The 222037-nt window shown below is 65.1% G+C and carries 215 protein-coding genes, 3 tRNA genes and 1 riboswitch (1 of these 219 only partly in view); of the genes, 104 read left to right on the forward strand and 114 right to left on the reverse strand.

What is annotated here, in order from left to right; genetic code table 11:
- The 8 genes from XH96_RS00770 to dnaK form a co-directional block, all read right to left on the reverse strand.
- Positions 1-1095 carry the 5' portion of a type I secretion system permease/ATPase gene (locus tag XH96_RS00770; protein ID WP_246789903.1) on the reverse strand. 591 nt of this gene lie to the left of the window's left edge, so only the first 1095 of its 1686 coding nucleotides appear in the window; its start codon is at positions 1093-1095; the stop codon falls past the left edge of the window.
- Between the two features lie 175 nt (positions 1096-1270).
- Positions 1271-2572 carry a calcium-binding protein gene (locus XH96_RS00775; RefSeq protein WP_194390639.1) on the reverse strand — a complete coding sequence of 434 codons (1302 nt, stop codon included), beginning with the start codon at positions 2570-2572 and terminating at the stop codon, positions 1271-1273.
- Positions 2573-2957: 385 nt separating this feature from the next.
- On the reverse strand, positions 2958-3263 hold the full coding sequence (locus XH96_RS00780) for a DUF1330 domain-containing protein (RefSeq protein ID WP_124162040.1): 306 nt from the start codon (positions 3261-3263) through the stop codon (positions 2958-2960).
- Positions 3264-3281: 18 nt separating this feature from the next.
- A complete protein-coding gene (gene pyrF / locus XH96_RS00785; protein WP_194390640.1) occupies positions 3282-3992 on the reverse strand; it encodes an orotidine-5'-phosphate decarboxylase in 711 nt (236 codons plus the stop codon).
- 6 nt (positions 3993-3998) lie between these two features.
- Positions 3999-4577 (reverse strand): NADPH-dependent FMN reductase, encoded by a 579-nt coding sequence (locus tag XH96_RS00790; RefSeq protein WP_194390641.1) that lies wholly within the window; start codon positions 4575-4577, stop codon positions 3999-4001.
- Positions 4578-4742: 165 nt separating this feature from the next.
- A complete protein-coding gene (locus tag XH96_RS00795) occupies positions 4743-5342 on the reverse strand; it encodes a class I SAM-dependent methyltransferase (RefSeq protein WP_028178941.1) in 600 nt (199 codons plus the stop codon).
- Between the two features lie 88 nt (positions 5343-5430).
- The gene (dnaJ, locus tag XH96_RS00800) at positions 5431-6567 is read right to left on the reverse strand and encodes a molecular chaperone DnaJ (protein ID WP_194390642.1); all 1137 of its coding nucleotides are present in this window, start codon (positions 6565-6567) and stop codon (positions 5431-5433) included.
- Positions 6568-6812: 245 nt separating this feature from the next.
- The gene (gene dnaK / locus XH96_RS00805) at positions 6813-8714 is read right to left on the reverse strand and encodes a molecular chaperone DnaK (protein ID WP_194390643.1); all 1902 of its coding nucleotides are present in this window, start codon (positions 8712-8714) and stop codon (positions 6813-6815) included.
- Positions 8715-9109: 395 nt separating this feature from the next.
- Between dnaK and XH96_RS00810 the strand changes: the two genes are divergently transcribed.
- Positions 9110-10051, forward strand: a complete 942-nt coding sequence (locus XH96_RS00810; RefSeq protein ID WP_194390644.1) for a hypothetical protein — start codon at positions 9110-9112, stop codon at positions 10049-10051.
- Positions 10052-10175: 124 nt separating this feature from the next.
- On the opposite strand, the gene grpE is transcribed toward XH96_RS00810, so the two are convergent.
- Entirely contained in the window at positions 10176-10796 is a 621-nt protein-coding gene (grpE, locus tag XH96_RS00815; protein ID WP_194390645.1) for a nucleotide exchange factor GrpE, read from the reverse strand.
- 96 nt (positions 10797-10892) lie between these two features.
- Positions 10893-11981 (reverse strand): heat-inducible transcriptional repressor HrcA, encoded by a 1089-nt coding sequence (gene hrcA / locus XH96_RS00820; protein ID WP_028178945.1) that lies wholly within the window; start codon positions 11979-11981, stop codon positions 10893-10895.
- Between the two features lie 168 nt (positions 11982-12149).
- On the opposite strand from hrcA, the gene rph reads away from it, so the two are divergent.
- From rph to XH96_RS39730, 4 genes are all read left to right on the forward strand, one after another.
- Positions 12150-12863 (forward strand): ribonuclease PH, encoded by a 714-nt coding sequence (gene rph / locus XH96_RS00825; protein ID WP_028178946.1) that lies wholly within the window; start codon positions 12150-12152, stop codon positions 12861-12863.
- A 10-nt stretch (positions 12864-12873) separates the two neighbouring features.
- Positions 12874-13509 carry an RdgB/HAM1 family non-canonical purine NTP pyrophosphatase gene (gene rdgB / locus XH96_RS00830; RefSeq protein ID WP_194390646.1) on the forward strand — a complete coding sequence of 212 codons (636 nt, stop codon included), beginning with the start codon at positions 12874-12876 and terminating at the stop codon, positions 13507-13509.
- Positions 13496-14701: a radical SAM family heme chaperone HemW gene (gene hemW, locus XH96_RS00835; protein WP_371739927.1), complete on the forward strand. Its 1206-nt coding sequence runs from the start codon at positions 13496-13498 to the stop codon at positions 14699-14701. The genes rdgB and hemW overlap by 14 nt, the downstream gene beginning before the upstream one ends.
- A 214-nt stretch (positions 14702-14915) precedes the next feature.
- A complete protein-coding gene (locus tag XH96_RS39730; RefSeq protein ID WP_371740200.1) occupies positions 14916-15134 on the forward strand; it encodes a DUF3800 domain-containing protein in 219 nt (72 codons plus the stop codon).
- A gap of 167 nt (positions 15135-15301) precedes the next feature.
- Here the strand turns inward: XH96_RS39730 and XH96_RS00845 are convergent, their stop codons facing one another.
- Positions 15302-16534 (reverse strand): penicillin-binding protein activator, encoded by a 1233-nt coding sequence (locus tag XH96_RS00845; protein WP_194390648.1) that lies wholly within the window; start codon positions 16532-16534, stop codon positions 15302-15304.
- A gap of 351 nt (positions 16535-16885) precedes the next feature.
- Here XH96_RS00845 and rsmI point away from each other — a divergent pair, with 351 nt between their 5' ends.
- The 7 genes from rsmI to XH96_RS00880 all read left to right on the forward strand — a co-directional run bounded on the left by rsmI (position 16886) and on the right by XH96_RS00880 (position 24069).
- Positions 16886-17836, forward strand: coding sequence for a 16S rRNA (cytidine(1402)-2'-O)-methyltransferase (gene rsmI, locus XH96_RS00850; protein ID WP_194390649.1), 951 nt, complete (start codon positions 16886-16888; stop codon positions 17834-17836).
- Entirely contained in the window at positions 17823-18224 is a 402-nt protein-coding gene (locus XH96_RS00855) for a YraN family protein (RefSeq protein WP_194390650.1), read from the forward strand. Before rsmI ends, XH96_RS00855 begins: the two co-directional genes overlap by 14 nt.
- 10 nt (positions 18225-18234) lie before the next feature.
- On the forward strand, positions 18235-19179 hold the full coding sequence (gshB, locus tag XH96_RS00860; protein ID WP_194390651.1) for a glutathione synthase: 945 nt from the start codon (positions 18235-18237) through the stop codon (positions 19177-19179).
- 466 nt (positions 19180-19645) lie between these two features.
- Positions 19646-20464, forward strand: coding sequence for a Flp pilus assembly protein CpaB (cpaB, locus tag XH96_RS00865; protein ID WP_194390652.1), 819 nt, complete (start codon positions 19646-19648; stop codon positions 20462-20464).
- A 10-nt stretch (positions 20465-20474) separates the two neighbouring features.
- Positions 20475-21992 (forward strand): type II and III secretion system protein family protein, encoded by a 1518-nt coding sequence (locus XH96_RS00870; RefSeq protein WP_194390653.1) that lies wholly within the window; start codon positions 20475-20477, stop codon positions 21990-21992.
- Between the two features lie 56 nt (positions 21993-22048).
- Positions 22049-22783 carry a CpaD family pilus assembly protein gene (locus tag XH96_RS00875; RefSeq protein WP_194390654.1) on the forward strand — a complete coding sequence of 245 codons (735 nt, stop codon included), beginning with the start codon at positions 22049-22051 and terminating at the stop codon, positions 22781-22783.
- Positions 22780-24069, forward strand: a complete 1290-nt coding sequence (locus XH96_RS00880) for an AAA family ATPase (RefSeq protein ID WP_194390655.1) — start codon at positions 22780-22782, stop codon at positions 24067-24069. The genes XH96_RS00875 and XH96_RS00880 overlap by 4 nt, the downstream gene beginning before the upstream one ends.
- An 80-nt stretch (positions 24070-24149) precedes the next feature.
- Here XH96_RS00880 and XH96_RS00885 read toward each other — a convergent pair whose 3' ends face one another.
- On the reverse strand, positions 24150-24920 hold the full coding sequence (locus tag XH96_RS00885; protein WP_194390656.1) for a tetratricopeptide repeat protein: 771 nt from the start codon (positions 24918-24920) through the stop codon (positions 24150-24152).
- Positions 24921-25072: 152 nt separating this feature from the next.
- The gene (locus XH96_RS00890; RefSeq protein WP_018644993.1) at positions 25073-25318 is read right to left on the reverse strand and encodes a PilZ domain-containing protein; all 246 of its coding nucleotides are present in this window, start codon (positions 25316-25318) and stop codon (positions 25073-25075) included.
- Positions 25319-25545: 227 nt separating this feature from the next.
- Between XH96_RS00890 and XH96_RS00895 the strand changes: the two genes are divergently transcribed.
- From XH96_RS00895 to XH96_RS00910, 4 genes are all read left to right on the forward strand, one after another.
- Positions 25546-27084 (forward strand): YifB family Mg chelatase-like AAA ATPase, encoded by a 1539-nt coding sequence (locus XH96_RS00895; RefSeq protein WP_194390657.1) that lies wholly within the window; start codon positions 25546-25548, stop codon positions 27082-27084.
- 110 nt (positions 27085-27194) lie between these two features.
- Positions 27195-27662, forward strand: a complete 468-nt coding sequence (locus XH96_RS00900; protein WP_194390658.1) for a hypothetical protein — start codon at positions 27195-27197, stop codon at positions 27660-27662.
- A gap of 126 nt (positions 27663-27788) precedes the next feature.
- The gene (locus XH96_RS00905; protein WP_194390659.1) at positions 27789-30050 is read left to right on the forward strand and encodes an ATP-binding protein; all 2262 of its coding nucleotides are present in this window, start codon (positions 27789-27791) and stop codon (positions 30048-30050) included.
- A 248-nt stretch (positions 30051-30298) separates the two neighbouring features.
- Positions 30299-31324 (forward strand): AI-2E family transporter, encoded by a 1026-nt coding sequence (locus XH96_RS00910; RefSeq protein WP_371739928.1) that lies wholly within the window; start codon positions 30299-30301, stop codon positions 31322-31324.
- 64 nt (positions 31325-31388) lie between these two features.
- Here the strand turns inward: XH96_RS00910 and XH96_RS00915 are convergent, their stop codons facing one another.
- From XH96_RS00915 to hisB, 8 genes are all read right to left on the reverse strand, one after another.
- Positions 31389-31628, reverse strand: a complete 240-nt coding sequence (locus XH96_RS00915) for a hypothetical protein (RefSeq protein WP_194390661.1) — start codon at positions 31626-31628, stop codon at positions 31389-31391.
- A 105-nt stretch (positions 31629-31733) separates the two neighbouring features.
- The gene (coaA, locus tag XH96_RS00920; protein ID WP_131870591.1) at positions 31734-32690 is read right to left on the reverse strand and encodes a type I pantothenate kinase; all 957 of its coding nucleotides are present in this window, start codon (positions 32688-32690) and stop codon (positions 31734-31736) included.
- 84 nt (positions 32691-32774) lie between these two features.
- Entirely contained in the window at positions 32775-33101 is a 327-nt protein-coding gene (locus XH96_RS00925; protein ID WP_028180742.1) for a phosphoribosyl-ATP diphosphatase, read from the reverse strand.
- A 77-nt stretch (positions 33102-33178) separates the two neighbouring features.
- Complete coding sequence (gene hisF, locus XH96_RS00930; protein ID WP_061023640.1) at positions 33179-33952, reverse strand: imidazole glycerol phosphate synthase subunit HisF; 774 nt, start codon at positions 33950-33952, stop codon at positions 33179-33181.
- 10 nt (positions 33953-33962) lie between these two features.
- Positions 33963-34697 (reverse strand): 1-(5-phosphoribosyl)-5-[(5-phosphoribosylamino)methylideneamino]imidazole-4-carboxamide isomerase, encoded by a 735-nt coding sequence (gene hisA, locus XH96_RS00935; RefSeq protein ID WP_061880031.1) that lies wholly within the window; start codon positions 34695-34697, stop codon positions 33963-33965.
- Positions 34694-35344 carry an imidazole glycerol phosphate synthase subunit HisH gene (gene hisH, locus XH96_RS00940; protein WP_194390662.1) on the reverse strand — a complete coding sequence of 217 codons (651 nt, stop codon included), beginning with the start codon at positions 35342-35344 and terminating at the stop codon, positions 34694-34696. The genes hisA and hisH overlap by 4 nt, the downstream gene beginning before the upstream one ends.
- A complete protein-coding gene (locus tag XH96_RS00945; protein WP_194390663.1) occupies positions 35341-35871 on the reverse strand; it encodes a DUF2628 domain-containing protein in 531 nt (176 codons plus the stop codon). The genes hisH and XH96_RS00945 overlap by 4 nt, the downstream gene beginning before the upstream one ends.
- Positions 35872-35935: 64 nt before the next feature.
- Complete coding sequence (gene hisB / locus XH96_RS00950; RefSeq protein WP_194390664.1) at positions 35936-36529, reverse strand: imidazoleglycerol-phosphate dehydratase HisB; 594 nt, start codon at positions 36527-36529, stop codon at positions 35936-35938.
- Positions 36530-36727: 198 nt separating this feature from the next.
- Between hisB and hslV the strand changes: the two genes are divergently transcribed.
- The 5 genes from hslV to XH96_RS00975 all read left to right on the forward strand — a co-directional run bounded on the left by hslV (position 36728) and on the right by XH96_RS00975 (position 41245).
- Positions 36728-37288 (forward strand): ATP-dependent protease subunit HslV, encoded by a 561-nt coding sequence (gene hslV / locus XH96_RS00955; protein WP_194390665.1) that lies wholly within the window; start codon positions 36728-36730, stop codon positions 37286-37288.
- 174 nt (positions 37289-37462) lie between these two features.
- Positions 37463-37945: a GNAT family N-acetyltransferase gene (locus tag XH96_RS00960; RefSeq protein ID WP_194390666.1), complete on the forward strand. Its 483-nt coding sequence runs from the start codon at positions 37463-37465 to the stop codon at positions 37943-37945.
- On the forward strand, positions 37942-38574 hold the full coding sequence (locus XH96_RS00965) for a DUF2585 domain-containing protein (RefSeq protein ID WP_194390667.1): 633 nt from the start codon (positions 37942-37944) through the stop codon (positions 38572-38574). Before XH96_RS00960 ends, XH96_RS00965 begins: the two co-directional genes overlap by 4 nt.
- A gap of 49 nt (positions 38575-38623) precedes the next feature.
- Positions 38624-39928 carry an ATP-dependent protease ATPase subunit HslU gene (gene hslU / locus XH96_RS00970; RefSeq protein WP_194390668.1) on the forward strand — a complete coding sequence of 435 codons (1305 nt, stop codon included), beginning with the start codon at positions 38624-38626 and terminating at the stop codon, positions 39926-39928.
- 192 nt (positions 39929-40120) lie between these two features.
- On the forward strand, positions 40121-41245 hold the full coding sequence (locus XH96_RS00975; protein WP_194390669.1) for a hypothetical protein: 1125 nt from the start codon (positions 40121-40123) through the stop codon (positions 41243-41245).
- A 123-nt stretch (positions 41246-41368) separates the two neighbouring features.
- Here XH96_RS00975 and XH96_RS00980 read toward each other — a convergent pair whose 3' ends face one another.
- Genes XH96_RS00980 through XH96_RS00990 form a run of 3 tightly spaced genes read right to left on the reverse strand, consistent with a single transcriptional unit; the run spans position 41369 to position 44200 of the window.
- Positions 41369-41956: a Smr/MutS family protein gene (locus XH96_RS00980; RefSeq protein ID WP_194390670.1), complete on the reverse strand. Its 588-nt coding sequence runs from the start codon at positions 41954-41956 to the stop codon at positions 41369-41371.
- A complete protein-coding gene (locus XH96_RS00985; RefSeq protein WP_194390671.1) occupies positions 41953-43515 on the reverse strand; it encodes a murein transglycosylase A in 1563 nt (520 codons plus the stop codon). The genes XH96_RS00980 and XH96_RS00985 overlap by 4 nt, the downstream gene beginning before the upstream one ends.
- Complete coding sequence (locus tag XH96_RS00990; protein WP_194390672.1) at positions 43493-44200, reverse strand: Tim44/TimA family putative adaptor protein; 708 nt, start codon at positions 44198-44200, stop codon at positions 43493-43495. Before XH96_RS00990 ends, XH96_RS00985 begins: the two co-directional genes overlap by 23 nt.
- 397 nt (positions 44201-44597) lie before the next feature.
- Between XH96_RS00990 and secB the strand changes: the two genes are divergently transcribed.
- Entirely contained in the window at positions 44598-45083 is a 486-nt protein-coding gene (gene secB / locus XH96_RS00995; RefSeq protein ID WP_028181895.1) for a protein-export chaperone SecB, read from the forward strand.
- Here secB and dnaQ read toward each other — a convergent pair.
- From dnaQ to XH96_RS01015, 4 genes are read right to left on the reverse strand one after another with little or no spacing between them, the layout of a single operon-like run.
- Complete coding sequence (gene dnaQ, locus XH96_RS01000) at positions 45074-45796, reverse strand: DNA polymerase III subunit epsilon (RefSeq protein WP_194390673.1); 723 nt, start codon at positions 45794-45796, stop codon at positions 45074-45076. The genes secB and dnaQ overlap by 10 nt on opposite strands.
- Positions 45797-45823: 27 nt before the next feature.
- Positions 45824-46423 (reverse strand): dephospho-CoA kinase, encoded by a 600-nt coding sequence (gene coaE / locus XH96_RS01005; protein ID WP_194393985.1) that lies wholly within the window; start codon positions 46421-46423, stop codon positions 45824-45826.
- Between the two features lie 23 nt (positions 46424-46446).
- Positions 46447-47055 carry a Maf family nucleotide pyrophosphatase gene (locus tag XH96_RS01010; RefSeq protein WP_194390674.1) on the reverse strand — a complete coding sequence of 203 codons (609 nt, stop codon included), beginning with the start codon at positions 47053-47055 and terminating at the stop codon, positions 46447-46449.
- A gap of 8 nt (positions 47056-47063) precedes the next feature.
- Positions 47064-47909 carry a pyruvate, water dikinase regulatory protein gene (locus tag XH96_RS01015; RefSeq protein WP_194390675.1) on the reverse strand — a complete coding sequence of 282 codons (846 nt, stop codon included), beginning with the start codon at positions 47907-47909 and terminating at the stop codon, positions 47064-47066.
- 522 nt (positions 47910-48431) lie between these two features.
- On the opposite strand from XH96_RS01015, the gene hemJ reads away from it, so the two are divergent.
- The 7 genes from hemJ to XH96_RS01050 all read left to right on the forward strand — a co-directional run bounded on the left by hemJ (position 48432) and on the right by XH96_RS01050 (position 57121).
- Positions 48432-48854, forward strand: a complete 423-nt coding sequence (gene hemJ / locus XH96_RS01020; RefSeq protein WP_028181379.1) for a protoporphyrinogen oxidase HemJ — start codon at positions 48432-48434, stop codon at positions 48852-48854.
- Positions 48855-49104: 250 nt separating this feature from the next.
- Positions 49105-50370 carry a transcription termination factor Rho gene (rho, locus tag XH96_RS01025; RefSeq protein ID WP_061023673.1) on the forward strand — a complete coding sequence of 422 codons (1266 nt, stop codon included), beginning with the start codon at positions 49105-49107 and terminating at the stop codon, positions 50368-50370.
- Positions 50371-50681: 311 nt separating this feature from the next.
- Positions 50682-52040, forward strand: a complete 1359-nt coding sequence (gene mnmE, locus XH96_RS01030) for a tRNA uridine-5-carboxymethylaminomethyl(34) synthesis GTPase MnmE (protein WP_194390676.1) — start codon at positions 50682-50684, stop codon at positions 52038-52040.
- Positions 52041-52540: 500 nt separating this feature from the next.
- Entirely contained in the window at positions 52541-54421 is a 1881-nt protein-coding gene (gene mnmG, locus XH96_RS01035) for a tRNA uridine-5-carboxymethylaminomethyl(34) synthesis enzyme MnmG (protein ID WP_194390677.1), read from the forward strand.
- 138 nt (positions 54422-54559) lie between these two features.
- On the forward strand, positions 54560-55201 hold the full coding sequence (rsmG, locus tag XH96_RS01040; RefSeq protein ID WP_194393986.1) for a 16S rRNA (guanine(527)-N(7))-methyltransferase RsmG: 642 nt from the start codon (positions 54560-54562) through the stop codon (positions 55199-55201).
- A 28-nt stretch (positions 55202-55229) separates the two neighbouring features.
- Entirely contained in the window at positions 55230-56096 is an 867-nt protein-coding gene (locus tag XH96_RS01045) for a ParA family protein (protein ID WP_061880052.1), read from the forward strand.
- Positions 56097-56233: 137 nt separating this feature from the next.
- Positions 56234-57121 carry a ParB/RepB/Spo0J family partition protein gene (locus XH96_RS01050; RefSeq protein ID WP_194390678.1) on the forward strand — a complete coding sequence of 296 codons (888 nt, stop codon included), beginning with the start codon at positions 56234-56236 and terminating at the stop codon, positions 57119-57121.
- Positions 57122-57291: 170 nt separating this feature from the next.
- Here the strand turns inward: XH96_RS01050 and holA are convergent, their stop codons facing one another.
- The 3 genes from holA to leuS form a co-directional block, all read right to left on the reverse strand.
- Positions 57292-58320 (reverse strand): DNA polymerase III subunit delta, encoded by a 1029-nt coding sequence (gene holA, locus XH96_RS01055; protein WP_194390679.1) that lies wholly within the window; start codon positions 58318-58320, stop codon positions 57292-57294.
- A 129-nt stretch (positions 58321-58449) separates the two neighbouring features.
- Positions 58450-59001: an LPS assembly lipoprotein LptE gene (gene lptE / locus XH96_RS01060; protein WP_194390680.1), complete on the reverse strand. Its 552-nt coding sequence runs from the start codon at positions 58999-59001 to the stop codon at positions 58450-58452.
- The gene (gene leuS, locus XH96_RS01065; protein ID WP_194390681.1) at positions 58988-61624 is read right to left on the reverse strand and encodes a leucine--tRNA ligase; all 2637 of its coding nucleotides are present in this window, start codon (positions 61622-61624) and stop codon (positions 58988-58990) included. Before leuS ends, lptE begins: the two co-directional genes overlap by 14 nt.
- A gap of 190 nt (positions 61625-61814) precedes the next feature.
- Here leuS and XH96_RS01070 point away from each other — a divergent pair, with 190 nt between their 5' ends.
- Positions 61815-62861, forward strand: a complete 1047-nt coding sequence (locus tag XH96_RS01070) for a GGDEF domain-containing protein (protein WP_194393987.1) — start codon at positions 61815-61817, stop codon at positions 62859-62861.
- Here XH96_RS01070 and XH96_RS01075 read toward each other — a convergent pair.
- Complete coding sequence (locus XH96_RS01075) at positions 62858-64561, reverse strand: diguanylate cyclase domain-containing protein (RefSeq protein ID WP_194390682.1); 1704 nt, start codon at positions 64559-64561, stop codon at positions 62858-62860. The genes XH96_RS01070 and XH96_RS01075 overlap by 4 nt on opposite strands.
- Before the next feature lie 109 nt (positions 64562-64670).
- Between XH96_RS01075 and XH96_RS01080 the strand changes: the two genes are divergently transcribed.
- Positions 64671-65360: a YggS family pyridoxal phosphate-dependent enzyme gene (locus tag XH96_RS01080; RefSeq protein WP_194390683.1), complete on the forward strand. Its 690-nt coding sequence runs from the start codon at positions 64671-64673 to the stop codon at positions 65358-65360.
- A 109-nt stretch (positions 65361-65469) separates the two neighbouring features.
- Here XH96_RS01080 and XH96_RS01085 read toward each other — a convergent pair whose 3' ends face one another.
- Positions 65470-66063 carry a L,D-transpeptidase gene (locus tag XH96_RS01085; RefSeq protein WP_246789904.1) on the reverse strand — a complete coding sequence of 198 codons (594 nt, stop codon included), beginning with the start codon at positions 66061-66063 and terminating at the stop codon, positions 65470-65472.
- 176 nt (positions 66064-66239) lie between these two features.
- Between XH96_RS01085 and XH96_RS01090 the strand changes: the two genes are divergently transcribed.
- Positions 66240-66926, forward strand: a complete 687-nt coding sequence (locus tag XH96_RS01090; RefSeq protein ID WP_024338712.1) for a response regulator transcription factor — start codon at positions 66240-66242, stop codon at positions 66924-66926.
- A gap of 60 nt (positions 66927-66986) precedes the next feature.
- Entirely contained in the window at positions 66987-67430 is a 444-nt protein-coding gene (locus tag XH96_RS01095; protein ID WP_028181423.1) for a Crp/Fnr family transcriptional regulator, read from the forward strand.
- 143 nt (positions 67431-67573) lie between these two features.
- On the opposite strand, the gene xth is transcribed toward XH96_RS01095, so the two are convergent.
- The 8 genes from xth to XH96_RS01135 form a co-directional block, all read right to left on the reverse strand.
- Positions 67574-68389 (reverse strand): exodeoxyribonuclease III, encoded by an 816-nt coding sequence (gene xth / locus XH96_RS01100; protein WP_194390684.1) that lies wholly within the window; start codon positions 68387-68389, stop codon positions 67574-67576.
- A 131-nt stretch (positions 68390-68520) separates the two neighbouring features.
- Positions 68521-69276: an outer membrane lipoprotein carrier protein LolA gene (locus tag XH96_RS01105; RefSeq protein WP_194393989.1), complete on the reverse strand. Its 756-nt coding sequence runs from the start codon at positions 69274-69276 to the stop codon at positions 68521-68523.
- Positions 69277-69428: 152 nt separating this feature from the next.
- Positions 69429-71906, reverse strand: a complete 2478-nt coding sequence (locus XH96_RS01110; RefSeq protein WP_194390685.1) for a DNA translocase FtsK — start codon at positions 71904-71906, stop codon at positions 69429-69431.
- A gap of 9 nt (positions 71907-71915) precedes the next feature.
- Positions 71916-73130 carry an aminotransferase class I/II-fold pyridoxal phosphate-dependent enzyme gene (locus XH96_RS01115; RefSeq protein WP_194390686.1) on the reverse strand — a complete coding sequence of 405 codons (1215 nt, stop codon included), beginning with the start codon at positions 73128-73130 and terminating at the stop codon, positions 71916-71918.
- 309 nt (positions 73131-73439) lie between these two features.
- A complete protein-coding gene (locus tag XH96_RS01120; protein WP_194390687.1) occupies positions 73440-74888 on the reverse strand; it encodes an ammonium transporter in 1449 nt (482 codons plus the stop codon).
- A gap of 37 nt (positions 74889-74925) precedes the next feature.
- Positions 74926-75264 (reverse strand): P-II family nitrogen regulator, encoded by a 339-nt coding sequence (locus XH96_RS01125; RefSeq protein WP_008142813.1) that lies wholly within the window; start codon positions 75262-75264, stop codon positions 74926-74928.
- Between the two features lie 310 nt (positions 75265-75574).
- Complete coding sequence (locus tag XH96_RS01130; RefSeq protein WP_194390688.1) at positions 75575-76876, reverse strand: ammonium transporter; 1302 nt, start codon at positions 76874-76876, stop codon at positions 75575-75577.
- 130 nt (positions 76877-77006) lie between these two features.
- Positions 77007-77345, reverse strand: a complete 339-nt coding sequence (locus XH96_RS01135) for a P-II family nitrogen regulator (protein WP_194390689.1) — start codon at positions 77343-77345, stop codon at positions 77007-77009.
- Between the two features lie 236 nt (positions 77346-77581).
- Here XH96_RS01135 and XH96_RS01140 point away from each other — a divergent pair, with 236 nt between their 5' ends.
- Entirely contained in the window at positions 77582-78469 is an 888-nt protein-coding gene (locus XH96_RS01140) for a DUF4339 domain-containing protein (RefSeq protein WP_194390690.1), read from the forward strand.
- Between the two features lie 39 nt (positions 78470-78508).
- Here XH96_RS01140 and tesB read toward each other — a convergent pair whose 3' ends face one another.
- Positions 78509-79372: an acyl-CoA thioesterase II gene (tesB, locus tag XH96_RS01145; RefSeq protein ID WP_194390691.1), complete on the reverse strand. Its 864-nt coding sequence runs from the start codon at positions 79370-79372 to the stop codon at positions 78509-78511.
- A gap of 206 nt (positions 79373-79578) precedes the next feature.
- Here tesB and XH96_RS01150 point away from each other — a divergent pair, with 206 nt between their 5' ends.
- Positions 79579-80799 carry a ubiquinone biosynthesis hydroxylase gene (locus tag XH96_RS01150; RefSeq protein ID WP_194390692.1) on the forward strand — a complete coding sequence of 407 codons (1221 nt, stop codon included), beginning with the start codon at positions 79579-79581 and terminating at the stop codon, positions 80797-80799.
- 197 nt (positions 80800-80996) lie between these two features.
- On the opposite strand, the gene XH96_RS01155 is transcribed toward XH96_RS01150, so the two are convergent.
- Complete coding sequence (locus XH96_RS01155; RefSeq protein ID WP_028177001.1) at positions 80997-81194, reverse strand: Trm112 family protein; 198 nt, start codon at positions 81192-81194, stop codon at positions 80997-80999.
- Positions 81195-81253: 59 nt separating this feature from the next.
- Positions 81254-81784 carry a TetR/AcrR family transcriptional regulator gene (locus XH96_RS01160; RefSeq protein WP_194390693.1) on the reverse strand — a complete coding sequence of 177 codons (531 nt, stop codon included), beginning with the start codon at positions 81782-81784 and terminating at the stop codon, positions 81254-81256.
- 96 nt (positions 81785-81880) lie between these two features.
- Between XH96_RS01160 and XH96_RS01165 the strand changes: the two genes are divergently transcribed.
- The 3 genes from XH96_RS01165 to XH96_RS01175 all read left to right on the forward strand — a co-directional run bounded on the left by XH96_RS01165 (position 81881) and on the right by XH96_RS01175 (position 83295).
- Entirely contained in the window at positions 81881-82231 is a 351-nt protein-coding gene (locus XH96_RS01165) for a hypothetical protein (protein WP_028177003.1), read from the forward strand.
- A gap of 162 nt (positions 82232-82393) precedes the next feature.
- Positions 82394-82672 carry a PepSY domain-containing protein gene (locus XH96_RS01170; RefSeq protein WP_028177004.1) on the forward strand — a complete coding sequence of 93 codons (279 nt, stop codon included), beginning with the start codon at positions 82394-82396 and terminating at the stop codon, positions 82670-82672.
- A gap of 35 nt (positions 82673-82707) precedes the next feature.
- Positions 82708-83295 carry a cytochrome b/b6 domain-containing protein gene (locus XH96_RS01175; RefSeq protein WP_194390694.1) on the forward strand — a complete coding sequence of 196 codons (588 nt, stop codon included), beginning with the start codon at positions 82708-82710 and terminating at the stop codon, positions 83293-83295.
- Positions 83296-83418: 123 nt separating this feature from the next.
- Here XH96_RS01175 and XH96_RS01180 read toward each other — a convergent pair whose 3' ends face one another.
- Complete coding sequence (locus tag XH96_RS01180; RefSeq protein WP_194390695.1) at positions 83419-84096, reverse strand: LON peptidase substrate-binding domain-containing protein; 678 nt, start codon at positions 84094-84096, stop codon at positions 83419-83421.
- Between the two features lie 85 nt (positions 84097-84181).
- Positions 84182-85105, reverse strand: coding sequence for a thioredoxin (trxA, locus tag XH96_RS01185; RefSeq protein WP_194390696.1), 924 nt, complete (start codon positions 85103-85105; stop codon positions 84182-84184).
- Positions 85106-85376: 271 nt separating this feature from the next.
- Here trxA and XH96_RS01190 point away from each other — a divergent pair.
- From XH96_RS01190 to XH96_RS01215, 6 genes are all read left to right on the forward strand, one after another.
- Positions 85377-85451, forward strand: a tRNA-Gly gene (locus XH96_RS01190).
- Positions 85452-85722: 271 nt separating this feature from the next.
- A complete protein-coding gene (locus XH96_RS01195; RefSeq protein WP_194390697.1) occupies positions 85723-85977 on the forward strand; it encodes a hypothetical protein in 255 nt (84 codons plus the stop codon).
- Positions 85974-86168, forward strand: coding sequence for a hypothetical protein (locus XH96_RS01200; RefSeq protein WP_246789905.1), 195 nt, complete (start codon positions 85974-85976; stop codon positions 86166-86168). Before XH96_RS01195 ends, XH96_RS01200 begins: the two co-directional genes overlap by 4 nt.
- The gene (locus XH96_RS01205) at positions 86165-87151 is read left to right on the forward strand and encodes an NAD(P)-dependent oxidoreductase (protein ID WP_194390698.1); all 987 of its coding nucleotides are present in this window, start codon (positions 86165-86167) and stop codon (positions 87149-87151) included. The genes XH96_RS01200 and XH96_RS01205 overlap by 4 nt, the downstream gene beginning before the upstream one ends.
- Before the next feature lie 384 nt (positions 87152-87535).
- Positions 87536-88816: a sorbosone dehydrogenase family protein gene (locus XH96_RS01210; RefSeq protein WP_194390699.1), complete on the forward strand. Its 1281-nt coding sequence runs from the start codon at positions 87536-87538 to the stop codon at positions 88814-88816.
- 207 nt (positions 88817-89023) lie between these two features.
- Positions 89024-89617 (forward strand): c-type cytochrome, encoded by a 594-nt coding sequence (locus XH96_RS01215; protein ID WP_194390700.1) that lies wholly within the window; start codon positions 89024-89026, stop codon positions 89615-89617.
- Between the two features lie 64 nt (positions 89618-89681).
- On the opposite strand, the gene XH96_RS01220 is transcribed toward XH96_RS01215, so the two are convergent.
- The 5 genes from XH96_RS01220 to XH96_RS01240 form a co-directional block, all read right to left on the reverse strand.
- The gene (locus XH96_RS01220) at positions 89682-90623 is read right to left on the reverse strand and encodes a transposase (RefSeq protein ID WP_194389766.1); all 942 of its coding nucleotides are present in this window, start codon (positions 90621-90623) and stop codon (positions 89682-89684) included.
- Positions 90624-90918: 295 nt separating this feature from the next.
- A complete protein-coding gene (panE, locus tag XH96_RS01225; protein ID WP_194390701.1) occupies positions 90919-91842 on the reverse strand; it encodes a 2-dehydropantoate 2-reductase in 924 nt (307 codons plus the stop codon).
- Positions 91843-91962: 120 nt separating this feature from the next.
- The gene (locus XH96_RS01230; RefSeq protein WP_194390702.1) at positions 91963-92577 is read right to left on the reverse strand and encodes a 2-hydroxychromene-2-carboxylate isomerase; all 615 of its coding nucleotides are present in this window, start codon (positions 92575-92577) and stop codon (positions 91963-91965) included.
- Between the two features lie 90 nt (positions 92578-92667).
- Positions 92668-94017, reverse strand: a complete 1350-nt coding sequence (locus XH96_RS01235) for an MATE family efflux transporter (protein ID WP_194390703.1) — start codon at positions 94015-94017, stop codon at positions 92668-92670.
- Between the two features lie 88 nt (positions 94018-94105).
- A complete protein-coding gene (locus XH96_RS01240) occupies positions 94106-94687 on the reverse strand; it encodes a DUF2239 family protein (RefSeq protein ID WP_246789906.1) in 582 nt (193 codons plus the stop codon).
- A 164-nt stretch (positions 94688-94851) separates the two neighbouring features.
- Here XH96_RS01240 and XH96_RS01245 point away from each other — a divergent pair, with 164 nt between their 5' ends.
- Complete coding sequence (locus tag XH96_RS01245; protein ID WP_194390705.1) at positions 94852-95517, forward strand: glutathione S-transferase family protein; 666 nt, start codon at positions 94852-94854, stop codon at positions 95515-95517.
- Positions 95518-95628: 111 nt separating this feature from the next.
- Here XH96_RS01245 and XH96_RS01250 read toward each other — a convergent pair whose 3' ends face one another.
- Both XH96_RS01250 and ggt read right to left on the reverse strand, forming a co-directional pair.
- Positions 95629-96924: an MFS transporter gene (locus tag XH96_RS01250; RefSeq protein WP_194390706.1), complete on the reverse strand. Its 1296-nt coding sequence runs from the start codon at positions 96922-96924 to the stop codon at positions 95629-95631.
- Positions 96925-97022: 98 nt separating this feature from the next.
- A complete protein-coding gene (gene ggt / locus XH96_RS01255) occupies positions 97023-98774 on the reverse strand; it encodes a gamma-glutamyltransferase (RefSeq protein WP_194390707.1) in 1752 nt (583 codons plus the stop codon).
- 101 nt (positions 98775-98875) lie between these two features.
- On the opposite strand from ggt, the gene XH96_RS01260 reads away from it, so the two are divergent.
- Positions 98876-100261 carry an MFS transporter gene (locus tag XH96_RS01260; protein WP_194390708.1) on the forward strand — a complete coding sequence of 462 codons (1386 nt, stop codon included), beginning with the start codon at positions 98876-98878 and terminating at the stop codon, positions 100259-100261.
- A gap of 75 nt (positions 100262-100336) precedes the next feature.
- On the opposite strand, the gene purH is transcribed toward XH96_RS01260, so the two are convergent.
- The 3 genes from purH to XH96_RS01275 form a co-directional block, all read right to left on the reverse strand.
- Positions 100337-101929, reverse strand: a complete 1593-nt coding sequence (gene purH / locus XH96_RS01265; protein WP_194390709.1) for a bifunctional phosphoribosylaminoimidazolecarboxamide formyltransferase/IMP cyclohydrolase — start codon at positions 101927-101929, stop codon at positions 100337-100339.
- A gap of 25 nt (positions 101930-101954) precedes the next feature.
- Positions 101955-102036, reverse strand: a riboswitch (ZMP/ZTP riboswitch).
- A gap of 57 nt (positions 102037-102093) precedes the next feature.
- Entirely contained in the window at positions 102094-103812 is a 1719-nt protein-coding gene (locus XH96_RS01270; RefSeq protein WP_194390710.1) for a heparinase II/III family protein, read from the reverse strand.
- A 157-nt stretch (positions 103813-103969) separates the two neighbouring features.
- Positions 103970-105316 carry an RsmB/NOP family class I SAM-dependent RNA methyltransferase gene (locus tag XH96_RS01275; protein ID WP_194390711.1) on the reverse strand — a complete coding sequence of 449 codons (1347 nt, stop codon included), beginning with the start codon at positions 105314-105316 and terminating at the stop codon, positions 103970-103972.
- Between the two features lie 188 nt (positions 105317-105504).
- On the opposite strand from XH96_RS01275, the gene XH96_RS01280 reads away from it, so the two are divergent.
- Positions 105505-105705 carry a DUF1674 domain-containing protein gene (locus XH96_RS01280; protein ID WP_194390712.1) on the forward strand — a complete coding sequence of 67 codons (201 nt, stop codon included), beginning with the start codon at positions 105505-105507 and terminating at the stop codon, positions 105703-105705.
- A gap of 70 nt (positions 105706-105775) precedes the next feature.
- Positions 105776-106366, forward strand: coding sequence for a thermonuclease family protein (locus XH96_RS01285; RefSeq protein ID WP_194390713.1), 591 nt, complete (start codon positions 105776-105778; stop codon positions 106364-106366).
- A gap of 51 nt (positions 106367-106417) precedes the next feature.
- Here XH96_RS01285 and XH96_RS01290 read toward each other — a convergent pair whose 3' ends face one another.
- Positions 106418-106933, reverse strand: coding sequence for a L,D-transpeptidase (locus XH96_RS01290; RefSeq protein WP_194390714.1), 516 nt, complete (start codon positions 106931-106933; stop codon positions 106418-106420).
- A gap of 435 nt (positions 106934-107368) precedes the next feature.
- Entirely contained in the window at positions 107369-109315 is a 1947-nt protein-coding gene (acs, locus tag XH96_RS01295; RefSeq protein ID WP_194390715.1) for an acetate--CoA ligase, read from the reverse strand.
- A gap of 400 nt (positions 109316-109715) precedes the next feature.
- On the opposite strand from acs, the gene XH96_RS01300 reads away from it, so the two are divergent.
- Positions 109716-110882 (forward strand): DNA topoisomerase IB, encoded by a 1167-nt coding sequence (locus XH96_RS01300; protein ID WP_194390716.1) that lies wholly within the window; start codon positions 109716-109718, stop codon positions 110880-110882.
- Between the two features lie 116 nt (positions 110883-110998).
- Here the strand turns inward: XH96_RS01300 and XH96_RS01305 are convergent, their stop codons facing one another.
- The 3 genes from XH96_RS01305 to tsaD form a co-directional block, all read right to left on the reverse strand.
- A complete protein-coding gene (locus XH96_RS01305; protein WP_028177029.1) occupies positions 110999-111412 on the reverse strand; it encodes an EVE domain-containing protein in 414 nt (137 codons plus the stop codon).
- 118 nt (positions 111413-111530) lie between these two features.
- On the reverse strand, positions 111531-112511 hold the full coding sequence (locus XH96_RS01310) for an NAD(P)H-dependent glycerol-3-phosphate dehydrogenase (RefSeq protein ID WP_194390717.1): 981 nt from the start codon (positions 112509-112511) through the stop codon (positions 111531-111533).
- Positions 112512-112513: 2 nt separating this feature from the next.
- Positions 112514-113587 (reverse strand): tRNA (adenosine(37)-N6)-threonylcarbamoyltransferase complex transferase subunit TsaD, encoded by a 1074-nt coding sequence (gene tsaD / locus XH96_RS01315; protein ID WP_194390718.1) that lies wholly within the window; start codon positions 113585-113587, stop codon positions 112514-112516.
- Between the two features lie 151 nt (positions 113588-113738).
- Here tsaD and XH96_RS01320 point away from each other — a divergent pair, with 151 nt between their 5' ends.
- From XH96_RS01320 to XH96_RS01340, 5 genes are all read left to right on the forward strand, one after another.
- Positions 113739-114485, forward strand: a complete 747-nt coding sequence (locus XH96_RS01320) for a uroporphyrinogen-III synthase (RefSeq protein WP_194390719.1) — start codon at positions 113739-113741, stop codon at positions 114483-114485.
- A 64-nt stretch (positions 114486-114549) separates the two neighbouring features.
- Positions 114550-115833, forward strand: a complete 1284-nt coding sequence (locus XH96_RS01325) for a COG4223 family protein (RefSeq protein WP_194390720.1) — start codon at positions 114550-114552, stop codon at positions 115831-115833.
- A 36-nt stretch (positions 115834-115869) separates the two neighbouring features.
- Complete coding sequence (locus tag XH96_RS01330; protein WP_194390721.1) at positions 115870-117630, forward strand: heme biosynthesis HemY N-terminal domain-containing protein; 1761 nt, start codon at positions 115870-115872, stop codon at positions 117628-117630.
- A gap of 99 nt (positions 117631-117729) precedes the next feature.
- Positions 117730-117805, forward strand: a tRNA-Thr gene (locus XH96_RS01335).
- 152 nt (positions 117806-117957) lie between these two features.
- Positions 117958-118350 carry a hypothetical protein gene (locus tag XH96_RS01340; RefSeq protein WP_194390722.1) on the forward strand — a complete coding sequence of 131 codons (393 nt, stop codon included), beginning with the start codon at positions 117958-117960 and terminating at the stop codon, positions 118348-118350.
- A gap of 140 nt (positions 118351-118490) precedes the next feature.
- On the opposite strand, the gene XH96_RS01345 is transcribed toward XH96_RS01340, so the two are convergent.
- Positions 118491-119546, reverse strand: a complete 1056-nt coding sequence (locus XH96_RS01345) for a polysaccharide deacetylase family protein (protein WP_194390723.1) — start codon at positions 119544-119546, stop codon at positions 118491-118493.
- Between the two features lie 253 nt (positions 119547-119799).
- Here XH96_RS01345 and XH96_RS01350 point away from each other — a divergent pair, with 253 nt between their 5' ends.
- Together XH96_RS01350 and XH96_RS01355 are read left to right on the forward strand one after the other, a co-directional pair.
- Positions 119800-120108: a hypothetical protein gene (locus XH96_RS01350; protein ID WP_194390724.1), complete on the forward strand. Its 309-nt coding sequence runs from the start codon at positions 119800-119802 to the stop codon at positions 120106-120108.
- Positions 120109-120280: 172 nt separating this feature from the next.
- Positions 120281-120493, forward strand: coding sequence for a cysteine rich repeat-containing protein (locus tag XH96_RS01355; RefSeq protein WP_194390725.1), 213 nt, complete (start codon positions 120281-120283; stop codon positions 120491-120493).
- Between the two features lie 46 nt (positions 120494-120539).
- On the opposite strand, the gene XH96_RS01360 is transcribed toward XH96_RS01355, so the two are convergent.
- The gene (locus XH96_RS01360; RefSeq protein ID WP_194390726.1) at positions 120540-122228 is read right to left on the reverse strand and encodes an MFS transporter; all 1689 of its coding nucleotides are present in this window, start codon (positions 122226-122228) and stop codon (positions 120540-120542) included.
- 135 nt (positions 122229-122363) lie between these two features.
- Between XH96_RS01360 and XH96_RS01365 the strand changes: the two genes are divergently transcribed.
- The 7 genes from XH96_RS01365 to XH96_RS01395 all read left to right on the forward strand — a co-directional run bounded on the left by XH96_RS01365 (position 122364) and on the right by XH96_RS01395 (position 130283).
- Positions 122364-123737: a hydrolase gene (locus XH96_RS01365; protein WP_194390727.1), complete on the forward strand. Its 1374-nt coding sequence runs from the start codon at positions 122364-122366 to the stop codon at positions 123735-123737.
- 34 nt (positions 123738-123771) lie between these two features.
- Entirely contained in the window at positions 123772-125142 is a 1371-nt protein-coding gene (locus XH96_RS01370) for a cytochrome P450 (protein ID WP_194390728.1), read from the forward strand.
- A gap of 50 nt (positions 125143-125192) precedes the next feature.
- On the forward strand, positions 125193-126602 hold the full coding sequence (locus XH96_RS01375) for an adenylate/guanylate cyclase domain-containing protein (protein ID WP_194390729.1): 1410 nt from the start codon (positions 125193-125195) through the stop codon (positions 126600-126602).
- A gap of 358 nt (positions 126603-126960) precedes the next feature.
- Positions 126961-127446 carry a TerB family tellurite resistance protein gene (locus XH96_RS01380; RefSeq protein ID WP_194390730.1) on the forward strand — a complete coding sequence of 162 codons (486 nt, stop codon included), beginning with the start codon at positions 126961-126963 and terminating at the stop codon, positions 127444-127446.
- 222 nt (positions 127447-127668) lie between these two features.
- Positions 127669-128448: an SDR family oxidoreductase gene (locus XH96_RS01385; protein WP_194390731.1), complete on the forward strand. Its 780-nt coding sequence runs from the start codon at positions 127669-127671 to the stop codon at positions 128446-128448.
- A gap of 118 nt (positions 128449-128566) precedes the next feature.
- Positions 128567-129361 (forward strand): glutamine amidotransferase, encoded by a 795-nt coding sequence (locus tag XH96_RS01390; protein WP_194390732.1) that lies wholly within the window; start codon positions 128567-128569, stop codon positions 129359-129361.
- A 109-nt stretch (positions 129362-129470) separates the two neighbouring features.
- Positions 129471-130283 carry an enoyl-CoA hydratase gene (locus XH96_RS01395; RefSeq protein WP_194390733.1) on the forward strand — a complete coding sequence of 271 codons (813 nt, stop codon included), beginning with the start codon at positions 129471-129473 and terminating at the stop codon, positions 130281-130283.
- 102 nt (positions 130284-130385) lie between these two features.
- On the opposite strand, the gene XH96_RS01400 is transcribed toward XH96_RS01395, so the two are convergent.
- Positions 130386-130461, reverse strand: a tRNA-Ala gene (locus XH96_RS01400).
- Positions 130462-130665: 204 nt separating this feature from the next.
- Here XH96_RS01400 and XH96_RS01405 point away from each other — a divergent pair.
- Genes XH96_RS01405 through folD form a run of 3 tightly spaced genes read left to right on the forward strand, consistent with a single transcriptional unit; the run spans position 130666 to position 132212 of the window.
- Positions 130666-130956, forward strand: coding sequence for a YggT family protein (locus XH96_RS01405; protein ID WP_028177047.1), 291 nt, complete (start codon positions 130666-130668; stop codon positions 130954-130956).
- Positions 130957-130972: 16 nt separating this feature from the next.
- Complete coding sequence (locus XH96_RS01410) at positions 130973-131317, forward strand: DUF167 domain-containing protein (RefSeq protein ID WP_194390734.1); 345 nt, start codon at positions 130973-130975, stop codon at positions 131315-131317.
- 10 nt (positions 131318-131327) lie between these two features.
- Positions 131328-132212, forward strand: a complete 885-nt coding sequence (folD, locus tag XH96_RS01415) for a bifunctional methylenetetrahydrofolate dehydrogenase/methenyltetrahydrofolate cyclohydrolase FolD (RefSeq protein WP_194390735.1) — start codon at positions 131328-131330, stop codon at positions 132210-132212.
- 88 nt (positions 132213-132300) lie between these two features.
- Here folD and ppa read toward each other — a convergent pair whose 3' ends face one another.
- Positions 132301-132837 carry an inorganic diphosphatase gene (gene ppa, locus XH96_RS01420; protein WP_028177050.1) on the reverse strand — a complete coding sequence of 179 codons (537 nt, stop codon included), beginning with the start codon at positions 132835-132837 and terminating at the stop codon, positions 132301-132303.
- A gap of 179 nt (positions 132838-133016) precedes the next feature.
- Positions 133017-133526, reverse strand: coding sequence for a GNAT family N-acetyltransferase (locus tag XH96_RS01425; RefSeq protein ID WP_008136728.1), 510 nt, complete (start codon positions 133524-133526; stop codon positions 133017-133019).
- A 267-nt stretch (positions 133527-133793) separates the two neighbouring features.
- On the opposite strand from XH96_RS01425, the gene XH96_RS01430 reads away from it, so the two are divergent.
- Genes XH96_RS01430 through XH96_RS01445 form a run of 4 tightly spaced genes read left to right on the forward strand, consistent with a single transcriptional unit; the run spans position 133794 to position 136953 of the window.
- Positions 133794-134693: a S9 family peptidase gene (locus XH96_RS01430; RefSeq protein ID WP_194390736.1), complete on the forward strand. Its 900-nt coding sequence runs from the start codon at positions 133794-133796 to the stop codon at positions 134691-134693.
- Positions 134690-135157, forward strand: coding sequence for a DUF2269 domain-containing protein (locus tag XH96_RS01435; RefSeq protein ID WP_194390737.1), 468 nt, complete (start codon positions 134690-134692; stop codon positions 135155-135157). Before XH96_RS01430 ends, XH96_RS01435 begins: the two co-directional genes overlap by 4 nt.
- 8 nt (positions 135158-135165) lie before the next feature.
- Complete coding sequence (locus XH96_RS01440) at positions 135166-136485, forward strand: SDR family oxidoreductase (protein WP_194390738.1); 1320 nt, start codon at positions 135166-135168, stop codon at positions 136483-136485.
- A 60-nt stretch (positions 136486-136545) separates the two neighbouring features.
- The gene (locus XH96_RS01445; protein WP_194390739.1) at positions 136546-136953 is read left to right on the forward strand and encodes a thiol-disulfide oxidoreductase DCC family protein; all 408 of its coding nucleotides are present in this window, start codon (positions 136546-136548) and stop codon (positions 136951-136953) included.
- Between the two features lie 22 nt (positions 136954-136975).
- Here the strand turns inward: XH96_RS01445 and XH96_RS01450 are convergent, their stop codons facing one another.
- The 6 genes from XH96_RS01450 to XH96_RS01475 all read right to left on the reverse strand — a co-directional run bounded on the left by XH96_RS01450 (position 136976) and on the right by XH96_RS01475 (position 143943).
- A complete protein-coding gene (locus tag XH96_RS01450) occupies positions 136976-138223 on the reverse strand; it encodes an NAD(P)/FAD-dependent oxidoreductase (RefSeq protein WP_194390740.1) in 1248 nt (415 codons plus the stop codon).
- 203 nt (positions 138224-138426) lie between these two features.
- Positions 138427-140253 carry a translational GTPase TypA gene (typA, locus tag XH96_RS01455; protein ID WP_194390741.1) on the reverse strand — a complete coding sequence of 609 codons (1827 nt, stop codon included), beginning with the start codon at positions 140251-140253 and terminating at the stop codon, positions 138427-138429.
- A gap of 256 nt (positions 140254-140509) precedes the next feature.
- Positions 140510-140782 (reverse strand): hypothetical protein, encoded by a 273-nt coding sequence (locus XH96_RS01460; protein WP_194390742.1) that lies wholly within the window; start codon positions 140780-140782, stop codon positions 140510-140512.
- Positions 140779-142209 (reverse strand): radical SAM protein, encoded by a 1431-nt coding sequence (locus XH96_RS01465; protein ID WP_194390743.1) that lies wholly within the window; start codon positions 142207-142209, stop codon positions 140779-140781. The genes XH96_RS01460 and XH96_RS01465 overlap by 4 nt, the downstream gene beginning before the upstream one ends.
- Positions 142190-142906, reverse strand: a complete 717-nt coding sequence (locus XH96_RS01470) for a prolipoprotein diacylglyceryl transferase family protein (protein ID WP_194393990.1) — start codon at positions 142904-142906, stop codon at positions 142190-142192. Before XH96_RS01470 ends, XH96_RS01465 begins: the two co-directional genes overlap by 20 nt.
- A 272-nt stretch (positions 142907-143178) precedes the next feature.
- The gene (locus XH96_RS01475) at positions 143179-143943 is read right to left on the reverse strand and encodes a Crp/Fnr family transcriptional regulator (RefSeq protein ID WP_061880119.1); all 765 of its coding nucleotides are present in this window, start codon (positions 143941-143943) and stop codon (positions 143179-143181) included.
- A gap of 179 nt (positions 143944-144122) precedes the next feature.
- Between XH96_RS01475 and XH96_RS01480 the strand changes: the two genes are divergently transcribed.
- Positions 144123-144506: a response regulator gene (locus tag XH96_RS01480; RefSeq protein WP_246789907.1), complete on the forward strand. Its 384-nt coding sequence runs from the start codon at positions 144123-144125 to the stop codon at positions 144504-144506.
- A gap of 3 nt (positions 144507-144509) precedes the next feature.
- Here XH96_RS01480 and XH96_RS01485 read toward each other — a convergent pair whose 3' ends face one another.
- Positions 144510-146051, reverse strand: a complete 1542-nt coding sequence (locus XH96_RS01485) for an alkaline phosphatase (protein ID WP_194390745.1) — start codon at positions 146049-146051, stop codon at positions 144510-144512.
- A 211-nt stretch (positions 146052-146262) separates the two neighbouring features.
- Positions 146263-147708, reverse strand: coding sequence for a TAXI family TRAP transporter solute-binding subunit (locus tag XH96_RS01490; protein ID WP_194390746.1), 1446 nt, complete (start codon positions 147706-147708; stop codon positions 146263-146265).
- A 155-nt stretch (positions 147709-147863) separates the two neighbouring features.
- On the opposite strand from XH96_RS01490, the gene XH96_RS01495 reads away from it, so the two are divergent.
- Together XH96_RS01495 and XH96_RS01500 are read left to right on the forward strand one after the other, a co-directional pair.
- A complete protein-coding gene (locus XH96_RS01495) occupies positions 147864-148154 on the forward strand; it encodes a 4a-hydroxytetrahydrobiopterin dehydratase (protein WP_194390747.1) in 291 nt (96 codons plus the stop codon).
- 100 nt (positions 148155-148254) lie between these two features.
- Complete coding sequence (locus XH96_RS01500) at positions 148255-148638, forward strand: YkvA family protein (RefSeq protein ID WP_194390748.1); 384 nt, start codon at positions 148255-148257, stop codon at positions 148636-148638.
- A 180-nt stretch (positions 148639-148818) separates the two neighbouring features.
- Here XH96_RS01500 and XH96_RS01505 read toward each other — a convergent pair whose 3' ends face one another.
- Positions 148819-149793, reverse strand: coding sequence for an NADPH:quinone oxidoreductase family protein (locus XH96_RS01505; protein WP_194390749.1), 975 nt, complete (start codon positions 149791-149793; stop codon positions 148819-148821).
- A 220-nt stretch (positions 149794-150013) separates the two neighbouring features.
- Here XH96_RS01505 and XH96_RS01510 point away from each other — a divergent pair, with 220 nt between their 5' ends.
- The 7 genes from XH96_RS01510 (at position 150014) to XH96_RS01540 (ending at position 158016) form a co-directional block, all read left to right on the forward strand.
- Complete coding sequence (locus XH96_RS01510; protein ID WP_194390750.1) at positions 150014-150853, forward strand: SDR family oxidoreductase; 840 nt, start codon at positions 150014-150016, stop codon at positions 150851-150853.
- Positions 150854-150970: 117 nt separating this feature from the next.
- Positions 150971-151648 (forward strand): invasion associated locus B family protein, encoded by a 678-nt coding sequence (locus XH96_RS01515; RefSeq protein ID WP_194390751.1) that lies wholly within the window; start codon positions 150971-150973, stop codon positions 151646-151648.
- A gap of 193 nt (positions 151649-151841) precedes the next feature.
- Complete coding sequence (rlmN, locus tag XH96_RS01520; protein ID WP_194390752.1) at positions 151842-153044, forward strand: 23S rRNA (adenine(2503)-C(2))-methyltransferase RlmN; 1203 nt, start codon at positions 151842-151844, stop codon at positions 153042-153044.
- A 132-nt stretch (positions 153045-153176) separates the two neighbouring features.
- Positions 153177-153671 (forward strand): hypothetical protein, encoded by a 495-nt coding sequence (locus XH96_RS01525; RefSeq protein WP_194393991.1) that lies wholly within the window; start codon positions 153177-153179, stop codon positions 153669-153671.
- A gap of 77 nt (positions 153672-153748) precedes the next feature.
- On the forward strand, positions 153749-154525 hold the full coding sequence (locus tag XH96_RS01530; protein WP_194390753.1) for a phosphatase PAP2 family protein: 777 nt from the start codon (positions 153749-153751) through the stop codon (positions 154523-154525).
- Positions 154526-154617: 92 nt separating this feature from the next.
- Complete coding sequence (gene argG / locus XH96_RS01535) at positions 154618-155955, forward strand: argininosuccinate synthase (RefSeq protein WP_194390754.1); 1338 nt, start codon at positions 154618-154620, stop codon at positions 155953-155955.
- A 303-nt stretch (positions 155956-156258) separates the two neighbouring features.
- Positions 156259-158016, forward strand: a complete 1758-nt coding sequence (locus XH96_RS01540) for an alkaline phosphatase (protein WP_194390755.1) — start codon at positions 156259-156261, stop codon at positions 158014-158016.
- 98 nt (positions 158017-158114) lie between these two features.
- On the opposite strand, the gene XH96_RS01545 is transcribed toward XH96_RS01540, so the two are convergent.
- The gene (locus tag XH96_RS01545; RefSeq protein WP_194390756.1) at positions 158115-158735 is read right to left on the reverse strand and encodes a TetR/AcrR family transcriptional regulator; all 621 of its coding nucleotides are present in this window, start codon (positions 158733-158735) and stop codon (positions 158115-158117) included.
- 228 nt (positions 158736-158963) lie between these two features.
- Between XH96_RS01545 and XH96_RS01550 the strand changes: the two genes are divergently transcribed.
- On the forward strand, positions 158964-159920 hold the full coding sequence (locus XH96_RS01550) for a homocysteine S-methyltransferase family protein (RefSeq protein WP_194390757.1): 957 nt from the start codon (positions 158964-158966) through the stop codon (positions 159918-159920).
- 59 nt (positions 159921-159979) lie between these two features.
- Here XH96_RS01550 and XH96_RS01555 read toward each other — a convergent pair whose 3' ends face one another.
- The 7 genes from XH96_RS01555 to XH96_RS01580 all read right to left on the reverse strand — a co-directional run bounded on the left by XH96_RS01555 (position 159980) and on the right by XH96_RS01580 (position 169640).
- Positions 159980-162127 (reverse strand): OmpA family protein, encoded by a 2148-nt coding sequence (locus tag XH96_RS01555; protein ID WP_194390758.1) that lies wholly within the window; start codon positions 162125-162127, stop codon positions 159980-159982.
- 186 nt (positions 162128-162313) lie between these two features.
- A complete protein-coding gene (locus XH96_RS39005; protein ID WP_246789908.1) occupies positions 162314-162553 on the reverse strand; it encodes a hypothetical protein in 240 nt (79 codons plus the stop codon).
- Complete coding sequence (locus XH96_RS01560; protein ID WP_194390759.1) at positions 162553-163038, reverse strand: pyridoxamine 5'-phosphate oxidase family protein; 486 nt, start codon at positions 163036-163038, stop codon at positions 162553-162555. The genes XH96_RS39005 and XH96_RS01560 overlap by 1 nt, the downstream gene beginning before the upstream one ends.
- Positions 163039-163102: 64 nt before the next feature.
- The gene (locus XH96_RS01565) at positions 163103-163489 is read right to left on the reverse strand and encodes a VOC family protein (RefSeq protein ID WP_194390760.1); all 387 of its coding nucleotides are present in this window, start codon (positions 163487-163489) and stop codon (positions 163103-163105) included.
- A 178-nt stretch (positions 163490-163667) separates the two neighbouring features.
- Positions 163668-165614 carry an ABC transporter ATP-binding protein/permease gene (locus XH96_RS01570; RefSeq protein ID WP_194390761.1) on the reverse strand — a complete coding sequence of 649 codons (1947 nt, stop codon included), beginning with the start codon at positions 165612-165614 and terminating at the stop codon, positions 163668-163670.
- Between the two features lie 54 nt (positions 165615-165668).
- On the reverse strand, positions 165669-167822 hold the full coding sequence (locus tag XH96_RS01575; protein ID WP_194390762.1) for a hybrid sensor histidine kinase/response regulator: 2154 nt from the start codon (positions 167820-167822) through the stop codon (positions 165669-165671).
- Positions 167823-168026: 204 nt separating this feature from the next.
- A complete protein-coding gene (locus XH96_RS01580) occupies positions 168027-169640 on the reverse strand; it encodes a GMC family oxidoreductase (RefSeq protein WP_194390763.1) in 1614 nt (537 codons plus the stop codon).
- Positions 169641-170062: 422 nt separating this feature from the next.
- On the opposite strand from XH96_RS01580, the gene XH96_RS01585 reads away from it, so the two are divergent.
- On the forward strand, positions 170063-171226 hold the full coding sequence (locus XH96_RS01585) for a GAF domain-containing protein (RefSeq protein ID WP_194393992.1): 1164 nt from the start codon (positions 170063-170065) through the stop codon (positions 171224-171226).
- Positions 171227-171363: 137 nt separating this feature from the next.
- On the opposite strand, the gene XH96_RS01590 is transcribed toward XH96_RS01585, so the two are convergent.
- The 4 genes from XH96_RS01590 to sdhC all read right to left on the reverse strand — a co-directional run bounded on the left by XH96_RS01590 (position 171364) and on the right by sdhC (position 174924).
- Entirely contained in the window at positions 171364-172146 is a 783-nt protein-coding gene (locus XH96_RS01590; protein WP_194390764.1) for a succinate dehydrogenase iron-sulfur subunit, read from the reverse strand.
- 127 nt (positions 172147-172273) lie between these two features.
- Positions 172274-174109 carry a succinate dehydrogenase flavoprotein subunit gene (gene sdhA, locus XH96_RS01595; RefSeq protein WP_194390765.1) on the reverse strand — a complete coding sequence of 612 codons (1836 nt, stop codon included), beginning with the start codon at positions 174107-174109 and terminating at the stop codon, positions 172274-172276.
- A 3-nt stretch (positions 174110-174112) separates the two neighbouring features.
- Positions 174113-174487: a succinate dehydrogenase, hydrophobic membrane anchor protein gene (gene sdhD / locus XH96_RS01600; protein ID WP_194393993.1), complete on the reverse strand. Its 375-nt coding sequence runs from the start codon at positions 174485-174487 to the stop codon at positions 174113-174115.
- A 38-nt stretch (positions 174488-174525) separates the two neighbouring features.
- Positions 174526-174924 carry a succinate dehydrogenase, cytochrome b556 subunit gene (gene sdhC / locus XH96_RS01605; RefSeq protein ID WP_194390766.1) on the reverse strand — a complete coding sequence of 133 codons (399 nt, stop codon included), beginning with the start codon at positions 174922-174924 and terminating at the stop codon, positions 174526-174528.
- A gap of 524 nt (positions 174925-175448) precedes the next feature.
- Between sdhC and XH96_RS01610 the strand changes: the two genes are divergently transcribed.
- A complete protein-coding gene (locus XH96_RS01610) occupies positions 175449-176309 on the forward strand; it encodes a sulfite exporter TauE/SafE family protein (RefSeq protein WP_194390767.1) in 861 nt (286 codons plus the stop codon).
- Between the two features lie 120 nt (positions 176310-176429).
- On the opposite strand, the gene XH96_RS01615 is transcribed toward XH96_RS01610, so the two are convergent.
- The gene (locus tag XH96_RS01615) at positions 176430-177959 is read right to left on the reverse strand and encodes a malonyl-CoA synthase (RefSeq protein ID WP_194390768.1); all 1530 of its coding nucleotides are present in this window, start codon (positions 177957-177959) and stop codon (positions 176430-176432) included.
- A gap of 86 nt (positions 177960-178045) precedes the next feature.
- Here XH96_RS01615 and XH96_RS01620 point away from each other — a divergent pair, with 86 nt between their 5' ends.
- The 4 genes from XH96_RS01620 (at position 178046) to XH96_RS01635 (ending at position 181308) form a co-directional block, all read left to right on the forward strand.
- A complete protein-coding gene (locus tag XH96_RS01620; protein WP_194390769.1) occupies positions 178046-178807 on the forward strand; it encodes an SDR family oxidoreductase in 762 nt (253 codons plus the stop codon).
- A gap of 342 nt (positions 178808-179149) precedes the next feature.
- Complete coding sequence (locus tag XH96_RS01625) at positions 179150-179704, forward strand: fasciclin domain-containing protein (RefSeq protein ID WP_194390770.1); 555 nt, start codon at positions 179150-179152, stop codon at positions 179702-179704.
- 181 nt (positions 179705-179885) lie between these two features.
- The gene (locus tag XH96_RS01630) at positions 179886-180515 is read left to right on the forward strand and encodes a cytochrome b/b6 domain-containing protein (RefSeq protein WP_194390771.1); all 630 of its coding nucleotides are present in this window, start codon (positions 179886-179888) and stop codon (positions 180513-180515) included.
- A 10-nt stretch (positions 180516-180525) separates the two neighbouring features.
- A complete protein-coding gene (locus tag XH96_RS01635) occupies positions 180526-181308 on the forward strand; it encodes a molybdopterin-binding protein (RefSeq protein WP_194390772.1) in 783 nt (260 codons plus the stop codon).
- A 124-nt stretch (positions 181309-181432) separates the two neighbouring features.
- Here the strand turns inward: XH96_RS01635 and XH96_RS01640 are convergent, their stop codons facing one another.
- Entirely contained in the window at positions 181433-182641 is a 1209-nt protein-coding gene (locus tag XH96_RS01640) for a YbfB/YjiJ family MFS transporter (protein WP_194390773.1), read from the reverse strand.
- 227 nt (positions 182642-182868) lie between these two features.
- On the opposite strand from XH96_RS01640, the gene leuB reads away from it, so the two are divergent.
- Positions 182869-183981, forward strand: a complete 1113-nt coding sequence (gene leuB / locus XH96_RS01645) for a 3-isopropylmalate dehydrogenase (protein WP_194390774.1) — start codon at positions 182869-182871, stop codon at positions 183979-183981.
- 132 nt (positions 183982-184113) lie between these two features.
- Positions 184114-184764 (forward strand): DapH/DapD/GlmU-related protein, encoded by a 651-nt coding sequence (locus XH96_RS01650; protein ID WP_194390775.1) that lies wholly within the window; start codon positions 184114-184116, stop codon positions 184762-184764.
- A 74-nt stretch (positions 184765-184838) separates the two neighbouring features.
- Here XH96_RS01650 and XH96_RS01655 read toward each other — a convergent pair whose 3' ends face one another.
- Together XH96_RS01655 and XH96_RS01660 are read right to left on the reverse strand one after the other, a co-directional pair.
- The gene (locus tag XH96_RS01655; RefSeq protein WP_194393994.1) at positions 184839-185225 is read right to left on the reverse strand and encodes a hypothetical protein; all 387 of its coding nucleotides are present in this window, start codon (positions 185223-185225) and stop codon (positions 184839-184841) included.
- A gap of 156 nt (positions 185226-185381) precedes the next feature.
- Positions 185382-186176, reverse strand: coding sequence for a hypothetical protein (locus XH96_RS01660; RefSeq protein ID WP_194390776.1), 795 nt, complete (start codon positions 186174-186176; stop codon positions 185382-185384).
- A gap of 116 nt (positions 186177-186292) precedes the next feature.
- Here XH96_RS01660 and XH96_RS01665 point away from each other — a divergent pair, with 116 nt between their 5' ends.
- Positions 186293-187327 (forward strand): aspartate-semialdehyde dehydrogenase, encoded by a 1035-nt coding sequence (locus tag XH96_RS01665; protein ID WP_194390777.1) that lies wholly within the window; start codon positions 186293-186295, stop codon positions 187325-187327.
- 147 nt (positions 187328-187474) lie between these two features.
- On the opposite strand, the gene XH96_RS01670 is transcribed toward XH96_RS01665, so the two are convergent.
- Positions 187475-188119, reverse strand: a complete 645-nt coding sequence (locus XH96_RS01670) for a carbonic anhydrase (RefSeq protein ID WP_194390778.1) — start codon at positions 188117-188119, stop codon at positions 187475-187477.
- A 103-nt stretch (positions 188120-188222) separates the two neighbouring features.
- On the opposite strand from XH96_RS01670, the gene XH96_RS01675 reads away from it, so the two are divergent.
- From XH96_RS01675 to XH96_RS01690, 4 genes are all read left to right on the forward strand, one after another.
- Complete coding sequence (locus XH96_RS01675; RefSeq protein ID WP_194390779.1) at positions 188223-189104, forward strand: CoA ester lyase; 882 nt, start codon at positions 188223-188225, stop codon at positions 189102-189104.
- A 3-nt stretch (positions 189105-189107) separates the two neighbouring features.
- A complete protein-coding gene (locus tag XH96_RS01680; RefSeq protein WP_194390780.1) occupies positions 189108-189767 on the forward strand; it encodes an HAD hydrolase-like protein in 660 nt (219 codons plus the stop codon).
- Between the two features lie 160 nt (positions 189768-189927).
- Complete coding sequence (locus XH96_RS01685) at positions 189928-191601, forward strand: caspase family protein (protein ID WP_194390781.1); 1674 nt, start codon at positions 189928-189930, stop codon at positions 191599-191601.
- 116 nt (positions 191602-191717) lie between these two features.
- A complete protein-coding gene (locus tag XH96_RS01690) occupies positions 191718-193199 on the forward strand; it encodes a tetratricopeptide repeat protein (protein WP_194390782.1) in 1482 nt (493 codons plus the stop codon).
- Between the two features lie 61 nt (positions 193200-193260).
- Here XH96_RS01690 and XH96_RS01695 read toward each other — a convergent pair whose 3' ends face one another.
- From XH96_RS01695 to XH96_RS01715, 5 genes are all read right to left on the reverse strand, one after another.
- A complete protein-coding gene (locus XH96_RS01695) occupies positions 193261-194082 on the reverse strand; it encodes an LssY C-terminal domain-containing protein (protein WP_194390783.1) in 822 nt (273 codons plus the stop codon).
- A gap of 152 nt (positions 194083-194234) precedes the next feature.
- Positions 194235-194654: a DUF6455 family protein gene (locus XH96_RS01700; protein ID WP_028181048.1), complete on the reverse strand. Its 420-nt coding sequence runs from the start codon at positions 194652-194654 to the stop codon at positions 194235-194237.
- A 292-nt stretch (positions 194655-194946) separates the two neighbouring features.
- Entirely contained in the window at positions 194947-195732 is a 786-nt protein-coding gene (locus XH96_RS01705; protein WP_194390784.1) for a hypothetical protein, read from the reverse strand.
- Between the two features lie 141 nt (positions 195733-195873).
- Positions 195874-196479 (reverse strand): 3-isopropylmalate dehydratase small subunit, encoded by a 606-nt coding sequence (gene leuD, locus XH96_RS01710; protein ID WP_061880161.1) that lies wholly within the window; start codon positions 196477-196479, stop codon positions 195874-195876.
- A gap of 266 nt (positions 196480-196745) precedes the next feature.
- Positions 196746-197144, reverse strand: coding sequence for a metallopeptidase family protein (locus tag XH96_RS01715; protein WP_061880162.1), 399 nt, complete (start codon positions 197142-197144; stop codon positions 196746-196748).
- Positions 197145-197395: 251 nt separating this feature from the next.
- On the opposite strand from XH96_RS01715, the gene XH96_RS01720 reads away from it, so the two are divergent.
- Both XH96_RS01720 and XH96_RS01725 read left to right on the forward strand, forming a co-directional pair.
- The gene (locus XH96_RS01720; RefSeq protein ID WP_194390785.1) at positions 197396-197677 is read left to right on the forward strand and encodes a hypothetical protein; all 282 of its coding nucleotides are present in this window, start codon (positions 197396-197398) and stop codon (positions 197675-197677) included.
- 52 nt (positions 197678-197729) lie between these two features.
- On the forward strand, positions 197730-197993 hold the full coding sequence (locus tag XH96_RS01725; protein ID WP_194390786.1) for a hypothetical protein: 264 nt from the start codon (positions 197730-197732) through the stop codon (positions 197991-197993).
- Positions 197994-198002: 9 nt separating this feature from the next.
- On the opposite strand, the gene XH96_RS01730 is transcribed toward XH96_RS01725, so the two are convergent.
- Complete coding sequence (locus XH96_RS01730; RefSeq protein ID WP_194390787.1) at positions 198003-198299, reverse strand: DUF1330 domain-containing protein; 297 nt, start codon at positions 198297-198299, stop codon at positions 198003-198005.
- Between the two features lie 177 nt (positions 198300-198476).
- On the opposite strand from XH96_RS01730, the gene XH96_RS01735 reads away from it, so the two are divergent.
- Positions 198477-199046, forward strand: a complete 570-nt coding sequence (locus tag XH96_RS01735) for a hypothetical protein (protein ID WP_194390788.1) — start codon at positions 198477-198479, stop codon at positions 199044-199046.
- Positions 199047-199175: 129 nt separating this feature from the next.
- Here the strand turns inward: XH96_RS01735 and XH96_RS01740 are convergent, their stop codons facing one another.
- The 7 genes from XH96_RS01740 to ffh all read right to left on the reverse strand — a co-directional run bounded on the left by XH96_RS01740 (position 199176) and on the right by ffh (position 205170).
- A complete protein-coding gene (locus XH96_RS01740; RefSeq protein ID WP_194390789.1) occupies positions 199176-199385 on the reverse strand; it encodes a hypothetical protein in 210 nt (69 codons plus the stop codon).
- Positions 199386-199479: 94 nt separating this feature from the next.
- Positions 199480-200886 (reverse strand): 3-isopropylmalate dehydratase large subunit, encoded by a 1407-nt coding sequence (gene leuC, locus XH96_RS01745; protein WP_194390790.1) that lies wholly within the window; start codon positions 200884-200886, stop codon positions 199480-199482.
- Between the two features lie 467 nt (positions 200887-201353).
- Positions 201354-201734: a 50S ribosomal protein L19 gene (gene rplS, locus XH96_RS01750; protein ID WP_011083318.1), complete on the reverse strand. Its 381-nt coding sequence runs from the start codon at positions 201732-201734 to the stop codon at positions 201354-201356.
- Positions 201735-201843: 109 nt separating this feature from the next.
- A complete protein-coding gene (gene trmD / locus XH96_RS01755) occupies positions 201844-202599 on the reverse strand; it encodes a tRNA (guanosine(37)-N1)-methyltransferase TrmD (protein ID WP_194390791.1) in 756 nt (251 codons plus the stop codon).
- Between the two features lie 34 nt (positions 202600-202633).
- A complete protein-coding gene (rimM, locus tag XH96_RS01760; RefSeq protein ID WP_194390792.1) occupies positions 202634-203194 on the reverse strand; it encodes a ribosome maturation factor RimM in 561 nt (186 codons plus the stop codon).
- Positions 203195-203203: 9 nt separating this feature from the next.
- Positions 203204-203536, reverse strand: coding sequence for a 30S ribosomal protein S16 (gene rpsP / locus XH96_RS01765; RefSeq protein ID WP_194390793.1), 333 nt, complete (start codon positions 203534-203536; stop codon positions 203204-203206).
- Between the two features lie 86 nt (positions 203537-203622).
- Positions 203623-205170, reverse strand: a complete 1548-nt coding sequence (ffh, locus tag XH96_RS01770) for a signal recognition particle protein (protein WP_194390794.1) — start codon at positions 205168-205170, stop codon at positions 203623-203625.
- Positions 205171-205707: 537 nt separating this feature from the next.
- Here ffh and XH96_RS01775 point away from each other — a divergent pair.
- Entirely contained in the window at positions 205708-206688 is a 981-nt protein-coding gene (locus XH96_RS01775; RefSeq protein WP_194390795.1) for an MBL fold metallo-hydrolase, read from the forward strand.
- A gap of 157 nt (positions 206689-206845) precedes the next feature.
- Here XH96_RS01775 and XH96_RS01780 read toward each other — a convergent pair whose 3' ends face one another.
- Together XH96_RS01780 and XH96_RS01785 are read right to left on the reverse strand one after the other, a co-directional pair.
- A complete protein-coding gene (locus tag XH96_RS01780) occupies positions 206846-207550 on the reverse strand; it encodes an SIMPL domain-containing protein (protein WP_194390796.1) in 705 nt (234 codons plus the stop codon).
- A gap of 5 nt (positions 207551-207555) precedes the next feature.
- On the reverse strand, positions 207556-208284 hold the full coding sequence (locus tag XH96_RS01785) for a GyrI-like domain-containing protein (protein WP_194390797.1): 729 nt from the start codon (positions 208282-208284) through the stop codon (positions 207556-207558).
- 247 nt (positions 208285-208531) lie between these two features.
- On the opposite strand from XH96_RS01785, the gene dapF reads away from it, so the two are divergent.
- Both dapF and mtaB read left to right on the forward strand, forming a co-directional pair.
- Positions 208532-209407, forward strand: a complete 876-nt coding sequence (gene dapF, locus XH96_RS01790; RefSeq protein WP_194390798.1) for a diaminopimelate epimerase — start codon at positions 208532-208534, stop codon at positions 209405-209407.
- Entirely contained in the window at positions 209407-210660 is a 1254-nt protein-coding gene (mtaB, locus tag XH96_RS01795; RefSeq protein ID WP_194393995.1) for a tRNA (N(6)-L-threonylcarbamoyladenosine(37)-C(2))-methylthiotransferase MtaB, read from the forward strand. The genes dapF and mtaB overlap by 1 nt, the downstream gene beginning before the upstream one ends.
- Positions 210661-210764: 104 nt before the next feature.
- Here the strand turns inward: mtaB and XH96_RS01800 are convergent, their stop codons facing one another.
- Positions 210765-211874, reverse strand: coding sequence for a DUF2336 domain-containing protein (locus XH96_RS01800; protein WP_194390799.1), 1110 nt, complete (start codon positions 211872-211874; stop codon positions 210765-210767).
- A gap of 316 nt (positions 211875-212190) precedes the next feature.
- On the reverse strand, positions 212191-212892 hold the full coding sequence (locus XH96_RS01805) for an RluA family pseudouridine synthase (protein ID WP_194393996.1): 702 nt from the start codon (positions 212890-212892) through the stop codon (positions 212191-212193).
- A 44-nt stretch (positions 212893-212936) separates the two neighbouring features.
- On the opposite strand from XH96_RS01805, the gene ftsY reads away from it, so the two are divergent.
- Together ftsY and XH96_RS01815 are read left to right on the forward strand one after the other, a co-directional pair.
- Complete coding sequence (ftsY, locus tag XH96_RS01810) at positions 212937-213884, forward strand: signal recognition particle-docking protein FtsY (protein ID WP_194390800.1); 948 nt, start codon at positions 212937-212939, stop codon at positions 213882-213884.
- A 3-nt stretch (positions 213885-213887) separates the two neighbouring features.
- Positions 213888-214490: a septation protein A gene (locus XH96_RS01815; protein WP_028177749.1), complete on the forward strand. Its 603-nt coding sequence runs from the start codon at positions 213888-213890 to the stop codon at positions 214488-214490.
- 155 nt (positions 214491-214645) lie between these two features.
- On the opposite strand, the gene XH96_RS01820 is transcribed toward XH96_RS01815, so the two are convergent.
- From XH96_RS01820 to ccmA, 5 genes are all read right to left on the reverse strand, one after another.
- Positions 214646-215239 carry a DsbE family thiol:disulfide interchange protein gene (locus XH96_RS01820; protein WP_194390801.1) on the reverse strand — a complete coding sequence of 198 codons (594 nt, stop codon included), beginning with the start codon at positions 215237-215239 and terminating at the stop codon, positions 214646-214648.
- Entirely contained in the window at positions 215236-215421 is a 186-nt protein-coding gene (ccmD, locus tag XH96_RS01825; protein ID WP_194390802.1) for a heme exporter protein CcmD, read from the reverse strand. The genes XH96_RS01820 and ccmD overlap by 4 nt, the downstream gene beginning before the upstream one ends.
- A complete protein-coding gene (locus tag XH96_RS01830; protein WP_194390803.1) occupies positions 215418-216203 on the reverse strand; it encodes a heme ABC transporter permease in 786 nt (261 codons plus the stop codon). Before XH96_RS01830 ends, ccmD begins: the two co-directional genes overlap by 4 nt.
- Positions 216204-216294: 91 nt before the next feature.
- A complete protein-coding gene (ccmB, locus tag XH96_RS01835) occupies positions 216295-216963 on the reverse strand; it encodes a heme exporter protein CcmB (RefSeq protein WP_061880182.1) in 669 nt (222 codons plus the stop codon).
- Between the two features lie 250 nt (positions 216964-217213).
- Positions 217214-217816: a heme ABC exporter ATP-binding protein CcmA gene (gene ccmA, locus XH96_RS01840; RefSeq protein ID WP_194390804.1), complete on the reverse strand. Its 603-nt coding sequence runs from the start codon at positions 217814-217816 to the stop codon at positions 217214-217216.
- A 241-nt stretch (positions 217817-218057) separates the two neighbouring features.
- Between ccmA and acnA the strand changes: the two genes are divergently transcribed.
- Both acnA and XH96_RS01850 read left to right on the forward strand, forming a co-directional pair.
- A complete protein-coding gene (gene acnA / locus XH96_RS01845; protein ID WP_194390805.1) occupies positions 218058-220778 on the forward strand; it encodes an aconitate hydratase AcnA in 2721 nt (906 codons plus the stop codon).
- A 233-nt stretch (positions 220779-221011) separates the two neighbouring features.
- Positions 221012-221788, forward strand: a complete 777-nt coding sequence (locus XH96_RS01850) for a thioredoxin family protein (protein ID WP_194390806.1) — start codon at positions 221012-221014, stop codon at positions 221786-221788.
- The last annotated feature ends 249 nt before the right edge of the window (positions 221789-222037 follow it).

A 222037-nucleotide genomic window follows, 5' to 3' on the forward strand; every position in this document is an offset into this window, starting at 1 on the left:
CAGTCGGATCGTGCCGCTACTCGGCGGCTCGAGAGCCGCCATCAGCCGCAGCAGGGTCGATTTTCCAGCCCCCGTTGGACCTATGACAACCACAATTTGTGAGGGTCGGCACTCAAAGCTTATACCTGCGAGAATGGGGCGTTTGGCTCCAGCGGGCCGGTAAGCCACGCGATCGATGACCAGCCAGCCGGACGGCATCGGAAGCAAGGTCTTTCTGTTCCGCGCTAACACCGGCGCGGCGGCGGCCTGGACCTGCGTCCAAGCCTCCTGCGCGGATGCGAGCGCGCGCCATGCCGAGATCAGGCTTTCCATGGGCTGGAGAGTGCGTGCGACCAGGAGTGAACTGGCAATCAGGCTGCCCGACAGCACCTCATTTTGAAGCACCAGCCAAGCGCCCGCTCCGATCGCGGCAATCTGCAGGATCGTTCTGACCATGCGCGCGGCAGCGCCAATCGCATAGACACGTTCACTGGCGCGTACAACGGGCGACAGTGCGTGATCGTTGAGCCGCATGAATTCGCGAACTGCGCCGAGAGTCCACCCCATCGCGCGCACGAGACTGGCATTTCGGACGATCCCATCCAGGGCGGCCTGCGTCCGCAAGGCGGCTCCCGAGGCGTCGGCCATTTCGGTGCGCGCGATCCGCCAGCTGATGATGCCCATCACCAGCAGAATTGCCGTCCCGACCAGAGCGATGACGCCGTACCAGGCGTGGAGGAAGAATAGAATGAGAATGAAAGCAGGGAGGAAAGGCGCATCGATGAGCGTTGTAGCGGTGCCGCTTGACAGAAAGTTCCTTAGCTCGCGGACCTTGACAAGATCGTGCGTCTTCCCGTCGCCGCGACTTGCCGAGTCCACGATGGTGCCTTCGAGAACAATTGGTGCGACGCACCGCTCGAAGCCAACTGCGAACCGACTGAGGAGTCGGTTACGCAAGATATCGAAAGCGGCGCTAAAGACGAGAGCCACTGCAGCGATCATCGTAAGACCGACGAGCGTTTCAACGCTACCGCTGCTGATCACTCGATCGAACACCTCGATCGAATAGAACGGAACGACCAGAAGCAGCAGGTTCACCGAGATGCTGAAGGCCACGACCCACACGATTGCGGACCGCCCCGGAATCAATCCGAGCAGCGATCTCTTACCAGTCGCGGGGCTCTCAGGCGGACGCAAATACATGACCGGCAGGCAACGTTACCGACTGACTAATACAGATTGCAGAAGTGCAACGGCGGGGCGGACCGGTAGCCGCCCCGCCGAACGCGCCTCACACGACTTCGATGACCGTGGCTCCCGCAGCCACATTGATGTCGTCGATCGTCGTGAACGGCGTAGCGCCTCCCGTGACGCCGTCGAGTTGAATCGTTCCGAAGCCGAAGTCGAGCACAGTATTGGTGCCATCGTCGTCGACGACGATCGAGTTCGGATCGAATCCCGGCGCAGCATCGACTTGTATCAGATCACCATCGGTGAGACTGAAATCCGTTATCTCGTCATTGCCGAAGTTGGTGGCGGTGTTGTCACCGAAATTATAGGTATCGGCGCCCGCACCACCTGTCAGCACGTCGTCTCCCGTACCTCCGTTGAGGACGTCGTTGCCGTTACCGCCATTCAGCTCGTCATCGCCTGCGGCGCCGGCGAGCGTATCGTTGCCATTTCCGCCCGCGAGCGTGTCGGCTCCGTCTCCGCCGTTTAGCGTATCGTTGTTGTCGCCGCCGGCAAGCGTATCGTCGCCCGCGTCGCCGTTCAGCGTATCATTGCCCGTGCCGCCGCTGAGCTCGTCCGCGCCGTCACCACCATTCACAGTGTCATCCCCGGCACCGCCCGACATGGTGTCGTCTCCGGCGTCGCCGAACATCGTGTCGTTACCGGCACCGCCATCCATAAGGTCGGCTCCGGCGTTTCCATGCATGGTGTCGTTGCCAGCATCGCCGTTCAGCGTGTCATTGCCAGCGCCGCCATTCAAGACGTCGTCATCTGCGCCGCCGTTCAGCGTGTCGTTTCCGAGGCCGCCGTTCAGCGTGTCATTGCCCTGGTTGCCGTTGAGGACATCGTCGCCGATACCTCCGTTCAACGTGTCGTTTCCGAGACCGCCGTTCAGGGTGTCATTGCCGGCATCGCCACTCAGCGTGTCATTGCCCGCGTCTCCCGAAAGGGTGTCGGCTCCAGCGCCGCCGTGAATGGCATCATCGCCATCTCCGCCGCTTATGGAATCGTCGCCTGCGTCGCCAAAGAGCTGATCGTTGCCCAGGCCACCATCAATCGTGTCATTGCCTGCGTTGCCGTGGATCGTGTCGAGGCCAGCATTGCCCGAAAGATCGTCGTCTCCGGCACCGCCGCTGATGGTATCGTCACCGTCGCCACCGGTGATCGTATCCACACCAGCGTTGCCATTCAGAGTATCGTTGCCAGCGCCGCCATCGATGTTGTCGTCACCCGCGCCTCCGCTCACAAGGTCGTTGCCGTCCAACCCGGTGATCGTATCGTTGCCCGCCAGCCCGTTGATCTCGTCGTCAGCTGCTGTTCCAGGAATGATGTCGTCGCCTGCCGTTCCGTTGATGAGTGCCATGACTTCCGCTCCTTGATTCAAGGTTTTCGTGATGCGGGTAGTCTGATCTCCGATGAGGGACGTGGTGCCTTGCTTGGGCTGACCTCCCATCGTCCCTGTTGTACAGTTCGAGCAAAGCAACCTTGAATGAAAATTGGGCAGCGTCGCAATCCCCATTTGGGGACAAAAGAATCGTTGCGAAGATGCTGAGTGATTGGCGCCACGGGGGCAGGTGGAACGGCGAATCTCCCCTTCAGGCAAGGTCCTGGAACCGCTCGGCGGCACCCGGCGGGGATTTGCCCCGCCGCCGATCTCGCCACAATTTGGCGAGCCGGCGGCTCAGGCGAGGACGCTCGCTGATCAGGTGCCTACACTCACGAGTAGCAGACGACCGCGGCGTTCCCTCTTACGACGGCTGCGGGCCGTCATAGCCTTCGATGATGATGAGGTCGGCGACCGAGTGCGGCTGGCGCACCTTGATGTTGGCCTGGTACTCCGGCGAGTTGTAGCAGGCGAGCGCGGTCTCGTAGTCCGGGAATTCGATCACGACGTTGCGGGTGCGGCTGGCGCCTTCGACGGTGGTGAACTTGCCGGCGCGGACGACGAAGCGGCCGCCCCATTTCTTGAAGATCGGACCGTTGGCCACGGCGTAGGGCTTGTAGCCCTCGTCACTGCTCACATCGACACGCCCGATCCAGTAGCCCTTTGCCATTGTTCTCTCCCTTGTTGATTAGCTGAGCGCTTGCACGATCTCGGCCTGGATTGCGTCGGCCGCCGCCTTGGGATCGGAGGCCTCGAGGATCGGCCGTCCGACGACGAGATAGTCGGCGCCCGCCGCGATCGCACGACCCGGCGTCATGACGCGCTTCTGGTCGCCGGTCGGTGCGCCCGCCGGACGGATGCCGGGCGTGACGAGGCTCATCTGATGGCCGACGATCTTGCGCAAGGCACCGACCTCTTCCGGCGAGCAGACGAGTCCATCGATGCCAAGCACCTGTGCCTGCTGTGCGCGCGCTTCGACCAGATCGGAGACGCCGAGCCGATATCCGGCCGCGTGCAGGTCGTCGTCATTGTACGAGGTCAGCACCGTGACCGCGAGAATCTTCAAACCCGATCCGCCACGCCCTTCGACCGCCGCCTTCATGGTCTGCGGATAGGCGTGGACGGTGAGGAAGGTCGCCCCCAGCCTGCCAACACTCTCGACACCGCGCATCACGGTGTTGCCGATGTCGTGCATCTTGAGATCGGCAAACACCTTCTTGCCCTCGCCGGCGAGCTTGCCGATCAGCGGCAGGCCGCCGGCATAGGCGAGCTGGTAGCCGATCTTGTAGAACGTGACGCTGTCGCCGAGCCTTGCGACCATCGCCTCCGCAGCCTCCGGGCTCGACACATCGAGCGGAACGATCAGGCGGTCCTTGGGGGCGATCTCGGCTGGCGTCATGTCACTTCACATCATGCGTTGGGAAACGTCGATCAACTGCGCTACCAGCTCCTTCAACGCGGCGATATCGCCCTCATTCTTCAGCCTGTCCATATCGTCATAGGCCTGGTCGGCAAAGGCGAGCGTGAGCTGGCTGGCAATCACATTGGCGTGGCACGAGGAGAGGATCAGCCGCAAGGCCTGGAGCGCGCGGGCCGCGCCAAGGCGGCTCTGCGAGGCGCCGGCGAGCGCGAAGACGCGGTTGCGGAACACCTCGCCGCGCGCCTCGTGCAGCTCGTGCACGCGGCTGACCCAGTCGATCGCGTTCTTGAGCAGCGGCGGCACCGAGGCGTTGTATTCGGGCGAGACAATGAGGATGCCGTGATGGGCGCCGATCATGCGCTTGAGATTGATGGCGTGCTTGGGCACTCCGGATTTGGCCTGGAGATCGCCGTCGTAGATCGGCAGCGGAAAATCGGCCAGCGAGATGCGGGTGACGTCGACGCCGGCCTGGGCGAATTCATACGCGGCGAGCGCTGCCAGCTTCGCGTTGTGCGAGCCGGTGCGCAGCGAGCCGGGAATAATCAGGATTCTGGGCGCGGACATCCGGGCGGCGAACTCCGTTCACCTCTCCCGCTTGCGGGGGAGGTCGACGCGCGAAGCGCGGCGGGAGGGGGCTTTCTCGACTGGGGAAACCCCGCCGTGGGGACACCCCCACCCCAACCCTCTCCCGCAAGCGGGAGCGGAGCGCACCGCGTCTGTGGCGACAGCTTAATCCTTGCGATACACCCAGACGCGGGCCGGCGGAAGGTTCATCCAGATCCGTTCCGAAGCCTCTGTGGACACGCCGTGCAGCGATTTCGGGATCGGCGGCACCACCGCATAGGTGAACTGGATGAAGGGCGCGCCGGGCGCGAGCGCGGTGAAGGCGTCGCGAATGAGCCGCAGCCGCGTCAGCATCGGTTTTGTGACGAGCGGCAGGCCCGAGACGACCGCGCTAGCCGGCGCGCTCAAGACATTCCACAGCGTGTCGCGGAGGCGATAGGCATCGCCCTGCACCACCTTAGCTTGTGGGTAGCGGTCGCGCAGCAGCGCGCAGAAGCCGGGATTGTATTCGACCAGGACGAGACGCTTCTGGTCGACACCGCGCTCGATCAGCGCGGAGGTGATGGCGCCGGTGCCGGGTCCGAGCTCGACCACGGGTGCGTCCGAATCGACATCGACGTAATGAGCCATGGTCCGCGCCAGCAGCTTGCCTGACGGCATGACCGCGCCCATGTGCAGTGGCTTTTCGATCCACGACCTGAGAAAGCGCACCTCGTCATCGAGTCGAGGCTTCTTCAACGCACGCGCGGACGATGGCAATGGCATGTTGGGACCGGACGGGACCGCAGGACCGCGGCGTGTCAGAAAATGGTCATAAAGACGTATAGGCCGAAGGCGGTACGGTCAAGACGAGTCAACTCGCCCGATTACCGAAGAAGTCCTTGACCTTGGCGAAGAAACCCTCGGATTCCGGCTGGGTGTTGCCGGAGGAGAGCTTGTCGAACTCGGCCAGCAATTCCTGCTGCTTCTTGGTGAGATTCTGCGGGGTCTCGACCACGACCTGGACATACATGTCGCCCATCTGTCGCGAGCGCAGCACCGGCATACCCTTTGATGCAATGCGGAATCGGCGGCCCGACTGGGTTCCGGCGGGCACCTTCACCTTGGTCTTCGCCTTCTCGATCGTCGGCACCTCGAATTCGCCGCCGAGCGCGGCGGTCACCATCGAGATCGGCACGCGGCAATGCAGATCGGCGCCGTCGCGTTGGAAGAACTGGTGCTGGGCCAGCGACAGGAAGATGTAGAGGTCGCCGGGCGGTCCGCCGCGGACCCCGGCCTCGCCCTCGCCGGCGAGCCTGATCCGTGTGCCGTCCTCGACGCCCTGCGGAATGTTGACCGACAGCGTGCGCTCGCGGGTGACCCGGCCCTGGCCCGCGCAGGCCGGGCAGGCGTCCTCGATCATCTGGCCGCGGCCCTGGCAGCCAGGACAGGTCCGCTCCAGCGTGAAGAAGCCCTGCGACTGCCGCACGCGGCCGGCGCCGCCGCAGGTCGAGCAGGTCTTCGGCTTGGTGCCGGCCTTGGCACCGATGCCCGAACAGGCCTCACAGGTGACCGAGACCGGGATCTCGATCTGTGCGGTCTTGCCGCCGAAAGCTTCCTCGAGGGTGATTTCCATGTTGTAGCGCAGGTCGGCGCCGCGCTCGCGGCCGCCGCGGCCGCGCTGTCCGGCCATGCCAAACAGGTCTTCAAAAATGTCCGAGAAGGAGGAGGCGAAGCCCGCGCCGAAGCCGGCGCCGCCGCCAAAGCCGCCGCCCTGCTCGAAGGCGGCGTGGCCGTAACGGTCATACGCGGCGCGCTTGTCCTTGTCCTTCAGGACCTCGTACGCCTCGTTGATTTCCTTGAACTTGACTTCGCTGGTCTCATCCCCGGGATTGCGGTCGGGATGGAATTTCATCGCCAGCTTGCGGAACGACGATTTCAGCTTGGATTCGTCGGCATCACGTTCGACTTCGAGGGTCTCGTAATAGCAGCGCTTGGTGGACGTGGACATGCTGAGCTCGGTCTATCCAATCGCGATTCAAGTTGGGGCGAAACAACGTTGCCACGCAGCGATATAAGCGCCCTTCGACCTTGCGGCAGAGGGCAGCATGGCAGCGCTGAGAATAACGGCTGGGAATTGATCGATTGTAGCGGGAGCGTGCCCCGGCGGCCTCGACGCGACAGCCTCCCCCGCGAAGGGGGAGGCTGAAGAAGCGTGTGGGGTCCAAGCCGCCCGCATCATCACCCTCTCGGGGTTCAGGCGGACTTCTTGTTGTTCTTGTCGTCGTCGACTTCGGTGAACTCCGCATCGACGACGTCGTCCTTGGCCGCATCCTTCTTGGCGTCGGCCTCGGCCTGCTGCTTGTACATGGCCTCGCCGAGCTTCATCGAAGCCTGCGCCAGCGTCTGGGTCTTGGCCTTGATCGCCTCGGCATCGTCGCCCTTCAGCGCTTCCTTGAGGTCGCTGACGGCATCCTCGATGGCGCGGCGCTCGCTCTCGGCGACCTTCGAGCCGTGCTCGGCCAGCGCCTTCTCGGTCGAATGCACCAGGCCGTCGGCCTCGTTCTTGGCGGTCACGGCCTCGCGGCGCTTCTTGTCCGCCTCGGCATTGGCCTCGGCGTCCTTGACCATCTTCTCGATGTCGGCTTCCGACAGACCACCCGAGGCCTGGATGCGGATCTGCTGCTCCTTGCCCGTGGCCTTGTCCTTGGCCGAGACGTTGACGATGCCGTTGGCGTCGATGTCGAAGGTCACCTCGATCTGCGGCATGCCGCGCGGAGCCGGCGGGATGCCCATCAGGTCGAACTGGCCGAGCATCTTGTTGTCGGCCGCCATTTCACGCTCGCCCTGGAAGACGCGGATGGTGACGGCATTCTGACTGTCTTCAGCCGTCGAGAACACCTGGCTCTTCTTGGTCGGGATCGTGGTGTTGCGGTCGATGATGCGGGTGAACACGCCGCCCAGCGTCTCGATGCCCAGCGACAGCGGGGTCACGTCGAGCAGCAGCACGTCCTTGACGTCGCCCTGGAGCACGCCGGCCTGGATCGCGGCACCGATCGCCACGACTTCGTCCGGGTTGACGCCCTTGTGCGGCTCCTTGCCGAACAGCTGCTTCACGACTTCCTGGACCTTCGGCATGCGCGACATGCCGCCGACCAGCACGACTTCGCCGATCTCACCGGCGGTGACGCCGGCATCCTTCAGCGCCTTGCGGCAGGGCTCGACCGTCTTCTGGATGAGGTCGTCGACCAACGCCTCGAACTTGGCGCGGGTGAGCTTCATCGTGAGATGCTTCGGGCCGGTCTGGTCCGCCGTGATGAACGGCAGGTTGATCTCGGTCTGCGTCGTCGAGGACAGCTCGATCTTGGCCTTCTCAGCGGCTTCCTTCAGGCGCTGCAACGCAAGCTTGTCGTTGCGCAGGTTGATGCCCTGCTCCTTCTGGAACTCGTCGGCCAGATAGCCCACGAGGCGCATGTCGAAGTCTTCGCCGCCGAGGAAGGTGTCGCCGTTGGTCGACTTCACCTCGAACACGCCGTCGCCGATCTCGAGAATGGAGATATCGAAGGTGCCGCCGCCGAGGTCGTACACGGCAATGGTGCCGGCCTTGGTCTTGTCGAGACCATAGGCGAGCGCGGCCGCGGTCGGCTCGTTGATGATGCGCAGCACTTCGAGGCCCGCGATCTTGCCGGCGTCCTTGGTCGCCTGGCGCTGGGCGTCATTGAAGTAGGCGGGAACGGTGATGACGGCCTGATCGACCTTCTGGCCGAGATGGGCTTCCGCGGTCTCCTTCATCTTCTGCAAGATGAACGCCGAGACCTGCGAGGGCGAGTAGGTCTGGCCGTCGGCCTCGACCCAGGCGTCGCCGTTGGAGGCTTTCACGATCTTGTACGGGACGAGCTTCTTGTCCTTCTCGACCATCGGATCGTCGTAGCGGCGGCCGATGAGGCGCTTCACTGCGAAGAAGGTGCGCTCGGGATTGGTGACGGCCTGGCGCTTGGCCGGCTGGCCGACGAGGCGCTCACCGTCGTCCGTCACGGCGACGATCGAAGGCGTCGTGCGCATGCCTTCGGAATTCTCGATGACTTTCGCGTTCTTGCCATCCATCACGGCGACGCACGAATTCGTGGTGCCGAGGTCGATCCCAATGACCTTTCCCATGGTCCTGATACCCTTCTTTTTGCGGCAGGTTGGCTGGGCCCAGAAGGCACCCGAACCGAAACCCCCTAAGATCAAACATCCGCGATATTGCGATGATTGAGGCTCATATAGGAGGGGGGGAGGGGCCCGCAAGGACCGAAGCTACGTTTCTGCCGCGAAAACATTGGGTTTTGAAAGATGATGTCCCGGCCCCGCCGCCCTTGCGGGTGAGGAATTATTGACAGGTTCGGGCCTTGGCAAGCCCCCGCTACCCGCAACAGGCCCTGCCCTGTTGCGGCAGGGCCAAACCCGCTAAAAGGCGAACCGGCCGGACAGCCGGCGCAGCTGCTTCGCGCGACAAAGCGGCCCGGCGGCCGACCATCGAACGGCCTCAATGTGAACCAATCAGAGTGCCCATGAAGCTGATCCGCCCCCTCGCCGCGCTCGCCCTCCTCGCCGTAACGGTGTTTCCGGCCCTCGCCGCCGATCCTGTTTTCCCACCTGGCTTGCGCCTCGGCATGGTGCCGTTGATCGGCCTCAGCACCGCCAAGACCTTTCCGGGCTTCGAGAGCGAGGATGGCAGCGTCAAGGTGCTGGTGACCGAGCTGCCGCCGGCGGCCTATGGCGAGGTCGTGAGCGCCTTCAACTCCAATCCCGCCGGGACCAATGGCGTCACGCAGGACAAGATCGAGACCCCCGCGGGCCTCGCCTATTTCACCACCGAAAGCGGCAAGGCCGGCGATACCCCGGTGAAGCGCTATTCGATGATCGTGCCCGGCGCCGGCTTCTCCGGCTATGTCGCGGTGCAGATCCCGGAGAATGCGACCAAGATCTACACGGATGAAGCGGTGCGGCAGATGTTTGCGAGCACAGTCACCCGCAGGCAGGTCTCGGCTGAAGAGCAGATCGCGCTGATGCCGTTCAAGATCACCGATCTCGCCAACTTCAAGGACATCCGAACGCTCGCGCCGGGCAGCAGCATCATCCTCGCCGACGGCGATGAGAGCACGGGTTACGAGTCGAAGCCGTTCATGATTCTCGGCGTGATCGGCGCCACCCCGCAGCAGGCCGACGACCGCGCCCGCTTCGCCCAGGAGGCGGCGCTCCAGATTCCCGGCGTGCGCGAGTCGCGCATCACCATGTCCGAGCCGATTCGCATCAACGGCCAGCAGGGCTTCGAGACCCGGATCGACGGGGTCAGCGGCAAGGACAAGATCCCTGTGACCGTGGTGCAGTGGATCCGCTTCTCGACTGGCGGCGCATCATTGCGCATCATCGCCAGCGCCCCGCGCGACCAGTGGCTGCCCGCCTTCACCCGCTTCCGCGCCGTCCGCGACGGCATCCAGCCGAAGGGATAGCTGCATCCGCAAGCGAGATGCGCTCCCCCCTCGCTTGCGGGGGGCTGGGAGAGCGCTGTCGCACCAGCGAAGACTCTCCCAGAGGAGAGCCTCAACCAGCCGCTTCGCGCACCATGAGGATCGATCAGTTCGGCGCGCCGTTCGATTCATTGTTGTTGTTGGCGGCGGGGGCCGCCTTCGCACCGCCCTTGGCGACACCGACCAGCGCCGGGCGCAGCACGCGCTCGCCGATGGTATAGCCGGCCTGCACGACCTGCACCACGGTGCCTGACGGCACCGACGCATCGGGCACCTCGAACATCGCCTGCTGGAAGTTCGGGTCGAACTTCTGGCCCTGCGGATCGAACTTCTTCACGCCGTGTTTTTCCAGCGCATTGAGCAGCGAGCGCTCGGTGAGCTCGACGCCCTCGATCAGCGAGGTCAGGCCGGGATCCGCCGCGGCACGCGCCTCGGCCGGAACGGCATCGAGCGCGCGCTGGAGATTGTCGGCGATGTCGAGCACATCGCGGGCAAAACCGGTGATGCCGTAGAGCCTCGCGTCGGCGACCTCCTTGGTGGTGCGCTTGCGCAGATTCTCCATCTCGGCCAGCGTCCGCAGCATGCGGTCGCGCGCTTCGGCGGCTTCCTTCTGCAACGCTTCGACCGAGCCCGGCTCGGGATCGTCGGGCATGACGTAGGGCTTTGACACCACGGGCTCGGGCGTCGGCGCGGTCGTGTCTTCGGGTTGCCGGTCTCGATCGGTCATCGGCTCTAATCTCGAACTCGTTTCCAGGGATTGTTGGCCCGGATATCGTGCCTAAGCTCACGAAAATCAAGCGCCCGTGATCGGAGGAGGCGCCGGTCAGCCCCCCAAGAGGCGGCTGACGATGCGGGCGGCATAGTCCACGGTCGTGATCACGCGGGCATAATTCAGCCGTGTCGGCCCGATCACGCCGAGAACGCCGACGATGTGGCCGGCGGCATCCCGATAGGGCGAGATGATGGTGGAGGACCCCGACAGCGAGAACAGCTTGTTCTCACTGCCGATGAAGATGCGCACGCCCTCCGCGGTCTCGGCGCGGCCGAGCAGGTCGATCACGCCGCGCTTGGTCTCGAGGTCGTCGAACAACAGGCGAACGCGCTCCAGATCCTCCAGCGCATGCAGATCTTCGAGCAGATTGGCATGGCCGCGGACGATCAGCTGGCGATCCTCGTTCTCGCCGCCGGACCAGCTGGCGATGCCGGCCGAGATCACCTTCTGCGTCAGCTGATCGAGTTCGGCACGGGCCTCTCCAAGGGCCGTCTCGAGCTCGAGCCGCGCCTCGGCCAGGGTGCGGCCGCGGATCCGCGCATTGAGGAAATTGCCGGCCTCGGTGAGCGCCGAGGAGGGAACCCCGGGCGGCAGCGCCAGCACGCGGTTTTCCACCTGGCCGTCCTCGCCGACGAGGATGACCAGCGCTTTCTCCGGTTCCAGGCGGACGAATTCGATGTGCTTGAGCCGCGCATTGGATTTTGGCGTCAACACGACGGCGGCGGCCCGGGTGAGGCCGGAGAGCCGCATCAAGGCCTGGTCCAGCGCCGCCTCGACCGACTGCGCCTCGCCGACCGAGGAGAGCTGGCTCTGGATCGACTGCCGCTCGGCCTCGTTGAGGTCGCCGACCTGCATCAGGGCATCGACGAAGAAGCGCAGGCCGAGTTCCGTCGGCAACCGGCCGGCGGAGGTGTGCGGGGCATAGATCAGGCCGAGCTGTTCCAGATCCGCCATGACGTTACGGACCGAGGCCGGCGACAACGGCATGGCGATCAGGCGGGAAATGTTGCGCGAGCCGACCGGCTCGCCGGTCGCGAGGTAGCTTTCGACAATTTGACGAAAGATGTCGCGGGAACGCTCGTTGAGCTGGGCAAGGCCTGCGCGCGGCGCGATCAGATGGATCGGATCGTGATGGGCCACAGACGGTAACTCCTCTCAGATATTGGTAATTTGTCTATCCCGGGCGCTTCTGACAAGCGTGGCGTTTGCGGCCGCGAAATCAGGGGGTGAAAAAGCCTTGCCGCCCATCCCCGCCGCACCTACAAGCACCGCGAGCAGCCTTTTCCCGTGAGTTTTGGAGGATTTCCCATGCGGCCAAGCCGCCGTGCGCCCGACGAATTGCGCCCCGTGACGCTGGAGCGCGGCGTGGTGAAATATGCGGAAGGGTCGTGCCTGGTGAAATTCGGCGACACCCATGTGCTGGTCACCGCCACGCTGGAGGACCGCCTGCCGCCGTGGCTGAAGGGCCAGGGCCGCGGCTGGGTCACCGCCGAATACGGCATGCTGCCGCGCGCGACCTCGGAACGGACCCGCCGCGAGGCCTCCGCCGGCAAGCAGAGCGGCCGCACCGTCGAGATCCAGCGCCTGATCGGCCGCTCGCTCCGCACCATCATCAATCTCGAAGCGCTCGGCGAGCGCCAGATCACGGTCGATTGCGACGTGCTTCAGGCCGATGGCGGCACGCGCACGGCCTCGATCACGGGCGCCTGGGTCGCCCTCGCCGATTGCGTCAACTGGATGAAGGCGCGCAACATGGTCAAGGCCAACGTCCTGCGCGACAACGTCGCCGCGATCTCCTGCGGCATCTACAACGGCACGCCGGTGCTCGACCTCGACTACGCCGAGGATTCCGAGGCCGAGACCGACGCCAATTTCGTCATGACCGGCGATGGCCGCATCATCGAGGTGCAGGGCACCGCGGAACGCGAGCCGTTCACCGAGGCCGAGCTGCTGGCGCTGATGGCGCTGGCCCGCAAGGGCGTCGCGCGCCTGGTGGACTTGCAGAAACTGGCTGTGGCGTAGTCAATAGGTCATGCACCGCCGAATCACGGACAAGCTGGTCATCGCGACCCACAATCCCGGCAAGCTCGCCGAGATGCGGGAGCTGCTTGCGCCGTACGGCATCGAGGCGGTGTCGGCGGGAGAGCTCGGCCTGTCCGAGCCGGACGAGACCGGCAGCGATTTCCGCAGCAACGCCGCGATCAAGGCGATCGCGGCGGCGCAAGCAGCCAGGCTTCCCGCCTTCGCCGATGATTCCGGCATCGTCGTCGACGCGCTCGACGGCGCGCCCGGCATCTACAGCGCGCGCTGGGCCGGCCCCTCCAAGGATTTCAATGCGGCGATGGCGCAGATCGAGCGCCTGTTGCAGGAGCGCGGCGCCACCACGCCGGACAAGCGCAGAGCCCATTTCGTCTCGGCACTCTGCGTCGCCTGGCCCGACGATCATCTCGAACAGGTCGAGGCGCGCGTCGACGGCACGCTGGTCTGGCCGCCGCGCGGAACTGCCGGCTTCGGCTACGATCCGATGTTCCTGCCCGACGGCCACAACCGCACCTTCGGCGAGATGGAGAGCATCGAGAAGCACGGCCTGCCGCCGCTTGGCCTCGGCCTGTCGCATCGCGCCCGCGCTTTCGTGAAACTGGCGGAGATCTGCCTTGAGCCGCGCTAGAGCGTTTTCGAGCGAAGTGGATACCGGTTCGCGCAAGGAAAACGCGTCAAAACAAGCCTTCGGCGTCTACGTGCACTGGCCGTTTTGCCTGTCGAAATGTCCCTATTGCGACTTCAACAGCCACGTTCGCCACGCCGCGATCGACGAGGCGCGCTTCGCTTCCGCCTTTGCGCGCGAGATCGCAACCACCGCAGAGCGTGCGCCGGGTCGCGAGGTCACCTCGATCTTCCTCGGTGGCGGCACGCCATCCCTGATGCAGCCCGCAACCGTCGGCGCCGTGCTCGATGCGATCGGCAAGCACTGGACCGTCGCAGGCGACGTCGAGGTCACGCTGGAAGCGAACCCGACCAGCGTCGAAGCCACGCGCTTCGCCGGCTATCGCAGCGCCGGCGTCAACCGCGTCTCGCTCGGCGTGCAGGCGCTCGACGATGCCTCGCTGAAAGCGCTCGGCCGCATGCACAGCGCGCGCGAGGCACTCGATGCCGTCGCCATCGCACGCCGCTCGTTCGACCGCTATTCGTTCGACCTGATCTACGCCCGTCCCGACCAGACGCCGGCGATGTGGGCCGACGAGTTGCGTCTCGCCATCGATGAAGCGGCCGAGCATCTGTCGCTCTATCAATTGACGATCGAGGAAGGCACGCCGTTCTTCGGCCTGCACCAGGCCGGCAAATTGAAGACGCCGGATGAAGCGGTCGCGCGCGCGCTCTACGACGTCACGCAGGAGACCTGCGACAGGCTGGGTCTGCCCGCCTACGAGATTTCCAATCACGCGCGGCGCGGCGCCGAATGCCGGCACAATCTGGTATACTGGCGCGGCGAGGAATATGCCGGCATCGGCCCCGGCGCGCATGGCCGCCTCGACATCGACGGTATCAGGCACGCCACCGCCACCGAGAAGCGTCCCGAGGCCTGGCTGCTGCGCGTCGAGACCAACGGCCACGGCGTCGTCACCGACGAGCGCCTCAACAGCGAAGAGCGCGCCGACGAATTCCTGCTGATGGGATTGCGTCTCGCCGAGGGCATCGACCCCGAGCGCTACACCGCCCTCTCCGGCCGCCCGCTCGACCCCCGCCGCATCGCGCTGCTGCGCGAGGAAGGCGCGATCACGGTGGATCCGACGGGCCGGCTGCGCGTGACCAGCAGCGGATTTCCGGTGCTGGATGCGGTGGTCGCGGATCTGGCGGCGTAGCGCTACAGACGCGAGCCGCTATCTCGCGATGCAGTAGATGGCTAACACGAGTGAGGGGGGCTTCAGCAGCAATCCCTTGCGCGAGCTATTACGATAATGCAACCTTAGCTTATGTATTTGATTTATGTAGATGAGAGTGGCGATCCTGGCCTCACCAATGCGCGTCTTCAATCCTATTCCCAATGATCAACACCACGGATCTGGGTATAGGCAGATGCCCCTCACCAGAATTATTGAGGACCCGAGCGTTCGAGATTCGGAGCATTCCTATTTCATACAAGCAGCAGACGCCGTAGCTTGGGCCTGTTATCAGAGATACGCGCCGTCAAAATATGTCCGGCAAAAGGGAGCCCGAAACTACTTCGCTCGCTTGGAGCCCGTGCTGTTGAAGGTAGCCACGCGGCGGAATCAGCTGGCTATCGTAGAACTATAAATTAAAAGGGAGCTAACCTTGCGGTTGCTCCCCGGAGAAATCCTAACCTTCCTCAGTGGAAGGGTCAGATTTCGATAGCAATATAGCCGTTTTTAACATAAGAATCAAGAAGTTAAAGCATTTCGACTAACCGACTCATTTCATTGGTGAAATGAGGTTTTTCGCAGCTACGCCCCAAAACTCTTCGGCGAGCCTGCGACCGCAACACCGCCGCCCTGCGTCACCTTCATCACCGCGAGCCCGCGCTCGTTGGTGCCGTCCGCGCGGAAGCGGAACAGGCCGTCGATGCCGGCGAAACCCGAAGGATTGGTCAGCACGTCCGGCGAGAAGCGCGTGGGACCTTGCGTGCGCGCCAGCGCGGCGACGAGCGCGACCGCGTCGTAGGCCAATGTCGCCGTGCGCACCGGCTCGGCGCCATATTTGGTGCGATAGCGGCCGGAGAAGGCGCGGAAACCGGCCGGGTCTGGCGCGGCGTAGAGACCGCCCTGGAGCGCGGCGCTGGCATAGACGCGCGGATTGTCCCACAGGCCGGTGCCGAGCAGCTGGATGTTGCGCAGGTTCGCGCCCGCCGCCGTCATCGCATCCGCCACCGACACCACGGCATCGCCGTCATCGGCAATGAACAGCGCATCCGCGCTGCCGAGCTGCTGCGCCACGGTGCGTGCCGGCGTGGCGCGATCGGCACCGTATTTCTCGAAGGCGACGATCCGCCCGCCGCGCCGCGGCACCGCCGCTTTCACCGCCGCTTCGACGACATTGCCATAGGCATTGTCGGGCACCAGCACGGCGAAGGAGCGCTTTCCGATGCTGGCGGAATATTCGACGATGCGGTTGACGTCGGACTCCGGCAGGAACGAGAGCAGATAGACGCCGCGTCCGGCGATGCTGGAATCGGTCGAGAACGCGATGACGGAAATGCCGCGCGTGCGCGCGACCTGCGCCACCGCCGGCACCGACTGCGCGAACAGCGGCCCGAGGATGATCTCGGCGCCTTCGTCGACCGCCTGCTGCGCGCCGGCTTGCGCGCCTTGCGGGCTGCCATTGTCGTCCTTGATCAGGAGCTGGATGTTCGGGTTCTGGAACTCGGCCAGTGCCATCTCGGCGGCGTTGCGCATGGATTGCGCCGCGAGGCCGGCATTGCCGGCGGCCGAGAGCGGCAGAATCACGGCGACCTTCACACCGCCGGTGCCGGCGGTCGTCGCCTGTTGCGGGGGACCCGCCGGCTGGGCCGGCGGCGCGGAGCTCGAGAACGGGTTGGAGAACTGGCTGAGACTCTGCTGCACACCGGCGCAGGCCGACAGCACGGGCGCACCGAGCAACAGGCCGAGCGCACTCCGGCGGGTGGCTCCCGACGATCGGGATCCCGGAGCGGGAGACTTTGGATGACGCGGGCCCATCATGGCAGCTTCTCTTCTGACCCGCCGTCGCCGGCCGGTCACGACATTCCTTCCGCGACACAGGCCGCGGATTCAGGCATATTGTCGGCAAACAGTTAACCAAAACAAAAGGATAACAGCCGCTTAACGCGACCGCCTTCCTGTCATGGCAGCCGTTCGCCGTCGCTCATCCAGCATCAAGGCGGCGTTTCCGTCGTGAATATGGCGCGATGGCCCCTCATTCCCACTCGAGGTGATCCCGGCCGATCACATTCCCGTCCGTTCCTCGCCCCCCATCTGGGCACGATCTTGGGCACGATCTTTTTCGACCAGAAGGTTCCCAGCCCTGCGGATCGTGCCTAAGTTGGCTTCATTATGCGCGCAAAGCCGGCCCCGATAAATACGTCTGAAGCTCAAGACGCCGCCTCGCGCGGTTTCTCCATCGATGCCCATCGGCTCGCGGCGCCGAAGGCCGCGCCGGGTCTCTATCTGGTCGCGACACCCATCGGCAATCTCGGCGACATCACCCTGCGGGCGCTTCAGACGCTCGCCGGCGTCGATGTCATCGCCTGCGAGGACACCCGCATCACGCGCCGCCTGACCGAGCGCTATGCGATCGCAGCAACGCTCAAGCAATATCACGAGCACAATGCGGAAGCGGCGCGTCCGAAGATTCTCGAGGCACTGGCGCGAGGCGGCTCGGTCGCGCTGGTGTCGGACGCCGGCACGCCACTGATCTCCGATCCCGGCTTCAAGCTGGTGCGCGAGGTCTGCGCCGCCGGTCATCCGGTGCACGCGCTGCCCGGCCCGTCCTCGGTGCTGGCGGCTCTGTCCGTCGCCGCGCTGCCGACCGACCGCTTCTTCTTCGAGGGGTTCCTGCCGGCGAAATCCGCCGCACGCCGCGCACGCCTCGCCGAGCTTGCGCGCATCGACGCGACGCTGGTGATGTTCGAATCGGGCAACCGGATGCAGGCCACCTTGGACGACCTCGCGGAGATCATGGGCGAACGCGAAGCCGCGGTCTGCCGCGAACTGACGAAGTTGCACGAGGAGGTCAGGCGTGCGCCGCTCGCCGAGCTCGCGCGGCAAGCCGACGCGCCCGAGACGCGCGGCGAGTTCGTTCTGGTGATCGGCCCGCCCGCAGCGGATGCCGACGTGCTGGCATCGGACGCGCTCGACGGACTCTTGCGCGAGCAGCTTGCCGCGAACAGCGTCAAGGATGCCGTGGCGCATGCGGTCGCACTGTCGGGCCGGCCGCGCCGCGAGGTCTATGCCCGCGCGCTGGAGCTCGCAAAGGATCGTCGGGGCGGCGATGGCGAAGACTGAGCTCCCCAGGGAACCGAAGATCGCCTCGCCCGAGCGCGTCGCCGCGTTCCGCACCGGCATTTCCGCGGAGAGCCGCGCCGCGGCCTATCTGATGGCCAAGGGCTACCGTATCCTCGCCAAACGCTACCGCACCCCGCATGGCGAGATCGACATCGTGGCGCGACGCCGCAACCTGATCGCTTTCGTGGAGGTCAAGGCGCGGGCGAGCCTGGACGACGCCGCTTTCGCCGTGACGCCGCGCCAGCAGCAGCGCATCATCGACGCCGCGCAAGGCTGGCTCGTGGCGCATCCCGAGCATGCCGAATTCGAATTGCGATTCGACGCGATGCTGATTGCGCCGCGCTCGCTTCCGCGCCATGTGTTGGCGGCATTCGACGCCTCGACCTGAAAGGCAGATCATGAAACTCAACGTCGCCGTCCAGATGGATCCCATCGCCCGCATCAACATCAAGGGCGATTCCACCTTTGCGCTGCTTCTGGAAGCGCAGAAGCGCGGCCATGGCCTGTCCTACTACACGCCCGACAAGCTCTCGATGGTCGGCGAAGAGCTGGTCGCGCCGGTTCAGCTACTGACCGTGCGCGACGAGCCCGGCGACCACTTCACCCTGGGCGAGCCCAGGCGCGAAGCATTGAACGGCTTTGACGTGGTGCTGCTCCGCCAGGACCCGCCGTTCGACCTCGCCTACATCACCTCGACGCATTTCCTGGAGCGCATCCATCCGAAGACGCTGGTCGTCAACGATCCCGCCTCCGTGCGCAACGCGCCGGAGAAGCTGTTCGTGATGAATTTTCCGCAGCTGATGCCGCCGACGCTGATCTCGCGCGACCTGGATGAGATCAACGCGTTTCGCGACAGGCACGGCGCCGTCGTCATGAAGCCGCTGCACGGCCATGGCGGCGCGGCGGTGTTCCGCGTGATGCCGCAGGACATGAATTTCGGCTCGCTGTTCGACATGTTCTCGGTGACGTTCAGGGAGCCCTGGGTGATCCAGCAGTTCATCCCCGAGGTGAAGCACGGTGACAAGCGCATCATCCTGGTCGACGGCGAGTTCGCCGGCGCGGTGAACCGCGTGCCGGCCGCCGACGACCTCCGCTCCAACATGGTGCGCGGCGGCGCGGCGCAGGAAACGGAGCTCACCCCGCGTGAGCGCGAGATCTGCGCCACCGTCGGCCCGGCGCTGCGCGCGCGCGGCCTCCTGTTCGTCGGCATCGACGTCATCAACGGCAACCTCACCGAGATCAACGTCACCTCACCGACCGGCATCCGCGCCATCTCGCGGCTCGGCGGCCCTGACGTTGCGGCGAAGATCTGGGACGTGATCGAGCAGAAGCGGAAGAAGTAGCGCTTTGCGATGATTGCGTTGGGGAGCGCACGAACTCTCCTCGACGTCGTCCCGGCGAACGCCGGGACCCATACCGCGGAATTTATCCGGGGAGCTCGATCGCCGTACCGGGCAATCAGCCTTCGCAAAAGTACTCCCTGGGGTTATGGATCCCGGCGTTCGCCGGGACGACACCGATGTTGTGTGGCGTTGCTACGGTCTCACGCGCATCGTCATGCGCCCACCACTAACCACCCGTTCACCATGACGCCCACGCGCCGCATTCGATCGCGTGCGCCGCTCTGCGTGAAACTACGGAGCCGCCGGCGGATCGAATAACGCCGCGTTCACCATCTGCCGAAAACCAGCACCGCGGCCGGCCATCGCATTCGGCCTCGCAACACCCCTTATACTTTTGCTCCCTACTCATCGACGCGGGGGAACACGCAAGGTGCGGTTCGAGTGCCCCGCGTAAGAGTAGAGGCGCATGAACACCGCACGCATCGTCGTTCTCGTCATCGCGCTGGGCGCCGGCGGCGTCGCTGCGTATCTGGCGAGCGGCTTCGACAACAATCCCGCGCCTGCCCTTCCCGTCGCCGAGAAGCTGCCGACGGTCGAGGTGCTCGTCGCGAAGAACGATATCCAGCTCGGCCAGGCCGTGAAGCCCGACGACCTGCAATGGCAGGCCTGGCCGGCCGCGACGGCGAGCAGCGCCTTCATCCGCCGCGACGGCAGGCCCGACGCGCAGACCCAGATCGCCGGCTCGATCGCACGCGTGCCGTTGATGCAGGGCGAGCCGATCCGCGAACAGAAGCTGGTCAGGGCCGAAGGCTCCGGCTTCATGGCCGCGATCCTGCCGTCGGGGATGCGCGCCGTCTCCACCGAGATTTCAGCCGAAACGGGCGCCGGCGGCTTCATCCTTCCGAACGACCGCGTCGACATCATCCTGACCCGCCGCCTGAAGAATCCCGACGGCAACAGCGATGGCCCGACCGGCGGCAACGACCTCATCCTGTCCGAGGTCATTCTCGCCAACATCCGCGTGCTCGCGATCGACCAGGCGCCGAAGGAAAAGGACGGCCAGAACGCCGTGCTCGGCAAGACCGTCACGCTCGAGCTCAGGCCCGACCAGGTCGCAACGCTCTCGGCCGCACGCCAGGGCGGCACGCTGACGCTCGCGCTGCGCAGCATCGTCGATGCCAACGCATTCGAGGGCACGCCCGAGGACCAGGCGGTCAAGCGCCCGGGCGGCGTGAACGTCATCCGTTACGGCGTGCAGGCACGACAACTGACGTCACAGAAGTGATGGGGATAGCATGAGTTACGGGGGTGATCGGACGGGCCTGCGCATTCGGGGGAAGCGCGCGCGCTCGTTCCTGGCGGGGACGATGTTGATGCTGGGGCTGCTCGCAGCCTCCGAGGTCGTCAGCGCCGCGGATGCGCCGGTCGGCGATCAGGCGCCGATGCAGGCGCCCGACCTCGGCGTGTCGCCGGTCTCGACGGTCGCAGCGGCGAGGACGCGATTCCTGTCGCTCGGCGTCGGCAAGTCCGTCGTCATCGACCTGCCGCGCGAGGTCAAGGACGTGCTCGTGGCCGACCCCAAGATCGCCAACGCGGTGATCCGCTCGGCGCAGCGCGCCTATATCATCGGCGGCCAGGTCGGCCAGACCAACGTCGTGTTCTTCACCGCCGACGGCCAGCAGGTCGCCTCCTACGACATCGCCGTGAAGCGCGATCTCAACGGCATGCGCGCGGCGCTGCGCCAGTCCTTGCCGGGCGTACAGGTCGAAGGCGTCGGCGACAGCGTGATGCTGACCGGCTCGGTGTCGAGCCCGGTCGAGGCCCAGCAGGCCGGTGACGTCGCCGCCAAGCTCGTCGGCGGCGCCGAGAAGGTCGTCAACAACATCGTCGTGCGCGGCCGCGACCAGGTGATGCTCAAGGTCGTCGTCGGCGAAGTGCGCCGCGACATCGTCAAGCAGCTCGGCGTCGATCTCAGCGCCAGCCTGAATGCCGGCACCGCGGTGGTGAATTTCAACAACTCCAACCCGTTCTCGGTCTCCGGCGGCCCGCTCGTCAGCAGCAACGGGCTCGGTGTCACCGGACTCGCAAAAGGCGTGGCCACGGTCAACGCCACGATGCGCGCGATGGAAAGCGCCGGCGTCATGCGGACCCTGGCCGAGCCCAGCCTGACCGCGATCTCCGGCGAGTCCGCCACTTTCATTGCCGGCGGCGAATTCCCGATCCCTGCGGGCTATTCCTGCGATCCGGTCACCCATGTCTGTACCACCCAGATCACCTACAAGAAGTTCGGCATCTCCCTGAACTTCACGCCGGTCGTGCTCAGCGAGGGACGTATCAGCCTGCGCGTGATGACCGAAGTCTCGGAGCTGTCGAGTCAGAACGCCATCTCCGTGACGCAAGCGGTGTCCGCGGGCCAGACCAGCTCGATCACCATCCCGTCGATCCAGACCCGCCGCGCCGAGACCACCCTGGAAATTCCCTCGGGCGGCTCGATGGCGATGGCCGGCCTGATCCAGCAGCAGACCAAGCAGGCGATCAACGGCCTGCCCGGCGTCGACCAAATACCGATCATCGGCGCGCTGTTCCGCAGCCAGGACTTCGTCAACAACGAGACCGAGCTGATGGTGATCGTGACGCCCTACGTGGTCCGCGCGGTCGCCCAGAAGGAATTGTCGCGGCCCGACGACGGCTTTGCGCCGGCCTCGGATGCGCAGACGGCGCTGCTCGGCCGCATGAACCGCCTCTATGGCATCGCGCGCCGCGTCGATCCGATCAGCGGTACGCCGGATGATTTCGGCTTCATCATCGACTGAGACGAACGCGCGGCGTGAGGACCGGGGCAGGAATTGGGGCAGGAGGGGATGAGGCGATGACGAAGACGACAGCCGATCGACGTCGCAATCTGGGCGTGGTGCTGGCACTGGCGGGGATCTCCGTCATGCTGGGCGCCTGCAACACCACCGGCGAGATCGTCACCCAGACGGTGCCGACCGATTATCGCCAGCGTCACCCGATCGCGGTGCAGGAGGGAAAGCGCTCGATCGTGATCTTCGTCGGCAAGGCGAGAGGCGGCCTCTCGGCCGCACAGCACTCGGACGTCGCGGGCATCGCGCGGGACTGGACGCGCGAAGGCACCGGCTCCGTCGTCGTCGACGTGCCTGTCGACAGCGCCAATTCGCGCGCGGCTGCTGCGACCTACCAGGAAATCCGGTCGGTGCTGGCGTCCGGCGGCGTGCCGTCGCGTGCCATCGTCCAGCATCCCTACCGGCCCGAGGATCCCGGGCTGCTGCCCACCATCCGCCTGAGCTATTCGAAGATCGCGGCCGTCGCCGGCCCCTGCGGGCTGTGGCCGGAAGACGTCGGCCCCTCCATCCTCGACCCCGGCTACAACGAGAACCGGCCCTATTTCAATCTGGGCTGCGCCACCCAGCGCAATCTCGCGGCCATGATCGACAACCCGGCCGATCTCGAGCAGCCGCGCGCCGAGACGCCCGCCTATACCGCACGACGCAACATCGCGTTCGAACGCTATCGCAAGGGCACGACGACCACGACCGCCTATCCCGAATCCGACAAGGCCAAACTCAGCGACACCGGCCAATGACAAACTTCGACGACGAAGAAGCGGACGATCCGCGACACCCCGAGGAACACATTGCACCGGTTCCTCGCATTTCCGTGCAGGCCTTTTGCGAGACCGAGCAGACGCTCAAGGCGGTGACCGCGGCGGGCGAAGATCGCCGGCTCGCCAAGGCCCACCTCACCGCCAAGGACGGCGGCCTCGCCGCGGCGATCGAGGTCTATGAATCGATGCCGACGCCGAACGTGATCGTCATCGAGTCCGACGGCACGCGCGACATTCTCGAGGGCCTGGACGACCTCGCCGGCGTCTGCGATCCCGGCACCCGCGTGGTCGTGATCGGCAATCCCAACGACACCGCGCCCTATCGCGAGCTGGTGCGCCGCGGCGTCAACGACTACGTGGTCGGCCCGGTCGAAACACTCGACGTCGTTCGCTCGATCTGCAGCCTGTTCTCGGCTTCCGAGGCCATCATCACCGGCCGCGTCATCGCCGTGGTCGGCGCCAAGGGCGGCGTCGGTGCGTCCACCGTCGCGCACAATGTGGCCTGGACCATCGCCCGGGACCTCGCGCTCGATTCCGTCGTGATCGATCTCGACCTCGCCTTCGGCACGGCGAGCCTCGACTACAACCAGGATCCGGTGCAGGGCATCGCCAATGCGGTGCTGTCGCAGGACCGGCCGGACACGGCGCTGTTGGAGCGCCTGCTCGCCAAATGCACCGATCGCCTCAGCCTGCTGGCGGCCCCGGCTGCGCTCGACCGCGTCTATGATTTCGGTGCCGAAGCCTTCGATGCAGTGTTCGACACGCTGCGCATGACCACGCCCTGCATCGTGCTCGACGTTCCCCATCAATGGTCCGGCTGGACGCGGCGCGCGCTGGTCAACGCCGACGACATCGTGATCGTGGCCGAGCCCGATCTCGCGAACCTGCGCAACACCAAGAACATGCTGACCGTGCTGAAGGCGGCACGCCCCAACGATCGCCCGCCGCTGTACTGCCTCAACCAGGTCGGCATGCACAAGCGCGCGGAGATCGAGGTCAAGGCCTTTGCCAAGACCATGGAGAGCCAGCCGATCGCGGTGATCCCGTTCGATTCGAAACTGTTCTCGACCGCGGCCAACAACGGGCAGATGATCGCGGAGGTCTCCAAGACCCACCGCACCACCCTTCTGTTCCAGAACATGGCGAACCGCCTCGCCGGTCGCGGCGAGGTGAAGAAGCCGAAGCGCTCGCTGCTCGAGCCGCTCCTGAAGAAGCTGAAGGGCAGGTCGGGGCGCGCGTCAGCCCCGCATCGCAAGGCGTCGTAGGAGCCAGAGGCGTTTTCGAGCGCAGTGGATCCCGGTTGCGTCACGAAAACGCGTCAGAATGACAATCCGGAAAGAGCGGGCTACTTGTCCGCGCGCTGCTGCTTCCGCGCCAGCAGCTGCCGCAGTGCCGTGACCTTTGCCGCCGCCTGATCGGGCGGCAGATCGGCTTTCACGATGGACTCGGCCTCGGCCTGCTTTCCTTCCAAGCCGAGCACGAGCGCGAGATTGGCGCGCACGCGGGGATTAGCGGGATTGCGCTCGTGCGCGCGACGCAAGGTTTCCTCGGCCCGCGGCAGATTGTTCTGGAGCATGTAGGACAGGCCGAGATTGGACAGCACCTGCGGCTCGTCGGGCACGATCTTCAAGGCGCTGGCGTAATATTGCTGCGCCTCCTCGTTGCGGCCGAGCTGATCGAGCGCCGCGCCCTGCGCCGACAGGATGCGCCAGTCCGGATCCTCAGGCGTATGCGCACGGCCGAGGACGTCGAAGGCCTGCTGGAAATTGCCGTTGTCGGCGAGCGCGCGGCCATAGCCGGCGAGCAGCGCCTTGTTGCTGGGATGGCCGAGCACGGCCTGCTCCAGCACCGCGACGGCCTGCGCGCGCTGACCGGTCTCGCGCAGCGCCTTGCCGTAGGCGAGCGCAACGGAGGGATCGCCGGGCCTGGCGCGATAGCGCTCGCGAAGCGCGTCCATATCCGGCCTGGCGTCGGCCTTGCCGGCCGGCTCCGATCTGATGCCGAGCGCGCCGGTGACATCCTCGATGCCATTGGTTTGACAACCGCCGAGGCCGAGCGCCAGGAGCGCGGGAAGCAGGAATCTCGCCGGGGAGGCGAGGGACGAACGCTTGGACATACTCTGATCACTCGGCAACTGATCAGAGATGCTGACCCATTAACGCTAAAGTCCCGTTAAGGGACGCGGGTCGCTCTATCCTTTGCGCATGATCTTTTCGGAAAGCCGCTGTGCGACTTTGCGCTATCGCGGCCCTTCGGGTCCGGATCACCCTAGTCGACGAATTCGGCGCCGAACTCGCAGCCGATGCGCCAGCGCAGGCGGCATTGGCGGGAATAATCAGGCGCGAAGATGATGGTGAATTGCGGCGGCACCTCCAGGAATTCCGCCACCACTTTCACGCCGCCATCCGAAATATCCGTGATCGTGCAGTCCCGCGGCAGCGAGCCCGCGCCAAAATGAATCTTGGCGAGCCGGCTGCACACCCGACGTTCGCTTCTCCGGCGATTTGCAAGCATTTGAACTGTTCACCCATTAGACCACGGCCCATCCCGCAGGCCCAAGAGTAACGGACATTCGTTGGGATGTGCTGAGGACAGAAGGCGGCATTCGAGACGTAATCTCCGCGTCACGTTTACGACTGGTTAGGGCCTGCGCAAGCGGCCGGGACGTTCCTGTATTGTTCTTGCGGGGACGGCCGCCCTCTGCTACCCTCGATTGAGTAAAGGGGCAGGCTGGTTTGAGCATGGTTCAGCGGGTTTCTACCGTCGCCTTTGAGGGGATCGAGGCCCGCGCGGTCGACGTGCAGGTGCAGGTCGCGCCCGGCCTGCCGGCGTTCGCCATCGTCGGTCTGCCGGACAAGGCGGTGTCGGAGGCGCGCGAGCGGGTGCGCTCGGCGCTGATCGCCTCGGGGCTGGCGCTGCCGGCGCGGCGGATCATCGTCAATCTGGCACCGGCGGACCTGCCGAAGGAAGGCAGCCATTACGACCTGCCGATCGCGCTCGGGCTGATGGCGGCGATCGGCGCGATCCCGCCCGACGCGCTGACCGGCTTCACCGTTCTCGGCGAGCTCGGCCTCGACGGCTCCATTGCACCGGTGGCCGGTGTCTTGCCAGCCGCGATCGGCGCCAATGCGCGCGAGGAAGGTCTGATCTGCCCGGCAGCCTGCGGCTCGGAGGCGGCCTGGGCGAGCCCGGACATCCAGATCGTCGCGGCAAGCTCATTGATCCAGATCGCCAACCATTTCAAGGGCACGCAGGTGCTGTCGCGGCCCTCGCCGAAGGTGCACGAGGCGCCCGCCTCCACGCTCGACCTGCGCGACATCAAGGGCCAGGAAAGCGCCAAGCGCGCGCTGGAGATCGCGGCCGCCGGCGGGCATCATTTGCTCATGATCGGCGCGCCCGGCGCCGGCAAATCGATGCTGGCGGCCCGCCTGCCCTCGATCCTGCCGCCGCTGTCGCCGGGCGAGCTGCTCGAGGTCTCGATGATCGCGTCCGTCGCCGGCGAGATCGAAGGCGGCGCGCTGACGGCGCGGCGCCCGTTCCGCGCGCCGCATCATTCCGCCAGCATGGCCGCGCTTACCGGCGGCGGCATGCGCGCCAAGCCCGGCGAGATCTCGCTGGCGCATCAGGGCGTGCTGTTCCTCGACGAGCTGCCGGAGTTCGATCCGCGCGTGCTGGATTCGCTGCGCCAGCCGCTGGAGAACGGCGAAGTCGCAGTGTCGCGCGCCAATCACCGCGTCACCTACCCTGCCCGCTTCATGCTGGTCGCGGCGATGAATCCCTGCCGCTGCGGCAATGCGTTCGAGCCCGGCTATGCCTGCAAGCGCGGCCGCATCGACCGCTGCACCGGCGACTACCAGGCGCGCATCTCGGGCCCGCTGATGGACCGCATCGACCTGCGCATCGAGGTACCGGCCGTGACCGCGGCGGACCTGATCCTGCCGCCGCCGGCGGAAGGCTCCGCCGAGGTTGCCACCCGCGTAGCGGCCGCCCGCGACATCCAGCTCGCGCGCTATGCGGATGCCGGCCTGCCAAATGTCCGCACCAATGCCGAGGCGCCCGCCTCGGTGCTGGAGGAGATCGCAAAGCCGGATGCGCAAGGCGCCAAGCTGCTGCGCGATGCCGCCGAGACCATGCGGCTGTCGGCGCGCGGCTATCACCGCGTGCTGCGGGTGGCGCGCACGCTGGCCGACCTCGACAACGCCGACAAGATCGGCCGGCTGCACCTCGCCGAAGCGCTGTCCTACCGCGCACTCGCGGAGGATGTGCGCCAGATGGCGTGATCGCCTTGCGCATCAACCCGGCGGTAACGATTTTCCTTTACGCTCTGCAAACCATAAGGCCCGCGCGTTTCGCATCGTGAGTTCCTGAAGGGCCCGGCGAGTAGAGTGTCATGTTGCGTCTCAAGATCCTGGCCTCGGTTGTTCCCCTGCTGGCGGCTGCGGTGTTCGCCCGTGCCGAGATCGGATCGGTCTCGCATCCCTGCATCGCGCTCAGCGACACCACGGTCGAGCTTACGTCCCTGTTCTGGACCGCCAACGTGCATGTCGCCTTCACCGACGATCCCGCGCAGGCCACGGTGCGGGTCCAGATCACCGATGACGCGGACGCCGCGGACTTCACCGTGGTGGACGACGGTCTCGGCTCCGAGCCGGACTCCTGCAAACTCACCCCCTCGACACGGCTGATCTCGATTGCCGCACAGCCCGTCGACGGCGGGCCGGTGGTCTATCTCTCCAGCGAAGGACCGGCGGATTACCGCATCTATGTGCGCTCGAAGACGTTCTCGCAGCGCGAGGCGGCGGCGCTGATCGTCGGCGCCCGCGGCGGCCACCGCCAGCTCCAGGCCGCCTCGCTCTGAGCCGTTAACATCCCGTCAACCCTGTCGAAAGGCGGGGCCCAGGCTGCAAACTGTTCGCAAGGTCGGCGCGACATCGTGGCAGCTGGCGAACACAGGTTTCGAGCAAGAGAGTCGGGTCAGGTGGCGATGGGTCGGACGTTCCGGATCAAGGTGCGCATGCGCCGCTTCAGGCGGCAGCACCCCCGCATTGCCTTCGCGATCCGCTCCTTCATGATCTTCTCGGCGACCTTCGGCGGCGCCTATGGTTTCGTGTCCGGCAGCCGCTCGGAGAATTCCGCCTACGATCCCCACGCCTTTGCGATCGGCGCGAGCTTCCTGTTCGCGCTCGCTTGCCTCGGCCTTGCGACGCTGAGCATGCGTCTGCGCTTCGTGGGCAAGCGGCTGCGCATGCTCGCCGCCCACAATGAGGCCTTGATTGACCGCAACTGGGAGCTGAAGGAAGCGGAAGAACGCGCCCGCAGCCTGTTCGAACAGCAGGGCGACCTCATCGTGCTGCGCGACACGGAGGGCCGCATCACCTTTGCCAACGAGGCCTATTGCGCGCTCGCAGGGCAGGCGCGCGGCGCACTTGTCGGCACGCGCTTCGATTTCGACGTGCTGGAGCAGGGCGACAACGCCCGCGAGAGCAACGGCACGCGCATCCACGACCAGAAGATCGCAACTCCGCTCGGCGCGCGCTGGATCGCCTGGCGCGAGGGCTATGTCCGGCTCGACGCCGGACAGCCCGCCGAGCTGCAGAGCGTGGGACGCGACGTCACCGACCGCACCGAGACCGAACGCGCGCTGTCCGACGCCCGCGACCAGGCCGATGCCGCCAACCGCGCCAAGTCGCGCTTCCTCGCGATGGCCTCGCACGAGATCCGCACGCCGCTCAACGGCATCATCGGCATGGGCGGCCTGTTGCTCGACACCAATCTGACGCCGGAGCAGGCGACCTATGCCAGGGCGGTGAAGACCTCGGGCGAAGCCTTGATGGCGCTGATCGAGGAATTGCTGGACTATTCCAAGATCGAGGCCGGCAAGCTCGACCTCGATCAACGTCCCTTCGCGCTCTCGACCCTGGTCGAGGAGATCACCGAGCTGCTCGCGCCGCGCGCGCAGGCGAAGACGCTCGAGATTGCCGCCTATGTCGACGAGCGCCTGCCGCTCGAGGTGATCGGCGACGCAGCGCGGCTGCGCCAGGTACTGCTCAACCTCGCCGGCAACGCCATCAAGTTCACCGCGGGCGGCGGCGTTGCGCTGATCGTCGAGCCCGGCATCTGGCCGAACGAGATCAGCTTCCTGGTCCGCGATACCGGCATCGGCATCGCAGCCGAAGCCCAGCAGCGCATCTTCCGCGAATTCGAGCAGGCCGACCAGCGCGTTGCCCGCACCTATGGCGGCACCGGGCTCGGCCTTGCCATCAGCGAACGCATCGTCAAGCGCATGGGCGGCCGGATCACGCTCACGAGCGAGCCGGACAGGGGCTCGACCTTCGAGGTCGCGGTGCCGCTTCCGCCGTCGCAAGCCGGCGCCGGGCAGATTGCATTTCCGAGCCCGGATCTCACCGGCAAGTCGATGCTCCTCGTCGCCGACGGCATCGAGGCTTCGTTGATCGCGCGGCGCCTTGCGCGCTGGGGCGGCCAGACCTGCCTGGTTGCGGATGCGGCGGTCGCCGAAGCGCTGCTGCCGGAACGCTCATGGCACGCGGTGCTGATCGATCGTGCGATCGGTCCTGCCATTGCCGACCACCTGGGTGAAGCGGCCCGCGCGCATGCCTTGCAGCGCCTCGTGCTGCTGACGTCGAGCTCGCGCCACGAGAAGCTGTCGCCGGCCTTCACCGGCTTTCTGATGAAGCCGCTGCGGGCGGCCTCGCTCGCAGCTCGCCTCGCCCTGACGCCGGAGGTCGCCTCGCCCGATCTCGCGCCGGAGCCGCCGGCCGCATCCACCGGTCCAGCGCCGGCGAAGAGCCGGTCGATCCTCGTCGCCGAGGACAACGAGATCAACGCATTGTTGATGCGCTCGCTGCTGACCAAGCTCGGTCACCGCGTCGTCATCGCCGTCCATGGCGAGGCCGCGCTGGAATCCTGGCTCGCCGCCTCATCCGCCGGCACGCCCTACGATCTCGTGCTGATGGACATCCAGATGCCGCAGCTCGACGGCATCGAGGCAACAAAACGCATCCGCGCGCATGAGGCCGCCACGGGCGGTCAGCACACGCCGGTCCTGGCGCTCACCGCCAACACGCTGGCGGAGGATCGCCATGCCTGCTTCGAGGCGGGCATGAACGGATTTCTGATCAAGCCGCTCGACCGGGAGAAGCTGGACGAGGCGCTGGCCGGGCTGGCCGCATCGCGGCATCTGGCAGTCCCGGATCACGGGAACCCGATCCCCGCCGGCAATCGCTAATTGAAGTCGAGCGCGTTGCGCGTCGGGAAGGCGAAGCCTTCGCCTACAAGACCAACGGCTCCGGCCCCGCCACCTTCGCAGGGCGCATCAAGCTTGCGGACTGGAACACGAAAGCAGGCAGGTGAGGGGCTTGGCATCCGGCCGTGACTTTCCGCTCCGCCACGTTGTTGTGATACGGACATCCTATGACGAGCGACTGAAAGGCTGGCGACTACGTGAGAACATCAGAAGACCGCTCATTCCTCTTCTTGCTTGCCGCGATCTCCGTTGCGTTCGGGTGGGTGCTTTGGCCATTCTCCGGCGCATTGTTGTGGGCCGTCCTGCTGGCCATCATCTTCGCACCCCTCTATCGGCGCGCCCTGAAAACCCTCCCGGGCAAGCACAACCTTGCCGCATTGTTCACTGTCGTCGTCGTGATCGTCATGGTCCTGATCCCGGTGGCGGTCGTCATCGCTTCGCTCGTCGACCAGGGCGGGGAGCTGTATCAGCGCGTTCAGAGCGGAGAGATCAGTTTCGCTCATCCCCTGGAGCAATTGAGATCCGCACTGCCTGGCTGGGCTGCTTCGCTGTCAGATCGCCTGGCCCGCATGGATCTTTCGGCCCTGAAGGAACGCCTGTCGGGCCTGGTCGTCCCAGCCGGCCAACAGCTGGCCGGGCATGCGATCAACATCGGCCAGCTGACGCTGGAGTTCGTCGCAAGCCTGCTCGTGATGCTGTACCTGCTGTTCTTCCTGCTGCGCGACGGCGAAGACCTGAGCACACGCATTCGCGACGCACTCCCGCTGCGCCCGAGCCAGACCGCCGAAATCCTCGATGCGTTCACCCTCGCGGTTCGCGGAACGATCAAGGGGATCGTTCTCGTCGCCCTGATACAGGGGGCGCTTGGTGGGCTCATCTTCTGGCTGCTCGGCTTGACTGCGCCGCTGCTGGCGGGCGCGCTCATGGCGCTGGTTTCGCTGCTGCCCGTGCTCGGCTCCGCCCTGATTTGGGTTCCGGCCGCACTTTATCTGCTTGTGTCGGGCGCAGTCACGAAGGGCCTCATTCTGCTCGCGTTCGGTACCTTCGTCATTGGCCTCGCGGACAATTTTCTCCGCCCGATCCTGGTCGGCCAGTCGATCCAGATGCCGAGCTATGTCGTGCTGCTTGCCACCCTGGGCGGCCTTGCGACCTTCGGAGCGAACGGCTTCGTCATCGGCCCGCTCGTCGCCGCAATGTTTCTGACGACGTGGCACATCTTCGTCGCCTCGAAGGCGCAACAGGGGGTCCGCAAATGATGGTCATTCCGAGCCCCGAGCGGGCGACGGGCACCGGCCGGACTTATCCGGCCGACCCGGAATGTCATGCGGCATAAGCAATAAACCGCGGCGCAGACAGCTTTTCAGGCGGCGCCTGGCTTCCCCGGAAGATGGTTTCTACCTTGGCCGCGCGCTTGCAATGCGGGCACACGAAGAGATGCGCGATGATCGGGGTCGGCTCGTCCGCGAGCAGTTCGGAGCGGAACCACTTCATCTCGACCTGGCAGTCGGGACAGATCGGCGCTTCGAGCTGCTCCGCAGCGCTTCTGAGACGATCGACCATGGTGCCTTTCCCGCCGTTTCCAAAGGAATAGCGGAATACCGATTGTTGGTCTGCAACAAAAGATACCTATCGCGCAAACCAGCCAGCGCCGTGTTCAGGTCGCCGTCATAGCCGCCTGAGCGCCACGCTCTCTACCGTGTGGTCGGCGCCCTTCTTCAGGATCAGCGTCGCCCGGGGACGGGTCGGCAGGATGTTGTCCTCGAGATTGGCGAGGTTGGTGCGTTCCCAGATCGCGATCGCGGTGGCCGTGGCTTCCTCGTCCGACAGCAGCGCGTAGCGGTTGAAGTAGGATTTTGGATTGGTGAATGCGGTGTCGCGCAGCGCCAGGAAGCGCTTGATGTACCATTGCCGCAGTGCCGTCTCGTCGGCGTCGATGTAGACCGAGAAATCGAAGAAGTCGGAGACGACAGGCACCGCCTTGCCGTCACGCGGCAGCTTGCCGGTTTGCAGCACGTTGACGCCCTCGACGATCAGGATGTCGGGCTGGTCGATCTCGGCCCACTGGTTCGGCACGATGTCGTAGGTCAGATGCGAATAGACCGGCGCGCGCACGTGGCGGCGGCCGGCCTTGATGTCGGAGAGGAAGCTGAGCAGCAGGGGCAGATCGTAGCTCTCCGGAAAACCCTTCTTCTGCATCATGCCGTGCCGCTCGAGCACCGCGTTGGGATAGAGGAATCCGTCGGTGGTGATCAGCTCGACCTTCGGCCGCGGCGACCAGCGCGCCAGCAGCGCCTGAAGAACGCGCGCCGTGGTGGATTTCCCGACCGCAACCGAGCCTGCGACGCCGATGATGTAGGGGACCTTGCGGTCCCTGATGTTGAGGAACTGGCGCTCTGCGTAATACAGGCGTTGCATGGCATCGACATAGATCGACAACAGCCGCGACAGCGGAAGATAAATGTCCTCGACTTCCTGGAGATCGAGGCGGTCGTGCAGCGAGCGCAGCCGGTCGAATTCACCCGGCTCCAGCGTCATCGGCGTATCGTCGCGGAGGCGCGCCCACTGCTCGCGCGTATAGACGCGGTACGGATTATACTGCTGCTCGGGTGCGCGGATATCCATAACGCCGCCTTTCCGTTACGACCAGAGCCTGATCCGGAAAAGTATGAAGCGGTTTTCCGAAGAGACCATGCTCAAACAAACCCTCTAGCTGCCGCTCTTGCGCGACGCCTTCTCTTCCAGCCCTGACATGTTCGTCCGCTTGTCCAGCGCGGCTTCGACCTCTTCCAGCTTTACGCCGCGGACCTTGAGCAGCACAAGGAAATGATAGAGCAGGTCGGCGCTTTCAGCGATCAGATGCGCGCGATCGTTTTCGACTGCAGCGATTACGGTTTCGACTGCTTCCTCGCCGAACTTCTTGGCGCAATGCTCGGCGCCCTTGTCGAGGAGCTTGCGGGTATAGGAGGCTTCACCACCGGAGGCCGCGCGGGCGTCGATGGTCTCGGCCAGATCGTGGATCGTGAAACGCGGCATCGGACTCACTCGCAAACACACAGGACCACGGCGGCCATCTCCGCCCGCCAATCTAGCATCGTTATGAACCGGAGTCGTCAGGCATCGAGGCGCATCGGCAGCCCGCGCCGCGCCATGTGCTCCTTGGCTTCGCGGATGGTGAATTCCCCGAAATGGAAGATCGAGGCGGCCAGCACGGCCGTGGCGTGCCCGTCGCGGATACCGTCGACGAGATGGTCGAGATTGCCGACGCCGCCGGAGGCGATCACGGGAACGGGAATACTGTCGGCGATCGCACGGGTCAGTGGAATGTCGAACCCCTGCCGGGTGCCGTCGCGATCCATCGAGGTGAGCAGGATCTCACCGGCCCCGAGCGAGACCACTTCCTGGGCATATTCGATCGCATCGATGCCGGTCGAGTTGCGCCCGCCATGAGTAAATATCTCCCAGCGGTCGCCGCCGGGGCGCTTGACGCGCTTGGCGTCGATCGCGACCACCACGCACTGCTCGCCGAATTTTTCGGCGGCTTCCTTGACGAACTCGCGCCGCGCCACGGCGGCGCTGTTGATCGAGACCTTGTCGGCACCGGCGCGCAGCAGCGTCTTGATGTCGTTGACCTCGCGCACGCCGCCGCCGACGGTGACGGGCATGAAGCAGGCTTCCGCCGTGCGCCGGACCACGTCCAGCATGATGCCGCGGTTCTCATGGGTCGCGGTGATGTCGAGGAAGGTGAGCTCGTCGGCGCCGGCGGCGTCATAGGCGATCGCGGCTTCGACGGGATCGCCGGCATCCCTGAGATCGACGAAGTTGACGCCCTTGACGACGCGACCGTCCTTGACGTCGAGGCAGGGGATCACGCGCACCTTGAACATCCGATGTCTCCTAAGTGCGCGCGTTGCGGATCAAGGCGAGGGCGGCGGCGGGATCGAGCCGGCCGTCGTAGAGCGCGCGGCCGGCAATCGCGCCGGCGAGCTTCCTGGCGCGCGGCGTCAGCATCGCCTTGACGTCCTCGATCGAGGCGAGGCCGCCGGAGGCGATCACGGGGATGGAGATGGCCTCGGCGAGCGCAATGGTCGCCTCCAGGTTCAGGCCCTTGAGCAGGCCGTCGCGCGCGATGTCGGTGAAGATGATGGCGGCGACGCCGGCATCCTCGAAACGCTTTGCGATCTCGAGCACCGTGACCTCAGAGGTCTCGGCCCAGCCTTCGACCGCGACCTTGCCGTCGCGGGCATCGAGGCCCACGGCGACGCGGCCGGGAAACTTCTTCGCCGCAGACTTCACCAGTTCGGGGTCGCGCACCGCGGCGGTGCCGATGATGACGCGGGTGATGCCCTTGTCGAGCCAGGCTTCGACGGTCTTGAGATCGCGAATGCCGCCGCCGAGCTGCACCGGGATCTTGATCGTCTTCAGCATCGCCTCGACGGCCTGCGCGTTCACGGGCTTGCCTGCGAAGGCGCCGTCGAGGTCGACGACGTGGAGATATTCGAAGCCCTGCTCGGCAAAGCTCTGTGCCTGCGCGGCCGGATTGAGGTTGAACACGGTCGCGCGCGCCATGTCACCTTGCTCGAGGCGCACGCACTGGCCGTTCTTGAGGTCGATCGCGGGAAAGAGAATCACGGCTTCCATCGCAAAAAGTTCGAGATCAGGGCCAGGCCGAAACGCTGGCTCTTCTCGGGGTGGAATTGCGTGCCGATGGCGGTGTCCTTCGCCACGATCGCGGTGACGGGCCCGCCGTAATCGGCGCGCGCGAGCACGTCCGCCTCGCTGGCGGGATTGAGGTGATAGGAGTGCACGAAATAAGCGTGCTGGCCCTTCGGGCCGAGCGGCAGCTTGTTCAGCACCGGATGCTCCCTGAGCACCTCGAGCGTATTCCAGCCCATGTGCGGGATCTTCAGGCTTTCATCGCGTGGCGTAATTTTCTCGACGTCACCGCCGATCCAGTTCAGGCCTTCGGTGATGACATGTTCCTTGCCGCGGCTCGCCATCAGCTGCATGCCGACGCAGATGCCGAAAAAGGGCCGCGCCTTGACCCGCACCGCCTCGGTGATCGCCTCGACCATGCCGTTGACGGCATCAAGGCCGCGCCGGCAATCGGCGAAGGCGCCGACGCCCGGCAGCACCAGACGATCGGCACTGTAAGCCTGGTCCGGATCGCTGGTGACGAAGACCTTTTGCGGGCTCTCCATGCTGCGCGCGGCGCGCTCGAACGCCTTGGCGGCGGAATGCAGATTGCCGGAACCGTAATCGATGATGGCGACGCTCATCTTGACCCTCCCGGTTCTGGAAACAATCCAATGATGCCGCCGGCCGGAAGTGGCGGCGGGTTCGAAAACGACTGACCCTGCGTGGTGCGGGTCGGCGGCGGACCGCCGCGATCGATGGCCCATTGATCGTTGACGATGCCGTGCTGCTTCTGGCTCCAGCGCTCGAAGAAGCGGCGCTCGGCGGTGTCGCCGTTGTCGGCAACCACCACGTCGAGCTGCCGCCATTTGCCGCGCGACAAGGTCCAGCGGCGCAGGCTCGAGGCTTCGAACCCCATCAGCAGCGCGATGATGAGATTGGCAAAGACGACCGAGCTGCGGCCGACACCGAGGCTGGACAGCCCCGCGCTGAACGCGGCCGTGAAAAGCACCCAGCCAATCAGCGCCAGCCACAGCCGATTCCACAGCAGCCAGAACGGACCGAAGATCATCGCCCAGAAATGGAAGCCGTCGCGCACGAAGACGAACTTGTCGGTCGCGCGCAGATCGGCTCCGCCAGGGAAGGGAGCGTGGACTGTGTAGACAGGCATGGTGATGCCCCGTTCTCTGAATCAATGATACCGCAAGCAGCGCGCCTTGCCGCGGGACGGAATGTCAGCCGCCGAGCGAGCCCTTGGTGGACGGGATTTCGCCCGCCGCCTTCGGATCGATCGCAACGGCGGTGCGCAGCGCCCGCGCCAGACCCTTGAAGCAGGACTCGGCGATATGGTGGCTGTTATCGCCATATAGTGTCTCGACGTGGAGAGTCACGCCGGCGTTGATGGCGAAGGCCTGGAACCACTCGCGCACCAGCTCGGTGTCGAACTCGCCGATCTTGTCGCGGGGGAAATCGACCTTGAACACCAGGAAGGGGCGGCCCGAGATGTCGATGACCACGCGCGAGAGCGTCTCGTCCATGGGCATGTGCACCCCGGCATAGCGGGTGATGCCCACCATGTTGCCGAGCGCCTGCCTGACCGCCTGGCCGAGCGCGATGCCGGTGTCTTCGGTGGTATGGTGATGATCAATGTGCAGATCGCCCACCGCCTTGACCGTGAGGTCGATGCGGGAATGGCGGGCGAGGAGATCGAGCATATGGTCGAAAAAGCCGATGCCGGTCGCGATATTGGACACGCCGGTGCCATCGAGGTTCACGGAGACCTCGATGTCGGTTTCCTTGGTCTTGCGCTTGATCGTCGCGGTGCGCATTGAGAGCTTTCGCTATGGTTTGCCCGAAAACGGCGGTCTTTTAACAGCCAAATGACGGCTTCGCTACTGCGGGAACGCTCCGGCAGGCCGGCACTTCCGCCTATGGTGAGCGAAATCTAGGGCCGGAACGGCCCGTTGTGCCCAGGTTGTGCCCTTTGCTCCGACCGCCTAAATCAGGCCGGACAACGAGGATCATCCATGCAGGCTTCCCAGAACAGCTCGCCGGTCTGGCACGGCACCACGATCTTGACGGTCCGCAAAGGCGGCAAGGTGGTGGTCGGCGGCGACGGCCAGGTCTCGATCGGCCAGACCGTGATCAAGTCCAATGCCAGGAAGGTCCGCAAGCTCGGCAAGGGCGACGTGATCGGGGGCTTTGCCGGCGCGACCGCCGATGCCTTCACGCTCTTCGAGCGGCTGGAAGCCAAACTCGAGCAATATCCGGGACAGCTGACCCGGGCCGCGGTCGAGCTCGCCAAGGACTGGCGCACCGACCGCTATCTGCGGCGGCTGGAGGCCATGATGATCGTCGCCGACAAGGACGTCTCCCTGGTGCTGACGGGCACCGGCGACGTGCTCGAGCCCGAGGCCGGCGTGATGGCGATCGGCTCCGGCGGCAACTATGCCCTTGCGGCAGCCCGGGCCCTGCTCGACACCGACAAGGACGCCGAGACCATCGTCCGCCGCTCCCTCGACATCGCCGCCGACATCTGCGTCTACACCAACCGGAATGTGACCGTTGAGAGCCTGGCGGCGGGTTAGGGCGGACCTGTGACTCAGCAGCGGGGCTCCGGACTGGCTGTAACCTCTCCCGCTTGCGGGAAAGGTCGCGCCGAAGGCGCGGGTGAGGGATTTCTCCTCTGGGGGATTATCCCATTGCGGAGACACCCTCTCCCGCAAGCGGGCGAGGGAGCGCAGTGCCGCCGCGGTCGATAGATGACCCAAAACTACACCTTCCGTCCCATGACCATGGCCGACATGCCCCTGATCCGACGGTGGCTGCATGAGTCCCATGTCGCCGAATGGTGGCACGATCCGGAGACACTTGAATTCGTCGGCGGCGACCTCGCTCATCCTGACCTGGCGCAGTTCATTGTCAGCCTCGGCGACCGGTCGTTTGCCTATCTTCAGTGCTACCAAATCGGCCAGTGGCACCTCAGCTTCGGTCCGCAGCCGGTCGGGACGCGCGGCCTCGATCAGTTCATCGGCGAGTCCGACATGCTTGGATGCGGCCACGGCTCGGCCTTCATTCGTTCTTTCATCGACCAGCTCTTCGCGCGCGGTGTGCCGCGCATTGTGCTAGACCCGAATCCTGCCAATGCCCGAGCCATTCGTGCCTATGAGAAAGCCGGATTCGTGCCGCAGCACGTCATTGTCACGCCCGACGGTCCCGCACTCCTGATGACCCGAGACCCATGACGCTTGCTGCGACCCCCACCGCCAAAGCCCGCCGCACCAAGACCGCTTTTCCACCGCTCGGCTGGGCCGGCATCGCGCTGCTGCTGCTGGCGCTGCAGGCCGCGATTCTTTTCGGGATGGGACGCGTGCCGATCTGCACCTGCGGCACCATCAAGCTCTGGCATGGGGTGGTGAACAGCTCGGAGAATTCGCAGCAGATCGCCGACTGGTACAGCTTTTCGCACGTGCTGCACGGCTTCCTGTTCTACGGCCTGACCTGGCTGCTGTTCGCACGGCTGCCGTTCCTGCCCTTGTCCTGGCCCGCCCGGCTGATCGTCGCCATGCTGATCGAGGGCGCCTGGGAGATCGTCGAGAACTCGCCGTTCATCATCGAGCGCTACCGCGCCGGCACGATCTCGCTGGATTATTACGGCGACAGCATCGTCAATTCGGTCTCGGACAATCTGGCCATGATCCTGGGGTTCCTGGCTGCACGTGTGCTGCCGGTCACGGCGACCGTCCTGCTCGGCATCGCCTTCGAGATCATGCTGGCGCTTCACATTCGCGACAATCTGACGCTCAACATCCTGATGCTGATCCATCCGATCGAGGCCGTGAAACAATGGCAATCGGGCCCGCCGATCATCTGACCTGAAATGCGGCTTGTCCCGGCCCGCATCTGACCCTAGCTAAGCACACATGACAGACTTCTCTCCCCGCGAAATCGTTTCCGAACTCGACCGTTTCATCGTCGGCCAGGGCGACGCCAAGCGCGCCGTCTCGATCGCGCTGCGCAACCGCTGGCGGCGGCAACAGCTCTCCGGCTCCTTGCGGGAGGAGGTTCTGCCGAAGAACATCCTGATGATCGGCCCCACCGGCGTCGGCAAGACGGAAATCGCGCGACGGCTCGCCAAGCTCGCGAATGCGCCGTTCCTGAAGGTGGAAGCGACGAAATTCACCGAGGTCGGCTATGTCGGCCGCGACGTCGAGCAGATCGTGCGCGATCTCGTCGAGGTCGCGATCGCCCAGGTGCGCGAGAAGAAGCGCAAGGACGTGCAGGCGCGTGCCCAGCTCGCCGCCGAGGAGCGCGTGCTCGATGCGTTGGTCGGCGCCAATGCGAGCTCGGCGACGCGCGAATCCTTCCGCAAGAAGCTGCGCGCCGGCGAGCTCAACGACAAGGAGATCGAGATCGAGACGCAATCGTCCAGCGGCGGCATGCCGATGTTCGAGATCCCGGGCATGCCGGGCGCGCAGATGGGCGCGATCTCGCTCGGCGACATTTTCGGCAAGTTGGGAGGCCGCAGCAAGACGCGGCGGCTCACGGTGGAGAGCTCGCACGAGATCCTCGTCAACGAGGAGTCCGACAAGCTGCTGGACACCGAGCAGCTGACGCTGGAAGCGATCAGCGCGGTCGAGAACAACGGCATCGTGTTCCTGGACGAAATCGACAAGATCTGCGCGCGCGACGGCCGCGTCGGCGGCGATGTCTCGCGCGAGGGCGTGCAGCGCGATCTCTTGCCGCTGATCGAGGGCACCACGGTCTCGACCAAGCACGGCGCGGTCAAGACCGACCACATCCTGTTCATCGCCTCGGGCGCGTTCCACGTCGCCAAGCCGTCCGACCTGCTGCCGGAATTGCAGGGCCGCCTGCCGATTCGCGTCGAGCTGCAGGCGCTGACCCGCGACGACATGCGGCGCATCCTGACCGAGCCCGAGGCCTCGCTGATCAAGCAATATGTCGCGCTGATGCAGACCGAGGGCGTGACGCTCGACATCACCGACGGCGCGATCGACGCGCTCGCCGACGTCGCCGTGGCCGTCAACTCCACGGTCGAGAACATCGGCGCGCGGCGGCTCCAGACCGTGATGGAGCGGGTGCTGGACGAGATCTCGTTCACCGCCCCCGACCGCAGCGGCGAGACGATCAAGGTGGATGCGGATTTCGTGCAGAAGCACGTCGGGGATCTCGCCAAGAACGCGGATCTGAGCCGGTTCATTTTGTAATTTTGGTGCAGTCCGCTATCTATCCGCGGTCGTCCCTGCGAAAGCGGGGACCCATAACCACCAGCGGTCCTTGTTGAAACAGATGGCGGCTCCGATCCCGGCACAAACGACCGCCTGTGGTTATGGGTCCCGGGTCGCGCTTCGCTTGTCCGGGACGACAGCGGAGGTTGCTCTCACCGGTTCGGGTGGGGCGTGACCGCGCGCATCCCGCAGAATCCCTGGCGGCTCCTGCTCGCGATCAACGCGGCGGTCATCGTTGGCGTCTTCGTCCACAAGATCCAGCTGCCGCCTTACGTCCCCTATATTCACCTCCTCGTCGACTATCATTTCGGCTTCATCAAGCGCGCGCTGATCGGCGCCGTCGTCGCCCTCTTCACCGACAAGGTGCCGGTCTGGCTTGTGTTCGCCCTCGGCGGGGCAACATGGCTGGTGACATCGGCGCTTTACGCGAGGCTGTTTCAGAAGACCTTCGGCTTCACCGCGAGGACGCTGCCGCTGTTCGTCTTCACCGCGGGCTCGCCGTTCTTCCTGAAGAACTTCATGCACACGCTCGGCCATTTCGACATCTATGGCTGTGCACTGGCGATCATCCTGCTGCTGATGCCCGCGGGCTCGCTGCTGTTCGTTGCCACGGCCGCGCTGTTCTCGATCGTCCTCGTGCTGATCCATCACATTCATCTCTTGATGTATGTGCCGACGATCATCACCATCGTCGCGATCAGGCACTACCTGTCCCATGGCTGCAATCGCACCAACATTGCTTTCGGTAGCGTCGCCCTCGCCGTCGTCTCCGCACTGTTCTTCGCGGCGCAGTTTTGGGGAACGATGCCGATCCCCGAAGCGGATTTCGTCACCTATCTGAAAGGCCGGATGGCCGATCCCGCGCGGACCGACCTGCTGCAATTCGCCTACATCTGGTACCAGCCGCTGGCGAAGGAGGTTGCCGACACCTGGGGTCGCCTGCCGCACAACATTCTCGGCGTGCCCGTGTTCGCACTGCTGATCTGGCTGCACACGCCGTTGTGGCGTTATCTTGCGCACCTGATCGGCGCACTCGCCAGCGAAACGCACCGCCGTCTCGTCGTCGCGGCGCTGGTCGGCGTCACTCTCGCCTATGTCGTGATGTTCGCGATGGTGTTCGACTATTCGCGCTGGATCTCGAACTGGGCGGTCTGCACGTTCCTGATCCTGCATGCGGTGAAAATGCTGCCGGCCGCTCGGGAGACAGAGCTGATCCCGGCGGAGGATCGGAAGACCAACATCTTCGGCTTGATACTCACGCTGATCCCACGCGTCGGAATCGTGCGGCCGTTTTAAAGCTCTGCTTGGGCCGCATCGAAGGTGCGCTCCCTCCCCCGCATGCGGGGGAGGGTTGGGGAGAGGGTGTTTCCGCAATGGGATTCCCCAAGAGCTCCCGCAAGCGGGAGAGGTGTAGAACCGCTAACCTCTCGCCCTGCGAATCCGCACATACAGCGCGCCCTCGCCGCCGTGGCCGATATGCGCGGTCTCGAAGCCGACGACGAAGGTGCGGAATTCCGGCAGGCTGAGCCATTCCGGCACCTGACGGCGGAGCACGCCGCTTTCGCCGCCGCTGCGGCCCTTGCCGGTGATGACGAGCACGAAGGTCAGGCCATCCTGATGGGCGCGGTGCAGAAAACCAGTCAGCGCGCGATGGGCGCGCGTCTGGGTCATGCCGTGCAGATCGAGCCGCGCCTCGATCTCGCTGCGGCCGCGCGAGAGCTTCGTCCGCTCGCGCTTGCCAAGCGGAGCCAGGGGCGGAATGGACGCTTTCGTCACGCGCGGCGCCGGCGCAGCGGCGACGGGCCGCGGCGATGACGCCGGTCGATTGGCCGGACCGGCGGGTGACGACTCCGGGCGCGGCGCGGCATGCGTCTTCACGCGGGTCTTCCTCAGCGGCTTGACCTGCCTCGAAACGAGGTCCCACAGCTCGCGCTCCTCCTCGCTCAGCGCACGGCGGCGCGGCGAGGGGCGAGGCTCCAGCACGGGCGGACGGGACGATCGTTTCATTGCTGCCGATGAGGGCGATTCTTCACCGGCCGACGCGGCTCAGAGCCAGGGTCGATCGCGGGACGCGGCACCGGTAGCGGAACGGGACCGGCGATGGCAACCGTTTCGTTCTTGTCCTGCGGCGCGGCGGCAGCAGGCGTCGCCGCCTTGGCCGGGACGGTCTGCGGAAACAGCTTTGCGATCTTCTCCGAAGGCCTGGGATCCGGTATCGGCAATTTCGCGGCGCGCGGGCCGGGATCGAGGCTCTTCGGCACCAGCATCACAAAACGCATGGGATGGCGCAGCCGCCCGGAGACACGGCCGGCCTCCTGGCCGGCGCCGAAAAACAGATCGGCGCGTGCGGGGCCGATGATGGCCGAACCGGTGTCCTGCGCGATCATCAGCCGGTGAAACGGCGTCTTGGCGCGTTCGGACTCGATCGGCAGCTCGCCCTCGATGAAGAACGGCGTGCCGTAGACATGCAGCGCTTTGTCGACCGCGATCGAGCGGCCGGCGGTCAGCGGAATGCCTTGCGCGCCCACCGCCTCGTCCTTGTCGGAGAGGTTGACCTCGCGGAAGAAGATGTAGGCACGGTTCGCGCGGCGCAGGTCCTTGGCACCATCAGGGTTCTGCGCCATCCACTCCCTGATCTTCTGCATCGACATCTCCTCTTTCGGGATGATGCCGCGCTCGATCAGGATGCGGCCGACGGCCGTGTAGGGATAGCCGTTATAGGCGTCGTAATTGAGCCGAACCGAGCTGCCGTCCTCGAACTTGATCCGTGCCGAGCCCTGGATCTGGGCGAACAGAAGATCGGTCGGATCCTTGAGCCAGGCGATCTCGAGCCCGCGGCCGGCGATCTTGCCGTCCTCGATCTCGCCACGGTCGTAATAGGGCACCAGCTTGCGGCGGCCGATCTTGCGATAGACCGGGCCCTTGTTGGGCAGGCTGACCGAATCCTGCTTGTAGCCGCGCACGAACAGATTCGAGGGACGGCGATAGACCGGCACGTTGTAGACATCGGTTTGCGTGCGCGACCCCTCCAGCACCGGTTCGTAATAGCCAGTGACGAAACCGTCGGGCTCGCCGAGGCGCGAGATCCGCAGCGGCGTGAAGTTCTCCTCGAAGAAGGTCTTCGCCTTGGCGTCGTCGGCGAGATCGAGCGTCTTGGCAGCGCGGCAAGGCTCGCTCAGCGAGGCGCCCAAGGCCTTGGCTTCGAAGGCCTTGGCTTCGAAGCCCTTGGGTTCGGCCGCGCCGTTCTGCGCATTGATCGGCCGGCAGCTGGCGCGGAACGTCTTGTAGGCGGCGAGATGGTCGTCGTCTTCCCAACCCTTCACGTCCGCCCAGGCCAGCGGCAGATATTGCGCGCCGGGAATTTCGAACGGCAGGGGGTGCTGCGGATAGGGCAAGGCCCGCGGCGGGGCGGCAGGCAATTGCCGGGCATGATGATGATGGTGGCTGCGATGGTGGCGCCGCGCCGCCTCGGCACCGAGCGAAAACGACGAGAGCACGACGGCACATGCGCAAAGCGCCGTCGCGCTGTTCTTCAGAAAGACCTTAGTTCGCGCTTCCGGTGCCAACCAGCTTCCAGTTCGGATCGCGAGAGGAGGTGTCGCGGGCGAAAGTCCAGATGTCGGTGATGTCGGCGACCGTATCGGCGCTGCCGTCGACGATGTTGCCGGCCTTGTCGCGGGTGGCCGAGATCATCTGCGAAACGAAGCGCACGGTGAGCTGGGCAGTGCGGTCGCGCATCTCGGCGCCGACGAGCTCGGCCTTGTCGATCGAGACGAAGCGCGTCTCGGTCTTCTGCTCGTTCTTCTCGCGTTCCTTGATCGCGGCATCGAAACTGTCATAGACGTCCGACGACAACAGGTCGCGCAGCGCGCGGCGGTCGCCATTGGCGAAGGCCAGCACGATCATCTCGTAGGCGCCGCGGGCGCCCGAGATGAAATGGCGCGGGTCGAACGTGGAATCCTTCTCGACGATGGCATCGAGGCCCTGCGCCAGCGGAGTGCCCGGCTCGGCCAGCCCCTTCCAGCGATCGGAGGGCGGGGTCGGCTCGGCCGTCGGCGCCAGCGGGGCCTGGTCGATCACCTTGCCCGGCACGGTCACGACGTTGTTGTCCTGGGCACCTCCCAGCGCATTGCGGGCGGCGGTGCGATCGAACGGCGGCCGCTCGTTGCCCGTGCGCTGCCCCAGCACGCTACGCAGTCTCAAAAAGATGAAGACTGCCAGCGCCAGGAATATGATGGTGTAGATGTCCACGTCGTATTCGCTTTCTGGTCTTTTCAGGAGTCGTTGCCGGGAAAATCAATCCGGCCAGTAGACCGTTCCCTACGGAAACGGCAAGTCCACATCACCATTTTGGGTCCGCGTCAGGTCCGTGGGATGTAGGCACGAAATCTTGCCGGGCCAATGGCGCCTTTTGGCACAGCATCAAGTGTAGCGCGTTTTAGGCTTAAGGGGAAACCCGATCCTGCCGGGAAATCGCGCATCTTCAATCATTTAAGGCGCAATTTCGCTGAAAAGGCAGGATGACCCTCCAAACGGCGGGCGCGGCCCGATTCCCCGATCCGGGGCCGTTCGTCCTTGTGGAACGAGGTGGCCCTATGTTAGCCAACCGCCGCGAAATTCAGCCCCAATCGGGTAAGGAGAGACTTTCATGACCAACGGTAACGGCACCCCTCCCGAGGCGGCCCAGGCTCCCCAGCTCAACGTGCTGGCGCAATATACCAAGGACCTCTCGTTCGAAAATCCCAACGCGCCGGGCTCGCTCCAGCAGCAGAGCCAGCCGCCGCAGATCAACATCCAGATCAACGTCAACGCCAACAATCTCAGCGAACAGGAGTTCGAGGTGACGTTGTCGGTCGAGGGCAAGGCCGAGACCGCAGGCAAGGTGATGTTCTCGTTCGAGCTCGCCTATGCCGGCGTGTTCCGGATCGTCAACGTGCCCAAGGAGAACCTGCATCCGCTGGTCATGATCGAGTGCCCGCGCCTGTTGTTCCCGTTTGCCCGCGAGATCATCGCGACCGCGGTGCGCGACGGCGGGTTCCCGCCCCTGATGCTGGATCCGGTCGACTTCGTCGGTCTCTATCGCCAGAACATGGAGCGGCAAATGGCCGCTCAAGGTCAAGCCGGTCAGGCCTGACCGACCGCCACGGCGGCTGGAGCGGGCAGGTACTCGTTCCAGATCGCCTTGTCGCCGAGTGTCGCGATGAAGGCCCGATGGGCCTCTCGCTCGGCCTCCGAAATCCGCGGCACCAGCGGCACCAGGCGCTGCCGCCGCGGCGCATCGCCGCCCGCATTGACGCGGATCTCCTGGGTGTCCGAAGCCAGCAACAGCTGCGACTGTCGCGCCCCGACCAGATCGACATAGACTTCGGCCAGCAGCTCGGCGTCCAGCAGCGCACCGTGCTTGGTGCGACGTGAATTGTCGATCGCATAGCGCGAGCAGAGATCGTCGAGCCGGTTCGACACGCCGGGATGCTTGCGGCGCGCCAGCAGCAGCGTATCCACCAGCCGCTCGCGCGGGATCGCGACGCGCTTGATGCGGTCAAGCTCGGCATTGATGAAGCCGATGTCGAACGAGGCGTTGTGGATCACCAGCGGGGCGTCGCCGATGAACTCCAGAAACTCGTCGGCGACCTCGTGGAACAATGGTTTCGTCGCCAGGAATTCGGACGACAATCCGTGCACCGCGAACGCTTCCGCCGGCATGTCCCGTTCAGGGTTGATGTAGACGTGAAAGGTCTGTCCCGTCGGCATGCGGTTGAGCATCTCGACGCAGCCGATTTCGACGAGTCGGTCGCCGCGGAGCGGATCGAGGCCGGTCGTTTCGGTGTCGAGGACGATTTCGCGCATGTCTTGGTCGCCGTGTGAGACGGCGAATCAGGCTCGCCGCTGCGGCATCTTAACGACCTCGGCCAGAATGTGCGCGATTTGCGCCCGCACCGGTTCAAGTCCGTGTGACGTATCCACCACGAAATCGGCGCGCCGGCGCTTTTCGGCATCCGGCGTCTGCTTGGCGATGATGGCATCGAGCTTGGCTTCGTCCATGGTGCCACGCGCCAGCACCCTCTGTCGCTGGAGTTCGGGCGACGTCGAGACCACGACCACGGCGTCCACCCGCTTGTCGCCGCCGGTCTCGAACAGCAGCGGGATGTCCAGCACCACGACCGGCGCCTTGGCGGCCTCGGCGTCGGCGAAGAATCTCTGCCGGGAAGCGCCCAGCATCGGATGAACGATCTGCTCGAGCTGCTTGATCGCGGCAGGATCGTGCACGACGCGCGCCGACAGTTTTGTGCGATCGACCTTGCCGTTGACGGTGGTCCCGGGGAAGGCAGCCTCGATCGCGGAAGCGGCTTCGCCTTCATAGAGCTGATGCACGGCGGCATCTGCATCGTAGACGGGCACACCGGCCTCCGCGAATAGTTTCGCGGTGGTGGATTTGCCCATCCCGATCGAGCCGGTCAGTCCGAGGATCCGCATCAAGCCAAAGCCATGTCTGTCAGTCACACTGCAACTAGCCGCTCGCGGCGCAGGAACGCAAGCAGCGGCGGCAGTGGCAGGCCGAGAATGGTGAAATGATCGCCCTCGATCCGCTCGAACAGATGAATGCCGAGGCCTTCGAGCTGATAGGCGCCGACGCTGGTCGTGACGGCATCGCCGGCGGCAGCGAGATAGGCCGAAAGCTCGACCTCGGTCATCTCTCGCATGGTCATGCGGGCGACCGACACGTCCTCGAAAACAATCTTGCCGTCACACGCCACGGCCACGGCCGAATTCAGCTCGTGGCTCTTGCCGGCGAGATCGCGCAATTGCGCCAACGCCTGTGCGCGGCCTGCGGGCTTGTTGAAGAGACGCATTCCAAGGGCCAGTGTCTGATCGGCGCCGATCACGTAGCTTCCTGGCTGACTCGCCGAAACCGCCTTGGCCTTTTCTCGCGCCAACAACAGGGCGATCTCGCGCGGGTTCGAGAGTCTCGATGCGGCCTGAATGCCGCGCTCGTCGATATCGGCCGTCACGGCCTCGAATTCGAGCCCGGCATTGGCCAGCAGCATTTTGCGCGCGCTGCTTTGCGAGGCCAGGATCAACGGAGATGTGCCGCGCCACAAAGCCATGGCAGAAACTATTCCGAGGGCCGGTTGCGCTGGCGATCGCTATAGAGCTTCATGATCGCCGCCGCAGTTTCCTCGATTGAGCGGCGCGTGACGTCCAGCAGCGGCCAGTCATGCTTGGCGCTGAGCTTGCGCGCGAACGCGACTTCCTCGGTGACCGACTGCTTGTCGGTATAGGTGTCGCTGCCGCTGCCGGATTCAGCTCCCATGGACAGCAGGCGATTCTGCCGGATCTGGATCAGGCGTTCCGGCGTCGCGTGCAGGCTGACGACCAGCGGCCGCGTCAGCGTCTCCAGTTGCGAGGGCACCGGAATGCCTGGAACCAGCGGCACGTTGGCGGTGCGGATGCCGCGATTGGCGAGATAGATCGAGGTCGGCGTCTTCGACGTCCGGGACACGCCGACCAGGACCACGTCGGCGTCGTCGAGACCGTCGACGTGCTGACCATCGTCATGAATCATCGTGTAGTTCAACGCGTCGATGCGCTTGAAATATTCCGCGTTGAGGACGTGCTGGGCGCCGACGCGTCCGGTGGTCGCAGCGCCGAGATAGGCTTCGAACAGCTGCATGACCGGGCCGATGATCGACAGGCTCGGAACGTTGATCTGCTTGCACTTGTCCTCGAGCCTGGCGACCAGGTCCTTTTCGAGCAGCGTGAACAGCACGATCCCCGGCGCTTCCTCGATCTCATCGAGCACGCGGTCGAGCTGCTTCTGGCTGCGCACCAGCGGATAGACGTGCTCGACCGGCGTCACGTTGGCGTATTGGGCGGCGACCGCGCGCGCCACGGTGATGAGCGTCTCGCCCGTGGAGTCGGAGACCAGATGCAGATGGAAATAATTGTTCGAAGTCGGCACAGAAACTCTTTGTATGAGGGCGGGGCAGTTTGTGGATTTCTGTGGAGCTTAACCCCTTGGAAAGGGATGTGCGACACCAGGGGCGGGACAACGGCCAATTTTCTTCACACCAGTGCCCGTCAGGACAAGTCCGGCACCCTCCGACGAGGCGAGCGGGATTGCGCGGATAACCCTCTTGATAAGCTGCCGACGGGGAACCGCAAGCTCTTGAGTCCGGACGGCTTATCCGAACGGCTCGAGGCCGCGCTGGATATGTTGATGGATGTGAACAAGCGCATGCGAAGCGGCGGACGGAATTGTGTGAGTCCAATCCACGGTCACTAAGACTCAAACCTTAAGATTCTAAAAGTTTTAGGTTTAGAAGAGCCGAGCACGCGGATATGTGTGTGCACCCAAATCTATGAATGAATTCTTACCGAGCTCGTTCCATCCACTGTCCGGTGAGACTGGCCGCGTTCGAACGACATGGATCCCGGTTCGCGTCCGGAAAACGCGTAAGGCAAGACACGGAAGGCTGCCGGAATGTACGAGTGGATCAAGGCGCTGCACGTGATCGCGGTCATCTCCTGGATGGCCGGCATGCTCTATCTGCCGCGGCTGTTCGTTTATCATTGCGAGGCGGAGATCGGCTCGAAACAGTCGGAAACGTTCAAGGTCATGGAACGCCGGTTGCTCAAGGCGATCATCAACCCGGCTATGATCGTGACCTGGCTGGCCGGTCTCTATCTCGCGTGGTCCGGCCATTGGTTCGCATCGCCCTGGTTGCACGTAAAACTGGCATTGGTCCTGGCGATGTCCGCGGTCCACGGCTTTTTTTCCCGTTGGCTGAAGGATTTCGCCGCCGACCGGCGCCCGCGGAGCCAGAAATTCTATCGCATAATCAATGAGGTGCCGACCGTTCTGATGATCTTCATCGTCATCATGGTGATCGTGAAGCCGTTCTAGGCACGTCGCGCCGACGATTCGCTCAGCGCTTCGGCTTGCGGAGCAGGAAGCGATTTTCTATATTATCGACATCCCACCCAACGCAGGCGGATGTGGTTGTGTCCGAGCTTTCCAGAAGCCGGATACCGCATCAGGTTTGAAGCCTCCCGGCGCTCACCTTGCCAGTCCTGCGGACCTTACCTTCTCACGTCCGCATTTCAGAGCCTCCTCGCATCCCCCTCTTCTAAGGCTACCCCACAGGACCACCCCAATGCGGGAAATTAAACTCCAGGACCTCAAGTCGAAGACCCCGGCTGAGCTCGTCTCGTTCGCGGAAGAGAACGGGGTCGAGAACGCCAGCACCATGCGCAAGCAGGAGCTGCTGTTCGCAATCCTCAAGCAGCTCTCGCTCGCCGAGACCGACATCGTCGGCGAAGGCGTCGTCGAGGTGCTCTCCGACGGCTTCGGCTTCCTCCGCTCGCCCGATGCGAATTATCTGCCGGGCCCCGACGACATCTACGTGTCGCCCTCGCAGATCCGCCGTTTTGGTCTGCGAACCGGCGACACCATCGAAGGTCATATTCGCAGCCCGAAAGAGGGCGAGCGCTATTTCGCGCTGCTGAAGGTCAACACGCTCAATTTCGAGGATCCGGAAAAGGCCAAGCACAAGGTCAATTTCGACAACCTCACGCCGCTGTTCCCGAATCAGCGCTTCCGCATGGAAATCGACGATCCCACGCGAAAAGACCTGTCTGCGCGCGTGATCGACATCGTCGCGCCGATCGGCAAGGGCCAGCGCGCACTGATCGTGGCGCCGCCGCGCACCGGTAAGACCGTGTTGATGCAGAACATCGCGCATTCGATCACGCACAATCATCCCGAATGCTATCTGATCGTGCTTCTGATCGACGAGCGTCCGGAAGAAGTCACGGACATGCAGCGCTCGGTGAAGGGCGAGGTCGTGTCCTCCACCTTCGACGAGCCGGCGGTCCGTCACGTCCAGGTCGCCGAGATGGTGATCGAGAAGGCCAAGCGCCTGGTCGAGCACGGCCGCGACGTCGTGATCCTGCTCGATTCGATCACCCGCCTTGGCCGCGCCTACAACACCGTGGTGCCGTCATCCGGCAAGGTGCTGACCGGCGGCGTCGACGCCAACGCGCTGCAGCGCCCGAAGCGGTTCTTCGGCGCGGCCCGCAACATCGAGGAGGGCGGCTCGCTGACCATCATCGCGACCGCGCTGGTCGATACCGGCAGCCGCATGGACGAAGTCATCTTCGAAGAGTTCAAGGGCACCGGTAACTCGGAACTGATCCTGGACCGCAAGGTGTCGGACAAGCGCACCTTCCCGGCGATCGACATCTCGCGCTCCGGCACCCGCAAGGAGGAGCTCATCACCGATCCGCAGGTGCTCAAGAAGATGTACGTGCTCCGCCGCATCCTGAACCCGATGGGCACGATGGACGCGATCGACTTCCTGCTCGACAAGCTCCGCTCGACCAAGAGCAACTCGGAGTTCTTCGAGTCGATGAACACCTGAGTGCATTGCAGCAAAGGTTTGGAGGGCGCCTTTGGGCGCCCTTTTTGTGCGGATTTGCTGCAGCGAAGGTGCAGCATGAAGGTTGAATCCCTGTCCGGATTGCTTTGACTCATTAATTTATTGATATCGCAAAGAAAAACTGGAATTGGACTCGGCCTGAAATCTCTCGGGTAGGGCGCCTTGCAGCGAAATGCTGCGGTTATGCTGCGTTGCAATATAGGGATTGCTGCGAGGTTTAGCGCAGCAAATCCTCTGACTGGCCGGCGGAAATCGGAAGTTTGCCTTTTCGCCAGGAGGCGGACAAATAGGCCATGCATCCGAGAGACCAGACCATTTTTGCGCTGTCATCCGGCCGGGCGCCCAGCGCGATCGCGGTGGTGCGTGTGTCGGGCTCGGAGGCCGGCCGGGTGCTGACAGGGCTCGCGGGCCGGCTGCCGGCACCGAGGCAGGCAAGCCGCCGGTTGCTTCATGACGGCGCGGGCCAGCCGATCGACGACGCGGTCGTGCTCTGGTTTCCAGGACCGGCCAGCGCGACCGGCGAGGACGTCGCCGAGTTTCACGTCCATGGCGGACGCGCGGTGCTTGCGGCGCTCCTCGCAGAAATTTCTATTATTCCGAATACACGCGCCGCTGAGCCTGGAGAGTTCACGCGGCGCGCGTTCGAGAACGGCAAGCTCGACCTTACCGAGGCCGAGGGTCTCGACGATCTCATCCACGCCGACACCGACCGGCAGCGGCGCCAGGCGTTGCGCCAGTTACAGGGCCTGCTCGGCGACCGCGCGCGCGACTGGCGCGAGCGCATCATCGAGGCCTCCGCGTTGATCGAGGCCGGCATCGATTTTTCCGATGAAGGCGACGTGCCGGCGGAGCTGAGGGTGCCGGCGGTGAAAGCGATCAAGGCGCTTCACGACGAAATCTCAAAAGCCCTTGCAGCACAGGGACATTCTGAACGGCTGCGCGAGGGTCTCGTGGTGGCGATCGCCGGCGAGCCGAACGTCGGCAAGTCGACCTTGATCAACCAGCTCGCGCGGCGCGAGGTCGCGATCGTCTCGCCGCATGCTGGCACCACGCGTGATGTGATCGAGGTGCAGCTCGATCTCGACGGCTACCCCGTCACTGTCATCGACACCGCCGGCATTCGCGAGACCAATGATCCCGTGGAGCGGGAGGGCGTGCGTCGGGCGCGAGCGCGAGCCGGGGACGCCGACCTGGTCCTGTGGATGGTGGAGGGCGGGCAGGCTGTCGACCCGGAAGCCATGCGCTCGCTTCGGAGATCCGGCGACGGTGCTGTTTCGCCGGGTGGCTTGGTCTGGATCGTCCGCAACAAGATCGATCTCGGCGGGCCCGAGCGCCTCGTGCCTCCGGGCGAGTTCCCGATCTCCGCGAGCCGGGGCGACGGCATTCCGGAACTGGTCGAGGCCCTCGTAATGTTCGCCGCCAACTTCTTCGGAACCACGGAAGGCGCCTTGGTGACCCGGGCGCGGCAGCGCGATTTGCTGCGTCAGGCGTCGGACAGCTTGCGCCGGAGTCTGGAGCTTGTAGAAGAGGGCGAAGAGCTGGCGGCCGAAGAGCTGCGTGCTGCGGCTTACGCCCTGGGCCGGCTGTTGGGCCGGGTGGACGTCGAGGACGTCCTTGGGGCGATCTTCCAGAAGTTCTGCATTGGAAAGTAGCGCTAGTTCTTCATTGTAGAACTAGGATTTGTTCCATTTCTTGTGTTTCACGTGAAATAGTGGGGTAAGCTCCAACCTGTTTCACGTGAAACACCGGCGCTCATTTGGCTCAGGTTCGCTCGCTCATTACGCGATCTGGCGGCGCTTAGGAGCGGAAGCTAGGGCCGCTGGCCGCGATCTCGTCATCACGAGGAGCCTTGTGGCGACGCAATCCAACCGTCTCTATTCGGCATACTCAAGATAGCTTCGCCGCGCTCACATGACAGCGCGATGCTGATCTCCGTCTCGATAAATCGCCCACGATCCCACCAGCACAATCTACCAAGGCCCATCGCTCATCTCGGCGTCGTGAAACGACAACATCCTCAATGCTCCTCCACTGTGCATGGGGTTGATTTCGCGAAAAGCGGTATCGCCGGCCTCCTCCTGTTTCACGTGAAACACGGCCGGTCCCGAGTTTCCACTTCCGGCTTTTTCCGCTCTGGGATAGAAGTCCGATCATGCGAACAGAGCGAGCAAGCTTCGACGTCATCGTGATCGGCGGCGGCCACGCCGGCTGTGAGGCCGCGGCTGCTGCTGCGCGGATGGGCGCGGCGACCGCTCTGGTGACGCACCGTTTCGCGACTGTCGGCGCGATGTCCTGCAATCCGGCCATCGGTGGTCTCGGCAAGGGTCACCTGGTTCGCGAAGTCGACGCTCTCGATGGTCTGATGGGCCGTGTCGGCGACGCCGGTGGCATCCAGTTTCGTGTTCTCAATCGACGGAAGGGGCCGGCGGTCCGTGGTCCGCGAGCCCAGGCGGACCGGAAGCTCTATGCGGCCGCCATGCAGGCTGCGATCATGGAGACCGAGGGCCTTTCCGTCATCGAAGGCGAGGCCGACGAGCTGATCATGGCCGAAGGGCGGGTCACCGGTCTTCGCTTGGCCGATGGCCGGGAGCTCCGGGCAGGGGCCGTCGTCGTCACCACCGGGACCTTCCTGCGTGGCCTGATCCATCTCGGCGAGAAGAATTGGCCCGCCGGGCGGGTCGGCGAAGCTCCTGCGATGGGCCTTTCAAGCTCCTTCGAGCGTGCCGGCTTCACCCTCGGACGCCTCAAGACCGGAACGCCGCCCCGTCTGGATGGCACGACGATCGACTGGTCCGCCGTCGAGATGCAGCCCGGGGACGAGCCGCCGGAGCCGTTCTCGGTCCTGACCGAGCGCATCACGACCCCGCAGATCCAGTGCGGGATCACCCGGACCACGGCCGCGACCCATGAGGTGATCCGCGCCAATGTCCATCGCTCTCCGATGTACTCCGGCCAGATCAAGAGCTCCGGCCCGCGCTATTGCCCCTCGATCGAGGACAAGATCGTCCGCTTCGGCGACCGCGACGGCCATCAGATCTTCCTGGAGCCGGAAGGGCTGGACGATACGACCGTCTATCCCAACGGCATCTCGACCTCGCTGCCGGAGGAGGTCCAGCTTGCGATCCTCGCCAGCATTCCGGGCCTGGAGCGGGTGAAGATGGTGCGGCCGGGCTATGCCATCGAATACGATCACATCGATCCCCGCGAGCTCGATCCGACCCTGCAGACCAAGCGTCTGCGTGGGCTGTTCCTGGCCGGGCAGATCAACGGCACCACCGGATATGAAGAGGCCGCCGGGCAGGGCATCGTGGCCGGGTTGAATGCGGCGTTGTCCGCCAGCGGGGCCGCGTTGACGGTGTTCGATCGGGCGGACGGCTATCTCGGCGTCATGATCGATGACCTCGTCACCCGGGGCATCAGCGAGCCCTATCGGATGTTCACCTCTAGGGCCGAATATCGTTTGACGCTGCGGGCTGACAACGCGGACCAGCGCCTGACCGAGAAGGGCATCGCCTTGGGATGTGTCGGCGGTGCCCGCATCAGGCATCACCGCACCAAGATGGATGCCCTGAACGCAGCCCGGGCGCTGTCGAAGTCCCTGACCATCACCCCGAACGAGGCGATCAAGCACGGCCTGTCCCTGAACCGGGATGGCCAGCGCCGGTCTGCCTTCGAGCTGATGGCGTATCCGGAGATCGGCTGGAGCCAGATCCGCGCGATCTGGCCGGAGCTGGCGGCGATCGATCCTGTCATCGCCACTCATCTTGAGATCGATGCGAAATACGATGTCTATCTGGAGCGCCAGAGTGCCGACGTCGAAGCATTCAGGCGCGACGAGGGGATGGTGCTCTCGGACGTCGATTACCAGCAGGTCCCGGGCCTCTCCAACGAGGTCAGGGCCAAGCTGGAGAAGGCGCGGCCCTTCACTGTCGGACAGGCCGGCCGGATCGATGGCATGACGCCGGCAGCGCTCGGCATCCTCGCGGCTTATCTACGGCGTGAGGCCCGAAAGACCTCCAAAGCAATTGCATAGGCGTTTCACGTGAAACAGCGCGGACCGGGCGGGGACAGGCCGCTATCGCGACGAGCCGGAGCACGCGCCGCCGTGCGCCAATCCGACACGACACCGGCTCGACCGAAGATCGACAAGGCCAACGCCAACGATCAGTCGCTGGACGCGATCATTGCAGCCGACAAGATCGCGGCGCTCAAGCTTGCTCCCGTTTCACGTGAAACGGAGGCGCGGCTCGATCGCTACATCGCTCTGCTGCGCGAGTGGCAGGCCAAGACCAATCTGGTCGCGCCTTCGACCTTGCCGCATCTCTGGACGCGGCACATCGCCGATTCACTTCAGCTGGTCGATCTTGCACCGACCGCAAGACGCTGGGCCGACCTCGGCAGCGGCGGCGGCTTCCCCGGCGTCGTCCTGGCTTGCGCCATGGCGGGGACGCCGGGCGCGACCGTCCACCTCGTCGAGCGAATCGCCAAGAAGGCGGCTTTCCTGCGCGAAGCGATTCGCGTCACCACATCTCCGGGAGTCGTACATCTCGCTGAGATCGGGGATAATGTGGATAGAATCACCGGCCCCGTCGATTGCGTCACCGCGCGCGCACTGGCTCCGCTACATCAACTCATCGGCTTCGCGGAGCCGCTGATGCGCCAGGGCGCAAAGGCGCTATTTCCGAAGGGTCAAGATGTAGAGGCTGAATTGACCGAAGCCGCTAAATGTTGGAATATTCAACCTCAGCTCCATCGAAGCCGCACGGGTGACGGCTGGATCGTGGAGCTGACGTCCGTCGAACGACGCGGGTGAGGCGTTCAGGGGTGAGTGGGGAATTGCGATGAGCGTGATTGACGAACCGCAGCAAGAACAGCCGGCCCAGGAGACCAACGAGGTCCCGCATGGCCACCCGCGCATTCTGGCGCTGGCGAATCAGAAGGGCGGCGTGGGGAAGACAACCACAGCGATCAATCTCGGCACGGCGCTCGCGGCGATCGGCGAGCGCGTCCTGATCGTCGATCTCGATCCGCAGGGCAACGCCTCGACCGGCCTCGGTATCGATCGCCGCAACCGCTCCTGTTCGACCTACGACGTGCTGGTCGGCGAAGCCGCCTTGCGCGAGGCGGTGGTCTCGACCGCAGTACCGCGGCTGCACATCGCGCCCTCGACCATGGACCTCTCCGGCCTCGAGCTCGAGCTCGGCACCACGCCCGGCCGCGCCTTCAAGCTGCGCGACGCCATCGGCGCACTCAACAACAACGTTTCGCCGGACGCCGACTACACCTATGTGCTGATCGACTGCCCGCCCTCGCTCAACCTGCTCACGGTGAACGCGATGGCGGCCTCCGACGCGATCCTGGTGCCGCTGCAATGCGAGTTCTTCGCGCTCGAGGGTCTGTCGCAATTGCTGCAGACGGTGGAGCAGGTGCGTTCGACGCTCAATCCGAACCTGTCGATCCACGGCATCGTGCTGACCATGTTCGACTCGCGTAACAACCTCTCGAACCAGGTCGTCGCCGATGTCCGCCAGTTCATGGGCGAGAAGGTCTACAAGACCATGATCCCGCGCAACGTGCGCATCTCCGAAGCGCCGTCCTACGGCAAGCCGGTGCTGGTCTACGATCTCAAATGCGTCGGCAGCGAAGCCTACCTGCGGCTCGCCACCGAAGTGATCCAGCGCGAGCGCGAGCTGCGCACGACGCATTGAGGCTGCCGTAGGGTGGGCAAAGGCGCCTTCGCCGTGCCCACCGTCATCCGCAAACAATCGGTGGGCATGCTTCGCTTTGCCCACCCTACGACAATTCAGTTCTGGAGTGCTGCACCGTGAATCCAAGGGAGCTGGCGATGGCCGACGAAGCGCGTTCGCGACTGGGCCGAGGTCTTGCGAGTCTGATCGGTGACGTCGGCGGCGAGGCTCAGCACGTCGATCGTCCGCGCGCGCAGCGCAAGGTGCCGATCGAATTCATCAAGCCCAACCCGCGCAACCCGCGCCGCACCTTCTCGGAGACCGAGCTCAAGGAGCTCTCCGACTCCATCAGGCAACACGGCGTGATCCAGCCGATCGTGGTGCGTCCGGTGAAGGGCGCGCAGGATCGCTACGAGATCATCGCGGGCGAGCGGCGCTGGCGCGCCTCGCAGCTCGCCGGCCTGCATGACGTGCCGATCGTTCCGGTCGACATCAGCGACAGCGACGCGCTGGAATTCGCGATCATCGAGAATGTGCAGCGTGAAGACCTCAATCCGATGGAAGAGGCGCAGGGCTATCACGCGCTCGCCAACGAGTTCAAACGCAGCCAGGACGACATCGCGAAGGTCGTCGGCAAGAGCCGCAGCCACGTCGCCAACATGATGCGGCTGACGAAGCTGCCGGCCGAGGTGCAGGCCTACATCGCGACCGGCGAGTTGACGGCGGGCCACGCCCGCGCGCTGATCGGCGTGCCGGATCCGCTCGCAGCCGCCAAGCGCATCGTCGAGGAGGGTCTCAACGTCCGTCAGGCCGAGGCGCTGGCACATGAAGAGGGCGTACCTGAGCGCAAGCCGCAGAAGGCGCGCAGCACCGCCGGCAAGGAAAAGGACCCCGATACGATCGACCTCGAAAAGCGCGTCAGCGACGCGCTGGGTCTCAAGGTCACCGTCAATCACCGTGATCCCGGCGGCTCCGTGCAGATCAACTACCGCAACCTCGATCAGCTCGACGAGGTGATGAAGCGGCTCGCCAAGGGCGCGCTGTAGCTCCAGCACTCGCAGACGTCCTTGCGGTTCGCGGGGACGACAGCGAGTGTGTGGCGCGCGTCTGCATCCACACCGTCATTGCGAGCGCAGCGAAGCAATCCAGAATCTTTCCGCGGAGGGACTCTGGATTGCATCGCCGCGCTCGCAAAGACGTGGAGAGAGCGGGGGGCCTAACCCCGCCGCTTCGCGTTCGCCGCAATCGACATCAGTGCGCGCTGGGCTATGGCTGCGGCGAGGGTGGACTGCTTGCGGGTGTCGAGCGCCGCGGTTGCGAGCTGCTCCATGATGGCGGCAAGCCGCGCCGGGCTGAAATTGCGCAGCGCGGTTTCGACCGCGGGCTTTCGCGAAAAATGCAGGCGTGGAAAGCCGCCGTCGAGCACGGCGGAGGCCGGCGTGCCGTCGGCGATGGCGAGCGCGGATTTGTGCAGCCACGCAGCCTGCCGCTGCGCGGCGGAGAGGATCACGCCGGGATAGGTGCCGGCGATCATGGCCTTGGCGAATTCGGTCTCGACGATGTCGGGCCGTCCGGCAAAGGCGCCGTCGACGATCGGATCGAGCTTCAGCTCCGACGCATCGGCGACCACGGCCATGACGTCATCCAGCGTGACCTCGCCCTTGCCGTGGGCGTAGAGGGTCAGCTTGCGCAGTTCGTTGCGCGAGGCCTGGCGGTCGCCGCCGAGAAATGACATCAGCGCCGCGCGGGCGTCCTGCGCGATGCGCAAATTCGCGATACGGAGCTCGTCCTCCATCAGCCTGGCCAGATCACGCTCAGTGTCGGGGTAGCAGCCGATCGCCACGGCCGTCTTGGCGCGCTCGCAAGTCTTGCGCAGCGGCGATTCCGGGCGAAGCTCGCCGGCCTCGATCACGATGCGGCAATCCTTCACGTTCATCTCGGCCAGCGTCTCGATGCCGCTGGCAAAGCTGCGCGAGCCGGCGCGAACGCGGATGGCGCGGCGGCCGCCGAACAGCGGCACCGTCATGGCTTCGTCGACGAGGCGCGAGGGCTCGGCGGAGAGCTCGTCGCCGTCGAGCTTGACCAGCGAGAACGGATCGTTGGGATCGTCGACGCTGGACGCGATCAGCGCATCGGCGCGCTCGCGCACGAGGCCGGCATCGGGACCGTAGAGCAGGATGATCGGACGGCCCGCATCAGGGCGGGCGAGGAAAGCGTCGATCTCTTTTCCGCGCAGCGCGACCATGGTCCAGATTGTCGTTCCGGGGCGCGCGTGGCGCGAACTACGGTGCGCAATTGCGCACCAGAGAATCCAGAGGTTTAAGATCGAGATTCCGGGTTCGCCCTTTGGGCGCCCCGGAATGACGGGAGCGAACTAGGTGCCCGCAGTGAAGAACGAGGCGAGCCGGGTGGAGATGTTATCGGCGATCTCGTTGGCGGCGCGATCCTCGGCATCGCGCACGGCGCGGGTGCGCGAGAAGCGCTGATAGGACCCCGGCATGTCATAGGACACGCGTGAGAACGTCGAGCCGGTCATGACGGACTTGCCGGTCGCGACGTCGATCAGATTGTACTGGGCGTCGATGCCGAGATTTTCGCTGGTCGGCAGTCCGGTCGCGGCGCTGACGATCAGCGAGGAGCGGCTGGTGGTGAAGCGGATATCCAGCCGGTGGGTCGGCGGCATGCCCGTCGCCGTGCCGTAGAGCTTGAAGGCCAGTGCGTTACGGATTTCGACACCGACGCGGGCCTCGCGCGAAGCATTGGGTTTGTTGATCGGGGGTAGCTCGACGCCCATCAGCCTTTCGCGCAGACCGGGGGTGCCGTCAGTGCGCTCGGCATACATCGGCTGGAAGCAGCCTGCCGTCAGCGCCGCCAATGCAGCGACTGCCAGCAAGCGGGCTGCGATACGGATCCTAGCCGACAACATTCACGATCCTCTTGGGAACGATGATCACCTTGCGGACGGGCTTGCCGTCCAGGGCCAGCTTTACCGCATCGAGGGCCAAAACGGCAGCCTCGATTTCCGGATTCTGGGCCGCTGTTGCAACTGTGACCTCACCCCGCTTCTTGCCGTTGACCTGAACCACCAGGGTCACGCTGTCTTCGACCAGCAAATCGCGTTCGATTTGGGGCCAATTGGCTTCCGAAACCAGCCCCTTCTGGCCCAGAACCCGCCAGCACTCCTCGGCGAGATGCGGCATCATCGGAGAGAACAGCTGCACTAGGATCTGGCTGGCCTCCCGGATCGCCCAGGCCAGATCCGGCGCCAGGTCGGCTGCGGGCTGGCCCGGACGCTGAAGCACCTCCGAGAAGATATTGGTGAATTCGCGGATATGGGCGAGGCAGACGTTGAAGTGGAGCCGCTCGATGCCGGTTGTGACCTTGTCCAGCGCGCCGTGGGCGGCCTTGCGCAAGGTGGTCGCGTCCGGGCCGAAGCTGGCCGGCCGGGCCGCCGGCGCGGCGTTGCCGAGTTCGACGGAATCGTTCACCAGCCGCCACAGCCGCTGCACGAAGCGCGAGGCGCCCTGGACGCGCTCGTCGCTCCAGATCACGTCGCGGTCGGGCGGTGAGTCCGAGAGCATGAACCAGCGGGCCACGTCGGCGCCGTAGGTCTCGATGATGTCGTCGGGGTCGACCGTGTTCTTCTTCGACTTCGACATCTTCTCGATCGGGCCGATCTGGATGTCTTCGCCCGACGTCAGCAACGTTGCGCGGCGCCCGTTGCCGCCGACCTCGATCTTCACCTCGGCCGGCTGCACATAGGTGCCGTCGGCCTTCTGGTAGGTCTCGTGCACCACCATGCCTTGCGTGAACATGCCGGCGAACGGCTCGTCCAGCGCAATGTGCCCGGTCGCCTTCATCGCGCGGGTGAAGAAGCGGCTGTAGAGCAGATGCAGGATCGCGTGCTCGACGCCGCCGATATATTGGTCGACCGGCAGCATCCGGTTGGCGACCGCAGGCGTCGTCGGCGCGTTCTCGTTCCAGGGATCGGTGAAGCGCGCGAAGTACCAGGACGAATCCACGAACGTGTCCATGGTGTCTGTTTCGCGCTGGGCCTTGCCGCCGCATTGCGGGCAGGTGACGTGCTTCCAGGTCGGATGATGATCCAGCGCGTTACCCGGCTTGTCGAAGGTGGCGTCGTCCGGCAGCTTCACCGGCAGGTCCGCATCCGGCACCGGCACCACATCGCATTTCGGGCAATGGATGACGGGGATCGGGCAGCCCCAATAGCGCTGGCGCGAAATGCCCCAGTCGCGCAGGCGGAAATTCACCTGACGCTCGCCGATCGGCGCGTTGCCGCGCAGCTCCGTCTCGAGACGCTTCGCCACCTCCTCCTTGGCCTGCTCGATGGTCATGCCGTCGAGGAAGCGCGAATTGATCATGCGGCCGTCACCGTCATAGGCGGTGTCGGTGATCACGAAGGTCTTGGGATCCTGGCCTTCCGGGCACACGACGGGCGTGTTGCCGAGAGCGTACTTGTTGACGAAGTCGAGGTCGCGCTGGTCGTGCGCCGGGCAGCCGAAGATGGCGCCGGTGCCGTATTCCATCAGCACGAAGTTCGCGACATAGACCGGCAGCTTCCAGCTGGGATCGAACGGGTGCACCGCGCGGATGCCGGTGTCGAAGCCCTGCTTCTCCGCGGTGTCGATGATCTCCTGCGCAGTGCCGATCTTCTTGATCTCAGCGATGAACTCCGCAAGCTCTGGGTTCTTCGCAGCTGCCGCCTGCGCCAGCGGATGATCCGCCGAGATCGCCATGAACTTCGCGCCGAACAGTGTGTCCGGACGCGTCGTGAAGATCTTCAGCTCGCTCTCGCCGGCCGGCGTCGTCGCCGGGTCGAGCGCGAAGCGGACCAGCAGGCCCTCCGAGCGGCCGATCCAGTTGCGCTGCATCAGCCGCACCTTGTCGGGCCAGCGGTCCAGCCCGTCCAGCGCGCTCAAGAGCTCCTGCGAGTACTTCGTGATCTTGAAGACCCACTGGTTCATCTCGCGCTGCTCGACGACCGCGCCCGAACGCCAGCCGCGGCCGTCGATGACCTGCTCGTTGGCGAGCACGGTCATATCGACGGGGTCCCAGTTCACCTTGCGCTTCTCGCGCTCGGCGAGACCTTCGCGCAGGAAGTCCAGAAACATCTTCTGCTGGTGCTTGTAATAGCTGGGATCGCAGGTTGCGATCTCGCGGCTCCAGTCCAGCGACAGCCCGATCGAGCGGAGCTGCTTCTTCATCGCGGCGATGTTGTCGTAGGTCCAGGCCTTCGGGGCGACCTTGCGCTCGATCGCGGCGTTCTCGGCGGGCAGGCCGAAGGCATCCCAGCCCATCGGATGCAGCACGTTGAAGCCCTTGGCGCGCATGAAGCGGGCCAGCACGTCACCCAGTGTGTAATTCCGGACATGGCCGATATGGATGCGCCCGGAAGGGTAGGGGAACATCTCGAGCACATAGTATTTCGGCCGCGGATCGTCGTTCCTGGAGACGAAGATCGCCTGCTCGTCCCAGAGGCGTTGCCAGCGCGGTTCGGCGTCGCGGGCGTTATAGCGTTCGGAGGTCATGGAATCGTTGGGTTTTCGTGGGTTCGGCCGTCTCAAGACGGCGGACTAGGCCATAGAAGACCTCAGGGGGTCAATGGGTTGCCGCGTTCTGGAACTTCGGCCGCGCCTCCGCATAACTACGAGGGCCCGCGTTGGGGTGTGATTAAGGGGTCGATGCCAATTTGCGGCCTGACAAGGCCGCATGACCGCGATGGATTCCAGCTTCGACGATCCCGATTACGACTATGCCGCGTCCATCGCCGGACGGGCGATGCGGAGCATGGCCGAACAGCGCATTGCGCCGACTCCGGCCAATTTCGCGGTCTGGTTCCAGTATTTCGCAGGCAGTCATGACGATCTGCGCAACGCGATCGATCTGCTGATCGACCACAATCGTCCCTTCGATGCGCGAACCAATCAGGATCTGTTCGAGACCTACGTCGCGCCCCAGGCGAGTGCCGCCGCGGTCGACACCTCCGAGCGGCTGCAGGCGCTCATGGGGGCCGCGAAGGAATTTCTGGCAACCGCGATCGCCGACAATCATTCGCAGATGCAGGTCATCAGCCAGGTGGCCGACCAGGGCAGGGCCGGCGTCGATCCAAAGCTGCTGGTCGCCCAGCTCATGAACGAGCTGGCGCGGGCCGCCACAAGGGCGACGCGGCTGGAGGCAGGCTTTGCGGAAAAGACCCGCGAGCTCGACGTGATCCGCGATTCGCTGTCGAGGTCCGAGCAGCGCGCCCGGACCGACATGTTGACGGGGCTGGCGAACCGGCGGGCCCTCGAGGAATTCCTGCGCAAGGCGCAGACGACTGCCGAATGGGGCGAGCCGCTCAGCGTGCTGATGCTCGATATCGACTACTTCAAGGCCTTCAACGACAATTTCGGCCATGGCGTCGGCGACCAGGTGCTGCGCCTGATGGCGAAGGTGCTGCGCGAGAAAGTCCGCGAGCAGGATCTGCCGGCCCGCTATGGCGGCGAGGAGCTGATCGCGGTGCTGCCGGACGCCGATCTTGGCACATGTGCCGAGCTCGCCGAGCGCATCAGGCGCGCGATTGCCGAATGCACGATCACGCGCCGTTCGACCGGCGAGATCCTGCCGAACATCAGCGTGTCGATCGGCGTGGCGCAGTACCGGACCGGTGAGGCGATCACGGATCTGATCGAGCGTTGCGACCGCGCGCTCTATCTCGCCAAGAGCGGCGGCCGCAATCGCGTCGTGACGGAGGTCGAGCTCGAGCGGGCCGGGGCCGCGGGCTAGGCGCTGGCTACCATCATCATATCAGCCGCGCCGGTCTCAATCGCCTGCACGCCGTGCTCGACGACATTGTTGCGGCCGCGGTGCTTGGCGGCGTAGAGCGCGGCGTCGGCGGCTTCGATCAGGTCGCCGGGACGCAAGGACTCGTTCGGCTTTGTCGCGGCAACCCCGATCGAGACCGTGACGATCATGTGGCTCGAGGTGATGTGCGGCAGGCAGAGTCTCAGCACGGCCGCCCGCACCTGTTCGCCGATTTCGGCGGCGCGCATCACGTCGGTATTCGGCAGCAGGAGGCAGAATTCCTCGCCGCCATAGCGTGCCGCAAAGCCCATCGTGTCGGCGGCGATACCGGACAGCGATTCGCCGAGACGGGTCAGGCAGGTATCACCTTCGAGATGGCCGTAAGTATCGTTGAACAGCTTGAAATGGTCGACGTCGATCATCAGGAGTGCGAGGTCGCTGCCATATTGCTGCGCGCGCATCCATTCGAAATCGAGCCGGCTCTGGAAACCGCGGCGGTTGGCGAGCCCCGACAGCATGTCGATCGAGGCCATCACCGTCAGCCGGTCGTTGCTCGCTATCAGCTCGCGCTCGCGCTGGCTCAGCTGCGCGGCCATCGCGTTGAAGGCGCGGGCCAGCGGAACGAACTCGGCCGGCAGCCGATTGCGCGCCGCGCGGGCCGACAGGTCGCCCTCGCCGAGACGCTTGGCCATGTCGGCGAGCATCTCGATCGGCTTGATGACGAGTTTCTCGGCGGCAATCAGCGCGCCGAGCAGGACGAACACGACGACGAAAGCGAGCTGCAGATAGGCGGTGCGGATGTCGCGGTTGACCGCCGCTGACACCTTGTCTTCATCGATGCTGGCGATCAGGCGGGCATTGGTGCCGGCGATGCGGATATAGCTGACCGCCCGGCGGGAGCCGTCGGCGGCGAGGAACGACAGTGAACCCTCGTCCTGGTCGGACCGCAGCGCCTTGTCCGCGATCGCGGACATCAGCGGCATGTTGTCGAGGGGACGGCCGACCATGCTGTGCTGATCGGCGGGCGCCGCCAGCACGGTGCCCGCGCTGTCGACCAGCACCGCGGTGATGCCGGCGCGGCCGCCCAGATTGCTCATGACCTTCGACATCCAGTCGAGATTGACGGTGGCGAGCACGACGGCATCGGGCACCCCGCTGAAGGCCGAGACCGGATAAACCGCCATCACGGTCGGCGAGAGCACCGGCCGCGACAGGATGAAATCGCTGAGAACGAAGCGGCCGGTTTGCTGTGCCTGCTGGAAGTAGGGCCGGTCACTGAGATCGAGTCCGACATACATGTTGTTGGTGGCGCATTGGATGCGTCCGTCCTGGCCGGCGATCAAAAGCGTGCGGATCCAGGGAAGGCTCGACGGCAGGCTTGCGCGCAGCACGTCGCAGCTCTTGCTGATGCCGCCGGCGGAGGCGCGGATGAAGGCTTCCGATTTCAGGATGGTCTCGACCGACGAGATAACCTCGCGCTGCGCATCGGCACTGTGCCTTGCCACCGTGGTGAACTCGGCCGCAGCCTGCGCGATCTGCCGCGCACGCGTGTCTTCGAGCGAGCGGATGCGCTCAAGCATTAACGGCGCCACGAGAATGACCGCAAGCAACGCAAGCCGCGCCCGGATTCCCAGAACCTGCTTGAGTTTCGCGCGTTTGCGGTTGAGACTGACGCTTGCCATCTTCGTTACCCACCCCATGGGCCAAGGTAAAGCGAAGGGTTCAAAAACTGTTTCTTGAACTCGGTAAAATTGGACTTAACTCGGGCTGCGATCCCGGCCAAGAGACGTCATGACAGAAGCCACCGCTGCGCCGGTAACCGGCCATTCACCAAACGCGCTCGCCGCGGTCGAAGCCGAAATCGCCCGCGCCTGCAGGGACGCGCGGCGCGACCGCGCCTCCGTGACGCTGATCGCGGTGTCCAAGACTTTCGCCGCCGATGCAATTATCCCGGTCATCGCCGCCGGACAGCGGGTATTCGGCGAGAATCGGGTGCAGGAGGCCAAAAGCAAGTGGCCGGCCTTAACGTCTGTTTACCCCGATATCGCGCTGCATCTGATCGGGCCGCTGCAATCCAACAAGGCGAAAGAGGCGGTCGCGCTGTTCGACGCGATCCATTCGGTCGATCGCCCGAGCATTTGCCAGGCATTAGCCAAGGAAATCGAATCCCAGAAAAAGCACCCGCAGCTCTTCGTCCAGATCAATACCGGCGAGGAACCGCAGAAGGCCGGCGTCGCGCCCGGCGAGGCCGATGCCTTCCTCGCGAGCTGCCGCGACACCTATGGGCTCACGATCTCCGGACTGATGTGCATCCCGCCGGTCGACGAACCGCCGGCGGCGCATTTTGCCCTCACCGCCAAGATCGCCGCGCGCAATGGATTGACGAATCTCTCGATGGGGATGAGCGCCGATTTCGCGACCGCCATCATGCTGGGCGCCACCCATGTGCGCGTGGGGAGTGCGATCTTCGGGCACAGGTAAGAGCCGTCGTCGGGATACGCGCTCAGCAACCGCCATCGATTTCGTCGCAAGTGCTCCTCGCAATGACGGCGGCGACTTACACGATTTGATCCTTGTCGAGCATGCACCCTCACCCGATGATGATTCTTGTTCGCGGGCCCAGGCGCCGCAGCAATTGCAGCATCGCAGACTTCGTCATGGAGACGCAGCCCGCGGTCGGGCCGAAATTGTCGCGGGCCAGGTGCAGGAAGACCGCGCTGCCGCGGCCGGCGATGCGCGGTCTGGTGTTGTGGTCGATCTCGATGATGAAGTCATAGAGGTGGTCGGCCCGCTTGAGCCGGTCACCGCCCTGCCCCTCGCCCAGCCGGATGCCCTGATTGTAATGGCGGTCCCGTGGATCCTCGCACCAGGCGTCTGCGCCGGTGATCTTCCGGGCCGGCAAGAACGTCTGGGGGCGGCTGTGCCGGTCGCCCCGCCACCACAGCCGCCTGGGACGGAAGTTGCCCCTGGGGGTGCCGCCATCGCCCTCGCGCTTGTTGGCCAGAATGCCGCCCCGCCCCAGCGCGACCGGGATGGTCAGCGCTCCAGCCGTCAGCCAACCCCTGCGCGGATTACCTGCAGCAGGCTTAACGCGGATCGCGGAGAGCGGCCCGGCGCGTCGATTCGTGGCGTAACCGACTGAAGCTGCTTTGTTTTTCATGTGAACGTGCAATGTCGAATTCATTACAGGACATTCATCAAATCGCCCTGCTATTCTGAGTTAGAGTGCTTGTGGCTTGTGAATCGGTAACAGCCCACTACTTCAACACGAATAACAATAAAACGGCGACCCTAAACTTCCCTCGCGGCTGGGCGCGGCATGGATGCGCGCCGAGCCGGACCCTAAAAGGATGACCTCCCATGCCCAATGCCCGCAAGATCCTGATCGTGGATGACGACACCGATCTGCGCGATACGTTGGTGGAGCAATTATCGCTACACGAAGAATTCGAAGCCTCCGCGGTCGACACCGGCGCCAAGGGCGCGAGCGCCGCCAAGGCCAACTCCCCCGATCTGGTCCTGATGGATGTCGGCCTGCCCGACACCGATGGCCGCGAGGTGGTCCGCTCCTTGCGCAAGGGCGGCTTCAAGGCCCCGATCATCATGCTGACCGGGCACGACACCGATTCCGACACGATCCTGGGGCTGGAATCCGGCGCCAACGACTATGTCGCAAAGCCCTTCCGCTTCGCCGTTCTGCTGGCCCGCATCCGAGCCCAGCTCCGCCAGCACGAAGCCAGCGAGGACGCGGTGTTCTCGGTCGGCCCCTACTCCTTCCGTCCCGGCTCGAAGATGCTGACCGCGGCCAATGCGCGCAAGGTCCGCCTCACCGAGAAGGAAACGGCGATTCTCCGCTTTCTCTACCGGGCCGGCCAGATGCCGGTGTCGCGCGAGACCCTGCTCCAGGAGGTCTGGGGCTACAATTCCGGCGTCACCACCCACACGCTGGAAACCCACATCTATCGGCTTCGCCAGAAGATCGAGAAGGACGCCGCCAACCCCGAGATCCTGGTCACCGAAGCCGGTGGCTACAAGCTGGTGCCGTGATACGTTCCGGAAACGCGCGATTCGTCGTAAATTGGCGCGTTCCTCGAGCCACGGACCGGAATGTCAATCGACGACGACGTAGCGCTTCTCGAGCGTGTCCCGACACTGCGCCTGTTGGGAGACGCCTCGTTGCGCATGCTGGCGATCGGTTCCGAGCAGCGTGACTTCGTCCGCGGTGACGTCCTGTTCGATCTCGGCGACGCCGCCGATGCCGGCTTCGTGGTCCAGCGCGGCGCCTTCAGGGTCGAAGACGGCGCCGGCGCCGAAATGATCGCCGGCCCCGGTGCGCTGATCGGCGAGCTCGCACTGGTGGTGCCGATGAAGCGGCCATCGCGTGCGATCGCGCTGGAGCATTCCTCCGTCATCCGCGTCGCACGCAGCCTGTTCCAGCGCGTGCTCGAGAGCGACCCCGCCGCCGCCGTTCGCCTGCGCGACGAATTCGCGGTGCGCTCCAGCCAGATCGCCAGCGACATCCTGATGGCCGGCGCGAAGCTGACGTCTTGAGTCTCTCTGTTGTCATTCCGGGGCGCGACGAAGTCGCGAGCCCGGAATCCATTCATCCACCAACTCTGCCGCTTGATGGATTCTCTGGTGCGCAATTGCGCACCATAGCTCGCGCTGCGCGCCCCCGAAAAGACAGGTGACGCTCATAGATCGAGCGTCACCGTGACGGGCACGTGGTCCGACGGCCGCTCCCAGCTCCGCGCATCGCGCAGGATCTTGAAATCCTGGACCGTGTCCTTCAGCGCACGCGAGACCCAGATGTGATCCAGCCTGCGGCCGCGGTCGCCGACGGTCCAGTCGGCGGAACGGTAGCTCCACCACGTATAGACCTTCTCCGACATCGGGATACGCTCGCGCGCGACGTCGATCCATTCGCCGGCGGCGAGCGCCGCCTTCAGCTTCTCGGTTTCGACGGGTGTGTGCGAGACGACTTTCAGAAGCTGCTTGTGCGACCACACGTCGTTCTCGTGCGGGGCGACGTTGAGGTCGCCGACCAGGATGTGGCGGTCCTCGCCGCGCGGATGCAGCGGCTCGCACGCCTTCATCTCGTCGAGGAAGCGAAGCTTGTGGTCGAACTTCTCGTTCAGCGCGGGATCGGGAATGTCGCCGCCGGCGGGCACGTAGAAATTATGCAGCACCAAAGGCTTTGCGATGCCCGCCTTCTCGCCGAACGACACCGAGATGTGGCGCGAATCCACCTTGTCGCAGAAGGTGCGGATGTCCTTGGACTCGAATGGAATTTTCGAGACGATGGCGACACCGTGATAGCCCTTCTGCCCGTTCAGCGCGACGTGCTCATAGCCGAGCCGCTTGAAGCGCTTCAGCGGAAAGGCGTCGTCGATGCACTTGGTCTCCTGCAGGCACAGCACCTCCGGCCGCGCGCTCTTCAGGAATTTCGCGACCAGGTCGATGCGCAGCCGCACCGAATTGATGTTCCAGGTTGTCAGGGAAAGACGCATGGTGACGATCTAACAAACTCCATCCGTCATGGCCGGGCTTGACCCGGCCATCCACGTCTTTTTGTCGGACCCAGAAACGCGGATGCCCGGGACAAGCCCGGGCATGAGGTGATTGGAGCGGCCATACAATCTCAACCCGGTGACGGGCCGTAATTGGTGAAATCGATCTTGAACATGTTGGGGTCGAGCTTCTTGCTCGAATCCAGATTGTAGACCGCGATGGTGGTGTCGTAGCCCTGCGGGTCGGTGACGGTCCACTGCTTGAGCTGTCCGTCCTTGGCGCCGAACATCAGGAGCAGCCGGCTGGTGCCGACCAGCGCCTGCTTCTCCTCGATGGTGACGCTGACGAAGACGTCGTCGGCCGAGACGCCAACGACGTTGGTGTCCTTCATCAGGTCGATGCGGTCGGACAACAGGAAGCGCAGCGGCGTCTGCGACAGCGGATAGATGTCCTGGGTCGCGAGCTTGCGGTCGCGCACCACCAGCGAGGATCCGTCGGCGACGATGTCGATCGGGCTCGGCGCGTCATATTCGAAGCGCACCTTGCCGGGCTTCTGGATGTAGAAATCGCCCTGTGTCTTGCTGCCGTCGGGGCCGACCTGGACGAAATTACCAACCAATGTCTGAAGCGACGACAGATAGGCGCTGACCTTGGCCGCCTGCGCTTTCTGGTTGGCATCGAAGGTCTGGAAGATGCTGGTCGGCACGTTGCGCCGCGGATCCGGGATGACCGGATTCGGTGGCGCCTGCGTCGCGCCGGTCACAGCGGGCCCACCGGCCTGCCCGCCGTCGCTGCGGCCCTTCGGTGCAGGTTTCGGCACGGGCACGGTCTGCGCGAACGACGTCGCAGTCACCATCGCGGCGGTGACGAGAAGCACGCCGGCCACGCGCGCACTTCGCGCGGCGATGGTGGCGGCGAATCGAATGTCCGGATGTCTGATCAACACGTCGTCCTGTATGGCTGGGCGCCCTTTTAGCGTGATTTCTGGCAAAAGCGGATATCGATTTTACGTGAGATGATGTTCAGAGGCCCTTCGCCTCACATATGGCTGTCTTCTTCCTCGACCAGGATCTCGCGCTTGCCGGCGTGGTTGGCGGGGCCGACGATACCCTCCAGTTCCATGCGCTCCATCAGTGATGCGGCGCGATTATAGCCGATTTGCAGGCGGCGCTGGATATAGCTGGTCGAGGCCTTGCGATCGCGTTTGACGATGGCAACCGCCTGCTGGAATAGATCGCCGCCGCCATCCCCGCCCATGCCGGTCGCGTCGAACACGGCGCCGTCCTCGTCCTCGGCCGGCTCCTCGGCGGTGACGGCTTCGAGATATTCCGGCTGACCCTGCGTCTTGAGGTGACGCACCACCTTCTCGACTTCCTCGTCGGAAGCGAAGGGTCCGTGCACGCGGCTGATGCGGCCGCCGCCGGCCATGTAGAGCATGTCGCCCTGGCCGAGCAGCTGCTCGGCGCCCATCTCGCCGAGGATGGTGCGGCTGTCGATCTTGGAGGTGACCTGGAAGGCGATGCGGGTCGGGAAGTTCGCCTTGATGGTGCCGGTGATGACATCGACCGACGGACGCTGCGTGGCGAGGATCACGTGCAGGCCGGCGGCGCGCGCCATCTGCGCGAGACGCTGCACCGCGCCTTCGATGTCCTTGCCGGCGACCATCATCAGGTCGGCCATCTCGTCGACGATGATGACGATGTAGGGCAGCGGGTCGAGCGAGAGCTTCTCTTCCTCGTAGATCGCCTTGCCGGTTTCCTTGTCGAAGCCGGTATGCACCGTGCGCGTCGGCTCCTCGCCCTTGGCCTTCAATTCGAGCAGGCGCGTGTTGTAGCCGTCGATGTTGCGCACACCGAGCTTGGCCATGTTCTTGTAGCGCTCTTCCATCTCGCGCACGGCCCATTTCAACGCGACCACCGCTTTCTTCGGATCGGTCACGACGGGCGTGAGCAGATGTGGAATGCCGTCATAGACGGAGAGCTCGAGCATCTTCGGGTCGACCATGATCAGCCGGCACTGGTCCGGGCGCAGCCGGTAGACCAGGCTGAGGATCATGGTGTTGATCGCGACCGATTTGCCCGAGCCGGTGGTACCGGCGATCAGCATGTGCGGCGTGCGGGCGAGATCGATGATGACGGGATCGCCGCCGATGGTCTTGCCGAGGCACAGCGGCAGCTTTGCCACCGTGTCGGTCGCCTCCTTCGCCACCAGCAATTCGCGCAAATAGACCTTTTCGCGATGCGCGTTCGGCAGCTCGATGCCGATGGCGTTGCGGCCCGGCACGACGGCGACGCGCGCCGACAGCGCGCTCATCGAGCGGGCGATGTCGTCGGCAAGCCCGATCACGCGCGAGGACTTGATGCCGGGTGCCGGCTCCAATTCGTAGAGCGTCACGACGGGACCCGGATTGGCCTTCACGATCTCGCCGCGTACGCCGAAATCCTGCAGCACGCCTTCGAGCGAACGGGAATTGGTCTCCAGCTCGGCCTTGCTGAGCGGCTGGCGGTCGCCGGCTTTCGGGGCGGCCAGCATCGAGACGGAAGGAAGGTCGAACTTGTCGGAGGACTTCCTGGCCGCGGCCTTCGGTGCAGCCTTCTTGCGCGGCGCGCGCGCGGCAGGCTGCTCCTCTTCCTCCTCCTCGTCTTCCTCTTCTTCGTGCTCGTCCTCGTAGTCCGCGTCTTCGGACTGCGGCGAGATCGGGGGCGCGGCGCGGCCGCCGCCCAGATTCGGCTCCTGGCGGCTGAATGCAGCGGCCTTGGTCTTCGGTCCACTCGAGACCAGCGAGCGGTAGGCGGCGCCAAGCAGCCAGATCAGCCGCGCCTTGGTGCTCATCAGCGCGTGGAACAGCCAGCCCAGCGACACCGAGCCGCGATCGCTCTCCTCGTCTTCGTCGAGCGGCTTGTCGTCATCCTCGATTTCCGCGAGCTCGTCGTCCTGCTCGCGGGCGCCAAGGCCGCAGGCGATCAGGAAGGTCACGGTCATCGCGGCGAACAGGATCGTGCCCAGCACGATGCGATAGATCGTGCCGGCCGGTCCGAAGATCACCGCCGGCGCACGCACCAGCGCGTCGCCGACCACGCCGCCGAGGCCGGTCGGCAGCGGCCATGCGCCGCCATGCGGCCAGCAGCTGACGAAGCCCGCCGCGATCACCGTGCAGAGAATCCAGCAGCCGAGCCGCAGTGCTTCGCGGTCGAACGGGCGATGGGTCATCATGCGCCAGCCCCAGACCGCAACCGTCAGGACCAGCATGATCGCGCCGAGCCCAAGGATCTGCATCGCGAGGTCCGCACCGATCGCGCCGGCATAGCCAAGAATGTTGCGGATCGGCCGCGAGGTGGCGTGGCTGAGGCTGGGATCCTGCACCGACCACGTCATCAGCGCGGCCGAGGCGACGGCCGCCAGCGCGATCAGGCCGAGGCCGGTGAGCTCGCGCATGCGCCGCGCCAGACCCTCGCGGATCGATGGCGGCAGATGGCCCACCAGCGGAATGACACGTTCGATTGCCGACATGCTCATGGGCCCCGCCTAACCCAGAGTCTCGACCAGGCGGTGCAGCGCCTGCGCCGTGGTCTCTCCATCCTGCACCAGTGCGAGGCGAATGTAGCCGGCACCGGGATTGAAGCCGTCGGGCTGGAGCCGGGCCAGATAGCTGCCGGGCACCACGCGCACGCCTGCTTCCTTGAAAAGTCTCAGCGTCACCGACACGTCGTCGCCGAGGGCGGACGTGTTGAGCCAGACGCAGAAGCCGGCATCGGGCCGGCGATAGCCGTAGCGATTGCCGATGATCTGGTCGGCGAGATCGAACTTGATGCGGTAGAGCCTGCGGTTCTCCTCGACATGCGCTTCGTCGCCATAGGCGACGGTCGCGACATGCTGGAGCGGCACCGGCACCTGGGGCGCGGCAACGTTGCGCAGCTCCAGGAACATGCCGATGAATTTCTTGTCGCCGGCGGCGAAGCCGACGCGCATGCCCGGCAGGTTGGAGCGCTTCGACAGCGACTGGAACGCGACCACGCGGGTGAAGTCGGGACCGGCGCATTCCAGGACGCTGCCCGGAGCCTGCCGGGTGTAGATCTCGGAATAGCACTCGTCGCTGAGGATCACGAAGCCGTAGCGGTCGGCGAGTTGCTTCAATCGTTTGAAATAATCGGGCGAGGCGACCGAGCCCTGTGGATTGGCCGGTGAAGCCAGATAGAACGCCACCGTCCGCGCCAGTGTAGCCTCGTCGATGGCATCGAGATCGGGCAGGAAGCCGTTCTCGACCGTTGTCGGCAGATAGACCGGCTCGCAGGCCGCGGCGCGGGTGCCGGCGCCATAGACCGGATAAAACGGGTTCGGCATCAGGATCACAGGCTTGCCGGGACGCGGCCCGACATAGCGCGCCGCGGTGATCGCCGCGAAGAACAGCCCTTCGCGGCTGCCGTTGAGGACGAGAATCTCGCTCTCGGGATCGAGCGGCCGCGGCAGCTTGAACCGCGACGACAGCCAGGCGCCGGCGGCTTTGCGGAACGGCTCGATGCCCTTGCCGAGCGGGTAGCGGCCGAAATCGGCGATGTGCTTCGCCAGCACCGGGCCGACGAAGTCGGGCACGGGATGCTGGGGCTCGCCGACTGCAAGCGTGATCAAGGGCTTACCCGGCTGATGCGGCGCCAGCAGCTCGTTCAGCCGGATGAAGGGCGAGCGGTCGCTGTCGGGGCTTCCACCGGCCAGCGGCGCACGGGATGAAGCGGTCATAGCCATTCTGGGCGCCAGCACTCTTGGAACAGCCGGTCGCGCGAAGGCACCGGCGGGAAGCGGTTCAGTTCACCATAGATAGGGCGAGGTTAAGACGCGATTAACCATCGGCCGCCGCCTGCGTCCAGAGCGGGAATATCGAGCCGGATCACAATGTATGTGGGGCGCTTCTGCCCTGACCTGCAAGCGGAACCGACCAAAAGAAAGGGGCTCCAACTTGCGCTGGAGCCCCTCAACGGTCAGGGCATTGCCGGGTATGTGCCCGAACCGGAGTTGTGGACGCGGCCTCGACGAGACCGCGTCCCGGGAGGAGACTTACATGTTGTAGGCGCGCTCGGTGTGCTCGGTGATGTCGAGGCCTTCGCGCTCGCTCTCGACATTGGCGCGGAGGCCAACGATCACGTCGACGACCTTGTAGAGGATCGCCGAACCGACGCCCGACCACACCAGCGTGGTGCAGACGGCCTTGATCTGGGCGAGGATCTGCGTGGCGAAGTCGTAATCGGCAACCTTCGGCGGGATGGCCGTGTAGTCGACGATGCCGGCGCCGCCGAGAGCGGGGTTGACCAGGATGCCGGTGCCGATGGCGCCGACGATGCCGCCGATGCAGTGCACGCCGAACACGTCGAGCGAGTCATCGTAGCCGAGCGCGTTCTTCACGACGGTGCAGAAGAACAGGCAGACCACGCCGACCACGAGGCCGAGGACGATCGCGCCCATCACGCCGGAGAAGCCGGCTGCAGGCGTGACGGCCACGAGACCCGCGACAGCGCCGGAGATGACGCCGAGCACGGAGGGATGACCCTTGATGATCCACTCCGCGAACATCCACGACAGCGCGGCGGCTGCGGTGGCGACGAAGGAGTTGGTCATGGCGAGCGCAGCGCCGCCGCTGGCTTCCAGGTTGGAGCCGGCGTTGAAGCCGAACCAGCCGACCCAGAGCAGCGAGGCGCCGATCATCGACATGGTCAGCGAGTGCGGAGCCATCAGCTCCTTGCCGTAACCGACGCGCTTGCCGATCAGGAGAGCGCCGACGAGACCCGCGATGCCGGCGTTGATGTGCACCACGGTGCCGCCCGCGAAGTCGATCGCGCCCATCTTGAAGATCCAGCCGGCGTCGGCGTTGATCTCGTCGAGCTTGGCCTGCGCCGCGGTCTTCGCCGCGGCGTCACCCGCCGCCGCCAGAGCCTTGGCCGCGTCCTGGATCATGTCCGGACCGGGCCAGTACCAGACCATGTGCGCGATCGGGAAGTAGATCAGCGTCACCCAGAGCGGGACGAACAGGGCGAGCGCCGAGAACTTCATGCGCTCGGCGAAGGCGCCGACGATGAGGGCGGGCGTGATCGCCGCGAAGGTCATCTGGAAGCACATATAGATGAGCTCCGAGATGTTGGCGTCGACCGAGAAGGTCGCGGCCTTCGAGTCGGTGGTGACGCCCATCATGAAGGCCTTCGAGAAGCCGCCGATGAAGTCGGAGCCGCCGGTGAAGGTGAGGCTGTAGCCGTACACGGCATAGATCACGGTGACGACGCAGACGGTGTAGAACACCTGCATCAGGACGGAGAGCATGTTCTTGGAACGGACGAGACCGCCGTAGAACAGCGCGAGGCCGGGGATCGTCATCAACAGCACCAGCACTGTCGATGTCATCATCCAGGCGTTGTCTCCCTTGTTGACCGTTGGCTCGGCGTAGGCCGCGGTCGCAGCGAACAGGCCGACTGCGAGAGCCGCCAATCCCGCGCCATAGGGACGCTTGAACGTCATATTATTTACTCCTGATTGGATAAGGTTGAGCGCGAAATCAAAGGGCCGCGGCATCGGCCTCGCCGGTGCGGATGCGCACCGCATGGTCGAGGTTGATGACGAAGATCTTGCCGTCGCCGATCTGTCCGGTTTTCGCCGCGGACGTGATGGCGTCGATGGTCTTGTCGACCTGGTCGGAGGCGACAGCGACCTCGATCTTGATCTTGGGCAGGAAGCTCACGGCATATTCGGCGCCGCGATAGATTTCCGTATGACCCTTCTGGCGGCCATACCCCTTGACTTCCGTCACCGTGAGACCGTGAACGCCGATGGCGGTCAGGGCGTCACGGACTTCTTCCAGCTTGAATGGCTTGATAATCGCCATAACAATTTTCATGGGTCCTATCCCCGCTTGGGCCCGGTCCGGACGTGGCCGGGCGTTTCTCGACTGGTTCGCCACGAGGGAGAAGATTCACTACGCGGGCACAGCCGGACCCCTAGAATCAAATGCCGTGCCAGATCGGACGTGTTGCCTAACAGACTATGAAAACGGGTGTTTTCGCGTTCGACGGGTATTGTGGTGCAGTGCGCTATTACGTCGCGCTTAAAACGTGGTCATGCCTGCTCAAATGCAGGGCAGGACAGACTGCCGACACAATGTTGCTCACGCGTCGGGCAGCAAGGAGGTAATTTCGTAGTGCATTCGCCTATTGCAGGGCTTCACCGTGCTGCGAAATATCCAGCCCTTCGAGCTCCTGCTCACGGGATACGCGCAAGGGCACGAACAGGCCGACCAGCTTGAGCAGGATGAAGCTCACGCCCCCCGACCAGACGAAGGTGACGGCGACCCCGTAGAACTGAATCAGGATCTGCTGAGGATGGCCCTCCAGCAGGCCCGCGGTGCCGCCGATGGCGCTGGTCGCGAACACGCCGCCGAGCAGGGTGCCGGTCAGCCCGCCGATGCCATGGACGCCGAACACGTCGAGCGAATCGTCATAGTTGAAACGGTGCTTCAGCCAGGTACAGGCCCAGTAGCAGACCGCCCCGGCGACGATACCGATGACGATGCCGTGCCATGGTGCGACGAAGCCCGAGGCCGGCGTGATGGTGCCGAGGCCGGCCACCGCGCCGGAGATCATGCCGAGCACGGAGGGCTTGCGCCGCGTCGACCATTCGATCGCAGCCCATGTCAGCGCGCCGGCGCAGGCGGCAAGATGGGTCGCGATGATCGCCATCACCGCGCGTGAATTCGCCGAAAGCGCGGAGCCGCCATTGAAGCCGAACCAGCCGACCCACAGCAGGCCGGTGCCTATCACCGCGAGCGACAGATCGAACGGCGAGAGATTCTCGGTGCCGTAACCGTGACGTCGCCCCATCACCTTGGCCGCAACGAGGCCCCCGGTGCCGGCCGACAGGTGCACCACGAGGCCACCGGCGAAATCCAGCACGCCCATGCTGGCAAGGAAGCCGCCGCCCCACACCCAATGCGCCAGCGGGATGTAGACGAAGATGAACCAGGCGACGGAGAACAGGAGATAGGCCGAGAACCGCATGCGGTCGGCGACCGAGCCCGCGACCAGGGCGACCGTGATGATCGCAAACGTCATCTGGTACAGCATGAACAGCGATTCCGGGATGGTCTTCGCCGCGGGGTTGACGCTGTCCATGGTCATGCCGGCGAGAAACCAGCGGTCGAGCGTGCCGATCCACGGCCCGTCGCCGACGAAGCAGAGCGAATAGCCGAACGCCACCCAGAGAATCGAGATCAGCGTCACCGCAGCCAGGCTCTGCGCCATGGTGGCGAGCACGTTCTTCTTGCGCACCATGCCGGAATAGAACAGCGCGAGCCCCGGGATCGTCATCATCAGCACCAGCGCGGTGGCGACGATCATCCAGGCCGTGTCGGCGCCGTCGATCCCGGAGGGCGCGGCATGCGCCGGCACGGCCACCACGGACACGAGCCCGATCGGCGCAGGCATGCACGCTGCGCGGCGCAACAATCCCGCCATGTCGTTTCCCCCGGCATCAATTGGCGTCGCACGCTGTGGCGTCGTTGCCCGGTGCGATCGAAGATTTATCAGAGCGTTTTCGAGCGAAATGGATACCGGCTCGCGTCGAGAAAACGAGCCAGGCCGAAACCTAGAGCGCGTCGCTGTCGGTTTCGCCGGTGCGGATGCGCAGCGCATGGTCGATCGGCGTGACGAAGATCTTGCCGTCGCCGATCTGCCCGGTGCGCGCGGTCGCGGTGATCACGCTGACCGCCTTGTCGGCAACGTCGGAAGCGACCGCGATCTCGATGCGCAGCTTGGGCAGGAAGTTCACGACATATTCGGCGCCGCGATAGATCTCGGTGTGGCCCTTCTGCCGGCCGTAACCCTTGACCTCGGTGACGGTCATGCCGTGGATGCCGATGGCAGTCAGGGCCTGCCTGACCTCATCGAGCTTGAAGGGTTTGATGATCGCGACGACGAGTTTCATGGTCAGGCCTGTTCCCCCGGGATGCGCCGCGCCGTATGTCCCCGGCGCAGCGTCAATCTGGCATCTTTCCGGGCAAATGGCATAAAAAAGTTGCAGACTGAAGCGGAAAAACGACTGGCCACGGGAACGGCCGCCTCTGTACAGGGCAACTGTTCATCATTCACAATGCATTTTTGGCATGGATGCGGTGAACCCGCGGCAGTCAGGCGGTACAAAAGAGTTTTGGGGGACGCTTCATGGCGAGTTGGTTCTACGCATCCGAGGGCAAGCAGCAGGGGCCGTTTCCGGAGGCGCAATTCCGCGATCTGATCGCCCAGGGCACTGTGCGCCCGGATACGCTGGTGTGGACCGAGGGCATGGCGGGCTGGCAGAAGGCTGCCGAAGTCCCGGGCCTGATCGGCGGCGGCGCCCCGCCGATGATGCCGGCCGGTGGTCCGCCGATGATGGGTTCCGGCGGCTATGCCGGCGCGGGCAGCGGCGGCTCTCTGGCGATCGATTTCGGCATCCTGGAATTCACCTGGCGCAGCATCGTCCTGCTGATCGGAATGATCTTCGTCATCCCGGCGCCGTGGGTTTTCGTCTGGTACACGAAATGGATCGTGTCCTGCGTGAAGGTCCCGGGCCGGCCCAATCTCAGCTTCATCGGCGACGCGATGACGCTGGTGCCCTGGTATTTCGGCTTCATCGTTCTGGCGATCGCCCTCGGCTTCATCGGCAGCGAGATCCTGAGCAACCTGCTGTTCGTCGCGCAGATCGTTCTCTACTGGCTCCTGATCAAATGGATGGTCGCGAACCTCGCCTCCAACGGGCAGCCGCTCGGCCTGAGCTTCACCGGCACGATCTGGGCCTATATCGGCTGGAATCTGCTGTTTGCGATCTCCATCCTCACCATCATCGGCTGGGCCTGGGTCGCCGCGGCCCAGATGCGCTGGTTCTGCCGCAGCGTCGAGGGCACACGGCGCGAGGTCGTGTTCAAGGGGAGTGGTCTCGACATCCTCTGGCGCGGCATCGTCGCTGCGATCCTGTGCAGCCTGATCATCCCGATTCCGTGGGTCTATCGCTGGATCATGAACTGGTTCGCCTCGCAGACCGAACTCGTTCCGCGCGGTTCGTTCGAAGCATGACCCGGCCAGCCACCGGCGCGATCCATCGCGCCCGTGGCTCTATGCCTTCCGCTCGCGCACGGAGCCTTCCTGCGCGACGGAGGCGACCAGCGTGCCGTCAGGCTTGAAGATCGAGCCGCGGGTCAGGCCGCGGCCGCCCTGTGCGCTCGGCGAATCCTGCGCGTAGAGCAGCCATTCGTCGGCGCGGAAGGGGCGGTGAAACCACATCGCGTGGTCGAGGCTCGCCGGCATCATGCGCTTGTCGAACAGCGTGCGGCCGTAGCGCGCCATGATCGCATCGAGCAGCGAGAAATCCGAGGCATAGGCGAGCGCGCACATATGCAGCGCCGGATCGTCGGCCAGCTTCGCGGCTGTCCTGATCCAGACGTGAATGCGGCCGTCGTCGATCTTCTGGCCGAAATAGCGGCCGAGCTCGACCGGGCGCAGCTCGATCGGGCGATCGGATTCATAGTAGCGGCGGATGAACTCCGGCATCTCCTTGAACATCGGCTGCTTCGCGACCTCCTCCGCCGTGAGCTTCTCCGGCGGCGGCACGTCGGGCATCTTGTCCTGATGGTCGAACGCGCTCTCCTCCTCGGCGTGGAACGACACCATGATCGAGAAGATCGCGTTGCCGTGCTGGATCGCGGTGACGCGGCGGGTCGAATAGCTCTTGCCGTCGCGCAGGCGCTCGACCTGATAGATGATCGGGATCTGCGGATCGCCCGGCAGGATGAAATAGCAATGCAGCGAATGCGGCAGCCGGCCCTCGACGGTGCGGCACGCGGCAACCATCGCCTGCCCGATCACCTGGCCGCCGAACACCCGCTGCCAGCTCGTCTTCGGGCTGTTGCCACGGAACAGGTTTACCTCGAGCTGCTCGAGGTCGAGGATCGAAATGAGGTCGATCAGGCTTTTGGACATGATGATGCTTTCGAAGTTCTCGTCATTCCGGGGCATCGCAAGGGCGATGAACCCGGAATTCCGAGCTGACAACCTCTGGATTTCCGGGTTCGCGCTCGACGCGCGCCCCGGAATGACACATCGGGCCATTCGGCCCTTGTTTCACCGCACTGTTTCGCCCAGCTCAAGTCTGCTAGCAAGACCGGGAATTGACCGGGAAACTTGGTATGTCGGTACAGGGTAGCATTGTCATCGGTGGCGGCGCGTTTGCAGGGCTTGCGCTGGCCCTGGCGCTGCGCCAGGGACTCGGGCCCGAGATCCCCGTCATCGTCGCCGATCCCGCGCTCGGCACGCGGCCGAGCCGCGATCCCCGCGCCACCGCGATCGTGGCCGCCTGCCGCCGCCTGTTCGAGACGATCGGCGCCTGGGACGCCGTCAGGAGCGAGGCGCAGCCCATCCTCGACATGGTCGTCACGGATTCGAAGCTGGAGGACGCCACCCGTCCGGCGTTCCTCAACTTTGCCGGCGATGTCGCGCCGGGCGAACCCTTCGCGCATATGGTCGAGAACCGCCGCCTGATCGATGCGCTGGTGGTGCGTGCGGAGGCCGAGGGCATCGATCTGCGTGCGACCACCGTGGCGTCCTACGACGCGCGTTCCGACGGCATCGACGTGACGCTCGGCGACGGCAGCGTCATCGCGGCGAGCTTGCTGGTCGCCGCCGATGGCGCGAGGTCGAAGCTGCGCGAGCGCGCCGGCATCGCCACCCATGGCTGGGAGTACGACCAGTCCGGCATCGTCGTCACCGTCGGCCATGAGCGCGATCATGAGGGTCGCGCCGAAGAGCATTTCCTGCCCGCAGGACCCTTCGCGATCCTGCCGCTGTCGGGCAAGCGCTCGTCGCTGGTGTGGACCGAGCGCCGGGCTGAGGCCGCGCGCATCATCGCGCTCAGTGACGAGGAATTTCACAGCGAGCTCGAGCGGCGTTTCGGCCTGCACCTCGGCGAGGTGAAGGCACTCGACAAGCCGCGCGCGTTTCCGTTGTCTTATTTCGTTGCGCGTTCCTTCATCGCCGAGCGTCTCGCGCTGGTGGGCGATGCCGCCCACGTCATCCACCCGATCGCGGGCCAGGGCCTCAACATGGGCCTGAAGGATGTCGCCGCGCTGGCGGAAGTGGTCGTCGATGCCGCGCGGCTTGGCATGGATATCGGCGGCGTCGACGTGCTCGAACGCTACCAGCGCTGGCGCCGCTTCGACACCATGGCGATGGGTGTTGCCACCAACTCGCTGAACTTCCTGTTCTCCAACCAGTCGACGCTGCTGCGCACGGTGCGCGACATCGGCCTCGGCCTCGTCGATCGCGCCCCGCCGCTGAAGAACCTGTTCATCCGCCAGGCCGCGGGCCTCACCGGCGAGGTGCCGCGGCTGTTGAAGGGCGAGGCGTTGTAGCGCGGGATCTTACCGCATACTCAGCTGTCGTCCCGGACCAGCGCGCCATAGGCGCGCGCATCAGCAATAGTTTTGCGAAGACTCGGAGTTGCCAGCCTCGTGCCACAACCACTTCCTGTGGCTATGGATCCCCGCTTTCGCGGGGACGACAGCGAGAATGTGGCGCGGCCATAGCGCCCCACTCAAGCGACGTGAGCTCAATCGATCTTGCGCGCCTCTTCCGGCAGCATGATCGGGATTCCGTCGCGAATGGGATAGGCGAGCTTGGCGCTGCGCGAGATCAGTTCCTGCTTTGCGGCATCGAACTCGAGGGGCCCTTTGGTCAACGGACAGACCAGAATCTCCAGCAATTTGGGATCGACGCTGGCTTCGGCACGTTCGGTGGGCGCGTTCATTGGGGTCTCCGGCAGTTGGTAGACTTTAGCACAGAAATTCGCGCCCGCCCATCACAGGCCTAAGCGGCGAGCATACCCAGGAGTTCGTCGAGCAAGGCCTGAAGCCGCGCGGCCGGCACCGGCGGGCCTGACAGGGCGAAGCCGAGAAATGTCCAGTACAGGATCTGCGCGCGCGCCTCCGCCGTCGCCGGGGTGAGCCCACGCTTGCCCAGCAGCTCTTCGATGTAGTCGAGCCTGCGGCGGTCGATTGCGCGCACCGCCCCTTGCGCCGCCGCATCGAACGCCGCCCAGTTGCGCACCGCGCGCTCGAGGTCGAGCCGCGCGCCGAACGATCTCCGCAGCAGCATCTTGAGCGGCTCGTCGCTGGCGGCTTCGACGTCCGCGATGATCTGCTCGGCCGCGATCTCGCGCCAGCGCTTCAGCACGGCGGCGTGAAACGCGGCCAGGTCGGCGAAATGCCAATAGAAGCTGCCGCGCGAGACGCCCATGGCCTTGGCCAGCGGATCGGCCTTCAGCGCCGTGAAGCCGCTTTTGGCGAGCACCTTCAGGCCTTCCTTGGTCCAGTCGTCGGCGGAAAGCTGTTCGGTCATGCCGGGCTCCAGATGGCGACCATACACTAATGTATTGACAGCTTCCGGCAAGCCGGTGCATATATCCATACAGTACTGTACGGATGGAGCATGCCCATGCGCGACCTTCTCCTGCAATGTTCCGGCCTCGCCGCGATCGTGCTGGCGCTCATCCACGGCGTGCTCGGCGAGACCAAGGTCTTCGCCCGCGCCAGCATCGAGCCGGCGCGCCTGCGCACGCTGATCCGACTGGTCTGGCAGGCCGGCACGGTGGCATGGGTCGGCGGCGGCGTGCTGCTGCTGGTTGCGCCCCGGCTGGAGTCGAGCCTCGCCCGGCACTGGATCGTCGCCACGCTCGCCATCGTGTTCGGCTTTGCGGCCCTCGCCAACGCCTTCGCGATGCGCGGCCGGCATTTCGGCTGGGTCGGCATGGGTGCAGTGGTCGCGCTCGCGGTCGCCGGCTACTAGCCGCTGCGCATGTCGCCCGTCAGGCGCAAGGCCGCACCGGTGGCCACGTTAGAACTTATCTAAAGCGAACCAGGCCCCTACCCGATTGACTTCATTGCCTCCTCTGCTTCCCTCGGTGCGCCCCGCGTGTCTGCGGCGCGCACACGAGAGGAGGAGACGTTCGTGAAGGTCATTCGTGTTGTTGCCATTGCACTGACGATCGGGATTGGCATGGGATCGGCGGCCATGGCCGACGGCTTCAAGGATTGCACCAAGCTCGCCAAGGCGTCGTGGAAGCCGGCCAGCGAAGCCGAAGCCAAGGCCAAGGCGGCGGGCTACGAGGTGCGCCGCTCCAAGGTCGAGGGCTCGTGCTACGAGGTCTATGGCGTCAAGGAAGGCAAGCTGTACGAGCTGTTCTACAGCCCCGAAGATCTCAGCCTGAAGCACACGATCGCCAAGTAGATTGCGCACGTGAGCGACGAAGCGAATTGAGCTTGATGAAAGCAGTGCCGGAGGAGCGCGGCGTGTCCGACAGGACACCCGCGAATCGACTCGTCGCGCGGACGGTCGCGGTCTGGGACCTCCCGCTGCGCCTCTGGCACTGGGTTCTCGCGATCTCGGTTGTGATCGCGTGGTTCACGCCGACCGTGTATGACGGCGTTCACCGCATCGTCGGCTATGCGGTCATCGGGCTCCTCGCCTTCCGCCTGCTCTGGGGCTTCATGGGAAGCCGCTATTCGCGCTTCCGGATGCTCGGTGTCAGGCTGCGTGCCGCGCCGAACTATCTGTGGAATCTGCGGCGCGGCATGACCGGCCGCTATATCGGGCTCAATCCCGCCGGCAGCTTGATGCTGGTCGCACTGCTGGCCTCGCTCGCCGTCTCGACGATCACCGGCGCGATGTCGGTGACCGTCACCTTCTTCGGCGTCTGGTGGGTCGAGGACACCCACCATTATTCATCGGACGCGGTCATCGTTCTGGTCGTGCTGCACGTGTTGGGCGTGCTGGTGATGGGGATTCTGCAGCGGGAGAACCTGATCCGCGCGATGATCACCGGGCGCAAGCGCATCCGCGGACATCAGTGAAATTGAGTTGGAATGATCGAGCCGCGGGCTCGCTTCGCCTCTCCACCTGCGGGAGAGGCCGACGTGCTCGGAGAGCGCGGCGGGTGAGGGAGCGCACAGTCTTCGCGGAAGCTTGGTCGCCCCTCACTGCAGCGGCGGATCGCCGCTGGTGCGCTTCTTGGCGAGGTCCATCTCGGTGACGGCGATCAGAATCTCGGCGCGGGTCTTCAGGTCGGGTGCTTCCAGCATCGCCTGCTTCTCCGCCGGGCCATAGGGCGACATCATCGCCAGCGCGTTGACCAGCGCCTCGTTGGGCGCGCTCTCGACGCCTTCCCAGTCGACCTTGAGATTGTTGGCCTTCAGGAAGTCGGCCAGCACGGCCAGCAGCGCCTCGCGATCGACCTCCTCCTCGCCCATGCGCGCGGTGAAGTCGTCGACGAAGGTGAAGAAATCCACCTTGCACTGCCGGTAGGCGGTCAGCACTTCGAGCTCCTCGACAATCTTGAAGCGCGCGACGCCGGTGAGTTCGAGGATGTAGCGGCCGTCGCCGGATTCGGCGAGCTGGGTGATGCGGCCGACGCAGCCGACGCGGAACAGCGCCGGCTTGTCCGAATTCTTCGGCGAGTGCGCCACGTCGGGCTGGATCATGCCGATCAGGCGATGCCCGTCACGCAAGGAATCGTCGACCATCGCGAGGTAGCGCGGCTCGAAGATGTTGAGCGGCATCTGGCCGCGGGGCAGCAGCAGCGCGCCCGGCAGCGGAAACACCGGAATGATCTCCGGGAGGTCGGCGGGCCCGCGATATTCGATGTTGATCGGCATCTGCCCGGTCCCACTGGCGTTGCTAGCGCATGATCCGGAAAAGTGTGGAGCGGCTTTCCGAACAGATCATGCTCAAAAAAGGCCCTTACGAAAACAGGATCGTCGACAAACGTTTCCGTCCTTCGACGGTTGCATCATCCGTGCCGCCCCAGGCCTCGAAGAACTGCACCAGCTGCTTGCGGGCGCCGTCGTCGTTCCACTTGCGGTCGCGCTTGATGATCTCGAGCAGTTGCTCGGTCGCCGCCGCGCGGTTGCCTTGCGCGTTGAGCGCGGTGGCGAGGTCGAAGCGGGCCTGATGATCGAGCGGGTTTGCGGCGACTTTCTGTTCCAGCTCGGCGACCGGTCCAAGCGATTTTGCCTGCTCGGCGAGATCGATCGCAGTCTGCACCGCCTTCACGGCCGGATCGTTGCGCTTGGACTCCGGCACCATGGCCAGCGTCTGCTTGGCCTGCTCCATCGCGCCGGAGACGGTGTAGCACTTCGCAAGGCCGGCAAGTGCCGCGATATTCGTCGAATCATGCTGGAGCGCCTCGGCATAGATCTGCGCCGCCGCCGCCGTGTCGCCCTCGGCGAGCACCGCTTCGGCCTCCTGCACGATCTCGGCGACGTTGACCTCGCCCGGCGCGGTGACGCCCTTGGTCAGCCGCTCGATGAAGGCATTGACCTGGCTCTCCGGCACCGCGCCCATGAAGCCATCGGCCGGCTGGCCGTTGACGAAGGCGATCACGGCCGGGATCGACTGGATGCCCATCTGGCCCGGGATCGCCGGATGCTGGTCGATGTTCATCTTGACCAGTTTGACCTTGCCCTTGGCCGCCTTCACCGCCTTCTCCAGCACGGGGGTGAGCTGCTTGCAGGGGCCGCACCACTCCGCCCAGAAATCGATCAGCACCGGCTGGCGCTTCGATTCCTCGATGACGTCCTTCACGAAGGTCTGGGTGGTGGTGTCCTTGATCAGGTCGGCCGCAACCGGACCCGCCGCTCCGTTACCCTGGTCGATGATCGTCACGGGATTCCCTCGTCATGTCTGGAATGACGGCTCTTTAGCACGCCGCCACATCATATGCTTGTGGTCGGCTCCTAAATTGGGCCGAATGGGCCGAATTTCAATCCAGGCCCTCCGATTCGCCGGTTCCGGGGTCTTTCCGGTCGATTTGGCGATCTTCGGGGTCCATTGGGGCCCTCAATTGCGAATTGAGGCCGCCGGTAGCTGTTGCATTCCCCTCCCGCTTTTGGCATACGACAGCCGTTGCCGGCGCGTCACGCGACCGACACAGGATGCGGGTGTAGCTCAGTGGTAGAGCACGACCTTGCCAAGGTCGGGGTCGAGGGTTCGAGCCCCTTCGCCCGCTCCAGTTTTCGTAGGCTGGCCTAGGAAACGCTCTCCAACCTCGGAGAGCACTGTATGAAGCCTCAAAGACTCCAAAGGACAAGCGCGAGCCGTTGTTGGGCATGAGCCGTCTCGTACGGCGATTGCGGTCTGCACTTGCCGCAGCGGCCTCGGACCGGGGTCGGAGCAATTTTGAACGTCTTTCGGGAGCTTACGGGCACGTGAAGACGTCCGGAAGGCAGCAACTCAATGGATTCTCAGGCCTCGGTTCACTATATTTGGGGAGAGGAATTTCCATGTCTGCTCAGCGCTCCGCTACCAAGGCCCAGTATACTGCTGGTGTAATCCAGCGGTTGGCGGCCGCTAACAACGTGGCAGTGGTCGCGACATCGAACGATGTCTTTGCCCATCACGTGACGCGGCTCTCCGGGGATGACGTGAATTTCGATCCTATCGAGAATACCATCGTCGCACTCCAGCGCGCCGGGATTTTGGATCGTGTTCAGGCCGTGCGCCTACAGGCGCGCTATCTTCGCGAAAACCGTCCGTGACGTTTGATCCGTTTGGAGATTTTGCGACGCGCGGATATTTGCGCAACGTCGCAAAAGCCAAGGATCCCGAAATCGTTCAGCGCCTCCTGCACAATTCTTTCCTGACTGGCATCGATGCGTCATTGGATCATCTCAAGGCGCAATACGAAGCGCAAGAAGTCAAGCGCAAGGGCGGGCAAGGCTTGCAATGACAATTCTGGTTACCGGCAGCGCAGGCCACCTCGGAGAGGCCCTCTTGCGGACGCTCCGCGGGCGCGGTTGCCCCGCGCGTGGGATCGATCTCAAGCCCTCCCCCTTCACCGATGCCGTCGGCTCCATCGTCGATCCCGCCTTTGTGCGGCGCCAGATGGACGGCGTCACCGCCGTCATCCACACCGCGACGCTGCACAAGCCGCATGTGGCGACGCACTCCAAGCAGGACTTTGTCGACACCAACGTGTCAGGCACGCTCAACCTGCTCGAGGCGGCCGCGGCGGCCGGCGTGAGGAGCTTCGTCTTCACCAGCACCACCAGCGCGTTCGGCTCGCAGCTGCGCCCCGAGGCGGGGCAGGCCGCGGTGTGGGTCACCGAGGATCTGCCGTCGGTGCCGAAGAACATCTACGGCACCACCAAGCTGATGGCCGAGAATCTCTGTGAGCTCTTCTTTCGCGAGCGCGGTTTGCCCGTCGTGGTCTTGCGGACCTCGCGCTTCTTCCCCGAGGACGACGACGATCCATTGATGCGGTCGGCTTACGCGCTCGAGAACGCGCAGGCCAACGAGCTGCTCTATCGCCGGCTGGATATCGCGGACGCCGTGAGCGCGCATCTGCTCGCCGTCGAACGCGCGGCCAGAATCGGCTTCGCCCGCTACATCGTCTCGGCCACCAGCCCGTTCGAGCCACGTCATCTCGCCGCGCTCGCGTGCGATGCGGCGGGCATCGTGCGCGAGCTCTATCCGGAGTGCGCGCAGCTCTATGCGGCGCGCGGCTGGCGGCTCTTCCCCGCGATCGACCGCGTCTATGTTAACGACCGCGCGCGGCGCGAGCTGGGCTGGCGGCCCGAATTCGACTTCGCGCATGTGCTGCGCAGCCTGCAAGGCGACCGCGATTTTCGCAGCATGCTGGCACGCGAGATCGGGTCGAAGGGCTATCATGACACGATGTTCGACGACGGCCCCTACCCTGTCGCCTCGTAAACGTCGCAATCGCCATTTTGCTCGATGATTCAGATGTCTGGCCGGCGTCGCCGGGAGCGCGCCAGCCTGAGCCGTTCTACTGTGCATGGGGTTGTTTTCGCGTTTTTGCATGAGCCACCCCTCGTGCCGTCGGCAAAACGATCCGTGCGCCACTACGATTCCGCGCTGCAGCGAGAGCGTCGCCGTGCAGCGTTCGACCCTTCATTGACATTCCGTCTCAATTTTTGCGGAGCGTGAACGCGATGCAGGCGGTGCGCTTCTCACCGTTCGCAGATGTGCTAACCTTTTTGCGTCTGTCGTTCTGACGGACCCGAAACTTCGTCTCTCGACTGGCAAAACCAAAATAATGCGCAGCCCTGACGGCTGCCTTAGGGGAGTGACGCGATGAAATTCCATCGATCCGTCTTTCAATCCGTTCTGGCGCTTGCAGCGGTTGCCCTTCTCGCGGGGACCAGCGCTGGCCATGCGCAACAGCAGGACAAGAGCAAGCCGCTGAAGAAATACGAGTCCGGCACCAAGGAGTTCTGGACCCATCCGCCGGACGACTGGTTCCTCGGCGACGAGACCGAGGCGCAGAAGGGCCTCGCGCCGCCCTCGGGCCCGCCGACCGGCGCCTCGGATGCCGAACTCGCCAACATCGTCAAGAAGATCAAGCTGCCGCCGGGCTTCAAGATCGAGGTCTACGCCTCGGGTGTGCTGGCCGCGCGGCAGATGGCCTGGGGTGACAAGGGCACGCTGTTCGTCGGCTCGTTCGGCCTCGGCAACGTCTATGCCATCAAGGACAACAACGGAAAGAAGGAGGTCAAGACGGTCCTCAAGGGCCTGAACATGCCCACTGGTCTCGCCTTCAAGGACGGCGCGCTCTACGTCATCGCCGTCGACAAGCTGATCCGCTACGACAACGCCGAAGCCAATCTCGACAATCTCGGCCAGGGCAAGGTCGTCTATGACGACATGCCGTCCTATGCCGCGCATGGCTGGAAATACATCGCGGTCGACAAGGAAGGCTGGTTCTTCCTGCCGTTCGGACCGCCCTTCAACATCGGTATCCCGCCGACCAGCGTCTCGCAGATCCGCCGCGTCGATCCCAAGACCGGCAACGCCGAAATCTGGGCGCTCGGCGTTCGCAACTCGGTCGGCGGCGACGTCGATCCGCGCACCGGCAAGCTCTGGTTCACCGAGAATGCCCGCGACTGGATCAGCGACGATCTGCCCAGTGACAAGCTGAACATGATCAACCGGATCGGCGAGCATTTCGGCTATCCCTATTGCCACCAGGGCAATCTGCCCGACGACAAGTTCGCGATGGGCCACAAATGCTCCGAGTTCACACCGCCCGTGCTGAATCTCGGCGCCCATGTCGCTCCGCTCGGCATGAAGTTCTATACCGGCGACCAATTCCCCGCCGAGTACAAGAACAACATCCTGATCGCCGAGCATGGCTCCTGGAACAGGCACAAGTACCAGGGCGCGCGCATCGTGCGCGTGATCGTCGGGCCGGACGGCAAGAATCCCAAGCAGGAGATCTTCGCCTCCGGCTGGCTTGAGGGTGACCAGGGCTATCTCGGCCGTCCCAACGACATCATCCTCGCCAAGGACGGCTCGATCCTCGTCGCCGACGATTGGGCCGGCGCGATCTACCGCATCAGCTACAGCAAGAAGTAGCGCGCGCACGACACGAGGCTGCGGCGGCCGAAAGGCGCCGCAGCCTCTTCCATGTCGATAGTCCCTCGCTGTCGTTCCGGATTGCGCGCCAGCGCAAGTTCGGAACCCGTAACCCCGGCTGGTGGTTATGGATTCCCAGATGCGCAATCGCGCATCGTGCCCCGCACGCCTCCCGAATGATGAGCTCGATAGATCGGATTCCTCACCATGCGCCGCCAGGTTTCTTCGTACGCAATCGGCGCGCTGTCGCTCGCTGCGCTCGCATTCATCCCGGCCCGAGCCGCTGACAATGCCGCGATCAAGGAAAAGGCCGCCGTCTGCTCCGGCTGTCACGGCGAGAACGGCATCTCGCAGACCGAGAACGTCCCCTCGCTCGCCGGCCAGCCGGATCAGTTCATCCAATGGCAGCTGGTGTTCTTCCGCGCCGGCTCGCGCAAGAACGAGCAGATGCAGCCGATCGTCGAGGAGATCACCAACGAGGACATCCGCAATTTCGGCGCCTATTTTTCTTCGCTGGCGCCGCCGAAGGGTGCCGAGGACGGAGATCCGGACCTGTCGAAGAAGGGCGCGCAGGTTGCCGCCGGCCGCCGCTGCGCTTCATGCCACACGGACAGCTATGCCGGCACCAAGGCGGTCGCGCGGCTCGCGGGACAACGCGAGGAATATCTCGTCAAGGCGCTGCACGACTACAAGGCCGGCCAGCGCGTCGGCGGCGGCGTCGCCGCGATGGCTGATGTCGCCTATCACATGAGCGACGAGGAGATTACGGCGGTGTCACACTATCTCGCGCATCTGAAATAACGCGGAGCTGTTTCGGCAAACTCCACTGTCGTCCCGGACAAGCGAAGCGCAGATCCGGCAACTGTTATGTTGATGGTGCGATTTTATAGGGTTTTCGGTCGCGCAGCATTGCGTTGAGGATGGTCAGCAGCTTCCTTGCGACAGCAATGAGGGCGAGCTTTGCTGGTTTGCCGGCCAGACGGAGCCGGTCATAGAAGATTTTGAAGTGATCGGCGCGACGAACGGCGTTGAGAGCAGCCATGTAGAGGGCGTCGCGGACGCGCTTTCGTCCGCCGCCGATCTTGCGCTTGCCACGATAAGCCCCGCTATCGACATTGAAGGGAGCCAGGCCGGCAAGAGCGGCCACCTCCTTTGGCCCGAGACGCCCAAGTTCGGGCATCTGGGTGAGGAGTTGCATGCAAGCGACGGGTCCCACGCCGGGCACCGAGCGCATCAACTGTGCATCATTGGCAAGCTCCGGTTCGGCTTTGACGAGCGCATGAATCTCAGTGTCGATTTCGGCGATCTCATCATTGAGGACCTCGATGAGGCGAGCGATGCGTTCCACCATGGCGCGGTCCTCGGCTTCGCTGCGGCGGTTCTTTTCCTGGGCCCTCATGGCAACCAGTTGGTCCCGCCGTTTTGCAAGCCTTGCCAAAGTGTTGCGAGCAGGCGTCGCGGCCTGCTCGGTGGCGGGCTTCATGGCGCGGGCAAAGGCCGCCAGCATCCGCGCATCGATCGGATCGGTCTTGGCGAGCTGGCCGCTGGCGCGGGCAAAGTCGCGGGCACGGGCCGGATTGATCCGGGCAAAGCGGATGCCGGCCCGATGCAGAGCCTCCCGAAGCTCGAGGTCATAGACCCCCGTAGCCTCGAAGACGATCAGCGCATCGCATCGCCAACGCGCCACCAGCTGTGTGATGGCCTGTGTCGCGTTGGCGATGCGTTCCGCTACGCCGATGGCCTCATCGAAAATATCAAGGTGATGTTTGGAGATGTCGATCCCGACGCAACGAGAGGATATGATCACGGTGCCTGTCCCTGTGATGCGAGGTCTGTTGACGCAGCCTCGTGCAACTGTTCAGGTTGACAGATGGAACGGGCGGGAGACCGAGCCGGCTCACGGCGTCAAGCGCCAAGGACCCAACGGCTTCCCGCCCACCATCATCATGCCAGACTTCCCAGACACAGGGACCCATACCCACAGGACGTTGTTTTGCGATGACTCGGAGTGGGAGCATCGCCTCGCACTGCCGCCTGTGGTTATGGATCCCGGGTTCGCGCTGCGCGCGCCCCGGGACGACAGCGGATTGTGTGGCTACGACCTACCCTGCCCGCTGCCTCTCATACGCCTTCAGATGCGTGTACGCGATACGCAGCTTCGGCACCGGCACCTTGGCGGCGTCGGCGCGCGCGATGAGGTCGCCGATGACGTGATCGGCCTCGACTGGCAAGCCAGCCTTGATGTCGCGGAACATCGAGGCGGTCATCGGCGAGCCTTCGGCGGTGAGGTTGCCCTTCACCCGCTCGAAGAACGGCCCGCCCGGCGGATAGCCCGATGCAGTCGCGACCGAGCTCGTCTCGTCCAGCATGCCGAGCAGGAAGTCCCGGCCGCCCGGAGCCGCCAGGATGTCACCGACCGCGGCGCGCATCAGGCTGGTGCTTGCCGCGAGCGAGGATAGGAACACCCACTTCTCCCACATGTCCTGCATGATGTTCTGGCTGGCGGTGGCGCCCGTGATGCCGCTCTTGAAGGCTTCGTCGATCGCCTTCACCCGGTCCGACATCTTGCCGTCGCGCTCGCCGTAATTGATCGACTGCATCGGCTGGAGCTGCACCACCTCGCGCTTCTCGTTCAAGGTCGCGGCGATGGCGCAGAGGCCGCCGAGCACCCGCTCCTTGCCGAACCTGGCATCCAGCGTGTCGAGATGCTTCATGCCGTTGAGCATCGGAATGATCGCGGTGTTCGGTCCGACCGCCGCGGCAAACGACTTGATGGCGTCGTCGAGGTCGAACGCCTTGCAGCTCAGGAGCACGACGTCGAACTTGTCCTTGAGCGCGTCCGCCTGCACGGTCGGCGGATTTTTCAAGGTCACGTCGCCATTCGGGCTCTTGATGACGAGGCCGGCGGTTGCGAGCTCGCTGGCGCGTCGTGGCCTGACCAGGAAGGTGACGTCGCGGCCGGCCTGCAACAGCCTGCCACCAAAATAGCCGCCAATGGCGCCGGCGCCGACCACGAGGATACGCATAGAGATGCTCCGCTATTGTTGTTCTTAAGGAAAGGCGCGAGTGGCGAATAGGGAGTAGCGAATAGGATAGCAAGCGCTGGAATGCGAGTCACGTTTCCACTACTCGCCATTCGCCATTCACTACTCGCCCTTCTCGAGCACCATCTCCTCGACTTCGCGCAGCTGTTCCTTGCCGAAGAACATCTCGTTGGCGACGAAGAAGGTCGGCGAACCGAAGGCGCCGCGGGCGACCGCCTCCTCGGTGTTCTTGATCAGTTTGCCCTTGACCTCGGGTTCCCCAGCGCGGGCGAACAACCGTTGCGCGTCGAGGCCAGAGGACGCCAGCGCCTTCGCCGCGATTTCAGGATCGTCCATCTTCTTCGGCTCGCGCCACATGTGGTGGAAGGCGGCCTCGACATATTTCTCGAACACGCCCTCGAGCTGCGCCGCGATTGCCGCGCGCATCAGGTTCAGCGTGTTGACGGGGAAATGCGGATTCCAGACATAGGGCTGGACATGGAAGCGCTTGATGAAACGCTCGGTCTCGACCGCCTGGAATTCGCGCTTGTTCTTGATGCCGGCCAGGGTCTCCGCCGGCGACTTGTTGTTGGTCGACTTGAAGATGCCGCCGAGCAGGATCGGCACATACTCGAACTTGACGCCGATCCGCTGCTCGATCGCCGGAATCGCCAGATGGCTGAGATAGGCGTTGGGGCTGCCGAAGTCGAACAGGAATTGCGGGGCGGTGCGGGTCAAAATCATTCTCCCTGACGTCGCTTTTCGTCATTGTGGCGCAGGCCGCGCCACAGGTCCACCGTTTAATGACGGTCATAATACTTAAGGCCGTCAGATCAGACGCTGGATCGCCTGCTTGCGCCACACCAGGAGGTAATAGCCCATCTGCAAAATGAACATGGCGCAGAACACGATCGGATAGGCCGCCCAGACGCCCGCAAGGCCGATCGTGCGGCTCAGGATCACCGCGGCCGGCAGCTCGATCGCGACAATCGCGAAGATCGACAGCAGCATCGGTGTGAACGCGACACCGGCCGCACGCATCGCGCCTGAAAACACCGTGGCGAGGCCGAACGGCACCGAGCTCCACAAGGCGATGTACAGCAGCCCTTTCGCCAGATCGAGCACGGCGCCATCGGTGATGAAGATGCCGAGCACCGCGCGCGGCGCGAGATAGATCAGCGCCACCAGCCCGCCGGTCAGGACGATGTTGAACATGAGGCCGGTACGGACGATGCTGTCGAGCCGCGTCCTGTCGCCGCCGCCGACAGCCTGGGCGCCGAGGATCGAGACCGCGATCGAAATCGACATCGCCGTAAACTGCGTGTAGCCCATCACCTGGTTGACCGCGCCGTACGCGGCCGTGGCGTCGGACCCGTAGCCGTTGACGAGGCCGAGCAGCACCAGCTCGGCGATCGCCATCGCCACCATGCCGATCGCGCTCGGCAGTCCGATGCCGAGCACCTTTCCGAGCACGGCGCCGTTCAGCCGCAGGTGACCCAGCAACGCCGCGTCCGGCGCAAGCGCGTGCTTCTTTCGCAGCAGATAGGCCGCCAGCACGATCAGCGTCGTCGCGTTGGCGATCGCAGATGCCCACGCCGGGCTGGTGATGCCCGCCGCCGGCAATCCGGGCGCGCCGCGGATCAGCAATGGTGTCAGGATCAGGCCGGTCGCAGTCGACAGCGCCAGCGCCAGCAGCGGCGTCAGCGCGTCGCCGACGCCGCGGATCATTGCGGTCATCAGCAGGAAGACGAAGCCGAGCGGCATGGTCAGCAGCATGATTCTCGCATAGGCGCTGGCCTCATCGAGAATGTCCGCGGGCGTGGCGAGCGCCATCATCAATTGACGGCTGAAGAGCCCGCCAACCAGTGCAACCGAAATCGACAGCAGCAGGCCGACTGCGAGTGTCGTGCCCGCGATGACCTTGATCCGGCCGTGCTCGCCCGCGCCGAAGGCCTGGCTGATCAACACGGTGGCGCCGGTGCTCAACCCCATGACGAAGGCGAACAGGAAGAACATCACCGCGAAGAACACCGAGACCGCGGCGAGCGCGTCCACCCCGATCATCTGGCCGAGATAGACATTGCTGACGGTGCCGAACAGCGATTGCAGCGCGTTGCTCAGCATCAAGGGTGCGAGGAAGCGGAGGAATGTGGTCCAGAGTGGTTTTGGAGCGGACATGGATCGGCCTTTCATCAGGGCGTGCGAAGCCGTTGCCGCGCAATGCGCGGCCCGGCCGTCGATGGGGCTGTGAGAAGAGCGCCGCGCTTTAAGCGCGGTCGCTGTAGGCGAGCTTGACGATGTGGTCGCGGATATCGGTCGGCCAGTCGGCGATCAGTCCGGTGAAGCGCCGCCGGTCATCTGCGAACAGCGCGCGCGAGGCCTCCTCGAACTGCGGCAGATCGCCGGCCATGGTCGACATGAAGTGATAGGCCGCATCGCGCGCCTGGCGCTCGCGGTCCTTGGCGCCGCTGGCGCGCCTGGCGTCGTCGACGAGCTTGCGCAGCGCGACCGAGGCGCCGCCCGGCTGCGCGCCGAGCCACTCCCAGTGCCGCGGCAGCAACGTCACTTCGCGCGCGACCACGCCGAGTTTCGGCCGGCCGCGGCCGCGCGGCTCTGCGGGTGTCTCAGCCGTCTGGGCCGGCGGCGGTGCCAGCTTGTCCAGCCGCGCCAGCACCTCGCGATCCTCGCCGCGCAGGTCGAAGTCGATCGACCGCCCGGTCCCGTCGTCGAAGATGACGACCGGCTGGTCCGGCGGCTGCGTTGCCCGCTTGACGGCGAGCGCGACCTCGCCGGCCGTGCCGGAGGCCAGCCGGCGCTGGCCGACGAACGCTGTGTAAGTCCCTTGCATTGGAATCATTGCCATATTGATCGTGTTGGTCGCTTAATACCCGGGTAAATTACTCACGTCAATACACCCGGGTGAAAATATCCGCACCGCCGCCTCGACAATGTATTCCCGGGCTGGCACGAACGCTCGGCCGATCGACCACGCCTAGCCCTGAGGACCCCGCGATGCTGACCGTTCACCACCTCAACAATTCCCGCTCGCAGCGCGTGCTGTGGCTGCTCGAGGAGTTGGGCGTGCCCTACGAGATCGTGCGCTATCAGCGCCAGCCGGACATGCGCGCGCCGAAGGAGCTGCACGCCATCCATCCGCTCGGCAAGTCGCCCGTCATCACCGACAACGGCAACACCATCGCCGAGTCGGGCGCGATCATCGAATATCTCATCGCGACCTACGGCAACGGGCGGCTGATCCCGCCGCCGAACACGCCGGAGCGGCTGCGGTACACCTATTGGCTGCACTATGCGGAAGGATCCGCGATGCAGCCGCTGCTGCTCAAGCTGCTGTTCACGCTGATGCCGAAGCGCGCCCCGGCACTGCTGCGCCCGCTGGTGCGCAAGGTCTGCAACCAGGCGCTGACCGCGCTGGTCAATCCGCAGCTCAAGCAGCACATGGACTATTGGGAAGGCGAGCTCGCCAAGAGCGAGTGGTTCGCCGGCAGCGAGTTCACCGCGGCCGACATCCAGATGAGCTTTCCGCTGGAAGCAGCCCAGGCGCGCGGCGGGCTCGAGCAGGGCCATCCCAGGGCGATGGCGTTCCTGGAGCGCATCCACGCCCGGCCGGCCTATGCGCGCGCGCTGGAAAAGGGCGGGCCGTATCTGGTCGGGCGGTAGTTTCTTCACCGTCATTCCGGGGCGCCCGAAGGGTGAACCCGGAATCTCGAGATTGTGGCGCGAGATCCCGGGTTCGATGCTTGCGCATCGCCCCGGGATGACAATCGAATATCAATCGGCGTACAGCACGCGCCCGCGCGTCTCCGGCAGCGCGAAGGCGGCGATGAAGAACACCGCGTAAGCCACCACCGCGAAGATTGCGATCGCATTCGCGAGCGACGTCGTCGCCGACAGCGCGCCGACGAGGAATGGAAACAGCGCGCCGATGCCGCGGCCGAAATTGTAGCAGAAGCCCTGGCCCGAGCCGCGCAGCCGCGTCGGATAGAGTTCGGTCAGGAACGCGCCGATCCCGGAGAAATAGCCCGAGGCGAAGAAGCCGAGCGGGAAACCGAGTATCCAGAGGATCTCGTTGGTCAGCGGCAGCTGCGTGTAGAGAAGCACCACCGCCATGGCTCCGAGCGAGAAGATCAGGAACAGATTACGCCGCCCGATCCGGTCGGCGAGCCACGCGCCCACGAGATAGCCGATGAAGGAGCCGATGATCAGCGTCGCGAGATAGCCGGTCGATCCGACGATCGACAGGTGCCGCTCCTTGGTCAGGAATTGCGGCACCCAGAAGGTGACGGCGTAGTAGCCGCCCTGGCAGCCTGTCGCCATCAGCGACGCAAGCACCGTGGTCTTCACGATCGGAAAGGTGAAGATCTCCCAGAGTTTCGGATGACTGCCCGTTTCCGCCCGCCTGGCGCGGGCCTCGGCTGCGATCTCCGGCTCGGTAACAGAGCGGCGGATGTAGAACACCAGAAGTGCCGGCAACGCACCGATCACGAACATCCAGCGCCAGGCCGTCTCCGGGGGCAGGGCCGAGAACAGGATCGCCTGCGACAGCACCGCGAGGCCCCAGCCGACCGCCCAGCCCGACTGGACCGAGCCCACCGCGCGCCCACGATACTGAGGCCGGATCGCCTCACCCATCAGCACGGCGCCCGCCGCCCATTCGCCGCCGAAGCCGAGACCAAGCACGGCACGTGCGATCAGGAGCTGATCGAAATTCTGCACGACGGCGCAGACCAGAGAGAAGAACGAGAACCAGATGATGGTGATCTGGAGCGTCCTGACACGCCCGATATGATCGGAGAGATAGCCGCCGAGCCAGCCGCCGATGGCGGAGGCGAGCAGCGTCACCGTGCCGGCAAGGCCCGCCGAGGCCGCATCGACCTTCCACAGGGCGATGATGGTGCCGATCACCAGCGGGTAGATCATGAAATCCATGCCGTCGAGCGCCCAGCCCGCCGCGCAGGCCCAGAACGTCCGCCGCTCCGGTGCGTTCATGTCGCGATAGAAGGCGAGCAGGCTGGTGTCCTCGATCGCGGCGCGTTCGATGCGCTGGCTCGGATCGGCAGTGGTCATGTGCGTTTCCCTGGCAATTTTGCTTTGGCCGGGCGGTGGTAACACGCACGCCGGCCTGCGCAAGCCGGCGCGCGCTGCCGTGCCATGCAGAGAGCGGGCTACTGCCCCGCTGCTTCCGCACCGCGCGTTCGCAGATCGGCCGCGCCAAGCAATCCGTTCGGCGTCACGAGAATCGAATTCGCCGATGTCTGCCCCATCGGCTCGACGACGAGGTGGCCCTTGGCCTTCAATGCGAGCAGCACGTCGTCGGGAAAGCCGCGCTCGACGCGCACCTCATCCGGTAGCCATTGGTGATGCAGCCGCGGCGTTGAGACGGCGGCCGCAACATCCATCTTGTAGTCGAGCACGTTCACGATCACCTGGAGCACGGTCGAGATGATGCGGCTGCCGCCGGGGGAGCCGGTCACCAGCACCGGCTTGCCGTCCTTCAGCACGATGGTCGGCGACATCGACGAGAGCGGCCGTTTGCCTGGGCCTGGCAGGTTTGCCTCGAAGCCGACGAGGCCATAGGCATTGGAAGCGCCGACTGCCGCGGTGAAATCGTCGAGCTCGTTGTTGAGCAGCACGCCGGTGCCGTCGGCGACGAGGCCGACACCATAGCTGAAGTTCAGCGTATAAGTGTTGCTGACGGCGTTGCCGCGACTGTCGACGACGGAAAAATGCGTCGTGTTGCTGCCCTCGCGCGGTGCGGCAGAAGCGGACACGAGCTCCTTCGACGGCGTGGCGCGTTCGGCAGAAATGCCCGCGCGCAGCCTGGTGGCGTAGTCCTTGGCGATCAGCGTCTCGATCGGTGCGTTGACGAAGGCGGGATCGCCGAGATAGCGCGCGCGATCGGCATAGGCGCGCTTCATGGCCTCGATCAGCAGATGCAGCGATGCCGGCGATCCTTGCTTCAAATCGGCAAGTTGAAAGCCTTCGAGGATGTTGAGCGTTTCCAGCAGTACCACCCCACCGGACGAAGGCAGCGGCATCGACACGATGTCGTAGCCGCGATAGGTGCCGCGTACCGGCGCGCGGATGACCGGCTGATAGGCCTTGAGGTCGGCCGGCGTCATGATCCCGCCGGCATCGGTCACGGCCTTGGCGAGTTTCTCGGCGACCTCCCCCTCATAGAAGCCGCGCGGCCCCCGTGCGGCGACGGCCGACAGCGTTTCGGCGAGATCGCCCTGCACCAGCCGGTCGCCTTCGCCAAGCGGCGTGCCGTCAGGTCGCGAGAAGATTCTGGCCGAGGAGGGCCAGCGCGCCAGCCGCGGGTGCCAGCTCGGCAGCGTATCGGCGATGTCGTCGCCGACGATGAAGCCATCGCGTGCGAGCGCGATGGCGGGCGCGAGCAGTTGCGCCAGCGTGAACCGGCCGGAGCCGTATTTGTCCAATGCCAGCGCGAGGCCCGCGACCGTGCCGGGAACGCCGACGCCGAGCGCGGAATCCCGTGACTTCGTCGTGTCAGGCTTGCCATCAGCGCCGAGGAATATCTGCGGCGTGGTCGCAGCCGGCGCGGTCTCGCGATAGTCGATCGTGATGTCTTCGTTGCGATCGGCGGAATGGATCACCATGAAGCCGCCGCCGCCGATATTGCCGGCGCGTGGGTAGGTTACGGCCATCGCAAAGCCGGTTGCGACCGCAGCGTCGACCGCATTGCCGCCGCGCCGCAGGATGTCGGCGCCGATCTGCGCGGAGATCTTCTCCTGAGCCACCACCATGCCGTGCTCGGCGGCGACGGCGCGCACCGTGTCGCGCGCGGGCGGCACGTAGCCCCGCCGCGCATCCTGAGCGGTCGCGCTAGCGAGACTGAACGCCAGGGTGGCTACGAAGGCGAAGAATGTCCGCCGTGTCGAATGTGATGACATCATCAAAATTTCCGCCGCGGCCTCGGGCCAGTTCACACGCCTCGCTGCAATGCTATACGGTTTGCCCCAACAGGGACAAAACTGTTCGTGATAAGGACTGCGGGATGACGACGATTGCCCCCGATGTGCGGATGGCCAGCGCGCCGCGGACCTATCCGCCGCGCGCCGCCGTCGTCGGCTGGATCTTCTTCGACTGGGCCGCGCAGCCTTATTTCACGCTGATCACGACCTTTGTGTTCGCCCCCTATTTCGCGACCAGCGTTGCGCCAAATCCCGCCACCGGCCAGTCGCTGTGGGGTTTTGCGATGGCCGCCGCGGGCCTTGCGATCGCGCTGCTGTCACCGGTGCTGGGGGCGATCGCCGACGCGGCTGGCCGCAGGAAACCATGGATCGCAGGTTTCGGCGTGGTGCTGGTGCTGGCATCCTGCACGCTGTGGATCGGCAAGCCCGGCGACTACGCCATCATTCCGTTGCTGCTCACCGCGGTTGCGCTCGCCAGCGTCGGTGCGGAGTTCGCCACCCTCTTCAACAATGCGATGATGCCGACCCTTGTGCCGCCGGAGCGCATCGGCCGGCTCTCCGGCACCGGCTGGGCTACCGGCTACGTCGGCGGCATCGTCAGCCTGATCATCGTGCTCGGTTTTCTCGCCGCCAATCCCGAGACCGGTCGCACGTTGCTCGGCTTCACACCGTTGTTCGGGCTCGATCCCGCGACTCATCAGGGCGACCGCGCTGCCGGACCGTTGACCGGGCTATGGTTCATCATCTTCGTGATGCCGATGTTCCTGTTCACGCCGGATTATCCGGCGAAGCGCCCGTTGCGCGAGGCGCTGCGCGAAGGACTGTCCGAGCTGAAGCGATCGATCAACGGCCTGCCCAGGCGGAAGTCGCTCGCGGCATTCCTGCTCGCCAACATGATCTACACCGATGGTCTGGTGTCGCTGTTCGCGTTTGGCGGCATCTATGCCGCCGGTACGTTCGGCTGGCACACGATCCAGATCGGCACCTTCGGCATCATGCTCGCGATCGCCGGCGCGTTCGGCGCATGGCTCGGCGGCAAGCTCGACGATCGTCTCGGGCCGAAGCGCGTCATCGCCGGCAGTCTGCTGGTCCTGCTGCTGTCGGTGGCCGCGATCCTTCTGGTCGACAAGGACAGTGTCCTGTTCGTCCAGGTCGCACCGCCGCAAGCAGGCGCTCCCCTGTTCTGGAGCGCGGCGGAGCGCGCCTATCTCGTGCTGGGCTGCCTGATCGGTGCCGCCGGCGGCCCGCTCCAGGCCGCCTCCCGCACATTGTTGATCCGCCTCGCACCGAAGGATCGCATCGCGCAGTATTTCGGCCTGTTCGCATTGACCGGGAAGGTGACATCCTTCATCGGCCCGCTCTTGATCGGCATGATCACCGCCGTGACCGCAAGCCAGAAGGCCGGCATGGCCGTGCTGGTGGTGTTCTTCGTTGCAGGACTGGGGCTGCTGATGCGGGTACGGGAGTAGCATCCCGACCGTCATTCCGGGGCATCGCGGAGCGATGAACCCGGAATCCCGAGATTGTCACGCGAGATTCCGGGCTCAATGCCTGAAGTGCCGCGTGCCCGTGAACACCATGGCGATGCCGTGCTCGTCGGCGGCCTTGATCACCTCGTCGTCGCGCATCGAGCCGCCGGGCTGCACCACGGCGGTGGCGCCGGCCTCGATGCAGGCGAGCATGCCGTCGGCGAACGGGAAGAACGCATCCGATGCCACCACCGAGCCCTTGGTGAGCGGCTCTGCGAGCTTCAGCTCAGCTGCGGCATCCTGCGCCTTGCGCGCGGCAATGCGGGCTGAATCCACCCGGCTCATCTGGCCCGCGCCGATGCCGACGGTGGCGAGATCCTTGGCGTAGATGATGGTGTTGGACTTGACGTGCTTGGCCACGCGGAATGCGAACTTGAGATCGCGCATCTCGGCATCGGTTGGCGCCCGCCTGGTCACGACCTTGAAGGTCATGTCGTCGACCACGGCGTTGTCGCGGCTCTGCACCAGCAGGCCGCCGGCCACCGTCTTGGCGGTCAGGCCCGGCGCACGCGGATCGGGCAGGCTGCCGGCGAGCAGCAGGCGGAGGTTCTTCTTGCCGCCGATGATGGCGATCGCCTCCTCGCTGGCGTCGGGCGCGATGATGACCTCGGTGAAGATCTTGGTGATCTCGCGGGCGGTGTCGGCATCGAGCGGACGGTTCATCGCAATGATGCCGCCGAACGCAGAGGTGGAATCGCAGGCTAGCGCCTTGCGATAAGCGTCGACGAGGCTGGAGCCTTCCGCGACGCCGCAGGGATTGGCGTGCTTGACGATGACGCAGGCCGCGGTGCGCTTGGCGTCGAACTCGCCGATGCATTCATAGGCCGCATCGGTGTCGTTGATGTTGTTGTAGGACAGTTCCTTGCCCTGGAGCTGCCGTGCGGTCGAGACGCCCGGGCGCTTGTCGGGCGTCGCGTAGAACGCCGCGGTCTGGTGCGGGTTCTCGCCATAGCGCAGCGACTGGATCAGCCGGCCGCCGAAGGCGCGGAAGTCGGGCGCGTCGATCTCGAGCTGACGGTTGAACCAGTTCGAGATCGCGGCATCATACGCCGCGGTGCGGGCATAGGCCTTCGCGGCAAGGCGCCGGCGCAGCTTCAGCGTGGTCGCGCCGTTGTTGGCGGCCAGCTCGTCGAGCACGGCCTGATAGTCCTGCGCCTCGACCACGACGGCGACGTCGTCATGATTCTTGGCGGCGGCACGGATCATTGCAGGTCCGCCGATGTCGATGTTCTCGATGCAATCCTCGAAGCCCGCGCCATTCTCGACGGTCGCTTCGAACGGATAGAGATTGACGACGAGGAGATCGATCGGCGCGATGCCATGCGTCTTCATCGCGTCGGCATGGTCCTTGTTGTCGCGGATCGCGAGCAGGCCGCCATGCACCTTCGGATGCAGCGTCTTGACGCGGCCGTCCATCATCTCGGGGAAGCCGGTCAGCTCGGACACGTCCTTCACCTTGAGGCCGGCGGCGGCAATGGCCTTGGCGGTGCCGCCGGTCGAGACCAGCTCGACATCGTGCGCGGCAAGCGCCTTTGCGAATTCGATCAGGCCGGTCTTGTCGGAAACGGAAAGGAGAGCGCGGGTGACGCGGCGGGGACGGTCAGTCATGAGCAAGATCCTCTGTCTTAAGGAGTGTCTATGCCCAGGCGCGCGGCGGATGTATCCCGCGCTTCCCGATGGTGCTCCATCCAAGGTCGCCAGTCGCGCGAGCGCGTGTTCGTTAGCAGCTTTTGCCCGTTTTCACAACGACGAGATGCATTGAATTCGCGCGACTACAGCGGAAGTTCCGGCTCGCGGCGAGCGTTGCGGCGGGCGTTGGTGACGGCCGGCGAGGCGGTGGAGCGGACAAAGCTCCAGCGGATCGAGGGCGCCTGCCGCGCGTCCTGACGGATCACGATCTGGGCGGTGCGGCGCGGGCCGTCATTGCCGGCCAGGAACACGCTGTCCTCGAGGTCGACCTTGTCGTCGAGCGCCTCGAAGGTCCAGACGTCGCGGTTCGGCAGCACCAGCATCACGCCGCGGGCATCCGAGAGCCGGCTCGCCTTCACCGCCGGATGCAGATGGAAGCGCAGCGCGAAATCGGCATCCGCGCCCTTGAAGCGTCGGCCCTGCGGCGGCGAGAGCGTGTCCTCGCCATCGATGCGTGCGCCGTCATTGGCGATCATCAGCACGCGACGGTGGATTGCCCCGAACTTGGCGAGGTAGCCGTCATGCGATGTGGTGAGCAGCGTGCCGTTCTGCATGATCTCGCGATAGCTCTCGACCTCGACGGGACCGCTGGTGATGGGCGCGCCGTGCAGGAGCCGCTTCATCGCCGACATCTCGACGAACTGGCATGACGAGGTCTCGTGATAGGTCAGCGTCGAATGCGCCGCCGTGCTGCGTGCGAACGGTCGCCAATTGTCGCGGCCCGTGGTCGGCATGCCGCAATTGGTGACGATGCGGCTGATGCCGGACGACAGTTCGAACGACAGGCAGCCGGCGTGGGCGTCGTGGCTGACGCCGGCCGGCGGCGGCGGGCCGGTGTCGATGATCAGCGTGGTCTGGCCGGCATCGAGGCGCTGGAAGCCGGTATGCGGCATGTTCGCCATCGGCACGCCGTGGGTGTCGTCATAGGCGAGCAGCGTGGCGAGCAGGTCCGAAGAGGTCGCGCTCATGCCGTTGAACAGGGCGAAATTGCCGTCGCCGTGCCGGAAGAAGCGCAGCATCGGCATCATGCGATCGATCGCGTTGAGCAGCGCCGGCGGCGGCGCGATGTTGCGCGCGGCGAAGGTCTGCCGCAGTGGCAGCAGGTCGATCAGGAGTTCGATCAGCGCGCCCGGGTTGCGGGAGATGTGGCCACCGTCGGGCAGGATCTGCCGCTGCAATTCGTCCGACAGCTTCTTCGAGGCGCTCCGGATGTGTCGCGCCTGGTTGGCGAGACACAGGGCCGCGTAGCACAGCGCGATCAGCACCTGGAGCTTCGGCACCCCGTCCGGAATGTCGACCATGGCGTAGCGCAGGAATCGGATCTCGCGGGCCAAGGCGCGCAGATAACGGCGATAGAACTTGTTGTCGGTCTCGCCCAGCACCAGCGGCGCCTGCGACAGCAGCGAGATCACGCGTCTGGCCAGCACGTCTGCGCGGCGCGCGACCGGGCGGCGCTTGTTGGCGGGGTTGGCGATCCAGTCCTCGATGAGTGCGCGCGCATTCGCCCGCGTCAGCGCGGTGTCGGCGGCACGCAAATGACGCAACCAGCCGAAGCCGAGCAGCGCAACTTCCCAATCCTCCGACGGCGGCTCGAGATCGAAGATCGAGCGGCCGTGGCAATTGACGATCTTGCCGGCGAAGACGAACCGGCCGGCATAGATTTCCGCGGCGCGGGTCGCGTCCGCGGTGCGCAGGTCGTGCGGTGCGATGATCAGCCGATCGGTGCGGCCGGGCCAGACCCGCGACAGCGCAACGGAACCGCCGCTCGCGCGCGCGAGCATGTTCCGCGCGAAGCGGTTCATGACCAGCGTCGAGATATGTCTGCGTTGAGCGACCGACACGCCTTGCCTTGAAGGGGGAGAGGATTAACGACGAATCCTTATTAATCCCAAAATCGGACGGCTGACACCACCTTGAACGGCGCGAATCAGCGTCGTGATCGCAAAATCCAGTGCAAAATCAGGATTTAACGAGCCGGGCCGCGAAAAATCCGTCGAGGCCGCCGAGCTTGGGATCGGCGTTCGGCAGATGGCAGGGCAAGGTGCGAAGATCGCCGTCCCGGTTAAGGATTTCGTCGAGGCCTGCGACCTCCGACGCGTCGATCGGAACACGGCGAAGCGCAGGCTCGGCGGCGAGCAGCGCCGCCACGGCCTGTTCGCCTTCCTCGGGTTCCAGCGAACAGGTGCAATAGACGAGCGTCCCGCCGGGCTTGAGCAGCGACACCGATTTTCGCAGCAGCCGCTGCTGCAGCGCCGCCAGCGCGGCGATGTCGGATTCCTGCCGCAGCCATGCCACGTCGGGATGACGGCGGATCGTGCCGGTCGAGGTGCAGGGCGCGTCGATCAGAATACCGTCGAAGGCCTCGGCCGGGCCGGCCCATTCCACGGCGTCAGCAACGACGGTCTCCGCCTGGAGCGACAGTCGCGCCAGGTTTTCGCGCAACCGCGCCACTCGCGCGGGCGAGCGGTCGATGGCCGTGACACGCGCGCCGGCATGCGCCAGCTGCGCGGTCTTGCCACCGGGGGCGGCGCAGAGATCGGCAATGGACTTGCCCTTGACGTCGCCGAACAGCCGGGCCGGCAAGGCGGCAGCGGCGTCCTGCACCCACCATTGTCCTTCGGCGAAGCCGGGCAGCATGGTCACCGAACCGTGCAGCAGCATCCGCACCGTTCCCGTCGGTAGTGTTTCGCCATGCAGGCGGCTCGCCCATTGCGCGGGATCGGACTTCACCGTCAGATCGAGCGAGGGCTCGTGGCCGAGCGCCAGCGCCATGTCGCGTGCGGTCGCCTCGCCATAATGCGCGCTCCAGCGTGCAAACAGCCATGGCGGCAGATCCAGCGATTGTGTCGCGACCTCCTCGATCAGCCCCTTGCCCTCGCGCGCGCAGCGGCGCAGCACGGCGTTGACGAGGCCGGCATAACGCGCGGCGCGGCGGTCGGATTGCACGAGGCGAACAGAGAGGTCGACCGCGGCGTGATCCGGCACGTCCATCCAGAGGATTTGCGCCGCGCCGATCAGGAGCGCGCTCTGCGCGCGGGGCGCATCGGAGGGAATACCCTTGTCGAGCAGGCGGGACAACACATGGCCCAAGGTGCCGAGCCGGCGCAGCACCGTGGCGACGAGGCGGCGCATCAGCGCGCGGTCGCGGTCGGCCAGCGTCTTCAGTCCGGGATGGGCGCCGCTGCCGTCGAGCTGGTCGTCGAGCGTGCGGTGCTTGTGCAGCACGCCGTCGACGATGTCGGCGGCAATCCGCCGTGCCGCAAGACCGGGCACTTCGGATGGAGGGACGAAACGTTGAGATGGCATGCGGAAGCAAGGTTCTGAGCGAGCGGCAGTTCCGCCGCAATGGCGCATGCCTCGAGAGACTGATCTCTGGCACGCGAATATGCCAAATGTAAGAATGGACCCTCGCGATTGCAGCCCGCAATGACCATTTCAGCAATGCGTTATTGGACCTCGCACTTCCCGTGATCCTGCGATAGGAACCCGCCGAGATGAGTGACCAACCCTCCCCTCCCGATCGCAAGCCGCTGTCGCCGGCCGCCCAGCGGGCGTTGGCCGAAGCCGAGGCGCGCCGGCAGGCTGCGGCGGCCGCGCGTGATGAAGCTGCGCCGAAGGAGTTGCAGGGACCAAAGGGGCCGGAGCCAACCCGCTACGGCGATTGGGAGCGCAACGGCATCGCTTCGGACTTTTGAGACGCCGCTTGACGCGCGCTCCTCATGAGCCATCTTGCCGGTTCAGCCGACTCAGCCCTAGCGTGCGCGGATGTCGCGCTTCGATCCCAGCCGTCCCTACCGGACTTCATACAGCGGCTCGCCGCTCGGCCGTCGTTTCTCCGGACTGTTGCCGTGGATGTTCGTGGTCGGCGTTGTGACGGCCGTCGTGCTCGGCTTCCGCCAGGGAACGATCTGGCCCATCCCGCATGTGGATGACGAACGGTCGCGCGATGCCGAGATCATCCTGAAGCAGTCCGGCGCGGCGGGTGTTCGTCAACCGGTCGAGGTCATTCGCACCGTCGACGGCGACACGTTTCTGGCGCGCGTGCACCAGCACAACGGCGGCGATCTCGTCGCACGTGTGCGGCTGCGCGGCATCGATGCGCCCGAACTGAAAGCGTCCTGCCAGGAGGAGCTGAACAAGGCCGAAGCTGCTGCCCGCGCGTTGCGCGATCTGCTCAGTCAGGGGGGCGTGACGATCACCAATCTCGGCCCCGACAAATACGGTCGCGTTCTCGCCGACGTCGCCACCCGAAAGACTGCGAGCGTTGCGGCGGCAATGCTCGCCGGCGGCTTTGTGCGCAGTTACAATGGCGGCCATCGCGACGGCTGGTGCGCGCGGGGCTGGCGCTTGTGGTAACAAGAAAGCCGCGTCGCAACACGCAGCTTTGATCTCGACTGATTCAGGCGATCAGCGCGTCACCACCACCGTCGTGCCGACGGAGACGCGGCTGTAGAGATCGGTGATGTCGTCGTTGAGCATGCGGATGCAGCCATAGGAGACGAAGCCGCCGATCGAGCCCGGCACGTTGGTGCCGTGGATGGCGTATTCGCCGCCGGCCAGCGTCATCGCCGCGACGCCCATCGGGTTGCGTGGCGAGCCGCCGGGAATGACGTCGGGGATATCAGGCTTGTCGCGCTTCACCTCGGCGGGCGGCGCCCAGGCCGGGTTGAGATACTTGCCCTCGATCTTCGTCGTGCCGGCCCATTGCTTGCCGGCCTTGCCGACGCCGACCGGATAGCGCACGGCGTGGCCGTTATCGAGGATGAGATAGAGCCGCCGCTCGCTTGTCTTGACCACGATGGTGCCCGGCGAATAGTCGGCGAGGTGTGCGCCCACCAGCTCCGGCCGCGCCTGTGCCGCGGTCGACATCAAGACCCCAACCCCGATGGTGGCGGCCAGCGCCACCGCAATCCTCATCGACATCGATGCTTCCCCTTGCCCAAACGGATCGTCCAAAAAATACACAGCACCCGGCAATCGTCGCCGCGCCAGGCCCTCGTTGGCGCTTATTCTTAACCGCGCCTGTTAACCGGATGGTTTCCGCGCGCGGCCGCCGAGGGCCTGCCGGCAGCGGGAACAAAGGAAATGTTCGAAACAAAGTAAATGACTTGAAAACAACACTTTCCGGGAAAGATGCCGGTCGCACGGGTGCGCGCGCTGACAAGAGCGTGAGGATGTGAACGGCTGTTGGCTGCTAGGGGGCGCGACACGCGCACTCGTGTCCCGGACAAGGCGCGGCGCGTAGCGCCGCGACGCTGAGCCGGGACCCAGCTCTTTACTTTGTGCGGATAGATGGGCCCGGCTCTGCAGCGCACCGCCGAAGAAGCGCTGCGCTGCGTCCGGGGCACGAGAGCGTCCTTACGCCGACTTCCGGTTCTGCCGGTTCTTGACGAGGTCGTCGACGACAGCGGGATCGGCCAGGGTCGAGGTGTCCCCTAAGCTGCCCGGCTCGTCCTCGGCGATCTTGCGCAGGATGCGGCGCATGATCTTGCCGGAGCGGGTCTTGGGCAGGCCCGGCGCGAACTGGATCTGGTCGGGCGAAGCGATCGGGCCGATCTCCTTGCGCACCCAGGTGACGAGCTCCTTGCGCAGATCCTCGGTCGGCTGGACGCCGGCCATCAGGGTGACATAGGCGTAGATGCCCTGGCCCTTGATGTCGTGCGGGAAGCCGACCACCGCCGCTTCCGAAACCTTCTCGTGCGCGACCAGTGCGCTCTCGACCTCCGCGGTGCCCATGCGATGGCCGGAGACGTTGATTACGTCGTCGACGCGGCCGGTGATCCAGTAATAGCCGTCGGCGTCGCGCCGGCAGCCGTCGCCGGTGAAGTACTTGCCCTTGTAGGTCGAGAAATAGGTCTGCTCGAAGCGGGCGTGATCGCCATAGACCGTGCGCATCTGGCCGGGCCAGGACCGCGTCAGGCAGAGATTGCCGGTGGTCTCGCCTTCCAGCACTTTGCCATCGGCGTCGACGATCTCGGGCACCACGCCGAAGAACGGCTGCGTCGCCGAGCCCGGCTTGAGCTTGGTCGCGCCCGGCAGTGGCGTGATCAGGATGCCGCCGGTCTCGGTCTGCCACCAGGTGTCGACGATCGGACAGCGGTCGTCGCCGACGACGCGGTGATACCACTCCCACGCTTCCGGATTGATCGGCTCACCGACCGAGCCGAGCAGGCGCAGGCTCGCGCGCGAGGTCTTCTTCACGGGCTCGTCGCCCGATTGCATCAGCGCGCGGATCGCGGTCGGCGCGGTGTAGAAGATGTTGACCTTGTGCTTGTCGATGACGTTCCAGAACCTGGAATTATCCGGGTAATTCGGCACACCTTCGAACATCAGCGTGGTCGCTCCGTTCGCCAGCGGCCCGTAGAGGATATAGCTGTGGCCGGTGACCCAGCCGACGTCGGCGGTGCACCAGTAGATGTCGCCGTCGTGATAGTCGAAGACGTATTGATGCGTCATCGCGGCGTACACGAGATAGCCGGCGGAGGTGTGCAGCACGCCCTTGGGCTGGCCGGTGGAGCCCGAGGTATAGAGGATGAACAGCGGGTCCTCGGCATGCATGTGCTCGACCGGGCATTCCGTCGTCACCATCGCGGCCGCCTCGTGGTACCAGAGGTCGCGGGTCGGGTTCATGTCGACCTTGCCGCCGGTGCGTTTGACCACCACGACCCAGTCGACGCCGTCGGCCTTGGCGAGCGCCGCGTCGACATTGGCCTTCAGCGGCACCTTCTTGCCGCCGCGCAGGCCTTCGTCCGCGGTGATGATGACCTTGGACTGGCAGTCGTTGATGCGCTGGGCGAGGCTGTCCGGCGAGAAGCCCGCGAACACGACCGAGTGGATCGCGCCGATGCGTGCGCAGGCGAGCATCGCATAGGCGGCCTCGGGAATCATCGGCAGGTAGATGGTGACGCGGTCGCCCTTCTTGACGTTGCGGGTGCGCAGGATGTTGGCCATCCGGCAGACCTCGTCGTGCAGCTCCTGATAGGTGATGTGCTTTGACTGCGAGGGATCGTCGCCTTCCCAGATGATCGCGGTCTGGCTGGCGCGCGTGTGAAGATGCCGGTCGATGCAATTGTGGGCGACGTTGAGGACGCCGTCCTCGAACCATTTGATCGAGATGTTGCCGGGCGCGAACGAGACGTTCTCGATTTTCGTCGGCGCCTTCATCCAGTCGATGCGCTTGGCCTGCTCTGCCCAGAAGCCGTTCGGGTCCGAGATCGAGCGGGCGTACATCTCCTTGTACTTGGCCTGGTCGACCCAGGCGCGCTTCGCCCACTCCGCGGGGACGTCGTAGATCTTCTCGGACATGCTTCCCTCCACATGCGGCAGGCCGAACGCCAGCGACCGGCGAGCCGACTTGATCATTGACTGATTATGCGTCGGGCTAACCGGACCCGACAAGGAGCACAAGCTGGACCTTCGGCGGGCCTCCGGCCATGCGGAAGATCAAGGCCACCTGCCGCAACTGTCGCAGATCTGAAACAGGCCCGGGGCGGCCTTCGGGCCTTTACCCAAATCCCCCGGAACCGGCCCGCGCAGAGGCCCATGCACCCGATAGAGGTATTCAAAGACCTTTCCTCACTGATTCGGGACTCGCAATACGGTTCGGAACACCCTAAATGGCCAACCCGGGTCCAAAGAGACCCCTCGGAACAAAAATCAGAACAGCGGCATTGACCGATAACAGGCAGGGCTAAGGCGTAACATTATGATGGATCAGCAGAATCCCGGGACGATGCGGCCCGCTTCAGCCGATCCTGCGGCCATTGCCCTGGCCAAAGCCCTCGGACAATGGCCCAAACCGGCCACTTTCAGGCGCTCCAGCCCGAAAAAGACCTTCGATACGGCGCCGGCGACGGTCGAGGCACTCGCCAGGGAGCACGGCTTGCGGCTCGGCGACCAGAACGAGCTGACCATCCGGCGCGTCAAGCGCGGCAAGAGCTACTCCTTCGTCCGTCCCAACGGCGCGCATATCCGCGACGCCCGCACCATCCGCCGGCTGCACGCGATGGCGGTGCCGCCGGCCTATCGCGAGGTGCGTTACTCCGCCGATCCCAACTCGCACCTCCAGGCGGTGGGCCGCGATGCCGCGGGCCGGCTGCAATATCGCTATCACGCCGATTGGGAGAAGGTCCGCGAGCACCGCAAGGCGCATCGCCTGGAGAAGCTCGTCGGCGCACTGCCAAAAATCCGGCGCAAGGTCTCTGCGTTCCTGTCGGGCGACGAGCCGACGCGCGAGTTCGCACTCTCGGCCGTGATCGAGCTGATCGCGCGCACCGCGATCCGTCCCGGCAACGAATCCTATGCCCGCCTTAACGGTACCCGCGGCGCCACCACGCTGCTGAAGTCCAACGTCATGCTCGAAGACGACTGCTTCGTGCTGACCTTCAAGGCAAAGGGCGGCAAGGCGGTGCGGAAGGAGTGCGACGCGGCCAAGCTTGTGCGCGCCATCGGCATCCTGCAGGGCGTCCCCGGCAAGCGCATGTTCCAGTATCGCGATGCCTATGGCATCGTGCGCGCGGTCAACACCACCCAGGTGAATGCGTTTCTGCGCGAGATCGCCGGCATCAAGATCTCGCTGAAGGATTTTCGCACGCTGATGGCGTCCGCCGTCGTCGTGGAATCGCTGTCGCGGATCACGCCGGCGACCAGCCAGCGCGGCCGCAAGAAGCAGGTGCTGGACGCGATCCGCGCCGCGGCGGACAAGCTCTCCAACACGCCGGCGATCTGCCGCAAGAGCTACGTCCACGATACCATCGTCACCGCGTTCGAGGAGGGCATCCTCGAGCGCTTCGCCGCGACCATGAAGGGCCAGCGCTCCCAGGCGAGGCGCGAGCAGCTTCTGGCGCAGGTGGTGGCGACCGCCGCGGTGTGATGGCGATGCTGTAGAGTGGGCAAAGCGAAGCGTGCCCACCGTCGATCATCACGGAAGAATGGTGAGCACGGCGGCTTGCGCCTTTGCCCACTCTACGAGAGCTACATCCGCGACGACTACACCCCGCCCATCTTGCAGACGAGCTTCCACTCCTCCGCCGTCACCGGCTGCACCGACAGGCGCGAATATTTCACCAGCGCCATGCCTTCGAGCTTCTTCTCGGCCTTGACCGCGGCCATCGTCACCGGCGTCTTCAACGGCTTGTCGGCCTTGATGTCGACGCAGACGAACTTGCCGGTCTTGTCGGTCGGATCGGGATAGGCTTCCTTGATGATCTCTGCGATCCCGACGATCTCCTTGCCCTCGTTGGAATGATAGAAGAACGCCTTGTCGCCCTTCTTCATATTCACGAGGTTCTGGCGCGCGGTGAAATTGCGCACACCGGTCCAGGCCTCGCCCTTGGCGCCCTTCGCGACCTGCTGGTCCCAGGACCACACCGACGGTTCGGATTTCACGAGCCAGTAGTTCATGACAACGCGCCCTATCCATTCGTCATGGCCGGGCTTGTCCCGGCCACCCACGTCTTTGTCACCAGTTCAATATCAAGACGTGGATGCCCGCGACAAGCGCGGGCATGACGAGAAGACGTCATTCCTCTGCCTTGAAGGGGCGGGTCATCAGCCCCGAGATCGCGGCATCGATCGTGCTTCGGCCGCTCAGGATTGCCGCGACCGCTTCCGATACCGGCAACTCGATGTGTTGCGAAGCTGCGAGTTCGATCAGCACAGGTGCCGTGAACTCTCCCTCGGCGAGCTTGCCGGCGGGAGGCTGCTCGCCGCGCCCGAGCGCAAGTCCGAGCGCGAAGTTGCGCGATTGCGGGCTCGCGCAGGTCAGGATCAAGTCGCCGAGGCCGGACAGGCCGGTGAGCGTCTCGCTGCGCGCGCCGAGCGCGCGGCCGAGGCGGGTGAGCTCGGCAAAGCCGCGCGTCGTGAGCGCCGCCTGCGCGGAGGCGCCAAGCTTGCGTCCGACCGCGATGCCGACTGCGATCGCCAGCACGTTCTTGGCCGCACCGCCGATCTCGACACCCCGGATGTCCGTGGAGTGATACGGCCGGAATGTCGGCGAGCCCAGCGCCTGCACGAGCGCGCGTGCCAGCGCCTCATCGCTTGCCGCCAGGGTCACCGCCGTCGGCAGGCCGCGCGCGACGTCGTCGGCAAAGCTCGGGCCCGACAGGATCGCCGGCTGCGCGTGCGGCGCCGCCTCCGCGATCACGTCGGTCATGAACTTATGGGTGCCGTGCTCGATGCCCTTGGCGCAAGCGACGATCGGTACCGGTCTCGCCAGATGCGATGCCAGCATGTTGACGGCGCCACGCAGATGCTGCGCAGGCGTTGCGATCAGCAGCATGTCGGCGCGCGCGGCCAGCGCCAGCTCGCCCGTGACGACAATCTCCGGAGCGAGCCGCACGCCGGGTAGCCGCGGATTGTCGCGGCTCGACGCAATCCGCGCGGCATGCTCCGCATTGCGAGCCCAGAGCGTGACACTCCGCCCGGCTCGCGCTGCCACCGTGGCCAGCGCCGTACCCCAGGCGCCCGCGCCGATCACCGCGACGGATTGCAGCGCGGCCATCGCTAATATCCCGCCCGCGTGTTGCCGTAGCCTGCGGGCGCCGTCGCGTTGGCGTCGAGCAGCCACCGTGCGCGCGGCTGCGCCTCCATCGTGTCGGTCAGGCCGAGCGCGAGGCGCTCGGCGCCGGCCCAGGCGATCATCGCGCCGTTGTCGGTGCAGAGCGCAGGCGGCGGCATGACCAGTTGCGTCCCGGCCTGCCTTGCAACGTCATGCAGAGCGCCGCGGATCGCTTGATTGGCGGCGACACCGCCGGCGGCCACGAGCGCGCGCGGCGCGCCGAACTGCTCGCGGAAAAGTTTCAAGCCGACGCTCAGCCGGTCGGCGGTCGAGTCGAGCACCGCGGCCTGAAAGCTCGCGCAGAGATCGCTGACGTCCTGCGGCGTGGGCTCAGTCAGCCGGCTCGCTTCGGTGCGCACCGCCGTCTTCAATCCCGACAGCGAGAAATTGGCATCGGGGCGTCCTTGCATCGGCCGCGGAAACGCAAAGCGCGTGGCATCGCCGCCTGCCGCTGCGCGCTCGACCTGCGGTCCGCCCGGATAGGGCAGTCCCAGCATCTTCGCGACCTTGTCGAAGGCCTCGCCGATCGCGTCGTCGACCGTGGTGCCGAGCCGTACATATTGGCCGACGCCGGTGATTGCGACGATCTGGGTGTGGCCGCCGGAGGCGAGGAAGAGGCAGTAGGGAAATTCGATTCCGTCGGTGAGGCGCGGCGTCAGCGCATGCGCTTCGAGATGGTTCACCGCGACCAGCGGCGTGTCGTGCACCATCGCGATCGCCTTCGCGGTGGTGAGCCCGACGATGACGCCGCCGATCAGGCCCGGCCCCGCGGCGGCCGCGACGCCGTTGAGCTGGGCAAAGCCGATGCCGGCCTCGCGCATGGCGCGGTCGATGATGCCGTCGAGCAGATCGACATGCGCGCGCGCGGCGATCTCCGGCACCACGCCGCCGAAGCGGGCATGTTCCTCGATCTGCGACCGCACGATGTTGGACAGGATCCTGCCGCTGCCGTCAGGCGCGCGCTCGATCACGGCCGCGGCGGTCTCGTCGCAGGTGGTTTCTATGCCCAGCACCAGCATTGGCGAATTGTTATCCAATTTGCGCCCTTGCGCTCATCCGCAAAGCAGCGTTCTGGTACGTCCGGTAGCATTCCGGGGTCGGCTTGCGCAATCGTCACGCGCAGCCGTCCTGATCAATGCGCCACCGCCACGTGGTTCGGGAACACCCGCGATGTCCATTCTTGTCACACGGCCGCATCCCGACAATGAGGCGACGGCGGAAAGTCTGCGCGCGAGGGGGCATGCGGTGCTGCTGGCGCCGGTGCTCAAGTTCGAGCCGGTCGCCGTCCATGACGAGAGTGAAGGTCCCTACGGCGCCGTTCTCGTCACGTCGGCCAACGCGATCCGCGCCGTCGCGCCGCAATTGCCGGAGCTCGGGCTCCTGAAGCTGCCTTTGTTTGCGGTCGGCGAGCATACGGCGGCTGCGGCGCGCGAGGCCGGATTCGCCGATGTGATCGTCGCCGGCGGCGATGCTGCTTCCTTGCGCGAAAAGGTGATGCAAAGCGCGCGCGACAAGGTGCTGAAGAAAAAGAGCGCGCTGCTCTATCTCGCCGGCGCCGATCTGTCGCGCGACCTCGGCGGCGAACTCGGTGCGGAGGGCTTCCGCGTCGTCACGCGGACCACGTATCGCATGGCGCCGGTCAAGCATCTGCCGCGCGGGGTTTGCGAGGGCTTTGCCGCGCACGGGGTCGAGGCGGTGCTGCACTACTCCCGGCGCAGCGCACGCGCGTTTCTGGATGCGGCGCGGGACGAAGGCGTCGAAATCTCGGCGCTGGCCATACCGCATTGCTGCCTGTCCGAGACGGTTGCGAGCGTGCTGCGCGACGCCGGCGCGTCACGGGTTCTGGTGGCCGCAACGCCGGACGAAAGTGCCCTGTTCGACACCTTGGAGCGTGCGTTGCGCACCCGTTTGGCGTAAGAGGTCAGGCCGAATCCGACGCAATCTAGTTCACCCGGGTATGGAAGTGTGAGGAACCGTCACGATGGCCGACGACAAGCCTGAAGACGCTGGATTGGCGCCCGAGACGGGTCGTACCAAGCGCACCCCGCCCACCATCGATCTTGAGGCGACGGAGGTCTCGACCCAGCCGCAGCAGGTCGCGGGCGAACCCGAGGCGTCCGAGCATGTCGCGCAGGAGCAGGCCAGGTTCGAAGAGCCCGGATCCGAGGAGGTCAAGGCCGAGCCTCAGTCCGAGCCTGCAGAGGAGCAGGTTTCCGTCGCCGCCGCACCCGTGTCGGCGCCGATTTCACCCTGGGTCATCGCACCGTTTTCCGGCGCTGTCGCGGCTGCGGTCGTGATCGCGGTCGGCTGGATGCTGGGCTGGCCCGCGGTGCAGGCGCCGCCGGCCGCGCCTGAGGTCACCCGTGCGACGATCGATGCGCTGAGCGCACGTGTTGCTGCGGTCGAAGCCAAGGCCGGCAAGCCCGCAGCCGATCCGGCCATGGCGGCGCGGATCGACGCGCTGGAGAAATCCGCGAGCAGCCTGCGCAGCGACATGGCCAATCTGCGTGCGCAGTCCGACAAGACTGCGAACGCCCTGAACGACGTGAAGGTTGCGTCGCCTGCTGCCGCGCCTGATCTTGCTGCCGTCATCGACCGCATCGCCCAGCTCGAGCGCGCCGGCAAGACGGAGCGCGCCGAGCGCGCGCGGCAGGGCGAGAAGATCGCCGAGGCCAGGACGATGGACGACAAGCCGCTCCGCCATGTGGTGGCGGCGTCCCTGCTCGACGTCGCCGTTCGCCACGGCGATCCCTATCAATCGCAATTGGCCGCGGCGCGGTCACTTGCGGCCAAGCCCGACATGTTGAAGCCGCTCGACGCGTTTGCGTCGTCCGGCATTCCGACGTCGGTCGCATTGAGCCGCGAGCTCCTCAACATCGTGCCGAAGCTGTCGCCGCCGCCGGAAGCTCCGTCGAGCGACGCCGGCATCGTCGAGCGTCTCCAGGCCGGCGCGTCAAAGCTCGTCCGCATCGAGCGGACCGACGGGGTCGGCAACGATCGCGGTGCCATCGTTGCGCGCGTGACCGCGGCGGCGCTTCGCAATGATTTCGTGGAAGCGCGGCGCGAGCTGAAGACTCTGCCCGAGGCCGATCGTGCCCCGGCGCAGGCCTGGCTCGACAAGACCGATGCCCGCGAAGCCGCGCTCGCGGCGTCCCGCAAATTCGCCGACGATGCCATGGCGGATCTCGCCAAGCCTGATTCGGTCAAGTCTGATCCTGCCAAATCTGATCCTGCCAAGTCTGGTCCTGACAAGCCTCTTCAGTAAAAGTTCGCGCAACAATCGGCGCGTATAGGGATCGCCATGCTTCGCATCGTCCTCTTTCTTGTCCTGATCGCACTGGCGGCGGCCGGCGCGGCCTGGGTTGCCGATCAGCCCGGCGATCTCGTGCTGACCGCGGCTGGTTTCCGAATCTCGACGACGCTTCCCAGGTTCGTTCTCTTGCTTGGCCTGTTTGCCGTGGCCGTCGTCCTGGTCTGGAGCATCCTGACCGCGATCTGGCGCACGCCGGGGCGTCTGCGCCGCCGTCGCCACGAAAAGCGCCAGGCCCGCGGCCGCCACGCCATCACCCACGGCTTGCTCGCGATCGGTCATGGCGATTCCGCGCTGGCCCGCCGTCACGCCGACGCGGCGCGGCGGCATGCGCCGAACGATCCGCTCGCGCTGCTGCTGCACGCGCAGTCGGCCCAGCTCGAAGGCAATCGCGACGAGGCGCAGCGCGTGTTCCGCGTCATGGCCGAGCGCGAGGACACGCGGCTGCTCGGCCTGCGCGGCCTGTTCATCGAGGCGCAGCGCGCCGACGATGCGGTCGGCGCGGTGATGATCGCGGAGGAAGCGATCAAGCTGTCGCCGTCCTCGACCTGGGCCTCGCATGCGGTGCTCGGCTTCCGTTGCGCGCGCGGCGACTGGAGCGGCGCACTCGCGATCCTCGACTCGAATCTGCGCGCGGGGCAGATCGACAGGCAGACCTATCGCCGGCAGCGCGGTGTCCTGCTCACCGCGCGCGCGCTGGAATTGCAAACGATGGACCGCGACGTTGCGCGCGAGAGCGCGATGGAGGCCGTCAAGCTCGCACCGACCCTGGTGCCGGCGGCGGTGCTCGCGGCAAAATTCGAGAGCGAGGCGCATCAGGTGCGCCGCGCCATGAAGCTGGTGGAGGCCGCCTGGCTCGCCAATCCACATCCCGATCTCGCGGACGCCTATGCGCATGTGAAGCTCGGCGATAACGCATGGCACCGTTTGCAGCGGGTCGAAACCCTCGCCGCGAAGACCCCCGTCGACAAGCCCGGTCATGTCGAGGGGCAGCTCGCGATCGCACGCGCTGCGATCGACGCCTCGGAGTTTGCCCGCGCGCGCGAGGTGCTCGCGCCTTATCTCAAGGATCCGACACAGCGCGTCGCGCTGCTGATGGCCGAGCTCGAGCGCACCGAGCATGGTGACGGCGGCCGCGCCCGCGCCTGGACCTTGCGCGCGGTGCGCGCCCGCCTCGATCCCGCCTGGACCGCGGACGGCTATGTCAGCGACCGCTGGCGTCCGGTCTCCCCGGTCACCGGCCGCCTCGATGCGTTCCAGTGGCAGACTCCGGTCGCGAGCTTGCCCTCGGACAGGGGTCCCACGCTCGAATCCTCGGCCTTCGAGGAGGCCATGCTGGCCGCCCCGCCGCCGAAGCGGGTGGCCGCCGCTCCCGGCGAGGCGCCGGTGGAACCGCCGGTAACGGCACCGTTGTCAGCGCCGGCTGCCCAGGACAATTCGCCCCCTCAGGACCAAGAGGTTGCCGGGGAATCCGCGAAGGAGGAGCTGGTGGTCACGCCCTCCGAGCCCGCGAATCCGACTCAGGCGCCCGCCGAATCATCGCCGCCGGCGGCAACGCCGGTGTTCCGAACCCGGGCCGATCTCGGCAAGCCGGCATCGGCGCCGGTCCAGGCCGTCATCCCGATCGTCCGTGCGCCGGATGATCCTGGAATCGACGACGACGGCCCGAGCGATGAATTTACGGAACAAATCGGCACGCCGAAGGCCCAGGCCGGCGGCTGGCGCGGATTCTGGTCCCGCTGGGGCGCGTGAAGCGCATTTCAGACCCGGCTCGTCCTTGCCAATTCGGGCCATGCCCGATATCAGGAGCGCGCGTATCGGGGCCGGCATCGCCCAGGTCCCGGCAGGGTCGCCGCAATAGCTCAGTCGGTAGAGCACGTCATTCGTAATGACGGGGTCGGGGGTTCGAATCCCTCTTGCGGCACCAGCGCCTCGACTTTCCGAGACGGCATTCATCTGGTTCGTGAAGCGCGGCCCTTGGTCAGCGCATCAGTCCCGTTCGGTTGGGTGATCGCGATCACATAATCTCGGACATGACGCCCCTAACATCCCCGTCACGAAACACGGGGAGACTTTCACATGCGCAAGTTCATTCTGGTTGCCGCCATGCTCCTGGCTTCTGCCTCCGCCCAGGCAGGCGGCTCCCGCGGTCTGTCCTTGGCCTCTGCGGGCGAACAGAGCTCCGCGCCGCAAACCACGACCTCGTCAACGACCAATGTGACGACGCGGGTAAGCGAAGCCGCGCCGGCCACCGAGGCTCCGAAATATACCGATCGTCCGCCGGCAGTGTCGCTCTCCGCGCCGGCTGCGGCGACCGCTCCGACGGTGACCACACACGCGACCTCTGCGCTGGTCACGACGACCAAGCCCGCCACCAAGAGCGCGGCAAGGGCAGACAAGCCGAAGCACAAGCGCAGCTGGACCGAGCGCCGCATCATCAGCGAACTGCATCGTCACGGCATCTATTGGTAAGCCGCAGACCTATACCTCAATCTCGCCGTCATGCCCGGGCTTGACCCGGGCATCCACGTTTTCGCCCCTGATCCAAAAACGTGGATGGCCGGGACAAGCCCGGCCATGACGCAAGAGTTTTGGATTGGACCAATCGCGCTTTACTGCGACACCGTCTGCACCACGCTCGAGATCGGGCGTGCATTCGTGCCGGCGGTCGGCACCTTCATGTCCTTCATCAGCGCCTCGTCATATTCCGGCAGCGTCTGGAGCGTCGCCTTGGCCTTCATCTGCACGACCTTGTAGCCGCCGGCCTTGAGCCGCGCGAGCAGCGCCGGCATGGCTTCGCCGGTGTGCTTCTGGAAATCGTGCATCAGGATGATGCCCTTGCCGAGCTTGTCGAGTCTCGTCATCACGGTCTCGACGATCTTCTCAGGCGTCGCACCTTTCCTGAAGTCGAAGGAGTCGATGTCGGTCGAGAACATCGCGACGTTCCGGGTGCCGAAATAGCTCACCATCGCGGGATTGTGCTGGAGCTGCGGGAAGCGGAAGAACGGTGCCGGGTTGGTGCCGAGCGCGAATCGCACCGCGCTGAAGCCCTTCTCGACCTCGTCCTTGACCTGTTGCTCCGTCAACTTCTTGCTGTTGAGGTTGACGTGCGACCAGGTGTGCGTGCCGACCGTGTGGCCCTGGGCCAGCACCTGCTTCAGGATTTCCGGATGGTAGGTCGCGTGCTTGCCGACCGAGAAGAACAGGCCCTTGGTGCATTCATCCGCGAGCGCCTTCAGCACGGCGGGCGTGTTGACCGGCCACGGACCGTCGTCGAAGGTCAGCACGACCTCCTTGTCGGTGAGGAAGTCGAACTGCTTGAAGTGCTCGAAGCCGAAGCCGGGACCACCCGTGGTGTCGATCTCGACGACGCGGGACACACCCAGCGCGTTCGGATTGGCGCAGGCCTGCTTCGGCTGCATCGGCATAACCGGGGCGGGCGCGGGCGCCGGAGCGGCTGCCGTGGGCTTGGCCGCGATCGTCGCGGTGGTCTCGACGTCGTCCTTGGCGGCGAGCTTCGCCTGTGCCGGCAGTTGATCGGCGGCACGAGCGGCAACTGTCTTGGGAGCGCCCTGGTCGGCGCGCGCGGAATAATAGAACCAACCGCCGGCGGCGATCACGACCGCCGCAACTACACTGGCCAGCATCAGGCCCAACGCATTACGCATCGCTGCTCTTTCCAATTACGCAACCAAACCAGCGGAATTTTCCGCGCGACCAGCCATTAATGCGAAGTAAGAGTTAACGTGACACCAACACGACGGCGGCTGTGGAGGAATTTCAACGGGGTGCGCCAAAGTGACCGGGATCACAGATGGTGGGTCTCCCGTGAGCGTCATCACAGTGGAAACGGTTTTGCCGGAGCATCGTGGTTCCCATCAACAACCGGCCCGCTTAGCGCGGAGCCAATGGGAGCTTCAAATGACCAGGTCTCTGAACGCCAAGTCGTTTACCAGCAAGATCCGCGACACCAGCCTGGCTCTGGGCTTTGCCGCCATCGTCTCGATCGCTTCGACGAGCGCGAGCTTTGCGTTCTCGGCCGAGGCGCAGCAGATGTGCACCGGCGATGCCTTCCGCCTGTGCTCGGCGGAGATCCCCAACATCCCGAAGATCACGGCGTGCATGATCAAGCATCGCTCGGATTTGAGCGCCGGCTGCCGGGCGGTGATGGACAAGAACCTCGCCAAAGGCGCCTCGCGCAAGGTCGCTGACGCCCAGGACAAGCCGTAAGAGCGCGCAACCGAGATCGTTGCGTCGGTCAGCTCCCTTCGCGATGAGCCCCGGCGTCAAGCCGGGTCTCCCCGCGGCGGCGCTCGCCCGGCTCGGCCACAAAGCCGTTGCAGCCCCGGGATCGTCGCACTAGCTTCGCCCGCACGTCTTTCCGGGTAAGAGGCATTACGCGATGACCAGATTTCTTTTCATCATTTCTTTGCTCATGTTCGCATCGGGCGCGTCGGCGCAGCAGCTGGGCCAAGACGCTTGCGCGCGTGACGTCACGCGCTTCTGCCGCGCCGTCATGAACAATGGCGATGGTGCCGTGCTCGCTTGCCTGAAGCAGCACCGCACCCGCCTCAGCAAGGCCTGCGACAAGGTGCTGACGGATCACGGGCAGTGATCGTCATTCCGGGGCGCGCCGTTAGGCGAGCCCGGAACGACGGTCCCTACGTGCTGCTGCCCGCAGCGGTCGCAACCACCGGCAGCACCTCGCCATCGGCGCGGTCCGGCGTCTCGTCCTTCCAGCGCACCGAACCGAACGGGCGCTCCAGCATGCGGCGGATCCGCACCGGCTCGGGGCCGACGTGGAAGTCGATCGCCTGCTGATGCAGGGCGCGTTCGGACTGGGTCGAGCGGTTGCGCTGGCGCAGGTAATCGAACCAGGTCGGGCAGTGATAGCGCTCGGTCCACAATTCGGGATCGGCAATGTCGCGCGCGATCGACCAGCCATAGGCGCCGTTGCGCTGGCGCGAGAGCTGCACGTCCTGCATCACGTTGTGGAACGCGCGCGCGTTCTCCTGGGCGACCCGGTATTCGATCTCGACCACCAGCGGTCCGCTGCGTCCGGTCAGCGAGAGCTTCACCTCGGGATCGGCCAGCACGTCCGCATCCTCGTTGCGCGCGCCGACGCGCGGCATCGTGAGCCAGATGCCGAGCAACGGCGAGATCAGCATCAGGCCTGCCGCCGTCAGCAATGCGATCTCGACGCCGGCATAGTCGGTGAGTCGGCCCCAGCCCCAGGCGCCGATCGCGATTCCGCCGGAGATCGAGGCCTGGAACGCCGCGAGCGAGCGGCCCGCGACCCAGCGCGGTGCCGACAGCTGCACGCCGATGTTGAACAGCGCGATCGCAGCCATCCAGACCGCCCCGGCCAAGACCAGCGCCGTCGCCGTCAGCACCGGCTCGCTGCTCACCGCGAGGGCGGCCATTGCGAACGCCATCGAGATGGTGCAGGCGCGGATCGCGGCCTCGCCGCTCATGCGCTTGCGCAATTCGTGGATGTTGAGTGCGCCGATCACCGCGCCCATGCCGAAGGCGCCGAGCATGATGCCGTAGGTCTGCGCGCCGCCGTGCAGGAGGTCACGTGCGACCAGCGGCATCAGGGCCATCACGGCGCCGCCGATCAGGCCCATCACCAGCGTGCGCAACAGCACGATCTTGATCGGCGGCGAATTGGTGATGTAGCGCACGCCCGAGACCATGGCGCGGTTGAGCTTTTCCCGCGGCAGGCGCGAGGGCTCGGTGCTGCGGCGCCAGAGCAGCAGCACGACCAGCAGCGGCAGATAGAGGATCGCATTGCAGGCGAACGCGGCCACGGCGCCGAGCGCAGCGACGATGACGCCGCCGACCGCAGGACCGAAGCTGCGCGCGATGTTGTAGCTGATGCCGTTGAGCGCCACCGCGGACGCCAATGCCTCGGGCGGCACCTGTTCGCTGACCGAGGACTGCCAGGCCGGGCCGAACAGCGCATTGCCGCTGCCGACGACGAAGCAGAAGACGAGCAGCAATTCGGGAGTGATCAGGTTGAGGCCGGCCAGAACGGTGAGCGCGCTCGCGCCGATCAGCGCGATCGATAGCGAGACCAGGGTAACGATGCGGCGGTCGTACATGTCGGCGATGGCGCCGGCGGGCATCGAGATCAACATGATCGGCAGCATCAGTGCGGTCTGCACCAGCGCCACCTTGTCGGCCGAGGCGGCCATCTGCGTCATCGCCCAGGCCGCGCCTACGCCCTGGATCAGGAGGCCGAGATTGGAGAGCAGGCTGGCGAGCCAGATGCGCCGGAACAATGTGTACCGCAGGGGGGCGGTGATGCCGTCGCCGGCAAATGTCTGGCGGTTCGTCTGCTCGGTCATATCCCCTTCCATATCGGGTGTCAGAACTAGCTTCAGCGATTCCGATCGGATCACTGATGCCTGCGAAAGTCCTTCGCTGTCCAGTGGTTAGGCAGGTATAAGCGGTGCAAAGGCATGGTTTTGCAGGAGGAACAGATGAGGCTGTCGCGACGGACGATCCTGCTGGGAGCTGGCAGCCTGCCTTTCGCGGTTGCGAGCATGCGGGCCGGCGCGATCGCCCAGACCTCGCCTGGCGTTCCGCCGAGCACCGAGGTGCCGCCGATCCTGTTCGTTCACGGCAATGGCGATTACGACGCGCTCTGGATGACGACCTTGTGGCGGATGGAATCAAACGGCATCGCCCGCGAGCGCATGGGGGCGATCAATTTCACCGATCCCCTGGCGCGCAGCGATGACAAGGTCGAGCAGGCGAACCGCTCCTCGACCGAGGACCAGCGCCGCGAGCTCGCCGCTGCCATCACTGAATTGAAGCGCCGGACCGGTGCGGCGCGGGTGGCCCTGGTCGGCAGCTCGCGCGGGGGCTATGCGATCCGCAACGTCATCAGGAACGGCGGTGCGGGCGATGTCAGCCACGCCGTTCTGTGCGGCACGCCCAATCACGGCGTGTTCGCGACCGATGACCAGCCGAACAACGAGTTCAACGGCCGCGGCGTATTCCTGCGCGGCCTGAATGAGGGCGCGAGCGAGGTGACGCCGGGCGTTGCCTTCCTCACTTTGCGCAGCGACGGCATGGACAAATATGCGCAAGCCGACGGCCGCTTCATCGGCAAGCCTGGTACGCCGACCGGTGTGACCGCCGAGGGGCCTGAGCTGAAGGGCGCCACCAACCTCGTGCTCGGTGCGCTGGATCATCGCGAGGTGGCGTTTCATCCGCGCGCCTTCCGCGAGATCTACAAGTTCATGGCCGGCCGCGAGCCCGCCCGCATCGCGATCGTGCCCGAAACCAGCGTGAAGTTGAGCGGGCTTGTCACGGGAACGCCGGGCGGTGTGCCGACCAATCGCCCGGTCGCGGGCGCAACCGTCGATGTCTTCCGTGTCGATCCTGATACCGGGGAGCGCAAGGGTGGTGCGCTGCACAGCGCAAAGACCGCCGCCGACGGCCGCTGGGGGCCGGCGCAGGTCGATCCGGCCTGGTCGCTTGAATTCGTCCTGACCTCCCCGGATGCGCCGATCACGCACATTTACCGCTCTCCGTTCCCGCGCTCGTCCGACGTCGTGCACCTGCGGCCTGCGCGGCCGCTCGGGCCGGCAGACAAGGACGCAGGGGCGGTCGCGATCATGTCGCGGCCGCGCGGCTATTTCGGCCTGCCGCGGGACGTGGTTCTGTTCGATGGCAAGGTGCCGGCCGACGTCAAGCCGGGCGTGCCCACGGATGCGGCAGCAACCCTGCGGCTTCCGGCCAGCGAGATCGGGCGTAACATCGTGGCCCAATTTGGCGAAGAACGTATCGTGGCGCGCACCTGGCCCGCCGCCGAGAACAGGATTGCGATCGCCGAGCTGACTTATTAGCTGTTTGGCTGCGTCACATCTGCGGGAGAGAGCCATGAACTTCGCCAGCGTGCGTCGGCCCATCATCCCTCCGGCTCCTCCGCGTGCGCCCGACGATATGTCGTTCTTCGGACGGCTCGCGGTCGTCCGGCAGAACATGATCGCGACCTGGGGGCAGCGCGCCTATGAGGAAGAGGTCATCCCGGGCCGCTTCTTTTTCCGCAACAGTTTCATCCTGAACCAGCCGGACGCGATCCGGCACGTTCTGCTCAGCAACTACGAGAACTATACGCGCACGCCGGCCGGCATCCGCATGCTGCGCCCGGTGCTCGGCGACGGCCTTCTGATCGCGGAAGGTCATTCCTGGACATTTCAGCGCCGCACCCTCGCGCCGGCCTTCACGCCGCGCGCCACCGCAAATCTCGTCCCGCACATGACGGCGGTGCTCGACGAGACCATCGCGAAACTGGATGCCCGCACGGGCGAAGACATCGATTTGCGCGAGGTCATGCAGCGCATGACGCTCGAGATCGCTGGGCGCACGATGTTCTCGTTCGGCATGGACCGGCATGGCGCGACCTTGCGCAATTTCATCATGGAATATGCCGCGCGGTTGGGGCGCCCGTATCTCCTCGACATGGTGCTGCCGGTGTCCTGGCCGAGCCCGATGGATTTTGCCCGCGCGCGCTTCCGCAAGCGCTGGACCGAGTTCGTTGCCATGCTGATCGCCGAACGGCGCACGATGGGCAAGAAGGACGGCGCGCCGCCGCGCGACCTGTTCGATCTCATGGACGAAGCGCGGGACCCCGAAACCGGCAAGGGCTTCTCGGACGAGCAGCTCGTCGACGAGGTCGCGACCATGATCCTCGCGGGCCACGAGACCACCGCGACCGCGCTGTTCTGGGCGCTCTATCTGCTCGCGCTCGATCCCGATACGCAGGAGGAGGTGGCGTCCGAGACGCGCGGCGAGCATCTCGACAGCATGGCCGACATCGACCGGCAGAAGTTCACCCGTGCGGTGATCGACGAGACCATGCGGCTCTACCCGCCGGCCTTCCTGGTCGCGCGGGCCGCGCGCGACAAGGACAATGCGGCCGGCGTCGAGATCGGCAAGGGCGACATCATCATGATCGCGCCCTGGCTGCTGCACCGGCACGAGAAGCTGTGGGACCAGCCGAACGCGTTCGTTCCAAAGCGCTTCATGTCGAAGGAGGCGCCGGACCGTTTTGCCTATCTGCCGTTCGGCGCAGGTCCACGCGTCTGCATCGGCGCGCCGTTTGCCCAGGCCGAATCCGTGCTGGCCCTGGCCCGCCTGATCGGCGCATTCCGTGTCGAGCTCGCCGACCCCGCGAATCCCGTGATCCCGCTCGGCGTCGTCACGACCCAGCCGGACCACTCACCCATGTTCCGCATCACGCGTCGGTGACAGGCGCTCGTCTGGCCGATGGCGTGATCCACCCTAGATAGAGACCCGCCATGAGCGACATCCAGGCCCAGTTTTCCGTTCTGAAACAGACCGCCGATCCCGTTGTCGTGGAGGCCATCGCGCAGCTGATCGCCAACGGTCATGACCGCGACCTCAACCGGATCAATGCGCTGGATTTTGCCAACCGGACCGGGCTGGACCAGGAGAAGGTCATTTCCGGTTTCCTGCACGCCTCCCGGCTCGGCCTGTTCGACATGAGCTGGAACGTGCTGTGCCCCGGATGCGGAGGCGTGTTGGGCGCGCACGCCACGTTGAAGTCGTTGAAGCACGACGACTACAATTGCGCGCTCTGCGCCGCCGGATACGAGGCCTCTGTCGACGAGATGGTCGAGGTCGCCTTCACCGTCAGCCCGCGGGTGCGCCGCATCGGTGCTCATGATCCCGAGACGTTGCCGATCTGGGAGTATGTGCGGCAGATGTTCTGGAGCTCGGGCGTCGACATCAACGACGAGTCCTTTTCCCGACTGATCAACGACGTGACGCTCGAAGCCCTGGAATTGCCTCCGGGCGAGAAGGCGATCCTCTCGCTCAATCTGCCCAGCCAGTTCATCATCGTGTTCGAGCCGGTGACCCATTCCGCCCATTTCCTGGACGTTCAGGGCGAGCCGACGACCGAGCGTCAGCAGCTTTCGATCATGTTCAACAAGCTGGAGGCGCCGACGGGGACCACCGTGATGCGCCCCGGACCGTTGCGGCTCACGCTCGAGAACCAGTCGGGCAATCGCGTGTTGCCTTCGGTCTGGATTGCCGCCGACGCGCTGCATGAGATGATCGGCAAGCGCAAGCCGATCCTGACCGCGAAGCGCATGCTGTCCAACCAGACCTTCCGCGACGTCTTCAAGGCCGACAACCTCAATGTCGACCAGCGGCTGAAGATCACGTCCCTGACATTCCTGTTCACCGACCTGAAGGGCTCGACGGCGCTGTATGAGCGGGTCGGTGACCTCAATGCCTTCGATCTCGTGCGGGCGCACTTTCGTGCACTGCTGGAGATCATCGCCGCCGAGAAGGGTGCGGTCGTGAAGACGATCGGCGATGCCGTGATGGCGACCTTCGTCAGGCCCGAGCACGCCATCATCGCAGGATTGCACATGCGCGCGGCGATGGAGGAATTGAACAAGCAGCGCGGCGCCAACGACCTCATTCTCAAAATCGGCATCCATGAAGGTCCCTGCCTTGCGGTCATGCTCAACGAGCGGCAGGATTATTTCGGTCAGACCGTCAACATCGCCGCCCGCGTGCAGAGCCTGTCGACCGCTCAGGAGATTCACATCACCGGTCCGGTGCTGGACGCTCCCGCGGTCGCCGAGGTGCTCGAGCAACGCGCGATCAAGCCGATCCAGAAGCAGGCCGCGCTCCGCGGTATCGCCGACAAGATGGTGGTGTACGAGATACCGTGAGGCGGGATGAGGTCGCCACATTCTCTGTCATTGCGAGGAGCCCTTGCGACGAAGCAATCCAGCCAGCCTCCGCGGAAAGATCCTGGATTGCTTCGCTGCGCTCGCAATGACGGTGTGGGGACGGACGTGCGCCCCGCTCTCCATCGTGATGCCCGGGCTTGACCCGGGCATCTACGTTTTTCCTGGTGGCCGTGGATGGCCGGACGAGCCCGGCCATGACGGCGAATGAAAAGTCCGCAGATTGCCGAAACGTAATACGCGCGCGGAACTGACGCACGTTGCGCCGGTTGGGTTTCCTGCTCATATAATGCAGGTAACGGCCGCACTCCTTGCGGCGTCATCGATCTCGGTAGGACCCATGCTCGACGGCTTACGTCAATTCATCGCCGACATTGTCGGTCCTCAAGCCTCGGACCGCGCATTCGGCGACAGCGATTATCGGCTGGCGGCCACTGCACTGCTGGTCCACGTGGTCTCGCTGGACGGCCAGCCGAGCGCGGCCGAGCAGCGCAAGCTGCACAGCCTGATTGAAAGCCATTTCGGGCTCGATCGCGGCACTGCCGATCGTCTGATCGCAGATGCCACCCAGGTCGAGGGCGAGGCGGTGGACCTCTATCACTTCACCAGCGTCATCATGCGCTCGCTCGATGAAGAGGGCCGCAAGCGCATCGTCCGGATGATGTGGGAGCTGGTCTATGCCGACGGCCAGGTCAGTGAGTTCGAAGACAATGTCGTCTGGCGAGCTTCCGACCTGCTCGGGATTTCCCAGCGCGACCGGATCGAGCTGAAGCACGCGGTCGCGGAGCGTGCCGGTGGTCAGCTCAAGGACAGCGCCGTCGGCTGACGGCACTGGACTTGGCGGATCGCGGCCCGCGTGGGCACATGACGAAAGTTTAATATGCTCGTCGCCTGCGCCGAATAGGCCTGCAAATCAACGGTTTCTCTGCATTGCCGGTCGTTCTGCTCAAGCGGCCATGCTGCCAGTGCCGCTTGCCTGTTGCGCACGGCCTATGCTCTCGTTCCGCCGTTGTGGGGCCAAAATAGTTGAATTCAAGAGACTTCGATCGTGGCTGAGCGGGTGACGTTGATTACTGGTGCTTCGGCGGGCATCGGGATGGAGCTGGCGCGTGTGTTTGCCGCCAATGGACACCGCCTCGCATTGACCGCGAGACGGGCGGATCGGCTCGAAACGCTCGCGAGCGAGCTTGTTGCCAAGGGCAGCAAGAAGCCGATCGTGATCGCCTGCGATCTCGAGAAAGCGGATGCCGGCGAGACGATCGCGGCAGCCCTTGCAGCCGAAGGCGTCGAGCTCGACCATCTCGTCAACAATGCCGGCTTCGGCGTGTTCGGCGATGCCATCGAGCGCGATCGCATCGCGCAGATCGGCATCGTCGATGTCAATGTCCGGGCCCTGACGGATCTGTCGCTGCGCTTTGCCGATCAGCTCATCAGGAACAAGGGCGGCCTTCTCAATGTCGGGTCGGTCGCCGGTTTCCTGCCCGGTCCCGGCATGGCCGTCTACTACGCGTCCAAGGCCTATGTGATCTCCTTGACCGAAGCGTTGCGGGCGGAGCTTGCGCCGCGCGGCGTCCGCGTCACCGTACTTTGCCCGGGTCCGGTGCCGACCGAATTCCAGGCGCGCGCCGGCGTTGGATCGCAACATGATACGGCCGTTCTCAACGTCTCTGCCGCCGAAGTTGCGCGCGAGGCGTATCGTGGCCTGATGGCCAACAAACGGGCAGTGCTGCCTGGCCTCGGTATCAAGATCGTGCCGTTCGCGCTGCGTTTCTTCCCGCGCGGCTTCATCCTGGCGGCCACCAGCCGGTTCCAGAGGCAGAGGCACTAGAGGCCCCGTAGTGGCCCGGAGCTTGCTTCAGGATCGGGGCGTGTGTGCGCGAACTCACACGATGTTAACCATCGCTTAGCTATGCTGGCGGTCTGAACCGATAGCACTCGCAGAGGCCATGTCGTTCCGGACGGACAGGTTTGGTGGCGCAGAAGTGGTGGCCTTCCCACGGAAGGCGCCGAGCGCCGCCGCCTCTGAAACCCGGCGGCCGGTTCTGATCGTCCTGCATCAGGAATGCTCGACACCGGGGCGCGTCGGCAATGCGCTGCGCGCGCTCGGTCATCGCCTCGATATCCGCCGTCCCCGCTTCGGCGATCCCCTGCCCGAGACGCTCGATCGGCATGCCGGCGCCGTGATCTTCGGCGGCCCGATGAGTGCCAACGATCCCGATGACTACATCCGCCGCGAGATCGACTGGATCGAAATTCCGCTCCGCGAGCAGCGGCCGTTCCTCGGCATCTGCTTAGGGGCGCAGATGCTGGCGATGCAGCTCGGGGCCCGCGTCGCTCCCCATGCGGAGGCGCTGACGCAGATCGGGTATTACCCGATCAGGCCGACCGCTGCGGGCCATGCGCTCTGTCCGCACTGGCCGGCGCAGGTCTATCACTGGCATCGCGAGGGATTTGAGCTGCCTGAAGGCACCGAACTGCTCGCCGAGGGCGATGACTTTCCGGTGCAGGCGTTCCGTGCCGGCAATGCTTTCGGCGTGCAGTTCCACCCCGATGTGACCTATGCGATGATGCATCGCTGGACCACGCGCGGCTATGACGGCTTCAGCGCGCCGGGGGCGCGGCAGCGGCATCATCATTTCGCGGATCGCGCCGTCTACGATGTCGCGGAGCGCGCCTGGCTCGATCACTTCATCAACGGCTGGCTCGCACGCCGGCCGGTGCTGGCGCAAGCCGCCGAGTGATCGCGTCTTCGCGCAGGTCCTTGGCGCAAGTCCTTGCCTCTTCCCTGGATATGCTAGGTTCGCTGCCAACGAGCGCGCGAAATCGCGCCGGCAAACAGGGGAGAGCGCCGTGGCCTACGAACACATTCTCTACGAGGTGAGCGACAAGATCGCGACCATCACGCTGAACCGCCCCGACCGCATGAATGCGTGGACGCCGATCATGGAGCGCGACGTGCGTCACGCGATGGAAGCGTCAAGCGCCGACGAGAGTGTCCGCGTCATCGTGCTCACCGGCGCGGGCCGCGCCTTCTGCGCCGGCGCCGACATGGATGCGCTGAAGGGGCTCGATCCCGATGACGTCAGGCGTGCCTCGAACCTGCCGCCCTTCGACATGAATCGCCGGCCGGATTGGCAGACGCGCTACGGCTATTATCCGTCGATCAGGAAGCCTGTGATCGCCATGCTCAACGGCGCCACGGCGGGCATCGGCCTCGTCCACGCACTGTATTGCGACCTGCGCTTTGCCGCCGACAACACCGTGTTCACGACCGCGTTCGCGCGGCGTGGCCTGATCGCCGAGCACGGCATCAGCTGGATGCTGCCGCGGATCGTCGGCCACGCCAATGCACTGGATCTGTTGCTCTCGGCGCGGCGCGTATCGAGCGAGGAAGCCTTGCGGATCGGGCTGGTCAACCGGCTCTCTCCGCCGGAGAAGCTGCGCGAGGAGACCTACGCCTATGCGCGCGACCTCGCCGATTTCGTCTCGCCGAGCGCCATGGCCGTCATCAAGCGGCAGCTCTACGAGGTGCCGTTCCAGACGCTCGCCGAGGCGACGATCGAGGCCAACCGGGAGATGATGGTGGCGTTGAACGGGAGTGATTTCAGGGAAGGCGTGGCGAGCTTCATGGAGAAACGGTCGCCGCGGTTTACGGGGAGGTAGGGGAGATTCGGAGGGAGCCCGCCGTCGCCCTTCGGGCTATGGCGCGGCAGCCTTCGCTACGAAACGGCTTGCCGAGCCGAAGCAGGCGCAGCCTGCGAAGGCTGGTGGAGCCAGGCGGGATCGAACCGCCGACCTCGTCATTGCGAACGACGCGCTCTCCCAGCTGAGCTATGGCCCCTTTGCTGGCCGCTCTGGTGAACGCGGCCGACAACCGGGCGCCATTTAAGTCCCCGCCAAGGTCAAGTCAAGGACGGGCGTAACCCGGTTTTAGCCATTCCGGTGCCCGAACTTCCCTTGTTTGGGCCTGACGGAACCGATATCTAGCAAAAGGCGTCAATCCCGACCGCAGCCAGAGTTTTCAAAGCCAGAGTTTTCAAAAGCCATGCGTGCCGTTCTCGACATCGTCATCATCGTGCTCGACCTCTACGTCTGGCTGCTGATCGCTTCCGCGATCCTGTCCTGGCTGATTGCCTTCAACGTGGTGAACACCCGCAACCAGTTCGTGTCGGCGGTGGCGGAGTTCCTGTACCGGATCACCGAGCCTCTGCTGGCGCCGATTCGCAATTTCCTGCCCAGCCTCGGCGGTCTCGACATCTCGCCGATCATCCTGATCCTGATCATCATGTTCGTCGAGCGGGTGATCCTGTACTACATCTACCCGAACGTGATCTGAGCAGGCTGGAGCGCCTTTGGTTGCCAAGGAAGCTCATAAAGAACCCTGGCGCTACTCGGCCACAGGAATCAGCATCGCTCTGAGGGTGACGCCGCGCGGCGGCCGCGACGACATCGACGGGATCGAGCAACTCTCGGATGGGCGTACGGTGCTCAAGGTGCGGGTGCGCGCCATTGCCGATGGCGGCGAGGCCAACAAGGCGGTTTTGGCGCTGCTGGCGAAATCGCTCGGCGTTCCCAAGGCCAGTGTAAAGCTGCTATCCGGAGCCACCTCGCGGCTGAAGCAGATCGCGGTCGATGGCGACCCGGCGCGGCTCGGAGAAACCCTGCGCCAGCTTGTGTCGGCCAAACCGAACGACTGAGGGAACTGACATGACGGCCAAGATCATTGATGGAAAAATCATTGCCGCGGAGCTGCGCGCCCGGGTCGCCGAGGAGGTAGCCCGCGTCAAGCGCGAGCACAATCTGGTGCCGGGCCTTGCGGTGGTCCTGGTCGGAAACGATCCCGCCAGCGAGGTCTATGTCCGCTCAAAACACACCCAGACCCAGGCTGCGGGCATGGCGTCGTTCGAGCACAAGCTGCCGGCCGATGTCTCGCAAGGAGATCTGCTGGCGCTGGTCGCAAAGCTCAACCGCGATCCCGCCGTGCACGGCATTCTGGTGCAGCTGCCGCTGCCGAAGGGGCTGAACACCGAAGCCGTCATCAACGCCATCGATCCCGCAAAGGATGTCGATGGCTTGCATCCGAACAATGCCGGTCGGCTCGCCGGTGGTTTCGAGGCGCTGTCGCCCTGCACGCCGCTCGGCTGCATCATCCTGACGAAGAGCGTGCATGCTTCGCTCGAGGGCATGAACGCGATCGTCATTGGCCGCTCCAACCTGGTCGGCCGCCCGCTGGTGCAGCTGCTGTTGAATGAAAACGCCACGGTCACGATCGCCCATTCGCGCTCGCGCGATCTGCCGGGTCTCGTGAAGAAGGCGGACCTCGTCTATGCCGCGGTGGGCAAGCCCGAGATGGTGCGCGGCGACTGGCTGAAGCCGGGTGCGACCGTGATCGATGTCGGCATCAACCGCATCCCGAAGGAGGACGGCAAGACGCGCCTCGTCGGCGACGTCGCCTATCAGGACGCGCTTGGCGTGGCCGGCGCGATCACCCCGGTACCGGGCGGCGTCGGCCAGATGACGGTGGCGTGCCTGCTGGTGAACACGCTGCGGGCCGCTTGCGCGATCGCAGGGCTGCCGAAACCGGCGGTGTAGGGACGCCGTCGTTCCGGGGCGCACGAAGCGCGAACCCGGAACCTCGAGATTCCGGGTTCGATGCTGACGCATCGCCCCGGAATGACGATTAGCCCTTCTTTTTCTTCTCGCGCTCAATGCCTTCGAGGATCAGCTTGTGCGCTTCCTCTGCGTCGCCCCAGCGCAGGATCTTCACCCATTTGCCCTTCTCGAGATCCTTGTAGTGCTCGAAGAAGTGCTGGATCTGCTGCAGCGTAATATCCGGCAAGTCGGAATAGCTTTTCACCTTGTCATAGCGCTGCGTGAGCTTGGACGACGGCACCGCCAGGATCTTCTCGTCGCCGCCGGCTTCGTCTTCCATGAACAGCACGCCGACCGGACGCACGCTCATGACGGCGCCGGGAATGATGGCGCGGGTGTTGATGATCAGGACGTCGCAGGGATCGCCGTCATCCGACAGCGTGTGCGGGATGAAGCCGTAGTTACCGGGGTAACGCATCGGCGTGTAGAGGAAGCGGTCGACCACCAGCGTGCCGGCCTCCTTGTCCATCTCGTACTTGATCGGTTCGCCGCCCACGGGGACCTCGATGATGACATTGACGTCGTGTGGTACGTTTTTCCCGATCGAGACCGCATCGATACGCATTCAAGGCTCCGTTGTTGCCGAGGTGAGATCGCGCCCGGCAGCGATTTTGGCGCTGTCATACGCGGGCTGGGCCCGCTGATCCATCGCGTTTTTGTGAAATAATGAATCCGGCGATCACCGGGCTCGAAAGACGGGCGGTATCGACGGATGGGAACGCTGCCGGGTAAGATTTCAGCAGCTCAATTGGTCCAAGCGAAGGCAACCTTGTCGAGCGACTTCGGCCCGAATCGCTCGGAAGATCGCGCCACCATGCGGCCGCCCAGGGCACGGTAGAATTCCGTGGCCGGATCGTTGTCCGAGAGCGCCCACACCACCATGCTCTTCAGTCCGCTCTGCATGAGGTCGCGGCGGGCGGCAGCGAACAGGCGGCGGCCGAAGCCGAGACCCTGGAATTCCGGTCGCAGGTAAAGCTCGTAGATCTCGCCGTCGAAATGCAGGCTGCGGGCGCGGTTGCGGCCGTAATTTGCATAGCCGGCGATCTTGTCACCGAAGACGAGCACGCTGACGCGGCTGCCCTTGCGGATGGCACTGTCCCACCACTGCGGACCGCGGCGGTTGATCAGCTTTTCCAGCTCGGCGCCGGGAATGATGCCCTGATAGGCCGAACGCCAGGCTTCGTCATGGGTCGACGCCACCGCAGTTGCATCTGCAGCTTTGGCCGGCCGAACCTCGATCAGGGTTGTGCTCATGGACGCGATCAAACCAAGTCGCCGCGCCGGCGGCAAGACCTATCGTTAATTATCGGTTAACCTGTGGACTTTCTGCATCAGTATTTCGACCATGTTGTACCGAAAGAGGACAAGCCGCTGCCTCGAACCGCAACCACGTGCCGCGCGTCGGTGCAAAACTACGTCTCGGCGGCGAGGGGACGGCAACAGCAACGCGGAAAGTCGGCCGAAATTGATTCGTTCCTACTAATCTGGCCGACGCTGTTCGCGTTCGCCCTCGGCCAATTCATGCGGCTCTTCAACACCATCGCGCTCCTGCCTCTGCTGGCCTTGCTGACTGCGTCGCCTCTGTGCGCCGAGGTCACGTTTGGCCCCTCGGGAGGGGAGAGCGAACCGTTTCGTCGGCAAGCGTGGCGGGTGCCCGCGCCGGATACCGACCTTGCCGCGCATGCTCTCCTGTTTCGTCCCCCGGGCCCGGGTCCGTTCCGACTCGCGGTGATCGCGCACGCCTCGACGCAGAACGCGCTGCGTCGTGCGCAAATGCCGCAGCCGGAATACCGCCCGCTTGCCGCCTATCTCGTCGCGCGTGGTTTTGCCGTGCTGGTGCCGGAGCGGCTCGGCCATGGCGCGACGGGCGGCCGCTATGTCGAGGATCAGGGCGGATGTGACGAGGCCGACTATGTGCGCTCAGGCCGCGCAACGGCCGACGCGATTTCGCTCGCGCTGGGCTTCTTGCGAAAGCAGGATTTCATCCGCAAGGATGCCGCGATCGTGATCGGCCATTCCGCCGGCGGCTGGGGTGCGCTGGCGCTCGCCAATGCCGATCCGAAGGTGATCTCCTCGATCACGGTGTTTGCACCGGGACGCGGCGGCCATGCCAATGATGAGCCGAACCGAATCTGTGGGCCGCATGCGCTTCTCGCCGCCGCGGCGGAGTTCGGCAAGGCGGCGCGCATTCCCGTCACATGGCTCGTTGCAGGCAATGACAGCTATTTCGCGCCCGCATTTTCGCAGAAGCTCGCAGATGCATTTCGCGGAAGTGGCGGCAACGCCGACCTGCGCTTTCTGCCCGCCGTCGGCAGCGAGGGCCACTGGATGATCGAGACCGAAGCCGGCGTCAAAGCCGCAGGGAGTGCGCTCGAACGCGCGCTGAACCCGCCCAAGCCTGTGGCGACCAAGAAGCCATGACGCTGTATTTCCTGGTCAAGTTCCTTCATGTGCTCGGCGCCATCGTCATCCTCGGCACAGGAACCGGCATCGCCTTCTTCATGCTGATGGCGCATCGCACGGACGACGTGGAATTCATCGCGCGTACCGCTTCTGTGGTGGTGATTGCGGATGCGATCTTCACGCTGTCGGCGGTGATCCTCCAGCCCGTCAGCGGCGGCCTGTTGATGATGTTGTCTGCCACGTCGATCACCGAACACTGGCTACTCGCTTCGCTGGCGCTCTATGCTATCGCTGGCCTGTTCTGGATTCCCGTTGTGTTCATGCAGATCGAGATGCGCGACCTCGCGCGCAAGGCCGCCACGCAGCGCAGTGCGCTGCCACAGCGCTATCACGTCCTGTTCCGCCGCTGGTTCGCATTCGGCTTCCCCGGCTTCGGGGCGACCATGCTGATCCTCTGGCTGATGATCGCAAAACCGTTCTGAGTGCAGCGATGAATCAGCGAACCATTTTGGTGCTCGGCGCCTCCGGCCTGATAGGCCGCTTCGTCACCGACGATCTGCGCAGGCGGGGATTTCGCGTCGTCGGCGTGGCGCGCAGCCTGTCGCCGGCGCAGAGAATGAGCGCGCTGGACATCGAGCTGCCGATCCTCTCGCTCGATGTGACCGCGCTGACGCGCCTCCTCAAAGAGCATGCCGCCGATGTCGTGGTGAACTGCCTTGGCGTGCTCCAGGACGGTCCCAGCAGCAGCACGAGCGGGGTGCATCGCGATTTCGTCGCGCGCCTTCTTCAGGCGATCGGCGGCAGCGGCCGCGCGATCCGGCTGGTGCATGTCTCGATTCCCGGCGCCGCTGAGACGGATCGCACCGCCTTCGCCACGACCAAGCGCGAGGCCGAGCGCCTGATCGTGGCGTCCGGCATTCCCCATGCCATCCTGCGGCCCGGCTTCGTGGTCGCGCCGGCAGCCTATGGCGGCAGCGCCATGCTCCGCGCTCTTGCCGCCTTCCCGGTTGATCTGCCGGCAAAGGAAATGGTCACGCCATTCCAGCCCGTCGCGATCGAGGACATTTCGGCGACCATCGCCTGGCTCGCCGCACGCGACATCGACGATGCCTCCGTGAAGGCGGTGAGTTGGGACCTGATGCAGGCCGAACCGGTCACCATGGCCGGGGTCATCGAGCCGTTTCGCGTCGCGTTCGGCACGGCCGGCTGGCCGCGCATCGCGATGCCGCGCTTCATGCTCGATCTCGGTACGAAACTCGGCGATGTCGCCAGCTATCTCGGATGGATGCCGCCGATGCGCTCGACGGCCATCGCCGAACTGCGCCGCGGAGTGATCGGGGATCCCTCCCCGTGGATCGCCGCAACGAGCATCGCTCCGAAGACGCTGGCTGATGCAGTCGGGCGTCATCCCGCCACCATCCAGGACAAATGGTTCGCGCGGCTGTTCCTGGTCAAGGCGTTGATCTTCGCGAGCCTGGTCGCATTCTGGATCGTCTCGGGGTTCATCGCCCTGTTCGTGTCCTACCGCGCCGCCGCCGGCATTTTGAGCGCGCATAACTTCCCGCCCGCGCTCGTCGACCCCATCACCATCGGCACCAGCCTGATGGATATGGGCATCGGCGTATTGATCGCCTTCCGCCGGACCGCGGCGATCGGGCTGGTTGCGGGCATCGTCGCCTCGCTCGGCTACATGGTTGGTGCGGCGATCCTCACTCCCGACCTCTGGATCGAGCCGCTCGGCGCGTTGGTGAAAACGGGGCCGGCAATCGTGCTGATGCTCGTTGCGCTGCTCATGCTGGACAATCGATAGCGTTTTCGAGCGAAGTGGATCCCGGTTCGCGTGAAGAAAATGCGCCAAAAAGAGAAGCTGATGTCAAAATGGCCCGACGATGACGTGATCCTGTTCGACGGCGTTTGCATCTTCTGCTCGCGCTGGGTCCGCTTCGTCGCCAGGCGGGACACGGCGAAACGGTTCCGGTTCACGCCGATCCAGTCGGATTATGGGGCTCGGCTTGCGCGCACGTTCGGTATCGATCCGGATGATCCAGACACGAACGCGGTCGTCCACGGCGGCGAGGCGTTCACGAAGTCGGATGCGGCACTGACCGTGCTGTCGCAGCTCCCCGGCTGGAGCTGGGTGCGCGCATTATTCGTCGTGCCGAAGCCGTTGCGGGACCCGATCTACAGTCTCATCGCGCGCAATCGCTATCGCATCTTCGGCAAGTACGATGCCTGCTTCGTGCCTGATGCGGATCTGCGGGCGCGGGTGATCGAATAGCTCGCAATGACGGCGTGTGCGGTTACGGCCCGCCAAAAGCCGCCAGCACTTCCTTCGCCGCCCGCTCGCCGCTGTCCCGCGCGCCATGCGCCGTCGTGAAGAAAGTCGGCGACGTCGCTTCGCCCGCGAAGAACAGCCGGGCATCCACCGGTGCGGCCAGCACCGCGCGATCCCCCGCGTGACCCGGCAGCGCATGCGAATAGGAGCCTCTCGCGAACGGATCGCGCGCCCAGCGGGATTCGCAGAGCGGCCTCAGCTTGCGCCTGATCTCGTTGCCGAGGAAGCCCGCGATCTCGTCGATGCTCTGCGCGGCGATGGCGCCGTCGCCGGCCTCTTCCAGCTCGCGCGCAAAGCTGCCGCCGAAGAAGCCCTCGATGCAGGGCTGGCCGAACGGGCGGATGTGGTAGGTGCCCATGTCGGTCCGCATGGTGGCGCCACGCAGATTGGCCTCCTTCGGAAAGGCCTCGGCGTCATCGAGCGCCAGCGTCACCTTGTCGTCGACGCCCAGCGGCAGGCCGGCTGCGGCCTCGACCTTGGCGGGGAGCAGCGGCGAGAAGCGGATCGCCTCCTCGGCGATCAGATTGGTCGGAACGGTGACGATCGCCTTGGCCGCGGTCAGCGTGCCCCGCGACGTCTCGATGCGGATGCGCTTGTCGGAATGGTCGATCAGCGTGACGTTGCAGTTCAGCGCCACCGGGCAGGGTGCCCCATACGCCGCAACCAGCGCGCCATAGCCGCGGCGGACGCGCCAATTGAGGCCAGTATCCTCATAGGCGTCCCAGTCCAGCGTGGACATATCCTTGAGTTCGCAGCCGTTGATGTAGGTCGAGATCGCGTCGATCATGGGATTCCAGCGATTGCCGGCCTCGAGGCTCAGGCTCGCCGGTTCGTCCCTGCCCTTTTGCGCGGCTTCCCACAGGCGCTCGTAGAACGCGTCCATCGCGCGCATGAAGTCGTCGCGCTCGGCCTGCGGAAAGGCATTGCCGAAGGCGCGCTCGCGCCAGGGCGGCAGGTCCTTGTTGAGCTCGAAATCGAGCTGTCGCGCGATCGGAACGTAGGAATTCTTGTCCGCGGAGTGAAGCCAGCCGCAGCCGACGTCGAACGTCACCTCGGCCGAGGCCTGTACGGTCCAGGCCCGGCCGCCGAGCCGGTCGCGGGCCTCCAGCACGATCACGGAGAGGCCGGAGCCCGCCAGCGCATGCGCCGCGCCGAGGCCGGCGGCACCGGCACCGATGATCGCGATGTCGACGGTGGAGGGCAGGGAGGTCATGGGCGGGCTTTAGCACGTTCGCGAAGAGTGCTGAAGCCAGTCAAGGATGCAGCTCTCGTGTCCCGGGCGCGCTGCAGCGCGCAGCGCTGCGGCGCAGAGCCGGGACCCTGGTGATGCGTGGGTGCTGAGAGAATCTGGGCCCCGGCTCGGCAGCGCACCACTATCGTGTTGCGCTGCGTCCGGGGCACGAGAGAACGGCGGCCTTACGCCACCGCTTCCTTGGCCTTTTCCGCGCGCTTGCGCTCGTTGGGGTCGAGGTGCTTCTTGCGCAGGCGAATCGACTTCGGGGTCACCTCGACGAGCTCATCGTCCTCGATATAGGCGAGCGCCTTTTCCAGGGTCATACGGATCGGCGGGGTCAGGCGCACCGCTTCGTCCTTCGAGGTCGTGCGGATGTTGGTGAGCTGCTTGCCCTTGAGCACGTTGATCTCGAGATCGTTGTCGCGGGTGTGCTCGCCGACGATCATGCCCTTGTAGACCTTCCAGCCCGGCTCGATCATCATCGGGCCGCGGTCTTCCAGCTTGAACATGGCGTAAGCCACCGCCTCGCCCTGGTCGTTGGAGATCAGGACGCCGTTGCGGCGGCCCTGGATCTCGCCCTTGTAGGGGGCGTAACCGTGGAACAGGCGGTTCATGATCGCGGTGCCGCGGGTGTCGGTGAGCAGCTCGCCCTGGTAGCCGATCAGGCCGCGGGTCGGCGCGTAGAACACCAGACGCAGGCGGTTGCCGCCGGACGGCTTCATCTCGATCAGCTCGGCCTTGCGCTCGCTCATCTTCTGCACGACGACGCCGGAATGCTCCTCGTCGACGTCGATCACGACCTCCTCGATCGGCTCCATGGTCGCGCCGGTGGCCTCGTCCTTCTGGAACACCACGCGCGGGCGCGACACCGAGAGCTCGAAACCTTCGCGGCGCATGGTCTCGATCAGGATCGCGAGCTGCAATTCGCCGCGGCCCGAGACTTCCATCGCGTCCTTGTCGGCAGCTTCGACCACACGCAGCGCGACGTTGCCCTCGGCTTCGCGCAACAGACGGTCGCGGATCATGCGGCTCGTCACCTTGTCGCCTTCGGTGCCGGCGAGCGGGGAGTTGTTGACGATGAACGACATCGACACGGTCGGCGGATCGATCGGCTGCGCCGGCAACGGCATGTCGACGGTCGGGTCGCAGAAAGTGTCGGCGACGGTGCCCTTGGTCAGGCCCGCAATGGCGACGATGTCGCCGGCTTCGGCTTCATCGAGCGGCGTGCGCTCGAGGCCACGAAACGCCAGGATCTTGGTGATGCGTCCGGATTCGACCAGCTTGCCGTCGGCGTTCAGCACCTTGACCTGCTGGTTCGGCTTCAGCGTGCCGGAAGAGATGCGGCCGGTGATGATGCGGCCGAGATAGGGGTTGGCTTCGAGGATGGTGCCGATCATCCGGAACGGACCCTCTTCCACCTTCGGCGGCGCGACGTGGCGCAGGATCAGGTCGAACAGCGGCTCCATGCCCTTGTCCTTCGGACCCTCCGGGCTGTCGGCCATCCAGCCCTGCTTGGCCGATCCGTAGAGGATCGGGAAGTCGAGCTGCTCCTCGCTGGCGTCGAGCGCCGCGAACAGATCGAACACCTCGTTGATGACTTCGGTCGGGCGCGCGTCGGGGCGGTCGACCTTGTTGATGACGACGATCGGCTTCAGGCCGACCTTGAGCGCCTTGGAGACCACGAACTTGGTCTGCGGCAGCGGGCCTTCGGCGGCGTCGACCAGCACCAGGGCGCCGTCCACCATGTTGAGGATGCGCTCGACCTCGCCGCCGAAATCGGCGTGGCCGGGGGTATCGACGATGTTGATACGGGTGTCCTTCCACTGCACCGAGGCCGCCTTGGCCAGAATGGTGATGCCGCGCTCGCGCTCCAGGTCGTTGGAGTCCATGGCGCGATCGGTCACCTTCTGGTTCTCGCGGAACGTGCCGGACTGCTGGAGGAGCTTGTCGACGAGGGTTGTCTTGCCGTGGTCGACGTGGGCGATGATGGCGACGTTACGAAGATTCATGAGTGAGCTTCTTTGCGGTCGAACAATGGGTTAAGCGCGATCTCGCCGGTCGGACCGGGACCTCTTCTCGAAACAACGCTGGAAGACTGGAAACGGGGCGCTTTCCGCCCAAAAAGGAAGCCCGGCCATATCAGCCAGGCGCCCTGCGCGTTGCGGCGCAATATATGCAAAAACGGCCAAAAAACAATGTGTTCTTTGGCCGTTGGTTGACTGAATTTTGTCCGGGAATCTCCGGGGCTTAGCGGAAAGACGGGGCCTAACCGCGCCGTCCCTTGATGGCCGCCCAGATCAGGGCGACCCCGCCGATGCCCACGAGCAGGCCCAGGAACACCAAAGGCGCGATGTCGGAGGCGATCCTGCCGTCCTCGAACACCGACACTCCGCCGAACAGCAGCGCACAGACACCCGGCAGCAGCAGGATGATCCCGAAGATCGCCATGAGCGCGGTCAGGCAGCCGCTGCGTTTTTGCGTCGGTGGAGGCGGCGGCGGAACGGGAGGTGCGGGCGGCGGTGTGTCGCTGATGCTCATGCCTGCAAGGCTCCTTCGGTCGCCTGAGCGGCCAACCCGGCGCGGATGCCGTCGATCTGTCCGTTCCGATAGAACAAGTTGTAGGTGTCGAACGGAATGATCGCGCCCTGCTCCGTCACGAAATGGATACAGCTGCGCTTGACGTTGCCGACGCAGAAATTGAAGCGATCGAGGAATTGCACGATGGTGACGCGGAAGACGTTTTCGTAAGTGAGGCCCTGTGGCACCTCGAAGCTCGGCAGGCAGCACAAGAGTTCGCAGACGCGCTCGGAAGTGTTGAGCGGGCCCGACGACAGCGAGAACAGATCGACGAATTTCTCCCGCAGGATCGGATATTTTTCCGGGCTGATGGTGTTGGGCATCACCGCAACCAGCTGCTCCTGCGGGATCAGTGAGGTCAGCGGCAGCACCTTCTCGCCGTTGCGCAGGCCGTAGCCGATCGAGATGCTTTCAGGGTTGCAGGGCAGCGGGATCATGTCCGTGTCGCCGAACACGCCGGTCTCGATCACGCGCTTGCGAATCTCCGACAGCATGATGCGGTCGGTGGTCTTGTCGAAATTCTCGTTGCGCCCGGCATCCTGCACCGGCTGCAGCGTGACGCCGCGCACGCACTTCCAGGTCAGGGCATGGCGAACGATGTCGCCGATCTCGGCGTCGTTGACGCCGCGCTTGATAGTCGCGACCAGCGTGGTCGACACGCCATAATGCTCGAGATTTTCCAGCGCCTGCTGGCGGATTTTTCGCAAATCCGCGCCGCGCAGATCGATCAGCGCATCGCGCTGAAGCGAATCGAACTGGAGATAGACCTCCAGCCCGCGCTTGTTCTCGGCGAGCCGCGCCACAAAATCCTTCTCGCGGGCGATGCGCAGGCCGTTGGTGTTGATCATGACGTGGCGGATCGGGCGGGCGCGCACCGCGTCCAGGATCTCGAAGAAATCCGGATGCAATGTCGGCTCGCCACCGGATATCTGCACCAGATCGGGCTCGCCTTCGCTCGCCACCAGCGCGTCGAGCATCCTCTCGACCGTCGCGAGCGGGGTGAATTTCGTTCGTGCCGGCGAGGATTCGGCAAAGCAGACCGGGCAGGTGAGGCTGCAGTGCTCGGTGATCTCGATCAGCGCCAGGCAGGAATGCTGCTCGTGGTCGGGACAGAGGCCGCAATCATAGGGACAGCCGAATTCCGTGCGGTGCTGGAATTGCAGCGGCCGGTCGCCCGGCTTGATGAAATCCTTGCACAGGCGCCAATAGGCCGCATCCGTCGACACCAGCGTCGACTGCACGCCATGCTCCCCGCAGCGCTTTTCGTACCAGACCTCGTTGTCCTGGATCTGGATCTTGGTCGGCACCAGCTTCAGGCAGGTCTCGCAGAGGGATTGGGTCTGGCCCCAAAAGATGTAGGGACGCGACTTACGCAGCGGCGCGTTCATGCAGGGATCTCGCTTTGGCCGCCGTCGCCAGCATGAAGGCGGCATAGAGCAGGATGGACAGCGACAGCAGGTGAAACAGCGTGAACGGACCGATCAGCGTGCCGTAGGGCTTGAGAAATTCCCATAGGAAGCGCTGCGCTCCATAATAGGCGAGAACCAGGTAGAAACCATTGGTGATCGTGAAGGCGTTTCGGTTCAAGACCGCCAGCACATAGACAATCGCGAATACGGCCATGGCTGCGCTCTCGTAGAGCTGGACGGGATGGCGAAGGACGCCGTCGCCGAAATCATGGCCGAAAGGCAGCGCCGTCGGCGTGCCGTAGGTGAAGTCGTCGAGGCCCGCGAAGTAGCATCCGAGGCGGCCGATCGCGATGCCGAGCGCCAGCGGCAGCGCAAACCGGGCGCCGGTTCGCACCGCGATTCCTGCGGACCATTTGTAGAGCTCGATCGCCACGATGCCGCCGGCCAGCGCGCCCTCCACCGAGCGCGCGATGCCGTTCTGCCCGGACAGCCACAGATTGGCCGACCCGAACAGATAGGCGCCAAGGCCGGCGCCGAACACCAGCGCGGCGATATAGGGCAGCTCGAAGGATTGCGCCGGAAACTGCAGGCCCTGTCGCGCCAGCCAGTAGACGGCCGCCGCGGCCGCCAGCCACGCCGCGATATCGAACAGAGTGTGAAGGAAAGCCCCGCCCATGTGGGGGCAGTATAGCACGGTTACGTTCACACAGCGCGATGCGCATGACTGCGCCCTCTCCCCTTGTGGGAGAGGGCATCACCGCTCGCAGACACAGGCTCATCGGGGTGAGGGGTATCTCTCCGCATACTCCTTTGCGAATGTGCGCGCGGATAGAGACCCCTCACCGGCGCCATAGCCGAAGCTCCGCTTCGGCGTTTCCCAGGAACGGCGGCCGGAGGCCGCCTATGCCACCTTCTCCCACAAGGGGAGAAGGAAGAAAGCAAGTGGAGCTACCCCGCCTCCCGCTCCTCGGTCGGGTAGACCCCGCGCAGCACCTCCTCGAAATGCATCTTCACGGCATCGTTGCACAGGCAGGCGCGAAGCTTCAGGCCATCGCGATTGCGAACCAGGATCGAGCCGCGCCGTGTGTCGAGAATCCGTTCCGCCTTGAACGACTGGAGCACGCGGCTGGCATAGCTGCGCCCGACCCCGAGCAGCGTCGCGAGTTGTTCGTGAGTCAGCGGCACACTGGTCTCGTCGCCGGTCCGCTCCATCGCCGCCAGGATCCATTTGGCGGTGCGCTGCTCTATCGAGTGGATCGCGTTGCAGGCGGTCGACTGGAAGATCTGGGCCAGCAAGCAATCGGCATAGCGGGCGAAGATGTTGCGCAGCGACGCCGAGCGCAGCTTGGCCGCTTCCAGCTTGGCAACGTGAATGCGCGCAAACGGCCCGCCGAACTTCACGCAGATCCGGGTATAGGCCGGCAGGAATCCCTCGCTGACGATGCCGCCCACCGCGCCTTCGCGGCCGACCAGAATGGTTTCGACGTCGCGGCCGTCCTCATTGGGGACGAGGAAGGTCGCGAGCGACGGCCCGCAGGGGAAGTGGACGACCTGCACGTCATCGCCAGGATTGTAGAGCAATTGGCCGGCTGCGGAGTCTTCGAAAGTCACGTGCGGTGCAAGGAGGGCGTAGTCGGCCTGGCTCAAACGCCGCAGCAGATTGTTGGCCGGCCGGCTTTCGACCTCGGTGACCTTGCCGATACGCGCATCCATCGTGAAACTCCCGTCCTTCCTCCCACCTTAGCGAGTTCCGCGCCTCGCCTGTGTGCACAAGTGGACAGACTGAACAACGATGATGTGGTGAGTTTCGTTCCGGGAACCCTTCGATGCGCTACGCGCAGGCATCGTGTCGCGGCAGTCCTGATCCTACAACCCCAACGCAAGATGCGATCATGGCACCCGCACTTTCCAACGGCTCAGGCTGGCCGGCCGATGTTCTGATCGTCGAGGACGATCCGATCATCGCGATCGATTTCGAGGACCGTCTGCTCGGATTTGGTGTGACCGGCGTGCGGACCGTCGGCTCGGTGACGCAGGCGCTGAACGCCATTGCGAAGCGTACGCCCGACTTCGCGCTGCTCGATGTCGAGCTGATCCGCGAGACCAGCTTTGCGGTCGCCGAGCGGTTGACCGCGCTGGAGGTTCCGTTCGTTTTCGTCACCGGCTATGGCGCCGAGGCGCGCATTCCGCCCGAATTGGCGGGCCGGCCGCGGTTGCAGAAACCGTGTTCGAGCGATGCGCTGGAAGCGGCGCTCAAGCTACGCGCCGCCAATTAGCGGTCAGCTTTGCTTCGGGTCGAGCGTGGTCGACCACAGCGCCACGTCGGCGCGGTCGCGCAGGGTCACCGTCATTTGACCCGAGGCGCCGTCGATCTTGACGTGACCGAAGAACTGCATGCCCGCTGACGGCGGCAGGTTCTGGCTGTCCTTGCCCGGAGCCTTGACGAAGCGGACCTCGGGGCCAAAGGTGTTGTCGAGCGCGTTCGGACCGAACGTGCCCGCGTGCAGCGGACCCGACACGAATTCCCAGAACGGCTCGAACTCCTGGAACTGCGCCTTGTTCGGATCGTAATAATGCGCGGCGGCGTAGTGCACATCAGCGGTCAGCCACACCGTGTTGGTGATCGGCGCCATCTTGATAAAGCGGAGGATGTCGGCGATCTCGAACTCGCGACCACGCACCGGACCGTCGCCCTGTGCAATGGCTTCCGAGCCACCCTTCGGCGTGTCCGAGACAATCAGGCTGATCGGCATGTCTGACGCGATCACCTTCCATGTCGCGCGCGAATTTAGGAGGCCGCGCTTGAGCCAGGCGATCTGGTCCGGGCCGAGGAAATAGCTGGCGGGGCCGTAGGCGGTGTCGAGATTGGCGCCGTTCGGGCCGCGATAGCTGCGCTCGTCGAGCACGAACACGTCGAGATGCGGGCCGTAGGCGATCTGGCGATAGACCCGGCCGGGCTCCACGATGCTTTCCCGCATCGGGTACATCTCGTGGAAGGCGCGCCCTGCGCGGGCCGCGAGCAGCGAGATGTCCCGCACCTTGTAGGCGGCCGGCAGCTCCTTCGACAGCGACCAGTTGTTGGTCACCTCGTGGTCGTCCCACTGCACGAAGATCGGCACTTCTGCATTGAAGGCTCGAAGGTTCGCGTCGGTGAGATTGTACTTGTGCGCGGCGCGGTACTCGTCCAGCGTCTCCGCTACCTTGGCCTTCTCCGGGATCGTGACGTTCTTCCAGATCTTGCCGTCGGCAAGCTTCACTTCGGATTGGATAGGACCGTCGGCATAGATCGTGTCGCCGGAATGCAGGAAGAAATCCGGCCGGTGCTTGCGCATCGCCGAAAAGGTGAACATGCCACCGTCGTCAGGGTTGATGCCCCAGCCTTGGCCTGCGACGTCGCCGCCCCAGACGAAGCTGACGTCGCGGCGGTCGGCCGGCGCGGTGCGGAAGCGGCCGACCACCGGCTCGCCCTCGACCGCGCTGTGCGCGAGATCGCGGAAGCGAACGCGGTAAAAGATGTCCTGGCCGCCCGGCAGATTCTCCAGCAGCATTTTTGCTGTGAAGTCGCTCTCGGGCAGCGCCGCGATCGGCGGCAGCGCGCGGGCGTCCCTGAACGTATCAGTCGTCGCCACCTCGACCAGCATCTGTGCCGGCCGGTCGGTACGCGCCCACACCACACCGCCATCGACGGTGACGTCGCCAGACTGCACGCCATGAGTGACCGCCGGCCGATCGGCCGCACGCGAGAGATAGGGCATTGCGATCGTGCCGAGCGCACCGGCGCTGGTGGCGAGGAAGCGGCGGCGGGAGAATGTGATGTTCATGAAGATGGCTCCGAAGTCGAGCTTGCAGCAAGGCACGTCATTCCGGGGCGCGCAGTCAGGCGCGAACTATCGTGCGCAATTGCGCACCCGAGAATCCATTTCTCCTCGCGAATGCAGCTCGATGGATTCCGGGTTCGCGCGTTGTGCGCCCCGGAATGACAGTGGGAGCTATATTGAGACAATGTGACGCAGCTATTACGCCGGCAAGCGCCTACGCGTTGCCGGCGGCCCTGAACTGCGCGCCGGCGCGCTGCAGGTTCTGCGGCAGGCTCATCAGCAACGCCTTGCGGTCGGCGACCGCAGAGTGGAACTGGTCGAGTGCGATGTTGAAGGCGGTGAGTGCGCCTTCCTCGATCGCGCCGTGATCGTAGCAGCGCAGCGTATCGCGCAGGATGTCGTCAGCCTCGGTCTGCATCTGATCGAGCTCTTCGGCCGTCTCGCACTTGCGTGCAGCGGAGATCATGTCGAGCAGGCGTTCACGCTGATGATTGTTGCTGTCGCGCTCGTCCTTCTTCAGGTACCCGGCAAACCAGGCGCCGATCGAGCCCATGGCGGAAAGTGCCATCAGGCTCCACCAGATGTAGTCGCTGTATTTGTCGAGAAAGGTCTTTTCCTCGCCGTCGACGAAGGCGGCCGCACCTGGGTGCACCGGGATCACCGCATCCTTGTCGGTATCAGGCGTTTCGATCTTCGCCGCGAGCGGAAATTCCGTGACCAGTTGCTGGCGAACGGCGAAGAGCTGGCGCGTGAACGCCGCAATGGTGGTTTCGGCCACGCCTTTGCGCGCCACGATGTGGTGCGAAAAGCTGATGGTCTTCACCTCGTCCTCCGGGCGAGCAGGCGAGCCACCATAGGTGCCGGCGGGAATCTCGGACGCTTCGTAGACTGGATGGTTTTGCGCGATCGCATCCGCCGAATCGATCGCGAGGAAGGTGGGCGCCCCGAAATCCTTGGTGGAGGCGGCGATCGCATCCGACGTGATTTTGCTGTTGACGGGGCCGGCCGCGAGATAGACGTCGGCCTTCTGCGCCTTGATCGCCTCGGCGGCTTCGTTCGCCGGGAATTGCACGATCTCGACCTTGGCGGGATCGATGCCGTACTGCTGGAGAATCACCTTAAGCAGATTGACGTTGGCCTGGGTGCGGCCGACCACGCCGACGCGATGGCCGGCGAGCTGTGCGATCTTGGTGATCTTCGGGCCCCGTTTCTTGCCTTTGGCCGGCACGGACCACAGCACCACGACGTTCTTGCGCAGGGTCGCGACCGCTTGCGCGTTCTTGGGCACATCGACGTCGCCGCGCACGATGGCGAGATCGACCTTGCCTTCCGCGAGCGCGTCGGCGCTGGCCGTGGCGCCGTCGGTCTGGAACGGCCGCAGCCTTACCTGACCCTTGGTCTGGGTGAAGGCCTGCGTCAGCGCCTGCACCACCTTGATGTCATCGCTGTTGGCAGGGCCGACCGCGATCTTGAGCGTCACCGGACGCATGGCGAAGTAATAGCCGCCGACGAGCGCGCCCACGATCGCAAGCACGAGTGCCAGAGACACAAGCGCCGTCTTCCGCGCCGCCGATCGCGGCGAAGGCGGAGGGGGCGCTTCGGCCAGGTCCAATCCCCCGGTCATCGATCTCCCAAACAGGCGCTTCAGGCTCAGTTTCATCTTGGCCGGCGATTTACCGTTGCAATTGTAGCAAATTTCCTTGTCCGGCGGGGTTACATCTCCGTCATGGTTAGCGGACCCGGGAAATCCCGTATGAACCCGGGCGGCGGCGCGGTGTTAGAGTAAAGTTCCCCCCAAAGGGCAAGGAGACGATCATGGCAGAACGGCTCTCGGCGGAGGAGCGCAGGCAGGCGCTGGGCGGACTACCAGGCTGGAGTGAGGTCCAAGGCCGCGACGCCATCGGGAAGATCTTCGTCTTCAGGGATTTCAACGAGGCGTTCGGCTTCATGACCCGCGCCGCGCTGGTGGCCGAGAAGATGGATCACCACCCCGAATGGCGCAACGTCTACAAGACGGTGGAGGTGGTGCTGTCGACCCACGACGCCGGCGGCCTCACCACGCGCGACATCGCGCTGGCCAAGGCGATGAACGCGATCGCAGGCTGACACCGGGCTGACATCTTGCAGGGATCGGCCGCATCCCCATCTTGTGATCAGCCGGGACGGGACGACCCGCCGCCTCCGGCAGAACGGGGAGTTCTTGAGCATGGCTGCCGAGCACAGCGTCGGCTTCGAGCCGGCCGATCGGCTCGCGGAAGATCGCGAGAGCGTGCGCCGCCGCTTCTGGCGCAAGCTGAAGCGTGTCGCCGCGCACCTGCCGTTCGCGGAAGACCTGCTTGCCGCCTATTACTGCGCGTTCGACCGGCAGACGCCACGCCACGTCCAGGCCTCGCTGCTCGGGGCGATCGCCTACTTCATCCTGCCGTTCGACTTCGTCACGGACGTGATGCCGATGCTCGGCTTCGCCGATGACGCTGCCGTGCTCGCCACTGCCATCCGCATGGTCGCCAGCCACATCACGAACGAGCATCGCGAGGCCGCCCGCGCCGCGCTGAAGCGCGGGGTTGAGGAGGCGGAAGAAGCGGCGTAGCAGACGCGGCCCCAGTCACACCCACCGCTGTCATTCCCCGCGAAAGCGGGGAATCCAGTACGCCGCGGCCTCTCGATTCAATCACGCCGTCACGGAGTACTGGATCGCCCGCCTTCGCGGGCGATGACAGTGAGTGTGTGGCGTGCAGGTCGCGACAAACGCGCTTCCGCCACAACATCCTCACGGATGCAGAATCACCTTCCCCATCGCCTGACGTCCCGCCAGCACCTTCAATGCGTCCGCCGTCTGCGCCAGCGGGAAAGTGCGGTCGACATGCGATGAAATCTTTCCTTCCGCTGTCCACTTCACGAGCTTTTCCAGATTGGCGCGGTTCTTGGCCGGGTTGAGCCGGGTCCATGCGCCCCAGAACACGCCGCGGATGTCGCAGCCCTTCAGCAAGGCGAGGTTCAGCGGCATCTTCGGAATGTCGCCGGCGGCAAAGCCGATGACGAGGAAGCGGCCCTCCCAGGCGATCGAGCGCAGCGCCTGCTCGGCGTAAGCGCCGCCAACGGGATCGAAGATGATGTCGACGCCCTTGCCGCCGGTGAGCTTGCGCAGCCCTTCCTTCAGATCTTCCTTGCCGTAGTTCAACGTCAGCTCGGCGCCATGCGCCTTCGCGAATTCCAGCTTCTCGTCCGATGAGGCGCAGGCGATCACCTTCAGGCCCATCAGCTTGCCGAGCTCGCAGGCGGCGAGGCCGGTGCCGCCGGCCGCGCCAAGCACCGCGAGCGTCTCGCCGGGCTTCGGGCTCGCGCGATCCTCCAGCGCATGCAGCGCGGTGCCGTAGATGATGATGATGCCGGCCGCGCGGTCGTAGTCGAGATTGTCGGCGATCTTCACGATCGATGCCGCCGGCAGCGCGATCTTCTCGCGCGCGCCGTTGTGGCCGCAGGATGCGACGACGCGGTCGCCGACCTTCAGATCGGTCACGCCGGGGCCGATGCTCTCGATCACGCCGGCAACTTCCGCAGCCGGCGAGAATGGGAACGGCGGCTTGATCTGGTACTTGCCCTGGATCATCAGGATGTCGAAGAAGTTCAGCGCCGCCGCCTTGATCGCAATCACGGCTTCGCCGGGACCGGCCACCGGGTCCGGCACCTCGGCCAGAACGAGATCGTCGGGCTGGCAATATTGCGAGCAGAGGATGGCTTTCATGGCGGCACCTGAGGCGTTTCGAGTGGAATTATAGTTTGGTCCGGTTTTGCCGGATTTAGCGCGACTGGACAATCCGGATTCTTTGTCTGAGGTCACGCGACGGCCTATCCTCCCGTCATTGCGAGCGCAGCGAAGCAATCCAGACTATTTCCGCGGCGCGGACTCTGGATTGCTTTGCTGCGCTCGCAATGACGAAATCCGCGGAGAAAGGATTCAAACGATGTTTGAAACGGGCCTGCTCAAGAACAAGCGCATCCTCGTCACCGGCGGCGGCTCGGGCCTTGGCGCCGCGATGGGCCGTCGCTTTCTCGCGCTCGGCGCCGATCTCGTGATCTGCGGCCGCAAGCGCGACCGGCTCGAGGCGACTGCGAGCGAGATGCGCGCGCAGATTGGCGGCAAGGTCACGACGATCGCCTGCGACATCCGCGATGGTGCCGCGGTCGACGACATGATGAACGCGATCTGGCGCGAGGCGCCGCTCGATATCCTCGTCAACAATGCCGCTGCGACCTTCATCGCCCAGAGCGAGCATCTCTCCTTCCGCGCCGCGGATGCGATCCTCGCGCCGACGCTGCATGGCGCGATGTATTGCACGCTCGCCGCCGGCAGGCGCTGGATCGCGGGCAAGCATGGCGGCGTCGTGCTGTCGATCCTCTCGACCTCCACCATCACCGGCCGCGCCTTCACGGTTCCGTCGGCGATGGCGAAGTCCGCCCTGCTGGCGATGACCAGGAGCCTTGCGGTGGAGTGGGGCCCGAAGGGCATCCGCACCGTCGCGATCGCGCCAGGCCCGTTTCCGACCGCCGGGGCGTCCGGACAGCTCCGCCCCGAGGGCCGCGATGAAGGCTGGGCCTCGCGCAATCCGCTCGGCCGCACGGGCGAGCATAGCGAGCTTGCCGATCTCGCCAGCTTCCTGGTCTCCGACCGCGCCGGCTACATCAATGGCGAAATGGTGGTGATCGACGGCGGCGCGCATCTGCGCAGTTCCGGCGCCGAGGATTTGCTCGGCTGGACCGAGGCGCAATGGGCCGAGCAGCGCGCTGCGCGATCCAGGGCCTAGCTGCAGCCGATACCGCTAACTGCCTTCCCAAATTGGACTTTCCCGGCTATCCCTGCCCGGGGACAAAGCGCAGTCGGGCCATCTTCCAGTCACAATATTGAGGGAACCACTCCGAGCATGTGGCGGGTGCTGATTTTAGCTTTGATGACTGGCGTCATGGCCGGGGGAATCGCCGATTCCGCGCGGGCGCAGACGGCGCAACCGGCGGCCAAGTCCGTTCCAAAAGAGTCTGCTCCAAAAGAAGCGACGCCGAAGCCGGCTGCGCCGCCGGCCCATACGACCTCAAAAGGAGCTTCGAAGCCCGAGAGCAAACCGGTGGCCTCGCCCGCGGGAGTTGCGGGTGGCGCCGAGCCGACCTTGATCGGGCAGTTCGGCACCTGGGGGGCCTATGCGGCCGCGCCCAATGGCAAGAAGGTCTGCTTCGCGCTGGCCAAGCCTTCATCTTCGAAGACCAATCCGCCGAACCGGCCGCGTGATCCCGCCTATGCGTTCGTCTCGACCCGGCCGGCGGAGAAGGTCAACAACGAAGTCTCGGTCATGATCGGCTACGCGCTGAAGCCGGGCTCGGAATCGACCGTCGAGGTCGGCGGCGCCTCCTTCGCGATGTACACGCAGGGAGACGGCCTCTGGATCAAGAACGCGGCCGAGGAGGAGCGGATGGTCGAAGCCATGCGCAAATCCGCCGACCTCGTGGTCAAGGGCGTCTCGGCCAAGGGCACGGAGACGACCGACACCTTCTCGCTGAAGGGCCTCGCCCAGGCGCTCGACAAGATCGCCCAGGACTGCAGGCGGTAAGGCTAGGCAACGGCCACGGTCGCAATCGGCAGTTCCGGTTGCTATATAAGGCCGGTTCCAGATTCTTCCGTCATTCCGGGGCAATGCGCAGCATTGAACCCGGAATCTCGAGGTTCCGGGTCTGGTCCTCAGGGTCGCTTCGCGATCCCTTCGGACCATCCCGGAACGACGACAACAAATTCCAGGCCCAACGATGCAACCGACGACCGAGCCGCACAACGCAACCCTGGTGGAGAAGACTGCGCTCGAAACCTATGTGCCGCCGGCAAAACCGTCGCTGATCGGCCTGTCGCGCACCGAGCTTGCCGATCGCCTCGGCGAGATCGGCGTCGCTCCGGCCCAGCGCAAGATGCGCGTGCAGCAGCTGTGGCACTGGCTCTATTTCCGGGGTGCCCAGAGTTTTGACGACATGACTTCGATCTCGAAGGGCATTCGCGCCGATCTCGCCCAACATTTCACGGTCGACCGGCCCGAAGTCGTGGCCGAGCAGATCTCCAACGACGGCACCCGCAAATGGCTGCTGCGGCTGCCGAGCGGCGATTCCGTTCAGAAGGCGCATGAGGTCGAGTGCGTCTACATCCCCGAGACCGACCGCGGCACGCTCTGCGTCTCCTCGCAGGTCGGCTGCACGCTGAACTGCGCCTTCTGCCACACCGGCACGCAGCGTCTGGTGCGCAATCTCACCGCCGGCGAGATCGTCGGACAGGTCATGGTCGCGCGCGATCGTCTGAACGACTGGGCCGATCGCGAGGACGGCACGCGCCGCGTCACCAACATCGTGATGATGGGCATGGGCGAGCCGCTCTACAATTTCGACGCCGTCCGCGATGCGCTCTTGATCGTCGGCGATAACGAAGGCATCGGCATCTCCCGCCGCCGCATCACGCTGTCCACCTCCGGCGTGGTGCCGAACATCGTGCGCGCCGGCGAGGAGATCGGCGTCATGCTCGCGATCTCGCTGCACGCGGTCCGCGACGAGTTGCGCAACGAGCTCGTGCCGCTCAACCGCAAATATCCGATCAAGGAGCTGCTGCAGGCCTGCCGCGACTATCCCGGCGCCTCGAACGCGCGCCGCATCACCTTCGAATATGTGATGCTCAAGGGCGTCAATGATTCGCTCGACGATGCCAAGCTGCTGGTGAAGATGCTCAAGGGCATTCACGCCAAGATCAACCTGATCCCGTTCAATCCCTGGCCCGGCACCGCCTATGAATGTTCGGACTGGGACCAGATCGAAAAATTCTCCGAATACATCTTCAACGCCGGCTATTCCTCGCCCGTGCGCACCCCGCGCGGTCGCGACATCCTCGCCGCCTGCGGCCAACTGAAGTCGGAGACCGAAAAGCTCAGCGCGCGCGAACGTCAGGCGCTGCGCGCCATGGCGATGACGGATTGAGCTGTTCATGTTTTGGCTCTCGCCACCGCGTCATTGCGAGCGAAGCGAAGCAATCCAGAATGTCACCTCGGAAGCAGTCTGGATTGCTTCGTCGCAAGAGCTCCTCGCAATGACGGGTGAGTGTCGCTTCGCATGTCCCTGATCGGCCGCCTCATCGTCATCTTCATCGGCTTCCTCGCCGCCTGCTTCGTCGGCGGCATGATTATCGTCGTCGCGCTGCTGTTTCCGGAGTTCGCCGATCTCGGCGCCGGTCCGGTCGATCAGGGCACGATCGACATCCTGCTCGGCTTCGGCTTCATCTTCGTCTCGGGCTTTGCCCTGGTGCCGGCAGCGGTGATCGTCGCGATCACCGAAGCGCTCTACATCCGCAGCGCGCTCGCCTACGCCGTCGGCGGCGGCGTCGTGGGGCTCGCCTGCTATCTCGGTCTCGTTCCCTTCCACGCTGAAACCTTCCAGTTCGAGGGCATCGTGCGCCGTCACCTCGAGATCATGACCGGCGCCGGCATCGTCGCCGGCGTGGTCTACTGGCTGATCGCCGGCCGCAATGCCGGCGCCTGGCGCAATCCGCCGCCCGCGCGCAAGCCGCCTCCGCCGTTGCCGTCGAACTCACGGCCGGATGCGCGGTAAGTCTCTTACCCTCCAGGGGAGGATGGGCACCGCCGTTGGGGTTTTCATCTCCGCCTCACTCCGCTAAACCGCGCGCCATGAACCGGACTGGACTCTTCATCGCCCTGGCGCTGTGGCTCGTGATCGGCGTCGTCTTCGGCCTCTATCCCGAGCTCGATCTCAAGCTCGCAGCGCTGTTCTTCGATCCCGAGACCAGGACGTTTCCGCTCAAGCTGAACGGCTGGGCCAGTTTCGCACGTGACGCCGCGATGTGGGTCGCCTGGGCATTCGTGCTGCCATCGCTGGTCGCACTCGTGGTCAAGATGATCCGGCCGGACCGGCCGCTGATGGTGTCGGGCCGCGCGATGGTGTTCTTGCTGGTCACGATCATCCTGTCGGCCGGCATCCTCACCAACCTCACCTTCAAGACCTATTGGGGCCGGCCACGCCCGGTGGTGGTGACGGAGTTTGCCGGCGACCAGCAATTCGTGCCGTGGTGGGATCCGCGCGGCGGCTGCGCGCGCAACTGCTCGTTCTTCTCGGGAGAGGGTGCGACCGCGTTCTGGACGCTCGCGCCGGCCGCGCTGGCGCCGCCGCCGTGGCGCCCGCTCGCCTATGCCGCCGCCGTGGTGTTCGGCGCCTTGACCAGCGGGCTGCGCATGGCCTTCGGGGGCCACTTCTTCACCGACGTTTCCATCGCCGGCCTCGTCACCTTCGTCGTGATCTGGTTCGCCTACGCGCTGATTTACCGCTGGCCGCGGACGCGGTTCTCGGACGAGGCGGTCGATGCCGCCCTGACCCGGCTGAGCATGCCCGGCTACCGGCTCCGCCAGCGCCTGTTCGGCCGCAAGACCGGTCCCGAGCCGTCGGTTTAGGCCATTAAAGGGGTGCCGAGCCCTGCGAAATTTGATATTCGCGCGGTCAAGTTCGCACCTTCATCAGCCCTTGAGACCCGATTGGAAGCCCCATGACCACGATCCTGAAAAGCCTGCCCAAGGGCGAGAAAGTCGGCATCGCGTTTTCGGGCGGCCTCGACACCAGCGCGGCGCTGCTCTGGATGAAGCAGAAGGGCGCGCGCTGCTACGCCTACACCGCCAATCTCGGCCAGCCGGACGAGGCCGACTACAACGAGATCCCGCGCAAGGCGATGGAGTTCGGCGCCGAGAAGGCGCGCCTGGTCGATTGCCGCACGCAGCTGGTGCACGAAGGCATCGCCGCGATCCAGTCCGGCGCCTTCCACATCTCGACCGGCGGCATCACCTATTTCAACACCACGCCGCTGGGCCGCGCGGTGACCGGCACCATGCTGGTCGCGGCGATGAAGGAGGACGGCGTCAATATCTGGGGCGACGGCTCGACCTTCAAGGGCAACGACATCGAGCGCTTCTACCGCTACGGCCTGCTCACCAATCCCGGCCTGAAGATCTACAAGCCCTGGCTCGACCAGCAGTTCATCGACGAGCTCGGCGGCCGCGCCGAGATGTCGGCGTTCATGACCGCGCAGGGCTTTGCCTACAAGATGAGCGCCGAGAAGGCGTATTCGACCGACAGCAATCTGCTCGGCGCCACCCACGAGGCCAAGGATCTCGAGAGCCTCGACAGCGGCGTCAAGATCGTCAACCCGATCATGGGCGTGCCGTTCTGGCGCGACGACTGCGCCGTCAAGGCCGAGAAGGTCGTGGTGCGTTTCGAGGAAGGCCAGCCCACGGCGCTGAACGGCCAGACCTTCTCCGATCCCGTCGCGCTGTTCCTCGAAGCCAACGCCATCGGCGGCCGCCACGGCCTCGGCATGAGCGACCAGATCGAAAACCGCATCATCGAGGCCAAGAGCCGCGGCATCTACGAGGCGCCGGGCATGGCGCTGTTGCACATTGCCTACGAGCGCCTCGTCACCGGCATCCACAACGAGGACACCATCGAGCAGTACCGCATCAGCGGCATGCGCCTGGGGCGCCTGCTCTATGAGGGCCGCTGGTTCGACTCGCAGGCCCTGATGCTGCGCGAGACCGCGCAGCGCTGGGTGGCGCGCGCGGTCACCGGCGAGGTCACGCTCGAGCTGCGCCGCGGCAACGACTATTCGATCCTCAACACCGAGAGCCCCAACCTCACCTATGCGCCGGAGCGGCTCAGCATGGAAAAGGTGGAGGACGCCGCCTTCACGCCGGCCGACCGCATCGGGCAGCTCACCATGCGCAACCTCGACATCGCCGACACCCGCACCAAGCTGAAGCTCTACAGCGACACCGGCCTGCTCTCGGGCAGCGAAGGCTCGCAGATCTTCCGCCTGGAGAGCGACAAGGGCTGAGCCTCGTGTCGTAGCAGGGACATCGCATATGGTGCGTTGCGCGAGCTGAGCGCGCGCCTCGTCCTTCGAGACGCCCGCCTCCGGCGGGCCCTCAGGATGAGGCTAAGCGGCATCGGTGCTGATTGAAACTAGCGCAACGCACTCGGTCCTCATCCTGAGGGCCCGCCAACGGCGGGCGTCTCGAAGGATGGCCACAGGCGATATCGCTCCCATATGCGTTGCCCTGCCACGCGCTTAATGACCTTGTCATTCTCGATCGCTACGCTCCTGTTTCTGTCGGAATGGGATTTCGGAGCGTCGCAAATGATCAGGAGATCGGCACTCGCCTCTCTCATCGTCCTCTGTTGGACATCGTCACTGTCGGCGCAGACGATCTATCCGATCGATCGTGCCGAGATCCTGGCCGGAGCCAAATTCGACTTCAAGGTCGAGCTGCCCGGGCCGGTCGATCCCGCCAAGTTGAAGGTGACGGTGAACGGGGCGGATCATGCGACCGCGTTCGGTCGTGACGGGACCTTCATCGAGCGCGAGGACGGCAAGGATCAGTCGGCCCTGATCCTGCGCGACGTCACGCTGACCAGGCCGGGCAACGTCGTCGTCGACGTGAGCGACGGCATGGGCCAGCATAGCGTCACATGGACGGTCTACGACACGGGTCCGCGCAAGGCGAAGAACGTCATCCTTTTCATCGGTGACGGGATGTCGCCGGCGCATCGGGTCGCAGCCCGAATCCTGTCCAAGGGGATTTCGGAGGGCAAGAGCCGCGGAAAGCTCGCCATCGACGACATGCCTCACATGGCACTGGTGGCAACCGCAGGCTCGGATTCGATCGTCACCGATTCCGCGAACGCGGCCAGCGCCTATGCGACCGGGCACAAGAGCGCCGTCAACGCGCTCGGCGTCTATGCGGACCGCACCGCGAGCCCGTTCGACGATCCCCGCGTCGAGACCATCACGAGCCTCGCCAGGAGGCGGCTCGGCATGGCGATCGGTATCGTCACCAACACCGAGATCGAAGACGCGACGCCGGCGGCGATGGTGGCGCACACGCGCCGCCGTGCCGCCTACGACGAGATCGTCGAGCAGTTCTTTGCGGCGAAGCCGGATGTCCTGATGGGCGGCGGCAGCGCGAATTTTCTGCCGAAGTCGGCCGCCGGCTCGAAACGCAAGGACGAGACCGACTACATCGCCAAGTTCCGCGATGCAGGCTATCAGGTGGCGACCACCGCGAGCGAGCTCGGCGCTCTCTCGGCAAAGCCCGAGACGGCCAGGCTGCTCGGCCTGTTCGCCACCGGCAACATGGACGGTGTGCTCGACCGCAAATTCCTGAAGGGTGGCGGCGTCAAGAAATTTCCTGAGCAGCCCGACCTGACCGAACAGGTGCAGGCGGCGCTGCAACTGCTGTCGCGGAACGAGGCCGGCTTCTTCCTGATGGTCGAATCCGGAATGATCGACAAATATGCACATCTGCTCGACATGGAGCGGGCCGTCTACGACACGATCATGCTCGACAATGCGGTGCGCCAGACGCGTGAATGGGCGCGGGCGCGCGGCGACGACACTCTCATCCTGGTGCTGGCGGACCACAATCATCCCAACAGCCTCGTCGGCACGGTGAACGACGACATGGCCACCGTGCCCAACGTTCCCTTGCGCGAGCGCGTCGGCGTCTACGATCGGGCTGGATTTCCCAACTATCCGGCTCCCGACGCGGAAGGTTATCCGGCACGCATCGACGTGAGCCGCCGGCTGGCCATTTTCTCCGCCAGCCTGCCGGATCACTACGAGACGTTCCGTCCGAAGCTGGACAATCCCAACGAGCCGACCGTCAAGGCCGGCGCCGACGGGACCTTCAAGGCCAACGACAAATACAAGGACGTTCCGGGCGCGGTGCTGCGCCCCGGCAATCTTTCGGCGATGATCGGCGCCAGCGTGCATTCGGGCGAGGACGTCATCCTGACCGCGACCGGACCGGGCAGCGAGCGCGTGCATGGCTCGATGGACAATACCGAGGTGTTTCGCGTCATGGCCGACGCGTTGGGATTGGCCGCGGGGCAATGATGCAGCGGTTCGATTGCGAACTGCGACCCGGTTGCGCTCCTCCCGCGAACGGGCGCGGCAGTGCGGTCCGCACCCGGCTCGCTCAGGTCACATGCCTTTCATGATGAGGGAGGCGGCGCGAAGATCAGCTTCACGCAGCTGCGGAAGAGCAGGATCTGCCGCTCCAGCCGCTTCGGATCGTTGAGTGTCTTCGACATGATGATCGCGCCGTCGACCACGCACGAGATCATCTCTGCGAGATCGTCGAGGTCGATCGCCTCGCGCGGCGGATAGACCGCGGCGATGCCGTCGAGGATCGCGCGGAAGTGCGCATTCCAGCTCCGGACAGATTGCGCGGTCAGGTCGCGAACCTCGCGGTCGAACAGGCGCTCCTGATAGCAGATGCTGGCGATCAGGCAGCCGGGATGGCCGTTCGGTAGGTCGGCCATCACCTCGGCGAGCAGTTTCAGCGAGATCAGGAACGACTGCAGCGGATCGTCCGAGAGCTCGCGCCCCCGCCTGAAGATATCGTCGAACAGGCGATCGTTGGTCTCGACGTACCGGCGCAGCATCTCCCGTGCGAGGGCGTTCTTGTCCCTGAAGTGATAGAAGAATCCGCTCTTGGTCAGTCCGGCCTCGGCGATGACCTCGTCGATCGAGGTTGCTCCGAAGCCCTTTGCGAGCACCGCCGCTTCCGCGATCTCGAGAATGCGCTCGCGCGTCGCTTCGCCCTTTCCCATCGATGCCTCCAAAACCGTACCGGCGGTGCGGAATTTGCCGCCTACCGGCCGACGACCACTCCGAATGGATCATGCAAGTCTTTGATCTGTCTCTGCTTGCGGGCGGAAGTTCAGCCGCACCACGGGGCTTCTAGAGCGACGCGACATTATGCGGCACCAAATGCCGAGACCGAAGACGGGCATGGCGCGACCGAAGAGAGCGGGCCCGTCCAAATGATGGAGCGATCGATGGCCAGATACAGACATGGTCTGCCGCAGCATGGCGGCGGCATTTTCCTGACCGACGGCGGCATGGAGACCACCCTGATCTTCCACCAAGGGCTGGAGCTGCCGCACTTCGCGGCATTCGTGCTGCTGAACAGCGCCGATGGTCGCGCGCATCTGAAGCGGTACTACGAGGCCTATCTTCGCATCGCGCGGCAGCATGGACTCGGCTTCGTGCTCGACAGTCCGACCTGGCGCGCCAACCCGGACTGGGGCGCCAGGCTCGGCTACGATGCGGCCGGGCTCGAGGCCGTCAACATGGGCGCCATTCGCTTTCTCGACGAATTGCGCAGCACATGGGAATCGCCTCGCACCCCATGCGTGATCAACGGTGCGATCGGTCCGCGTGGCGACGGCTACAAGGCCGGCAACATGGACGCGGCGGAGGCGGAGGTCTACCACTCGGCCCAGATCGCAGCCTTCGCCGAGGCGGGCGCCGACATGGTGACTGCATTCACGCTGAACAGCATCAACGAAGCCGTCGGCGTGGTGCGTGCAGCCAAGACGCAGGACATACCGGTCGCGATCTCCTTCACGGTCGAGACCGATGGCCGCCTCGTCAGGGGCGAGTCGTTGCGCGAGGCGATCGAAGCGGTCGACGACGCAACGGACCGTGCTTGCGAATATTTCCTGATCAACTGCGCGCATCCGGCCCATTTTGACGGCGCGCTCGCGGCCGGCGAATCGTGGGTCCAGCGCATCCACGGCATCAGGGCCAACGCGTCGATCAAGAGCCATGCCGAGCTCGACGAATCGGAGACACTCGACAGCGGCGATCCCGTCGATCTCGGCCGCCGTTACCTCTCGCTCAGGCGCGCGTTTCCGCAGATGCGGATTCTCGGCGGCTGCTGCGGCACCGATCACCGGCACGTTGCGGCCGTTTGCGAGGCCTGCCTGCCGCCAGAGGCGATGAGTGCGTAATACATGCAAAATGAAATGGCCGGGATCGCTCCCGGCCATTTGCGTTTGTGGCTTGTGCCTCAGCGCGGCGGCGCGGTGCCGGGCGGGGGCGGCGGCAGCGAGGCCGTCCCGCCGTTGAGCAGCGGCGTGATGCGGCGGACCGTGACGCGCCGGTTGATCGCGCTCGGTCCTTGCGTCTGCTCCTTCAAGTACTGCTCGCCGTAGCCTTGCGACGTCAGGTTCTCCGCCGGGACACCGAACTGCTGCGTCAGCAGTTCGGCCGCGGCCTGCGCGCGACGGTCAGACAATGACAGATTGTCGACCTCGTTGCCGACCGCGTCGGTGTGCCCCTCGATCAGGAACACCTCGCGCGGGTTGCGCTGGATCGCACGGTTGAGGCCGTCGGCGATCGCTTGCAACCGGGCCGCCTGGTCCGGCGGGATGGTCCACGATCCCGTCTCGAAGTTGATCGTGTTGACGTCGATGCTCGGCATCTGCATGCGAACATTGGGGCTGTAGCGGATCTCGTCGAGCGAGTAACGCCGATCGATCCGCTGCACCGGCGGCGCCTCCATGGTCTCGTAGATCAAGTCCGGCGACGCCTCCTGGGCATCGACGATGTAGCGATCATAGGGGATGTTCACGACCGGCGGCGGTACGTCGACATAGAAGCCGCCGACCGACCGCGGATCGCGGTAGGTGTTGTCGATGATGATGACCTCGCGCCCGGCGGGGTCCCTGCGGATGCGCCGCATCAGCCGGCCGTCGGTGCCGACCACGGTGATGATCTCGCTGCCGTCGGGACGGATCACGACGGTGCGGGTTTCGCCGCCGACGGTGTCGGTGCGGATGTCGCGGGCCCCGTAGCGGAAGCGATAGAGATCGTTGCCGCGGACATAGGCCTGCCCGCCCGGATCGCGGACGATGATGCGGTCCGGCTCGGTGTAGACAGTGCGGCCGCCTTCGATGGTCTCGCGGCGCTGGTTATGGAGATCGGCGATGGTGGCACCGATCACGGCGCCGGCCACGACGCCGGCGCCGATCGCGAGCGGCGTGAGGTCACGCTGCGGCGGACGCGGCGGTGGCGGCAGCGGTGCAGCAACCGTCGGCGCGGCGCGGAAGGCCGGTGCCACCGTCGGCGGCCGATATTGTGCCCTGTCGGCGGGCGGCGCTGCGGCCGGCGTGCCAGGCACCACGGTCGGAGCCGCGGCGCCGGCCGGAGGCGCCGGCGGCCGGGCCGGGGCACCAGCCTGCGGGGGCGGAGCTCCGGCTGCCGGTGCTCCGGCGGGTGGCGTGGCACCCTGCTGACCCGGGGTTGGCGTCGCCGTCGGAGCTGGGGTTGCCGTCGGCGCTGGGGTCGCGCCAGGTGCCGGCGTCGCCGCCCCCGGGCGTCCAGGCGGCGGCGTCGGGGTGCTGCCGGGAGCTGGCGTCGCGGCCGGAGCGGGCGGCGGTGTACCGGGGCGGCCGGCTGGCGGTGCGCCAGGCGTGCTGCCCGGAGCCGGCGTTGCTGTCGGTGCGGGTGTTGCGGTCGGCGCAGGTGCGGCCGTCGGAGCAGGCGCACCCGGTCGTGCCGCCGGCGCTGCGGGCGCAGGCGTCGGTGTCGCGGTGGGAGCCGGCGTCGGGCGGCCTTGAGGAGCTGCTGCGGGAGGCGGCGCCGGCGGCGTCGGAGCCGGGCGTGCGCCGGACGGTGCCGGAGGCGGCGGCGTGTGCGGCTGTGCTGCGGGTGGCGGCGTGGTCGGCGCGCGTTGCTGCGGAGCCGCTGCAGGAGGCGGTGCTGGCGGCGTGGGAGCCGCGCGCGGAGCGGGCGGTGCCGGAGGCGGTGGTGTCGGGGCGCGCTGCTGCGGAGCCGCAGCCGGAGGCGGCGCAGGCTGCTTCGGAGCGGCCGGCGGCGGCGGTGGCGGCGGAGGCGCCGGACGGGCCGCAGGTGGAGGCGGAGGCGGTGGCGGCGCTGCCGGACGCGGCGGTGCGGCTGCCGGCGGGGGCGCGGCGGGCGGATGGGGCGGTGCAGCCGCGGGCGGTGGTGCCGCCGGGCGCGCGGGTGCTGCAGGCGGAGCCGCTGCCGGCGGTCCCTTCGGCGGCTGCTTCGGTTTTCCGTCAGGGCCCGTCTCTTGAGGCTGGGCCTGCGCGACCACGAGCGGCGAAGCGTCCTGCGCATGCGATGCGGTGTTTGCCAATTGCATCGCGGTCAGAGCCGTCGTCGCAAGCAGCACGAAACGAAGGTTGGTCATGGTGTTGAACTTCCCCGGAAGGTTCTTTGACGAAGTGTCGGGATGAACAGCTACGCGTTAGGCCGCATTGTGGCAGGCGATGCAGCCGCAGCCCGATTTATTTCTGCACGCAAATCATCTCACTATGGCGACGTTCATTGCGCATTCAGATGCTGGTTGCAATCGCCTTGCATGTGATTGGAGAGTTCATGCGTGATCCCGCGGCATTGCATCTGTCGCAGGATTCGGCGTGAGCGGCCCATTCGGTCCGCGCGATGGAATCTCTTCGGGCACGTTGCCAGGCAATTCGTCGGGCCGCGGTGATTCGCCTGGCTCGCGGACCGGTGGTGTGATCTCAGGCTGCGGATTGCCAGGGGGGATTCCGGGCGGCGGCTCAGTTGGCGTGCCTGGTGTCGACGGCGGAATCTCGGGCGGTTCGATCGGCATCACATCGAGACCTTGCGGTTCTCGCCGATGTCCGGGCGTGTGTTCGTGACGGCCGCGGCCGCCATCTTCACGTAGGAGATCACCGTTCCCGGCGAGTCCCAGAATTCGGCGTCGTCAGGCGTGACCTTGAGCACGCGGATGTTGGGATCTTCCGCAGAGTCCCACCAAGCCTTGGCCGGCGTCGAGAACAGCTCCTTGATCTTGGCACGATCGTTGGAGACGACGGCAGTGCCGGTCAGCGACACATATTTCTGGCTGCCGGCATCCGCGAACGACAGGTTGACGGATGGATTGAGCGCGATTTCCTCATCCTTGTGACGCCGTGCATCGGTCAGGAAAAGAATCGTGTTCGCGTCGCGGTCGAGATAGGCGCTCATCGGCCGCGCGCGGAGCTTGTCGCCGTCGCGCGTGACCAGCATCGCGAACCCGATTTTCTTCATCAGGTCCCAGACGCGATCGACGTTGCCGGCATTGTCGTTGGCCATGTCGTGCTCCTTTTTGCAAGGAACGATAACGGCCTGCCTGGAACGATGTTCCTGTCGAATCCTCCTATTCCGGCGCGTGGCAGACGGCCTCGATATTGTGGCCATCAGGGTCGAGCACGAACGCGCCGTAATAGTTCGGATGGTAATGGGGGCGGATGCCGGGCGAACCGTTGTCGCGGCCGCCAGCCGCGATTGCGGCCTTGTAGAAGGCATCGACCGTGGCACGGTCCTTGGCGCGAATGGCGACATGCACCGGCTTGTTCATGGCGCCTTCGCCGCCGATCCAGAAATCGGGCTTGCCCTCGGCGCCGAAGCCTGCGGCGGAAGCGTGGCCGGTCTGCTCTGCCGTGACCTCCATGACAAGGCTGTAGCCGAGCGGCGCCAGCGCCGTCGTGTAGAACGATTTCGCGCGTTCATAGTCGGAGACCGAGATACCCAGATGATCGATCATGGCAACCTCCCTTGTCCGCCCCTGTCGGCGTGACAGGAACGTATTGCGTCAGGTCTTGCGTGTCATCGCTGTTGAGCGAATGTGGCGCGAGATGCCCAGTCCAAGTCTTCGCCACATTGCTCCCTGTGGGTGGGCCCCGGATCGGCGCACGCTTGTTCGGGACGACGGAGAGAGAGTGCTACGCGGCCCTTTTGCGTTGCCTCAGGAAGCGGCCGAGCAGCTTGCGCTTGCCCTTGCGCGGAATCAGGTCGATGTCGCTGACGAGCTTGGCACCGCCCTTGCGCCGCTCCAGCACGATCTTGCGGCTGTGGAAGGCCTCCAGCTCGGCACGATGCGCGACGCTGACGATCGTCGCCTTCGGCAGCGCGTCGGTGATCATCTTCATCATCTTGTCCTGGCTCTTCTCGTCGAGCGCCGAGGTCGCCTCATCGAGCACGACGATGTCGGGATTGTGCAGCAGCAGCCGCGCAAAGGCGAGGCGCTGCTTCTCGCCGCCGGACAACGTCTGGTCCCAGGGTCCTTCCTCTTCGATCTTCTCCTTGAGATGATCGAGGCCGACCTTGTGCAGGGCCTCGCCGATCTCCTCGACGGTCCAGTGGTCGGCAGCGCCCGGATAGGCGACCGTCCGCCGCAAGGAGCCGGAGGGGACGTAAGGCCGCTGCGGCAGCATGAACAGCCGGCGGTCGGCATGGAAATTGACGCTGCCGCCGCCCCAGGGCCATAGGCCTGCGATGGCGCGCACCAGCGTGCTCTTGCCGGTGCCGGATTCGCCGGCGACCAGCAGTCGTTCGCCGGGCTCGATCACGACCTCGGTCTCGCCGACCACGGCGGTGCCGTCGTCGAGCGTGACGGAGAGATCCTTCAGCTCCAGCATGGCGTCGTTGCGCGTCTCGCCGCGCTTGATGCGGCCAAGGCCATCGCCCCGCTCGGCGCGTTCGAGGCCGTCGAGCGACATCATCAGCGAGGCGATGCGACGCGCACAGGCGTTCCAATCTGCCAGCCGGGGGTAATTGTCGACCAGCCAGCCGAACGCGCTCTGCACGATGGTGAAGGCGGAAGCCGCCTGCATCACCTGCCCCAGCGTCATGCTGCCATCGAGGAATTTTGGCGCGCACAGCAGCAGCGGCACCACCGGCGCAACCAGGCTCGATCCCTGCGACACCAGCGTGGTGCGCATGTGCTGGCCGGCGAGTCGCGCCCATTGCCGCAGCACGCGGGTGAAATTGCGGTCGATGCCGTCGCGCTCCTCCTCCTCGCCGCCGAGCAGCGCGATGCTCTCGCCGTTTTCGCGCACCCGCGTCAGCGTGTAGCGGAAATCGGCTTCGGCCTGGTTCTTGTCCTCGGAGACCTGGACGAAGCGCCGGCCGATCACCACGATCGAACTGGATGCGATCGCGGCGTAGAGGATCGCGGCGATCACGAGGAAGCCGGGGATGGTGATGGCCGAGCCGCCGAGGGTGACGGTGAGCGCGCCGCCGATGGTCCAGAGCACGACGATGAAGGTCACGGCCGACAGCAGTGCGGACGTCACGCCGGCGAGGAAATCGACCGGGGAGTCGGTCGCGATCCGCAGATCCTCCGCGATGCGGTATTCGGGATTTTCGTGATCGCCGCCGACCAGGTTGAGCTGGTAGTAACGCCCGTTCTTGAGCCACCGGGTCAGCGCACTCGCCGTGAGCCAGGCCCGCCAGCGCCGCTGGATGCCCATGCGCGCGAACACCTGCGCCACTGCGAGCACGATGCTGCCGATCGCGAGTGGGACGAACACCGCCGTGAGATGGAAGACACTCGCCGCGTCGCGCTTCTCGATGGCGTCGAAGATCGCGCGATTCCAGACATTGATGCCGTACTGGAAGCCAACCGTCAGCACGACCAGCAGGCCGAGACCGATCGAGAACGGCCAGGCCAGGCGGTCGCCGTTGCGGCCCCAGAAGCCGCGGGCGCTGATCCAGAACCGGGTCAGCAGATAGTCCTTGCGGGCCTGCTCGGCTTCCTCGGGTGAGAGCTCGGGGTCGGGTTCGACCAGCTCCGGCGGGGGCGGTGCCACCTCATCGCCGTTCTCGCCTTTGATCTCCACAATGGGCGGTTTCCTGCCCGGTTCGCGCGTTGTGGCCGGCTTGTGCATGAGCGGACAACGCACGAGGAAATCAAACGGTTCCCTTCGGTTCCGGCCGCCGTATCACTCGGCGGCGCCGTTGTTGACGTGCCGCAGCCGCGCGGCCCGGTGCAGAACGCGCGACAATTCCTCGATCGAATAGGGCTTTTGCACGAGATCGCAGCCGGCCGCGCCCTCCTGTGACAGGGCCTGGCTGTAGCCCGTGGTCAGCACGACCGGCACGGCGATGCCGCGCTCGCGGATCGCCCGTACCAAATCGAGCCCGGTCATCCCGGGCATCACCACGTCCGAGAGCACGACGTCGAAGCGATCCGCGTTCACGACGAGCTCGGCAAGCGCATCGGCGGCATTGTCGACCAGCGTGATGCTGTAGCCGAGCTCGGTGAGGCCATCGGCGGCGAAATTGGCAAGCTCGATATTGTCCTCGACCACCAGCACCGACATGCCGGTACCGGCCATTGCCGGCGCAGTGTTGGGCGCCTGGCGCTGCGGCAGCAGCTCCGGCGGCACGCGCGGCAGATAGAGCGAGAAGGTGCTGCCATGCCCCACCTCGCTCGTGACGGTCACTTCACCGCCGGACTGCCGGGCGAAGCCGAACACCTGGGACAGGCCGAGACCGGTGCCGTGGCCGATCTGCTTGGTGGTGAAGAACGGCTCGAAGATGCGCCCGAGCCGTGCAGCGGGAATGCCGACACCGGTGTCGCTGACGTTGACGCGGACGAAGCCATGGTTTGCCAAGGTCTGGCTGGCCGAAAGCTTCGCCAGCGTGTCCGGAACGGTTGTTGCGGCCTCGACGCTGAAAACGATCGTGCCTTTGCCCCGCATGGCATCGCGCGCATTGGTGGCCATGTTGATCAGCGCCGTCTCGAACTGGCTGGCATCGGCATTGACGAGGTACGGCTCCGCCGGCAGCCGCATGACGATCTCGATCGCGGAGCCCAGCAGCGTGGCGAGCATGTCGTGCAGCGATTGCACCCGCGCACCGACGTCGAACACCTCCGGCTTCAGGGTCTGGCGCCGCGCAAAGGCGAGCAGCTGCGAGGTCAGCTTGGCCGCGCGCGCCACCGAATCCGCGATGGCCGTGATATAGCGCTGTCGGCGCTCCTCCGTCAGTTGCGGCCGGTTCAGGAGGTCGACCGACGCGCGGATCACGGTCAGGAGGTTGTTGAAGTCGTGCGCGACGCCGCCGGTGAGCTGCCCGAGCGCCTCCAGGCGCTGGCTGTGCTTGAGCGCCTCCTCGGCCTCGCGCCGCTTCGCAGCTTCCGCCTGAAGGTTCTGCGTGCGCCGCAAGGCGAGCGCCAGCAACAGGAACAGCAGCGCTGTGGCGGGAATGCCGAACACCAGATGCTGACCGATGGTGGCGAGCCAGCGCGCGCGGATCGCAGAGGTCTCGAGCCCGGCGCTGACATAGATCGGATATTCGGCGACGCGCCGGTAGGCGATGCGCCGCTCGATGCCGTCCGAGGGCCAGTCGACGGTGATGAAGCCGTGCTCGGGTTGAGCTGCGATCTTCCGGCCCACCGGCCCGGCCGGATCGAGCCGAAACTCACGGTCAAGCCGGGGAAAATGCGTGAGGATCGCGCCGTCGGTGCGGCCCATCGCGAAGAAGCTGCCGGGATCCGATCCAATTCTGGCGTAAAAACTCTCGAAATATTCCGGCAGGACCGAGGCCTGGATCACGCCGATGAAGCTGCCGTCGTCGGAGTCGCGGCGGCGGCTGACCCCGAAGAAGCGCGCGCCCTGATAGGGTGGCCGTGGCGTCAGGGCCGTGCCGATGAAAGTGCCGATGCCATGGTCGACGTGGGCGTAGAAGTAATTGCGATCGGCAAAGCTGAGGTCCGGCGGCGGCGAGACAAGGCTGTTGACCAGCGCTTTTCCGTTCGCATCGAAGATCCAGGCCGATTTCAGCTGCGGCAGCGCATCGGTCAGCCGCTTGAGGCGGCGATGCAGCGCCGGTTCTCGCGCGCGGATGATGTCGTCCGGCAAGCCGCGCACGACCTCGTTGAGCTCGGCGAGGCTGCGGTCGATGGTCTCGAACACCTTGAGCGCATGCTCATGAGCGACATCGACCGTCCGCTCGATCTCCCGGTCGGCGATATCCCTGGTGGACGTGTAGGAGATCGTGGCGGCAACGGCGAAGAGCGCAACCGGCAGCGCCAGGGATGCCGCCATCATCCACTGCAACAGCCTCAGCGAGTTGCGTTGCGCCCTCTGCACAGTCGCTCCGGTCCCTGATCGCCAGCTTAACTGAGTTTCGCGCAAGGAAGGAAGTCGATTATAGATATAATCTGTGGTTGTATTCCAATGAATCACGCGCGGGACATTCCCGCCGGACCGGCGCGATAGCCCCCCTCGCGGCTTTGTTCGAGGGGGGCACGTGAGGTGAGGCGGCAGCAAGCCGCCGTTCGGGGAGGCTGGCGGTCAGATATCGTGCTCGTCGCGCAGCGCGCGTGCCGCCTTCTCTCCGATGATGACGCAGGGCGCCATCGTGTTCCCGGTGGTGATCCGCGGCATCACCGAACCGTCGGCGATGCGAAGCCGGTCGATGCCGTAGACCTTGAGCTTGCCATCGACCACGGACATCGCATCACGTCCCATCTTCGCCGAGCATGTCTGATGCCAGTAGGTCACCGCGGAGTCGCGCACGAAGCGTTCCATCTCGGCGCCACCGAGAGGGCCGGGCATCGACTCGCGCGCCACCAGCGGCTCGAAGGCGCGGGTATTGCCGAGCGTACGGCAAACATCGACGCAGGCGATCGCCGTCTTCACATCGTCAGGATGCGACAGCATGTTGGCTTCGATCCGCGGCGTCGCAAGCGGCTCGGCGTTTCGGAGCCTCACCCTGCCTCGGCTCTTCGGCAATGCAAGGCCGGCGAACATCGTCCAGCCATGGGCAGGCGCCCGGCCGGCCGTCTCGGGGCTCGGCACGGGAAACTCGACCTGGCAGAACAGCAGGTCGGGAGCCCTGAGTGCAGAATCGGATTTCCAATAGAGCGTCGCCCCGTTGCCGGTGTTGCGCGGCGCGATCGGCTCGCGATACTCCCAGATGCATCCGAACGATACGTGATCCTGCAGATTCTGACCGACACCGGGCAGGTGCTGGACCACGGGTATGCCAAGCGCTCGAAGCTCGTTCTCATCGCCGATGCCGGAGCGCATCAGCACGGACGGTGTCTGTATTGCACCGAGCGCAAGCACGACCTCCCTGGACGCGTTGATCCGCAATGTCCTGCCGTCACGCACCGCCTCGACGCCGACGGCCCGCCCGCGCTCGAGCAGGACGCGGGAGACCTGCGTGCCGGTCAGCAGGGTGAGATTGGGCCGATCGAGATAGGGATAGGTATAGGCGCGGAAGATGGAATGGCGTCTGCCGTTCCGGACCAGGATATCTGTAACGGCGCAGCCGCCTTCGCCCTCCATCATCTCACCATTGGGGCTTTCGAAAGTCGGAATACCGATCTCCTCTGCTGCATCGAGCATGGCCAGGGCGGCGGGACCGGGATTCGGTGACGGCTGCACGAAGACGGGGCCCCCGGTGCCGCGATGGCGCGGATCGGGCTTGCCTTGCCAGTTCTCGATCTGCCGGAAGATCTTCGAGACTGCGTCGTAACCCCAGGATTGATCGCCGGTTTCCTCGGCGAAGAAATCCCAATCACTGCGATGACCCCGCGCCCACAGCATCACATTGATGCTGGAGCCGCCGCCGAGAACCTTGCCCATCGACATCGGAAGCGCACGGCCGTTCAAATGCGGATTGGGCTCTGCGACAAAGCCCCAATCGGTCGCGCTGCCGAGGTTGCCCGGCCATGCCGCCGGCTCCATGACGGTCGGCACCTCGTCGCTTCCCCCTGCTTCGATCAGCAGAACAGTGACGGAGGGATTTTCGGCGAGGCGGCGCGCAACGACCGACCCGGAGCTGCCAGCGCCGCAAACGACGAAGTCGTAACGGCCGCTGGAATTTTCGTGGAGGCGACGCTGATTGGCCGCAACGCGGTCAGCAAACTCCGGAAGATCGGAAGGCAGAAAGTCACTCATGAGGATGCTCCAGACAAATCGACGGTGCGGGGGACGCAACGCGCCAGGAAGACGGCGGTAAGGGAGATGAAGAGGGGGCGTCGCCGGGACGAAGCTCGGTCGAGAGGCGTCACGGATCGCGACATTCCCGTGGTTGAGAGTGTGTGGAGTGGCCAGCCGCGCGCCGGTTCGGCTTGCGCGAGGACGACTCGCAGTGCGGCTCAGGGCCAGAGCCCGGCTTCTTCCAGAGGAAGACGTGCCCCTCGGCAGCTCGCATCTGCCATGCAGTGCGGAGCAGTCCTATCAGATTTATCAAATCTATCGTTATCATCAAATTTATCAAAATAGCAGCAACCGGCTCTTGTCAACACAGGTGGGAGCACGACATTGTGAGGTCTGGGACGAGGCCGGCCGGCGCGCGGTCGGGGGCAAAGATGGATGGTATGGCCAAGGACATTCTGACGACGGCGGAGGCTGCCAGGATTCTGGGCGTCTCGGTCCGCACGGCGCAGCTGCTGATCGAAGGCGGCTCGATCCCGTCCTGGAAAACCCCTGGGGGTCATCGCCGCGTCTACCGCCGCGACGTTCTCGGGCTGATCGCCGGCTCCGGCGAGCCGCCGATGCTGGCTTCCGCCCGGGTGATCCTCATTGCGCGGCAAGAACGCATGGCCGATTACAAGGCGGCCTTGGCGAAGGTCGATTTCTGCGTCGTCGAAAGTTACTCGGACATCTACACCGCGCTGCTTGCGATCGGCACGCGGTTGCCGGCTGCCGTTGTGATCGAAGCCGAAACATCGGACGTCAGCAGACTCGCCATGCTGGAGAGCCTGCATGCCGATCCATCACTCGGCAGTACCGAGATCCTTGTCGTCGGGCGCTCGGCTGCGACCCCGCGATCAGGCGAGGGCGGGCCCGGCTCCAGAATGACGGTGTTCGTCGACGAATTGCCGGCGTTGCCTGCAGCCATCGAAACCGTTTTCAAAGCCGCCGTCGGACATCCCTTTCCGTTCGAGACGCCGCCTTCCTTTCCCTTCCCGGACAATGAGGGCCAGCGGCTTCTCGCACTCGAACGCTCTGGCCTCGTCGACACGCCGCCTGAAGATTCTTTCGATCGCCTGACCTGGCTGGCGGCGCACAGCCTTGATGCTCCCGTGGCACTGCTGACGATGCTGACCCCGACCCGACAATGGTTCAAGTCGCGCTATGGGCTCGATATGGTCGATACGCCGCGCGGCTGGGCGTTCTGCAACTACACCATTCTGCAGAAGGGGATCATGGTCGCCGAGAACCTCGCGACCGACTCGCGGTTTGCGGAGAATCCGGCGGTGAAGGGTGAGCTGGGGTTTCGGTTCTACGCTGGCTGCCCAGTGAGCGATCCCGACGGCTTTACCCTGGGGTCGCTCTGCGTGATCGACACTCGGCCACGCGCGCTGGACGAAACGCAGAAGCAGATCCTTGCCAATCTCGCGGCGCTCGCCTCGGACGAGATCAAGTTGCGCGCCACGGACCGCCAACTGCGCTGGGCAATCGAGCGCGGGAATTCAAAACCTGGCGCGGCGGCAGCGTCGCCTCTGCCTGGCACCAAGCGTGTCGTGGAGCATCAATAAAGCGCGACGGGGATCGGGTGATCGACGTCGCGCTTGGATCATCGTTTGAGGATGATTTCAAGCGTCGGTTCTGATTCGATCAGAACCGACAACGCTCCGGGCCGCAGTGAGACACGTCGTCGCTCACACAGGGCCAATCAGATCTGGCGCTCGACCATCTTGAGCTTGAGCTCGGCGATGGCTTCCGCCGGGTTCAGTCCCTTCGGGCACGCCTTGGCGCAGTTCATGATGGTGTGGCAGCGGTAGAGGCGGAACGGGTCCTCGAGATTGTCGAGCCGCTCGCCGGTTGCCTCGTCGCGGGAATCGGAGACCCAGCGGTTGGCCTGGAGCAGCGCGGCGGGTCCGAGATAGCGCTCGCTGTTCCACCAATAGCTCGGGCACGAGGTCGAGCAGCAGGCGCACAGGATGCACTCGTAGAGGCCGTCGAGCTTCTCGCGGTCCTCATGGCTCTGGCGCCATTCCTTCTGCGGCGTCGGCGAGGTCGTCTTCAGCCAGGGCTCGATCGACGCATACTGGGCGTAGAAGTTGGTGAGGTCGGGGACGAGGTCCTTCACCACCGGCTGGTGCGGCAGCGGATTGATCTTCACAGCGCCGTCCTTGACGTCGTGCATCGAGCGGGTGCAGGCCAGCGTGTTCTGGCCGTCGATGTTCATGGCGCAGGAGCCGCAGACGCCCTCGCGGCAGGAGCGGCGGAAGGTCAGCGACGGATCGATGTGATTCTTGATCCAGATCAGGCCGTCCAGCACCATCGGACCGCAATCATTGGTGTCGACGTAATAGGTGTCGACGCTCGGATTCTTGCCGTCGTCCGGATTCCAGCGATAGACCTTGAACTCGCGAACCTCTGTGGCGCCCGCGGGCTTCGGCCAGGTCTTGCCGCCTGATATCTTGGAGTTCTTCGGAAGTGCGAATTCAACCATTGCTCTAACCTTTCGTCATTCCGGCGCGATGCGCAGCATCGAACCGGAATCTCGAGATTCCGGGTCTGGTCCTCAGGGTCGCTTCGCGATCCCTTCGGACCATCCCGGAATGACGGCTACTGTTCGATCAATACACGCGCGCCTTCGGCGGGATGTACTGCACGTCGTTGGTCATGGTGTAGTCGTGAACCGGGCGGTACTCGATCCTGACCTTGCCGGCATCGTCCAGCCAAGCCAGCGTGTGCTTCATCCAGTTCTTGTCGTCGCGCTCGGAGAAGTCCTCGCGCGCATGGGCGCCGCGGCTCTCGGTGCGGTTGGCGGCCGAATTCATCGTCACCACCGCCTGCGAGATCAGGTTGTCGAACTCCAGCGTCTCGACGAGGTCCGAATTCCACACCAGCGAGCGGTCGGACACGGCGATGTCGCTGATGCCGCTGTGGACCTTCGCGATCAGGTTCTGGCCCTCGCTCAAGACTTCGCCGGTGCGGAACACCGCGCAATTGCTCTGCATCACGTGCTGCATGCCCTCGCGAAGCTTCGCGGTCGGCGTGCCGCCGGAGGCGTAGCGGTAATGGTCGAGGCGGCCGAGCGCCATCTCGGCCGAGTTCGCCGGCAGCTCGGGCTGCTTGCCGTTCGGCGTCAGCTTCTCGGCGAGGCGGAGCGCTGCGGCGCGGCCGAACACGACGAGGTCGATCAGCGAGTTGGAGCCGAGGCGGTTGGCGCCGTGCACGGAGACGCAGGCCGCTTCGCCGATCGCCATCAGGCCGGGGATCACCGCGTTGTCGTCGCCGTCCTTCTTGGTCAGGACTTCGCCGTGATAATTCGTGGGGATGCCGCCCATGTTGTAGTGCACGGTCGGCACGATCGGGATCGGCTCGCGCGTCACGTCGACATTGGCGAAGATCTTTGCCGATTCCGAGATGCCCGGCAGGCGCTCGGCCAGCACGGCGGGATCGAGATGGTCGAGATGCAGGAAGATGTGATCCTTCTTCTTGCCGACGCCGCGTCCCTCGCGGATCTCGATCGTCATCGCGCGCGAGACCACGTCACGCGAGGCAAGGTCCTTCGCCGACGGCGCATAGCGCTCCATGAAGCGCTCGCCCTCGGAGTTGACGAGATAGCCGCCCTCGCCGCGCGCGCCTTCGGTGACGAGGCAGCCCGAGCCGTAGATGCCGGTCGGGTGGAACTGCACGAACTCCATGTCCTGCAGCGGCAGGCCGGCGCGCAGCACCATGCCGCCGCCGTCGCCGGTGCAGGTGTGCGCCGAGGTGCAGGAGGCGTAGGCGCGGCCATAGCCGCCGGTGGCGAGGATCACGGTCTGGGCGCGGAAGCGGTGCAGCGTGCCGTCGTCGAGCTTGAGCGCAATGACGCCGCGGCAGGTGCCCTGGTCGTCCATGATCAGGTCGATGGCGAAGAATTCGATGAAGAACTCGGCCGCATGGCGCAGCGACTGGCCGTACATGGTGTGCAGCATCGCGTGGCCGGTGCGGTCGGCGGCGGCGCAGGTGCGCTGCGCCTGGCCTTTGCCGTAGTCCAGGGTCATGCCGCCGAACGGGCGCTGGTAGATCTTGCCGTCCTCGGTGCGCGAGAACGGCACGCCCCAATGCTCGAGCTCGTAGACCGCCTCGGGCGCGTTGCGCACCATGTATTCGATCGCGTCCTGGTCGCCCAGCCAGTCCGACCCCTTCACGGTGTCGTACATGTGCCAGCGCCAGTCGTCCTTGTGCATGTTGCCGAGCGAGGCGGAGATGCCGCCCTGCGCCGCGACCGTGTGCGAGCGGGTCGGAAACACCTTCGTGATGCAGGCGGTGCGAAGTCCGGCCTCGCTGCAGCCGACTACCGCGCGCAGGCCGGCACCGCCGGCGCCGACCACGACGACGTCGTAGGTGTGGTCTTCGATCGGATAGGCTTTGCCGTTGGTGGCGGGAGCGCCGTTGCCCGTGCCATTCGTTGTGGCGGCCATGGGTTACACTCCGGAAGAAAGTTTCAGGATCGCATAGGTCGAGGCGAGTGCGACGGCGATCGAGAAGAAGTTGTTGAGCATGATCGCGGTGAGCTTCAGCTTCTCGTTATGGACGTAGTCCTCGATCACCACCTGCATCCCGATCTTCATGTGCCAGGCGCTGGCGAAGATGAAGAGCAGCAGGATCACCGCGATCGGCAGTGAGCCGAGGATCTGCGCAGCGCCGGCCTGGTTGCGGCCGAGCAGCATCATCACGATGACCACGACCGGAATCATCAGTAGCGTCATGGCGACGCCGGTGATGCGCTGGCGCCAAAAGTCGGAGGTGCCGGAATGCGCCGCGCCGAGATTGCGGACGCGGCCGAGCGGGGTGCGCATGGACGGCGGCTTCGGAGCGCCGTGCGACTCGGTGTAGCTCATCGTCCGCCTCCGATTGCATAGGCGATGATCCAGATCAGCACCGTCAGCACGACGCCGCCGATCAGCGCGCCCCAGGTCAGGGCTTCGCGCTCGTTGGCCTTGAAGCCGTAGCCGAGGTCCCACACGAAATGCCGGATGCCGCTCAGCATATGGTGCATCAGCGCCCAGGTGTAGCCGAACACGATCAGGCGGCCGATGATGCTGCCGGTGAAGGCCTGGACGTGGGCGTAGGCGGTCGGGCCGGAGGCTGCCGCGATCAGCCACCAGGCCAGCAGCAGCGTTCCGACGTAAAGAGCGATGCCGGTGGCACGGTGAACGATGGACAGCGCCATCGTCAGGGTCCAGCGATAGGTTTGGATGTGCGGCGAAAGCGGTCGTTCGATCCGTGCGGTCATGGGCGGCTTTTGATGTTTGTTGCGGCCCAGCATGGGGCACGCGGGGATCGCGAAAGGTCGGCTCTATTTACGGAGTCGATTTGGCCGGCGCAATCACCAAATCGCCATAAATCGAACTTGGGTTCAGCTCTATGGTCTTGATGAACCAAGGCCAATCCGGCTCTTGGTATACCAGGCCAGCGGTCCACCGGCCAAGAAAAGAATCTAGATTCACATTTTTGGTTGGTCGGGCAAGGCGCATTGAAATCGCTATTGGAACGCCTCTAATCCACCCATTTGCCATCGGCGGTTGGTGCCCGCCAGCGCACCGGCGCCGCCTGCCGCTCATTCCCTGCGGCGGAATCCCGGGACGCAGCTCAACGGTGCAATGGCGCGCCGACCGCCGATATGCGCAGCCCGCATCCCACCCCAGCCGGGCTGTCCCGGCGTGTCGACCACATCAGGCAGATCGCCTACAGCTTTGCCCGCAGCCAGATCCGAGCCGATGATTCGGAGCAGCTGCGCCAGTCGACGGGGCAGTTCGGGTGATCGCGGGTCTCGATATCAAGGAAATCGTCGAGCTCGCGCTGCTGCTGATCGCAACGGGCGCGCTCTCGGGATTTCTGGCCGGCGTGTTCGGCATCGGCGGCGGCGCGATCCTCGTGCCGGTGTTCTATGAGTGCTTCCGCATCGCCGGCGTGCCGCTCGAGGTGCGGATGCCGCTGTGCGTCGGCACCTCGCTCGCCGTGATCATCCCGACCTCGATCCGCTCGTTCCAGGCGCATTACAAGCGCGGCGCGGTCGACATGGCGATCCTGCGCGTCTGGTGGCTGCCGATCGTGATCGGCGTCCTCGCCGGCAGCGTCATCGCGCGCTACGCGCCGGAGCGGCTGTTCAAGATCGTATTCGTGGCCGTCGCCTGGTCAGCCGCGATCCGGCTGATCTTCGCGCGCGAGACCTGGAAGCTCGGCGACGATCTGCCGAAGGGCCCATTGATGCGCGTCTACGGCTTCTGCGTCGGCATCTTGTCGACCTTGATGGGCATCGGAGGCGGCCTGTTCTCGAACCTGCTGATGACCTTCTATAGCCGTCCGATCCATCAGGCCGTCGCGACCTCGTCGGCGCTCGCGGTGCTGATCTCGATTCCCGGCGCGCTCGGCTACATCTATGCCGGCTGGCCCGCGGCGGCGAACTATCCGGCCGTCGCGGCCCTGCAGGCTCCCTTCGCGCTCGGCTACGTCTCGCTGATCGGTGCCGTGCTGGTGATGCCGATGAGTCTTGTGACGGCACCGCTCGGCGTGAGAGCCGCGCATGCGATGTCGAAGCGGACGCTGGAGGCCGCGTTCGGGTGCTATCTGTTCATCGTCGGCAGCAGGTTTGTGCTGAGTCTGGTGGGCGGGCTGTAGCCGTCACACCCTCCGTCATTGCGAGCGCAGCGAAGCAATCCAGAATCTTTCCGCGGAGGCACTCTGGATTGCTTCGTCGCAAGGGCTCCTCGCAATGACGAAAGCGAGAGCGTGCGCGTCTCACTTCTTCGCGTAAATATCCTTGTACGTATCGCGCAGCACGTTCTTCTGCACCTTGCCCATGGTGTTGCGCGGCAGCTCGTCGACGACGAAGACGCGCTTGGGCATCTTGAACTTGGCGAGCCGGCCGTCGAGCGCCTTGAGCACCGATGCTTCGCTGACATCGGCGCCCTTGTTGCAGACCAGCACCGCCGTGACGCCCTCGCCGAAATCGGCATGCGGCACCCCGATCACGGCGGACTCGACCACACCGGGCATGGCGTCGATCTCGCTCTCGATCTCCTTCGGGTACACATTGAAGCCGCCGGAGATCACGAGATCCTTGCCGCGGCCGAGGATGTGGACGTAGCCCTTGGCGTCGATCTTGCCGAGATCGCCGGTGATGAAGAAACCGTCGGGCCGGAATTCGGCCTTGGTCTTCTCCGGCATGCGCCAATAGCCCTTGAAGACGTTCGGGCCCTTCACCTCGATCATGCCGATCTCCTCGCGCGGCAATTCCCTGCCGGCCTCGGGATCGGTGACGCGCACCGAAACGCCGGGGAGGGGAAAACCGACCGCGCCGGGCACGCGCTCGCCATCGTAGGGGTTCGACGTGTTCATGTTGGTTTCGGTCATGCCGTAGCGCTCGAGCACCGCATGTCCCGTCCGCGCCGACCATTCGCGGTGGGTGTCGGCGAGCAGCGGCGCCGAGCCCGAGATGAACAGCCGCATGTGCTTTGTGGTCTCGTGCGACAGCGCGGGATTCTGCAGGAGCCGCGTGTAGAAGGTCGGCACGCCCATCAGCACCGTCGCGCGCGCCATCAGCTTGATGATCAGATCCGGGTCGAGCTTCGGCAGGAAGATCATCGACGCCCGCGCAAACAGCGTCACGTTGGTCGCCACGAACAGGCCGTGCGTATGGTAGATCGGCAGCGCGTGGATCAGCACGTCCTTGTCGGTGAAGCGCCAATAGCCGACGAGGCTCAGCGAGTTCGACGCGAGATTGTCGTGCGTGAGCATCGCGCCCTTGGAGCGGCCGGTGGTGCCGGACGTGTAGAGGATCGCGGCGAGATCGTCGTTTTCGCGCGCCACTGTCGCGAATTCGCTGCTCGCCTTGTCGGCGGCCTCCGTCAGCGAGCCCATGCCGTCGGGCCCGAGCGTCTCGACCTTGGCCTTCACCTTGGCGGCAATGGGAGCGAGGCCTTCCGCCTTTGAGGGATCGCAGACCACGAGCGACGGTTCGGCATCGCCGATGAAGTAGTCGAGCTCGTTCAGCGTATAGGCGGTGTTCAGCGGCAGATAGACCGCGCCGGCCCGCACCGTCCCGAGATACAGCACGATATTGGCGACCGATTTTTCCACCTGCACCGCGACGCGGTCGCCGGGCTTCACGCCGCGGGCGACCAGCACGTTCGCCATCTGCCCCGCGCGCGCGATCAGATCGCCATAGCTGATATGGACGCCGTCATGCGTCTCGATCGCGAGCCGCTTCGGATCGTCCAGGCCATCGAACAGGCGGGAAAACAGGTTGGCGTTGGCAGCTCGGTTCATGCAACATTCCTCGCCGGCAGAGGCCGGTCAAAACCGAGGGCTGGATTAGCAAAAACCGCCCCGCAGAAGCAACGGAGACAGTTTGCATGTCAAAAAACGGGAAACGCGTGGCCTGGGTCACGGGCGGCGGCAGCGGGATCGGGGAAGCCGGCGCCGAGGCGTTGGCTGCCGACGGCTGGACGGTGGTGGTCTCGGGCCGCCGCAAGGATGCCCTGGATGCCGTGGTGGCCAGGATCATCGGGGCAGGCGGAGCGGCCGAGGCCATTGCGCTCGACGTGTCCAATGCGGCCGAGGCCCAGAAGGCGGCCGATCAGATCGTCGCAAAGCACGGCCGCATCGATCTGCTGGTCAACAATGCCGGCATCAATCTCCCCAAGCGCAGCTGGAAGGACATGGAACTGGAAGGCTGGGACAAGCTGGTCCAGGTCAATCTCAACGGCGTGCTCTATTGCATGCGCGCCGTGCTGCCGACGATGCGAAAGCAGCAGGACGGCGCGATCATCAACGTCTCGTCCTGGGCTGGCCGCCATGTCTCGAAGATGCCGGGGCCGGCCTACACCACGACCAAGCACGCGGTGCTGGCGCTGACCCATTCCTTCAACATGGACGAATGCGTCAACGGCCTGCGCGCCTGCTGCCTGATGCCGGGTGAGGTGGCGACCCCGATCCTGAAGCTGCGCCCGGTGGTGCCGAGCGAGGAGGAGCAGGCGAAGATGCTGCAACCCGAAGACCTCGGCCGCACCATCGCGTTCATCGCGTCGATGCCGCCGCGCGTCTGCATCAACGAGCTCCTGATCAGCCCGACGCATAATCGCGGCTTCATCCAGACGCCGAACAACAGGGATTAGTGCGGGCACACCGCCTTAACGGGCACACTGCCGCAACGGGCACACTGCTGCAGGGTGGGCAAAGGCGCGAAGCGCCGTGCCTACCATCTCCCTCCGTACTTGCGTTTGGTGGGCACGCTGCGCTTTGCCTACCCTACAGCACCGCGCGCGCTCACCGCACGAACATCCCCCCGCATGGTTTCACGCATCACAAAGAATTTTTCTCCGAAACCGCATCGCGAACCCTCCCGTAGTTCGGTCCAACGACGGCACTGCTGCATCACTTCTCAACTGTCGCAGTCGCCGTTGTTGCCCAACTCGAACGCCGGCCGTGCCGGTCACCATTCAATCGGGAGACTTTCCATGTCGAAGCGCATTGCCTATCTCGCTGCAGCCGCCTTCAGCGCCCTCGCCATCACCGCGACCGTCGTCGCGCCGGCCAGCGCCGAGGAGAAGACCGTCATGGTCGGCGGCGCTGCGATGTTCCCGTCGAAGAACATCGTGCAGAACGCGGTCAACTCGAAGGACCACACCACGCTGGTGGCGGCCGTGAAGGCGGCGGGCCTGGTGCCGACGCTGGAAAGCAAGGGTCCGTTCACGGTGTTCGCGCCGACCAACGCCGCCTTCGGCAAGCTGCCGGCCGGCACCGTCGACAATCTGGTCAAGCCCGAGAACAAGGCGACGCTGACCAAGATTCTCACCTACCATGTCGTGCCCGGCAAGCTCGCGGCTGCCGACCTCACCGACGGGAAGAAGATGAAGACCGCGGAGGGCGAGGAACTGACGGTGAAGAAGATGGACGGCAAGACCTGGATCGTCGATGCCAAGGGCGGCACCTCGATGGTGACGATCTCCAACGTCAACCAGTCGAACGGCGTGATCCATGTGGTCGACACCGTGCTGATGCCGGCGACGTAACACCGGGCGATCCTGTTTCATCCTCGACAGGATGCTTTCAGATAGCGGGCCGGGGATACCCGGCTCGCTTTATTGTGACCACGATAGCCGCTCTGCATCGATTCCATGGCCGACGCGGCGTAACGAAAGCCGAAACACCGGCGTATAATCGCCGATAGACGAACTTCAGGACGGAACCAGCATGGCGAGTCTCACAGTCACCGACGAGCGGGTCGGGGCCACCCCGGCCAAAGTGATCCAGCCGGCCTGGGTGCGGATCATGCACTGGGTCAACGCGCTTGCCATGATCCTGATGATCCTGTCGGGCTGGCAGATCTACAACGCCTCGCCGCTGTTCGGCTTCAGCTTCCCGCGCGAGTATACGCTCGGCGGCTGGCTCGGCGGCGGCCTGCTCTGGCACTTTGCGGCGATGTGGCTGCTGATGATCAACGGCCTCGCTTATCTCGTCACCGGCATCGCCACTGGCCGCTTCCGCAGGAAGCTGCTGCCGATCACGGCATCCGGCGTGCTGCACGATGTCAGGGCGGCGTTGACCTTCAAGCTCGGCCATGACGATCTCACCGTCTACAATTACGTGCAGCGCCTGCTCTATGCCGGCATCATCGTGGTCGGCGTGCTGATCGTGCTCTCCGGCCTCGGCATGTGGAAGCCGGTGCAGCTCTATTATCTCGTGATGCTGTTCGGCGACTACCCGACCGCGCGCTACGTCCACTTCTTCTGCATGGCCGCGATCTGCGCGTTCCTCGTCATTCACGTTCTGCTCGCGCTGCTGGTGCCGAAGAGCCTGCGCGCCATGATCATCGGTCGCTGAGGAGGAGACTATGGCAAAGCGCTCATTCCTGATCCCCGGCGTCGACAAGCGGCTCCTGATCAAGGACTCACTCAAGACGATGCCCGATGTCACCCGCCGCCGCTTCATCGCAGGCGGTGCCAGTCTCGGGGCGCTGACGCTGCTGACCGGCTGCGACGTCGTCGACTCGTCCTCGGCCGAAACCATGCTCGCCAAGGTCTCGAAGTTCAACGACGCCGTGCAGGCCTGGATGTTCAATCCGGATGCGCTGGCGCCAACCTTCCCCGAGAGCGCAATCACGAAGCCGTTCCCGTTCAACGCCTATTACGATCTCGACGACGCGCCCGATATCGACGGCGCCGACTGGAAGCTCGAGGTGCGCGGTCTCGTCGACAACAAGAAGTCATGGACGCTGGACGAACTCTACAAGCTGCCGCAGGTCACGCAGATCACGCGTCACATCTGCGTCGAGGGCTGGAGCGCGATCGGCAGCTGGACCGGCACGCCGCTGCGCGATTTCCTCAAGCTGATCGGCGCCGACACCCGCGCCAAATATGTCTGGTTCCAGTGCGCCGACAAGGACGGTTACAACTCGCCGCTCGACATGCGCAGCGCACTGCATCCGCAGACCCAGATGACGTTCAAATACGCGAGCGAGATCCTGCCGCGCGCCTATGGCTTTCCCATGAAGATCCGCGTGCCGACGAAGCTCGGCTTCAAGAACCCGAAATACGTGGTCTCCATGGAAGTCACCAACGACTACAAGGGCGGTTATTGGGAAGACCAGGGGTACAATTCGTTCAGCGGGAGTTGAGAGGGCGAAGAGCGAATGGGGAGTAGCGGTAGGGTGGGCAAAGCGAAGCGTGCCCACCAATGCTGTTTCCGCGGTGACAATGATGATGGGCACGGCGCTTTGCGCCTTTGCCCACCCTACAGCACTATTCGCTATCTGCTATTCGCCCTTCTGGTCCCACCTTCCTTTGGCACAGCGCCGCGACCGCGCCCAGCGCCAGCAGCGCCGCCGACACGTTCAGCGCGTAGCTCAGGCTTCCCAGCGCATCCGTGATCGCGCCGACGACGATCGGCCCCAGCGTCTGGCCGACGCCGAACGAGATCGTCATTGCGGCGATCGCGGTCGGCCACACCTCGGGTGCGTAGTTGAAGCGCACGAAGGCGGTGGTCGAGCCGGCCACTGCGAAAAAGCCGACGCCGAACACGACCGCCGAGACCGCGAGCCAGGCCGGCGAATGTCCGAGCATCGGCAAGGCGGCACCCAACGCGTTGGCGCCGAGGATGATGGCGGTGGCGAGCCCGCCACGGTCCAGCGCCAGCACCCCGCGCCAGGCCCAGGGCGTGACGAAGGCGCTGAGCCCGATCAGGCTCCAGAACGCGGCCTGCGCCGCGGCCCCGCCGCCGCCGTCGCGCACATAGGCGATCATGAAGGTCATGTAGGCAATGTAGCCGGCGCCGAACAGGAAATAGCTGGCGAGGTAGATCAGCACGGGGAGGATCGCGAACGACGCGTGGCTGCCTTCCGAGAAGCGGACGCCGCTCTCGATGCGGATCAGGAACAGCGGGATCGTCATCGCGACGGACAGCAGCGTCAGCGCCCACCAGACGATCCACCACGAGCCCGGTCCGAAATATTGCAGCGTGAATGGGGCGATCAGCCCCGAGGACAGAATGCCGATGCCGGGCCCGGCATAGAACAGGCTCAGCAGGAAATTGGCCCGCGCGGGCTGCGACTGCGCGATGGTGGCGGCCAGCGCGCCGCCGGCGACGAAGCCGACTGCCGCGCCCAGGCCCAGCACCAGACGGGCCAGGCTCAGCGCAACGAAATTGCCTGATAGCGCGCAGGTGGCGAGCGCGGCGATGCAGGCCAGGGTCCCGCCGCGGATCGCTGCGGACCAGCCGATGCGCCGGATCAGCCGGGAGGCCACCAGCGCGCCCACGAGATAGCCGACGGCGTTGATCGTGTTCATGAAACCGGCGGCCGAGTAGGACCAGCCGAGGTCCTCCCGCATGTCGGGCAGCACCAGCGCGTAGGCAAACCGGCCGATGCCGAGCCCGACCGTCGCAGCCAGCGACAGGGTCAAGATCAGCCGCGCAGGATGCGGGTCGGGCGGGGGGCGGTCGGGGGCGTGCAAGGGGTACTCCGGCGGCCGCACTGTGGCAGGCCCTGCCTGTCTTGCACAGCGGCGAGGCGGCAATGGTGTCTTGCCAAGCGCGCAACGCCGCTCTAGCACTCCGGCCGAAATTCACGAGATGCCGTCATGTCCGGCCTTGTGCCGGGCATCCACGTTCTTCGCGCCGCAAGCCAGGACGTGGATGGCCGGGACAAGCCCGGCCATGACGAAACGGAGGAAGAACGACCATGGCGACCCACAAACTGCTGCTGCTCCCCGGCGACGGTATCGGCCCCGAGGTGATGGGCGAGGTGAAGCGGCTGATCGACTGGCTCAATGCGGCCGGGATCGCCAAGTTCGAGACCGACACCGGCCTCGTCGGCGGCTCCGCCTATGACGCGCACAAGGTCTCGATCTCCGAGGGCGACATGGCCAAGGCGAAGGACGCCGACGCCGTGATCTTCGGCGCGGTCGGCGGTCCGAAATGGGATGCGGTTCCGTACGAGGTGCGCCCCGAAGCCGGCCTGCTCCGCCTGCGCAAGGATCTCGCGCTGTTCGCCAACCTGCGTCCCGCAATGTGCTACCCGGCGCTGGCCGATGCCTCCAGCCTGAAGCGCGAGGCGGTCGAGGGCCTCGACATCATGATCGTGCGCGAGCTCACCGGCGGCGTCTATTTCGGCGAGCCCAAGACCATCACCGATCTCGGCAACGGCCAGAAGCGCGCCATCGATACCCAGGTCTACGACACCTATGAGATCGAGCGCATCGGCCGCGTCGCCTTCGAGCTTGCCAGGAAGCGCAAGAACAAGGTGACGTCGATGGAGAAGCGCAACGTCATGAAGTCGGGCGTGCTCTGGAACGAGGTCATGACCCAGGTCCACAAGCGCGAATACCCCGATGTCACGCTGGAGCATCAGCTCGCCGATTCCGGCGGCATGATGCTGGTGAAATGGCCGAAGCAGTTCGACGTCATCGTCACCGACAATTTGTTCGGCGACATGCTCTCCGACATCGCGGCGATGCTCACCGGTTCGCTCGGCATGCTGCCCTCGGCCTCGCTCGGCGAGGTCGACGTGAAGACCAAGAAGCGCAAGGCGCTGTACGAGCCCGTGCACGGCTCCGCGCCCGATATCGCCGGCAAGGGCCTCGCCAATCCGATCGCGATGATCTCGTCCTTCGGCATGGCGCTGCGCTATTCCTTCGACATGGGCGATCTCGCCGACAAGGTCGATGCCGCGATCGCCGCGGTGCTCGCCAGCGGCCTGCGCACCGCCGACATCAAGTCGGAAGGCACCACGGCCGCCTCGACCACGCAGATGGGCGAAGCGATCCTGAAGGAATTGCAGAAGCTGCACGCCTGACGGCAAGCACCGCAATCGCAGGGTGGGCACAGCATGGCGTGCCCACCACTTCCATAGCCATTGCCGGAAGATGGTGGGCTCGGCGCAAGCGCCTTTGCCAACCCTACGACACCTGCTCTCGGAGCCCGCCTCATGGATGCCTCGTCCCGACCTAAGATCGCGGAAACCATCGTCCATGAAACGGTGCGCCTGCGCGAGGCGCAGATCGGGCGCCGTTGCGAGGTGCTCGCGGGCACGCGCATCGAATATGCCTCGCTCGGCGACTACTCCTATCTGGGCGAGAATTGCGACGTCGCCGACGCGGTGATCGGCAAGTTCACGGCCATCGCCAACTCGGTGCGGATCGGCGCGCCCAATCATCCGATGGGCCGCCCATCCCAGCATCGCTTCACCTATTGCCCGGAATATTACGATGCGAGCGCGACGCGTGACCGCGACTTCTTCGCGGACCGCCGCGGCGACCGTGTCGTCGTCGGCAATGACGTCTGGATCGGGCACGCCGCCATCCTGCTGCCGGGCGTGAGCGTCGGCGACGGTGCGGTGATTGCCGCAGGCGCCGTCGTCAGCCGTGATGTCGAGCCCTACACCATCGTCGGCGGCGTTCCCGCGCGTGCCATCCGCAGACGCTTTGCCGAGTCCGTCGCGGCAAGCCTGCGCCGGATCGCCTGGTGGGATTGGCCGGATGCGCTCATCTTCGAGCGCCTCGGCGATTTCCGCTCCGAGGCGATCGAAGAATTCTGCGGGCGTTACGATCCGGCATTTGCTTCAGCCGCGGAATCGTAGGGCGGCATCACGAACCAAACAAAAATGGCCGGGCGTGAGCCCGGCCTTTTTGATTCGGGTCGCCTTGCGTCCGCTCAGTACAGCGGGAAGCTCTGCGGATAGCCGCCGACATCGCCGGGCGGAGAGAGCGGCTGCCGATCGATCGGGCGGTTCAGGTTCTCGCGGGCGAACGACGGATAGCCAACGGCCGGCGGAAAGGCGTAGTCGGTGAACTTGCGGTCGCCCGGATTGACCTCGGTGCCGCCGTCCAGCCAGGAACGCTTGCTCACATAGATGCGGGTGCGGCCCTGCTGATAGACCGCGTTGGGGCCGCTCGGGCCGTAGATGGGTCGACCGCGATCGTCATAGCGCTGCTTGGTCTTGGTGTCGGCCGAGGCCGGAGTCGCGAACGCGATGGCAATTGCGGCGCCCGCCGCAAGCCAGGTCGCCAATTTGTCCGCGGCAGAAAATTTCGAGCTCATCACGTCCCCTTCAGGCGGCACGCCGCCAGTCGATTTCATCGCATACTAGCCCGGCGGGGGTGACTGCAACTAGGTCAATTGGGTCACACCAGCGGGGAATAATCGTGCGCATCAGCAAAAGTTGCATGCAAACCAGCTACTTGAGCTTGATGCCGATCAAAGCGCTCCGCGCAATTGCGCGTTCGCGGCGCCCAGCAGCCAGTCCGCCGGGCCCGCGGGGTCACAGCGGCCGCGTTTCAGCTCGGCATGGGCGAACAATTCCGCCAGCCTGGGCTCGTTGCCCGAGGCCAGCAACGTCAGCCGGTTCAGCGTGCAGGCGATCGCCGCGCGCCGGATGGGCAGGCCGTCGCCCTGGCAGGTGAAGCCGGAGATCTGGAGCGCCGGCTCCTCGCTGCGCTTGAGGTAGCCGAGACAGGCCTGCGCGCCCTCCATTGTGCCGGTTGGCCGGAACAGGGCAACGGGGCCGAATTTGGTGTCGATCAGGCCGGCCTGCTCGAGCGTGGCGGCCGCGCCCAAGCCCATCCGGGCGGCGAGATCCGCGGTCGCCGGACGTGTCACGTCGAATTCGGCGCCCTGGCGGTAGATTTCGAGCTCGGCCGCGGGCCTGCCTGCGTCATCGCTCCAGCGCAGCACGTCCCTGCGGCCGCCTTCCGGGTGCCTCAGGATGGTGTAAGACGCTGTTTTGTCGGAGAAATCGCGTCGGCTGACGGCGAAGGCCGGGTGCGAACGGTCAGCCACGCTCCAGCCCGGTTTCCCGGCTGGCGCGTCGCCGCGCAGATCGGGCAGTTGGCCCAGCGCTGCGAGGGCGAGGATGGCAAACAGCGCGAGCGTCCCCACATAGGCGAACAGGCGCGCCAGCGTGCCGACGACCTCGTCGGCGAAGGCGAGCAGCGCCAGCTGGATGGCGGTCCGGGTAGGGCTAACGGCCATGCTGGCCTCAGGCGACTGCATCCACGGCCTTCAGGCATGGTCCAACGTTGTCTTGAGGCCGGTTCTCGCATAGAAGCGCTGCTCTTCCTGTTTAAGCGTCAGCTTCAGGAACGGGCTTTTTCATCGGAGAGTGAACGATGGGTTACAAAGTCGCAGTGGTCGGCGCGACCGGCAATGTCGGACGGGAAATGCTCAACATCCTGGATGAGCGCAAATTTCCCGCGGACGAGGTCGTGGCCCTGGCCTCGCGCCGCAGCGTCGGCGTCGAGGTGTCCTATGGCGACCGTACCCTGAAGGTCAAAGCGCTCGAGCATTACGATTTCTCCGACGTCGACATCTGCCTGATGTCGGCGGGCGGCGCGGTGTCGAAGGAATGGTCGCCGAAGATCGGCGCGGCCGGCACCGTGGTGATCGACAACTCCTCGGCCTGGCGCATGGATCCGGACGTGCCGCTGATCGTGCCGGAGGTGAACGCGGCCGCGACGGAAGGCTTCAAGAAGAAGAACATCATCGCCAACCCGAACTGCTCGACCGCGCAGCTCGTGGTCGCGCTCAAGCCGCTGCACGACAAGGCGACGATCAAGCGCGTCGTGGTCTCGACCTATCAATCGGTGTCGGGCGCCGGCAAGGACGCGATGGACGAGCTGTTCTCGCAGACCAAGGCCGTCTACACCAATGACGAGCTGGTCGCGAAGAAATTCCCCAAGCGCATCGCCTTCAACGTCATCCCCCACATCGACGTCTTCATGGAGGACGGCTACACCAAGGAAGAGTGGAAGATGATGGCGGAGACCAAGAAGATTCTTGATCCCAAGATCAAGCTCTCCGCGACCTGCGTGCGCGTGCCTGTGTTCGTCGGCCACTCCGAGGCCGTCAACATCGAGTTCGAGAACCCGATCAGCGCGGACGAAGCCCGCGAGATCCTGCGCAAGGCGCCGGGCTGCCTCGTCATCGACAAGCAGGAACCCGGCGGCTACGCCACGCCCTATGAAGCGGCCGGCGAGGACGCGACCTACATCAGCCGCATCCGCGAGGACGCGACGGTAGAGAACGGCCTCGTGCTCTGGTGCGTGTCCGATAACCTACGCAAGGGCGCAGCGCTCAACGCGATCCAGATCGCCGAAGTGCTGATCAACCGCAAGCTGATCAGCGCGAAGAAGAAGGCGGCGTAAATTCGAGCTGCCGCAGGGTGGGCAAAGGCGCAAAGCGCCGTGCCCACCATTCTTTCCGATTGCAACAGGTGGTGGGCACGCGGAGCCCGTCATCGGGCGCGCATTCGCGCGACCCGGTGGCTTTGCCCACCCTGCGAGAGCGGTGGCCTACGCCGCGCTGCGCGCGTTCTTGAATTCCTTCGTCGCCTTGTCCAGCACGAACAGCGAGCCCTCCGAGACGCCGAAATAGGCGCCGTGCGTCTGCATCTGGCCGCTCTCCACCGCCTTGCGCACGAATGGGAAGGTCATCAGGTTTTCCAGGCTGCGGAACACGGCGGCCTTCTCGATGCGCTCGACGAACTGCGCCATGCTCTCGTGCTCGCGCTGCTCGACCACTTCGCCCGGCTTGATGAACATCTGCATCCATTTGCCGATGAAGTCGCCGGGCGTGAGCGGCTCGATCTTGTCGACGAAGGCGCGGATGCCGCCGCATTGCGCGTGGCCGAGCACCACGATGTGTTTCACCTTCAGCACCGTCACGGCATATTCCAGCGCCGCCGAGACGCCGTGGGCGGTGCCGTCGGGCTGATACACCGGCACGAGGTTGGCGATGTTGCGGACGACGAACAATTCGCCGGGGCCGACGTCGAAGATCACCTCCGGCGAGACGCGGCTGTCGCAGCAGCCGATCACCATCACTTCCGGCGACTGCCCCTTCACCGACAGCTCGCGATAGCGGGTCTGCTCGGTTGGCAGCCGCTGGGTGGCGAAGGCCTTGTAGCCTTCCAGCAAATGCTTCGGGAATGTCATCATACCTATGCCTAATCATAGACCGCTGGGGTGAACAAGCCTTTCGAATGGGCAGGCCAAGTGCTATCGGCTGATGTCAGACGACAGACGAGGAAGGAACGCTTGCATGACCCGCCCGCGCCGCAGCCATCTGTTCATGCCCGGCTCCAACCCCCGCGCGCTGGAAAAGGCGCGCAATCTCGCCGCCGACGGCCTGATCCTCGATCTGGAAGACTCGGTCGCTCCCGAGGCCAAGGCGGCGGCGCGTGACGGGATCGCCGCCGCGATCGCGGCCAAGGGTTTTGGCAAGCGCGAGATTTTGATCCGGACCAACGGCCTCGACACGCCGTGGTGGGCCGATGACGTCGCGATGGCCGCCAAGGCATCGCCCGACGGCATCCTGGTTCCAAAAGTTTCAAGCATCGAAGATCTCGACGCCATCGCCCGCCGCCTCGCCGAGCTCGGCGCCGCGCCGAGCGTGAAGGTCTGGGCCATGATCGAGACCGCGCGCGCGGTGCTGCACGCCGAGGAACTGGCCGCCGCCGGGCGCGATCCGTCGCGGCGCCTCTCCGGCTTCGTGTTCGGCCCGAACGATATCTCGCGCGAAACCCGCATCAGGATGCTGCCGGGCCGCGCCGCGATGATCCCGATGATCACCCACTGCATCCTGGCGACGCGCGCCCATGGCCTCGAGATTCTCGACGGCCCCTACAGCGACATCGCCAATTCCGACGGTTTCGCCACCGAATGCGCGCAAGCCCGCGATCTCGGCTTCGACGGCAAGACGCTGATCCACCCCTCGCAGATCGACGCCTGCAACGCGATCTTCACGCCGCCCGAAGAGGAAGTCGCGCGTGCCCGAAAGATCATCGCCGCGTTCGAGCTGCCCGAGAACGCCTCGCGCGGCGCGATCCGGCTGGACGGCGCCATGGTGGAACGCCTGCACGCCGACATGGCTCGCCGCACGATCGAGATCGCAGACGCGATCGCGGCGATGGGGAAGGGCTGAGGTGTGAACCCGGTTCGTTCCGTTCTCCTCGATCTCGACGGAACGCTGGTCGATTCCCGCCCGGGCATCATCGCGAGCTGCTCAGCCGCATTGCGCGTGCTCGGACACGATCCCGGCAAGGCAAACGACATAGTGATCGGGCCGCCGCTCGAAGACATCTTGCAGGCATTGCTGGCGGCGTACGGCGACGACCGGATCGATGAAGCCGTCGTCGCGTATCGCGAGCACTACGGCGCAACCGGTCTGCTCGGAAGCGAACCGTATCCCGGAATCAGTATTGCGCTTGACGAGATGAGACGCGCCGGAATGCGGATCTATCTCGCCACCTCAAAGCGGGAGGTTTTCGCGCGGCGAATTCTGGAGAATCTTGACCTCGCGGCGTACTTCGATGGAATCTATGGTTCGGTGCCTGGTGGCGAGCGGGATCATAAGCCACAGCTGCTCGCACACGTCTTGCTCGATCAGGATATCTCTCCATCGCACAGCCTCATGATCGGCGATCGCCGTCACGACATCGTCGGAGCTCGCGCCGTCAAGATGCGCGGCGTCGGCGTGCTCTGGGGCTATGGCAGTCGGGAGGAACTGGAGAGTGCGCGCGCGGATCAACTTGTGCGGCGGCCCTCCGATCTCGCGCGCACGGTTCTGTTGATGCTGAATGGATAGCTCCGGCGCAAACCGCGGGGCGTTGACGCAATCTACAGGACGAGCCAGCCGCCAACGTGCCAGGCGCCAAAGCCGCATAGTTTACGATTCTCTGCTTTTCTCGTTGCGGTAGTGCAAGGGGGTGGTACCCTGATGAACGATATTCGTCGGATAATTATCTATGCGCATATTTGCAGCGATCCTTTTCATCCCATTGCTTTGGTCCGTCTCGCCGCCGGCGCTTGCACAGCAGGTCCGGGTTGCGCTTGTTGTAGGCAACGGCGCCTATGAGAAAGTGCCCGAGTTGCCGAACCCAATGCGCGATGCGACCGACGTCGGTCGCGCGCTTGAACGACTCGACTTCAAAGTCACACAGGTCAAGAACGCGACCGCGCAAGAGATGAGGAAGGCTGTCATCGAGTTCGGCCGGTCTGCCGAAGGGGCCGATCTCGCTGTTGTGTTCTACGCCGGACACGGCATGGAGGTCGGCGGCGAGAATTGGCTGATTCCAATCAACGCAGAGCTACGAAGCGATGCCGACATCGAAAGCGAGGCCATCAGCCTGCGCTCGGTGAGCCTTCAGGTTTCGAAGGCGCGGAAGTTGGGTTTGATCATACTCGATGCGTGCCGCAATAATCCATTTGCAGCGAAGATGAAGCGTTCAATCAGCACCCGAGCCGTCGCCCGCGGACTCGCGCCAACCGAACCATCCGACAACGTTCTGATCGCGTACGCCGCGCGAGACGGAACCACGGCAAGCGACGGCGATGGCCGGAACAGTCCTTTTACGGCGTCGCTTCTTCGCCACATCGAAACGCCGGGCCTCGAGATATCATTTCTGTTTCGTCGGGTCCGCGACGACGTGATGTCAGCGACCCGACGTGAACAGCAGCCTTTCGTGTACGGCTCCCTGTCGAAGGAGGAGATTTACCTGAAAGCGCCGGTCACAAGCGCCCAGCCGCCAGCCGCATCGACCCCTGCCCCTGCAGCTCCTGCGGAAGACGAGAAGTTTTGGCTCGCGATTCAAACTTCGACCGTGGCGGGCCTGTATGAGGAGTTTCTAGCCAGATATCCTCGCAGCGGCCGTGCTGCGGAAGCTCGAAAGCGGATCGAGGATATCAAGGCTGCCGAAGTGGCCGCAGCATCGTCGCCAGCTGCTTCTTCCTCGTCCAATGCGAGCGAGCGTCAAGGACTTGAGGAGAAGGCCGTCGTCCGAAATTTGTTTGCACCCGAGGATAGCCAGAAGGTTGCTGCCATCGCGGCCGCTCAACACCTCAAGCTGCCAAGCTTCAAGATCTCGTCCACCCAGGATGTCTCATCCAAACCTGGTTCCAAGCTCGTTGGTGTATGGTCCAACAAGAGCGGGTGGGCGAATGGCAAGGGACGCCATGCCATGCTGATCGTTACCGAGGTTTCTGCAACGGGATTGGTCAGAGGGTACTATCTCTGGGGTCCGCCGACGAAGGCATCTTGGGCCAAAGACGAGGCCGGCTATCGATCGTTCGCAGAGTACATCACGGACAACAAATTCTCGGTTACCGGGACGCCAGTTACGGTCAGGATGGGGAAGAACGTTCTTGCCCTCTCTTCCTTCAAACAGGACTCTCCCTCCGAGAAGGTGAGTATAGAGCTTCGGGCGGTCTGGCGGCTTGTGCCGGATTCGGAAGATGTCGAGCCTGTAGCCAAGCGCGAGAAAACCTCACGACCTCACGCAGAAAAAAATGAAACCGCAATTAAGCCGCGCGCTTCGGCTGGTGTTGCTGGAGCGAGCATGGAAGAGCGTTACCGCACCTGCAAAAAGCTCGTGAAGGGATTCGCCAGACGCGAGGCTTGCGCCCGGACCGGTGTATTTTAGCGTGCGACGCCGGTAGATCGCTGTGATTTGGATCACACGGCCCGGCCGATTGCTTCGATAGATTTGCGTCGCTTAAAATTCTGCCTCCAGTCCCGATATGGCGAGTGGGCGTCCTCATGCTTCGCAAATTATTCTATTGCTTTGCACTTCTTGTCTTCGCTGGCCCGGTGATTGCCAACGACCGCGTCAAAGCCGAGTCTAGCGTAGCCATTGCCACCGCATCGGAGGCCATACGGCGAGATCCCAAGGACGCGAATGCGTACTACAACCGAGGGAATGCTTACGCCGCCAGGGGCGATACGGACCGCGCCATCGCCGACTACACGGCGACGATCCGGCTCGATCCGGCGCATGCGAATGCGTATTACAACCGGGGCAACGGTTACAGTAGCAAGGGCGACACGGACCGGGCCATCGCTGACTACACGGCGACGATCCGGCTCGATCCGGCCTATGCCAATGCGTACTACAACCGAGGCAACGCCTACAGCAACAAGGGCAACACCGATCGCGCCATTGCCGATTATACCGAAGCGGTCCGCCTGCAGCCGGCGAATGCGAACGCGTATTTCAATCGCGGCAACGCCTATGGCAACAAAGGCGACACCGAACGGGCCATCGCTGACTACGCTGAAACGATACGCGTGGACCCCACCTATGCGAACGCCTATGTCAATCGCGGATTGGCCTATGAGAAGCGCGGCGATGTCGCCAAGGCGAGGGCCGACTTCAATGCGACGCTCGGACTGAGTCACAGCGCCACCAAGTGGGCACAGGACAAGGCACGGGAGCGGCTTGCCGCGTTGCCTTCGCCGCGACCAGCAACAATATTGGTCGAGAAGCCCAGCGCTGCCGCGGCCGTCGTGGCGTCCGGGGTACCGAGCAGTGATCGCCGTATCGCCCTCGTCATCGGCAATTCGGCTTATGAAAACGTCGCCGCACTGCCGAACCCCGTCCGCGATGCGAGCCTCGTCGCCGATGTGCTGAGGCTCACCGGGTTCGAAGCGGTCACTCTGCTGACCGATCTTCGCAAGGATGCGTTGGTGAATGCCTTGCGCGAGTTCGCTGCACGTGCGGAAACGGCGGATTGGGCGGTCGTGTATTATGCCGGACACGGCATGGAGGTCGGCGGCGTCAATTATCTCATCCCGACCGATGCGAGGATCGCGGCGGATCGCGAGATCGGATTCGAAGCCGTGCCGGTCGATCAGGTTCTCAATGCGGCGGAGCGCGCCAGGAAGCTGCGCCTCGTCATTCTTGATGCGTGCCGCGACAACCCGTTTGCCGTCCAGATGAAACGCACGATGACGGTGGCGTCACGTTCCGTATCGCGAGGCCTCGCCCCGGTCGAGCCGGAGGCTGGAACGCTGGTGGTCTATGCCGCCAAGGACGGCGAGACCGCGCTCGACGGTGACGGGATCAACAGTCCGTTCGCGACCGCCTTCGTCAAGAATCTTCCGACGCCGGGCCTCGAAGTCCGCAGGCTGTTCGATTTCGTTCGCGACGATGTCATGGAAGCGACCGGCCGCAGGCAAAAACCGTTCAGCTACGGCTCGATCTCCGGACGGCAGGATTTTTATTTCGTGGCCGGCAAGTGACGCCGGCCTTGGTAGAATTAAGCCGGAGCTTTACCGAAGTGCCTGCAGGAATGAGCAAGGGCTAGGGCGCCGTTTCGGCTTGGCGAGCGATGCCGTGCCATATGGCATCCTTGAGAGCGATGAATGAGGGCGGTGGAATGGTCTGCGGATCGGCAGGTCCGCTCGCCCCTCCCGGCACCAGGACGGCGACGTGGATCTCGCCATCCGTATAGTAGGGGTCGCCGCCACCGTTTCGGCCGAACAGAGTGGGGCCTATGCCGGAGATCTGAAAGAAACTGCTGACGACGCGGGCCGCTCGCAGGTCGGCCATCAGGAGATCCCGCTCGGCATCGATGTTGGCCGCGATGTGATGGGTGACCTGTCCCGTATCGTGGCTCAGCCCGACGCCTCGGTCGAAAGTTGCCGAACCGAGCCAGACTGGTCGACCGTCATCACCCTTTTCGAGGGCCTTCCAGAACCGAACGTGATTCCGCCGGTCTGCACTTTTCCCTGCAGGCTTCTCGAACGCGTATTGCTCCTTCTTTCCCAGATAGTAGAGCGGGCTGACCGGCGCGTCGCGATACGGTCGATCCAGTACCACACTCCCGACGATCTCGATGCTTGATCGCAGCGTCACGGCGTCGGCCGCAGACCATCCCGCCGCGTTCATGGCGCGGACGACATCTCCGCCCTCGCCAACAAGTCCAACGTTCAGAGGGTCACCAGGGATATCGTCCGATGTCCTGGTGAGCATCGGCAACGAAGCGAGCCCCGCTTCGTGTTCGTGGTGAATCCACAGGGTGGGCACCAGAACATATGCGAGGGCTAGATAGACGAGCACAACAAAGGCCAGCACGAAAGGCCACCGTCGCTTCCTCGTCCCGGTCTTCGCGGAATTGGTCATGCGGTATCGTTCGAGCCAGTATACGCGACAGCATACCTATCCAGCATAGTCCGTGACAACGTCCGGTGCGAGGTTTGCGCCCGCAAGGGTGTGCGTCAGGCCGATGGCCCGTTCTCGCCGAAAATCTCATTCGTCGGTCCAGCCCCCGCGACTCAGCGCGGCGCGAGGTCGGCGCGATCGAGCGACTCCAGCGTCGAGGCGTTGGCGCAATAGCCGTGATAGTTCTCCGCGGCGGTGCCCTCGGCGAGATCGCGGTCGCACTGTCCCTTGTGACCGCAGAGCGAGCAGGTCCGCTCCATGTCGCGCAGCAGCAGGGGCTGCGCCTGCCCGAGCCGTTCCGCGCTGATGCCGAGCTGCTCCAGCATCTTCGGAAGTTCGTCGGCGGCGTGCCGGCCGTGACGGACCAGCTCTTCGAGATCGTCGGGCGCGATCCTGAGATCATTCGCGATCCGGTCGAAATCGGCGCGATCGAGCTGCCGCATCTCGTTCATCTCGCGGCGATGCTTCAGCCAGCTCGCAAAGGACTCGATGAGGTCCTGAACGATGGGATAAGGCTTGCTTGCGGTGCTCATGGAACGCTCCATTCGGACGTCGGAATTGGAGCGAATTAAGCACAATGGTGCAGGAGCGCGTTGCGCTGGATCAAACAGGATTCAGCGTCTCGTGTCCCGGACGCGCTGCAGCGCGTTTGGGATGGGCACGATGTGGTCGTCGAAAGAGCGTAAGTCCCTCCACATCGTCATGGCCGGGCTTGACCCGGCCATCCACGCCTTGCTGCGCAGTGCAAAGAACGTGGATGCCCGGGACAAGCCCGGGCATGACGACCACTTATGCTGCTATGCGATCGTTCAAGGTAGCGGAGAGCTACCTAAACCGCTCCGCCGCCCAGGCATACAGGCTGCCCGGAATCGGCTTTTCGCCGCCGCGACCCTTGGGCGAGATGTGCAGGCCAATGATCTCGGGGCTGGTGACGAGACCGAGATAGCTCGAAGGGTCGAAGAAACGTTTCGGCTCGGCATGGACGGCATAGAACGACTGCTTCGGAAGTGCGTTGTGCAACTCACCGGTGCGGCGCGCGAGCGCGGTCAGCGCGGCAGGGCCGTAGATCGCGACGCGAATATCCGAAAGGCGGTTCGAGCCGCCGCGCAGGCGGCGCATCATGAAGGTGACGCGGTGGCGCAGCGACAGCCAGTCCGGCGTCAGCTCATCCTGCTCCATTAGCTCCTCGAACGCGCGCACGATGCCGTGCCCGGGCGGAAGATAGATCACGGAGTTGCCGAGCTGGCGCGGCCGCTCCCAGGCGAAGTACGGTTTTGCCGGATCGATCTCGATGGGCTTCAAGAGCAGCACGTCGGCATCGAGCCAGAGGCCGAGGCCCTTCGCCATCAGCTTCATGCGGAAGAAGTCGCTGAACTGCAGCGTGGTCCAGTCGCGCCAGCTGCCGTCCGGCTGCGGCGGCCGCAGCCGTTCGGAGAACGCGTGCGGCAGGATCGCCTCGGCATCCGCATTCGCGATTCCTGCGGGCAGGCCGGGAATGGTGTCGAAGCTGTAGACCGTGATCTTGTGGCCGGCAGCGAGCTGCGAGCGCAGACAGGTCCGGCGCAGCGCATCCATCGGGCCATGCCAGAAGGTGACGATCTCGGGCAGCATGAGGAAAAGCTATACGGGATATCCGGAGCAAAGAAAAAGCCCCGGCGCGATTGGCGCACCGGGGCTCGAACGAGAATCAGAGCATGATCCGGAAAAGTGTGCAGCGGTTTTCCGGAAAGATCATGCTCAAAAAATACGAGATCAGGCCCAGGCGCGTTCGCGCTTGAGCTTCTCCTCGTAGCTGTCGATCGAGGCCTTTTTCTCCATGGTGAGACCGATGTCGTCGAGGCCGTTGATCAGGCAGTGCTTGCGGAACGGATCGATCTCGAACTTGACCTTGCCGCCGTCGGGGCCGCGGATCTCCTGGTTCGGCAGGTCGATCGTCAGCGTCGCGTTGGCGCCGCGCTCGGCATCGTCGAACAGCTTGTCGAGGTCTTCCTGCGAGACGCGGATCGGCAGAATGCCGTTCTTGAAGCAGTTGTTGTAGAAGATGTCGCCGAACGAGGTCGAGATCACGCAGCGGATGCCGAAATCGAGCAGCGCCCAGGGCGCGTGCTCGCGGCTCGAGCCGCAGCCGAAATTGTCGCCGGCCACCAGCACCTTCGCATTGCGATAGGCGGGCTGGTTGAGAACGAAGTCCGGGTTCTCGCTGCCGTCGTCCTTGTAGCGCTGCTCGGAGAAGAGCCCCTTGCCAAGGCCGGTGCGCTTGATGGTCTTCAGGTACTGCTTCGGAATGATCATGTCGGTGTCGACATTGATGATCTTCAGCGGCGCCGCGACGCCTTCCAGCGTGGTGAACTTGTCCATGGTTGCGCTTTCCCGGGTGGGTCTGGAGGAACGGGTATTTATCGCGATCGGGGCGGGAATCCTAGGCCGAAATGGGCAGGGCTGCCCTTACCTCTCCCGCTTGCGGGAGAGGTCGCGCCGAAGGCGCGGGTGAGGGCTCTTTCCTCTAGGGGATTGTCCCGTTGCGGAGACACCCTCTCCCCAACCCTCCCCCGCATCCGCCTTCGCCAAGGCTTCGGCGGACGAGAGCGGGGGAGGGAGCGCACCTTCAGTGCGGCAACCACCCTTCACTCCGCCCGTGCCTCGATCGCGGCCATATCGTCGTCGGAGAGGCCGAAATGGTGGCCGATCTCGTGGATCAGGACGTGGCGGACGATATGGCCGAGGCTTTCGTCGTGCTCGGCCCAGTAATCCAGGATCGGCCGGCGGTAGAGCCAGACCATGTTCGGCAGCCGCGCCACGTCGCCAAAACTCTGCTGGGGCAGGCCGACGCCCTGGAACAGGCCGAGCAGGTCGAACTCGCTCTCGCACCCCATCTCGTCCAGGACCTCCTCGGTCGGGAAGTCGTCGACGCGGACAATCACGCCTTCGCAGAGCTTGCGAAATTCCGCCGGCAGGCGCTCGAACACCTCGTGAGCCATCGCTTCCATCTCGGCCAGCGAGGGCGCTTTCAATTCCGTCCACATGGGCTTCTTCTAAAGCGTTTTCGAGCGAAGTGGATACCGGTTTCGCGTGAAGAGGACGCGTCAAATAGAATCCGGAGCCTGTTCCGATTCCATCGGAACGGGCTCTGTCGCGGGTTCCGCGGCGATGCATCTGGCTTTATAAGTGCGGCGAGGTTGACGGGCGCCGTCAAAACGGGGAGCGTGGGGCCGTCGATGGGACGTTTCAGGTGGGCGGAAAAATGCGAGCGAAAACAGCGCTGACTCTACTGTGCATGGGGTTGTTTTCGCAGTTTTGCGTCGGCGCGGAAGCCCAGACCGCCAGCCCCGGGATTCGCCTCGCCCAGGCGGCTCCGCCTGACGAAGTTCCCCCGCCGCGCAAGCGGCCCCCGGCGCGCTTGCGCGTCACCCCCTATTACAGCCCGGATGGTGTCTATCCCCGCTACAATCCGGGTCCCGACGCACTCCGCGTGTGCAACGCCACCTATGTGCAGGAGTACCGGCCAAGCGGCACCGTGATCGTGCCGCGCGTGAGCTGCTATTGGCGCCGGGGCTGATCGGTTCAATGCGCGCGCCAGCGGACAGCGCGGTGGCCTCGTGAGGGTCGTGATGGCGAGATGGATCGCACTGGCCGTTGCCGTCGCGCTTGCCGCCGGCCTGCCTCGCGCGGCTTCCGCTGCGCAAAGGGTGACGATACCGGAGGCCTCGGCGGGGATCGCGGTTTTCGATGCACGACGACACGCGCGAACCCGTGACATCGTGCGGCCTGCTGCGCGCCCTGATCCACGCTATTACGCGCGGCCCGTCTACTACCGTCCTTATCCTTACGGCGTGCCCGCACCTTTCGTGTTCAGCTACGGGCCCTTCTGGTGAGGCGCCGCTCTAGCCGGGCGCAAATCCCCTGACCAGCAGCACGGTGGCTTGCGCGCCGGCTTTGCGATCACGTGAGATGTCCTCGTACTCGGGCGAGTTCGAGAAGGCGAGGAACGCGGCCTCGTTGGGAAACGACATCATGACAAGCTTGTCATGCGGCCATGCGCCTTCGAGCACGCGCGGATGTTCGTCGGCGGCGAGCAGCCGTCCGTTGTACTTCCTGAACACGTCGAAGAACCGCGCCTGATAGCGGTCATAGGCCGCGCGGTCCGTCATCTTCAATTGTGCAATGGCGTAGACAGTCATCCGCAAAACTCCTCCCGTCGCGGCACTGCGTCGCATCGCGGGACCCAGCGTCGTTCATTCATGGCGCGTTCACCTCGCTCTCCTCAGTTTACCCGAGGGTGCGACCGTTATTGAACAGCAATGGCGCGGCCAAGACGTCGCGCCGCAGCTCTGCTGTCCAGATTCAGGGAGGATTCCATGCTGAGAATGTTCGGCCTCGGGACGAGCCCGATGCGCTTGCTCGGACTTGCGGCCGCCGCGACGCTGATGCTGTCGGCCGGCACCGCGCGTCGCGCTGAAGCGCTCACCTTGATCAATCCGGCGACGTCACCGGCAACGAAGGCCGCGGCCGACGATCTCGTCACGCAGGTTCGCCACGGCGGCGGGCATGGTGGGCATGGCTTTCACGGCGGAGGTTTCCGCGGAGGCGGCTTCCATGGCGGCGGGCGACATATCGGCGGTTTCCATGGTGGCGGTTTCCGCGGCGGCCATGTCGGCGGCTTCCGCGCCGGACCGGCCTTTCATCACCGTCATGTCGGCGGCTTTCGGCATGGCGGCTTTCGGCACGGCGGATATGGCGGCTATCACCGTCACTGGGGTCATCATCGCCCGCACTACGGCTATCGTCACTTCCACCGGCGCTATTATGTTGGCGGATATTATCCCTACTACAACTATCCGCGCCGCTGCCGGATCATCTGGACCTATTACGGCCCGCGCCGCGTCTGCCACTGGCCGCGCTGGCAGTATCCGTACCGCTATTGGTGACGTGAGCTAGAGCAAGCGAACCGATCAGGAAGCGTCATGGCCGGGCTTGTCCCGGCCATCCACGTTCTGAGGTGCGCGCGGCAAGTACGTGGATGCCCGGGACAAGCCCGGGCATGACGGAGAACCTGGTTACAGCCAATCCTTCAGCTTCCACGATGCAGACTTCCACCGCATCAGATTGTCCAGCTTCCACTGCTTGAACATCGCCGGCGGCCAGCGGCTGAGCCTGGAGGTCTCCTCGACCTCGGGCTTGGCGACGATGCGCAGGGGCGCCGTGCGCCGGCGGTGCTGGCGCGTGGCCTCGCCGATCAGGTCGACATATTCGGGCTTGTTGGCCATGTGCTGCGTCCTCGCGAAACCGTCGCGAGGACGAGAATGTGGCGCCGCCGCTTAACGGCGGTTTGCTGCGATCGCTACAATTGCAGGAACCGGCTTACCGCCAGTCCCTGACATCGACGAAGTGACCGGCGATCGCCGCCGCGGCCGCCATCGCCGGCGAGACCAGATGCGTGCGGCCCTTGAAGCCCTGGCGGCCCTCGAAGTTGCGGTTCGACGTCGAGGCGCAGCGCTCTTCCGGCTTCAGCTTGTCCGGATTCATGGCGAGGCACATCGAGCAGCCCGGCTCGCGCCATTCGAAGCCGGCCTTGATGAAGATCTTGTCCAGACCCTCGGCTTCCGCCTGCTCCTTCACGATGCCGGAGCCCGGCACGACCATGGCGTTGACGTTCGCTGACACAGTCTTGCCTTCGGCAATCTTGGCTGCCGCGCGCAGGTCCTCGATGCGGCCGTTGGTGCAGGAGCCGATGAAGACGCGGTCGAGCTTGATGTCGGTGATCTTGGTGCCCGCGGTCAGGCCCATGTACTTGAGCGCGCGATGCTTGGAGATGCGCTTGGCCTCGTCCGCGATCTTGTCGGGATCGGGCACGATGCCGGTCACGGAGATGACGTCTTCAGGCGAGGTGCCCCAGGTCACGATCGGCGGCAGCTTCGCCGCATCGAGGCGCAGCTCGTGGTCGAAATGCGCGCCGTCGTCGGAGCGCAGTGTCTCCCAATAACGCATCGCCGCATCCCAGTCCGCGCCCTTCGGCGCCTTCGGGCGGCCGCGCAGGAAGTCGAACGCCTTCTGGTCGGGCGCCACCAGGCCGGCGCGCGCGCCGCCTTCGATCGACATGTTGCAGACCGTCATGCGGCCTTCCATCGAGAGCGCACGGATCGCCTCGCCGGCATATTCCAGCACGTAGCCGGTGCCGCCCGCGGTGCCGATCTCGCCGATGATGGCCAAAATAATATCCTTGCCGGTCACGCCGTCAGGCAATTTGCCGTCGACGGTGACGCGCATGTTCTTCGCCTTCTTCTGGATCAGCGTCTGCGTCGCCAGCACGTGCTCGACCTCGCTCGTGCCGATGCCGTGCGCGAGCGCGCCGAACGCGCCATGCGTCGAGGTGTGGCTGTCACCGCAGACGATGGTGGTGCCGGGCAGGGTGAAGCCCTGCTCGGGGCCGATGACGTGGACGATGCCCTGGCGCCTGTCGAACTCGTTGTAATATTCGACGCCGAATTCCTTGGCGTTCTCGGCCAGCGCCTTGATCTGCTCGATGCTCTCAGGATCGGGATTCGGCTTGGTGCGGTCGGTGGTCGGCACGTTGTGGTCGACGACGGCGAGCGTCTTCTCGGGCGCGTGCACCTTTCGTCCCGTTGCGCGCAGGCCTTCGAACGCCTGCGGCGAGGTCACCTCGTGCACCAGGTGGCGGTCGATGTAGAGCAGGCAGGTGCCGTCCTCGGCTTCGTGCACCAGATGGTCGTTCCAGATCTTGTCGTACAATGTGGTCGGCTTGGACATGAGCTTAAGCTCCGGAGAATGTGTGTCGGCGATGAGCGCGGATGGCGCGCGGGCAACAAATCGTCAGCGCAGCTTTTGGGCTGCGCGCGTAAGCTCTGACGTTGCCGAGGTCGCGAAGCGTCCGAAGAACCGGCCAGGCAGCCGCGAGCGATCGTCGATGACGATGCGCTGGGGGCTTACGAAGCTGGTCGGATCTGGAAACATTCCAAGAATATATAGCAGGCCGAATTGGAAGCGCGAGAGGTTTCAAATGCATGGCACGCGCACCGTGTATGACCCTCATCCTGAGGAGCGCGCCCTTGCGCACGTCTCGAAGGATGCAGGCCCGGCCGGTGGCCTCGCCCTTCGAGACGCGCGTTCCGCGCTCCTCAGGGCGAGGGACCGCCACCGTGCGCGCCACACCGGCCAAAACAAAAAAGCGCGGAGCCGAGCCCCGCGCTTTGGAAACTTGCCTGGTGGGGCGAAGCTTACTCGCCGACGGCGGCCTGGCGGTCTTGCTTCTCGACGATGCGGGCCGACTTGCCGCGGAGATTGCGGAGGTAATAGAGCTTGGCGCGACGCACCTTGCCGCGGCGCACCACCTTGATCGAGTCGATCATCGGCGACATCACCGGGAACACGCGCTCGACGCCCTCGCCATAGGAGATCTTGCGAACGGTGAAGCTCTCGTTGAGGCCACCGCCGGAACGGCCGATGCAGACGCCTTCATAGGCCTGCACGCGGGTGCGGTCGCCTTCGACGACCTTCACGTTGACGATCACGGTGTCGCCGGGGCCGAATTCCGGAATGTCCTTGCCGGCGGACAGCTTGTCGAATTGCTCTTGCTCGAGCTGCTTGATCAGGTTCATGGGTAAATCTCCATCGGCGCGCCCAGCCTTTCAAACGGGGGCTGCGCGAAATTCGTCTATCCAGCCATTGCGGATGTGGCCGCTGCTATAAGGCAAGCCGGAGCGTTTGTCACCCGTCTGTCTTGCTTTTTGGCGTTTTTTGGCGCCCGGCCCGATTCGGGACGGGGGTCGGCACTTGCGCCCACAAATCCGGCCGCCGGGCCGCCGTCAGGGCCTCCGATTGCGCCCGCCGCCAGCCTGCAACCTTGGCATGGTCGCCCGAGGTCAGGATTTCCGGGATCGGGACCCCCTCGAACAGCTGCGGGCGGGTGTATTGGGGGTATTCGAGCAGCCCGTCCGAAAAGCTTTCTTCGGTTCCCGAGGCCTCCTTGCCCATCACCCCCGGCAGGAGCCGGACACAGGCGTCGATCAGGGCCAGGGCCGCGATCTCACCCCCGGACAGGACGTAGTCGCCGATCGAGATCTCCTCGAGGCCCCGTCCGTCGATCACCCGCTGGTCCACCCCCTCGAATCGCCCGCAGACGATCAGGGGGCCGGGGCCCTTGGCGAGTTCGACGACACGGGCCTGAGTCAGTGGCCGACCCCGCGGGCTCATGAGCAGGCGGGGTCGCTCAGGGCCGCTCGCGGCCGCGTCGATTGCGGCAGCCAGAACGTCCGCGCGCAGCACCATGCCCGGGCCGCCGCCGGCCGGGGTGTCGTCGACGCTGCGGTGGCGGTCGGTGGCGGAGGCGCGGATGTCGCGCGCCTCGAGCTGCCAGAGCCCGGAGGCCAGCGCCCGGCCGGCCAGGCTCACGCCGAGCGGCCCCGGAAACATCTCCGGAAACAGCGTCAGCACGGTCGTGCGCCAGGGTGAGGGGTTGGTCATTGCAGTCAGCTTAACCAAAAACCACAGCCTGTGGTTATGGATCCCCGCTTTCGCGGGGACGACCTGGCGAGAGAGCCTCGTCGTCGCTCTCCTCGCCCTCGATTTCCTGCGGCAGTGCGATCACCACGCGCCCGCCGGCGAGATCGACTTCCGGCACCACCGCATTGGAAAACGGCAGCAGCAGCGTCGGGCCCTTGGGCGGCGCGATCTCGATGATGTCGCCGGCGCCGAAATTCTGGATCGCGACGACGCGGCCGAGCGGCGCGCCGTCCGTGGTGACGGCGGCGAGACCGATCAGGTCGGTGTGGTAATATTCGTCCGCGTCGGTCGCGGGCAGCTTGTCGCGCGGAACGTAGAGCTCGATGCCGTTGAGGCGCTCGGCCTCATCGCGGGTCGTGACGCCCTTGAACGTCGCGACCAGATGATCCTTGGCCTCGCGCGCCGTCGCAACCTCGAACTGGCGCTTGCCGTCCTTGGACAGCAGCGGACCGTACCGCCTGACGGCGAAGGGATCTTCGGTGAAGGTCCACAGCTTGACCGCACCGCGCACACCATGCGCGGCGCCGATCCGCGCGACGCAGACCAGCGCCGACATGATCTGGCCTTAGCTCTTGGCCGCGGCTTCGGCCTGCGCCTTGCGCTCCTTGCGCGGCACGGCCTTCTCCGGGTTGTTGCGCGCTTCGCGCTTCTTGACGCCGGCAGCGTCGAGGAAACGCGCCACGCGGTCGGACGGCTGCGCGCCCTTGGCGAGCCAGGCCTTCACCTTCTCCATGTCGAGCTTGAGGCGGGTCTCGTTGTCCTTCGGCAGCAGCGGGTTGAAATGACCGAGACGCTCGATGAAGCGGCCATCGCGCGGAAAGCGCGAGTCGGCGACGACGACGTGATAGACGGGACGCTTCTTGGTGCCTGCGCGGGCGAGGCGGATAACGACGGACATTCAGTTCTCCTTCAAAGTACAGTTTGTTCGGTTGATTGATACTTTCGCGTTGCGCGGGACCGGTGCGGTCCCCCGCGACGAATTCCTCATTTCTTCTTGCCGGGAAAACCGCCGAGGCCCGGCAGCGTCGGCTTGCCGCTCAGCCCGGTCAGTCCGGGAAGGTTGGGCAGGCCTTGGCGAAGCCCAGCCGGCAGATCCTTCGGCAGGTTCGGCAGGCCCTGTCCTCCGCCGCTCTGCATCTTCTCCTGCAGCGCCTTCATCTCTTCGGGCGAGGGCATCTTCATGCCGCCGCCAAAGCCCATGGCCTGGGCGATGCCGGCGAGCGGGCCGCGCTTGCCCGAGCCCATGGCCTTCATCATGTCGGCCATGTTCCGGTGCATCTTGAGCAGCTTGTTCACTTGCTCGACGCTCTGGCCGCTGCCGGCGGCGATGCGCTTCTTGCGGCTGGCCTTCAGCAGGTCCGGATGACGGCGCTCGTCGCGCGTCATGGAATCGATCACCGCGACCTGGCGCTTCAGGATCTTGTCGTCGATGCCGGCGGCCGCGATCTGGTTCTTCATCTTGGAGATGCCGGGCATCATGCCCATCAGGCCGCTGATGCCGCCCATGTTCGCCATCTGCAGCAGCTGCTCGCGCATGTCGTTGAGGTCGAACTGGCCCTTGCGCATGCGCTCGGCGGTCCGCGCGGCCTTTTCGGCGTCGATGTTGGCGGCAGCGCGCTCGACCAGCGACACCACGTCGCCCATGCCGAGGATGCGGCCGGCGATACGATCGGGATGGAAATCCTCCAGCGCGTCGGTCTTTTCGCCGGTGCCGAGCAGCTTGATCGGCTTGCCGGTGACCGCGCGCATCGACAGCGCGGCGCCGCCGCGGCCGTCGCCGTCGACGCGGGTCAGCACGATGCCGGTGAGGCCGACGCGCTGGTCGAACGAGCGCGCGAGATTCACGGCGTCCTGGCCGGTGAGAGAGTCGGCGACGAGCAGCACTTCATGCGGATTGGCCGCGGCTTTGATCGCAGCCGCCTCCGCCATCATCTCTTCGTCGAGCGTGGTGCGGCCCGCAGTGTCGAGCAGCACGACGTCGTAGCCGCCGAGCTTGCCGGCCTCCAGCGCACGCTTGGCGATCTGCGGCGGCTGCTGGCCTGCAACGATCGGCAGGGTCGGAATGTCGAGGTCGCGGCCGAGCACGGCGAGCTGCTCCATCGCCGCCGGGCGATAGACGTCGAGCGAGGCCATCAGCACCTTGCGCTTGTCGCGCTGGACCAGGCGGCGGGCGAGCTTTGCGGTGGTGGTGGTCTTGCCGGAGCCTTGCAGGCCGACCATCATGATCGGCACCGGCGGCACGGAATTGACGTCGATGGTCTGGCCTTCGGCGCCGAGCGTGTTGATCAGCTCGTCATGGACGATCTTGACCACCATCTGGCCGGGGGTGACCGACTTGACGACGGTGGCGCCGATCGCCTGCTCGCGGACGCGCTCGGTGAAGCTGCGGACCACCTCGAGTGCGACGTCGGCCTCCAGCAGCGCGCGGCGCACCTCGCGCATCGCGGCGTCGACGTCCTTTTCGGTCAGCGCGCCGCGCCCTGTCAGACGATCGAGAATGCCGCCAAGCCGTTCCGACAGATTGTCGAACAATGCCGTTGTCCTTTGTCCTGCTCGCGCAGGGTTGCCGCGTTCACCGCTGTCATGCCCCGCGAAGGCGGGGCATCCAGTACGCCGCGGCTTCTCGGCTCTAGCCGAGACGCCTCTGGAATACTGGATCCCCCGCCCCAGTGCGCTATCGCGCACAAGGCGGGGGATGACCACTTCCTTGGGCAAGCGATCTTCCAAACACCTTTGCGCCCGAGGGCGCACAGCGCTGTCGGGCGTTAACCTCTGGCCTCCAGGGCCAGTCGGCGGGTCGAAAAGAAAGCCTTTCCGAGAAAGTGGCGGGGTTAAACGCCGCTCCCGCCCAAAAGTCAAGGAAAGTTAGGGTGCCGGGGCGCCCTTGATAAGACAAGGTACTGAAAATGTGACCTTTTTGGCCATGGGTTCCTTTTCTGCCAGCCCCGCCCATATAGCCGGTGATGTCTTACCGCCCGACTATCCCCACGAGCCTGCCGGTCACCCGACTTTTGGGGCCGCTCGCCGGTGCCGGTGCCCTGGTCGGCGTCCTCGCGCTGGATCTTCCGCATGAAACCCTATGACGGCCCCGCCTCCGACCATTTCAACGGCCTGCACTTCTTCGATCCGGACGGGGCGCCGCCGAAATCGCTTCGCGAGGTGCTGCGCTGGCAATTCGGCGGCGGACGGCAGCGCGCGAAATGGCCGGAGTGGGCGCCGAGCCCGCATGCCGACATCCCACCGGAGCGCATCGACGGCGACAAAGTGCGGCTCTCCTTCGTCGGCCACGCCAGCTGGCTGATCCAGGCCGGCGGCCTCAACATCCTGGTCGATCCGGTCTGGTCGATGCGGGTCTCCCCGGTCGCCTGGGCCGGGCCGAAGCGACACAACGATCCCGGCATTGCCTTCGAGAAGCTGCCGAAGATCGATGTCGTGCTGGTCTCGCACGGGCATTACGATCATCTTGATATCGCGACGCTGTCGCGGCTCACCAAGAATTTCGCCCCGCGCGTCGTCACCCCGCTCGGCAACGACGTCACGATGCGCAGCCGGGATTCCACGATCAAGGTAGAGGCCTTCGACTGGCACGACCGCGTCGAGCTCGGCGGCGGCATCGCCGTGCATCTGGTGCCGACCCGGCACTGGACGGCGCGCGGCATGTTCGATCGCAACAAGGCGCTGTGGGCGAGCTTCGTGCTGGAGACGCCGGCCGGCCGGGTCTACGTCGTTTGCGATTCCGGCTATGGTGACGGCCGGCACTTCCGCCGCGTCGCCGACAAGCACGGGCCACTGCGCCTCGCGATCCTTCCGATCGGCGCCTACGAGCCGCGCTGGTTCATGCGCGACCAGCACATGAACCCGGAAGATGCGGTGAAGGCGTTGCTCGACTGCGGTGCCGAGCAAGCGCTCGGGCACCATCACGGCACGTTCCAACTGACGGATGAAGCGATCGACGCGCCGGCGAAAGCCTTGGTCGAAGCGCTCGATGCCGCGAAGATTCCGCAGGAGCGGTTCGTGGCGATGAAGCCTGGGCAGGTGGTGGAGATTTAGCTCTCCACACGCACTGCTCGTGCCCTGGACGCAGCGCAGCACGTCAGTGATGCGTTGCTGAGCCGGGGCCCATGTCGCTGCATTGTATCGTATTGCTGCTTGGGTCCCGGCTCTGCGCAGCGTCACTGCGTGGCGCAGCGCGTCCGGGACACGAGACCTACTGCCCGGGCTTGATCGCCCAGCTCACATTCACCGTCACCGACAGCGTCTCCTCGCCGGGTGCCACAGCGGCCTGCGGTGCTGCGGCCATTGGCGCTGCCATGCGGCCCTTGAACAGCGGCACCGGGCCGCCGCCCTCGGTCACGCTGAGCGGCGCGCCCAGCGTGACGCCGGCGGCCTTGGCATAGACCTCTGCCTTGCGTCGTGCATCGGCGATCGCCTGCTCGCGTGCACCGTCGAGCAGCTTTGACGCCTGCGTCACCTCGAACGAGATATTGCCGATATCGTTGGCACCGGCGCTGACCAGCGTGTCGATGACGCCGGCGACCTTGGTCACGTCGCGAATCTTCACGGTGACGCGGTTGCTCGCGCGGAAGCCGACCACGGGCGAGGCGCCGGTGGATTTGTTCTGGCCGTATTGCGGCTGCAGCGACAAGCGCGATGTCTGGTAGTCCTTCTCGGCGATCCCTGCGCCCTTCAGCGCCAGCAGCACCTTGCCCATCGCGGCGTTGTTGGCGTCAGCAGCTTCCTTCGCCGTCTTGGCATCGTTGGCGACGCCGGCATCGATCTGCGCGAGATCGGGGGCTGCGGAAATCGTGGCTTCGCCGCTCACCGAAATGGCGGACGGAAAATCATCGGCGCGCGCGGGCGCCGTCAGCAGTGCGGTGGCGAAAACGGCGGCGAGCAGGGCAGGCTTTTTCATGGGTCTCACTTCAGCGGCACGAAAACATTGATCACGAGCTTGTCCTCGGCCGTCTTCAGGGGATCGGTGAGGTACTCCTCGATGAAGGTGTCCTTGGCTTCCAGCTTCTTGTCGTCGAGGTGATTGGTGATCGCCTCATAGGTGTTGTCCATGTTGTCGTAGGAGCCGCGATGGACGAATTTCAGGGCTTTGCCCTCCGGCGATTTGCCGATGCTCATGTCCTTGGACAAGTTCTTCGGATCCTGGTCGACCGGGATCTCGGCAAGGAAGGTGAAGCCGGTGTCGTCGGTCGAAGTGTAGACGATCATCGCATTGCCGGCCGGCTTGATGCCCTGCTTGTCCAGCAGCGTATTGAGGGCCTTGAAGGCGTCGATCAGCGTGTCGAAGGCCGAGTCCCAATTGGCAGTGCCCTTGACCATCACGACCTTCCTGGGCTCGAGCGTGGTCTCGAGGCCGAAGGGATCGGCGGTCTGTACCGGGGCGGGCGTCGCGGCGGCCGCCGGGGCTGGGGCCGTCGGGGCGGGGGACGGTGAAGCGCTGGCCGCCGGCGACGGGCCTGCCGCCGGAGCTGGCGAAGCGCTTGCGGCTGGGGCGGGTGCGGCCGACGGCGCAGGCGAGGGGCTTGCCGACGCGGCCGGTGCCGGGCCGGGTGTCTGTGCCGGAGCTCCGGACAGGCCAATCGACATGGCCGCCGGGATCAGCGCGGCCAGAGCGAGACGACGGAAACTGGTCATTCTATTCTCCCCAAGGCCTGGATCCACCAAGGCCCAAATTCATCAAGGCCTTACCCACCAAGGCCTCAACCTGGCCGCGCGTCCCGGCTCGCGCGAACCGCGCCGTTCTAACACGCGGGCGCCGAATTCGTCCCATGACAGATGCGTCATGGCAGGCACCTTGGCCGATGTCCTGGCTCGCGGCCGCAAATCACTGGCCAAGCCGGCAAGGATCGCCATATAAGGCGGGCGAAATTCGGGAATTTTCATGAGCGCGCTGGCCAACCACGCATTTGCCAAGATGAACGGCATCGGCAACGAGATCGTCGTTGTCGACATGCGCGATTCCGCGGGGCCGGTCACGCCGGACGATGCGCGGGCGGTGGCGTCTGCGCAAGGCGGCATCGCCTATGATCAGCTCATGGTGCTGCAGAAGCCGCGGCTGGACGGTACCGAAGCCTTCATCCGCATCTACAACAATGACGGCTCGGAGGCCGGCGCCTGCGGCAACGGCATGCGCTGCGTGGTGCGCCGCATCTTCGAGAAGACCGGGCAGACCAATGCGACCTTCGAAACGGCCGCCGGCCTGCTCAATGCCTGGCAGGGCCCAGCGGCCGATCTCTACACCGTGGATATGGGTGTGCCGAAGTTCGGCTGGCAGGACATCCCGCTGGCGGAAGAGTTTCGCGACACCCGCTACATCGAATTGCAGATCGGGCCGATCGACAATCCGATCCTGCATTCGCCCTCCGTGGTGAGCATGGGCAATCCGCATGCGGTGTTCTGGGTCGAGGACGTCGACGCCTATGATCTCGGCCGCTTCGGCCCATTGCTGGAAAACCATCCGATCTTCCCCGAGCGCGCCAACATCACGCTCGCCCATATCGTCGATGACAAGCACATCACGATCCGCACCTGGGAACGCGGTGCCGGCCTGACCAGGGCGTGCGGGTCGGCGGCTTGCGCCACGGCCGTCGCCGCGGCGCGGCTGAAGCGCGCCGAGCGCAAGGTCGAGATCACGCTGCCCGGCGGCAAGCTCGGCATCGAATGGCGCGAGCGCGACGATCACGTGCTGATGACCGGCACGGCGACCTTCGAATATGAGGGCCGTTTCGATCCGGCGCTGTTCGCGCCCGTCGCGTGATGGGCGTCGAGGTCGTCACCTTCGGCTGCCGCCTCAATGCCTTCGAGGCCGAGGTAATCCGCAGCAAGGCTGAGGACGCAGGCCTTTCCGACACCATCGTCATCAACAGCTGCGCCGTCACCAACGAGGCGGTGGCGCAGGCGCGCCAGTCGATCCGCAAATTGAAGCGCGAGCGGCCCGGTGCGCGCATCGTCGTCACCGGCTGTGCCGCGCAGACGCAAGCTGCGATGTTCGCCGACATGGTCGAGGTCGATCGTGTCGTCGGCAATGACGACAAGCTGCGCGGCGAAGCGTGGCGCGCGACGCAGGCGGCGTTCGACGTCGGCGCCAGCGGGAAGATCGCCGTCAGCGACATCATGGCTATCAGGGAGATGGCGCCGCACCTCGTCGACGGCTATGCGAGCGGCCTGCCGCGGGTGTTCGTGCAGGTGCAGAACGGCTGCGACCATCGCTGCACCTTCTGCATCATCCCGTTCGGCCGCGGCAATTCGCGCTCGGTGCCGATGGGTGCCGTGGTGGAGCAGGTCCGGACACTGGTCGAGCGTGGTCATGCCGAGATCGTGCTGACCGGCGTCGACCTCACCAGCTACGGCACCGATCTGCCGGGCGCGCCGAAGCTCGGCATGCTGACCAGGCAGATCTTGCGGCATGTGCCGGAGCTGAAGCGCCTGCGCATCTCCTCGATCGATTCGATCGAGGCCGACAGCGATCTGCTCGACGCCATCGCTGGCGATTCGCGGCTGATGCCGCACCTGCACCTGTCGCTGCAATCGGGCGACGACATGATCCTGAAGCGCATGAAGCGGCGGCATTCGCGGCAGGATGCGATCGCGTTCTGCGACCAGGTCCGCCGTCTGCGCCCGGACATCGCCTTCGGCGCTGACATCATCGCGGGCTTTCCGACCGAGACGGAGGAGATGTTCTCGCATTCGCTCGACCTCGTCGAGGAATGCGGCCTGACGTTCCTCCACGTCTTTCCCTATTCGCCGCGTCCCGGCACGCCGGCGGCGCGGATGCCGCAGGTTGCGGGACCGGAAATCAAGGAGCGCGCGAGACAATTGCGCGCAGCCGGTGAAGCCGCACTGCGGAAGCGGCTGCATGCCGAGGTCGGTGCGACGCGTGATGTGCTGATCGAGAGCGCGGGGCAGGGCCGCACGGAACATTATCTGCCGGTGGCTGTTGCGGGCGGGCGGGTCGGCAGCGTGGTGCCGCTGACGATTGCCGGCAGCGATGGCGAGCGGCTGACCGCATAGTCGGGCTGCGGTAAGTTGCTCCGCGCTCTATCCTCAGCGTCGTCCCTACGCCCGCAGGCACGACACTGAGGGTGTGGATACGCCGTGACTGGAGCGCGCGCCTCCTACGACGCCCGCACCTGCCAGAACCGCAGCGTGCGCCGCGCGTCCTCCGTCGTCATTCCCGCAAAATGATCCCGCGCCCTGGCGAGATCGGCCGGCTTCATCGCGCCCGTCGTGAATCGACTTTCGAGCACGGCTCCTGTCGTCTCCCAGCTGAGCTGCGCGGCCTTGCATGGCACCAGCAGGCCGTCGTCGCGCACGCTCTGCATCAGGGGGCGAATCACCTCGACCGTCGACCCGGATAGCGCCGCAAGGGTCGCCACCGTCTCCTCATAGCGCCGTTGTCTGGCGAAGCCGAGCAACGCCGCCTCGTCGAGCTGGCCGGTCGCCTTGAGACCTGCGATGGCGCGCTTGGCGCCTTCGAAATCACGGACGCCGGACATCTCGCGCTCGACGCCGATGGTGACGGCGGCGATCGCGCTCCGGATCTCCTCGAACAGATGCGGCGGCGCGCGCGACAACAGGCGGGCGCGCACGGCATCCGTCGCCGAGCGCAGCAATTGGTGGCGCAGATCCGATGGCAAATCGACCCGAACGCCGACGCTGACGGCGAGCTCCGGATCGCTCTCGGCCTGTCCGACGATGACGGCAAATCCGCCTCCGGAAACGCGCGCGCCGGGATTGGCGGCGAGCCGCCGGCTGACGCTGGGATAGCGGCGCGCCAGCAGCGCGTCGGTGACGATCTCCTTCAGCCACCAGCGCCCGGCCATCGCGAGCAGATGCGGCTCGCCCTTGCTGGAGGCGATCTTCACCAGCTGGCCGTCGTCGAGGCGCGCGGATTCCTGCAGCACGGGACCGGCGATGCGGATCTCGTCATTGTTGGCGAGGCGGCGGATCACGGACGGCGGTGCCTGCGCGACCGGCGCGAGCTGGGCGCTGATCTCGGCGAGCGCGATGCGTGCGCCCATGTCGGCGATGGCGCGCAGCTCGATGGTGCCGATCAGGCGCTCGAGCACGTCGTCGAACAGTGCGATCTGCTCGTCGTCAAAGCTGCCGGCGGAAGACAGGAACAGGTCGGTGACGCGGCGGGCCGTCTCCAGCCCCTTTTCCGGCGAGCCTGCCCGAATCGCGGATTCGACCTCGTCGATGATCGATAGCTGGGCCTTGGACATCACGCGCGGCTCGTCCTGAGCGGTTACGGGAGCTTGTTCTAAGCAACCGCTATCATTAGAGGCGAGCGCTGAAGGTTTGGTAAACCATGGCACGGACGGAGTTGCTTCGGCGAGATGTCGCCGCGGCGGAGCTGCGCCCCCTCTCCCGCTTGCGGGAGAGGGTTGGGGAGAGGGTGTCTCCGCAACGGGACAATCCCCAAGAAGAGAAAGCCCTCACCCGCGCCTTTGGCGCGACCTCTCCCGCAAGCGGGAGAGGTAAGAAAGCCCGCGGCGCAATCCGCGCGCAACTCGCGGCCCTGCTGTGCTGAGGCGGGCTTTATTCCCCATTCCACCCGCAAGCCCGGAGCTTCTCGTGCATGTGCGGCGGGGCCGGCGCCACGACGCGGATCGGCTCCTTGTTCCGGGAGATCGGCACCACGATCTCGCGGGAATGCAGGTGCAGCTTCGGCTCGCCGAAGCGCGGGCCGTTGCCGTAAATGTTATCGCCGAAGATCGGCCAGCCGGTCGCGGCCGCATGCACCCGCAATTGGTGGGTCCGGCCGGTGACGGGTTCCATGGCGAGCCAGGTCACGCCCTCGCCCCGGCCCATCACCTTCCAGTTGGTGATGGCCTTCTGCCCTTCCGGGTCGGGCTTCTGCCACCAGCCGCGCTCGGCATTGAGCCGGCCGAGCGGCATGTCGATGGTGCCTTCGTCTTCAGCGGGGCCGCCCTCGACCACGGTCCAGTAGGTTTTGCCGATCTTGCCGTGCTTGAAGAGCAGGCCGAGCGATGCGGTCGCCTTGCGATGGCGTCCGAGCACGAGACAGCCGGAGGTGTCCTTGTCGAGCCGGTGAGCCAGCACCGGCGGCCGCGGCAGGCCGAAACGCAGCGCGTCGAAGGAATCCTCGAGGTTCGGCCCGCCCTTGGGGCCGCGATGCACGGGAAGGCCGGCCGGCTTGTTGATGACCAGCATCAGCCCGTCGCGATGGAGCACGCGCGACAAAATCTCCTCGGCGGTCAATTCGGGAACATCGAGCAATTGCAAGACTTTCGTTTGGAAGCGGGAACGGCTAACACGCCTCCATGAACGATACCACTTCCGAGACCCCCAAGCTGAGCTGGTGGCGCCGCCTGTCCAACGGGCTGAAGCGCACGTCGTCCTCGCTGGGGACCGCGGTCGCCGACCTCGTCACCAAGCGCAAGCTCGACCGCGCCATGCTCGACGACATCGAGGACGTGCTCTTGCGCGCCGATCTCGGCACGCAGGTCGCGGTCCGGATCGCGGACGCGGTCGGCACGGGACGGTATGACAAGGCGATCTCGGCCGACGAAGTCAAGGACGTCGTCGCGACCGAGGTCGAGAAGGTGCTGGCGCCGGTCGCGAAGCCACTCGAGATCGATGTTGGCAGGAAGCCGTTCGTCATTCTCGTCGTCGGCGTCAACGGCTCCGGCAAGACCACGACGATCGGAAAGCTCTCGCAGAAATTCGCGTCCGAGGGCCGCAAGGTGATGCTGGCCGCCGGCGACACCTTTCGCGCAGCGGCGATCGAGCAGCTCAAGGTCTGGGGCGAGCGGACGAAGACGCCCGTCATATCAGGTGCGCAGGGCTCCGATTCGGCAAGCCTCGCCTTCAACGCGCTGACGGCGGCGAAGGAGCAGAACATCGACGTGCTCCTGATCGACACCGCCGGCCGCCTGCAGAACAAGGCCGAGCTGATGAACGAGCTCGAAAAGGTCGTGCGCGTCATCCGCAAGGTGGACGCAACCGCGCCGCATGCGGTGCTGCTGGTGCTGGACGCGACCGTCGGCCAGAACGCGCTGTCGCAGGTCGAGGCCTTCCATCGCACCGCCGGGGTCACCGGCCTCGTGATGACCAAGCTCGACGGCACGGCGCGCGGCGGCATCCTGGTGGCGCTCGCGGAGAAATTCAAACTGCCGGTGCATTTCATCGGCGTCGGCGAAGGCGTCGACGATCTCGCGCCGTTCACCGCGCGTGACTTCGCCCGCGCCATCGCCGGAATCGAGAGCTGAAGAATGGACAAGACCCAGCCGCATCCGCTGTTCAAGCTCGCGACCGAGCTCGGTCCGCTCCTCGTGTTCTTCTTCGTCAATGCGAAGTTCAATCTGTTCGCCGCGACCGGCGCATTCATGGTCGCGATTGTGGTGGCGATGGTCGCCTCCTATGTGGTGACGCGCCACATCCCGATCATGGCGATCGTGACGGGCGTGATCGTATTGGTGTTCGGCACGCTGACCCTGGTGCTGCACGACGAGACCTTCATCAAGGTCAAGCCGACCATCATCTACGGCCTGTTCGCGGCGATCCTCGGTGGCGGCCTGTTGTTCGGCCGCTCCTTCATTGCCGTGATGTTCGACCAGGTATTCAACCTGACCCCGCAGGGCTGGCGCATCCTCACACTGCGCTGGGCGTTGTTCTTCGCAGGCATGGCCGTGCTGAACGAGATCGTCTGGCGCACCCAGAGCACCGACTTCTGGGTGAACTTCAAGGTGTTCGGCGTGACGCCCATCACGATGATCTTCGCCATCGCCCAGATGCCGCTGACCAAGCGCTACCACCTCGCGCCGGTATCGCTGGAGACCAGCGAGGCGGAGGCGGGGGATGTGAGCAAGGGGTAGGGCGAAACGTCGACCCACATACCGCTGTCATTCCCCGCGAAAGCGGGGAATCCGGTACGCTGCGGCTTCTCCGTATACGTCTGACGTCTCTGGAATACTGGATCGCCCGATCAAGTCGGGCGATGACAGTTGAGTGTGTCGCACGAGAGCCGTGATCAGCTCCCCGCCTTCAGCGCCTTCTCCATCTGCGGCATCAGCACCGTCCGCAGATTGTCCGGCGTGACCGGCCCCACCAGCTTGTAGACGATGGTGCCCTCGCGCCCGACGACGAAGGTTTCCGGCACGCCATAGACGCCCCATTCGATCGAGGCGCGGCCGTTCGCGTCCACGCCGACGCGGCCGAACGGGTTGCCGTAGCGGCCGAGGAAGCGGCGCGCATTGTCGGAGGCGTCCTTGTAATTGATGCCGACCAGTTGGAAGCGCTTGTCCTTGGCGAGTTCGGTCAGGAGCGGCGCCTCGTCATGGCACGGCACGCACCAGGACGCCCAGACGTTGACCAGACTGACTTTGCCCTTGAACGCGGCGGGATCGAGCCCCGGCACCTGGGTGCCGTTGTCCTGCAATCCGTCCAGCGGCAGCAGCGCCGTCTGCGGCGCCGGCCGACCGATCAGTGCCGAGGGAATCCGCGAGGGATCGCCGCTGCCGAGCCGGAACCAGAACAGCAGCGCAAGTCCGATGAAGGCGATCAGCGGCAGCACCATCAGGAAGGTGCGGCGCTGCGGCAGGGCGGAGGTCGATTGTTCGCTCATCGCAGCTCCGTCGCGCTGCGGCCTGAACGGCGGGTGATGCCGCGCTCCTCCAGTTCGCGCAAGCGCTGCGTCTGGCTGCGATAATCGAGCACGATCCAGCCGATCAGGACCGCAACCACGGCGGCCGCCGCGGCATAGGACGTCACGATGAAAGCGGCATAGGGACCGAGCGACATGATCAAGCGGCCCCGACTTCGTTTGAAGCGCTTTCACCACGCGAACCGCTTTCGCTCGAGAACGCGATGCGGCTGGCTTGCATCATCTGCAGCGAGCGGACGCGGCGGCGCAGGATCTCGTTGCGCATCGCAGCCAGGTGCAGCGTGACGAACAGCAGCGTGAACGCGATCGCCATCACCAGCAGCGGAATCAGGAACGACTTGTCGAGGGCCGAGCCGCCCATCCGCATCACCGAGGCCGGCTGGTGCAGCGTGTTCCACCAGTCGACCGAGAACTTGATGATGGGCAGGTTGATGGCACCGACCAGGGTGAGCACCGCAGCCGCACGCGCCGCGCGCGAGGGATCGTCCACCGCGCGCCACAGCGCCATCAGGCCGAGATACATCAGGAACAGGATCAGCACCGAGGTCAGCCGCGCATCCCATTCCCAATAGGTGCCCCACATCGGCCGGCCCCACAGCGAGCCCGTGAGCAGCGCGAGGAAGGTGAAGGCGGCGCCGATGGGAGCAGCAGCCTTGGCGGCGACGTCGGCGAGCGGATGCCGCCACACCAGCGTGCCCAGCGAGGCAATGCTCATCACGCCCCAGACGAACATCGACAGCCAGGCATTGGGCACGTGGATGAACATGATCTTCACGGTCGCGCCCTGCTGGTAGTCGTCGGGCGCGAGCGCGGATTGATAGAGGCCGATCGCGAGCAGGATGACGGTCGCGGCCGCGAGCCACGGCAACACCCGCGCCGTCAGGGCGAGGAACCGTGTCGGATTGGCGAGGTCGATCAGCGTCATGGTATCCTGATAATCACCGGGGGCCGCTCAGGCAATCAGCACGAAAGGCCGCAGCGAAAATTGATCGGAGTCAAGGTCGGTCGAGCCCATCTCAATCGAGACCATGGCGCAGGCTCGCCGCCGCCGCGAACGGGCCGACGACGAGGCTGACCAGGGACAGCGCGCAGAGGATCGAGAACGGCGCCCCGAACGTCATGGGACCGACGATCACGGCCTGCGAGGCCGCAACGCCGAAGATCAGCACGGGAATCGACAGCGGCAGCACGAGAACGGCCATCAGCAGCCCGCCGCGGTGCAGCGTCACAGCCAATGCCGCGCCGATCATGCCGGTGAAGGTCAGGGCCGGCGTGCCCGCCAGCAGCGTCAGCGCCACTGCGCCGGTTGCGACCATGTCGAGGTTGAGCAACAGGCCGAGCACGGGGGTTGCGACAATCAGCGGCAGGCCGGCGGCCAGCCAATGCGCCAGCGCCTTGGCGGCGCAGGCGAGTTCCAGCGGCGTCCGGCTCATCGTGATCAGGTCGAGCGAGCCGTCCTCATGGTCGGCCATGAACAGCCGGTCCAGGGTGAGCAGGCTCGCCAGCAGCGCGCCGAGCCACAGGATCGCTGGCCCCAGCCGCGACAGAAGCGCCAGATCCGGCCCCACCGCAAACGGCATCAGCACGACGACGGTCAGGAAGAACAGCACCCCGATCAGCGCCCCGCCGCCAACGCGCAGCGCGATTCGGATGTCCCGGCGGATCAGGGCGGACAGGGCGGTCATGGCGAACTCCAGTCGTGCCCCAAGGGTGGTGCGCTCCCTCCCCCGCTCGCGGGGGAGGGTTGGGGAGAGGATGTCTCGACAACGAAGACTTCCCCAGGGGAGAGAACCCTCACCCGGCGCTGCGCGCCGACCTCTCCCGCAAGCGGGAGAGGCAAGGGAGCTCGCGGCGATATCCGATGCCAGCGAAGTAGCTGCCACGGCGGCCGCGGTACCTCTATCCGAGCGCAGGAAATCTGAGGGTGCACTGGAATCACGCCGTCCCCCCGATCCGCAGCTCCCGCGAATCGATCCCCAACGGGGCATGGGTCGCCGCGATGATCATGCCGCCCCCTCCAAGATGTTCACGCATCAATCCGGAAAACATGTCCTGGCCGGTCACATCCAGCGCATTGGTCGGCTCGTCCAGGAGCCAGACCGGGCGGTGCACGGCCAGCAGCCGGGCCAGCGACAGGCGGCGGCGCTGGCCGGCGGAGAGGAAGCCGGCGGGCAAATGGGTGGCATGGTCGAGGCCGACTTTGGCGAGGCTTTCAGCCGCGTCACTGCGCTCCCCGCCCAAGAAATCAGCCCAGAAGGCCAGATTTTCCGCAACGCTGAGGGCCGGCTTCAGGGCGTCGCGATGGCCGAGATAGTGGCACTGCTCCGGCACCGTCAGCTCGGCGTCGCCCCCTTCCAGCGCGATCGTCCCGGCGGCGGGAACGAGCAGGCCAGCGATCAGCCGCAGCAGCGAGGTCTTGCCCGATCCGTTGCGACCCGTCACCGCCAAGGCTTCGCCCGACGCGGCCGCGAATTCGAGGCCGGCGAACACCTCGCGTCCGCCCCGCACGCATCTGAGCCCATGACCTGAAAGCCGCATCTCGCCTCGTTTCGACCCGCTCAAAGCCGGGCCTCAGGAAATCTTGGGGTAGCGCATGGGAATTTTTGGCTCGCGGATTGCTGCGGCACGATTGTGGCTGTGGCGGCGCCGTTAGAAAGCTTCTATAAGCCCGGAACTACTTGATGCAGCAACTCAACCTGCCCCTGCAAGCGGCCCAGCCTGATACGCTGACGGTGTTAAAATACCCTGCCGGGTATAGCTAACAATTGGGATCTCCTACATGACCTCGCTCGACAGCTTCAAATGCAAAAAGACCCTCAAGGTCGGCGCCAAGACCTATGTGTATTACAGCCTGCCCACGGCCGAGAAGAATGGTCTGAAGGGGATTTCGAAACTTCCCTATTCGATGAAGGTCCTGCTCGAGAACCTGCTGCGCAACGAGGACGGCCGCTCGGTCAAGAAGGAAGACATCGTCGCGGTGTCGAAATGGCTGCGCAAGAAGTCGCTGGAGCATGAGATCGCCTTCCGTCCCGCGCGCGTCCTGATGCAGGACTTCACCGGCGTGCCCGCGGTGGTCGACCTCGCCGCGATGCGCAACGCGATGCAGAAGCTCGGCGGCGACGCAGAGAAGATCAACCCGCTGGTTCCCGTCGATCTCGTCATCGACCACTCCGTGATCGTGAACTTCTTCGGCGACAACAAGGCCTTCGGCAAGAACGTCACCGAGGAATACAAGCAGAACCAGGAGCGCTACGAGTTCCTGAAGTGGGGCCAGAAGGCGTTCTCGAACTTCTCGGTCGTGCCGCCCGGCACCGGCATCTGCCACCAGGTCAACCTCGAATATCTGGCCCAGACGGTCTGGACCAGGAAGGAGAAGATGACGGTCGGCAAGAAGACCGGCACCTTCGAGGTGGCCTATCCCGACTCGCTCGTCGGCACTGATTCGCACACCACCATGGTCAACGGTCTTGCCGTGCTCGGCTGGGGCGTCGGCGGCATCGAGGCGGAAGCCTGCATGCTCGGCCAGCCGCTGTCGATGCTGCTGCCCAACGTCGTCGGCTTCAAGCTGAAGGGCGCGCTGAAGGAAGGCGTCACTGCCACCGACCTCGTGCTGACCGTGACGCAGATGCTGCGCAAGCTCGGCGTGGTCGGCAAGTTCGTCGAGTTCTTCGGCCCGGGCCTCGACCATCTCTCGGTCGCGGACAAGGCCACCATCGCCAACATGGCGCCCGAATATGGCGCGACCTGCGGCTTCTTCCCGGTCGACGCCGCCGCGCTCGATTATCTCAAGACCTCGGGCCGCGCCTCGGCGCGGGTCGCGCTGGTGCAGGCCTATGCCAAGGCGCAAGGCCTGTTCCGCACCGCCAAGTCGCCCGACCCGGTGTTCACGGAGACGCTGACGCTCGACCTCGGCGACGTGGTGCCGTCATTGGCCGGCCCGAAGCGGCCCGAAGGCCGCATCGCGCTGCCCACGGTCGCGGAGGGCTTTTCGCTCGCGCTCGCCAGCGAGTACAAGAAGGCCGAGGAGCCGGCCAAGCGCTTTACGGTCGAAGGCAAGAACTTCGATCTCGGTCATGGCGATGTGGTGATCGCCGCCATCACCTCCTGCACCAACACCTCGAACCCGAGCGTGCTGATCGGCGCCGGCCTGCTCGCCCGCAATGCGGTGAAGAAGGGCCTGAAGGCCAAGCCCTGGGTGAAGACCTCGCTCGCGCCGGGCAGCCAGGTGGTTGCGGAATATCTTGCGAATTCCGGCCTTCAGGCTGATCTCGACAAGGTCGGCTTCAACCTGGTCGGCTTCGGCTGCACCACCTGCATCGGCAATTCCGGCCCGCTGCCGGAGGAAATCTCGAAATCGATCAACGACAACGGCATCGTCGCGGCCGCCGTGCTCTCCGGCAACCGCAACTTCGAAGGCCGTGTCTCCCCGGACGTGCAGGCGAACTACTTGGCCTCGCCGCCGCTGGTCGTCGCCTACGCGCTCGCCGGCAGCGTCACCAAGAACCTTGCCGCCGAGCCGCTCGGCGAGGGCAAGGACGGCAAGCCGGTGTACCTGAAGGACATCTGGCCGACGACGAAAGAGATCAACGCCTTCATGAAGAAGTTCGTGACCGCGTCGATCTTCAAGAAGAAGTATGCCGACGTGTTCAAGGGCGACACCAACTGGCGCAAGATCAAGACGGTCGAGAGTGAGACCTATCGCTGGAACATGTCCTCGACCTATGTGCAGAACCCGCCCTATTTCGAAGGCATGAAGAAGGAGCCGGAGCCGGTCACCGACATCGTCGAGGCGCGCATCCTCGCCATGTTCGGCGACAAGATCACCACCGACCACATCTCGCCGGCCGGTTCGATCAAGCTGACCTCGCCCGCCGGCAAGTATCTCAGCGAGCACCAGGTGCGTCCGGCCGACTTCAACCAGTACGGCACGCGCCGCGGCAACCACGAAGTGATGATGCGCGGCACCTTCGCCAACATCCGCATCAAGAACTTCATGCTGAAGGGCGCCGACGGCAACATTCCGGAAGGCGGCCTGACCAAGCACTGGCCCGACGGCGAGCAGATGTCGATCTACGACGCCGCGATGAAGTACCAGCAGGAGCAGGTGCCGCTGGTGGTGTTCGCCGGCGCCGAATACGGCAACGGCTCCTCGCGCGACTGGGCCGCGAAGGGCACGCGTCTGCTCGGCGTGCGCGCCGTGATCTGCCAGAGCTTCGAGCGCATCCACCGCTCCAACCTGGTCGGCATGGGCGTGCTGCCGCTGACCTTCGAGGAAGGCACCTCGTGGTCGTCGCTGGGCCTGAAGGGCGACGAGAAGGTCACGCTGCGTGGCCTCGTCGGCGACCTCAAGCCGCGCCAGAAGCTGACCGCGGAGATCGTCTCCGGCGACGGTTCGCTGCAGCGCGTTTCGCTGCTCTGCCGCATCGATACGCTGGACGAACTCGATTATTACCGCAACGGCGGCATCCTGCACTACGTGCTGCGCAAGCTCGCGGCGTAAGCGCGGATTTGTGAACGATGGCTCACTGCGAAGTGAGTAGAAGCCCAAACGAAGGCGGCCTATCAAAGGCCGCCTTCGCGCGTTTGCGGTACGTTTCAGATGGGCCCGCCCGGCGGAAAACCTTCCTTTGGACGGTTGGCTGGACGGACGAATGTACTGCGCCCCGTAAGACTACGGTGACCATCCGGCGATAAGATTCCCCTTCCCACGAGCAATGGTGTGCGGCGTTCGACATGACGACAATGACGGCTTCTCATCCGATTTCGCGCTGGTCCAATGCCCTCTGGACGGGAGCTCTCGGCATCTGTGCGATCGTCGCCGTCATCCGCCCCGCGCACGCTGATCCCCGCGCCGTTGTCGAATTGTTTACCTCGCAGGGCTGCTCCTCCTGCCCGCCCGCCGACCAGATCATCGGCGATCTCTCGAAAGACCCGTCGATCATCGCGTTGAGCATGCCGATCGACTATTGGGACTATCTCGGCTGGAAAGACACGCTGGCGGACTCGCGCTTCTCCGCACGGCAGCGTGCCTATTCGCGCATGCGCGGCGACCGCGAGGTCTACACGCCGCAGGCCGTCGTCAACGGCTCCACGCATGTCATCGGCAGCGATCGCGCCGGCATCGAGAATGCGATCGGCAAGACCGACAAGGGCAGTGGCGTGATGAGCGTGCCGGTGACGATGTCACTGTCGGGCAAGCACATCAACGTCTCGGTGGCCGAAAGCAAGGAGCCTGCGGTCTCGCACGGCGAGGTCTGGATCTGCTCGATCGCCAAGTCGGTGCCGATCGCGATCACCCGCGGCGAGAATCGCGGACAGCAGGTCACCTATCACAACGTGGTGCGCAACCTGCTCAAGGTCGGCGACTGGACCGGCCGTCCGGAAAGCTGGACGGTGCCGATCGAGAACCTCACGCGCGACGGCGTCGATGGCGCGGTGGTCTATGTCCAGGACGGCAGCCGGGAGAAGCCCGGCCCGATGCTTGGTGCGGCCTACACGTCGCTGCGCTGAAGCGCAGATATTTCTCAAGACAATCAGTCGTCATTCCGCGGCGCGCCACTTGGCGCGAACGATGGTGCGCAGTTGCGCACCTGAGAATCCATCGATCCAATATCCGAGTTGAGAAGTGGATTCCGGGCTCGCGCTTCGCGCGCCCCGGAATGACAGCGCCGGAAACATTCCGACACAAACAAAAAAGGACCAACTTGCGTTGGCCCTCCTTGCCGTGCGTACAGACCCGATCCTGTTCGACCCCGGGGG

Source organism: Bradyrhizobium sp. CCBAU 51765, from assembly GCF_015291725.1.
Taxonomy (GTDB): Bacteria; Pseudomonadota; Alphaproteobacteria; order Rhizobiales; family Xanthobacteraceae; genus Bradyrhizobium; species Bradyrhizobium liaoningense.

What these genes read in the sequence shown, in the direction of transcription:
- XH96_RS00775 (WP_194390639.1), bottom strand. Translation starts at nt 2,572, where the DNA reads ATGGCACTCATCAACGGAACGGCAGGCGACGACATCATTCCTGGAACA.
- XH96_RS00780 (WP_124162040.1), bottom strand. Translation starts at nt 3,263, where the DNA reads ATGGCAAAGGGCTACTGGATCGGGCGTGTCGATGTGAGCAGTGACGAG.
- pyrF (WP_194390640.1), bottom strand. Translation starts at nt 3,992, where the DNA reads ATGACGCCAGCCGAGATCGCCCCCAAGGACCGCCTGATCGTTCCGCTC.
- XH96_RS00790 (WP_194390641.1), bottom strand. Translation starts at nt 4,577, where the DNA reads ATGTCCGCGCCCAGAATCCTGATTATTCCCGGCTCGCTGCGCACCGGC.
- XH96_RS00795 (WP_028178941.1), bottom strand. Translation starts at nt 5,342, where the DNA reads ATGCCATTGCCATCGTCCGCGCGTGCGTTGAAGAAGCCTCGACTCGAT.
- dnaJ (WP_194390642.1), bottom strand. Translation starts at nt 6,567, where the DNA reads ATGTCCACGTCCACCAAGCGCTGCTATTACGAGACCCTCGAAGTCGAA.
- dnaK (WP_194390643.1), bottom strand. Translation starts at nt 8,714, where the DNA reads ATGGGAAAGGTCATTGGGATCGACCTCGGCACCACGAATTCGTGCGTC.
- XH96_RS00810 (WP_194390644.1), top strand. Translation starts at nt 9,110, where the DNA reads ATGAAGCTGATCCGCCCCCTCGCCGCGCTCGCCCTCCTCGCCGTAACG.
- grpE (WP_194390645.1), bottom strand. Translation starts at nt 10,796, where the DNA reads ATGACCGATCGAGACCGGCAACCCGAAGACACGACCGCGCCGACGCCC.
- rph (WP_028178946.1), top strand. Translation starts at nt 12,150, where the DNA reads ATGCGGCCAAGCCGCCGTGCGCCCGACGAATTGCGCCCCGTGACGCTG.
- rdgB (WP_194390646.1), top strand. Translation starts at nt 12,874, where the DNA reads ATGCACCGCCGAATCACGGACAAGCTGGTCATCGCGACCCACAATCCC.
- XH96_RS39730 (WP_371740200.1), top strand. Translation starts at nt 14,916, where the DNA reads ATGCCCCTCACCAGAATTATTGAGGACCCGAGCGTTCGAGATTCGGAG.
- XH96_RS00845 (WP_194390648.1), bottom strand. Translation starts at nt 16,534, where the DNA reads ATGATGGGCCCGCGTCATCCAAAGTCTCCCGCTCCGGGATCCCGATCG.
- rsmI (WP_194390649.1), top strand. Translation starts at nt 16,886, where the DNA reads ATGCGCGCAAAGCCGGCCCCGATAAATACGTCTGAAGCTCAAGACGCC.
- XH96_RS00855 (WP_194390650.1), top strand. Translation starts at nt 17,823, where the DNA reads ATGGCGAAGACTGAGCTCCCCAGGGAACCGAAGATCGCCTCGCCCGAG.
- gshB (WP_194390651.1), top strand. Translation starts at nt 18,235, where the DNA reads ATGAAACTCAACGTCGCCGTCCAGATGGATCCCATCGCCCGCATCAAC.
- cpaB (WP_194390652.1), top strand. Translation starts at nt 19,646, where the DNA reads ATGAACACCGCACGCATCGTCGTTCTCGTCATCGCGCTGGGCGCCGGC.
- XH96_RS00870 (WP_194390653.1), top strand. Translation starts at nt 20,475, where the DNA reads ATGAGTTACGGGGGTGATCGGACGGGCCTGCGCATTCGGGGGAAGCGC.
- XH96_RS00875 (WP_194390654.1), top strand. Translation starts at nt 22,049, where the DNA reads ATGACGAAGACGACAGCCGATCGACGTCGCAATCTGGGCGTGGTGCTG.
- XH96_RS00880 (WP_194390655.1), top strand. Translation starts at nt 22,780, where the DNA reads ATGACAAACTTCGACGACGAAGAAGCGGACGATCCGCGACACCCCGAG.
- XH96_RS00885 (WP_194390656.1), bottom strand. Translation starts at nt 24,920, where the DNA reads ATGTCCAAGCGTTCGTCCCTCGCCTCCCCGGCGAGATTCCTGCTTCCC.
- XH96_RS00890 (WP_018644993.1), bottom strand. Translation starts at nt 25,318, where the DNA reads ATGCTTGCAAATCGCCGGAGAAGCGAACGTCGGGTGTGCAGCCGGCTC.
- XH96_RS00895 (WP_194390657.1), top strand. Translation starts at nt 25,546, where the DNA reads ATGGTTCAGCGGGTTTCTACCGTCGCCTTTGAGGGGATCGAGGCCCGC.
- XH96_RS00900 (WP_194390658.1), top strand. Translation starts at nt 27,195, where the DNA reads ATGTTGCGTCTCAAGATCCTGGCCTCGGTTGTTCCCCTGCTGGCGGCT.
- XH96_RS00905 (WP_194390659.1), top strand. Translation starts at nt 27,789, where the DNA reads ATGGGTCGGACGTTCCGGATCAAGGTGCGCATGCGCCGCTTCAGGCGG.
- XH96_RS00915 (WP_194390661.1), bottom strand. Translation starts at nt 31,628, where the DNA reads ATGGTCGATCGTCTCAGAAGCGCTGCGGAGCAGCTCGAAGCGCCGATC.
- coaA (WP_131870591.1), bottom strand. Translation starts at nt 32,690, where the DNA reads ATGGATATCCGCGCACCCGAGCAGCAGTATAATCCGTACCGCGTCTAT.
- XH96_RS00925 (WP_028180742.1), bottom strand. Translation starts at nt 33,101, where the DNA reads ATGCCGCGTTTCACGATCCACGATCTGGCCGAGACCATCGACGCCCGC.
- hisF (WP_061023640.1), bottom strand. Translation starts at nt 33,952, where the DNA reads ATGTTCAAGGTGCGCGTGATCCCCTGCCTCGACGTCAAGGACGGTCGC.
- hisH (WP_194390662.1), bottom strand. Translation starts at nt 35,344, where the DNA reads ATGAGCGTCGCCATCATCGATTACGGTTCCGGCAATCTGCATTCCGCC.
- XH96_RS00945 (WP_194390663.1), bottom strand. Translation starts at nt 35,871, where the DNA reads ATGCCTGTCTACACAGTCCACGCTCCCTTCCCTGGCGGAGCCGATCTG.
- hisB (WP_194390664.1), bottom strand. Translation starts at nt 36,529, where the DNA reads ATGCGCACCGCGACGATCAAGCGCAAGACCAAGGAAACCGACATCGAG.
- hslV (WP_194390665.1), top strand. Translation starts at nt 36,728, where the DNA reads ATGCAGGCTTCCCAGAACAGCTCGCCGGTCTGGCACGGCACCACGATC.
- XH96_RS00960 (WP_194390666.1), top strand. Translation starts at nt 37,463, where the DNA reads ATGACCCAAAACTACACCTTCCGTCCCATGACCATGGCCGACATGCCC.
- XH96_RS00965 (WP_194390667.1), top strand. Translation starts at nt 37,942, where the DNA reads ATGACGCTTGCTGCGACCCCCACCGCCAAAGCCCGCCGCACCAAGACC.
- hslU (WP_194390668.1), top strand. Translation starts at nt 38,624, where the DNA reads ATGACAGACTTCTCTCCCCGCGAAATCGTTTCCGAACTCGACCGTTTC.
- XH96_RS00980 (WP_194390670.1), bottom strand. Translation starts at nt 41,956, where the DNA reads ATGAAACGATCGTCCCGTCCGCCCGTGCTGGAGCCTCGCCCCTCGCCG.
- secB (WP_028181895.1), top strand. Translation starts at nt 44,598, where the DNA reads ATGACCAACGGTAACGGCACCCCTCCCGAGGCGGCCCAGGCTCCCCAG.
- dnaQ (WP_194390673.1), bottom strand. Translation starts at nt 45,796, where the DNA reads ATGCGCGAAATCGTCCTCGACACCGAAACGACCGGCCTCGATCCGCTC.
- coaE (WP_194393985.1), bottom strand. Translation starts at nt 46,423, where the DNA reads ATGCGGATCCTCGGACTGACCGGCTCGATCGGGATGGGCAAATCCACC.
- XH96_RS01010 (WP_194390674.1), bottom strand. Translation starts at nt 47,055, where the DNA reads ATGGCTTTGTGGCGCGGCACATCTCCGTTGATCCTGGCCTCGCAAAGC.
- hemJ (WP_028181379.1), top strand. Translation starts at nt 48,432, where the DNA reads ATGTACGAGTGGATCAAGGCGCTGCACGTGATCGCGGTCATCTCCTGG.
- rho (WP_061023673.1), top strand. Translation starts at nt 49,105, where the DNA reads ATGCGGGAAATTAAACTCCAGGACCTCAAGTCGAAGACCCCGGCTGAG.
- mnmE (WP_194390676.1), top strand. Translation starts at nt 50,682, where the DNA reads ATGCATCCGAGAGACCAGACCATTTTTGCGCTGTCATCCGGCCGGGCG.
- mnmG (WP_194390677.1), top strand. Translation starts at nt 52,541, where the DNA reads ATGCGAACAGAGCGAGCAAGCTTCGACGTCATCGTGATCGGCGGCGGC.
- XH96_RS01045 (WP_061880052.1), top strand. Translation starts at nt 55,230, where the DNA reads ATGAGCGTGATTGACGAACCGCAGCAAGAACAGCCGGCCCAGGAGACC.
- XH96_RS01050 (WP_194390678.1), top strand. Translation starts at nt 56,234, where the DNA reads ATGGCCGACGAAGCGCGTTCGCGACTGGGCCGAGGTCTTGCGAGTCTG.
- holA (WP_194390679.1), bottom strand. Translation starts at nt 58,320, where the DNA reads ATGGTCGCGCTGCGCGGAAAAGAGATCGACGCTTTCCTCGCCCGCCCT.
- lptE (WP_194390680.1), bottom strand. Translation starts at nt 59,001, where the DNA reads ATGTTGTCGGCTAGGATCCGTATCGCAGCCCGCTTGCTGGCAGTCGCT.
- leuS (WP_194390681.1), bottom strand. Translation starts at nt 61,624, where the DNA reads ATGACCTCCGAACGCTATAACGCCCGCGACGCCGAACCGCGCTGGCAA.
- XH96_RS01070 (WP_194393987.1), top strand. Translation starts at nt 61,815, where the DNA reads ATGGATTCCAGCTTCGACGATCCCGATTACGACTATGCCGCGTCCATC.
- XH96_RS01075 (WP_194390682.1), bottom strand. Translation starts at nt 64,561, where the DNA reads ATGGCAAGCGTCAGTCTCAACCGCAAACGCGCGAAACTCAAGCAGGTT.
- XH96_RS01080 (WP_194390683.1), top strand. Translation starts at nt 64,671, where the DNA reads ATGACAGAAGCCACCGCTGCGCCGGTAACCGGCCATTCACCAAACGCG.
- XH96_RS01085 (WP_246789904.1), bottom strand. Translation starts at nt 66,063, where the DNA reads ATGAATTCGACATTGCACGTTCACATGAAAAACAAAGCAGCTTCAGTC.
- XH96_RS01090 (WP_024338712.1), top strand. Translation starts at nt 66,240, where the DNA reads ATGCCCAATGCCCGCAAGATCCTGATCGTGGATGACGACACCGATCTG.
- XH96_RS01095 (WP_028181423.1), top strand. Translation starts at nt 66,987, where the DNA reads ATGTCAATCGACGACGACGTAGCGCTTCTCGAGCGTGTCCCGACACTG.
- xth (WP_194390684.1), bottom strand. Translation starts at nt 68,389, where the DNA reads ATGCGTCTTTCCCTGACAACCTGGAACATCAATTCGGTGCGGCTGCGC.
- XH96_RS01110 (WP_194390685.1), bottom strand. Translation starts at nt 71,906, where the DNA reads ATGAGCATGTCGGCAATCGAACGTGTCATTCCGCTGGTGGGCCATCTG.
- XH96_RS01115 (WP_194390686.1), bottom strand. Translation starts at nt 73,130, where the DNA reads ATGGCTATGACCGCTTCATCCCGTGCGCCGCTGGCCGGTGGAAGCCCC.
- XH96_RS01120 (WP_194390687.1), bottom strand. Translation starts at nt 74,888, where the DNA reads ATGACGTTCAAGCGTCCCTATGGCGCGGGATTGGCGGCTCTCGCAGTC.
- XH96_RS01125 (WP_008142813.1), bottom strand. Translation starts at nt 75,264, where the DNA reads ATGAAAATTGTTATGGCGATTATCAAGCCATTCAAGCTGGAAGAAGTC.
- XH96_RS01130 (WP_194390688.1), bottom strand. Translation starts at nt 76,876, where the DNA reads ATGGCGGGATTGTTGCGCCGCGCAGCGTGCATGCCTGCGCCGATCGGG.
- XH96_RS01135 (WP_194390689.1), bottom strand. Translation starts at nt 77,345, where the DNA reads ATGAAACTCGTCGTCGCGATCATCAAACCCTTCAAGCTCGATGAGGTC.
- XH96_RS01140 (WP_194390690.1), top strand. Translation starts at nt 77,582, where the DNA reads ATGGCGAGTTGGTTCTACGCATCCGAGGGCAAGCAGCAGGGGCCGTTT.
- tesB (WP_194390691.1), bottom strand. Translation starts at nt 79,372, where the DNA reads ATGTCCAAAAGCCTGATCGACCTCATTTCGATCCTCGACCTCGAGCAG.
- XH96_RS01150 (WP_194390692.1), top strand. Translation starts at nt 79,579, where the DNA reads ATGTCGGTACAGGGTAGCATTGTCATCGGTGGCGGCGCGTTTGCAGGG.
- XH96_RS01155 (WP_028177001.1), bottom strand. Translation starts at nt 81,194, where the DNA reads ATGAACGCGCCCACCGAACGTGCCGAAGCCAGCGTCGATCCCAAATTG.
- XH96_RS01160 (WP_194390693.1), bottom strand. Translation starts at nt 81,784, where the DNA reads ATGACCGAACAGCTTTCCGCCGACGACTGGACCAAGGAAGGCCTGAAG.
- XH96_RS01165 (WP_028177003.1), top strand. Translation starts at nt 81,881, where the DNA reads ATGCGCGACCTTCTCCTGCAATGTTCCGGCCTCGCCGCGATCGTGCTG.
- XH96_RS01175 (WP_194390694.1), top strand. Translation starts at nt 82,708, where the DNA reads ATGAAAGCAGTGCCGGAGGAGCGCGGCGTGTCCGACAGGACACCCGCG.
- XH96_RS01180 (WP_194390695.1), bottom strand. Translation starts at nt 84,096, where the DNA reads ATGCCGATCAACATCGAATATCGCGGGCCCGCCGACCTCCCGGAGATC.
- XH96_RS01195 (WP_194390697.1), top strand. Translation starts at nt 85,723, where the DNA reads ATGTCTGCTCAGCGCTCCGCTACCAAGGCCCAGTATACTGCTGGTGTA.
- XH96_RS01205 (WP_194390698.1), top strand. Translation starts at nt 86,165, where the DNA reads ATGACAATTCTGGTTACCGGCAGCGCAGGCCACCTCGGAGAGGCCCTC.
- XH96_RS01210 (WP_194390699.1), top strand. Translation starts at nt 87,536, where the DNA reads ATGAAATTCCATCGATCCGTCTTTCAATCCGTTCTGGCGCTTGCAGCG.
- XH96_RS01215 (WP_194390700.1), top strand. Translation starts at nt 89,024, where the DNA reads ATGCGCCGCCAGGTTTCTTCGTACGCAATCGGCGCGCTGTCGCTCGCT.
- panE (WP_194390701.1), bottom strand. Translation starts at nt 91,842, where the DNA reads ATGCGTATCCTCGTGGTCGGCGCCGGCGCCATTGGCGGCTATTTTGGT.
- XH96_RS01235 (WP_194390703.1), bottom strand. Translation starts at nt 94,017, where the DNA reads ATGTCCGCTCCAAAACCACTCTGGACCACATTCCTCCGCTTCCTCGCA.
- XH96_RS01240 (WP_246789906.1), bottom strand. Translation starts at nt 94,687, where the DNA reads ATGCAAGGGACTTACACAGCGTTCGTCGGCCAGCGCCGGCTGGCCTCC.
- XH96_RS01245 (WP_194390705.1), top strand. Translation starts at nt 94,852, where the DNA reads ATGCTGACCGTTCACCACCTCAACAATTCCCGCTCGCAGCGCGTGCTG.
- XH96_RS01250 (WP_194390706.1), bottom strand. Translation starts at nt 96,924, where the DNA reads ATGACCACTGCCGATCCGAGCCAGCGCATCGAACGCGCCGCGATCGAG.
- ggt (WP_194390707.1), bottom strand. Translation starts at nt 98,774, where the DNA reads ATGATGTCATCACATTCGACACGGCGGACATTCTTCGCCTTCGTAGCC.
- XH96_RS01260 (WP_194390708.1), top strand. Translation starts at nt 98,876, where the DNA reads ATGACGACGATTGCCCCCGATGTGCGGATGGCCAGCGCGCCGCGGACC.
- purH (WP_194390709.1), bottom strand. Translation starts at nt 101,929, where the DNA reads ATGACTGACCGTCCCCGCCGCGTCACCCGCGCTCTCCTTTCCGTTTCC.
- XH96_RS01270 (WP_194390710.1), bottom strand. Translation starts at nt 103,812, where the DNA reads ATGAACCGCTTCGCGCGGAACATGCTCGCGCGCGCGAGCGGCGGTTCC.
- XH96_RS01275 (WP_194390711.1), bottom strand. Translation starts at nt 105,316, where the DNA reads ATGCCATCTCAACGTTTCGTCCCTCCATCCGAAGTGCCCGGTCTTGCG.
- XH96_RS01280 (WP_194390712.1), top strand. Translation starts at nt 105,505, where the DNA reads ATGAGTGACCAACCCTCCCCTCCCGATCGCAAGCCGCTGTCGCCGGCC.
- XH96_RS01285 (WP_194390713.1), top strand. Translation starts at nt 105,776, where the DNA reads ATGTCGCGCTTCGATCCCAGCCGTCCCTACCGGACTTCATACAGCGGC.
- XH96_RS01290 (WP_194390714.1), bottom strand. Translation starts at nt 106,933, where the DNA reads ATGTCGATGAGGATTGCGGTGGCGCTGGCCGCCACCATCGGGGTTGGG.
- acs (WP_194390715.1), bottom strand. Translation starts at nt 109,315, where the DNA reads ATGTCCGAGAAGATCTACGACGTCCCCGCGGAGTGGGCGAAGCGCGCC.
- XH96_RS01300 (WP_194390716.1), top strand. Translation starts at nt 109,716, where the DNA reads ATGATGGATCAGCAGAATCCCGGGACGATGCGGCCCGCTTCAGCCGAT.
- XH96_RS01305 (WP_028177029.1), bottom strand. Translation starts at nt 111,412, where the DNA reads ATGAACTACTGGCTCGTGAAATCCGAACCGTCGGTGTGGTCCTGGGAC.
- XH96_RS01310 (WP_194390717.1), bottom strand. Translation starts at nt 112,511, where the DNA reads ATGGCCGCGCTGCAATCCGTCGCGGTGATCGGCGCGGGCGCCTGGGGT.
- tsaD (WP_194390718.1), bottom strand. Translation starts at nt 113,587, where the DNA reads ATGCTGGTGCTGGGCATAGAAACCACCTGCGACGAGACCGCCGCGGCC.
- XH96_RS01320 (WP_194390719.1), top strand. Translation starts at nt 113,739, where the DNA reads ATGTCCATTCTTGTCACACGGCCGCATCCCGACAATGAGGCGACGGCG.
- XH96_RS01325 (WP_194390720.1), top strand. Translation starts at nt 114,550, where the DNA reads ATGGCCGACGACAAGCCTGAAGACGCTGGATTGGCGCCCGAGACGGGT.
- XH96_RS01330 (WP_194390721.1), top strand. Translation starts at nt 115,870, where the DNA reads ATGCTTCGCATCGTCCTCTTTCTTGTCCTGATCGCACTGGCGGCGGCC.
- XH96_RS01340 (WP_194390722.1), top strand. Translation starts at nt 117,958, where the DNA reads ATGCGCAAGTTCATTCTGGTTGCCGCCATGCTCCTGGCTTCTGCCTCC.
- XH96_RS01345 (WP_194390723.1), bottom strand. Translation starts at nt 119,546, where the DNA reads ATGCGTAATGCGTTGGGCCTGATGCTGGCCAGTGTAGTTGCGGCGGTC.
- XH96_RS01350 (WP_194390724.1), top strand. Translation starts at nt 119,800, where the DNA reads ATGACCAGGTCTCTGAACGCCAAGTCGTTTACCAGCAAGATCCGCGAC.
- XH96_RS01355 (WP_194390725.1), top strand. Translation starts at nt 120,281, where the DNA reads ATGACCAGATTTCTTTTCATCATTTCTTTGCTCATGTTCGCATCGGGC.
- XH96_RS01360 (WP_194390726.1), bottom strand. Translation starts at nt 122,228, where the DNA reads ATGACCGAGCAGACGAACCGCCAGACATTTGCCGGCGACGGCATCACC.
- XH96_RS01365 (WP_194390727.1), top strand. Translation starts at nt 122,364, where the DNA reads ATGAGGCTGTCGCGACGGACGATCCTGCTGGGAGCTGGCAGCCTGCCT.
- XH96_RS01370 (WP_194390728.1), top strand. Translation starts at nt 123,772, where the DNA reads ATGAACTTCGCCAGCGTGCGTCGGCCCATCATCCCTCCGGCTCCTCCG.
- XH96_RS01375 (WP_194390729.1), top strand. Translation starts at nt 125,193, where the DNA reads ATGAGCGACATCCAGGCCCAGTTTTCCGTTCTGAAACAGACCGCCGAT.
- XH96_RS01380 (WP_194390730.1), top strand. Translation starts at nt 126,961, where the DNA reads ATGCTCGACGGCTTACGTCAATTCATCGCCGACATTGTCGGTCCTCAA.
- XH96_RS01390 (WP_194390732.1), top strand. Translation starts at nt 128,567, where the DNA reads ATGTCGTTCCGGACGGACAGGTTTGGTGGCGCAGAAGTGGTGGCCTTC.
- XH96_RS01405 (WP_028177047.1), top strand. Translation starts at nt 130,666, where the DNA reads ATGCGTGCCGTTCTCGACATCGTCATCATCGTGCTCGACCTCTACGTC.
- folD (WP_194390735.1), top strand. Translation starts at nt 131,328, where the DNA reads ATGACGGCCAAGATCATTGATGGAAAAATCATTGCCGCGGAGCTGCGC.
- ppa (WP_028177050.1), bottom strand. Translation starts at nt 132,837, where the DNA reads ATGCGTATCGATGCGGTCTCGATCGGGAAAAACGTACCACACGACGTC.
- XH96_RS01425 (WP_008136728.1), bottom strand. Translation starts at nt 133,526, where the DNA reads ATGAGCACAACCCTGATCGAGGTTCGGCCGGCCAAAGCTGCAGATGCA.
- XH96_RS01430 (WP_194390736.1), top strand. Translation starts at nt 133,794, where the DNA reads ATGCGGCTCTTCAACACCATCGCGCTCCTGCCTCTGCTGGCCTTGCTG.
- XH96_RS01435 (WP_194390737.1), top strand. Translation starts at nt 134,690, where the DNA reads ATGACGCTGTATTTCCTGGTCAAGTTCCTTCATGTGCTCGGCGCCATC.
- XH96_RS01440 (WP_194390738.1), top strand. Translation starts at nt 135,166, where the DNA reads ATGAATCAGCGAACCATTTTGGTGCTCGGCGCCTCCGGCCTGATAGGC.
- XH96_RS01445 (WP_194390739.1), top strand. Translation starts at nt 136,546, where the DNA reads ATGTCAAAATGGCCCGACGATGACGTGATCCTGTTCGACGGCGTTTGC.
- XH96_RS01450 (WP_194390740.1), bottom strand. Translation starts at nt 138,223, where the DNA reads ATGACCTCCCTGCCCTCCACCGTCGACATCGCGATCATCGGTGCCGGT.
- typA (WP_194390741.1), bottom strand. Translation starts at nt 140,253, where the DNA reads ATGAATCTTCGTAACGTCGCCATCATCGCCCACGTCGACCACGGCAAG.
- XH96_RS01460 (WP_194390742.1), bottom strand. Translation starts at nt 140,782, where the DNA reads ATGAGCATCAGCGACACACCGCCGCCCGCACCTCCCGTTCCGCCGCCG.
- XH96_RS01465 (WP_194390743.1), bottom strand. Translation starts at nt 142,209, where the DNA reads ATGAACGCGCCGCTGCGTAAGTCGCGTCCCTACATCTTTTGGGGCCAG.
- XH96_RS01470 (WP_194393990.1), bottom strand. Translation starts at nt 142,906, where the DNA reads ATGGGCGGGGCTTTCCTTCACACTCTGTTCGATATCGCGGCGTGGCTG.
- XH96_RS01475 (WP_061880119.1), bottom strand. Translation starts at nt 143,943, where the DNA reads ATGGATGCGCGTATCGGCAAGGTCACCGAGGTCGAAAGCCGGCCGGCC.
- XH96_RS01480 (WP_246789907.1), top strand. Translation starts at nt 144,123, where the DNA reads ATGGCACCCGCACTTTCCAACGGCTCAGGCTGGCCGGCCGATGTTCTG.
- XH96_RS01485 (WP_194390745.1), bottom strand. Translation starts at nt 146,051, where the DNA reads ATGAACATCACATTCTCCCGCCGCCGCTTCCTCGCCACCAGCGCCGGT.
- XH96_RS01490 (WP_194390746.1), bottom strand. Translation starts at nt 147,708, where the DNA reads ATGAAACTGAGCCTGAAGCGCCTGTTTGGGAGATCGATGACCGGGGGA.
- XH96_RS01495 (WP_194390747.1), top strand. Translation starts at nt 147,864, where the DNA reads ATGGCAGAACGGCTCTCGGCGGAGGAGCGCAGGCAGGCGCTGGGCGGA.
- XH96_RS01500 (WP_194390748.1), top strand. Translation starts at nt 148,255, where the DNA reads ATGGCTGCCGAGCACAGCGTCGGCTTCGAGCCGGCCGATCGGCTCGCG.
- XH96_RS01505 (WP_194390749.1), bottom strand. Translation starts at nt 149,793, where the DNA reads ATGAAAGCCATCCTCTGCTCGCAATATTGCCAGCCCGACGATCTCGTT.
- XH96_RS01510 (WP_194390750.1), top strand. Translation starts at nt 150,014, where the DNA reads ATGTTTGAAACGGGCCTGCTCAAGAACAAGCGCATCCTCGTCACCGGC.
- XH96_RS01515 (WP_194390751.1), top strand. Translation starts at nt 150,971, where the DNA reads ATGTGGCGGGTGCTGATTTTAGCTTTGATGACTGGCGTCATGGCCGGG.
- rlmN (WP_194390752.1), top strand. Translation starts at nt 151,842, where the DNA reads ATGCAACCGACGACCGAGCCGCACAACGCAACCCTGGTGGAGAAGACT.
- XH96_RS01525 (WP_194393991.1), top strand. Translation starts at nt 153,177, where the DNA reads ATGTCCCTGATCGGCCGCCTCATCGTCATCTTCATCGGCTTCCTCGCC.
- XH96_RS01530 (WP_194390753.1), top strand. Translation starts at nt 153,749, where the DNA reads ATGAACCGGACTGGACTCTTCATCGCCCTGGCGCTGTGGCTCGTGATC.
- argG (WP_194390754.1), top strand. Translation starts at nt 154,618, where the DNA reads ATGACCACGATCCTGAAAAGCCTGCCCAAGGGCGAGAAAGTCGGCATC.
- XH96_RS01540 (WP_194390755.1), top strand. Translation starts at nt 156,259, where the DNA reads ATGATCAGGAGATCGGCACTCGCCTCTCTCATCGTCCTCTGTTGGACA.
- XH96_RS01545 (WP_194390756.1), bottom strand. Translation starts at nt 158,735, where the DNA reads ATGGGAAAGGGCGAAGCGACGCGCGAGCGCATTCTCGAGATCGCGGAA.
- XH96_RS01550 (WP_194390757.1), top strand. Translation starts at nt 158,964, where the DNA reads ATGGCCAGATACAGACATGGTCTGCCGCAGCATGGCGGCGGCATTTTC.
- XH96_RS01555 (WP_194390758.1), bottom strand. Translation starts at nt 162,127, where the DNA reads ATGACCAACCTTCGTTTCGTGCTGCTTGCGACGACGGCTCTGACCGCG.
- XH96_RS39005 (WP_246789908.1), bottom strand. Translation starts at nt 162,553, where the DNA reads ATGCCGATCGAACCGCCCGAGATTCCGCCGTCGACACCAGGCACGCCA.
- XH96_RS01560 (WP_194390759.1), bottom strand. Translation starts at nt 163,038, where the DNA reads ATGGCCAACGACAATGCCGGCAACGTCGATCGCGTCTGGGACCTGATG.
- XH96_RS01565 (WP_194390760.1), bottom strand. Translation starts at nt 163,489, where the DNA reads ATGATCGATCATCTGGGTATCTCGGTCTCCGACTATGAACGCGCGAAA.
- XH96_RS01570 (WP_194390761.1), bottom strand. Translation starts at nt 165,614, where the DNA reads ATGCACAAGCCGGCCACAACGCGCGAACCGGGCAGGAAACCGCCCATT.
- XH96_RS01580 (WP_194390763.1), bottom strand. Translation starts at nt 169,640, where the DNA reads ATGAGTGACTTTCTGCCTTCCGATCTTCCGGAGTTTGCTGACCGCGTT.
- XH96_RS01585 (WP_194393992.1), top strand. Translation starts at nt 170,063, where the DNA reads ATGGCCAAGGACATTCTGACGACGGCGGAGGCTGCCAGGATTCTGGGC.
- XH96_RS01590 (WP_194390764.1), bottom strand. Translation starts at nt 172,146, where the DNA reads ATGGTTGAATTCGCACTTCCGAAGAACTCCAAGATATCAGGCGGCAAG.
- sdhA (WP_194390765.1), bottom strand. Translation starts at nt 174,109, where the DNA reads ATGGCCGCCACAACGAATGGCACGGGCAACGGCGCTCCCGCCACCAAC.
- sdhD (WP_194393993.1), bottom strand. Translation starts at nt 174,487, where the DNA reads ATGCGCACCCCGCTCGGCCGCGTCCGCAATCTCGGCGCGGCGCATTCC.
- sdhC (WP_194390766.1), bottom strand. Translation starts at nt 174,924, where the DNA reads ATGACCGCACGGATCGAACGACCGCTTTCGCCGCACATCCAAACCTAT.
- XH96_RS01615 (WP_194390768.1), bottom strand. Translation starts at nt 177,959, where the DNA reads ATGAACCGAGCTGCCAACGCCAACCTGTTTTCCCGCCTGTTCGATGGC.
- XH96_RS01620 (WP_194390769.1), top strand. Translation starts at nt 178,046, where the DNA reads ATGTCAAAAAACGGGAAACGCGTGGCCTGGGTCACGGGCGGCGGCAGC.
- XH96_RS01625 (WP_194390770.1), top strand. Translation starts at nt 179,150, where the DNA reads ATGTCGAAGCGCATTGCCTATCTCGCTGCAGCCGCCTTCAGCGCCCTC.
- XH96_RS01630 (WP_194390771.1), top strand. Translation starts at nt 179,886, where the DNA reads ATGGCGAGTCTCACAGTCACCGACGAGCGGGTCGGGGCCACCCCGGCC.
- XH96_RS01635 (WP_194390772.1), top strand. Translation starts at nt 180,526, where the DNA reads ATGGCAAAGCGCTCATTCCTGATCCCCGGCGTCGACAAGCGGCTCCTG.
- leuB (WP_194390774.1), top strand. Translation starts at nt 182,869, where the DNA reads ATGGCGACCCACAAACTGCTGCTGCTCCCCGGCGACGGTATCGGCCCC.
- XH96_RS01650 (WP_194390775.1), top strand. Translation starts at nt 184,114, where the DNA reads ATGGATGCCTCGTCCCGACCTAAGATCGCGGAAACCATCGTCCATGAA.
- XH96_RS01655 (WP_194393994.1), bottom strand. Translation starts at nt 185,225, where the DNA reads ATGAGCTCGAAATTTTCTGCCGCGGACAAATTGGCGACCTGGCTTGCG.
- XH96_RS01660 (WP_194390776.1), bottom strand. Translation starts at nt 186,176, where the DNA reads ATGCAGTCGCCTGAGGCCAGCATGGCCGTTAGCCCTACCCGGACCGCC.
- XH96_RS01665 (WP_194390777.1), top strand. Translation starts at nt 186,293, where the DNA reads ATGGGTTACAAAGTCGCAGTGGTCGGCGCGACCGGCAATGTCGGACGG.
- XH96_RS01670 (WP_194390778.1), bottom strand. Translation starts at nt 188,119, where the DNA reads ATGATGACATTCCCGAAGCATTTGCTGGAAGGCTACAAGGCCTTCGCC.
- XH96_RS01675 (WP_194390779.1), top strand. Translation starts at nt 188,223, where the DNA reads ATGACCCGCCCGCGCCGCAGCCATCTGTTCATGCCCGGCTCCAACCCC.
- XH96_RS01685 (WP_194390781.1), top strand. Translation starts at nt 189,928, where the DNA reads ATGCGCATATTTGCAGCGATCCTTTTCATCCCATTGCTTTGGTCCGTC.
- XH96_RS01690 (WP_194390782.1), top strand. Translation starts at nt 191,718, where the DNA reads ATGCTTCGCAAATTATTCTATTGCTTTGCACTTCTTGTCTTCGCTGGC.
- XH96_RS01695 (WP_194390783.1), bottom strand. Translation starts at nt 194,082, where the DNA reads ATGACCAATTCCGCGAAGACCGGGACGAGGAAGCGACGGTGGCCTTTC.
- XH96_RS01700 (WP_028181048.1), bottom strand. Translation starts at nt 194,654, where the DNA reads ATGAGCACCGCAAGCAAGCCTTATCCCATCGTTCAGGACCTCATCGAG.
- XH96_RS01705 (WP_194390784.1), bottom strand. Translation starts at nt 195,732, where the DNA reads ATGCTGCCCGAGATCGTCACCTTCTGGCATGGCCCGATGGATGCGCTG.
- leuD (WP_061880161.1), bottom strand. Translation starts at nt 196,479, where the DNA reads ATGGACAAGTTCACCACGCTGGAAGGCGTCGCGGCGCCGCTGAAGATC.
- XH96_RS01715 (WP_061880162.1), bottom strand. Translation starts at nt 197,144, where the DNA reads ATGTGGACGGAATTGAAAGCGCCCTCGCTGGCCGAGATGGAAGCGATG.
- XH96_RS01720 (WP_194390785.1), top strand. Translation starts at nt 197,396, where the DNA reads ATGGGGTTGTTTTCGCAGTTTTGCGTCGGCGCGGAAGCCCAGACCGCC.
- XH96_RS01725 (WP_194390786.1), top strand. Translation starts at nt 197,730, where the DNA reads ATGGCGAGATGGATCGCACTGGCCGTTGCCGTCGCGCTTGCCGCCGGC.
- XH96_RS01730 (WP_194390787.1), bottom strand. Translation starts at nt 198,299, where the DNA reads ATGACTGTCTACGCCATTGCACAATTGAAGATGACGGACCGCGCGGCC.
- XH96_RS01735 (WP_194390788.1), top strand. Translation starts at nt 198,477, where the DNA reads ATGCTGAGAATGTTCGGCCTCGGGACGAGCCCGATGCGCTTGCTCGGA.
- XH96_RS01740 (WP_194390789.1), bottom strand. Translation starts at nt 199,385, where the DNA reads ATGGCCAACAAGCCCGAATATGTCGACCTGATCGGCGAGGCCACGCGC.
- leuC (WP_194390790.1), bottom strand. Translation starts at nt 200,886, where the DNA reads ATGTCCAAGCCGACCACATTGTACGACAAGATCTGGAACGACCATCTG.
- rplS (WP_011083318.1), bottom strand. Translation starts at nt 201,734, where the DNA reads ATGAACCTGATCAAGCAGCTCGAGCAAGAGCAATTCGACAAGCTGTCC.
- trmD (WP_194390791.1), bottom strand. Translation starts at nt 202,599, where the DNA reads ATGACCAACCCCTCACCCTGGCGCACGACCGTGCTGACGCTGTTTCCG.
- rimM (WP_194390792.1), bottom strand. Translation starts at nt 203,194, where the DNA reads ATGTCGGCGCTGGTCTGCGTCGCGCGGATCGGCGCCGCGCATGGTGTG.
- rpsP (WP_194390793.1), bottom strand. Translation starts at nt 203,536, where the DNA reads ATGTCCGTCGTTATCCGCCTCGCCCGCGCAGGCACCAAGAAGCGTCCC.
- XH96_RS01775 (WP_194390795.1), top strand. Translation starts at nt 205,708, where the DNA reads ATGAAACCCTATGACGGCCCCGCCTCCGACCATTTCAACGGCCTGCAC.
- XH96_RS01780 (WP_194390796.1), bottom strand. Translation starts at nt 207,550, where the DNA reads ATGAAAAAGCCTGCCCTGCTCGCCGCCGTTTTCGCCACCGCACTGCTG.
- XH96_RS01785 (WP_194390797.1), bottom strand. Translation starts at nt 208,284, where the DNA reads ATGACCAGTTTCCGTCGTCTCGCTCTGGCCGCGCTGATCCCGGCGGCC.
- dapF (WP_194390798.1), top strand. Translation starts at nt 208,532, where the DNA reads ATGAGCGCGCTGGCCAACCACGCATTTGCCAAGATGAACGGCATCGGC.
- mtaB (WP_194393995.1), top strand. Translation starts at nt 209,407, where the DNA reads ATGGGCGTCGAGGTCGTCACCTTCGGCTGCCGCCTCAATGCCTTCGAG.
- XH96_RS01800 (WP_194390799.1), bottom strand. Translation starts at nt 211,874, where the DNA reads ATGTCCAAGGCCCAGCTATCGATCATCGACGAGGTCGAATCCGCGATT.
- ftsY (WP_194390800.1), top strand. Translation starts at nt 212,937, where the DNA reads ATGAACGATACCACTTCCGAGACCCCCAAGCTGAGCTGGTGGCGCCGC.
- XH96_RS01815 (WP_028177749.1), top strand. Translation starts at nt 213,888, where the DNA reads ATGGACAAGACCCAGCCGCATCCGCTGTTCAAGCTCGCGACCGAGCTC.
- XH96_RS01820 (WP_194390801.1), bottom strand. Translation starts at nt 215,239, where the DNA reads ATGAGCGAACAATCGACCTCCGCCCTGCCGCAGCGCCGCACCTTCCTG.
- XH96_RS01830 (WP_194390803.1), bottom strand. Translation starts at nt 216,203, where the DNA reads ATGACGCTGATCGACCTCGCCAATCCGACACGGTTCCTCGCCCTGACG.
- ccmB (WP_061880182.1), bottom strand. Translation starts at nt 216,963, where the DNA reads ATGACCGCCCTGTCCGCCCTGATCCGCCGGGACATCCGAATCGCGCTG.
- ccmA (WP_194390804.1), bottom strand. Translation starts at nt 217,816, where the DNA reads ATGCGGCTTTCAGGTCATGGGCTCAGATGCGTGCGGGGCGGACGCGAG.
- acnA (WP_194390805.1), top strand. Translation starts at nt 218,058, where the DNA reads ATGACCTCGCTCGACAGCTTCAAATGCAAAAAGACCCTCAAGGTCGGC.
- XH96_RS01850 (WP_194390806.1), top strand. Translation starts at nt 221,012, where the DNA reads ATGACGACAATGACGGCTTCTCATCCGATTTCGCGCTGGTCCAATGCC.